The sequence below is a fragment of the Flavitalea plasmicola genome, from assembly GCF_030546645.1.
Classification (GTDB): Bacteria; Bacteroidota; Bacteroidia; order Chitinophagales; family Chitinophagaceae; genus Puia.
Genome location: NZ_JAUOTO010000004.1, coordinates 1 through 230,686, shown reverse-complemented (window position 1 = coordinate 230,686; position 230,686 = coordinate 1). Strand labels below are relative to the sequence as shown.

Here is a 230,686-nt window from a genome sequence, read left to right as displayed (position 1 = left end):
TTTTCATCGCTTCCAGGTCCTTGACAACCCCCTCTTTGGAAACATTGCCGGACAACCAATACCAGTAAACACTGGTTTGAATGGAATCGGGAGCTGTCCTAAAACCAGTTTCCACCGCTTTGAGATCCTGCTCCTCTGGCTCATCGAAAAACAACCCGCTCACCGCGGCATTGGGACCACGTACCTGGTTGACCCGGATCCTGATGCTTCCGGAATAATTGAACACAAGGTATTTTCCCCCCTTATATGTCCTTATCAGTTGCACCGGGGCAATGAGCTTCAGGGTCCTGCCATCAAACACTTCTATCCCGGATCGCCTTGCCTTATTGTCCCAATCCAAAAAATACAATGCCACCTGGTGCTGCTGGTTTCCGGTCACCTGGAGATCGATCGTCATTGTCTCCAGCAATGGAATAGGGTCCTGGGTGATCACCGCCCCGAATGAGCTGGCATTGCCGGACGTATCGGTCAATACGCTATTGTCTCCCGGGATATCCAGGTGAACGTTTGCTTCATTCCTTAGGACTACTGAGGATAAGTACCCCGGTAATTTTTGCAAATGTTTTCCCTTTTCCGGTTGATTGAACAAAACGAAACCTTCCTTTCCATACCGGCCCTTCCAGTTCCCGGATGTCACACTGTCCTGCACCAACTTATCAATGGGATAATTCCACGGAGCGCTCACCGTCTGCTGCGGCCCACGATAATTACGATAAGTTGCCTTAAACTCATATTTCCCCGGCCCCAGGTCATTCACATACACATATCCGTCTTTCTGTAAAAACTTGACCAACTTTCCATTTAAAGCAAGGGATGTAACGCTGTTTCCCCTCAACGGCATACCAATCCTCTTTGCCCTCGTCCCTTCGGGTATCCCAATCGTGGCAACGCCCGACCTTATATCAAAATCTGCAGAGATCCTTCCTTGTAATGTAGGAGTGCTTCCACTGACAGCCGTTATCGTATCTGTCAAATGGGGTATGATTTCAAATGTCCTGAAGCCCGGCTCCATCGGCTTGATCCCCAGCATTTCTTCCGACAGCCATTTCACGACGCCGGCGCTCCACGGATGCGTCAGGCTCGTATACGTGCACTGACAATTGGGAGGAGCATCGTTCTTCCCGAGAATAGCATTCCAGCTGGGACGGTATACCTCAAAAAATGTCGTTCCGCCATATCTTAGCTGGCCTCCCCAACAATCCTTGATCGTGCTCACCGCATCTTCATACCGTTTCATTTTTGCCATTGCTCCAATGATAAAATATTCATTGAATGGAGAGTAGGATTGACGGTTTACCCTGTCGGTAAAATTGCGATCATAAAATACAGCGCCCTCCGCAGGGGTCGTAAGCCCGGTATTGATAGCATCCGCTGCGGCATGGATGCCAAAATTTTCCTGCCAGCCTCTATTCTTCCTTACCTCCCCAATTTTTTGATAAGCATACCCGGTGAACTTTTTTGCCAGGTCCAGCCTTCCAATCTGTTTCATCAATGCGCTGAATTCCATCCACGATCGTATACTGAGCATCGAATAGGCATACTGTGATTCCGCAATATTCGCATTTTCAAATCCCGCTCCCAGCCGTTCGTCCCAGCCATAAAAGCCGAGCTTGGGCGACTTGCCAAAATGCTGGTAAGCCCGGTCCAGCTTCTCGCTGGCGTTATTGATATATTTCTTCGCAAATGCTGTATCGCCGGTGTAATTCACGTAATCAATAAGGCTTAACACCCAATAAAGCGCATAGCTGGCAATCCCGTTATCAAGTTTGGAGGTATAGTCAATATTGGCCTTCACGAAGTCGTAATTTCCAAAAGCCACCATAGACGCAGCCTGGGCTACATACGCATCTCCCGTCCATGAAAACCGGTCCGTCCGCTCCATCAATATGGCGCCCAGATAATTCTTTAAAAGGTTTAATTTGACAGTATAGGCTCCTGCATACCATATCCGGGTCAACTCCGGGTCACTGCAGGAAAAGCTGCCCTGGTAGTTCACCGGTTTAGTCTGGCACACCAGACGAAAATGCTTCATGTGCCAGGTCGCACGGTGAGAGACCACCTGTATCCAGCCAAATCTCACCCCTTCGTATAGTTCCGGATTTAATTCCAATCGGTAAGTTTGGCCGTGCTTCACCGGGGCCAGCGTTTTGCTTGGATGCACAGCCCCGCTGTTTACAACAGCCGGCTCGTTGTACTCGCTGATGCTCATCGTTATGCTGTCCTTTAGATCATCAGAATCGAATTCCAGCCAGCCGGCATTTGTCCGTCCGAAATCAAACAGGATAGTTCCGGGTCCGCTCACGACGATCACATCATTCTCCTTATACCCTTTCATATCGAAACTGCCAGGAACGGAGACCACCCAGCTAACAGGTGCTAACACGTAACTTTCAAGATCATCGGACGCCTTCGGATGAGCCCAGGTGTAATTCATCACCGGATCAGGTGACAAGGGGTTTACAGCTCCGTTCTTCTTTGCGGAAACAGGGGGATATCCGTTGATCTGAGCCTGTAGTGACAGGCTGCCCCCTAAACAATGTATAATAAAAGGAATGGCAAATAAAACAATCTTGAAATGGGACATCGCTTTAAAGATAGCCACACCGAAAACGAATAAGAATAAACAAAATGGCATTTCTTTTATACTTTCTGACATATTTGCCACTTCCTCGGCAAATTCAACCGCCACTGATAGAACAAAATGTTCGAAACCGGACGTTTTGCAAACTTTACTTTTTATTAATCACCTGGTTTTCATTGATTTATATTTGGCATCTGGATTGAAATACCACCATGCAAATTTTGCATTATGGATATGGCGCTCTCAGCACAGGTAATAGCCAAAAGAAAAAGAAAGACCCTGCTCATAGCGGGAACGCTGATGCTACTCCTGCTCCTGGCCATCTGGTCCCTCCGGACCTCCTTGCAGTCTTCCATAAAACAATCCGCCTTCACCACAGCGGTCGTGGAAAAGGGCGATATTGAAAATACCATTACTGCATCCGGAGAAATATTACCTGAGTTTGAAGAGACCATCACAAGCCCCATCAATGCTTCCATTCAAAAAGTGATCCTGGACGCGGGTAGCCGCGTAAAGGCCGGTCAATCTGTTCTCACCCTCGATAAATCCACGTCCCAAACCGAATATACGAAGCTGAAATTCCAGCTGGAATCCAAACGCAACGATATTAAGAAACTGAGGCTCCAGCTGGACAAAAGCTTCTATGACATTCAATCCAATAATGACATCAAACAATTGCGGATCAACAGCCTCGATGCGGATGTCGAAAACGCCAAACGTTTATTCAAGGCCGGCGGCGGGACGAAAGAAGACGTGTCACAGGCCGAACTCAATTTAAAAGTGGCACAGCTGGAAAAGCGGCAACTCGAAAATGAAATAAAAAGCAAACAGCAGACCATGCAGACGGAAATGAAGGAAGCAGAGATCGCCGCGTCCATTCAGGAAAATGACCTGAACGAGTTGGGGCGTAAACTGCAATTGGCCAACATCGTATCAAGCCGCGGGGGAGTCGTCACCTGGGTCAATGAGAACATTGGGGCTTCCATAAGGGAGGGTGATGCGCTCGCCCGCATAGCAGACCTGGGCAGCTTTAAAGTGCATGGAAGCCTGTCCGATAATTATCTCGACCAGTTACATAATGATATGACCGCGATCATTCGCATCAATGATACGCAGATAAGAGGGACGGTGATCAATATTCAGCCCTCTGTACACAACGGTATTGTATCATTTGATATACAATTGAATGAACGGAATAACAAGCTGTTCCGTCCTAATATGAAAGTAGATGTATTCCTGGTTACTTCAACCCATAGCAACGTGCTGCGTGTGGCGAACGGGCCCGCTTTCAAAGGGTCGCCTACACAAGACATCTTCATAGTAGGCAATGGAAAGGCGCGACGGCGGACAGTACACATCGGCATGATGAGTTTTGATTATGTGGAGATCAAAGACAATGTCCGGCCAGGCGACCTGATTATCACATCCGACATGAGTGAATATAAGAATTCACAGGAGATTATTATTACTAATTAATAGATATGAGATCGTTCTATTTCATGCTCCTGCTGTCCTGTTATTTCAGGGGATATTGCCAGCCAGCCAGTGATACCATCAGGATCTCCCTGGGACAAGTCGTAACGATGGCCAAAGAGCGATCAATCGCTTCCAGGCAGGCCGCTACGGTAAAAGAAACAAAATACTGGCAATGGCGTACCTACCGCTCCAATTATCAGCCGCAATTATCATTGACGGGCACATTGCCAGGCTATAGCAAAACATTCACACAGGTATTGCAACCCAATGGAACAATACAATTTCAACCCATTCATAATGACAATTCATCCCTGAACCTTTCCTTCAGCCAAAGCATTGCGGCCACCGGAGGAAGCATCTATGGCACTACCCAACTGCAGCGCTTTGATGATTTTGACCGTAAGAATACTTTATATAACGGAGTACCTTATGGCATTGGGTACAGCCAGCCCTTATGGCAATTCAATGCGTTAAAATGGGATAAAAAGATCGAACCGCTGAAATTCACTGAAAGCAAACAGGCTTATATTGAATCGATGGAACAGGTCTCCATTATCGCGAGCGGCTATTTTTTCGACCTGCTGCTGGCGCAAGTCAATCTCCAGGTGGCAGAAACCAACCTGACCAATACGCAAAATATCCAGCGTATAGCCAATGAGAAGCTGGATCTTGGGAAAATATCAAAGAACGAGATCCTTCAACTTCAGTTGGAGCAACTTAAAGCAAGGAAAGCGGTAGGCATGGCAAAGCGCGATATGCAGATAGCAACATTAAACCTTCGTTCTTACACCGGGCTTACAGGCGCTGATAAGATTGCGCTTGAATTACCTGCCGCCATCATCGACATGAATGTGGCTACGGATAAAGTCCTGACGGAAGCTTATGCCAATCGGTCAGATGCGATTGCCTTTGTGCGGCGTATAGCAGAAGCAAAGAGGGATGTAGCCAAGGCGCGGGGGGACAATGGCCTGAATGCTGTCTTAACGGCTAATTTGGGGTACTCCAAAAGTGCGCAAACGATAGAAAAGGTATACCAGAACCCTCAGGATCAGCAATTGGTGCAGTTGAATTTTGTTATTCCAGTCCTGGATTGGGGCAGGTCAAGATCAAGGACGAGGACGGCGCAGGCCAATCAGCAGCTTACAGAGTACACCGTAGAACAGGATAAGCAGATCTTCGTGCAGCAGATCGTTACCCAGGTTACCTTGTTCAATATGATGAGAGACCAGGTAGTCCTCGCGGCGGAAGCCGACAGTATTGCGAGTGAGAAATACCAGATAGCCAAAGACCGGTATGTGCTCGGCAATTTAAGCGTCACCGACCTGAGCATCGCTTTTACGGAAAAGGACCAGGCGAAAAGAGATTATATTTCAGCCCTGCGGGATTTCTGGGGAGCTTATTACCAGTTGCGCTATTTGTCCCTGTATGACTTTGAAAAAAATGAAAAGATCATGTATAAATAAATAATATTATTAAAAAAAACAGCACTATGATTCGTTTACAGAACATTGAAAAAGTATATCGTACAAGCGCCATCGAAACATTGGCGCTCAACAGCATTAGTCTCGACATTGCAAAGGGTGAATTCCTGTCTGTCATGGGCCCTTCCGGCTGCGGCAAAAGCACCTTGTTAAACATTATGGGTTTACTGGATGCTCCAACAAAAGGAGATATAAAAATTGATGAGCAAAGAACAGATCATTTTTCGGATAAGCAACTGGCGCAGTTCAGGAACAGGAAGCTCGGTTTTGTTTTTCAGAGCTATCATCTCATCAACGATCTGAAAGTACTGGACAATGTAGAGTTACCCTTATTGTATCGGACCAGTTCCGGCAACGAAAGAAAAAAACTGGCCTCAGCTGCGCTGGAAAAAGTCGGTTTGAGCAATCGGGTAAAGCATTTTCCCTCCCAGCTTTCCGGCGGACAGAAACAACGCGTAGCCATCGCGAGGGCCATTGTCGGACGGCCGGAGATCATCCTGGCCGATGAGCCAACGGGAAACCTGGACAGTGCCATGGGTAGCGAGATCATGGATATCTTACTGCAATTGAATGCTACAGACAATACAACAATAATAATGGTCACCCATGATGAATATATGGCATCAAAAACCCATCGCCTGGTAAGGCTGTTCGATGGAGTATTGGTGCAATAAGTAACCGGTGGTTGCCAACATCTCAAAACAGAACTCTATGCTTAGAAATTATTTTAAAATAGCCATCGCGGTCCTGCGCAGGAAAAAGTTCTTTACTTTCATCAGCCTGTTCGGTATCAGCTTTACGTTAACCATCGTAATTATCGTTGCAGCCTTTGTAGATAATATGTTTAGCGCGGGCTATCCGGATATCAACAGGGACAGGGAATTGTTCGTCTCCAGGATGCAGATCCGGAGTTCAACGAATGCATCCAGTATAAACGCCGGCCCCAGTTACTACTTCATTGATCATTATGTGTCCAGGTTAAAAACGCCTGCCAAAATAGCCATTTTGAGTGGCAATTTCCCTGTAACTACTTATTTAAACAATAAAAAGCAGGTGACTAGTGTAAGATCCACCAACGACCAGTTCTGGGAAGTTTTGCAATTTCAGTTTGTTGAAGGGAAACCTTATACTAAACAGCAGATAGACAACGGGGAAAAAGTTGTCGTTATTTCAGAAGCGGTCCGCAGCAATTATTTTAACGAGGGCGTAGCCGCAGTCGGAAAATATATAGAACTGCTAAATATGCAATACCGGGTCACCGGAGTGGTTAAGAACCTGCCTTCTGCAAGCAATGTTTATGCAGATATATTTACTCCGCTGACCCTTACGCAAGAGGATATGCATGAACCTTCTCTCGTCGGAGGACACACGTGCATCCTCCTGTTGGATTCAAAGGCCAATATTCCGAAAATGAAGGAGGAGTTTAACCAGATGGCGGCAAAAGTACCCATGGACGATAAAAAGATCGACAATAAAATATTTGACAGGAAGCTTGTCTTTGCCGATACCTTTCTTGAATCTTTTGTCCGCGATTTTCACGCGGGGTTTACCGAGGGCGCCGGCGCCGGCGTGGACATATTTATCTTAATTGTCAGTATATTTTTCCTGCTTTTTCTGTTGCTGCCAACCTTGAATCTGGTGAATATCAATATCAGCCGTATCATGGACCGCTATTCTGAAATAGGCGTCCGCAAGGCATTCGGTGCGTCCTCCCGGACCTTGGTGTACCAGTTTATTGTAGAAAACCTGATCCTCACATTCATCGGAGGGGCCATCGGCGTAGGGTTGTCATTCATCATTGTACAAGTCATCAACAGCATGGATTTTATGTACAACAACCGTATCTCCGTCAATTTCCATGTACTTTCTTTTGCCCTGCTTGCCAGTCTTGTTTTTGGATTACTGTCGGGCGTTTATCCCGCATGGCGCATGTCCAGAATGAACGTGGTAATGGCATTGAAGGCCCAATAACCCTTTTGTAATTAATATTATAAATTAAGCATATGCTGACGCATTTATTTAAGCTGATCTGGAATAAAAAGAAACAGAACTTTCTGCTGATGACGGAGATGTTCGTTTCTTTCATCATATTATTTGCCGTGTTTACGGCGCTGGTGTATTATTATCAGAATTATCACCGACCGATGGGGTTTGAGTATGACAGGGTATGGAAATTTGGATACAACGCCCCCAGGGAAATATCGGATCCCGACAGTATGGCTGCTTTTAGAGGATCTGTAAGACAATTGATCAGATCCATGCCTCAGATTGAGGAGGTGAGTTTTTCAAGCGAGAACATTCCTTTCGGAAATGATAATAATGTTGGAGGAGTAAATTACTATAAAAAAAATGTGGGGGCAGATAAGTACACGGTTGATGACAGCTATAGCGCCGTATTGCATGTCAGCGTTAAAGAAGGCAGGTGGTTCTCAAAAGAAGACGATGCCGCCAAAGAAAAGCCTGTCGTGATCAATGAGACCCTAAAGAAAAGTTTATTCGGGAACGAAAATGCCATTGGGAAATTGATTGGTGAGGGGGGCGAAGGGATGGGAAATATGAAAATAGTGGGTGTTATCAATGATCTGAAAGACAAGGGAGATTTCGCGGGGCCGCACAATGGTTTATACAGGAGAGTAGACACGGGTAATTATGGGGGCGGCGCCATTCTTCTAAAAGTGAGTTCCGATGCAGATAGAGCTTTCGAAAGCCGGTTGTTCAAAGTACTTTCCAGTACCATGAGAAATCCGGACATTAATATTCAGCACCTGGCATATATGCGGACAAGAATAAATAATATCAGGCTCATACCTGTGATCATTACACTGATCGTTGCCGGCTTTCTGATCATCAATGTGGCGCTTGGCTTGTTTGGCGTACTTTGGTATAATATCAGCAAGCGTAAAAGCGAGATCGGCCTGCGCAGGGCGGTGGGGGCCAGCGGCCATTCCATCTCCGGGCAGTTGGTGGGGGAAGCGCTGGTGCTGTCGACCATTTCATTGATCGTGGGCTCCTTCTTTGCCCTTCAGTTCCCTTTGCTGAATATTTTCGACCTGCCAGCCCTTACCTATCTTATTGCGCAGGGACTTGCTATTGCCTTTATCTACCTGCTGGTGATGATCTGCGCATTCTACCCCGGGAGACAGGCGGCAGCCATTTATCCTGCCGTCGCCTTGCATGAAGACTAGTCAAAAAGCACTAAATTGCCACTTACTGTATGATACTGATCATAGAAGATGATAAGGCGGTGCGGATATCCCTGCTGTTGCTATTGCAGCAGGAGGGGCATTCGACCAAAGATTGCGGCTCACCGGACGAGGCCCTTGCGTGGCTGATCCATCATACCCCTTCCCTGATCATCCTGGACCTGAACTTCAGTATGGCGACATCAGGGGAAGAGGGCATGCGCCTGCTGAAGCAGATCAGAAAGATGTATCCGGTAATACCAGTGATCCTGATCACCGGGTGGGCCACCATCGAGCTGGCGGTTGCCGGCATGAAAGCAGGGGCATGCGATTTTGTCAATAAGCCCTGGAATAACGACTACCTGCTGCAATCCATACATACCATCCTGAATTTGCAGGAAAAAAAGGTCGAAAGACTGAGCCGCTCAAAACTGGATGACCATTTCCAGTTTCAGCATATCATCGGGGAAGATCCCAGGATGTTGGATATCCTGGCTACCATCGGGCGCATCGCGGCTACCGATGCTTCGGTGTTGATCATGGGAGAGAGCGGCACGGGCAAAGAGTTGATTGCCGAGGCGATCCATCAGAACAGCCTCCGGAATAATAAACCCTTTGTGAAAGTGAACCTGGGTGGGATCTCCAGCACCCTGTTCGAGAGCGAGATGTTTGGCCATGTGAGGGGCGCATTTACGGATGCGAAGACAGACCGGGTAGGCAGGTTCGAGATGGCCAACAAAGGGAGCATTTTCCTGGACGAGATCGGAGACCTGGACCACAGCAGCCAGGTAAAATTACTAAGGGTATTACAGGACAGGAGCTATGAACCACTAGGCAGCAGCCGTTCCAAAACAGTAAATATCAGGGTAATTTGTGCCACCAACAGGAACCTGCAGGAGATGATCGCAGGCGGCTCCTTCCGGGAAGACCTTTTCTATCGGATCAACCTGATCACGATCCGGATGCCTGCATTGCGGGAAAGACCAAAAGATATTCCTTTGCTGGTGAACCATTTTGTGAATAATCTCAGGGAGATATACGATCGTCCCGGGCTATCTGTGACCCCTGAGACCATGGCCTGGCTCCAACGATTGCCCTTGCCCGGCAATATCCGGCAGTTAAAGAACCTGGTGGAGAGGACGATACTGGTTACGAAAAAAGACCTGCTGGAGGTAAATGATTTCCAGGAGCAGGTGGAAATGGAATTTAAAAGGGAGGGCCCTGTTCGATTGCCCGAAGTCGGCACCCTTACGCTCGAGGAAATGGAGATCCAGATGATCCATAAAGCGATGGATTTCCATAAACACCGGATCACGAAGGTGGCCAAAGCGCTGGGGATCACCCGCAGTGCCCTGTATCGCAGGCTGGAGAAATATAATATCCCTTACGATGAAGCTTCGGACTAAATACATTCTGTTTGTCGTGATCGTTCACCTGGCGGCGCTGGTGCTGTCCTATTTTGTATTCAAGGACAATAAGGCCCTCTTCATCGTCGCCGAGGTTTTTATCCTTCTTTCCATCCTTCTATCCTGGCAATTATACAATCAACTGATACAGCCTCTGAAGTTGCTGATGCAGGGTACCGATGCGATCAGGGACCGGGATTTTTCTGTGAAATTCGTAACCACCGGCAAATATGAGATGGACCAACTGATCGATGTGTACAACCAAATGATCGATGCGTTGCGTGCAGAGCGGAGCAAGCAGGAGCAACAGCATTACTTTTTGGAAAAGCTCGTCCGCACTTCCCCCACCGGTATCCTGATCTTGGACTACGATGAGCACATCCAGCAGATAAATCCCAAGGCCTTACAATTATTGGACGTGGAGGAAAATCAGGTGCTGGGGAGACCGATCGCCGGGCTGGACCATCCTGTACTGCAACAGGTGCGGCTCTTGCAATCCGGCCAGTCGAAAATACTTACATTCAATGGAGCCGCCACCTATAAATTGCAGCGGTCGCATTTTCTGGATCGCGGTTTTCCCCGTCATTTTGTCCTGTTGGAGGAACTGACTGCCGAAATACTCGATGCGGAGAAAAAGACCTATGGCAAGGTGATCCGGATGATGGCGCACGAAGTGAATAATACCATCGGCCCCGTGAACTCGATCATCCAGTCCACTTTACAGGCGCAGCAGCACAACGACATGCTTACTAATGCTTTGAGGGTTGCCATGGAACGGAATAATAACCTGAACCTCTTCATGCGGAATTTTGCGGACCTCGTGCGGATACCATTGCCCGACAAGAAGCCCGTTGACCTGGTCCTGTTAATACAAAATATTATTGAGCTGATGCGGTTAAAGGCAGGAGGGAAAAAGGTGACTTTTTTCCAGGAGCATGAGCCCGACAAGACTTCAAAAGCGACTTTAGCCGGCCCTTCACCCCTGGTGATCTCAGCAGATGTTCAGCAGATGGAGCAAGCGTTGATCAATATCATCAAGAATTCCCTGGAAGCCATCGATGAAGCAGGGATAATAACCATTCTTACCCGGCGCTCTCCCATGTGTATGATCATCCGCGACTCCGGCAAAGGTATCCCGCCTGGATCCGAAGAATTCCTGTTTTCGCCGTTCTATAGCACCAGGAAAGATGGCCAGGGCGTAGGTCTTACCATAATCCGGGAGATCTTGCTTAACCACGGTTTCAATTTCTCTCTGAGAACCGTCGGCCCCGGCGTCACAGAATTCACCATTCATTTTTGAATAGGCCGTAAAAAGAGCAACGCATCATTATTCCTTGCAAGGACCAATATCCTCTTGCCCTGGGCGCAGGAAAGCCATTTTGCATCTCTAACCTCCCCGGATACGAATGGAAGGCTGGACAGGAGGGAAAAGCCGGCAGCGCCGCCTTTGTAGTCAAAAATGGATGGGAGCATGGCATCATACCGCCCTTCATAAGGTAATACGCCATAAAAATTGCCCGCAGACAGCCAGGCCTTTCTGTCCCCGAAAGGATAAGGAGTGAAAGCGAAAATGGGAGCCAGTTGAAGGTCATCCGGCAGATCCTTCCTGCTAAAATTACCCTTTCCGTCATTCATAAAACAGGAAGAGCCAAGCGTCTCCGCCTTTAGCTCCCGGCACCCATTGAACATATCTCCCAACAGGAATTGCACTGTTCTGCCTGCCACTGCACTATAGCTGAGGTTATTTTTCTTTAATGCCGGCAGCGCAAGCTCCAGCTGATCCTTACCGAGAAAAGGATATTCCTGCCCGTTTGTCGTGCAGGCCATGATCTGCTCGACAGTGCCATTGCCGTCAAAATCCTTTACATATAGTTTCAATGGCCCGTTCCTGCCTGCAAATAATTTTGAATTATGTCCCCAATTCCCCGCCAGCAGATCGACATCACCGTCTCCGTTGACATCCTCCGCACATAAAGTCTGCCACAACCCCGTTGAGGCTTCGATCTCTTTCCTTCGAAAGACGCCGTGATCGTTGAAAAATAGCTGTACGCCCATCCATTCCCCCGCTAAAGCAAGGTCCGCCCATCCGTCATGATCCAGGTCCGCAAATACGGCGGAAGTCACCCTGTTCATTCCCCGCAGGGATATCACCGGCTCGCCTGCCACCACGAATTTTCCATTCCCTCTATTCAGCAGGAGCCATGATGTCCCCCCTTCAGCACCATAGCTTTTTTGAGCAGCCAGGCTGCCGATGAACAAGTCGGTCTTTCCATCCCCATTAACATCCGCCGCCGCCACACAGGACTTGTTGGCAAGTATGGTCGGCAGTCCGCCCACAGCCTCTTTAAAATGTCCCCGCCCGTCATTGATATATAAATGGTCCGCAAGTCGGGGATCGCCATCTGCGTATTCATTGCCCCCGCTGACCACATATAGATCAGGATAACCATCGTTGTTGGCATCGAAGAAAACGGCGCCAACCCCTTCCGTCTCTTTGTTGACCGCAAATACAGCCGTATCCTGCGGCAGGAAGCGCCCTGCTCCGGTCTGGATCATAAGACAGCCTGGCTGACCTTTTCCGCCACAGACAAAAAGATCGTCGAGTCCGTCTTTATTCACATCACCCACCGCCAGGACGGGGCCCCTGGTGGATTCCAGATGTGGGACCAGGTATTGCCGGTTGAAATCGTTGAACGCATCCTCTTCATGCTTCCACCCTACGGCCATCTGCTTGCTGACATCTTCCAAAAAGCGTTTTTGTTTAGGGAAAAAAGCCTCTTTCCTGAAATCTTTATCCGCCTCCTGTTGCCGGCAGACCAGTTGTTGGTTGACTGCCGGTTTCCTGACCACCTGGCAACGCCCGTTCGGCCACACGACCAGTAGACTGTCAGGCGGCGCGTTACTATCCAGCCCGAAATGGAGCCGCGGTTCGCATGATGACATAAATCCCCTGGTAAGCATCATTTGCTCATATTGCATATGCCCCGCGCTGAAAAGATAGGCCTTCACCCCAATGCCGGATGTATTCATACCTTCCCCCCGGAATGTCACGGTGAGATGATCTTTTCGCGGCGTATGGTTCTCCAGTATGACGGCCGGTCCATTCAGCGCATTGATCACAATGTCCAGTCGGCCGTCATTGTCCAGGTCCGCATAGGCTGCACCGTTGAAATATCCCCTCAATGCCGAGGTTCCCCAGGCTTCGCTCATGTCTTTAAAATGCAAATGTCCGTCCCCTTTGAACAGGTAAGGATAGGATGCCCCATCCGGCATCTTATCCAGCAGAGCCTGCTCATAGGCTGCCGGGCTTCCAAACCGGCGAGGATCGCCGATATTAGAGAAATACATGATAAAATCCAGGTCGAGAGGACGCTTGACGATGCCGCTGGAGATGAACAGGTCCTTGTTCCCGTCATTGTCAAAGTCCGCGAATAAAGGGCTCCAGCTCCAGTCGGTAGCAGAAACACCGCCGATCAATCCGACCTCGCTGAAGCTGACCCCGTCGCCGTTGTTCCGCTGCAGGCAGTTCCTGGAATACTGGTGCTGAAATCCATTCTTTACGATCTTTTGATGGTAGACGTCCAGGTGCTCCCCATTCCCATAAGTCTTCAGTATTTTTTCATCCCCCGGCAGCATGTCGGCCGTGACTACATCCAATTGGCCGTCATTATCGAAATCCGCGATATCATTACCCATGGAATAACGGCTGTAATGCCTGAAATGTGCTGCGCCGCTTTCAGTAAAGGTGCCGTCGCCATTGTTGATATAATAGTAGTCGTTCTCATGAAAATCGTTCCCTACATAGATATCTTCCCAGCCATCGTCGTTGAGATCGCCCACAGCAATCCCCAGCCCATATCCCAGGCAGCTTTGATAGATGCCCGCCTGCACAGATACATCCGTGAACTTCGGCTGCGCTCCTGAACTTTGATCCCGGCCCGGCCCGTCATTCCGATATAACCTGTCCCCCGCATTGACATCGGGTATTCTCCGGTGGCTGGTATCGACGATGTGCTGGTTGGGATGTTCGGATTGATTCAGCAGGTAGCAATCAAGGTCTCCGTCATGATCATAGTCAAAGAAAACGGCCTGGGTGGAATAGCCGGAAAAATCCAGGCCATAGGCTTTGGACTGCTCAGTAAAAGTCCCGTTGCCATTATTAATGAATAATTCATTATGCCCTTTGAACCCATGCATATTGGCCAATGCACACACATAAATATCCAATAGCCCGTCTCCATTGACATCCGCCATCGTGACGCCCGTGCACCAATCCGCACTGCCTGCCACCCCCGCCTTTTGAGTAATATCCTCGAATTCAAAATTACCCTTGTTCAGGTACAGCTTGTTCTGGCCCCGGGTATTGGCCGTAAAATAAATGTCGGGCAATCCATCTTGATCGATATCGCCGACGGCCACCCCTCCGCCATTGTAATAATAGATATACTGAAGGATCCCAAGCCCCGGCCTCGCCACGGGCGTATTGACAAAATCAATACGCGTACGCGAAGATGGAAGGCTGAGGAACATGGGATCCGGCCGGTGACAGCCGGCAACCATCACCCAGGCAATAGCAAGCCGCAGCAGCATATTTTTATGGCAAGACATAGATTCATTTTCCCGCCGGCGGATCATTTCGTCCCGGCCCCCAGCGGCTTGACAAAACGGAACACCGACGCTGCATTGTCTTCATAATCTATCAACTGCCCCTTTGGCGAATACAGCAACATAGCAGGATATCGGCGGGGCTTGAACCTTACGATGAACTGGTTCAGGTTATCCTGCAACAGCAACACATTCTTCCATCCCTTCATCGTCCTGGCATATTTATCCATGAATAAGCCGAGCTTCTCCCGGGTTTCCAGGCTGATCACATATAAGGCTGCATTCCTGAAAGCTGCAAAATGCTCTCCGATAGCCTGCACCGCACGCTGGCAATGGTCGCAGCCGGGGTCCACAAAGAGAAAGAACAGCGGTTTACCCTGCGCCAGGTCTTTATTGGTAAATGGATATTTGCCAGGTCCGGAAAAACTAAAATCAGGAATGGTTTGCGCCGGCACCTGTGCCTGCACCTGCAGCATGCAGGCGATAAGAATGCAGGCGATCACCACGTATTTCAGCTTGCTCATTGTCTGATAGATTACTTTTGACTAATTGGTGAAAGGTCCCAGACCCTGACAGATCGTATGTATGCATCCCCTCCATTGGAAAAAAAGTAGATGGAGTCCGCATCCTTATCCGGGAAGATCTGTGTTGACAAGGCATATAGTCCATGATCGGCGAAAACTTCCAGGGAACTCCTGTCGACCAGTATTTCCAGGTGGAGGGTCTTGCCGGCAAACGCGGCAGTATCCAGGTCGATGGTTTGGATCTCTTTTCCTGTTTTGATCTTCCCGCCGCCGGCATGGCTGCGATCCACGAACAGCTGATGGCGGGATGGATCATACCCAATCCTGGTTCCCGCAATGCCATTGTCCCCATCTTTTTTAGCCGCCAGCAGGATGCCAGCAGCAGCCCCGGGCCCTACGGTCAGATCCGCCTCGATCCAGTAGGCATTGCCGGGCATTGCTTTCCATTTCTGCACCGGCACGGCATTAGGTCGGATGGCAATGTCTTTGGCTTCGGTCACCCGGTGATGTGAGAGGCCGTCAAGGTTCTTCCTGATGAGGGTAGCAGGTGCCTGCACAAGGCGTAGCCCCTGCGGCGTTTCCCGCAACGCCAGGTCCCTGGGAATGGACATCTGACCCGTCCAGGGATAAGTTGCCTGCGGGCCAGGGGTGAGCCATCCTATATAAGTTTTGCGCTTGTCCGGCAAGCCATTCCAGGGAATGGCTGCATAAAAACAGTCCCCATAATCCACAGTGAGGACAGCATCGGAAGGATTGTCGTTCGTAAAGGTCTTGCCGTCGAAGCCCCCTACGAAATATTGCATATAAGTGCCCTTTTCGGCGCCGCCGGCGGATACCACCAGGACCCACTTTTCACTGCCCTCCCCTTTCTTTCCCTCGACGGTCAAAGGCACCAGGAACGGGCATTCCCAGGGCGCATTCGCATAACCGCCGGGCCCGAACTCACTGAGCAGCTCCCAACTGCGCAGATCGGTGGAAGCATAGAACCGTACTTTGTATTCCCGGGGCAAAGCCACTACCATCAACCATTTATTCAACTGCGGGCTCCAGCTGACATTCGGATCCCGGAAATCTTTCTTCTGCAGGTCAAGGACGGGGTTGTTGGCATAATGGGTAAAGGTCCTGCCCCGGTCATTGCTATAGGCAATGAATTGCGACTCTTTCTTCAGGTTAGGCTGGTCGGCTGTATAGACAGCTACCATGCAGCCGCCCGGATTACAAAGACCGCTGCTGTTGTCCTTGTCCCATACCGCACTGCCTGAAAATCGCCAGGTAGTATCCTTATCGATGGTCTCGGGTATGGCAAGCGGCAGGTGCTCCCAATGCACCAGGTCCGTGCTGGTGGCATGCCCCCAGCTCATGTGCCCCCATCCGATGCCATAGGGGTTTTGCTGGTTATAGAGATGGTATTTGCCATCCAGGAAGATCAGCCCGTTCGGGTCGTTGGTCCAGTTGGTGAGTGGCGTGAAATGATAAGCCGGCCGCCATTGCGGCGTCGGCTTCAAGCCATCCTGCCCGGATAAAAATGTAGCGGGCAGGATGGTCAGCAGGGAGATCCATATTCTTTTCATGTCAATATCCTTTATTCTGTTTATAGAGTCCGTTGGTAAAGGTGATCTGTTCCTGTGGAATGGGAAAATATTCGTGCTGATTCTTTGTGAATTGGGCACTGCTGAGGAAGGGATGCCTCGTTTTTTCAATGGCGAAATACCCGTTGAGCGTCTCGGCGGCAATGCCCCAGCGCACCAGGTCGAAGAACCGCGGACTTTCCATGGCAAACTCCAGCCTGCGCTCCCATTGCAAGGCCTTGAATGCCGTCGCCTGGTCCCATACGGCTATATTCACGCCGGGCTTGTAGGTGTCGATCCGGTAATTGCTGGGGAAGGTGCCATCGGCCTTTTTCAGCAATCCGGTGCTATTAGCCGCACGGGTCCGGATCTGGTTGATAAGGGCAAGTGCAGCGGAAGGGTTGCCCGTTTGTATCTGCGCCTCCGCATTCATCAGCAGCACGTCGTCGTACCGTATGATGTCCATATTTACCGAAGTCCCATAAAATGGTCCGAGTTTCTTAAAACAGGCGCAGGTAGATAGCTGCAGCTCTTTCATCGTTCCAAACCCGCCATATACGCCGGCTAATCGTTCCCAGCTATGATCATAAGGCAGGGCGGCGTTGTACTTGAAAGGATGCCCCTGTATCCCCACCGTATGGTCGATTCGCGGATCGACCAGGGCCCCGTTGCTTTTCAGGCTGTCATCCGTCAATACGGCATTATTGAAAGTGGTAAACCGGGGAAGCCCATTGGCATCGGTGCCGAAAGAGTTCACCAACTCCTGGCTGGGTATATGGAAGGCGCAACAGCCATACTGCGGGGCGCCGGCAAAATAATTAAGGCTGGTGGACATACTCAGTCTTCCCCCGATCACCGTTCCGTCATTGATGGAATATTGGATGGCGAATACGGACTCCGGGCTGTTGTCATGGCCGTCGAGGAAATTGAATGCGAAGTCGGAATTGAGCGCGTAATTCCCTGAGTTGATCACATCATTGGTGAGTGAGATCACCTGCTGCATCTTCGCCTGGTCGATACCGGTGACATTATACTGGTCGTCCTGCGTATAGGCATGGTATAGCAAAGCTTTGGCCAGGTAGGCTTTTGCAGAAAGCTGGTTCGCCCTTCCGGGTTCCCCGGGTTGCGTCAGCGGCAGTGCGTCCACGGCTGCCTGGAAATCGCCTTCGATCTTCAGCCACAGCGAATCATTGGACATGGTATTGGACACTTTCAGGATCTGGTCGTTGGTCAGCGTTTCATCGAACCAGGGTATGTTCCTGAACAGCACTTTCAACAGAAAGTACATATGCCCCCGCAAAAAATGCATTTCTCCGATCCGTATGCTCCGCTTGGGGAATTGGGCGTCCGTTAGATTATTCAATGCCCGTAAAGCCGTGTTACAACGGGAGATAGCCGAGTAAGCCCTGATCCAGGTGCCGGGAAAGCCAAAGTCGCCGGCGCCATTGTTGGAAGCATTGACAAGGTAAAATTGTTCGTATTTATCCATCTGCTGCTGGTCGCCGATATCGCCGCCGCCTTTATATGCGTCGTCGGAACGTACGCTTCCATATTCCCACATGCTCGTGATAGGAGCATCCCACCAATCATTGGCAATGCCCGCATAGGCGGCGGTAGCCAGCCCATCGACGGCGGTCGGCGTAGAGAGATCACTGGCTGATAAATAACCCTGTGGCTTATAATCCAGGTACTTCTTACAGCCCATGGAAAGAACGAGAAGGGCCGCTATAAATATTTTTATACTGTTGTTTTGCATGATCTGATCTTTAATAGTTAGAAATTGGCATTCAACCCGAAAGTGACGGCCGTCGGCACCGGCCAAAGGTCGAATGTGTTGGCCCGCTCAGGGTCCTTGGATGTGAACGCTTTGGATTTCACGACCAATAGGTTCTGACCGGAAACGTAAACGCGCAACCCTTCCATTTTCAGGGCGCTCGCTATATTCTTGGGAAGGTTATATCCCACCGTGACATTACGCAGCTTGAAATAGGAAGCATTCACGTAATAAAAATCCGAAGTCCTGTCTTCGCCGTTGTGGTTCAGGAGACTGAGGGCCGGTGTGGCGGATCCTGTATGCTGCGGGGTCCAGGCGCTCAGTGTTCCCGGTCCGAAATTGCTTCTTGCATTGACGAAGGAGTTAAAGAACTTGGTGGGATCGAAGCCCGTCTTGCCGGCCACGCCCGACCCAAATATCGACAGATCGAAGTTCTTGTAGTTAAGCTCGATCCGGATGCCGTATTCCACCTTCGGCAAAGTAGTCCCCAGCCAGGTCTGGTCATTGGCATCGATCTTTCCGTCGCCGTTCACATCCACATATCGGATCCGGCCTGCGCCTTTCAAGGCGCCGTCAAGCACACCTGGCTGCGTGGGCGCCTTGGTGGCTTCCTCCGTAGTCTGAAAGAGCCCTGCGGTCTTATACCCGAAAATGGAGAACTGTGAATGTCCGACGATAGAATGGTTGGCATCGCCCGGATAGGCCGGACGAACATTCTCCGGCAGGCTCGTGATAACATTGCTCCAATGACTGGCATTGCCCGTGATGGTATATCCCAGTCCGCCCGCCGTACGGTTATGGTAGCTCAATATCAGTTCCCAACCTTTATTATTCATATTGGCGCCATTGAAATATTCCGTCTGCCCTTCTCCGACAGCCGCCGCCACGGGGGGAGAGATCAGGATCCCGCTGGTATTCCGGTCAAAATAGTCGAAGGAGCCGCTGATCTTGTCATCGAGCATTCCGAAATCCAATCCCACGTTGGTTTCTGTACTCTGCTCCCATTTGAGGTTGGGATTGCCTTTTTGCACCTGGGCAAAGCCCGAAGGGAGCGTTCCTGTATTGATCCCGCCCAGATCATAGGCTGTGCCGATATTCAGCCATTGAGGGAAAGCGCTGCTGGCCGTCCCATAGTTTGCCTGCAATAGGGTATAAGCTGATAGGTTGCCGATATTTTGGTTGCCCACGGTTCCCCTGCCCGCTCTTAATTTCAGGTTAGACACCGCCTTCACATCCTTGAAGAACGCTTCATTGTTGATGCGCCATCCAAGGGTAAAAGCCGGAAAAACGCCATAGGGGTTATTGGTGCCAAAGACCGAAGAGCCATCCCGGCGGATAGTAAAGGACGCAAGGTACCTGTCAGCATATGCATAGAAGACTTTTCCAAACTGGGACAACAGGCGGTATCCCGTGGCCGCGCCATTATTCGTTTGGGCGCCGACCCCCGAGCTAAGTTGCAGGTAATTCGCGTTCTGCAGGGCAAAATTGGTCGTTGCAGCGCCGAAGGTGGAGAAATCGTTCCTTACCGCCTCGGTTCCCGCCAGCAGGTTCAGCCTGTGCTTGCCCAGCTCCATATTATAGTTCAGCGTATTGGTCCAGGTAAAAGTAAAATCCTTTGAATCCTGCAGAGCAAGGCTATTGAAACTCCGGACAGGGCCTTCTGTCCCGATGAGCGCGGCATTCTTGGCAAGGGCGTCCGAATAATCAAAACCCAGGCTCGTATGGTAGGTCAGGTGCTTTATGATTTCCAGGTCCAGATAAATATTTCCGACGGCGATCAATTGGTTCCGCGTATTAAACCTGTTCAGGTATTGCATATCCACGGGGTTGTTCCTATCCGTATAGCCCGCGCCGATGGGTCCGCCATAGGTCCCGTCAGTTTTGTATAAAGGAATGGTCGGGGACAGGGTCAGCGCCAGCCCTGGAGTGGCAGCGCCACCCACATCGCTGGTGGAATTGATCTGGGAGGTCCTGCTCAGCTGGAAGTTCTCGCCGATACGCAACCTGTCGTTAAAAGCGGAAGTATGCGAATTGACACGGGCGGTGTACCGCTGGAATTTAGTGAAGACGATGAGCCCATTGTTATTATAATACCCCAGGTCGATCAGCAGCCCGTTCTTGGCGTTGCCTGCGGCAATGGAAAGATTATTGGAGGTAATGGTCGCCGTTTTGAATAAGGCGTCCTGCCAATTGGTATTGCCGACGGGCTCTGTACTGTCGCCGCCTACAAAAGGGGCAATATGCACCTGGTTGAGCACAGGATTGGCATAGTCGCCATTCCAGTCATAGGTATAGATCTTGTTCACCAGGTTATTGGGGTCCGTGCTGTCATTGACAGCGGCCCGCCACAATGCCTTTCCTCTATCCAGCGAATTCAATACCTTTTCCTGCCAGGGCCTTTCGGTTTGCATGGTCAGGCTGGTATTGAACTGGATGCGTACCTTATCGCCTGTACCACCATTTTTTGTGGTTACTATAATGACGCCATTGGAAGCCCGGGAACCATAGATGGAAGCCGCCGACGCGTCCTTCAACACCTGGATCGAAGCAATGGCGCTGGTATTCAGGTTGGCAAAATCCTCATACCGCGTGGTAGGTATGCCATCGATGATATACAATGGGTTCGTATTCCCCAGCGTATTGACACCGCGGATCAGGATCTGGGGTGATCCCCCGTTCGCTCCCGTAGGAGAACCGTCCGTTTGGATATACAACCCCGGCACCTGTCCCTGCAAGGCAAGCATGGGGCTCGCGGCAGGGACGTTTTTTACGGTAGCCAGGTTGACCACCGAAACGGCCCCCGTGAGGTCAACCTTTTTCTCCGATTTGTATCCCGTCACTACTACCATATTCAGATCATTGCTGCCCTCCTCCATTACAAGGGATAGATCGGCGGTGCTGCCTGTGACCTTGACGACAAGGGAATTCATCCCGACGAACGATAAAGTAAGGGCGTCCCCTGGACTGGCAGGGATGGAGAAAGCGCCGGCGGCATCGGTAACCACAGTACGGTCCTTGCCACGTACAGACACGCCCTGCAAAGGCTCATGGGTCAATTTGCTCACTACCTTCCCTGTAATGGTCTTCTGCTGGGCCCAACTGGATAAAGCCAGCAGCACCATGGGTAATAAGAGCCGTAATTTTTTCATAAAAGCAATTTTAAATTGTTAGACATTTGGTTTTATATGGGTTATTAGCGTGACGACTAACCTGCTTGACCAACGCCGGCGCTCATGAGTCCGGCTATCTCACTGATGTCATAAGGGGGACAGGGGCCCGGGCGGCTGGCGACAAAAGCGCCCATAGCACTGGCAAAGGCCAGGGCTTCATCGGGGGCCGCCCCCCGGTATAAGCGGGTGATCATACCCGCCAGGAATGCATCGCCGCTGCCGATGGTGTCTGCCAGTTCGATCTTGTACCCCGGATGCTCATAGATCTTCCCTTCTGTGCAGAACAAAGAACCTTCCGCCCCACGGGTCACAATAATATTGGGTGTATGAAATTTGTCCTGGAGAGCCCTTATCCGGTCCCGCTCGTTCCGGTATCCCGCAAACCATCCGGTGATCAGCTCCAGCTCATCCAGGTTGAGCTTCAGCAGCTGAATGTCCGTCAGCAAATGCTCGATGATAGCCCGCGTATAATGCGGGGAGCGTAAATTAATGTCCAGGACCTTGTATTTCGCTGCTTCCAGCAGACGGTATAATGTACTGCGGCTTTGCTCGCTGCGCGATGCCAGACTGCCAAAAACAAAATAATTCGTCCCGGACATCAGGCTTGCGAAAGCATCATCCCATTCTATGTTATCCCAGGCCACCGGCCGCAGGATATCGTAGGTCACCTCTCTGTTAGATCCTATGGTGGCTTTTACCAATCCTGTATTCAGGATAAAGTCCATTTGAAAATAATCAGTGGAGATCCCCTGCCCTTCCATCAATTCGATCAGCTGCTTGCCGTCCTCGTCATGACCGACCCTCGTGATCAGGGCAGGATTGACCCCCAGCTTCATACAATGATAGGCCACATTCATGGGCGCCCCCCCGGGCAACACTTCACCGGGAAGCATATCCCATAATATCTCTCCATAGCAGACCACGGGGTATTTAATTTCAGGCAGGCTCATCACAATCGTTTTGGTTGGTTATATAGTTTTAATGTAATACCAGCGTATGCTCTATCTGCTCCAATGATTTGCCTTTAGTCTCAGGCATTATTTTCCAGACAAACACCAGTTGCAGGCACATCATGATGCAGAAGAAAAGGAATGTATTGCCTCCCCCCGCCTGCTCTGCCAGGTAGGGGAAAGAAAAAGCTATAAGAGCGGCCATGATCCAATGAGTGGCGCTTCCCAGCGTTTGCCCTTTCGCTCTCACCTGGTTGGGGAATATCTCGGCAATAAAAACCCAGATGACGGCGCCCTGGGAAAAAGCAAAAAACGCGATAAAGATGAACAGGAAGATGGGCACGGCCCAGCCGGAAAAATGCGCCCCGTAAAAAGACCAGGCCACCATACCAAGAGCGAAAATGAGCCCGAATGACCCGATGAGCATCAGGGTCCGGCGACCGATCCTGTCGATGAAATTCATCGCCAGCAGCGTGAACATAAAATTGATGGCGCCCAGCCCTGCTGTTGACAGCAGGGAAGAACTTTCACCCAGGCCGGTCATTTCAAATATGCGGGGAGAATAGTAGATGATCGCATTGATGCCCGAAACCTGGTTGAATATCGCGAAGAGCATCGCCAGCATCACCGGTCTCCCATACCTTTTGGAGAAGAGCGGATCCGCATGGATCACAGCCTTTTCTGCTGACTCCGTATCGAGGATCTCCCTCACTATCTCATCGGACGTGGCCGGATCGATGACGGCGAATATGGCCCGGGCTTCGTCGATCCTTCCCTTCTTTGTGATCAGCCAACGGGGACTTTCAGGGACAAATCGTAGGAGCAGGAGGAAAAGGGCGGAGGGTATCGCCTGTATTCCCAACATAAGTCTCCAGGAATGCTCCCCCGCAGTACCAATAAGGTAGTTGGAAAAATAAGAAACGACGATTCCGAAAACCACATTGAATTGAAAAAGCCCCACCAGTTTCCCCCTCCGGGCCGCCGGCGAGATCTCGGAAATATAGATCGGCGCAGTCACCGAAGAAGCCCCCACACCAAACCCTCCCAGGAACCGGAAAACCAGGAAAAGCCCCCAATTGGGGGCAAGGGCCGTCCCCAGGGAAGAAAAAAGATACAACGCAGCGATCCCGTAAAGCGACTTTTTCCTGCCCAGCCTGTCGGCAGGGATCGATCCAAGCAAGGCGCCAATCACCGTACCTATCAGGGCGATCGATACGGTCAGTCCATGCTGCATCGCACTAAGGCTCCAGTATTTTTGTATGGATTGCTCTGCGCCGGATATAACGGCGGTGTCAAAACCGAAAAGAAATCCCCCTAAAGCAATAACGAGCGACCAAAGAAAAACCTTCTTCTTATCCATATGGCAATCAATTTCGAGAGTAAAGTAGGCAGGAAGTGATCAATGTCTTTTAGAAGGAATACCAGATACTATGAAAATTGTATCTTCTGGTAATTTTAATTTAATTAATTGATTACCAACAAATAAAAAAGCAGAGAAAAACCCTGGCGTCCGGCGTCCCTTCATTTTTGAAGCAAGTTTTTCTGAATTTGTAGCCGGTCGTCCTTTACAGAAAGAGACATCCGCACCTGATGGAATGGAATTAAAAATAATTTGTACGCGTTTGGAAAAGCATTCGGGAAAATTTGTTCAATTTTACCCATATGATCGCTTTGCTGTCTATGAAAAGAACCCGGCTCGTGTTGTGCGCCCTTGTATTTTTGTATTCCTGTTCAGGAGTCAGTCCGGAGAAAAAATACAGGATCGGCTTTGCCCAATGTACAGGTACGGAAAACTGGAAAAAGGCGATGAGGGATGGAATGCAAAGGGAATTATCCTTTCATCCCGGTACGGAGCTGATCTACAGGAGCGCAAATGACAACAGCGATTTGCAGGTTAAACAGATAAAGGAGCTCCTCGGGCTGCAGATCGACATCCTGTTGGTGTCCCCCAATGAAGCCGAACCGTTGACAGCCGTGGTGGAAGAAGCATATAATAAAGGTATCCCCGTAGTTATCATTGACAGGAAGACCTCATCCAACCTCTATACCAGTTTCATTGGGATCGACAATTTTGAACTAGGCAAGACGGCCGGGAGCTATGTAGCAAATCTTTTCAAGACCCGGGGAAATATCATTGAAGTCATCGGTTTACGGGGCTCCACCCCCTCCAGCGACCGCCAGCGAGGCTTCGAAGAGGGTATTAAGCTGAACCCCGGGCTCCATATCAAGGCCCGGTTGTACGGTAATTGGCTGGAAGATAAGTCTGAAGCGGAATTTTCAAAGATCAAAGACCAGCTGTCGCCGGGAGATATCGTCGTTGCGCAGAACGACCCGATGGCTCTGGGCGCTTATAAAGTTTATAAACAATTGGGGCTTCAAAGATCCGTCCGTTTCTTTGGCGTCGATGGGCTTCCGGGACCTGGTGGAGGTATTCAATTTGTCTCTGACAAGGTCCTGCAGGCCACCATCCTCACACCCACAGGCGGAGAAGAAGCCATTCGCACAGCTTTTAATATCCTCAACCAGCAGCCCTTTAATAAGGAAAATATTCTCCCCACCGTCGTCATCGATTCTTCCAATGTCCGTATCATGAAACTGCAGACGGATAAGATAGACCTTCAGCAGCAGGATATAGAAAAACAATATGCCCTGCTGATGGAGCAAAAAAGGATCTATCACAACCAGGGTATTCTCTTGTATTCGGCCATCATCGCGCTGGTCCTGGCCCTCGCGCTGGGTAGCATCGCCTTCATTTTCCTGCGACATAACAGGCGCATCAACCGTAAACTGGCATCGCAAAACGAGGAGATCCTTTTACAACGAAACCAATTGATTGCCATGACGGCCAAGGCTAAAGAGGCTACAGATGCCAAATTCAATTTCTTTACCAATATCTCCCACGAATTCCGCACTCCGCTTACCTTGATCCTGGCCCCTCTGGAAGACATGCTGTCCTCCCCCAAGCTTCATTTTACTTTGAAAAACAACCTGAGTCTCATCCATAAAAATGCCATACGCCTGCTGCGCCTGATCAACCAGCTCATGGATTTCCGGAAGATCGAGGAACAGAAGATGAACCTGGTGGCGACGGAAAACAACATCGCGGCTTTCGTGACGGAGATCGCGGAAAATTTCCGGGAGATCGCGCGAAAAAAATCAATCACCTTCAACATCATCAATAAGGTGGGAGACATGCCCGTCTGGTTTGACGTGAATATGCTGGACAAAGTACTTTTCAATCTCCTTTCCAACGCGTTTAAATTCACCGGAGAACATGGCGTCATCAATGTCACTATCGAGAAAGACAACGGAGCTGGGATGGCCCTCATCAAAGTACAGGATTCAGGCATCGGTATGTCCCCTGAGGAGATAGAGCATGCCTTCGAACTATTCTACCAGGGACATAAGGAAACGTTTAAAGGCACCGGCCTGGGCCTCTCACTCTCCAAGGAGCTGATCAACCTCCATCATGGCACCATCGGGATCCACAGCGAAAAATGGAAAGGGGCGACCTTTATCGTCAGCCTGCCCCTGGAGCACCGCTTGCAGGAAAATGAACAGCATGCCAAAAGGGCTTTTTTGTCCCATAGCTACGATGATATGAAAATATATACGACGGAGCTCGAATCCGTAGCTGCTGAAAAAGTGGTGGCTGATGGTGCCCAGAAAGAAAATACGATCCTGCTTATCGAAGACAGCGATGACCTGAGGATCTTCCTGAAAAGAAGACTTGGTCATCATTACGAGGTGGAGGAAGCTATGAATGCCGCGACCGGTCTTTCCCAGGCATATAATATCGTTCCGGACCTGATCATCTCAGACATCGTCCTACCCGGTCACGATGGTCTTTATCTCACAGAAACGTTGAAGCAGGATATCCGCACATCCCATATTCCCATCATCCTGCTGACTGCCAAAAGTACCATGGAAGATCAGATAAAGGGAATAAAACTAAAGGCGGATGCATTTATCGTCAAGCCCTTCAATCTTGAATATCTGGAAGAAACGATCAAAAACCTCCTCAACAACCGCAGTATCCTCCGCGAACATTACACCAGCGAACTGCCTATGGAGGCACGATCCAATTCATCGACGAAGATCGACCGGAAATTTATCAATGAATTCACCGCCATTGTGGAAAGCAACCTTTCCAATGAGAACTTCACTGTAGACCATATCTGCAAGGAAATAGGGATCTCCAGGGTCCAGTTGTATAGGAAAGTAAAGGCGCTGCTCGGCTACAACGTGAACGATTATATCCTGACAATCCGGTTGCAAAAAGCAAAATACCTATTGCTGAATGAAAGCCTTTCCATTTCTGAAATATCGTACAAGGTCGGATTCTCTTCACAGGCTTATTTTGCCACGGTTTTCAAATCCAAATTTGGGGTTACGCCCAAAGCCTTCAGAGAAAAGGATCCGCCGCATAAAAAAAGCCCCGGATGATGACCGGGGCTTCTTATAACAAATTGACAGATATTAGTATCTATTCTTGTTGTAGTTGTTGCCATTGCCGTAACCACCGCCATTATTGCTGCGGGCAGGCCTTTCTTCTTTGGGCCTTGCCTCATTTACTTTAATGGTCCTGCCCTCGACAGTTGCACCGTCAAGTTCGGCAATCGCCTTCCTGGAAGCAGCTTCATCGGACATTTCGATAAAACCAAATCCACGGGACTGGTTGGTGATCTTATCCATAATGACCTTCGCTGACGTTACTTCACCAAAAGGAGTAAAAAATTCTCTTAAGTCTTCATCCTGTACGTTGAAGCTCAGATTAGAAACATAAATGTTCATACTTAAATATTAAAAAATAAAAAGATATGAGAAAAGCAAGGAGTGAAGATTAACAAAAATCCAGATTGTGAAGCGGGATCAATTTAACAAATACTGATGCAGAACTCAAATTAACAGTACGAAGATACCGTATTAATTGATATACACCAATTATTAATTAAATTGATCCGCCGCTCAATTAATTGATAAGCCTGTCGATGGGGATCCTTTCAAGGTAAGGATGCAACAAACTGGTGTTGTCGAAAACCCTGTATTCCTCGATCGCTTTATCCTCAGGATTGCAAATAGCTTCGACATAATAGCTTCCCATCTGGAAAAGGAACACCATTGAATCGAAACTGCTCCTTTTGGCGATCAGCACCCCCATGTGAAGAACTGCCATTTTCTTTTCGTCCTCGTTCAATGAGATAAAATCAGATAGCTTCATAGTTAAAATTTTAAACTGTTAATGTTTTAAATTCTTGACTAATAACCTTACGCTGAACAAATAACGTCGCCCGATAATCGGGCATCCAATAATAAAATGAATTTGACTTGCGCTTCAACAGCTATCGTGAAGAGGCAGTAATTATGCTGTTGCTGCGATACGAGGCACGTTAAAGATAGCAATTATCTGAAAATTTCAAATTTTTTTGTCAATTAATGTAGCAATTAAAAAGTATACCCGATATTGAACATAAAGTTCCTGGGTGCGCCCGGCCCCACCATATTGGGATTTGCCTGCGACACCACATATAACTTATCAAAAATGTTATTGAGGTTAAAAGAAACCTTCATTTGTTTTGCCTGATAATATAACGCGGCATCAGCCACCGCATAGCCCGGCAGTACGAAATAGCTCAGCCTGGTATTTTGGTCGGAAGCGAAATTTGCACCTGCCCCCATCCCGAAGCCTCTTATGCCTCCGTTCAGGAAAGTATATTTTGCCCAAAAACCTCCCTGGTTATGAGGGGCCGCTTCCTTTAACTGGCCGACCTCCGAAGCTGTTTTACTTCGGGTGACACGCGCATCATTATAAGCATAATTGGCGTTGATGGACAAATTCGGCAGAATATTTCCCGTAACCTCCAACTCGAAGCCTTTGGAAGTTTCCTGACCTCTTTGTTCCAGCAGCTGCGGGTTGGTGGTGCTCTGCGCGTTGACCAGGATATTATTCTGCTCTATTTTGTACACGGCAACGCTCACGGCCAGCCTTTTATCAAGCCATTCGCTTTTCGCTCCGACCTCTGTCATCTTGCTTGTCAGCGGATCGAACGGACCGCCATAAATATCCGGCGCACCTATCGTACTGGCCGTTTGCGGCTGGAATCCCTCTACATAAGTGGCATAAATATTCACCTGGGGCGTTATGCTATACACCAGCCCGACCCGCGGGATCAATGCATTTTGTTCTACCTTCTTTTCCGTGCTTGTTTTGTATGCCAGGTAGTCCGTGTAAAACTCCTGCCTGAGCCCCAACAACAGCTGAAGCTTTTTGAATTTCAGCTGATCCTGCACATAAATACTCTGCGAGTAATATTTCGTAGGCGGATTTACAGTCCTGATCGTAAAATAGTTATTCGTATTGGCGTCGGAATAATCTGGCTTTGCCAGGTTATAAAATGGTACGTTGGGCACAGGATTTCCATTGGCATCCAGCAAATACAAGCTTTTCCTGGCAGGGTCGTAATTGGCGATCGACCCGGTATTTGCCTTGTTTCGATAACCCGAGGCCGTGCCATTAGTGGTGCCTGCAGGAACAACACTTTGAATGTAATCGGACCCGATTACCATTTTATGCTCAACCATTCCCGTTCTCACATTGATATTGAAATAGGTGGTCAGGTTGTCGTCCCACCGGACCCGCCTCCGCTCCGTAGTGCTTTGCAATAACAAAGAGGGGATCTCCTTGCCCGCGCTGTCGAGGGCATAGGCATTTCCTCCCCGATGCTCGACCATATCCTCGAAGAACCTGTACTTCAGGTAAGATACATTCCATGAAATATTATTGGTGAGCTTATGGTTCATGATGGCCGACAGGTAAAAGGTCCTTTCTCTCAGGTAATCGCTCGCCCTTGACATGCTTTGCGAAATGGGCGTCGTAAACAAACGGCTGGCGCCATCGGTAGAAGGCCCATACAGCGGCTGCCCTCTCTCCGTCCTTCCATTGATTACACTATACACGAAATCCACATCGATCCTCGTCCTGTCATCGGGCACAAACGCAATGGTAGGAGCAATGGATATGTCTTCCCTTCCCTGCAGGTCCCTGAACGTGGCCGTGTTTTGATAAGCGCCATTTACCCGGTACAACAATGTTTTTTCTCCGTTCAGCGGCCCCGTCAGGTCGATGTAACTTCTTAATGTTTGCCAGCTGCCGGCAGAAATATTCACGGAATTCCTGTTTACGGTCAAGGCTTTCTTAGTCACATAATTGATGGAGCCGCCCGGCTCGGTATTCCCATATAATGCCGATGCCGGTCCTTTCATCACCTCTATCCTTTCCAGATTATTTACGATAAGAGAGTTGAACGACCTGCCGCTCACTCTGAGCCCGTTGATGAACTGGTAGCTGTTGCCCGCCACTCCGCGCAGCGTAAACCTGTTTTCGAAATTATTAAGGCTTACCCCGCTTATGTTCTTCAGGATATCGTTTACCCGGAAAGCCTGCCTGTCGATGATCAATTCCTTCGTAACATAGCTGACTGATTGTGGCAGGTCTTTCAGGGCAATGGGTGATTTGGCCGCCGCAATGGACATTTCATTCCTATAAGTCCGCTCCCTGTAGCCACGCACCACCATTTCATCCAGCTTGCCAATATTCTCTTCGATCGTAAAATCGACCCGGTAGACATCCTGCCCCTGCCTGATTACAATGGCTTCGCTCCTTTTCCGGATGCCGATGCCTGTTAACTCCAATGTATAAGTGCCGGGAGTGACATCCTCAATTTTGTATACTCCGGTCTCATCACTCATTCCGCCCTTATTCGTTCCTTTTAATGCGACATTCAGGAACTCGGCGGGTCTGCCGGCGCCATTCGTGATCTTTCCTTTTATGGTTGCATGCTGGGCAATACAGGGAATGCCAAATGACGTTAAAATTGATAGGCTGATCAGCAGTTTATGCATGGGAGTAAATTTCATTGAAGGTGATGGGGTATTGAGCCGCAAAAGTGTTGCAACCTTCAAAGAAATGGAGTAGCTATCAGGAAAATGTGTTTACGGAATGAGGAAATACATCACTTCTTCCATATCCAATACAACCCCTTCACATCCGATCTCCATTCCGGTAATAGGCAGATAAGGATGATCTCCTCGATCAGGTCGAGGCCCGTCAGCACGGCCGCTATATAAAAAATGATCCTCGGGGCGCCCGGCCAAAAAAATAAGGTGAGCAAAAAAACAGCCTGCAGAACTGCGGCTGTTTTAGCAAGCAAGGTATGAAAGGCCGTCATCTTGCCATAGCGCTTCAACGCCAGGATCATCTGCAGCAGATAAAGCCCGGCCAATACCGCAAGCGGAATAATTTCTGCCCGCACAAGCGCCATATGGAATACCAGCATACCCACAAAAGCCGCCAGGATGGTGAGGTCGTCTCCAATGGAATCAAGCTTCGCCCCCATCTTGCTGGAAATATGATACCGACGGGCCAACGTTCCATCCACCGCATCCGTAAGAAAACTAACGGCCAGGAACCACTTGAACAGCCCTTCGTCGCCATGGATTGCCAGGAAGATGACCAGCGGCGCCATCACCACCCGCCATACGGTAATGGCATTGACGATATAATAGCTCTTTTTTTGCATGGCTCATATCAAACAGCGCTCGCCTCCAGCTGAAAGTTAACGATATATTTCCGATGCGCTGGTCCTCATATATACAAAAAAGATGATCGCTCTACCCCAATACTGGGGAAAATTTACAACAGATGCCGCCCGCAGCACCGCTTCCTTGTTGTCCGCTTGTTAAAAATTTCTTTGGTATCTTTCTTGTAGCTACATTTTTCTACATTTATCCCGCAACATTTGAACCCACATTAAAAAAACCTATTACATGAAATACCTCCTGCTACTGCTTATCCTGCTATCCACCACCCCCGCCTGGTCCCAGAACAACTCATTGCACCTCTCCCTTGGCGGAGCCCTGCCCATCGGCAAATTCGCCAGTAAAGATGTCAATGATCCCGCATCAGGACTGGCCAATCCCGGAGGCCTGGCGGAACTGGGCTACTCCCACCTCCTGAAAGACAACCATTGGGGATTGACCATCGGGATCAGAGGCCGCCTGAACGGCATCGATAAGAACGCCAATTCATCCGCTCTCCGGAAGATCTACCCGCTCTACACCTGGTCTTCGTCCAACAGCAGCTGGAAAGCCCTGTCCGCAATGGCCGGCGTCTATTACATCCTGCCCGCCGCCTCTAAGCTCGATGTCCGCATGGAACTATCCCTGGGAACCGCCAATTGCTATCTCCCCGAGTATACGGTGCTGGGAATACTTGATACAGCCCATACGGGCGCGACCAGCTTCGTCCAGGCAAAGGTCAATAAAGAACATGCTGTCTCTTTTTCCGCTACGGCAAAGGCCGGTATCGTCTATCACCTCAACAAGCAGCTGAATTTGTTAGCCAATCTTGACTTCTGGTACCTGGACCCCAACTTCAAACACGTCACGCAGACCGTCATCGTCGCCAACGACCTGGTGATCCCCGGGGTCATCTCGCCTGCCAATGCAGGCTCACCGCCTTCCATCACCAGCGAGACACGGGATTACAAACAGAATATGAGTACCCTCAACCTGACCGTAGGCGTGGGCATCTCCTTATAAAACCACAAATCATAAAAACCATTTGTCAATTCGCCGCCACCAATGTCCCTTCATAAAATTGCCCGTCCCCGACGAATTGCCCCGACTTGTTATAGATCCCCGCCCGGATCAGCTTCCGCTCAGCGTCATATCCGGCAATGATTAAGGTGGCGCCGGTCGGCACCTCGATCGACTGCTCATCATATCCGGTCGAAAGCGGTCGCTTCCCCTCATCCGGTGATGGTACGTACGTAGCCTTTGCGCAGAAATGATTCCTTGCTTTCTGCTCCAGGTCGCATTGCCTGACTTCCTTCAACGTAAAATTATCGACATTGATAACAAATCGCTCCTCGGAACCGACGGGAGCCACCAGGAGATGGCCCCGCCATCCATGCAAGGACTTTTTGGCCTCCCCAATATAACTATGGACGATCCTGACCGGTAAATATAGGGGCAGCTTCTTCTTTTCATCTTTCACATACGACTCCGGCCCCGTCTGCTTATACGTAGCAATCTCCCATTTCCCCTTCGTCAGCCGCCGGTGTTCATGATCATCTAAATAAGGCTCATCATAGGGCGCATCCACCACATAGCCCGTGTCATGATCAAATTCTAAGGAATCATCGATGAATGCATAAGTAGTATCACAGCTCCTGCCCAGCGCACGGAGAACGTCCCTTCCCGAAGGGCCCGCTGTAGCTTTTTCTTTGATGTCAGGAGCGCTTGAACAGGCAAACACCAGCAGGACAATAATGCTATAAATAAAGAAAAGTGGTCTTTTAAGCATATTTGGCAAAGGAATTGGATGGTTAATACCGTCAAAATAATAAGAATTCTTCCTTCGTCCAAATGATTTCCCTCCTTCTATGGGCCGGGAAATTTAACGCTCGACTGCCTGCAGATGAGCTGCGGCTTTAGCACCAGCTTACGCGGATGCGCATGAAAGGTCTCTCCGCTGCGAAGCCCGTCGAACAACAGCCGGGCCGCCTCCTCCCCCATCGTCACCGTCTGCTGGTTGACCGTGGAAAGAGAAGGAGTGATGTACTCCCCGAATGCCTCATTGGCAAAACCAATGATGGCGATATCCCCTGGAATTTTCAAGCCCGCCGCCTTCATCGTCTGTATCGCCCCCAACGCAGTAAAGTCTTCCACGGCAAAGACGGCATCAGGCAATATTCCACCCGTCAACAATTGCCGCATACAGTCCCTCCCGGAATCGATGCTCACCTTTCCATACACGATCAGGTCATCATTGACAGGAATGTTATGGACGTTCAACGCTTCTATATATCCTTTCAATCGCAGATTAAAAATATTCACGTGCTGCTGCCCGGCAATATGCGCTATACGGCGGCATCCGTTTTCTATCAGGTGGCTGGTAGCCTGGTAGGCGCCCGCAAAATCGTCCACCACCACAGATGAAACCCCCAGCTTGTCGTCCGTCCTGTCGAACAGCACCAGCGGGATCCCCCGGTTGCGCACCTCGCTATAGTGATCCAAATTGATCGTCTCCTTCGAAATGGAAGCCAATACCCCATCCACCTGGGATTGCAAAAAGGTTTGCACACCCTTTTTCTCATATTCATACAGCTCATTCGACTGGTAGATCAGCACCGTATAATTATTCTCATTGGCAACCTTCTCGATCCCATGGACGACAGAGCCAAAGAAATTGATCTCCGCGCTGGGAATAATGACCCCGACAATATTTGATTTGCCCAGCCTGAGTGAGGATGCGATCCTGTTATGTTTATAATTGAGACGGACAGCCGTCTCCCGGACTGCTTTCTTGGTAGACTCCTTGATGCCCGGATGATCATTCAATGCACGGGATACAGTAGCCGCAGTAATGTTTAATTCCCGGGCAATATCCATAATGGTCACCTTGGAGATCTTATCGCTCATGGGTCAATCTGCCCCATTTAACTTCTTTATCAGATCTACCTCATCCTGCCTGTAAGGCGTTCCATCCTTACGGAAAATGTCATGGAACCATTCGATAGGCTGGCTGCCATCCGGTATAGGCGTGTCCCACGCATAAATGGTATTCGTTTTCCCTTCCACAAAACCCCAGTTGATGGCACCTACCTTTTCTCTCTTCAGCATGGGAAGGATAGTGGAGAACCGGCTGTTCCTCGTCCTGGCCATATACTCCGTACAGATCAGGGGTCTGCCGTTCGCCTTCAGCAGCTCCACCACCCGCTGATGCCAGGGCAGCTCTTCATAATCATGATAAGTGATCACGTCTGAATTGGCAAGCTGATAAGCATTCAGCTTCTCCAGCTCCCAGCTCCAAAGGCCCGCGCTGACAGGCTGGTCCGGACGCACCGCCCAGGCCCATTCGAACACCTTGGACAGCAACGCCAGCGAAGCATCCTTCTTCCCGCTGTTGCCCGGCTCATTATACAGGTCCCACAAAAGGATCCTTCTATCATGGGCAAATGTGGTCAGCACATCCTTTACATATTTTTCCAGCTGGGGAAAATTACCTGGGTCGGTAGATGCAGGCTGCCCCGGATCCTGCACCCAGCCGGAATTGTGGACGCCCGGCTTGGGAGCCGGCTGCACACCGGGTGCCGGCGTCTTCGCCCAACAATCGTCAAAGAATACAAACATCGGCTGAATATGATGCTTCTCCGCAATGGTCAGGAACTGGTCCACCCTCTTCTTAAATCCCGTCGGATCGACCTTCCAGGCCACGGAATGGAGGAATACCCGCATCGTGTTGAAACCGATGCGCTGCGCCCAGCCCAGCTCCTTGTCAATGGTCGCAGGATCAAATGTCTCCGACTGCCACATCTCCAGCTGATTGATGGCATTCGCAGGAATATAATTGGCGCCCGTCAGCCACTTGTGCTCCTGGTACCAGGTATTGGCTTTATCCGCCGGCCAGATCTTGCTTTGTGCCACCGCCGGCCGCATCGTCAGCCCCAGTGCAATCACGCCCAGTATGATCAATTTATGTTTCATGCCGCTATTTTGAAAATTTTTCTTCCAATACTTTCATAAAATATCCGCCCACCACACTCCTGGCCTGAAAACCCACCTGCTTCCCGTCCTCCGTCTCGTGCCAGTCGCTAAGAGGGACCCTGGTCGGCGTTTCGTCAGCATACGTATACATCGGATCAGCAAGTGCCTCAAAATCCTTCCGGCTCCCCGCCAATGCCGACGTCCACAACACCCAGTCGGACTTGGTATACTTCCGGCGGCTGTCCAAAGGCAACCCGTACTTATTCTGCTTTGTAAGGTAATAAGCCACTTCCTTTTCATACACCTCCTTCGGAAAAATACCCAGCCCTAATATTTTGTCCCATACGAGATTGTATTTCTGGCTCCAGGTACCCTTGCCACTAAAGGTCAATGCATAATGGTCTCCATCATCCGCCATCTGCATCCATTTCACCGCCATGTCCTTTGCCATCTGCCCATATTTACCCGCCGTTTCTTCCTCTCCGCACTGCTTGGCCAGCCAGGCATATCCACCCAATGCGACAATGGCTTTCGCCGATAAATTCACATTCCGGGCAAGATGCCCCGCAAAATCATCCGTGCACAGCTGGTTCGCCGGATCAAATCCCTCCTTTGACAAATATTCCGCCCACGTGCTGAGCGTCTTCCAATGCTTTTTAGCATATGCCGCGCTGCCTTCCACTTTGCAGATGGCAGTCGTGAGAATGATCATATTCCCACACTCTTCCACCGGCATATCCTCCCCATAAGTCTGCCCATTGGCCAACGGATAGGTTCCGAGATCATGCGCCGCAATGGGCTTCGTCCATTTGCCGCTTTCACTGAAATAGAAAATGCCGTTCAGCATGCCTTTCAGCAGGTCTGGATTGTACACCAGGTATAATGGTGCGGAAGGATAAGTAACATCCACTGTATTGATAGACCCATTGCTGAAATTCTCCTTCGAAAGAAAAAGGATCTCCCCTTCCGGGCTTTTCAGCAGCTTATGCGCCGCTATACTTTGCCGGTAGGCCAGCTCGCAAAGCCTGGCATATTTTTCGCCGCCCGCATTGAAAGCATCCTTATACAGCCGCTGATTGAAGGCGTCGCATTTCTTCATAATATCCGCATATCCCGCGCTGGCAGCGGATAGCTCCTTTTCGATGGTAGCGCCCGGCTTATCCCTCCACCATGCCCGCAGGTTCTGGTGAAAATATTGAATAGCATAAATGTCGTCATATCCCACTAAGAACACCCGCTCCATTGGCTTCGAACCGACAGTTCCCAAAGGCGCCAGGGTATTCAACCAGAGATGCTTCCCTTCCAGACCCGCCCCCGCGACACCCGCCGGACCAAACACCTGCGCCGGAGCGGCAGATGCAGTCACCGTTTGCCGTACATCCTTTCCTGCGGCAGCCACATACATATACCCCCAGTCGATCCGCAGATCGTCGCCTTTCTTTTTCAGTACTGGCTGCTCTACGGTGCCAGCCTTCAATATTGAAAGCCCCTCCGCCGCGTACTTTTCAGCCTTCACAGCCTGCGTGGCAGTGTTGATGGAAATATCCGTGGAAGCGCCAAAATAAAGCTGCACATCATGCTTTGCTCCATCATTGGACCGCACGCTCATCCCGACATACGACACAGGCCGGGACAACAAATTCAGATCATCCGGCAGCAATGGAGAAGTAAAGGTCAACACCAGGTCGACCTTGCCGCAGCCGAAGTCATAGCTCGTCTGCGTAGCCTGCAATCGCACGCTCTTTTGTACCGCCAGCTTTACCGGAGTTACCTCCGGCAGCAATGGCTTCTCGACAATGCCCGCATCCAGCGAAGCGCCGCCCGCCGTATTGGCAACATGGATGGCAAGTACGTTGCTCCCCGTTTTCAGCAGCCCCTTTTCCAGCGGGATATAAATAAATTTACCGGTCCACCCCGTCTTCTGATACACCGGCGTTCCATTAAGATAGACCTCCACGTTGTCGTCATGCAGCAATTTCAAAAAAAGAGGTCCGGAACGCTTCCCCGCGATCGTAAACGTCCTCCGGTACCACAGGTCTTTAGACCGCCACACCGTGCCGGCCTCGCTGCTGTTGTCGCTGAAAGGCGCTTTCCCCACATTCCATCCCGTCTCGCCGAACTCCACCTTCATCCAATCCGCCCCAGGTGCCGTCTCGGAATATTTGACATCATAACTTTTTTCATCGCTGGCAGGCAGCACCGTCTTGTACCCCTGCTCTTCTGCGCCAAGAAAACGATACACCGTACCATCCACCTTCACCATGCCCAGCAATCCCTGATCAGCGCCCGTCCAATGTTTGGTGGGTGCGGCATTAAGCATATCCGTCATGGACCAGATACTAAAATAAGGGTCATGGGTAATCAGAGGGTAAGCCGGCGCCCTTAATGTCTGTGCTGATACGCACAGGCCCAACATCAATAAACAACATACGATTAAAATGTTCCTTTTCATCTATGGTTATTTTTCTGTTTGATTTGCAAAATTTCCTTGCTCCCCTCAACGCGAAGGCGCCGGCAACACCTGCCCCTCTTTGACTGGCTCTCCGAACGAAGGCGTACCATCCGCATTCCACGTAAATGGCTGCGCCCGCGGAGAACGCTCGCGCCCGCATCCCTGGCCCGGCTTTGAGTTGGCATGATACAGCAGCCAGCTCTCCCTGCCATCCGGCGACAGGAAAAAAGAATTATGCCCAGTGGCATAAACATGATTTTCGGGAGATTGCTGAAATACAGGAGAAGATGATTTCTTCCATGCTTCAGGCTTCAACACATCACCCCCTCCGATAAATCGTAGCATCCCCAGCGCATAGGTGTCCGTCCAGCAAGCGCTGCCCGAATAGATGACAAAAAGATCATCTCCATGTATCAAAGCCTGCGGCCCTTCATTGACATCGATATGGGAAGGCTCTTCGGCCCCCTTCAGATCCCCATTCTTCTCCCATCCAAAGGTGGGACTGCTGATCCGCACCCGTTGGCCTTCCACCGTCCAGGGATTCTTCATCTTCGCTATATAAATGTCCTGCCGCCCATTGACATTCCCCTCCCAGCCCGACCATAGCAGGTAGAGCTGTCCCTTATACCGGAACACGTCCCCATCGATTGCCCACTTGTCAGAGGCGTCCGACAGCTTACCCTTGAATATCCATTCCCCCTCCAGGGGATCAGCACTCGCGTTCTCCAGCACATACAGCCGGTGCCCATTATTATGCCCGCCGTCTGCTGCAAAATAGGCATACCATTTCCCCTCCAGGAACATCACTTCCGGCGCCCATAGATCTTTCGACCAGGCCGTCCCCGCCGGTGGCACATAAATGGTCTTATGCTCCGCATGCCGCAGATCACCGATATTCTTCGTCTTCCACAATTCCAGCTTGCTCCCCATCGTATGCGTGTAATAATAATACCCGTCTTTGTAAAAACTATAGGGATCAGGCCCCGACGGCAACAATGGGTTCGTAAACGTTACCCCCTGTCCGCCATCACTGGCGCCACCTGAACCGACACCATCCTGTCCGCTATCACCGGAACCAGCCACCCCCGTACCCACCACCGGAAAGGCAGAGATCCGCAGCCGCGCCCCACCCATCGGCACCAGCGTCAGCTCCGTCACAGGCGCATCCGTTTGCACAGGGCTCTGGGGCAATACGCCGCACAACCCATACTGGTCCACCTTCCAGGACGATATCTGCCTCCCCTGCGCCATCAATACGATAGGCGCAGCCGCATTCGTGAACGGATTATCATCCGCCGGCCAGTCCCTTCTCTTTATGGTAAATGACTGCAAGCCCTTGTTCAGCACCAACCCGTAATTCCATTCAGAAGCAGGAAAGATCTCATATGAAGGCCATTTGCTGGCATCCGCCTGCTCCTGCCAACGGGCATCCCCCTGTGCCGTTTCCTTACTATTTTTCTGTTCATACCGCTCCTCGATCTTTAACGAAAAATCAAGGGGTCCATAGCCGACGCTGACACTGTTCTTATTCCGGTCCCAGGTACGCATATGCAGCTCCATCGGCAGCCTGAGCATTACCACATCCCCATTCTTCCAGGTCCGCCGGATCCTTACATACTTTCCTGATCCCGTAGCTACCACGGGATGACCATTCACCTCCAGCGAAGCCCTCTTACACCAATCAGGCACCCGAAGGTACAGTGGAAAAAATACAGGCTTACTGCTCCCAATGGTAAATGCCACCTGCTCCTCAAAAGGATAATGCGTCTTCTCTTCTATCGACACTTCCTGCCCCGCGCCCGCTTTTGCCGTCAGCTTGCCTTCCACGTACAGCTGCGCCGCCAGACCGTCGTCAGGCGTGGCCATCCAGGCATTCTCCGCATAATATACCCATCCCGCCGCATGGTTGTGCTGACAGCACCGGCTGCTGAATGGGTTCATCATCAAAAAAGGTCCTTCATTGGCAATGCCCGGCGCATGGTTCCTGCTGTCGCTCACCACCATATTCGGAGCAGTAAGATAACGAAGGCTCCGGTAGTCAGGCATAAAAGCCGCGGGAAAAGTATTGAAAGCGACATCTTCGCAATTTTCCGCCCACTTCGTATCCCCGGTCATCTGCAGCAACAGCTGATCCGAGGTCATCTGCTCCACCATACCGCAGGTTTCCACCGCCTGACGGGGATCGTCATATCCTTTACGGGCATTCTCATCGGACCCAAACATACCCCCTGGCACCTGGCCGTATATATTCCTGACCAACGCAAAATCATGGTAGGTGGCATCCCTGTCCTCCACCCGGTGACTCTGCAAATAATAGGTCGCCGGCTCCCGGAAACACTGCGCAATATTTACATTATGCCAGTTGGGCAGATTGTCCTTCTGCCGCCAGTCAGCCGTATTACGGTCGATCTTCGTGGCAAGGTCCAGCAACCATGCCTCGCCCGTCCGGTTATACAGCCAATAAACACTAAGCATATTATCCCCACCCCTGCTCTTCTCCCAGTAATCCTCCAGGAAATGCTCGTCTGGTATCGACAGCTCCCACTTGAAGTAACGGCTCATGAACTTCAACACCCGCGCATCATGCGAATACTCATAATAAGATTGCAAACACCATAGCATCGGCATATTCGTCCAGAGGTCCCTGTTCCCGTTACGCTCCACGGCAGGACCGAAATCTCCGTTCTCCCGTTGGTTGGCCAGCACATGATTGATCCAGAACAACGCTTCCTTTTTCATCCCCTCATCCCGGAGCATGTAACCCAGGTTGGCATAACCCTTCAGCCAATAAGGCAATTCCTCCCAGCCATACTTGCCTTTGCCTTCTTTCGTCAACCAGGCATTGTCTTTCTTAGACAGCCAGACACTGATCTCGCCCAGGTGCCCCGTAAGGCCATCCTGCTGCAGCTCCAGTTGTTTCTTCAGCCAGCCGCCCGGCCGGAAAGCCGTCACCGGCAGTTTCTCATACGACTCCTTCAACAACGGCGCCTTATTGCCAACATAAGAATGATTCACCGCACCCACCGGAGGCCCCTGTACCAATTCCGCAGTAGCCCCCTGCGCCATCGCCCTCCCCTGTACCAACGACATACAACAAACAAGAAAAACCCATGCTTTCATACGCCTATGCTTAAAAATTATAAGGTCACCCGTCACTTTCATAACAGGGTGACCATTGATAAAGATACAGCTCTCATCAATACTGCACCTTTTGCACCGGTGTAAAGATCATATCTTCCACGTTGGCGATCTTCAATCCTACACGAGCATACACAAAACTTTGTGCCGGCGTGATCGAAGGTACAGCCACCTGCAGACTGATATTGTTGGGGTCCGTAATGTCGGCGCCCGCCAGGTTCACGACAGCGATATTATCCTGCCCTACGAATTGGCCGGCATTGATATAAAGGCTCACACGCTCGATATCCTTGGCATTGGCATCCGTAATGATCTTCTCCGCCTTGAACACAGCTGTTACCTTCCCGCTGCCCCCCGATATCGTTGCATTGCGGATCATATAATAAGGAGTAACCTCGATGTTCAGCGTCTGACTTCCGGTCATAGTGATGGCAATACTATCCGGCACCCCGGGCGCCAGCTCCTTCCAGATAAAAGGCCCCTGCCCGGAAGGAATAAGGAATTTATAGCTGCCGGAAAAGAGCAGCGAACCATACGTGCCGTCCTGCTCAAAAGTTCCGTTGATGGCGCCAACCTTGCCGAACCCATATTGATAGATCTGGAAAGGCACCTGGTTCCGCTCTACCCCGATGTTCTCACCCTTGTATTGCAACGCCCCCGAAAGCTGGGCCGCAGGCTCCTTGTAATTGTCTTTCTTGCAGGAGTAACTGGCAAAGGTCACTACCATGAATAATATATGAACTGACTTGATTTTCATAACAAGCGATTTATAATGAGCCTATTGATTGGGTTGTTTAACAAGCTTGGGATTGGCCGCCAGGATATTGTCATTGATGGCCGAATAGTAATTCCCCAGTCGGAACAGGTCGAAGCCTGTAACAGCCGCCGGCAACGTTTCCTTAAAGATCCACTTTCCGTCATTCGGATGTCCCGGATCATAGACCTTGTATGGCCAAAGTCCCCATGGCTGCGTATTGCGCTTCTTGGCGACGCCGATATTGCTGAGCAGATCAGCTTTGGTCATCACCTGGCCATCCCAGACATTCGTGGCGATCCTCCAACGTTTCATATCGAAAAGGATATGCCCCTCAAAAGCCAGCTCTACCCTCCTTTCATGTACGATTCGGTCAAAAGTGATCTGTGCCTGCGTCAATGGCACCGTCAGACCCGCACGGGCCCGTACCTGGTTCATATATCCCGCTGCAACATCAGGCTGGCCCAGTTCAAAGGCCGCCTCAGCCGCATTCAGCAGCACTTCCCCAAAACGGTACCGGATAAAAGGGACATCACTGCCACGCCCCCTTCTGCCGGAGCCTACGGTGGGGTCCAGCCATTTACGGACATAGAACCCGGACTGTGTCCTGTACTCCAGTCCATTCACAGGCCCATCCTTCCCCACCACCTGCACGGGCGCACTGCCACCGGGCAACGTTTTCAGATTGCCAGCCTCGTCGCTGGTAACGATACTCCCGTCCGCCAGTTGATAGCCTGCCCAGATATCCACCTGCTGCGCTTTAAATCGGCTGCCAGGCAACATCACCGTTCCTGCCAGACGGGCATCCCTGCCGGCAAAAATGTCCAGCGGATTATTATAGTATATTGGATTGCCGCCACCGTCTGTTGTCGGAATGGGCGCATAAGTATTATCCAGCATCTCGAAAGATTCCACCAGGTTCAGCGAGGGATTTAATCTGCCGGCATCACCGCCTTCATCCGAGAAGGAATAAGGTTGGTCATTCGTGGTAAACCCATGCACCTTGCCGGCTCCCGCCTTGAAATCCTCGATGTAGATCGACTCCGTATTGCCACCGCTCTTGTCCGTAAAAATAGCGGCAAAATTATCAGACAGGTCCGGAGAGAACCTATACAAGGCATAAGCGCCCGCTTCCCCGTTGATGATCTGTTGCGCCGCATTCAATGCAGTCGTATAATAACCCGTCGCACGCGCCGCAGGAATACCTACCTCGCCTCCGGGCAATGACACCTGGGGCGTGGTCGCTCCATACTTGGCGATAGAGCCTGCATATAAGGCGGCCCTGGCCTCTAACGCTAATGCTGCCCCCTTGGTTGCCCTGGATTTTATAGTGGCATCCTTCGGCAGCACATCCTTGACGGCCTCCGCCTCACTGATGATGAAATCATAGATCTCCGATTCCTTCGCCCGCGGGAACTGCAGCGAACTAACGTTCCCCTTGTAATCATATTCCAGGGGAGTGAGGATCAATGGCACACCTCCCATTCTCTTTACCATGGCAAAATAATAGCTCGCCCTTAAAAATCTCGCTTCCGCAAAAAACCTAGCCTTATCCCCTGCAGTCAGCTTCGTCGCAGCGCTGTCGCGTTGCATGAACAGGTTCAGATCCCGTATATAAGCATAATCCCAGGTCCACCAGGAATTGTAGGCCCAGTTCCTGTTCTGCACGATAAAATAGCTGCCCGACTCCGAAGGAAAACTTTCGCCGAAATCGGCAAATGTACGCCAGCCGGCAATGCCGCTGTTACCGTCATTCGGATCCTGCAGATAGCCGTCCAGTGAAGAGAAATCCAGCTCCCTGTTGTACAGATCTCCAAGAATGGATAATACCAGGGCCGGATCGGAAAAAGCCACATCCGAAGGCACCACCTGTATAGGAGGTATGTTCAGAAAATCGCTGTCCTTTTTGCATCCTGCAAAAGCCAGCAAAAAAGAAAGTATCGTTGGTAAGAAGATCTTTTTCATTGAAATAATTTATACTTCAGAAATGATTGGCTGTTGTTAAAAGGTCAGGTTTACGCCCACATTAAGCACCCTGTTCTGGGGGAACTGCAGACCATTGTCATCCACCGTCTCAGGATCCACTCCGTACTGCCTGAGATTGTCGATTGAGAAGAGGTTATAGGCATTCACATATACTCTGGCCCGCTGTACCTTCACCCTGCTCAGCAGCTCCGAAGGCAGCGTATACCCGAACTCGATCGTCCTCGCCCTGATATATCTTACATTGTGCAGCCAGAAAGTGGAATTATGATTGTAATCGCTGTGCCCGTTGCCGACGTTATACCTGTTGGCTGGATATTTACCGGCGATCCATTCACTGTTCAGATCGAATGGATCCTTACGGTGCCACCTGTCCCTGAAGATCGTATTCAGGTTGCCATTGTTCTGGAAAGCCCAGCGCTGCTCCCAGTTCTGATACCAGGTATAGCCCCCGGCGCCGGAGAAATCGGCATGGAAATCAAAGCCCTTATACGCCGCTCCGATAGTAAACCCGAAATTGACATTTGGCTGCCTGCCATAACCAAAGCCCAGCGGCCGGTCGTCATTGCCGTCGATCTTGCCATCCCCGTTAAAATCCTTATAGATCAGGTCGCCCGGCAATAAGCTCGTGTTGCCCTTACCATCTATATCGACTTTGTAATCCCTGATCTCTTCCATGGATTTGAACTGCCCGATGACGGTATAACCCCAGTCCAGGTTCTGATACCTGTTTTCAGCGCTGTTCCTGTACTGGTCCAGAGAATTATTGAATACAGGTTTATAAGAGCGGAGGAACTTGCTGCGGGTGAAACCCACATTGCCGCCCACATTGAAGGTCAGCTCACCCACCCGCCCATTATAATTCAACGATAGCTCCTCGCCGTACTGTGCGTCGGAGTTCGTATTTTCCTGCGGCAGCGAATATCCCAGTTCGATAGGAACGACGACATCGTTCTTGGTGCCCAGCAATCCGCTCCGTTTCCGGTAGAAATAATCGATGGTACCCGTCAGTTTTCCATTCAGCCAGCTGAAATCGACACCGATGTCCGTGATCTTGCTCTTGGACCAGGAAACACGGGTGATCGGCACCCCCTTATCACGCGAGACGGTAACTGGATTCCCATCGATGATGGCCGTCCCTTGATTATAGTTATATCCCGAGAGATAAGCATAAGGCGGAACGATCGGCTGCTTCGCCCCGAATAAAGTCAACGCATCCGTAATGGTGCGGTCATCTCCCAACTGTCCATAAGACGCCCGTAATTTCAGGTCCGTCAGGACATCGCGTTTGTCATTCAGCAGCTCCCGGAACCAGGGCTCTTCCGTGATCCTCCAGCCTGCGGAAACACCGGGGAAATAACCCACCCGCTTGTCGGGGGCGAAAAGATAAGAAGCGTCGCGCCTCGCGCTGGCTTCAAAGAAATAACGGTTCGCATAGCTGTAAGTGATCCGGCCGATGTAGCCAATGCGGGCTTCTTTTTCCTCTGCATCCTGGTACTGGTCCGTAATGGGGAAATACACCAGGGGAAGATTATTCGAAATGGGAGAAGCATGCAGCCAGTTCCGCAGATTATCGATCTGGATCCTTTCTGCAACGAATGTAGCCCCGATATTGTGCTTCCCGAAAGTATTGGCGTAATTCACCTGGAACTGCTGCGTGATATTGATATTTTTGATCTGCTCACGATCTCGCCAGGGATTTGTGCTGCCCCCCGTAGCCACGTACTCCTTGGTATCCGGGTGATAAGTATACGCCTTATAGGTATACTCCTGGTTGTTTTCCAGATAATCGGCAAAGTAGTAAGAATAGACCCCTTTCAGGCTAAGTCCGGTAATACCAGGGACCTGGTACTCGACATTCATATTCGCCTGTACCACCCGCTTGTCACTCCTGTACCTTCCTGACAACCCTTCATTCAGAAAGGCATAGTTGGACTCCAGATGCGGGCCCAGGTCATTCAGATAGGCAGGGTTGTCATTTGCGTAAGGCCGTTCCGTAGGCGTATTCCGCAAGATCGCCAGCCTGGCCAGGAAATAATCATCACCGCCGGGAACACCGGGATTCTCATGGAACTCGGAACGACCATTCATATCCACCCCCACTTTCAGTCGGCTGGTGATCTTGGCGGTGATATTCGCCTGCACATTCGTTCTCCCGAATTTATACTCTTTACCCAACACCGAATTTTGAAAGAAATTGGTGGCGGATACATAGTAATTGACCTTGTCGGACCCGCCATTGATATTGACGTTCAGCGAACGCTGGGGGGCCTGGTTGTTCATCACATAGCTGCGCCAGTCGAAGCTCCTGTACTCAGGGCCCGCCGCTGCGCCCTGCTTGTATTTCGCCAGGATTTCCGGCGTTATAGCCGTACTGCCAAAACTGTTCATCTCGGCATCAGCCCTGTAGCTCATATACTCATAGGAATTGGTCAGTACCTTGGGAAATCGTGACCAGTTCTGTATCCCCGTGTACGCATCCACATTTACGTTATTGCGCCCCACAAGTCCCTTCTTTGTGGTCACTACCACCACCCCGTTGGCGGCACGCACACCATAAATGGCGGCAGAACCATCCTTCAACACCGATATGCTCTCGATATCGTTCGGAGCAAGATTATTGAACTGTGTCTCATCCTGCTGGATCCCGTCAATAACATACAGGGGAGTACCCATGTTCCGTATCTGGATATTGGCGGACGCCCCTGGACGTCCGTCCGGCATGCGAAAAGTCACGCCGGGTAGCTTTCCGGCAAGTCCTGAACTTACCGTCGATCCCCCATGCACCCGGCCAAGATCCTTGGCCGTCACCGTAGCAATGGCGCCCGTCAACGACTCTTTCTTCCGGGTACCGAAACCAACAACCACGATCTCATTCAATTCCTTGTTAGCGCGCTCCAAAGAGACCTTGATTTCCTTTTTACCGCCTACCCTGATCTCAACTGTAGTGTATCCTATGGAAGTGATTACCAATACCGATTTTTCTCCGGCCACTCGTAGCGTGAACCGGCCGTCACTGCCCGTACTGGTGGCATTGGCCGTACCCTTCTCCGTCACAGTCACCTGTGCCATCGCCACACCGGAACTGTCCGTAATAATGCCCGAAGCCGTAATGGTTGCATTGCTTTGAGAAACACCCGTCAGATAGAAAGAAAAAACCAGAAACACAGAAAGAAAGAATCTCCTTTTCAACAGCGATTGGATCATGAAAAACCCAATTCTATGCAGAAAATGCCCTTGGTAGGATTTCATACAGCAATTAATTGTTGGTTAAAGAATGTCCGTCCATCCAAGAACAAACCTCCGGTTCGTTCTTGGATGAATGCAAACGTTTACATGGTTTTTGTCAGGTAGATTCCCTAATTTTAACCGTTTGCCGAAAGTAGAAGTTATATACGTGGCAGCTGATTCACCCCGTATCATAATTTTTGCAAAATGTTACATTTGAGAAACGCCACCATATTATCGACTTTACTGCTGGTCATCGTCTGCCACTGCCCGACAAACGCTCAACCCTATTATTTCAGGCACTACCAGGTGGAGAATGGCCTTTCCAACAGCACCGTCTTCTGCAGCGTCCAGGATAAGAATGGCTTCCTTTGGTTCGGCACAAAGGAAGGCCTCAATCGCTTCGATGGCTACCATTTCAAATTATTCACCTATACTCCCGGCAACAGGACCACACTGGGCAGTGACATGATCTACTGCCTCTTCAATGATGCCGGCGGGACCCTGTGGGCAGGCGGACAGAACGGGCTTTTCATATTCTCTCAGCAACAGGAAAAGCTTGTACGCGTCATAGATTCACTCGATGAGATCAATTGGATCCAGACAGACGATAAGGGCAGCCTCTGGTTCCTCTCCCGTAATAATGTCTACAGGTACAACCTCCTGACCAGGCAGCTCAAACATTTTCCGGAGGCGCAATACTTCTACGCCACCTCTATTTGCAAAACGGAAGATGGCACCATGTGGTTTACGTCCAACAATGGTCTCGTGGAAAAATTCAACGAAGGCGCCGAAAATTTCACGTCCTATGACCTTTTCTCCCATTCTCCTCAACCCAGTTCCCGCTGGCTGGGACGCATCCGCTATGCAGGGAAAGGCCGCTTTCTCATCGGCACCACTGATCAGGGCCTGAAAAGCTTCGATGCCGCCACAGGCGACTATAAGGACCTCCTCAGCTATAATCCCGATAAAACAACCATCTACGTCAGGGACATCATGCAATATTCCGGTGACGAATACTGGCTGGGCACCGAGTCAGGTGTCTTCATCCTCAACATTTCCACCGGCCAGGCAACCAACCTCCGGAAAAAATTCCTCGATCCTTATTCACTTTCCGACAATGCCGTATACAGCCTTTGTAAAGACTCGGAAGGCGGTGTATGGGTAGGCACCTACTTCGGGGGAATAAACTATTATTCCAAACAATATTCCTCCTTTCAAAAATATTATCCCGATAATTCAAAAACTTCCATCAGCGGCAGCGCTCCACGGGAGATTTGCCAGGACCCCAATGGTAATATCTGGGTCGGCACGGAAGACGCCGGTCTCAATAAAATAGATGGTAAAACAGGCGCCATCACCCATTTCATGCCTACCGGCGCTGCTACGGACATCGCCTACACCAACATCCATGGACTATTGTCCCTGGGAAATGAACTCTGGATCGGTACCTTCGAGCACGGCCTCGACGTCATGGACATAAGGACCGGTAAGGTAATACGGCACTACATGGCAGGTCCCCGGCCCAATGACCTCAAAAGCAATTTCGTTCTCTCCATCATCAGGACCCGCTCAGGCAAATTGGTGTTGGCCACCTCCAACGGCGTTTACTGGTACAACGAAAGAACCAACGACTTCACGCCCCTGCCAGGTATCCCACCCCATACCTTCGTAGCCATCGTAGTGGAAGATCACGATGGTGTCATATGGTCAGGTTCCCACGGCGCCGGCGTATTTTATTTCAATCCCTTCTCCGGCGCCACCGGCCACATCCAGGGCAACGCGACAGACGGGAAGGGACTCTCTTCCAGCATGCTCAACGCCATCGCCGAAGACAGCGACCACAACATGTGGTTCTCCACGGAAGGCGGTGGACTTTGCAGACTGGGCGCGGACAGAAAGACATTCTTCACCTACACCACGGCGAGCGGCCTGCCCAGCAATTTTATCTTCCGCTTTATTCAGGACGACAATAAAGATTACTGGGTGACAACCTCTAAAGGCCTGGCCAATATCAGCAGGAAAGACAATACCGTCAAGGTCTACACCAGGGCAAATGGTTTGCTCAACGATCAGTTCAATTATAATTCAGGCTTTAAAGACAAGGATGGAAAGCTCTATTTTGGTGGCGTACGGGGACTGATCACCTTCTTTCCAAACGATTTTGCGCTCGGCGGCTTTACCCCCTCCGTATTTATCACAGGCTTCCAGGTCGACAATGTAGAGCTGAAGATAAGCCAGGACAGCTCCTATCTGAAAAAATCCATTATCTATACCGATAGGATCGCCCTTCCCTATGACCAGTCTTCCTTTAGCATCGATTTCGCTGCCCTTAGCTACGCCGCCCCCGAAAGGACCGAATACAGCTACTTCATGCAGGGGCTTGACAAAGCCTGGACACATCTCAGCACCAACCGTAAAGTGTACTTCACCAACCTCGCGCCCGGCGCCTACACCTTCAGGCTGAAGGCTGCCGTAGGCGGCCATTGGGGCGATAAGGAAAAAGAGCTTTCCATAGAAGTGTTACCCCCCTTCTGGGCCACCGGATGGGCCTGGTCATTCTACGGCCTGCTGGTCATCCTCCTGGTGTGGTACATCGTCCGCAGCTACCACAGGCGAACACAAATAAAAAAAGAAAAAGAGATCTATGAAGCCAAATTCGATTTCTTCACCAACATCGCCCATGAGATCCGCACACCCCTCACCCTGATAAAAGGCCCCGCCGAAAACCTCCGTGAAATGATAGATCAGCTGCCGGAGATCAAAGAGGATGTCATCACCATGGAAAGGAATACCAATCGGCTCATCGCCCTCGTGACACAGATCCTGGATTTCCGGCAAACAGAGACGAGGGGCTTCAGGCTTGACTTCACCAGGGTCAATATCACGGAGGTCCTGCAGGAGAACTACCTCAGCTTCAACGCTATGGCCAAAAAGAAAAATCTTGCCTACCATTTCGAACACCCCGCCGCAGACGTCTTCGCCATGGCCGACGAAGAAGCCCTTAATAAGATTTTCAGCAATCTTTTTAGCAATGCCGTGAAATATGGACAGGCGCAGGTATTTGTCAGGCTGCTGCCGCCAACGAATGAGGAGGGCAATATAATCATCGAGATAGCCAATGATGGGCCCGTCATCCCGCAGGAGCAAAAGGAAAGGATCTTCGAGCCATTCTACAGGCTCAAGGAAACCATCCGGCAAAAAGGCACAGGCATCGGCCTGGCCCTGGCCCGCTCGCTGGTGGAATTACACAAAGGCCAGCTCTTCCTGGATGACTCCTGGCCCGGAATGAATAAATTTAAATTGATATTACCCATAAACAAATGAATATGCTGCCATTGATCTTATTGGTCGACGACGAAGAAGAGATCCTCGATTTCCTGGAAAGGATCCTCAACAGCCGCTATACGATCCTGAAAGCCACCAACGGAATGGAAGCCCTCAAAGTACTGGATGCAGAGGCCGTACAGTTGGTGATCAGCGACGTCATGATGCCGGATATGGACGGATTCGAATTGTGCAGGACCATCAAGTCCACCATCGATCACTCTCATATACCCGTCATCCTGCTCACAGCGAAAAATACCATCCAGGCCAAAGTCGAAGGGCTCGAGCTGGGCGCAGACGCCTACATCGAAAAACCCTTCTCCAAAGAACACCTCCTGGCCCAGATCTCCAGCCTCCTGAAAAACAGGAATATGGTAAGGGAATTCTTTGCCTCCTCGCCGCTGGTGCATATCAAAAGCATCGCCCATACCCGCTCCGACGAGAAATTCCTGGAAAGCCTTCATGACACCATCAGCAGGAATATGGATGACGTGGACCTCGACGTCGAAAAGCTGGCAAAGATCATGATGATGAGCCGCATCACTTTATACCGCAAGATAAAAGCCCTTTCCGACCTTTCCCCTATCGAGCTGATCAATATCTCCCGTCTCAAACGCGCCGCGGAACTACTGGCCGCCGGGGAACACCGGATCTACGAGATCTCCGACATGGTCGGCTTCAGCTCCCAGAGCAACTTTGCGCGGAACTTTCAAAAACAATTTAATATGACGCCCACGGAATATATGCATTCCAAACAACATACCTAGCCCCAACACACCTGTCCACTCCCATCCACTCACCGCTCATAGCCCACCACTTGCAGCTTGTAGCTCACAGCTTGCAGCTTGCAGCTCACCGCTCACCGCTCACAGCTCACAGCTCACCGCTCGTAGCTCACCGCTTGCAGCTTGCAGCTTGCAGCTTGCAGCTTGCAGCTCGCAGCTTGCAGCTAACAAACTTCCCAATCCTATCCCCCTCTTCCAGCCCATAATTGATCGCCGGTTTGAAATGGATCCCCCCATAAAATCGACTGATGGCCGCCTCCTCCGCCGCCTGCCGGAAAGAAACAAAACGCCTCGGCGGTATCCCAAACTCCACTTCCGTCGAGTCTGTAAAAGCAAACCCTTCCCCAAACAGCTTCGTCAATACCACCGCGGCGCACGCCGACACCACACTATGCCCGCTCGTATACTCCGGGAAAGGAGGCGTCTGTAACAAGGGCATCCAATCCGCGCTGATATATTGATTGATATATGTCTCCGGCCGGATGGCCTTACTCCTGTATTTCTCATCCCAGCAGCTGATAAACGCATCCGCAATGACAATGGAAACCCAGGCATAGGCCTCGGCCGAACGGATAAAGTCGGCACCGGCCTTTTGACAGGCCACCGAAGTAATGTTGATCCAATGCCCGCCCGGGGAGATCTTCTTCGTTGCAAACATCAGATGCCCGTTCACATTCATTTTAAAAGGATTGCAATCCCAGAAATTGGCCACCGCCTTTTGTTCTTCGGTCAGCTTGAGGCCGGCGTCATACACTTCCAGCGCATCCTGGTAAAAAGCGCTTCCCTTCTCCGCAGAAAAAGGAGTCGGGGGATGCGGTACAAATTGCCGGGCGGAATCCAACAGAAAGGTGCGCATTTCACTCCAATGTGGTTCCACCGCCTTCATATAAGCGGGGGGAGTAGGCTTCCATGCCGACGCATCATTGCTCAGGTCATATTTAGGCTCCGACCTCGTCTCCTTGTAATGGTCCTTTGCAGCCCAGGCCAGGATATAAGCCGCTACTTTCCTGCCATACTCCACGGAATTAGCATATACCTCACCCGGTATTCCGGAGGACCGGACCCCGGCCATCAGCTGTGTTTCGAATGCTTCCACCTTTCCCTCGGATATCACCAGCGCCTTTCCCACCGACAGGATCGCCTGTACAGCCGCAAGTGAATAATTGCAGGGACGCCCTGCCTCCGGAGCAGGGACATTCCCCAATCCATGGAGGTTTCCCGCCAACGACGCATAAGACGTATTACCCGGACGGGCAGCCTCATACCCCGCCACCGTCATATAAGCATAAATACGACTGGCGACAGGCGGGGAGAAAATATCGTAAACGATAACATCGGTGACTTTCTTTACACATTCGTGGATCAGCGTAGGGTCTTCCACCCTTGTTTTCCAATCACCGCATTGACCCGGCAGGGCCAACACCAGCAGAAGTACAGCAATAGCAACTATTCTCATACAGCAATCAATTGAGATCAAACGATTACATTGTTCCGGCCGGCAACTTACCGCAATAGAACAAACCCGTCTATCAATTTCCGATCATTTTATATTCCATTTGTTTCATTTCCTATGCAGGATGTTACGCCCCACACACCTTTACCTATCTTGCATGACCCAAACGAATCGCAAACCATATGATGTCCCGTCAAATGCTATGGCAACGTTTACATTCCATTTCGGCCCTGCTCCTGCCAGCACTCCTGGTGAACATCATAACTTACGCACAGCCCAAATCCCCCACCCTCTTTCAATTGCTCCCCGCCGCCCGCACAGGCATCGACTTTTCCAATAAGATCTTCGAAAGCGATTCCCTGAACATCCTGAACCAGGCCAATATTTACAATGGCGGCGGAGTCGGCATCGGCGACTTCAATCACGACGGATTGCAGGACGTCTTTCTCTCCGGTAATATGGTTTCCTGCAAATTATTCCTCAACTCGGGCGGCCTGAAGTTCCGGGACGTCACGGAGAAAGCAGGCGTCACTGGCGAAGGAAGATGGTGCACAGGTGTCTCCGTCGTAGATATCAATGGGGATGGGTGGCTGGACATCTATGTCTCCGCCTCTTTTCGGAAAGACGCCCGGCTGAGGACCAATCTGCTATATATCAACCAGGGCGCCGGTAAGGACGGCATACCCGTCTTTAAAGAGTCGGCCCTCGCCTATGGCATTGCCGACACGGGGTTCAGCACGCAAGGTGTCTTCTTCGACTACGATCATGACGGAGACCTCGACCTTTACCTGGTAACCAATCAGATCAATGACCCCAAAACCCCCATCCGCTTCAGACCAAAAGTCGTGGACGGGAGTGCACTCGACAACGATCGCCTGTACAGGAACAACGGCAACGGCACTTTCACTAATGTCTCGAAGGAAGCAGGGATCCTGATAGAAGGATGGGGACACGCAGCCTGCATCTCCGATTTCAACGGAGACGGATGGCCCGATGTTTATGTCAGCAATGACTTCGTCTCCAACGACCTCCTTTATATCAACAATCACGATGGCACTTTCACCGATAGGCTAAAGGACTATTTCCGCCACACCGGCTGGAATGCCATGGGCACCGATGTCGTGGACGTCGACAATGATGGTCTGCCTGATATCATTTCCCTTGAAATGCTGCCCGAGAACAATCTTCGGAAGAAGAGGATGCTCTCAGGCAACGAGTATTATAATTACTTCAACAGCCAGCGCTTCGGATACACGCATCAATACGTGCGCAATGTCCTCCAGCTCAACAGGGGCATGGCTCCGGAAGGTCATTCCGTCTATAGCGAAGTGGGTTTCATGGCCGGCGTGTACGAGACAGATTGGAGCTGGTGCCCCCTCGTGGCTGATTTTGACAACGATGGGTTTCGCGATCTCCTGGTCACCAATGGCCTGCCCCGTGATGTCACCGACCTCGACTATGTCACCTACAACAACGGACAGGGCGGCGGCACAGGCAACTACTCATTAAAGCTGGTGGACTCTCTCCCGGTCGTCCGCCTGCCCGGCTATTGCTTTAAAAATACAGGTGGCTATCGGTTCCGCAACACCAGCACCGAATGGGGATTTACCCATCCTTCTTTCTCCAATGGAGCCGCCTATGCCGACCTGGATAATGACGGCGACCTGGATCTCGTGATCAACAATATCAATGAAACAGCATTTGTCTACGAGAACACCTTGCAAAGCCCCGGCCATTCCTCAAAAGACCATTGGCTGACCGTAGCGCTTACAGGACAAGGCCAGAACACCTACGGCATCGGGTCCGTCATTCGCATTTATTACAATGGCGGACAGCAGCAATTATACGAACACCAGCCTTGCCGCGGCTATATGTCCACCGATGACTACCGGGCCCATTTCGGCCTGGGCAACGTAACACGGATCGACTCGCTGCGCATACGCTGGCCCGATGGAAAAACACAGCTGTTAAAAGACCTTCCCGTCGACCGTGCCCTGGCCCTGTCCTATGCCGACGCTAATGGATATGCAGATCCTTCCGGACATTCCAATCCCATCCCACTCTTCAAAGATGTCTCCTCCAATTATAACATCCATTTCAAGCCAGAGGAGAAAGACGTCATCGATTACAATATTCAGCCGGCCCTGCCGCACAAGCTCAGCCAGTATGGGCCGGGCATCGCAGTAGGTGATATAGATAAGAATGGGTACGAAGATTTTTATATAGGCGGCGCAACCGGTCACAAAGGGGTCTTTTTCCTGCAGGATGCCAAAGGTGTTTTCACTTTGGATTCCACCCGTATGCTGGTGAACGACGGTCATCCCGGCGAAGACATGGCGGCGCTGTTCTTTGACGCAGACAATGACGGAGACCTCGACCTCTATGTCGTCAGCGGCAGCTATGAATTTCCTCCCGACCATGTTGCCAGCCAGGACGTGCTGTATATCAACGACGGACAAGGCAGATTTACACCCAACTATCCCGCGCTGCCGAAAATGTTCTCCAACGGCAGCTGCGTCCGGGCCGCCGATTTCGACGGGGATGGTGACCTGGACCTCTTCGTGGCCGGCAGAGTTACATCGGGCGCCTATCCTACAGCTCCCCAAAGCTATCTCCTGGAAAATCATTCCGGCAGCTTCTTCGACGTCACGAAAAGATGGTGCCCCGGATTACAGTACATCGGCATGGTCACCGACGCCCTCTGGTCCGATTTCGACAATGACGGCAGGCCCGACCTCGTGCTGACGGGAGAATGGATGCCTATCACCTTCCTGAAGAATACGGGCGCCGGCCTCATCAACATCAACGAAAACACCGGCATTGCCGGCCATACAGGCTGGTGGAACAGCCTGGTTGCGGGAGACTTCGACAACGATGGCGACATCGATTACATAGCTGGCAACCTGGGGCTCAACTCCAACTACCAGGCCAGCCCCGCAGAGCCCATGACACTCTACGCCAAAGACCTGGACGAGAATGGCCTGCTGGACGCCATGGTCTTCTGCTATATGAAAGCCGAAGACGGTTCCCGCAAACCCTTTCCCATGGCCTCCCGCGATGACATGGTCAGCCAGATGATCTCTATCCGGCGACGGTATCCCACCTATAAAGCCTATGGCATGGCTTCCATGGACGACCTCTGGAAACCAAAGGATAAAGAGAATGCCCTCTTCTTTCAGGCTACGGATATGGCCAGCAGTTATATCGAGAACCTGGGCAATGGAAAATTTTCCATTCGCGCGCTGCCCTCCGCCGCACAGATAGCCCCCGTCTATGGCATGGACGCCGAAGACATCGACGGAGACGGTAACCTGGACGTGCTGATGGTTGGTAATGATTATGGTATGGATCCGTACAGTGGCCGGCATGACGCTTTCATGGGACTCTACATGCACGGAGACGGCAAAGGCGGCTTCACCCCCCTCTCTCTTGGCGCCAGCGGTTTCTATGTAAAAGGGGACGCAAAAGGCCTCGCCAGGCTCCACACCGCCCGTAACGAAGACATATGGATCGCTACCCAAAACCAGGACAGCCTCGTCGTTACCGCACTCTCCACCATCCCCACCCGCCATTGGGTAGATCTGCAACCCCAGGACTTTTCCATCGACATTTTATATAACAACGGGCAAAAAAGGCATATGGAATGCTATTACGGCTCTACTTACCTGTCACAAAGCTCCCGTAAACTTCCCCTGAATAACAATGTAAAAAAGGCCATCATCACCTCTTTCTCCGGCAATAAAAGAGAGCTGCCTTTCCAACCTTAGCACATTTCGATCCTCACTTTAGGACATTTCAATCCGTCTCAAAAACGAACACTCTTCATCCCACTACCGTACACTCCTTAACACACCTAAAAACACAATCACCTGATTCTCAAAAAGGAAAGAAAACTGGCACTCCGCTGGAATCCTTTCTGGCATACCCGGGGACGCCTGGATAGCAAACAAAAACCAAAAACATTTTAAAAAATAATTTTATGAACCGCATTATCACCTTCGCAACCGCCCTCCTCCTGACGCTCAGCAGCTTCGCCAGATCCGCAGACTCCATCAGCGGAGACATTAAGACTTCGTTCAAAAGGAACTTTCGGACCGCCCAGCTCATGAGCACAGAAACGCGTGAAACATTCACCAGGCTCACCTTCAAAATGAACGGCGTGATCATGTTCGCCTACTACTCCAGGTCCGGAGACCTCCTGGCCGTCACCCGTAATATCTTATCCTCCCAGTTGCCCATAAACCTCCTGCTGAGTCTGAAAAAAGACTACAGTGCGTACTGGATCACCGAACTCTTCGAATTCAACGGCAATGACGACAGCTGCTACTATGTTTCCCTGGAAAGTGCCGACGCAAAAGTTACCCTGCGTTCCATTGGCGACTCCTGGGAAGTATACACGAGCACTAAAAAGCAATGACAACCCGACATATACAAAAGGGCCTCCCGGATGAAAGGGCCCTTTTCATTTTTTTATTTTACGACTTACGGCGGCAGCCACAATTAAAAATATTTACTTTTCATCAGTGAACCTGCCTCGCTTGCCCGGATGATGATCAGAACCGTTTTGTTGAAATAGATATAATAGGCTCTCCTAATTGGGCCTCTAATTTGGCCAATGTCTTTAGTGTCAGATTATGATTACCTTTTAGCCATTTATTGATCTCCGAAGGCTTCTTATTCATTTTTTCTGCCAGGTCCTTTTGAGTATAACCCTTTGCCTGCAGGATTTGATTAATTCTCAGTACAATGTCAGTATATTGACGTACAAATATTCTTACCTCTTCTGGTGTTTCCTCTTGTATCCTTTTTGCAACTTTACTTCTCATAATTAGACATTTTACAGAATTATTTCATCGCTTCCGTCGGGAGATATTATTTTTCGTTTTCTATTATCAATAATTATTTCTTTATCTCGTATTGCCTCTTCAATCCGCTTGGCAAATTGACAGGCCTCGATCCATTTCAAATTCAAATCCCTGCTACCCTGGTTTGTCTGGGCCGATTTGACACCACCATTGAACAGAACTACCAGGTCTGAGCGGCCATTTATTCTTAAAGCGTATAGCCTCAGAGGAAAATTTGGGTATAAGAAAACGATCCCGCCAACATTTACTTTACCTTTATTAGGTAACCCTACTACTTCATTTTCAAATCTGTTAAATAACACATCAATAGCCCCATGATCCTCTCCAACGCTGTCCAAAACAAAACTTAGCAGTTCCTGAACAGGCCTCTTGAATTCGGCGATTGCATCATATTTATTAAAGAACCTGTCCGTCTCGTTCTGTCTGGCGTTTTCTTTTCGGACAGTATAAAACGTAACTTTATTAGCCTCATCATCCCATATTTCCAATACAAATGTATTCACTTATAAGTTAATTTGCAAATGCAAAGTTACCTAATACCATTTCCCGGTAAAATCTTCTTTTCCTTTTTGTGATCCGTCTCAGAATCGTACACCATGCATCACAAGAACGTATACTCCTTGCTACACCAAGAACACAACAAATTGATTCTCAAAAAAGAAAGAAACTTGACGACCGCCGGAAATGCCAGAAAGGATTCCTGTGGAGGCATCCCCTTTCCAATGATGTCGGTTTTGTTCTATTTCCCCGGCGCCCCGGCTACTATTTTTACAGCATGAAAAGATCGATAGCCCTTACCATCGCTGTAATAACGACCTCCATCCTGGGCTCGACAGGTCTCATGTCCCGGAGCCTGAAAAACATACACGCCGCTCCAACAGCCTTCCTGCCACTGCTATCCGGTTACCATATCTTTAAAACCCCTCAAAAAGATCTGCAACCCGAAACAGCCTATCACCCATACGCTCTGGCCACGCCGCTTTTCACTGACTATGCCGAAAAACAACGCCTGATCTGCCTGCCCCAGGGAACCAGGATGATCAAAACAAATGAAGAGCTCCCCGAATTTCCAGACAGCACCATCATCGTCAAAACCTTTTATTATTACAATGACAAAAGAGACACCGCGAATGGAAAGCAAATCATCGAGACCAGGTTGCTGGTCCGGTCGGCAGGCGAATGGAAAGCGGCCACCTACCGCTGGAACGACGCCCAAACAGATGCCTTCTTACTGAAAAGCAGCCAGGACATCCCCGTCAGATGGATCACACCCGGCGGCGAACAGCAATACATCTCCTATCATGTACCCAACACAAAAGAATGCACTACCTGCCATAATGCAAATGATCAGCTGATGCCTATTGGCCTCAGACTGAGAAACCTGAACTTCGATATCCTGAACAATAACCAACCCGTCAATCAGCTGAAACACCTGCAAGACATAGGCATCCTCAATGAATTTGATCCGCACCGGATCGCCGCGACAGCAAAAGCTTTCAACGTCTCCCATTCCCTGGCAGACCGGGCAAGGGCCTATCTCGACATTAATTGTGCCCATTGCCATAATCCCGGCGGCAGTGCCAAAAGGACCGGATTGTTCCTGTCCTATGGCCTCCCCATCGACCAAACAGGTATTATCAAAAAGAAAGAAAAGATCATAAGGAAATTCCAGAAAGGAAAAATGCCCAGACTGGGCACCACCATCATCCACGCTGAGGCATTACAGCTGCTGAAAGATTATATCAATGACCTGCATTAAAAACATGCTTATAATAAGCACACACCTTGCGCATAAGACACTTCGGACAATCCGGCTTCGGATGACAGATCTCCCTGCCCAGGAATGACATCGCCATTCCTGCCTCCCATTGCCGCTTAGGCAGGATCTCCATAAGATGCTTTTCAATCTTTTTAGGGTCATCTTCATCCACAATACCCAAACGCTGGGCTACCCTCACCACATGAAGGTCCACAATGATCCCCTCCGCCGGCCGGCCCGCTTCCCGTAAAATGACATTCGCCGACTTCCTGCCAATGCCAGGTAAGGCCGTCAGCCCTTCCAGCGTCAGCGGGATATCACTGTTCTTTTTCACTTGCCGGGCAATGGCGGTCAACCATTCCGCCTTATGCCCGAAATTCCGCACCTTACTTATATAAGGGAAAAGATCTTCCCGCGAGGCCTTTGCAAGGGATGACATATCCGGAAAAGCCTTGAATAAGCCCGGACCAAACGCATTAATATGATCGTCAGCACTTTGCGCGGATAACACCACCAGCACCACCAGCTGATAGATATTATGATACTCCAGGGGATGTCTCCTCCCATGATACTTTCGCAACAAAGGCCGCAGGGCAAGCGACCAGTTCACCGATACCAACATAGATAAAATTATTACTATCTATTCCAGCAAAAATGCAGCCCGACTGCACCGAATAACCCGGAAAACCCTTAAATCAGTCAAAATTATCCCCGCATCAGGAATAAAAAAGCGAGGCATCCACAGTTCATCCTGCGTTTCTTACCGTTCATAATAGTATTATGCCATTCAATGTACTATGTATTGTATAGTACCTGCTTTTAAGACTATCTTTGTTATGTCAACAAGCCAAAAACAAAAACACTTAAATAAAAAGTTATGAAACGCTCAACCAACTTCATCAGCCAGACAATCCTTAAAGGAAGTAAAAAAGCCGCCATCATGATGGCCCTGTTTCTGACAGTCTGCGTCAGCTACAGCTTTGCAAAACCTGCCGATTCCGTCAACGGAGAAATAAAGACCTCCTTCCGGAAAAATTTCCAGAACGCTCAGATCATGAGCACCGAATCCCATAAAGGCTTCACCAAGCTCACCTTTAAGATGGATGACATCATCATGTTCGCCTTCTACTCCGACAACGGCCAGTTGTTAGCCGTCACCCGCAACATCGTATCCTCTCAGCTGCCTTATAGCTTGCGGACAAGCCTGAAGAACGACTACGAAGGCTACTGGATCACTGAGCTCTTCGAATTCACCGGGGACAGCGACAACGCCTACTACGTCTCCCTGGAGAACACGGACAAAAAGATCGTCCTCCGCTCCAACGGCGATGGCTGGGAAGAATATAGCTCAACAAAAAAATAATCCCTCTGCATACATAAGGGCTCCCTCAAAAGGGGAGCTTTTTTTTGCCCTTTTACCATCCCAGGAACACCATCCCTGCCCCGCACAGGAACAACGTCAACCCTCCCAGTGCATGCACATAACGCTCCAGCCTATCCGTCCGTAAGAAAGAAAGTCCGTAATATCCCGCAACCACCATCCCCGCCATCGTCGCCAGCGTAAAGAAAGTATACACCCCGATCAGCAGAGCCATGCCCCCCCAGGATGCTTTCGCCGCGGGAAAATATAATAAAGGGATCATTGGCTCACAAGGCCCCAGCACAAAGACAATGAACAAGACCCACGGCGTCACCGCATGCCGGTCCTTGGGACGCACCAGCTCGCCATGCCGATGCTCATAAACATATACGCTCCCGTCTTCGTAAACATCGAAATGTTTATGCCGCCTGTTCTGCCGGGCTCTCACCAAACCCCAGGCCCCATACACGAGTCCAAACCCCAACATCGCCCATCCGGCAACACCGCCCCGTACATTTTCCATCCACCTCACCTTGCTCAACGACCACCCGATGGCCGCCCCGCCCAGCCCCAGTAACACCGAGCTCCACACATGCCCGCATCCGCATACCAGCGTCCAGAAGATCGTCCGCCCAAAACTCCAGCCCCTGGACTTGGACAACGCAATAAATGGTAAATAGTGATCCGGACCGGTCACCGTATGAAGACAGGCCACCGTCACGGCCGCCATTAACAACACTTCCATCTCAGCCTGCATAACCAACAGATTTAGAGCCCGACAACAATGCCCCCATCGCTTTCAGCACATCATACAGTGGCTCGGCCTTATTCCCTAATATCCTTATCACCAGGCTGCCGGCCGGTCCCTCACTTCTGCCATAAATCACCCCTTCCAGCGCTTGCAAACACTTTTCCGCCTGCAAAACCTCCACACCCCGGCTTCCTACATACAACAAACTGGCCTGGTGCGTATATCCTTCCATCTGCCCCACCCCTTCCACAGAAAATACCGGAGGCCGCAGACATACATTCTCCAATATAGCCAGCTGCCCCTGGATAAAAACTTCCGTCTTTACGTGATATTTTGAATACCTGAAGACCTCGCCATTTAACTTCCTGCCGCAGGTGATCACCTCACCCCATATCAGCTGACTGCCTTCTGACAGGAATATTTTATTTCTCCCCGTAAAAATAGCCCGCTCATGCGGCACACATGGGTGAGGAAGCCAGGAAAAACAAGCCCCTTTCCCCAAAGTAACTTCCACTGCCTGCACAGCCCCCTCCTTCATCTGGAACAATCGTTGATAAGACTGCGTATGTAATTGCAGCCTGCCAAAAGCTTCCACTTCCACGCGTATGGATAGGTCATCCCCATCCAGTACGCCGGGAGAAGCGCTCATCAACATGAGATGCAGCTCACCCGCAGCCCTGTCTTCCGTTATATCGGCGACTTTTAATGGAGGCGTAAAAAAGCTGGACGCCAGGTAGCTGATACCATTGCGCACAGCCACCTTGATAGCCACTTCGGACCGCATACCCTTCATCGGCATAGTACAGGCTCCTCCGACTCTTCCAGCAATGCATATCTCTTTATCCATCCAATGACATTTTCCAGGCCTTCCAGGCTCATCAGGTTGGTGAATACAAAAGGCTGACCCTTCCGCATCTTTCGCGCATCCCGCTCCATTACTTCCAGGCTGGCGCCCACATAAGGCGCCAGATCGATCTTATTGATCACCAGCAGATCACTGCGGGTAATACCCGGACCTCCCTTGCGGGGGATCTTGTCCCCTTCCGCCACATCGATGACAAAGATGCTCACATCCGCCAGATCCGGACTAAAAGTGGCCGACAAGTTGTCCCCGCCGCTTTCTATAAAAATGATCCGCAGATCAGCGAATCGAAAGGCCATCTCCTCCACAGCCTCCAGGTTCATGCTCGCATCTTCCCTGATAGCCGTATGAGGACACCCCCCCGTTTCCACACCCATGATCCGTTCCGCCGGCAACAAACTATGGTGCGTGAGGAATTCGGCATCCTCCTTCGTATAAATATCATTGGTAATGACAGCCAGGCTATACGTATGCGCCAACTGCCTTGTCAGCCGCTCGATAAGCGCCGTTTTACCGGACCCCACCGGTCCGGCAATTCCGATCTTTATATAATTTCTTTCTTTCATTCAGGACATGTATAGCCGGGAATACAATTGCTCATGCTGCATACAGCGGATATCCAGGCCCACGCAGCACATACCGATCAACTCCCTGTCCGGCTCCAGGTTCTGCTCCACCAGCTCCGTTATCAAAGGCTGTAAGGAGAACAACAGCACCTGCCCATCCTGCTGCCCCATCGGTATCAGCTTCACACAGTTGGTCACTATCCCCGCTGCCGCATTGTAATAATATCCCGTCAACGCTTCACGCAACCCAATACCCAGCCTGGCCGCGCAATACCCAAAAGCCACCGGATAGTGCCTGGGAAACCTGAAACACCCATCACTTGCCGGGCCCACCAATCCCTCAAATATTTTCCCCAACCTCCCTCCTAACTTCCTGCTCGCCTCCCGCATCTCCCTGGGCAATTTCACGGCTTCACATAACTGATCCAAACCCGACAACTCCCCGGGAGCACGCACCGCCTTAAAAGCCAAAGCCACCAATGCCGCATCCGTATAATGCACACTCGTCCGCAACAGCGCCTGCACAAAATTCCCCGCACTGACCGGATCGCATACAATCCCCGCCTGCACATAGGTTTCCAGCCCGCCCGAATGCGCATACCCCCCGATCGGCAAAGCCGGATCACTCAGTTGCAATAAACCCAATAAATTCATTCCCGAACCTTTAATATCCTCGATAACAACCCTCCCTCCGCATGCACATGCCCCGCCACCGTAGACCGCAGCGGACGTAATAATTTCCTTTCGTCCCGGGAAACCCCGTGCCCTCCCGCCACCAGCCATCGGTATAATGGCTCCTCATACGGCGCCAACAATTCATCCCCTTCATAGTACAACGGCAAATGCCGGTTGCCTATCTCATAACACACGGCAGCCACCCCATATAAACTCCCCATCCGGATGACCATTACGGCACAGGGAACGATCGAGACAACCACCACAAGATCCATATCCGCATACAGCACATCCCCTTCCGTCAGTTCCGGACGCTCGTTCATAAACCGCATAGCCACCTCCCTTCCCGACCGGGTCCGCTTCCGCATGATCCGCTTCCCCGTCTCATACCACTCCAGGTCAAGCACATCGACTACCCGTCCCCGTAACTCGAAAGACGCCAAAACGCCTATTCTTTCCTTTATTAACATAGTTAAAATAAAAAGTACCGCTGCGCCAACGCCACCTCACGCGACGGCTCACAAGTGACTACCTGTCCGTCTACCCGCACCTCATAGTTCTCCGGGTTCACCTCGATGGAAGGCATTTGATCATTATGCACCATACTTCGCTTGGAAAGACCTCTACACCCCCCTACAGCTAACACCCTCTTCTGCAAACCATACCCCTGTACCGTACCCGCCCTCAAAGACACACCCGATACGAAAGTCACGCAGGTATTGAACAATGCTTTCCCATAAGCGCCGAACATAGGCCGGTAGATCACAGGCTGCGGCGTGGGAATGCTGGCATTGGGATCACCCATCCTGGCGGCAATGATCATCCCGCCCTTAATGATCATCTCCGGCTTGGCGCCGAATAACGCGGGCTTCCATAAAACGAGGTCCGCAATCTTCCCCACTTCCAAGCTCCCTACATACGCCGAGATCCCATGCGTGATAGCGGGGTTGATGGTATACTTGGCGACATAACGCTTTACACGGAAATTATCATGTCCCTTGTCCGTATCCTCCGGCAGGCTGCCCCGTTGCTTCTTCATCTTGTCCGCCGTCTGCCAGGTACGCAGGATCACCTCGCTCACACGTCCCATCGCCTGGGAATCCGAGCTCATCATGCTGATTACCCCCATATCATGTAAGATATCCTCCGCGGCAATAGTTTCCGGACGGATACGGGAGTCGGCAAATGCCACATCCTCTGGCACCGACTTATTCAAATGATGACAAACCATCAGCATATCTAAATGCTCATCGATGGTATTGACCGTATACGGCCGGGTTGGATTGGTCGACGAAGGCAGCACATTCGGATACATTGCTGCACGGATGATATCAGGAGCATGCCCCCCTCCCGCACCCTCCGTATGATACGTATGGATCACCCGGCCACCGATAGCCGCCATCGTACTTTCCAGGAACCCCGCCTCATTCAGCGTGTCCGTATGAATAGCCACCTGTACATCATGCTTATCCGCCACCCTCAGCGATGCATCGATCACCGCAGGCGTCGATCCCCAGTCCTCGTGGATCTTCAATCCCAGGGCGCCGGCTTCGATCTGCTCCTCCAAAGGGGCCTCCGTCGCACAATTCCCCTTTCCCAGAAATCCTATATTCATGGGGAAAGCTTCCGCCGCCTCCAGCATCCGCCGGATATTCCATGCCCCTGGCGTCACCGTCGTGGCATTCGTCCCGTCCGCCGGCCCGGTCCCCCCACCGATCATCGTGGTGATACCGCTATATAACGCATGATCAATCTGCTGTGGGCAGATAAAATGAATATGCGCGTCGATCCCGCCCGGTGTCACGATCAACCCGGCGCCTCCATGCACTTCTGTCGAAGCGCCAATGACCATGTGCTCATCCACGCCCTCCATCGTGTCCGGGTTACCCGCCTTTCCGATCCCCACGATCTTCCCATCCTTTATGCCAATATCCGCCTTCACGATCCCCCAATGATCGATGATGATCACCCCCGTTATCACCAGGTCCAGCACCCCTTCGCTCCGGGTGGCCGTGGCGGATTGCCCCATGCCGTCCCGGATCGTTTTCCCTCCGCCAAACTTGACCTCATCGCCATAGACGGTGTGATCCTTCTCTATTTGTATGAATAGCTCCGTGTCCGCCAGTCGGACCCTGTCCCCCGTCGTGGGACCATAAAGATTTGCATACTTTGTACGGTTGATGGATAAACTCATGTCGTAGGCCCGTTTACAAGATTATTGAACCCCACCGCCCGCCGCAATCCTCCCAGCGGCACAAGCGCTACTTCCTTCTCCTCGCCAGGCTCAAATCGGACAGCCGTACCCGAAGGAATATTCAGCCGCATGCCGAATGCCTTCGCACGGTCGAGATCCATCTCCTTATTTACTTCGAAAAAATGAAAATGGCTGCCGATCTGAACAGGACGATCGCCCTTATTCACCACCGTTAGCCTGCGGACTTCCCGGCCAACATTGCATGGAATATCCTCTTTGGCCAATATATATTCTCCTGGGATCATCGGATGGGATCATGCACGGTCACCAGCTTCGTTCCGTCCGGAAATGTAGCTTCGATCTGTATCTCCCCTATCATCTCCGGTATCCCCTCCATCACATCCGCCCGGGAAAGGATCGTAGTCCCATACTGCATCAGCTCGGCCACAGGCCTGCCGTCCCGCGCCGCTTCCTGCAGCCTGCTGCTGATCAACGCTATCGACTCGGGATAATTCAGCTTCAGCCCACGCGCCAAACGCTTCTCCGCCAACTCCCCAGCCAGGAACAACAACAACTTTTCCGTTTCTTTGGGTGACAAATGCATATACAGTAAGATACTGAAAAAAACCTACGCCTTACTTCTTCTTCCTTGCAAAATTTTATAGAAGCTGCGGCTGCGGATCTCCTCCAGGCTCAACCCCGTAGCCAACGCCGCCGTCTCATCAATCGCTCCGCAGTTCATCGCTTTTAAAAAGAAATTCAGCAGCCCCTGTCCGGTAGCCGCATCATCGAAAATATCGCCGGTCAAAGTAGAGATGGCAGCCCGCTCGACAAATACCTTCAGCCGCGCAGTGGCATCTTCCAGGCTGCTCAAAAAGAAAGTATACGTAGCGGCATAACGCATAGGTAATTGTGCGGGGTTCAAATCCCACCCCTGGTAAAATCCATTGATCAGGGAATGCATGGTATGACTATATCCCGTCCTCCAGGCCCTGTGCACGGAGTCCCGGTTCTCCTGCAGCTGCTCTGAGCTCAGCTGCTCACCCCTGTGCGGACCAATAGGCATCACATTGGTAGCCCCGTCTGAAAGAAATATCCCCGTGCCGCCCAACGCAACCTTGGTCATATGATGCGCAAAATCACATACGGGATGCGACATGGTCTGGTACCTGGCCGTTATACCACAGGAGGCCGTATAATCGTAAGTCCCAAAATGCGCAGCGATACACCGCCCCTCGGAAGCAGCGATGATCCTGTACAATGGATTACGCCCCTCGTCATCCATAATGATCTGCGTGGCCTCCACCATCGTCTCCATCTTCAACACCCCCTCCGCCAGCCCACGCTCCTTTTCCAATATCCTGAATAACCTCACCAGCGTGCTCACCTGCTCGGGAATGGTCACCTTCGGCAGCATCACCACAAAATTAGCCGGCAATATCCCACCCGTCCTGTTCAGCAATTCCGTAATGAACAGGTCCAGCGTCCGTACCCCCCGGTATTTCAGATCTTCCGTAAAAGGCTTGATCCGGATACCGATAAAAGGAGAAATGGTCCCCGCTTTCATCCCGGCCGCCAGCTCCGCAGCAGCCTTCAACGCAACAGCATCTTCCTCTTCATCCGGCCGGTTACCGAACCCATCTTCGAAATCTATCCTAAAATCCTCCACTGGCTCCGTTTCCAGCTTGCGTATGATCTTCTGGTACACCGACCACGCCAGCCAGGCCTTTTCCCTGCGCCGCACCGGCTCATCCATGCCTTCCAGCCTGTCTGTCAGCTTCGTCACCTCCCTCTCCGTCTGAGGCAGGTACCCATGTCCCTCCAGCGACAACGCCCGGGCCAGCTCCACAAAATTTGGCGCATACATACGCAGACTCTTCAAAGCAGTTTCCCCCATCCTTACACAGCTGTCAGCCTTGAACAGGTTGGCGCCCCCATACACCGTATGCACAGGCTGCCTGTCCGGCCGGTCACCAGGATATTTTTCCTGGAAAGCAAGGTTGGCTATCTTCAATGAGCCTAATAAGCTCTCTTTGTCCGATTCTTTTATAGAAAGTTGCATAATGATAATTTGTCAGGAACCCTTGTAAGTAGTATAACCATAAGGGCTCAGTAATAATGGAATATGATAATGGCCGTCTTCCGCCACCTCGAAATATACTTCCACAAAAGGATAAAAGGAAGAAACACCCAATTTATCGAAGTAATCCTTCGTCTCGAATCGTATGATATAAATGCCGTTCCCCGGTACCGCTTCCGCGGCAGACCAGTCCCCGATCCTGCCATCTGCATTCGTCTGCCCCTTCGCTACGATCTCCCACCCGTCTACCTGCATCCGGCATAGCGTCGCCTTCACCCCTTCCGCAGGACGGCCCCTCGAAGTATCCAATACATGCGTCGTTATCCTGGTCATGACAGTAATTTTTTAAGTCGTAGTTCCGTGATCTTTTCCTGCTCGCTCATAGCAATGACCAACTCTTTCGCCGGATCATTCCCCAACCTCGTACGAAGCAACCCCAGCATCTCGCTGGCAGACTTACCCGTAGCGCACACGATAAAAATATACCCAAACTTCTCCTCATACGCCCTGTTCCCCTCCGCCAGGGCCTCCAGCACTTTAACAGATGCGTCCAACGCACCCGCCTGCTCCGCCGACGCACCCGTTCCCGCATATTTCTTCCTCAATGCCTCCCTGTCCCCAATCCTGGGATGATGGTCAAAAGCCTCCAGCCAATCCTTCGGCGCGCACGCACGCCATATCCGGCTGGCAGCCGCTAACAAACCTGGAACATCCCTTACGGGAAATACATCCTCCATCCCCCGCACCCAAGCCTGGCTTCCGCAACAGCCGCTCAATACGGCACGCAATGCCCCCTTATCAAGACCATTCAACGCCTCCAGTGTCATACATAAACGGTTAAAGTGTAGTAGGATGCCTGTTCACGTTCTTGTAATAGATGTATACCGCCGGCTCCTTGCCCATGGCAGTGAACCATTGCTGGCAATACGGCGCCATCCAGATGCTATCGCCCTTTTTAACAGGATACCAGTCCTGGTCGAGCCGGTAAATGCCCTGTCCCTGTAAGTACAATAGCCCATGCTCCATGATATGCGTCTCCACCATCGGCAAATGTCCGCCGGGATCATACGTAAAGATGTTCACCGCCATATCGAATGACAAGTTCTCCGGCAATAGCACCTGCAGATGCAAAGCACGATCCCCCAGGTATTCCTTGCCTGCCACATCTCCGGCATTGCCGAATAATGTCAACGGAACAGCAGCCCCCTCCAATGGCTCATACACTTTATGAAAGGTCAGCAGCTGAGTCCCCTCCTCGCCGCCATCGAAATGATACTCCTTTCCGACAGGGATGTAGACAAAATGACCGGCAAAAAGGTATCTCGACTCCCCGCTGACCACGGCCCTGCCCTTCCCGCTTATTACATAAATAAATAACTGCGACTGCCGGGTACGGCCCGATAGCACCCCGCCCACCTGCAGCGTAACCATCGTCTGACAAAAACGCGCGCCCATCTGCTCATTGATGATCACATTCACCGTGCAGTGGGTCCAGCCCGGCACCACACTGTTGATATATCCATCCTGGCTGATCAGGGCATGACTTCTTTTTACTACGGATCTGGTTAAAGCGGATATTTCCATATTTCAGACAATTGATGTATAAATTCATCTGCGACAACGATCGCAGCCGCCAGGTCCTCCGTCTCCACATGCTCCTGCGGATGGTGGCTGATGCCCTTGTAGCACCGCACAAATAGCATACAGACAGGCGACACGGCAGAGATGGGCACGGCATCATGGCCGGCCCCGCTCACCAGCTCCAGCACTTCATACCCGGCGCGCCTGATGGACTTTCCCAGCAGCTCATTCATCCTGCCATCACAGACAACAGGCGATGAAGACTGTACAACCGTCCAAATAACCTCCAGCGCCCGTTGAGCGCCTATGGCTTCACACAGCTCCTTCAGCTGAAGATGCCCCTGCGACAGCACAACCTCATCCGCACTCCGGATATCTACGCTGCAAACAACCTCACCAGGTATAACATTGCTGGCTGCATTCGCGATCTGCAGCTTACCTACCGTGGCCACCAACCCACTTCCCGCACGAGCCGCCAATTCCTCCACCGCCAATATGAATGCGGCAGCCCCGCACAACGCATCTTTACGCATATCCATCGGTACCGTTCCCGCATGCCCCGCCATCCCCTTAAAAACTACCTCCGCTCTCACTTGTCCCGCAATGCCTTTCACCAGCGCCACGGGCGCCTTTTTCTCATATAGTACAGGCCCCTGCTCGATATGTATTTCAAAGTAACCCAGCCATTGATCCGGAGGTATCGCATCCCCCTCCAACGCTTCCACATTCCCTCCGATCATCCCGATCACCTCCCTCAGGCTCACCCCTTCTCCGTCTTTCCTATCCAACATGTCCCGCTCAAAACTCCCCGCCACTACTTTGCTGCCCAGATAGGTCGTATGAAATCGAACGCCCTCTTCATCACAAAAAGCGATCAGCTCTACATCGAAAGGCAACTTCCTGCCTGAGCTGATAATATTCTCCAATAGGTCCAGCCCCATCACAACCCCCAACGGTCCATCCCAACGCCCCGCGTCGATCACCGTATCAATATGCGAAGCTATGACCAGCCTGTCCGCACCGGCATTTTCCGACTTCCATATCCCCCTGATATTCCCGATCGCATCCACCCTTACCCGCAGCCCCGCTGCCCGCATCCACCCCCGCACTTTCTCTCCGGCCTCCACAGCCGCAGCCGTCCCATAACGCCGGGTAATGCCTTTCGCCGCTTCGCTGACGGAAGCCAATTCGTTTATCCTGGATAATATCTTTTCCGCTCTTGGCATCGTTCCTGTCATATCACCACCCTCCCTCTATTGAGTCGTACGCCCCCTTCCTTATCAAATATTTTTTCCCCTCTCAGCCAGGTCTGTTCCACCACTCCGTTTAATTCCTCCCCCAGGTAAGGTGTCCCCTTATGTCGATGCAGCAGGCCCTCCCGCTCCACCCGGAATGATCCCACAGGGTCCCATATTACGAAGTCCGCGCTATATCCACGTGCGATCTTACCACGCCGCCCCGCTTCACCCACCAGCAACGCCGGCGACGCACACATCCACCGCGCCAGTTCCCCTGCCTCAAACCCTCTCCGCCTGGCTGCCGTCCATACAACCGGGAGCGACAGCTGCAAGGAAGCAATACCACCCCACGCCCTGGTAAGATCACCCCCCTCCGGCTCTTTCATCGCCGGAGGCGCCGGAGAATGATCCGTAGCCACAAAGTCGATCACCCCCTCCCGCAACGCTTCCCATAATGCCGCGTTATTCTCCCGCTCACGGATAGGAGGCGCGCATTTGAAATACGTCTCCCCGTCTCCGATATCCTCCGCTGAAAAATATAAATAATGCGGCGCCGTCTCCACCGTCAATGGCAGCCCCCGCTCCTTCGCCTGCCGGATAGCCCCTATTGCCGCCGCAGATGACAGGTGAACGATATGCGTACGGCACCCATATTGCGCACACAACCTTATCATCAGGTCGATCGCATCGACTTCCCACCTGGCAGGTCGTGACAAAAGATAATTCCTATATGATCTGGGATCCCTATCCATTCCCCCTCTACCCCCACTTGTAGCTTGTAGCTTGTAGCTTGCAGCTTGTATCTCCCCGCTTGCAGCTGTTCCCGCCCCTTCCAACTCGCAATGTACCAATAAAGGCAATCCATGCGCAGCAATGATAGGTATCACCTTGTGCAGATCAGCCTCCGTCACATTAGGGAACTCATCGATCCCGGAATGAGTGAGAAATGCTTTAAAACCCAATACGCCACGCCCGATCAGCGCTTCAATCTCATGCTCATTTCCCGGAACTACGCCACCCCAAAAACCACAGTCGCAATGCAATCGCCCTTCAGCAGCTTCCCGCTTCCGGTCAAACGCCGCCCCGGTGGTAGTCACAGGTGACGAGTTCAGCGGCATATCCACCAACATAGTGAGCCCCCCTGCCGCCGCCGCACGCGTTGCCGTGTCAAACCCCTCCCAGTCCGTCCTCCCCGGCTCATTGATATGCACGTGCGGATCGATCACCCCCGGCATGACCACCGAATCCCCCACCTCCACCAGATCCATGCCTTCCGCCATCGCCAACCCCCCGACAACCCCCGTTATCATCCCACCCTCTATGAATAAAGTAGCTTCCCTGACCCCGTCGGGCAGGATCACACGCTTGCTATGTACAGCAGTCTTCATTTATACTGAGAAGTTAAGAATAATATTTATATTGGAGTATGGATATCCGGTTAGATAAAAATGCTTACGGGAAAAACGCGATCAATCTCTCCAGGATCATTCGCCACCCGGACAGGCACGAGATCCGGCACATCTCCGTCGATATCTCCCTCTCCGGGGACTTCGAAGACGTACACACCGCCGGCGATAACACAAAAGTCCTGCCCACCGATACCATGAAAAATACAGTGTACGCACTGGCCAAAGATCACTTCACCGCCTCCATCGAAGCATTCGGCCTTTTCCTGGCGGATTACCTGCTCTCCAATAACCCCCAGGTTACTGAAGTGAGAACAAGACTCACCGAATATTCCTGGACCAGGATGACCTTCAACGGAACCCCACACCCCCATTCCTTTGTCAACGGCGGCTCCGAAAAACATGTCGCCCTCATCACCAGGAACCGGCAGGCCACCATCCTGTCCGCAGGCATCAACGACCTCCTGATCTTAAAAACCACCGACTCCGGCTTTGAGAACTATATCAAGGATAAATACACCACCCTGAAAGAGACAAGCGACCGTATCTTTTCCACCGAGTGCGACATCACCTGGATCTATGAGAACCTTCCCGCGAACCCCGATCACCTATACGCTGCAATAAGAGAAGATCTCCTGCAAACCTTCTCCAACCACAAAAGCCTCTCCGTACAGCACACCCTCTATGCCATGGGTGCCAACGTCCTGAAAGACTTTCCCGAAGTAAAAGAGATCACGCTGAAAATGCCCAACAAACATCACATCCTTTTCAACCTCCAGCAATTCGGCATGGACAATAACAACGAGGTCTTCATCGCCACTGACGAACCTTACGGATACATTACAGGCACCCTGACAAGGAACTAAACATGTAGCCTGTCTCCCATTACATTTTTCTCCTATTTATTTTGTTATTACAAATAAATTTAATAAATTCATCCCGACCTATCCTGAAAACCCTAGTGCATGCCAACTGATAGTAGCTTAGTAAATGATAGGTCCGATATCTCCCTTCATTCTGTTCCCGGCTTCCGGGAAAAGATATTCCCAGCGATACTCAACACCTTGGAAGAACCCTTGTTTCTGCTGGACGATAGCTACAAGCTCGTCTGGCACAACACTGCATGCGATGAGATTTACTACACGGTATCAGGCAGACACCTGGGCGTAAATTTTGATTTTAACGAGCTGCTTACAAAAGAGCAGCAGCCGCTGTTCATGGAACACCTCGCCACAGTGACAGGAGGCCAACGGGTCCATTTTGAATGGAAATACCAGATGGCCGTTACCAAATGGCTGAGCGTTTCTCTATACCCCTTCCTGTCCGGCGATGGAAAATATGCAGGTATTTGCGGCAGCCTTCGCGATATCACCGAAAAAAAGCTCAATGAGCTGGCGCTGCAGCAGGCTCTGCGGCACCAGGATTATATAAATGCAGTCATCAATAATATCCCCGAAGGCGTTTTACTCATCGACAACAGCTTCAGGATACTCACATTCAACCGGCGGGCAATCCACCTGTTCGGCCGGATCAATACAATAGTACAAATAGGCGACAGTTTTATCGACCTGCTGCCAGAACATCGGAAAGCGCCGGCACGACAATACCTGACCTCCGCCCTGTCAGGTGTCCCCGTCGAATATGAGGTAGCGTACGATGACAGCTTATGGCTGTTTATAAATTATATGCCGGTAAAAGGAGAGGATGGGACCATTCAGCAGGTAAGCATCACCTTTCGCGACATTACAGAAAGGAAAAAAGCCGAAGAGCAGATAAGGGCCGACGAAATTAAATACCGGGCCCTCGTCAATTCATTGAGCGAAGGCGTCATCCTGCAGACCCTGGATAAGCAAATACTCACGATCAACCACAACGCTGCAGCCATACTGGGCATGCCGGTGGACGAGCTGAAAGAAAAAGGTTTCCCCTATCCCGGCTGCGTCCTGGTCGATGAGCATGAAAAGGAAATAACCCACGAAGGCCTTTTCTATAAAACCAACGGAAAATTGCATGCTGTTAAAAATAAGATCATCGGTATACAGAAAAAGAATGGCATACAGTGGCTCAAGCTGAATTCAGGCATCGTTACCCACACCCCTCAGAAAGAGCCTCATGCTATTGTTATTTCCTTCCAGGATATTACAGAGCGAAAAAGGATCCTGGGCGAAATGGAAGTGCTTGCACTACTGGCGCGGGAGACGGTGAATGCAGTATGTATTTTGCATCCCAATGGAGAAATGTTGTGGATGAATGAAGGCTTCACACGGCTAACAGGCTACTCGGCCGAAGAGCTGATGGGAAAAAGTTCAAGGGCTTTCCTCAACGGCCCCGAAACTGATATGGCCGTTATGAAAAAGGCCGCCTATTGCAGGGAGAACGGCCTGCCCATGCTGGAGGAATTCCTGATCTATACCAAAAAAGGCAAAAAGGTATGGACAAGAGCGCAGGGACAGGCCATCAGGCAGGCCAATAGCGCTGTCGCCAACTATTTCCTCATCGTGACAGATATCACCGAGGAAAAAAAGATCCTGGAAGAACTGGAAGTACTGTCGCTGGTAGCCAGGGAGACCAACAACGGCGTAGTCATCTTCGACAAGCAGTCGGGGAATACCATATGGGTAAATGAAGGGTTTACCCGGCTCACCGGGTTTACAGCGGAAGATATAATAGGTAAAAACCCCGTCGCGACGATCCAGGGCCCCGAAACTGACCTCCGTCAGCTGCAGAGCTGGGCCGATAGAATAAGCAACGACCAATCCTACAGCGGCGACCTCGTCACCTATACAAAAGACGGCCAGAAAAGGATCCATCATATCACAGGACAGCCGCTTAAAAACAAAAAAGGCGAGATCACCCGGTATTTCGCCATTGGCTACGACATTACAGAAAGACGCCGTATGGAAGAGGAAAGGCTGCAAAATGAGATCGAACAGCAGAAGAAGATCACAGGCGTCATTCTCCAGACGCAGGAAGTGGAAAGGAATCAATTAGGAAGGGAGCTGCACGATAATATCAACCAGATCCTGGCCGCCATACGCATGCAGTTGTCTTTCAGCCTGGATAATTTTTCCATCTGTAAACCCATACTTATACAATGCCGGGAAAATATCATGGAAGCGCTGGAGGAAACCCGCAGGTTGTCGCATAGGATGGTAATGCCTCGTTTTTCAGAACGCGCTTTGCCGCAGGCGCTGAAAGCGCTCGCCGACAACTATCAGTATACGCAGGCCATTGTGCTGGAAACAGGGGACTGGAGCGACGACCGGGTAGCTGTCAGCATTAAAGAAACTTTTTTTAGGATATCCCAGGAACAGCTGAGCAATATATACAAACACGCAAAGGCCACGCAGGTCACTATACGGATAAGAACAGACCTGGCAAATGCCATGCTTTCCGTTGAAGACAATGGGGTAGGCTTCGATCCCACGGAAAAGAAAGGCGGCATTGGCATCAGTAATATCCGCAGCCGGACAGAATTCCAGGGAGGAACAGCTCAATTTATCTCCGCTCCGGGTAAGGGCTGCGCGCTCTTCGTAAATATCCCGTTGGCCGGTGTCCATTGATCACACCCCATGCTTCACCTGCACGATCTCCGCCGCAATGCTCACCGCAATCTCCTCCGGCGTCTGACTGTGTATAGACAATCCCGCCGGCCCCCGCACTCTGCGCAGCCATTCCTCCGGGATCCCCTCCGCCCTGTACCCTTCCATCATCCTTGAAACCTTGGCCTTGCTGCCCAGTAGCCCGAAATACCGGAACTCCATCGGCAACAGCACCCGCATGGCCATGTCATCCGTCCGGTAGCCCTGCGTCATCACCGTCACATAGTGATGCGAAGGCCCGGCGCCTATTAACCCGCCAAGCTCCCCATAATCACTTATCAACACCTTCTCATGCACATACTCGTTCCGCAAAAGCGTATCCAGGCCCTCCCTGTGATCATAAATAGAAATATAAAAATCCATCGTCCGCATCAGCCGCGAGAACGCCAACGCACAATGGCCCGCCCCGACGATGAACAAACGATCCTTATAACCGGTCTTCTCCTCATACACCCAATCCTCGCCTGGCAAAAAATAAAAATCCCTGCCCGGAACCTCCGGCAGGAATTCCATCCCGGATGACGACAACCGAAGACATCCGCTGCTATAGCTTTCTATCGACCCCACCAACCTCCGGACGGTCGTCATATCCCTGTCACCCAAACTCAGCAAGACGATCGTCTGTTCCCCCGAACAGATCATCCCGCTCTGATCCCTTGCCACCTCCTTGTCATGCACCTGCCGGCGCACCGAAAGCAGATGCTCCCCACGGCGTAGACACTCCTTCGCCATCTCTGTAAACTTATGTTCCATGATCCCTCCCCCGATTGAGCCCTCCATCTCGCCCTCCGCATTCACCACCATAAAGAAGCCCTGCCTTCCCGGACTGCTGCCCTTGCTTTCCAGCACATACAACAGCAAGGCCGGAACACCACGCTGCATACTGGAAAATGCCAGTCGCCAGGCCAACAGCTTCCTATCCTGGTACATGCTCCAATTTCTTGTCATAGAGTCCCATCAATACTTTTTCCGGTGTCAGCGGAGTGGAAAATGGAAGATCCGTCGAAGGGTTGAATGCCCTGATCGCCTGACGCAAGGCAAAATAAACGCCGATGCCATACATCAACGGAGGCTCACCCACCGCCTTGCTGCGAAAGATCGCCAGGTTATCCCGCTGGGTATGAAGAAAATCAATGCTGATCTCCTCCGGCACGGAATAAATATCCGGCACTTTGTAAGTAGATAATGTATTGGACCGCAACCGTCCCTTCTCATCATAGATCACCTCCTCCATGGTCATCCAGCCAAGGCCCTGCACGATCCCGCCCTCCATTTGCCCCCGGTCGATCAACGGGTTCATGCTGGTCCCAAAGTCATGGACGACTTTGACGGCGTCTATAACATACCTCCCCCGCAGGCAATCCAATGTAACGGTGACAATGGCCGTACCATATACGTGATAGGCGAACGGATGCCCCTTCTCCTTCGAAGGATCGAAATGAATGCCCGGAGTGGCATAATGCGCATGTTCCGACAGGCTCACGCGCCTGACAAAAGCAGCCAGCACTAATTTTTTCCAGTCCAGCTCCGTCGCCGCACCAGACACCCATACCATCCCCTCTCTCCATTCAACATCCTCCACCGCAACCCCCAACTCCGCCGCCGCCACTTCCTTCAATCTGCGAAGGATCTCCACACAAGCCATTTGCACGGCCTTGCCATTCAGATCAGCCGTCGCGCTGGCCGCCGAAGGAGAAGTGTTGGCGATCTTAAAAGTACTGGTAGCCTGTATCCTCACTGATCCGGGATCTATGGAAAATACCGCCGCCGCCACCTGTAACATTTTGGTGTTAACGCCCTGCCCCATCTCCACCGCACCGGTCGTCAGGGAAACGCTGCCGTCCGTATATACATGCACCAGCGCTCTGGCCTGGTTCATCAATGTCTTGGTAAATGAAATGCCAAAACAGACCGGCATAAATGCAATTCCTTTCTTAAAAAGCCTATTGCTTCCATTGAATGCTTCGACCTCCCTTCTCATCGACTGGATGTCATACAGATCCTCCGCCTTCTGCCAACAGGCATGCGCTTCGCTTTCCGCCAGCTGTCCGTAAGGAAATATATCCCCCGTCCGGTGCAGGTTCTTCTTTTGGATCACCGCGGCATCCACTCCCAAACCCTCCGCCACCTTTGCTATCGCCGCCTCGATGACATACATGCCCTGCGGACCGCCAAATCCCCGGAAAGCCGTATTGGGAGGTAAGTTCGTCCGGCAGCTGTAGGCGGTAGCCCTGACATTCGGAATGAAATACGAATTTGTACAGTGGAAAAGCGTTCTTTCCAGCACAGCCGGCGACAAGTCAGCCGCCGCACCGGCATTCTGGTAAAAGGTCACTTCGTAAGCAAGTATCTTCAGATCTTTGTCCACCCCGATCCTGAAGTCCGAAGAATAAGGATGCCGCTTCCCCGTCATCACCATGTCATCCGTCCGGGGCATCGCATATTTCACAGGCTTTTTAAGATGAAGACAAGCCAGCGCACACAAGGCAGCCCAGACATTGGCCTGGTCCTCCTTGCCTCCAAAACCACCGCCCAGCCTCGTCACTTCGATATCCAATGCATGCATCGGCAAAGCCGTCACCTTGGAGATGGCCCGCTGTACAGCTGTCGGCGCCTGCGTGGAAGAATACACACGTATGACATCATTTTCCAGCGGCATCGCATATGCGCCCTGCGTTTCTATATATAGATGTTCCTGCCCATTGGTATCTGCCCGCCCCTCGATGACATGCTCGCATAATGACCAGGCCTGGTCTACATCCCCGAGCCGGAAAGTCCTCGGCGGAACGATCAGCTCGCCATTTGCCTGCGCCACCCGCGGGTCCGTGACCACGGGCCATGGCTCGATTTCCACCTTTATCTTTTCCACTGCGTGCCTGGCCGCATCCTCCGAAACAGCTACCACAAATGCCACCGGCATCCCGCAAAAATGTACATGATGCTCTGCAAATAATGGTTCGTCCGGTATGATCCCCCCTATTTGGTTCTCTCCCTTGATGTCCTGGAAAGTAAATACGCGGACCACGCCCGGGGTCTCCTCCGCTCCGCTGACATCCAGCCGTCGGATAAATCCATGCGCCACCGGCGAGCCATAGACGGCGCCGAACAAGGTCCCCCGCAGCAAAGGGATATCATCCAGGTAAATGGACTCCCCCCTCGTATGTCCCGTAGAATCGATGTTCTTCATGATCCTTCCATTTATATTTCCAGCAGCGCCTCAACGGACAGGCCGGGAAACAATGTCAAAAAATGTCCTTTGATCAGCTGGCCCAGCAACAGCCGCTTATACGCCTCCGTCCCCCGGGCATCACTGATAGGTCTGATCTCGCCATCAGCGCTCTCCAAAACTTCCGCCACCAGCCCCTCGTCCACCCGACGCCCCTTCATCAGCAAAGAGGTGCCTTCCAAATACGCTGGCACCGGTCCGACACCGCCTGCCGAAAGATGCCCTTCTGTTATCACCCCTCCCTCCATCTTCACCAACATCGCCGTATTCACACTGGCAATATCCAGACAGGTCCGCTTGCTCACCTTTTCAAAATGGAAAAGCCCCCGCCCTCCCGGAAGATCAAAAGACACCTTTTCAACGAATTCTTCGGGCCGCTTATCCAATGTCTTATATTTCTTAAAGAATTTCCGCAGCGGCAGCTCCCGCCTTGCAACGCCATCGCTCAACGTTAACGACGCATCCAACGCCAGGAAAAAAATGGTGAGGTCACCTATCGGCGAGGCATTGACAAAGTTACCGGCCACCGTGGCGATATTACGTATAGGTGTAGACGAGATCAGCCGGGCATAGTGCTCAAATCGCGGAAAAGCCTGTCGTATTACGGGAGATTCCATTAGGTCCGTCACCGTAGCAGCCCCGCCGATGACACATCGCCCCCCTTCCTGCACGATACCTTTCAATTGGTCTCCCACAGTCAAAAAACCAATATCAGCTCCCACCATGGCCGCATGCTGCTGCACATAAAGATCCGTCCCTCCACCCAAAAACCTTCGCCCTCTCGTATCCAATCCATTCCTTCCACTTGCAGCTTGCGGCTTGTAGCTTGCAGCTTCCTCTCCCTCACTCGCAGCTGCTCTCACCGCTCCATTCGGCTCCAATGCCAACTCCGCCATCCGCTTAGGGATGTCCAAAAAATATTCCGGCAAGATCCCTTGCTCCACCAAAAACCTCATCTTATCCAATCCCCCACTTGTAGCTTGCAGTTTGTAGCTTGCAGCTTCCCCCCCACTTGTAGCTCGCAGCTCACCGCTCACAGCTTCCTTCAGCAGATCATTCATCCTATCCAACGCCCGCTCGATCGACTTATATCCCGTGCAGCGACAGATATTCCCATCCACAGCAGCCCGCGCCGCCGCCTGCGTCGGGGCATGGCCGCTCAGACAAAATCCCGCCATCGAAACGATAAACCCGGGCGTGCAAAAACCGCATTGCGTTCCCCCTTCCTCGCAAACAGCCTGTTGCAGGGGATTCAACCCCTCCATGTTCATACCTTCGATCGTCACTACATGCTTCTGATGAACATTCCCCAGGGCGGTCAGGCAGGAAGTGACCGAACGGTAAACCATCCCCCCTCCCGTCAATTCCCCGATCAGAACCGTACACGCCCCACAATCCCCCTCCCGGCATCCGATCTTGGTGCCCGTCAGGTGCTCCCGGTAACGCACAAGGTCTAACAGCAACATGCCCGGCGGTTCATCCGCCGCGATGAGCTTACTATTGAGAATAAATCGTATCATTGAATAGATCAGTACAACTTCTTGTCACCCATGGTCTTCCACGACCTGAATACAGCCGCCGCTTCATCCAGCGACTCATGACTGAAAGGGATTTTCCTGTCCCCCGGAGGAACATTGATCTCTATGTATATGAAAGCATCGTCAAACCCTGCATCCGCAGCCTCGTGCCGCGTACTGGCATACACCACCCTGCGTGGCCGGGCCCAATACAGCGCCCCCAGACACATAGGACATGGCTCACAGGAAGTGTAGACATCACAGTCCGTCAGCTGGTAATTACCCAGGCGCCGGCAGGCATCCCGTATCGCTACCACCTCCGCATGCGCCGTAGGATCGTTCGTCGAAGTCACCTGGTTGCACCCCCTCCCCACTATCTCTCCATCCTTGACGATAATACACCCAAAAGGTCCTCCCACACCGTCCTTTATTCCTTGATTTGCCAGTTCTATCGCTTGTTGTAAGTATTTCCTGTCATTTTCCGAAGCCATATCTACAATTTACATAAAATTCTCGCTAAAACCATTCGTATTACAGTAATCCCTTTTGGATCCGGAACAAAAGATCCAGCCCAAATCCCCCTATCAGCATCCGCTCCTTGCGATCCTCCGGCAGCTGCTGCGTCCAGTCGACAAAGCCGCCATCTGCCTTTCCCATTCCTGCCCCGCCACGTCGATGTTACTCATAAATTGAAGAAATCCATCCACTTCTGGGGAAAATCTTCCCCAGTCATTCCCCGGTTTTATGTGGATATTAATTTTCTAAAGGGAGCAATCTATTGGACCATCTTTTGCGTATAATATATCGGCTTTTAATAGGATATTGGATTTTAGCAACGGCCTGGATATCTATCTGGGCTTTTTTTTGCCCTTGCATCCCCAAGGTCCAACTGCGCATATTACATTTGTGCATGCGCCATCGACTGCTTCCTGTACTATTATTAGCCTTATGCCTGACAACCTATTGTCAAAATCATCCTCCCCTTGATCTGAGTGACCTCAACCAGGCCATCGAGGCCGCCTCCCGGTATGACGCCGAAAAATTCCGAAAGATCGAATTATTAAAAAAGGACCTTCTGTCATCAGGTCCCGACGACAAAGAGCTCCTTTTCCGGCGCTACCAGCCCCTGTACGAGGAATACAAGGTATTTAACTACGATTCTGCCTCCTTTTATGCCCGGAAATTACAGGAAATAGCTTTGCTCCTGGACGACCCCGCCCGCATCGTATACGCCCGCCTCAAAACAGGCTTCTGCCTCCTGTCCTCCGGTATGTTCAGGGAAACCCTGGATTCCCTCAACGAAATATCCATAAAAGGCGCCCCTGATAGCCTGAAAGCAGAATATTATGCCCTGATGGGACGCTACTACTATGACCTGGGAGACTTCGACAACGACGCGAACTATACACCCGTATACACCGCTAAAGGCAATCTGTACATGGACTCCGCCTTGCAGTTGTACGCCCCCGGCTCCTTTTTCTCCACTTATTACAAAGGGCTGAAAGAGATAAAATCCAACCATCGCCAGATAGCCATGGTCGAACTCTGGCAGCTCCTCAGCCGCCCGGACCTCTCCGATCATGAGCTCGCCGTCACCGCCTCCACCCTCAGCGATATCTATATTTACAACGGTCGGCCCGATACTGCCATCCAGCTCCTCATCCGGGCAGCCATCGCGGATATCCGGTCCTGCACCAAAGAGACTGCCGCAATTTTCAACCTGGCCCAGCTCCTCTATAAGAAAGGGGATGTAAAAAATGCTTCCTCCTATATCGAAGCCGCAATCCGGGACGCCAGCTTCTATGGGGCCCGCCAGCGAAAGGTGCAGGTCAGCGCTATCCTCCCGCTCATAGAAGGCGAAAAGATCAGCCGCGTAGAAGGGCAAAAAAGAACCCTTATCACCTATTCAGTCATCACCACCCTCCTGCTGCTGATCGTCGTCACCCTCGCCATCATCATATTCCGGCAGGTCAGCAAGCTCAAAACAGCGCAAAGAAAGATTACCGAAGCGCACGAGAAAGTCCAGGCCGTCAACCAACGGCTGATGGAAACCAACAACAAACTCTCGGAAGCCAATAAGATCAAGGAAGAATATATCGGCTACTTCTTCAACGCCGACTCCGAATTTTTTGCGAAAATTGAAAAATTCAAAAAATCGCTGGAACAGAAAATAGCCTATCGCAAATGGGACGACCTCATCACCCTGGTGAACAATACCAATCTGAAAAAAGAAAAAGAAGAGCTGCTGCAGAATTTTGACAAGATCTTCCTCAAGCTCTTTCCCGACTTCATTCAAGGCTTCAATGCCCTCTTCCGGGAAGAAGACAGGGTACAGTTGAAAGACCACGAGTTCCTCAACACGGACCTGCGCATCTTCGCCCTCATAAGAATGGGCATCCATGATAATGAAAAGATCGCCCGCATCCTCGAATACTCCGTCAATACCATCAATACCTATAAGACCAGGATCAAGAACAAATCCATCGTCCCCAACGAAGCCTTCGAACAAAGGATCATGGAGATCAAAACACTTTAGCTTTAATTTAACGTCCGCATTGGCCGGTTAGCTTTATCTTAAGAGCTCAACCACCGCCTATGCTGAGCAACTATTTCAAGATCGCCTGGCGCAATATCACCAGCAATAAGATCTACGCTTTCATCAACATATGGGGTCTTGCACTTGGCATCTGCGCCTGCCTGACCATTTATATTATCACCCATTATGAGCTCAGTTTTGACACTTTCCATCCCGGCAGACAATCCATTTACAGGATCATACACGAAAAAGAGCACAATGGCGGCGATAAACATTCGGAAGCCTCCGTCCCCCCGACCCTTCCCCTGGCAGCTCGCAAGGCTATACCCGGATTGGAGGTCATAGCAGCATATCACAAACTATCAGCATCCACCGTCATTACAGAACCCGGCTATTTCTCCATCTTCGCTTATGATTGGCTGGCAGGCAATCCCGCCACAGCGTTGAATACGCCTTTTAAAGTGGTCATCTCGGAGACGAGCGCCCGCAAACACTTTGGCAGCACACCTCCCGGTGAGATCATCGGTAAGGAAGTTGTATACAATGACTCATTGCGGGTCCTCGTATCCGGAGTGATAAAAGATTGGAAAGGCAACACCGACTTCCCTTTTACAGACTTTATTTCATTCGGGACGATCCAAAGCAGCTTCTTAAAGAAAGACATCCGCCTCGATGAATGGGGAAATGGAGAAATACCCTGGACGTCAAGGGCTTTCGTAAAATTAAGCCAAGGCACGACACCCGCACAGGTCAATGCCCGCCTGGCCGCATTGATCAAAGATCGGATCCGCCTTGAACCGGAAGAAAAACTGTCCCTTTCATTGCAGCCGCTGTCGGACATCCATTTCAACGCCAAAGTGGATGACGGCAATGCAAAAGCCCATATGACGACGCAGTATATCCTGATGGGGATCGCGATTTTCATCCTTTTATTGGCAGTGGTCAATTTCGTTAATTTATCCACGGCCATGTCCATACGGAGAGCCAAGGAAGTAGGCATACGGAAGGTCCTGGGCAGCAGCCGGGCCAGCCTCACCCGCCTGTTCCTGATCGAGACAGGACTGCTGACCCTTTTTGCAATGGTTATAGCCGTTCTCCTTGTCAACCCATTGCTCAGGTTGTTCCATTCAATGGTCCCCGACGGCCTGAGCTTCCGCCTTTTCAGCCCGGACATGATGCTGTTCCTGGTGCTGATCACACTCGTCACCACTCTTTTATCCGGACTGTACCCCGCCAGGGTCTTGTCCAGGCATACTCCGGTCCTCTGCCTCAAGGGAACCGCAGCTCAAAAAGGCGGCGAAAAATGGTGGCTTCGAAAAGGTCTGATCGTTTTTCAGTTCACCATTTCGCTGATCTTTATCATCAGCACCATCATCATCAGTCGCCAGATAAGTTACATGCGCACCGAAGACCTCGGCTTTTCATCCGATGCCATACTCACCCTCGATACCGGCATGGGGGACACTACCCAAAGGCCAAAAATTCTCGCCGAAAAGCTGCGGCAGTTGCCCGGGGTAAGCATGGTTGCACGGCAATCCTTCAATCCCATCACTGATTTTCATACGACGATGCCCTTACAATACAAGAGCAAGACCATAGTGGAGATACCCGCTGCCCTGCAGATCGCCGACGAGCATTTTATCCCATTATATCAGATGAAAATATTGGCAGGTAGTAACCTGAGGCACGCCGACGGCCTGAAAGAATTTGTCATCAATCAATCCATGTCCCGGGCATTGGGCTTCACTGACCCCCACGACGCCATAGGTCAATCGCTCTACATGGGCGATCACGCCTTTCCCATCATCGGCGTTGTCGCCGACTTCCATGAATATTCCTATCATGAACCCATCCGGCCGGTCGTCATGGCAGACATGTCCGCACCGGAGACCAGTATAGCGGTGAAGCTGACCCTGGCCGGACAACACATGGTTAACCTGAAGGACATCCTGAAAGAAATAGAACAACAGTGGAAAGATATCTACCCTCGCACTCCCTTTAATTACACCTTCCTCGATGACGCGATTGCCAGGATGTATGACAAGGAAACAAAGACCGCCTTCCTGATAAACACCGCCATGATCATCACCATCTTTATTTCCTGCATGGGCTTATTCGGACTCTCGATGTTCTCCGCCAGGCAAAGGACAAAGGAAATGGGTATCAGGAAAGTCCTGGGCGCCAGCGTAGCCAATATTGCTTATATGCTGAGTAAGAGCTTCGTTTCTCTGGTCGCGATAGCCATCCTCATAGCTTCTCCCATCGCATGGTATTGCATGCACCACTGGCTGCAGCATTTCGCCTACCGCGCCGGCATCAGCCCTTGGACCTTCGTCGCGGCGGGCTTCGCCACACTATTCATTGCATTACTCACCGTCAGCTTCCAAACGATCAAAATGGCGCTGGTAAATCCTGCTAAAACCCTCCGGACAGAATAAAAAGCCCCTAAACGATCGAATATCAGTCGGCCGCCACAATGCTCACCGCTGCCCCACCCCCCGCCGCCAGCTTCACAGCCAGCTTCGTCTTGCTGGTCACCGTCACCTGCTCGATGACATACGCTTCCGGCTTGTCCTTCCAATCCGCATCCGGCGCATCCTTATACACCGTCGCCACGTATTTTTTTCCCGCATCCAAAAAGTCCAGTGATAAATTAGCCACACGCCCATGCTCGTCCGTAATGGCCCCGACAAACCAGCTGCCTTTCCCCTTCTCCTTGCGTGCAATAGTAAGATAATCCCCTGGCTCAGCCTCCAGTATCCTCGTGTCATCCCAGTCTACCGGCACATCCCTGATGAACTGAAATGCATCCATATGCGCGGCATAATTCTCCGGCAGGTCCGCCGCCATTTGCAACGGACTATACAGTGTCACATACAACGCCAGCTGCTTGGCCAGCGTCGTATGCATCTGCCTCCCCGGAACAGTCGTATACCCCCGTAGCTTAAAGATCCCCGGCGTATAATCCATCGGGCCGCCCATCAGCCGTGTAAAAGGAAGGATCGTCTCATGCTCGGGCGCGCTTCCGTTGCTGAAAGCATTGTACTCATTGCCCCTGCCAGCTTCGCAAGCCAGCCAGTTGGGATAGGTACGCTGCAATCCCGTTGGACGTACAGGCTCGTGTGCATCCAGCATCACATGATAGGAAGCAGCTTTCTCCGCCACCCGGTTATAGTGATTCACCATCCACTGTCCGTCATGATGTTCCCCCCGGGGGATGATCCGGCCCACATACCCCGTCTTCACGGAAGTATATCCATGCTGGTTCATATACCTGAAAGCCGTATCCATCCACCTTTCATAATTGGTCGCAGAACCAGAGGTCTCATTATGCATGATAAGATGAACCCTCTTGGAATCCGCATAAGCAGCAAGCTCCCCCACATTGAAATCCGGGTAAGGCGTGACAAAATCGAACACATTCTCCTTCCAGTTCCCGAACCAATCCTCCCAACCCACATTCCAGCCCTCCACCAGCACCCCCTGGATATCATGCGCCGCGGCAAAATCAATATATCTTTTTACATTCTCCGTATTGGCGCTATGCCTTCCGCTGGGAACAAGCGCTCCCGTTGCCGTCACACTGTCGGGGTAATCCGAATAGCTCCAGGTACCTTTCCCCGTTTGCATCTCCCACCACACACCCACGAATTTCATCGGGTGTATCCAGCTTGGATCCCCGATCTTCGACGGCTCGTTAAGATTCAAAATGATCTTGCTGGAAAGGATCCCCGCCGCCTTGTCGCTGACGATCACTGTTCGCCAGGGAGTGGAAAAAGGGGCATGCAGATAGGCCTTGTTACCCACCGCATCCGGCACCAGCGCGGAAGTCAGTGTCAGCGATGCCCTGTCCACATGCAGCTGCATCGCCGGATAGTCGATCAATCCCGCCTCATGGATATTGATATAAAGCCCGTCCCCGCTCTTCATCATGAGCGGCGTCTGCACCGCATACCTGTCAGGAGCCACCCGCACGGCAATATCCGTTGACTTTTCCACCATCTCCTTATTGTCGATCTCACTGACAAGCGAGGTCGTATACGGATACTCATTGGTGTCATAATCGCCCGGTATCCAGAAGGTCTTGTGATCACCCGCCAATGCAAACTCCGTTACCTCATCCGTCACGACAAAATAACCCGTCCCCGATGCATGGGGAAACACATACCTGAATCCTACTCCGTCCTCAAAAACACGGAAAATAATATCCAGCCGCCGGCGGGAAGCATCCTTCCGCTGCAAATGGACCACCAGCTGCTCGTAATGATCACGTATCTGGCTCACCTCCCCCCAAACAGGCCGCCAGCTGTCATCAACATTACGCTTCTCCGTGCCCAACAGCTGGAAACCCTTGTAAAAACTACTGTCCTTGTCCAGCTTAAAGCCCATCCGCGAAGGCCTGATCACAGGCCTTCCTGAAAATTCAACGGCATATACGGGAGATCCCTCTCCATCCAGCGAAAACGACATCTTTACTTTGTTCATCCCGGCAGTCACCAGCTGCTGGGCACTTACATGCTGCAAAAACAACACAAAAAAAGCCAACACGAAAGCTTTACAACGGATCATAAGCATAGTAAAAAATATAAACTTTTAAAAAACGGCCATTCACATAGCTACAAGCCTCAAGCTACAAGCTACAAGTGTCTTATTAAGTCCTGGCTTGCAGCTTGCAGCTTGAAGCTTGAAGCTTGAGGCTTAGTTATACCCAGGGTTTTGCTGCCCCACGATCTTACTATTTGAATTGAGCTCATTCTGCGGAATTGGCCAGGCATACGTCTTGGCCGGAAAAGCCAGCGCCCCCGTATGCACATTCAACGCCGCGCCATAAAAGCTCGCCTCCGACGCCCCCAGCTTCCAGCGGCAAAGATCAAACCACCACTGCCCCTCATTGAACAGCTCCGCCCAACGTTCATAATATAAAGGATTGTTCCCCAACACAGGGTCCGCAGCGGCAGCAGCGCTCGTCTGGGCCGTAAGGCTGCTATAATCCACCGGCGAAGCCGCATCCACGGGATAACTATACGCCCTCCGCTTCACCTTGTTGATATACTCCAGCGCATTCGCATCATCATTGCTGCCCTTGCAGGCCTCGGCATACAACAGGTAGACATCAGCCAGGCGAAGAAGATAGATATTGGCGCCATCCGCCTGCCCCCCCTTCACATTATTGACGCTATTGAAGACGGGCGAATACTTCCGGATGCTAAATCCATACTTGTCGGATTGCTCCGCATAGAAATTTGGCCTGGACACCCGCTGCCATACAGGGTCCTGGAAGATCACAGAATCGATCCAGGGCTGCAGCGCATTCACATACAGTCGTGGGTCCGCCGTCTTATCGGTCCTCACCTGTAATGCCTGCGTCTTATAAGCAGGGTCCATGATTTTTTTAGGCCATTTATCCGAGATATAGCCGCTCTTGTCCGGTTTGTAGCTGGCGTCGAAATTCGGATTGTCCACCAGTCCATAGCTGCCGATGGAATAGCCAAACCGCAATACATTCTTATCATGAAGGATCTCGTTACCATACCCCAATGGAATGCTGCTGCCTTCCGTACCATCATATCCCAACGCCCAGGGACACCAGATCAGTCCATTGATGGAAGTGGCATTGGGCGCATCACCATATACCCCATAGTTACCTTTTGCATCCAGATCGATGTTCAGCTCGAATAATGACTCTTCGTTGAACTCATTGTCCGTTATTCCGATGAAAGCATCCCGGTACTTGGCATAAGGCATCAGTTTCCGTCCGCTATTGTTGATCACATCCAGCAAGGTCGCTTTTGCTTTGACCCAATCCTGGGTGAACACATAAGCCTTCCCCAGCAGGCTCTTGGCGGCCCATTCACTGGCCCTGCCCCTGTCATTACCCGTCCACACGGTCCCCTTCAGCAGCGTTGCCGCCTGCTGCAGGTCGCTCTCTATAAATGCCCACACATCCTTTACGGCGCTCCGCGGCTTCTGCGTGCTGTCCAGCCCCGATGGCACCTTATCGAAAATGGGCACGCCCATCTTGTCCCCTCCGGCGCTCTGGGTCATATAGCTTTCCCCGAAATAACATTCCAGCTGGAAATAATAGAAGGCCCTGAGAAAATAAGCCTGACCCCGCACCAGGTCAATGGCCGGCTGTTCCCCCGCCTTGGCAAAATGCGCGGAATAAAAATCAGCTGCGCTCATCAGGCTGTTACAGTTTTTCACGCCCGCATAGAAAGAGGTCCATGCCCCCAGCACATACGAATTCGGCGCCGACAAATTGGTGGACGCCATCTCATTCCAGAATCCATCCCCATCCCAAATGGAATTAGCCACATGCGTACAGTTAGCCAATGCCTTGGGCAACAGGTTGAACCCATAAAGGTTGGGGTCGCGGAGATTCGAATAGCAGGTGGCCAGCACACTGTTCAGGTCATCCATGCTCGCCGGGTAATTGCCCGTGGAATATTGATTGGTGGGCGCTACAAGAGAAGGGTCCTTCGTACAGCCTGTGATCAGCAAAATCGACAGCAACGTGGGGAAATATATTTTCTTGATCATATAAATAAGTTTATTAAAAATTAAAGTCAATGCCGGCCGAATAGATCCGCGTTTGCGGATATTGGGACACCGCATCCAATCCTCGCGTCGTGACTCCCACGGTTGTGCCGACGAATCCCGACATCGCAGCCTGCGAAAAAGCGCTGCCGATCTCAGGGTCCAGCCCCGAATAATGCGTGATGGTGAAGAGGTTATTGGCCATTACGAACAGCCTTGCATTTCTTACAGCGATCTTATTCAGTAATCCGCCCGAGAACGTATAGCCCACCTGCACGTTCTTTAGTTTCAGGTAGCTGCCGCTCTCTACAAAATAACTGTTCACGGAAGTATAGTTCTTGTTCGGGTCCAGGTTGAAGCTGCCGTCCGGGTTCACAATCCCCAGGCGGGGCTGGGAGGTCAATTGATTGCCGCCAAAATAGGAGTCGCCAAAAACCTTGCTGGTCGTATTGCCGTCGGCAAATGGATATTGCTCGTAGGCCTTTACTCCGTTGAAAAGCTGTACGCCCGCTACCCCGTTGAATAAAAAGGCGGCGTCGAAATTTTTATAGTCCAGCCGGACAGTAAAGCCATACACCAGCTTCGGGTTAGGATTGCCGATCACCCGCCGGTCATCGGGAGACAACGTCGTACCATTCTTCGCATCATGCGCAAATTTCAGGTCGCCCGCTTTGGCGTTGGGCTGCGCGCTGGCAGCCGCTTCCGCATCCGTCTTGAAAAGCCCCTGTGCCTCATACCCATAAAAACTGCCAAAAGGCAGGCCGGCCTTGGTGATCGTCAACGTCTGATTAGCCATGATGCCATAGCCCGAATTCCCATTGTTGTAATAATTGTAGCCGTCATACAAGGCATCCGTTGTAATACCATCCAGGTCCTGGACCTTGTTCTTGTTAAAGCCCGCCGTTGCGCTCACATCATAACCCAGCGCTCCCGCCTTGCTGCGATAGCCCAGCAGGATGTCGAAGCCTTTGCTGCTCACCTTCCCTATATTCGTAAAATAAGGCGCCGTAAAACCTGAGCTCAGCGACAGCGGCAAGGCATACAGCACATCCTTCGTCGTTTTATTATACCAGTCCAGCGTGAAATACAGCTTGCCTTTCAACGCCTCGCCATCAAGCCCTATGTTCGTCTCATACACGGTCTCCCAATGGATATTAGGATTGGGGATAGAGTTGATCGCATTGCCGATCAGCAGCGGAGCGCCCGGGGCGAAGTTCGCACCCGACAAAGAGCCCAGCCCCGAAGACCCAAGGAACTTGCTGTACGTAGCCGAATAAGTATAGGGAGGGATGGCGCTATTGCCAAGCGCCCCGTAGCTGCCCCTGAATTTCAGCAGGTTCACCCCACGGGTCAGCGGTTTGAAGAATCCCTCGTCGCTGATCGTCCAGCCCACGCTGGCCGCGCCAAAAACACCCTTCTGCCTGTTAGGTCCAAACACCGTAAAATTGGCATCCTGGCGTATCGTTCCGGAGACATAGTACCGGTTGTCGAAATTGTAATACAATTTGCCAAAAAAAGACTTTATCAACCCATTGTTGTCACTATACCCGGAAGCAGTGATCGAAGTCTGTGAGGTCTGGACAAAGGAATAATTCTCCTTACCCACAGAGGTCTCCAGGGCATTCACCGTATTAAACGTGTTCCTGATCTGCTCGTACCCCGCCACGGCATTGAGGCTATGCTTCCCAAAGCGCTGGTCATAGGTCAGCACATAGTTGCTCAGCAGTTGCGAGCTTTCGATATAATACTTGTTGAGCGAGTTATTCGTATTGGTGACAGATCCGAAATTGAAGGAATTTTGGAAATAGTCCTGCGTCTCCAGGTAATAGGAATATCCGAAATTGGTCCGGAAGCTCAGGTGCAGTGGCAGCTTTACTTCGGCATAGACATTCGCCTGCAGGTTATTCCGGAAGTTCTGCGCATTGGCGGACTGTGCGGAGCCTACAGGATTCGGACCGCCAAAAGCAAGACCATTATATCCCGGGGGAACCACCCCCCAGCTGCCATCTGCACGTTTGATAGGGATGATCGGCTGCGTACGGAAAGGCGCATTGTGCAGCTGCGCTTCCGTGCCCACCAGCGGGGCCGTCCTCCTTTGCGAGATAGCCAGCTGCTCCCCGATCTTGAGGAATTCCGCCAGCTTATAGTCCGTATTGATCCGCGCGCCGGCTATATTGGAGTAGTTCTTGATATAAATGCCTTTCTGCGCATTGTAAAAGCCCGAGAAAAGATAGTTCACCACAGGCGTCGAGCCCGATACGGAAAGGTTGTAGTTCTGCTCATAGGCATCCCCGTATAACGCTTTTACCCAATCCGTATTAGCCAGCGTATCCGTATGCGTCGCTCCCGCAAAGAAAGTAGGATGCGTGATATTGTACAGCTTGATAAATCCCGGCTTGTCCAGCAGCTTTACCAATTTCGGTTTCGTGATACCATAGCGCGCATTGAAATTGATCGCCGGCTTGGCGCCCCCTCCCTTCTTCGTGGTGATGATGATGACCCCTCCCGCCGCCGCAGACCCGTAAATGGCGGCGGCACTCGCATCCTTCAAAATATCGATGGTCGCAATATCCTGGATATTGATATTGTCCCCCGGTACACGCACCCCGTCCACGATATACAATGGACCCGGCTGGTGCAGGGAGGACAAACCCCGGATAATGATCGTCGGCGTCGCGCCCGGCTCACCCGAATTTTTTATCACCTCCACGCCGGCAGCCCGGCCTTGCAACGCCTCCGTCACGTTCGTCACCGGCTGATTTTTGATGGCAGCCCCTTTTACGCTGGCGACAGAACCCGTTACATCCTTACGTTTTTGTGTTCCATAACCCACTACGACCACTTCGTCCAGACTACCCTTAGCTGGCTGCAAAATGATCTGCAAAGGTCCGCTACCCGTGATCCCAACCTGCAGCGTCTCAAAACCCACATAGGACACTTCCAGGGCAGACACCTTAGCCGGGGCCGTTAGGGAAAAACGCCCCGTGGCATCCGTGCTGACCCCCTGGCTGGAACCCTTTACCTTGACCGTGGCGCCATTCAACGGTCCCCCTTTTTCATCGCTCACCGTCCCGGTGATCGTCCGGTCCTGCGCCCGGGCAACACGTAGCCCAAAAAGAAAAAAAGTGCACAAGGTACACCATAGCAGCAATCGCTTTTTTGTCATAAACAGCTGTTTGTTTGTTTAAGAATGGAAGATGGTAATCGACATTCCGGCATCGGAGGGACATAGCCGAAGAAGATGGACTTTCATACAACAGGCAATGTTTCCGATTCACCTGTCAAAGAAAAAATTTCAGACAGCCAAACGCAATTTATATTCGGATAGTATAATAAATATCGGCCCTAAAACCTGGAACCTTTCATCCAAAAAACTGAAGATCAATCAATTGAGATCATATTAGCTTTGTTCATATATAATGCCGGCCAACATCAAAACTTGAAGATTTTTTCGATAAGAATATTCACCACCTCCGCAGAGACAAGAATAATAATGATCCATTCCAGGACCGTGCTGTTACGGTACTGCAGGAGGTCCTTGAAAAGCTCCAGGTTTTCTCTTATGATCTCCAAACCCTCCTTGACATCCCTGAATCGCTCCTGCAGGTCGAAAGTCCGCTTAAGCCCCAGATCGATCTTATTCAGGTTCTCATCCTCCCATGTTTCAGGAGGCGAATCGAATATGTATAGATTCTCCGAGATCCGGTTCTTGAGATTAAGCGTTCTCCCGATATATTTTTTAAGGCTTTTCCCTGACAATGAAAGCCTGCCCTTCCTTTCCAGCAGTAAGGTCTGGGAATTGGTCTCCTCCAGCAGCGCATTGGTCTGGTCCGAGAAATAATCCAATGCCACCGACTGGCTGACATTCAGCATGATCAGCCGCAGTGTTTCCGTGTCCGCATTGATGATCTCGATCGTATTGTAACCAAACTTGTTCTCTTTTGCATTGGTCTCGATCTGGAATTCCTCGGTTAAAGGATGCTCAAATGGATATTTGCAATAGGGGGTGATCCGGTCAAGGAACCCCTTGCAGGTCCCCTCGTCCGCATTCAGAAAACAGACAACCCCATATTTAAAAACATATACATAAGATTCCGGCCCCATTTTGTAGAACAGCTCGTCCGCATCATAGTGAGTGATCCCTTCGCTGAAGATATTTTTGAATGATTTGACGTCGATACTGTCAGCTATCTGGTATGAAACGACTGGAAGCATAATACAAGTTAATCGATTCCCCACATTCCCCAAAACCCTGGCTGGCAGCTGGAGGCTTGCAGCTTGCAGCCCCGAAAACGTTACTCTTAAAAATGAATATGCGTGTCCATCAGGTATTGCTCACTTGGGAAATTTCAGTTCCAGGACCTTTTGCTCTTCAGGCTTGAGCGTCTCTTTTTCCATCAGGTCGATGTCGCGGTTGATCATCACCATCTCGCCCGCCTGGAGCACCTCCGTGCTATTATCTGTAGAGGAATGATAAGACTTGATCACCTTGAGCTTGCCCTCCAGCAGGTCAACCTCTTCACCAGGACTGGAAGCAAACGCATCCACATGGATGCGGGCGTTCTTCCCTTCCACGGTCACCACCAGGTTTCGCGTATGAATGACAAAAGGTTTTGCCCCATCGTGGACGATCAACACCCCTTCCCCGTCAAACGTCACATCCCGGTTCGCCTTCCCAAATCCCTCCATAGGACGGATCTCCGTCCGGGGATCCATCACCACCTGCGTGCCATCCGGCAGCGTAAGGATCTTCGGGGGAGCCGCTTTCTCTTTTATCGTATCCACCACACCCGGATCCTGCCCATTCGCCTGCTTTTCCCGCCCTTTGCAATGCCAGGCCCCTGCCAGCATAAGTACCAGCATTAACTTATAATATGCCTTCGAATCAGTCGGATAGCCCATAGGGCCGTGAAACTACGGAACTTTCCTTACTTTGCACCCATGATCCACGTAGGGGAATACAATACGCTGACTGTAAAAAAAGAGCTGGCCTTCGGCCTCATCCTGGAAGATGGAAAAGAGGGCATTCTGTTACCCAAACGCTTTGTCCCCAAAGGAGCCAAACCAGGCGATAAGCTGAAGGTCTTCCTCTATCATGATGGCGAGGACAGGCTGATCGCTACCACCCAGGAACCCAAAGGTATCCTGGGCGACATCGTGCTGTTAAGGGCCGTCAACGTCACCCCACTGGGAGCCTTCCTCGACTGGGGCCTGATGAAAGACCTTTTTGTCCCCAAATCCAGGCAGCTCAGCGGCATGCGCAAAGGCGGCGACTACCTGGTAAAGATCTACCTGGACGAACAGACCGGCCGCCTGGCAGCCTCCGAAAAAGTAGACTCCTACCTCAGCAACGAAAACCTCACCGTACAGGAAAAAGACATCGTCGACCTCACCGTCCTCCGCCGCACCGACATCGGGTACGTCGTCGTGATAAACAACCGGCATACGGGAGTCCTTCACTTCAATGAAATATTCCGCGACATTCGCGTAGGCGACAAATTCAAAGGTTTCATAAAAAATATCCTCCTCGCCGAAAGCTCCCCCTCGGGCGAAACCCAGATCGACGTGGTCGCCGGCAAGCCCGGCTACGACAGGGTGGAAGACGCCGCGGAAAAGGTCCTCCGCCTCCTGAAAGAACACAAAGGTCACCTGCCCTATCACGACAAATCCGATCCGGAAGCCATCTACTCCTTCTTCGGCATGAGCAAAAAAACCTTCAAAATGACGACAGGCCGCCTGTATAAGGAAAAGAAAATAAAATTGACGGAGGAGGGGATTGACTTGATAAAGTAATTCCAAACTTTTATATCTTCATTCAAACCCAGGCCAAAACCTATACATGAAACCCCTATCCCTCCTCCTCGCACTGACCATCACCACCCGCTTATCCGCCCAGGAAAAATTCATCGAGGTCTCCGTCTCGGACACCGTTCTGGCGGAAGCACAAACCTTCGTCCTCAAGCTGTCAGTGGCAAAGGACGACAATACGCTATACTACAGCGCGCGCAATGCCAACCCTACGCAATTAATGGAACAGCAGAACAAACATGCCAAACGTTCCCTCGACTCACTTATCCTTACCCTGAAACAAAAAAGATTTAGTATACTTCCCCTCTCCGCCCAGGACACTTTTGAGATGGCGTCCCTCTCGGATAGGACATTCTCCAGGCGCATCCTTATACATACCCTCGATTCCCTGGCGCAGCTCTATCAATTGATAAAGAACGACGGCCGTATCACCAGTTCCGTCGAGGTAGCCGTGGCCGGCGATGAATCGGCCTGTCAGAAAGCGCTGTGGGAAAAATTGATTGCCAAAGCCACGGAAAAAGCAACGCATATAGCGGCATTCACCAATCACCGCATCACCGGCGTCCTTTCCGTTACAGATACGCCGGAAGAAAAAAGCTCCGGCGGTTGGACATCCTATCCGCCGCTGAGCAGGTATTATGCCCTCCCCGGCTGGCATACTTCCATTGGCCCCGCAGAGACGGATGTGCTGGTGTCAAACGTCCCCATTAGTTCCTTCTACCCCATCAAAGCCGCCTGCAGGGTACGCTTCTCCGTGGAATAACCTCAACTAAACAAATAAGCCACATCCTCCTGCGTCAGCTTCTTCACAAATCCCCCTTCATCACCTACCAGGTCCGCTGTCAGCTGCCGCTTCTTCTCCTGCAGCTGCAATATCTTTTCTTCCACCGTATCCTTACAGATCATCCGGTAAGCAAACACTTTCTTCACCTGTCCGATCCGATGGCTCCGGTCAATAGCCTGTTGCTCGGCCGCAGGATTCCACCAGGGATCGACTAAATAAACATAATCGGCCGCCGTCAGCGTCAGTCCTACTCCCCCCGCCTTCAGGCTGATAAGAAATACCCGCGTATCCTCCTCTTCCTGGAACTGCTGCACCGACAGCCGGCGATCTTCCGCCGAAACACTTCCGTCGAGATACAAATAGGGAATACCCCGCTCGGCCAATGCCGTACGGATCAGCTCCAGCATGGAAGTGAACTGCGAAAACACCAACGCCTTGTGGTGACCCGTATTCTCCTCGATCTCCCGGATCAATTCATCCAGCTTGGCGCTGCTGTTGGGATAAGGCGTCTCTTCCCGGAGAATAGCCGGACTGTCACAGATCTGGCGCAGCTTGGTGAGCCCTTCCAAAATATAGATGCTGCTGCGCCCTACCCCATCCTCAGCGATATGTTCCAATATGCTTTCCCTGTAATGGTCCTTAAAGCTGTCATAGATCTTCCGCTGCTCCGCCCCCATCTCACACCAAAGGATCATTTCCGTCTTGTCGGGGAGATCGCGGGCCACCTGCTCCTTGGTCCTTCGAAGGATGAATGGATACACGAGCTTGCGAAGCCGGGCGGCAGCCTCCTTATCCCCATTCTTATCGATAGGCGTGGCAAACTCCATCCTGAAAAAGTCCTGGCTGCCCAGCATCCCAGGGTTCAGGAAATCCATTTGCGCATATAGATCGAAGGTGTTATTCTGTACGGGCGTTCCGCTTAAGGCAAGCCTGTTGCGCGCGGTCAGCTGCTGCACCGCCTTGCGCACCTGCGAACCAGGGTTCTTGATAGCCTGGCTCTCGTCCAGGATAATATAGCCAAACTTAAAAGCAGCAAAATGCTGGATATCATTACGCACCATACCATAGCTCGTAATGATCAGACGCCCCGACCTGAATACATCCTCGTCCAGCACCCGGTCCGACCCATAATGAATATGCCATCCCAACCCCGGCGCAAACTTCTTCAGCTCCGCTTCCCAGTTATATAAAAGAGAGGTGGGACAGATGACCAGGTGCGTTTCATCCCGGTATTGATTTACCAGGTATTGCAGGAAAGTGATCGTCTGTAAGGTCTTGCCCAATCCCATATCGTCCGCAAGACATCCGCCCCAGCCCATATCGTCCAACAGGCACATCCAGGAAAATCCGGCCAGCTGGTAATCCCGCAGCCGGGCCTGTATACCCGCCGGAACCTCCCGTGTTTTCTCCTCACCGATGCCCTGTAGCCGCTGCTTCTTTAATTCCAGCTCCTGCTGCAAACGCACCGAACCATCATCCGAAAAGGCGGAGCCCGCTTCCTCCAGCAATCCCCAGTGCACCTCCGGCAGCTTCAACATCCCCTCTTTCACCTGTCCCATCTTCATCAGCAACCCATATTGCTGGACCCATTCCTTTGGCAGCACGCCAAGAGACCCATCTCCCAGTAAGATAAAATCCTGCCGGCCCAATATCGCCTTCCTCAGCTCATGCAAAGGCACCACCTGGTCACCATAGCTCACCCGGATAGTAAGATCGAACCAATCGATCCCTTTGCCCGCGATCATCTCCAGCTTGGGCACATGCGTGTTATACTTGAATTTCCGGAGCTTGTTCATGCCAAGCACGGGAATATCCAGCTGCAGCATCCGCTGGTAAAATTGAAGGAACCAGCTCTTCTCCAGCGCCTCCTTGAAATTTAAATAAAAATATCCATTGCTTTGCCCAGCGAATTTAGCATGCAGCCCGCGAAGCGCCTCCGTCAATACACTTTCCTCCTGCCGGCGCCGGACAACCACAAATACCCTGTCCTCCCCCTCCACTCTTGTCTCTTCCTCGTCTTCCCCTTCTACCTCCACTCCCGAATAATCCCATTTCGGCTTGATAAGCAAAAAATTCTCATTGAGCTCACTGACAAATACCTTTCCCCGGGGAGCCACATCCACCAACTCCGTCCGGATCACGGCCTCCATATCCACCGGATATTTTCCCGCCAGCGGCTTTACGACCGTTTCCAGGAACCGCGGCTGCCCCAAAAGAGGCACCTTCTTCCATTCCGTCTTATACTTTTCAAGCGCTTCCCTATCCTCCTTTTTCAACAGGAAGAATTCATTGCCGCTTTTCAGAAAAAAAGGCGTCTGTAAAAAATCCTCCAACGGGAAGAGATTATTATTGATCATGACGGCGCATTGCAAACCGATGCTGTCATCATCCTTCTCCACCTTGAATTGCAACGAAGGAATGAAAGGACTGATAGCCGCCGGCCGCACGCTCCTGTTGGCAAAAACCTCGCCCGCCGGCAGATAGAACAACCGCTCGATGGCGGGAGCCAATGGCTTAAGCTCCTGCAGTACACTGCCTACATAGTCATTTAATAAAGGCATATGCCGCTCATCGAGGTGCTCGAAAGGCTTGTCCGCATCCCGCAGCCAGCCAAAACCATTGCGTACAAGATGCTCCACCAGGGCATCATCCCGTAGCCTTTTGATCACAGCAGCCACCGCCGGCGTAAGGCCATTCAGATAAGACAGGTAATTCGTCCCCGTCATCGGTATACGCTGAAAGGTCCTGCCCTCTTTCTTGTCCATCACCATCAGCAGCTCAATGGCCATCCCTCCTTTTTTATTATTGGCTAAATTCAACAGCACACCCGTTGAAAAAGTATTCTTTCCCGCCGCCGCCGGCCCCGCACTGACAATGATCGTTTTCTTGGGATTATTCGTCATATTTCTTCTATAAGAGGGCCGTAAAATTAATGTTAATTATTTGTTATTGGCCTCAATTTTCATTTTGAAAAAAATATTATAAAGACAGTGTTTTCTATTACACCCGGCAGCAACTTTACGATAATTCGATTAAATAAAACAGGTTGCCATATATCTCTCCCGCTGGTATCAACCTACTACATAAAAAAATAGTAAAAATAAAAGATTCAAATCGTATAAATTTGTGCATTCCTTATCCGGTCTATCTACCAATACTCGCGTTGCTGATTGTCTAACTTGGGTTTTTACAACCTTCATCTCTGCCATAGCTCATTATAAAAATTTCTCCCGGCCACGGGTGCGGGGTTTTTATTTGAAAAAATAAATAGTTATACACATGAAAACTTTCAATTTGGTTCTGACTTTCATTTTCATCGGAGTAATGACAGGTTTCGCTGGTACGGGCCGCCAGGGCCACCACCCCGGCATTCATGAAAAGAATGGCATAGCATACCGGACCTTCAACAAAGGCGACTATCGCGTACTGGACACCGTTGGATTTTATCTCTATAGCCACCAACAGCTCGTACAAGGCATGAAAATAGCCCGCCCCGGAACAGTTTATTATTTCAGCACGGACGGCGGCAGCACCATCCTGCCCCTGACTATTACCAATCTGGAAAAAACATACACCGCAAATCATACATTTTGCTATCGGCTGCACACCGATTTCAATTCCGACAATGACCTGGTAACCTGGCTCCCTTCCTTGAAAACATTTAAGATCAAGTACGCGTATGCACAGTCTTCCAAATAAGTCTGCTGTACGGCCAGGCAGTATCATCATCATCCATCAGCAGCCGAAAGTCCGAAGCCTTTTCAGAAGGATCATTTCCCACGAAGGCTACAAGGTCTTCGAAGCCTCGGACGCCGGAGACGCCTCCGCGATAGCCATACGGGAAGACATCGAAGTGGTCCTTTGTGACAAAGACGTCAGCTGCCCGGAATATTTATCCCCGGAAAGAAAAAAGACCTTCTTCCCTTATGCCGAAGTCGTACCTCTTTCACTTACAGAGGCGACACAGGAAGATTCACACCTGCTGTTGAGCGTGATCAGTCGCACGCTGGAAAAGGTGCAGTTGGAAAAAAGGATCCTCCAGTTGGAAGAATGCATCGATCAGGACCCCGAGATGGACTATGGCATCGGAGAGTCCTCCGCTATCCGCGATACCATCGCTATGGTAAAAAGAATAGCCCCTACGGACGACACCGTGCTGCTGCAAGGCAATACCGGCACGGGTAAACACCTGTTCGCAAGAGCCATACACGCAGGCAGCGCCCGCAAAAACAATCCTTTCATAACCTTGCATTGCAATATACTGACGGGGAAAGCCCTGGAAATAGAGTTATTCGGCTGCAAAGCCGGCGCCTACCCGGGCATCTCGAAAGACAAAATAGGAGCGCTGGAAAAAGCATGCAAGGGTAGTCTCCTCCTTGCTGACGTAGGCCACCTGGACAAAGCCATGCAAAAGCAGCTTCTCCAGGCGCTTCTCAACAATGAATTCATAAAACCCGGGGATACGCAGCCCACTCCTATCAACGTCAGGATCCTCTCCACCACAAAACAAGATCTCCTGTCCGCGGTAGAAGACGGTCAATTTGAAGAAGCCCTTTTCTACAGGCTCAGCATTTTCACCCTGCGCATCCCCTCGCTCCACGAGCGCAAAATGGATATCCCTTTGCTCGCACGTCGCTTCATAAAGCACTTTGCCCGCAAAGCCGATAAAAAAGTAAAGGATATGAACAAGGATTTCCTCTATCATTTGCAGAGATACTCCTGGAAAGGAAATATTCGGGAATTAAAAAACGTCATAGAACGGGCCGTCATTATGACGGAAAGCGACATGCTCTCGGAAGAAAACCTCCCTTTTGAGATCCTGTATTTTCAAAACGACTCCCTGGATATCCGGTCTGCCTTTGATCTGAAGAACATGGAAAAACGCCACCTTCAAAAAGTACTGACCTACACCAGGGGAAATAAGGTCGAGGCAGCCCGTCTGCTCAATATAGGACTGACAACGCTTTACCGGAAGATCAACGACTCCAATTACTCCAATTAATTTGCTAACTTTGCGGTATGGTCACCGTAAAAACAATCGGCGGTTTTCTTTTCAGGATGATAAAAGCGATCTTCATCCGGAAGAAGGATTGTTGCAAATAAAATATCGCGCCCAGCCATTCTACCCAACTACATGAGGCGGATGCTCCACCTGTACGCTAAAATGATCCGCTGATCAAGATTCCGGCGTCCGGCTTTATTCTTCATATAATATTTGCGGCATATACCATAAACCATTCAAAACAGATCATGCGAACGCTGAGCTTGCTTACCATCACCACCCTCTTATTTTCGACGTCCGGGCCCGTCCTGCAGGAAAAGCCTTCTCCCTTCAATACAATACAGCCCCATGACACAACAGCCCATCCATCCGATTTTCTCGCCCGGAACATCGACGCCAGGACAAGCCCCGCTACGGATTTTTTCATGTATGCCAATGGGGGATGGATCCGGCGGACGCCTGTCCCGGCCGCGGAAAGCTCCTGGGGCATCGGACAATTGGTACAGGAAGACATCTATTTCCGCCTTCGTAAGATCAGTGAAACAGCTGCCGCGACAAAAGCACCCGCAGGCGCCGTCTCGCAGCAAATAGGCGATCTTTGGTACAGCGGCATGGATTCAGCTTCCATCAACAGGTTGGGCCTCTCACCCCTGAAAGAGGACCTTCGCCGGATAGAGAACATCCACTCCATCCCCGACTTGCTTCGGGTCTCGGCCGTCCTGCATAAAAAAGGCGTTGAGGTGCTCTTCGCCGAAAATGTCAGCCAGGATGATATGAACAGCGAAAAAATGGCCTACCATCTGGAACAGGGAGGTCTCGGCATGCCCAACCGGGATTACTATTTCAATACGGCTCAAAAAACCACCCAGGTACGCAACGCCTACAGATATTATCTCTCCGCCATTTTCCGGCAGTTGGGCAGCGACAGTGCCATAGCCCACCGTCGGGCTAACGCCGTCTTCCAGCTGGAGACCAGGCTTGCCAAAGCATCCCGTAAGCTGGAAGACCTCCGCGACCCCATAAAAAACTATAATAAGATCACCCGCGCCTCCCTGCAACAGCTTTCCCCCTCCATCGATTGGGATGAATGGTTAAAGAATATAAATGTCAGCCCGCTGGACTCCTTCATCGTCCGCCAACCCGAATTTTATACGGCCCTGAATACGGAGCTGGCAATGACATCCCTTTCAGATTGGAAAAGCTATCTCCAGGCGCACCTCCTGCTGTCCTCAGCCCCCTTCCTCGATCAAAAGACCTACGCCAGTTATTTTCAATATCGCAAAACCCTTACAGGAGCCTCCATACCCAGGCCCCGCTGGAAAAGAGTGCTGGATGCGGAAGAAAGCGCCATGGGAGAGGCCCTGGGACAATTATTCGTAAAGGAATACTTTTCGGAAAAAGCAAAACAACGCTACAGCGACCTCGTCGAAGCCATCCGCAGCGCTTATAAACAAAGGATCGAAAACCTCGCGTGGATGAGTGACAGCACAAAACAAAAAGCCCTGGACAAACTAGCCCATATCACGAAAAAAGTAGGCTATCCCGATAAATGGAAAGATTTCAGCGCCCTGAAGATCGACAGAGGACCCTACGTCCTCAATATGCAAAGGGCCAGTGAATGGTGGTATAATAAAATGACAAGCAAGCTGGGGCGCCCGGTCGACAGGACAGAATGGGACATGTCCCCTCAAACATATAATGCCTATTATAACCCCAGTAACAACGAGATCGTCCTTCCCGCCGGCATATTCATCGTACCCGGGAAAAAAGATGAAGACCTCGACGACGCCTTCGTATATGGATATGCGGCAGCCTCCACCATCGGTCATGAAATAACCCATGGCTTCGACGACGAGGGGCGCCAGTTCGACGAGCAAGGCAATCTCCACAACTGGTGGCAGCCCGCCGATGAAGCCCAGTTCAAACAAAGAGCCGCCCGCATCATACGACAGTTCTCCGAATTCAGCCCCGTGGATACCCTCCATGTCAATGGCGACGCCACCCAGGGCGAGAACATCGCCGACCTGGGCGGCCTTCTGCTGGGATTGGATGCCTTCAGGCGCACCGCCGCCTACGCCAAAGGGGAGAAGATAGGCGGCCTCACCCCCCTGCAACGCTACTTCCTGGGATACGCCTACTCCTGGATGTACCAGGATAGAAAAGAAGTGCTGGCCACCCGCCTGCTCACCGACGTACACGCGCCCGCCAGGGAAAGGGTCAATGGACCCGTAGTCAATATCCCGGAGTTTTATGAAGCCTTCGGAGTAAAGGCAGGCGATAAAATGTACAGGGCCGACAGCCTGCGGGTAAGCATCTGGTAACAAAAAAAAGGCTTACACATTATGCGAAAGCCCCAGCCGCACCATCAGCTCATCCTTCCGCCGCACCGCCACTTCGATGACGGCGCCGTCTTCCATTTCCAGGTACCCACCCCTGCCACGCTGGTATCCATTGACATAGGACAGATTGACCAGGTGTGAATGATGCACCCGGTAAAACTTATTCCCGGGCAGCAGCTCTTCATATTCCAGAATGTTCTTGGAAGATATTATTTTACGCTTATCCTTTATGATGATATGGGTATAGCCGCGGTTGGCTTCAAGACGCATGATATCGGACACATTGACGAATACCACTCCATTTTTACCCGGCAACCCTATTTTAGGCATCTCCAAAGACAACTTTTTCATGCTTTGCAGAAAGCCATCCAGCCGCCGGTCAAAATTTTTCAGCTGGATATTCCGCTCGGCCCTGCTGACAGATTGCAGAAGCTCGTTGATATCAATCGGCTTTAACAGATAATCCAATGCGCTATACCGGAAAGCCTTCACCGTATATTCGTTAAAGGCGGTGACAAAAATTACCTCAAAGCGCGCCGGCCTTAGCCTGTCCAACACATCAAAGCCGCTGCCATAGGGCATCTCGATATCCATAAATACCAGGTCGGGATCCGTCTCGCGGATAAGCGCCTCTGCTTTATGAACATTACCAGCTTTGCCCGCAATGGATACATGGGGGCAGAATTCCTGTATCATCCCCTCCAGGATGATGACGTTGTTGGGTTCGTCCTCAACAATAACTGCTTTGATCATATTAAAGGTGTTTGAGTTTTTACGTACTGTATGGGAAAACAAAGTATTATCCTGGTTCCTGCGGCTTGGTGGTCGCCCGTCTCAATGTCCTCTACGTCTATTAACATAGGGACTGCCTTCGCCCGGTTCATCATTTCCACCCGCCGCGCCGTTAAGGTCATACCCCGCGACTGGTACTCTATGGGCGATAGGCTCTTATATTGTTGAGCCAGCTTCCTCCCTACGCCATTGTCTTCAATGATGCAGGTAAGGTGTAAAGCATCTTGCATGAACCGGATAGTGATCATCCCTTTATCATCCTCCCTGTATCTCAGTCCATGCCGGATACTGTTCTCGACATAAGGCTGCAGTAGCATGGGCGGTATCTGCCAGGTCATCCGGTTAATGTCAGGGCCAATGGTTATCTCATATCGAAAAGTATGGCCAAACCTTACTTTTTCCAGCTCCAGATAGCTGGAAAGATATCTCACTTCTTCGTCAATGCTGATCCTGGACCTGGAAGTAATTTCCAGCGTAAGTCGTATCAACCTGGAAAAATCCGTGATAAATTTATTAGCACCAACTACATCTTTCTCCATGACATATTTCTGGATGGAATTCAAACTATTGAAAATAAAATGTGGGTTCATCTGGGCCCTTAACGACATCTGCTCCAGCTCCGCCATCCGGTTATTGATGCTTATCTTCTCCGCGTTCTTGCGGTGCAGCTGCCGGATACGCAGCCATACCAATGCCCAAATCGTCCCGGCCACTATCAGCCCCATCAAAGTGACAAACCAGGTTTTCTCCCATAATAATTTTTCCACCGTGAAAGCGATATGAATAGGACGACTATCCACTCCAAACTTATTGGTGGCCGTGATCTCCAGCTCATACCCCCCCGATGGCAGGGTAGGATAGCTTAAAAAGGTCTCCCGGGTAGTTTGCCATCTGGCATTCAATCCTTTTAAGCGGTACCTGTAAGTAATACCGCCCGCGCTTCTGTAAGATATCCCTGCAAAATCCACCCTCAGGGAATTTTCCCGGTGAGGCAACAACAGGCCGGAAGTATCGTAGTTCCAGGTATGATGTCCGGCCTGGATGGATGTAATGCGCAGCTTGCAAAAAGAATTGTCGCCTGCCTGGTTAATGGAAAAATGGGTCAATCCATTGGCAGACCCTACATACACGTCATCTTTATTGACATAGATGACATTGATGATGTCCGAGCTTAAGCCATCTTCGCTGCCGAATTTGGTTATCCGGAAATGCCCGCCCTCCGGCTGCACCCGGTTCAGCCCCTTATCCGTTCCCACCCATATATCATTTCCGGAAATAAAAATAGTTCTGCTGAGATTGCTGGTAAGTCCATCCTTTTCTGTAATTGAATACAGCAGTCGTCCGTCCTTAATACCGGCTATTCCCTGTCCGCTGGTGCAGATCCATAAGGTACCATCAGGGGACCTTGTGACAGCGATGATCCTCGCCTTGAGAACAGGGTACATGTCTCCCCAAAAACGAGGTTTCTCACCCGGGATAATACTATACAATCCGTTGATGGTACCGATATAGAATACGCTGTCAACCTGTAGAGCGCAGGTGGATCTCTTTTCCCATATGACCGCCTGTTTGAAAAGGTCGGGATAATGAAGCAGCTCTATCCTTTCCATCGAACTGATCAATAATGTTTCGTTACAATGGGTAATCGTTTTGATCGCAGAACTCTCCACCAGGGAATCTTTATTATGGTGGTTCAACTTGACAAGACCGCCATCCGAGCCCAGCAATAAGTGGTTCTTATCAAGAGGCACAATGTTTAGTATTCTTTTCAGGTTATTACTGTGCCAAAAGCTTTTTTGCTTGCTGATCCGCTGCAGCCCCGGATCCGATCTCCATAAGCATGCGTGTTCCGTCCCGATGTACAGGGCGCCATCGATGTATTGGATACAGGTTACAGCTAAATTATTGTTCTCCCGGAAAGTAACATTCCTAAAAGCCAATGAACCTATTCTGAAAATGCCCCCACCGGCGCACATAAACCATAAGTTACCTTCCGTGTCGCGGAAAACAGCATTTACCGATTGTCCCTTCAGAAAATAGGCGGACAGTTTTCTCGTCTTCAGATCATACATAAATGCCCCGTCGGTGGTATTTAATGTAAAAAGGCTATCTCCTACTTTTGATAGTGTATTAAAATTGCGGGGGAACGGGAAGGCGAAAGCACCGCCGGATGCGGGAATGAAATACAAGGTATCTTCGTTCTGAAATATGTTTAAAGTAGATGTTAGCAGCGTGATATTGACGCTCCTCCCTACAAAATCCCTTCTCCCCGTATAGACAAGCCCTTTATCAATCGTGTATTGCCTGTAATCATCATCACGGGGTTCCTGTAAAAAAAAAGTAAACAATCTATCGCTGTTCAATCCACCGCCTATGGCAATTACGATGGGATTTCCGTTCATCTCCTTGATGGACCTGATCGTTTGATCAGGTCCTATCACATGCAGCCCATGCGCCTCCGTCAAAATAATATTCCCATATTTATCTTCCGTTACAGAGGTGACCTCGCCTGCCAGCGACATACGGTGTAGCACAGGATCATTATCCTGGTTATGCAATTCCCCTTTGTAATAATAACAGATCGAATTTCTGAACGGGACGATCCACACCCTGTTCCTGGAGTCGACAAATAACTTTATTATTTCATTGTCAGGCAGTCCGCTGGCCGTTGTGAAGTTCTTAAAGTGAGTGCCGTCAAACCGGCTCAGGCCACTCTCCGTCCCAAACCATAAGAAACCATCCTTATCCTCCGCGGCACAATACACCACCGAACCGGCAAGGCCGTCTTTTACATCATATTGCGTATAGCTGAATTCCTGTCCCCGGGAATGAAAAGCTGAAAAAAGGATAAGAATCAAAAACAAACAATAGCGCATAGTCTAACTAATTTACTGTTTTATGGGCACAGTTATCCGCAAATTCTACACGCTGGCGAACTTTTCCTCCACGCCTGCAAACCTACCCGCTTCCAGATGATGGTTTTCGCTAATTTATAGCACCAACCAATAAATCTATCATTATGAAAGGTACACTTTTACGCTACTCTTCCTGGCGAAGAGCACTACTCCCACTATGCTTCTTCCTCCTCGCCTCCCTCTTGTTATCCGCCCAATCCGAAACACATGACTTTATCACCTATGATACAGTGATCCAGTATCACTGTTTTCCTCCTAATCAGGGCATGGACGGTTGCACCGGTAACAAATTTATCCTTCGTATCAGCCGCCCCCGGAATTATTTCACGGCAGGCAATGCCGATACAGCATCGAGACCGTGGATACTCACCATGCCCGGAAGAGGCGAGGTCAAAACGCCGCCGGATACCAATCAACTGACAGTTTGGGGCCCTCACTACTGGTTGCAGCACGGCTGGGATGGCGGCGTACAGCTCAACAACGGCAAGCACTATCCTATCCTCGTCACCGTTATTGCCAGCAGCGCGGATGTGCGCCCCTGGTTCGTTCAGGCCCTGATGGATACCCTGATCAGGATCTATCATCCCAGGAACAACTCGTTGCACATGGCCGGTCTCAGCATGGGCGTTGAAGTCCTTGGATGGTACCTGGGCTATGAGATGACAGCCGGCGATGAGCATAATATGGCTAATGTGAGAAGCTTTGTAGACCTGGAAGGGCAATCGCCGGGTGACTATTTCGGCAGCAGCCCGATGACCTATCCCTCATTCTTCGGCCATTGGGCCAAAAAATATGGTGGCCGCTTCTTTGGACTGGCAGGCAGCCAGGATAGCAATCCCCCTTTCGAGATCTCGGAAAATATGAATGACAGCCTTTCCAATACGGCCTATTTTTCCTATGAATCATATGGAGGAGGCGGCCATTGCTGCTGGAACGCGATGTACGATCCCTCCGTCACCAATTGGAGATGTGTTGCGCCGGTCACGAATCCAAACCTGGGGCCGCCTTATTACCTCCATCCAGCTACGATGGGCACCTACTACGTCGACCCCACCACAGGCACCAACATCTTTCAATGGATGCTCCGCCAGGGCGACACTACCCTCGTCACTTCCAGTCCACCTGCCAACCAGCTCCCGGTAGCCAACGCAGGCCCTGACAAATCCATCAGGCTACCGCTCGATAGCGTCGTTGTCACCGGCTCCGGCACCGACTCCGACGGCACCATCGTCTCCTATGCCTGGACCAAGGCCTCCGGCACGGGTGGAACCATCACGGCGCCATCTTCAGCCACGACTACCTTCAAAGGATTGACCGCAGGCGTCTATAAATTTGCGCTCACCGTCACCGACAACAACGGGGGTACAGGGACAGATACCATGCAGGTCACCGTCGATACCGCTTATATACCACCCACTGTCACTGCAGGGCCGGATAAATTCGTCACCCTGCCCATCGACAGCGTCGTCCTTAACGGCAATGCCACGGGGCACGGCACCACCATCCATATTCTTACCTGGACCACTACCAGCGGCCCCAACAGCCCCACTATCGTCATGACCAACTCCAACATGACGGCAACCATCCACGGTCTGATCCAGGGCACCTATATTTTCACCCTCACCGCCACCGACAACCATGGACTGACCAGCACAGATTCAGTCACTGTCACCGTCAATCCAACCCCGGCTGCCAAAAGGGTATTCGTTGCACCAGGCGAATACCAGGTATTCTTCATCGATACCGCCAAACATCTCTATGCCATCGGGACCAACCTGGTGACACAAGGCGTCGGCGGAACAGGTACACCCGGAACGATCCTCCCCGTAGCGGTTCCATCCAACCTGACCTTCAAAACGGCAGCAGGCTGCCTCCACGGCGGCGCAGCAGTAGACAACAACGGAAATGTATGGGCATGGGGTGACAACGATCAGGGACAGGTGGGCAACGGCGCCACCTCTACGCAGGTACTAACGCCGGTGCAGATCACCACAGACTCCGCCGGCAACGCCTTCACAGGCGTCACCACTTTGTGCGCCTATTATTCAGGCAACGTCAGCCAGGGATGGTACGCCGTCAAATCCGACAGCACCCTTTGGGTCTGGGGACAAACATTAGGAGGAATGAGAGGCAACGGGACAACAGGCAGCACCGCACTTACAAGACCCGCACAAGTGCCCATACCCGGCAATAGGAAAGTCATGCAAATAGCCGCGGGCAATCAATTGATCGTTCTCTGCTCGGACAGTACGGTATGGACATGCGGAGGATCAAACACGCTCGCCCAAAACCTGGGATATGCGGCCACCGGCAACGATTACCTAACCTTGCATCAGCTTACCACACTATCCGGTATCAAGCTGATCGCCGGCGGAGCAAGCTTCAATTACGCCCTGAAATCCAATGGCACCTTGTACGGCTGGGGTTATTATGGCCACCATTTGGGCGGCACTGGCGGCGTCAACGCCTCGCCACTGGCCACGCCTACCGATCTCACCAGCAGACTGAACCTCCCGCACCCGGTAAAGGCCATCGCCGTCGACTTTGTATGCACACACGCTATATTGTCGGACAGCACCCTGTGGGGTTGGGGGGATAACGCACAAGGCGGCATCGGCATTGGCACGGAACTCAATTTTGCCACTACCACAGACCCCTACGCCTGGGACTACTACCCGACAGACCTGCTGCAGCAAGCTCCTGTACAGGTGACGACACGCAAAGATTTCGTGGCCATTTACACCGCCCAGCCCTTTGTAATGTTCGATTACGCCCAGACAGCAGATGGACAATTGTATTCCTGGGGAAGAAATAAAGGGGGCGTATTAGGCAATGGTATCGTAGGCTGCTCCTCCGACGTAGTGGCCAAATATCCCAATTCATGGGACGTCACCACCCCGACCCCGGTCAACCCGCTTTCAGTCACGAGCACCACCGTCGGCCCCTGCCCCTACTGCGTGGCGCATCCCACCACCTCTCCCTGTAATGGATGCTCGACAGGCTCGGCCATTGCCTCTGCTGCAAAAACCAATACGGCGGCAGGATTGACTACTGACGGAACGGGTCATACGCCCAGTCAGTTCCAGGTTTATCCAAGCGTCGCACAGGACAACCAGGAGCTTCATCTGATGATCAACAGCGATAAAAAGGGCCCGCTGCTCATCAGCCTCTATGACATGAATGGCAAGCTGGTAAAAATCCTGCGCCTGAATAAACCGGACGCTTATTTCAATCAAACATTCAATACAGGCCACTTGCCGGCCGGCACCTATGTGGTAAAAGCCCTCATAGGCGACAGCGGACAGCTTATAGCAAAATTCATCCGACTATAACCAAAAGAAAAGAGTCCTTTCCCATCCGGGAAGGACTCTTTTTTTATTCATATATCTATTTAAGTCTCTCTACCAAAACACCGTATACAACGCCGCCAGCAACCCGCAGATGATCAACGCCCCCACAGCAAAGCTGGGATTCACCTTGAACATCTTCTTATCCACCTCCAATCCATGTGGCTGCACTCCCTTCTTATTATCCCTCATACTGATAAAGTACATGGCAATAAGACAGATGATAAATACAAATCCCATTCTGTCCAGGAACGGTATCTCATACACCCCCTTGTCATTCGCCTTGGCAAACCCGAAAGGCGCCAGGAACGAAAGGTTGGCAAAAAGAGGAAGGAACTTAAAGAAAAATGCGAAAGCCACCCCGCCGATAGTTGCAAACATAGCAGCGTTGGACGTCGTCTTTTTCCAGAAAAAGCCCAGGATGAACATCGCGAATATCCCCGGTGAGAAAAACCCGGTATACTCTTGGATGAACTGAAATCCGCCTTTCTTATCGATACCCAAAAATGGAGAGATAATAATAGCAATGACCATCGCCGCAACCACAGTAGCTCGTCCTACCCACACCTGCTTCCGCTCATCAGCCTCAGGATGCAACCGCTTCTTGTAGATATCCAGCGTAAATATAGTCGAGATACTGTTGACCTTCCCCGCCAGCGATGCCACCACCGCCGCCGTCAGCGCCGCAAAAGACAGCCCCTTCAATCCGGGTGGCAGCAAATTCAGCAACACCGGATAAGCCCTGTCCGGGTTCACTTCCCCGCCCTGGATCATCTCCGTATTGAAAACATTCTGCTTGTACAGCAGGTAGGCCGCAATACCCGGTATCACCACGATCACGGGCATCAGCATCTTCAAAAAAGCGGCAAAAAGAATACCCCCGCGCGCCGTCTTCAGGTCCGCACCCAGGGCCCGCTGCGTAATATACTGGTTGCACCCCCAATAGTTCAGGTTCACGATCCACATCCCCCCGATCAGCACCGTAAGTCCGGGCAGGTCCATATAATTCGGATTGTCCTTCTTGAAGATCATATGGAAATGATCGTCCGCATGCTCCGTCAGCAGCTTCAATCCATTGAATACCCCCTTCGTTCCAAAATGCTCCGCCACCAGGTCCAGGGCGATATACGTAGTGACAAGCCCGCCCAGGATCAGGAAGAACACCTGTATTACGTCCGTATACCCGATGACCTTCATGCCCCCCAGCGAAATGACGATGGCAAAAGCCGCCAGGCCTAGCATACAGGCCGTGAAGTTCAATCCCGAAATGCTGCTGACCGCCAACGCACCCAGGTAAAGAATGGAAGTGAGATTCACTACCACATACAACAACAACCAGAATACCGCCATGATCATCGCTACCGTGCCATTATACCGCTGGTTCAGGAACTGCGGCATCGTATAGATCTTATTCTTCAGATATACAGGTATGAAAAAAATGGCAACGATCATCAACGTGGCTGCCGCCATCCATTCGTACGTCGAGATCGCCAACCCCATCTTGAACCCGCTGCCGCTCATCCCGATGAACTGCTCCGCGGAGATGTTCGACGCGATCAGCGAAGCCCCGATGGCCCACCAGGTCAATGAACCCTCCGCCAGAAAGTAATCCTTGGTATTGGTCTGGGCCGTCTTCTTCCGCTGATAGACCCACCAGCCATATAATGCGACAATAACGAAGTAGATGAGGAAGACAATGTAATCGCGGGTCTGTAACATTTGCATATAGCAGCGACGGTTTTGTTTTGTGTGCCGGGTATGGATTCCCCGAAAATAATATTCGTAAAAATAGGGTAACCGGCCAATTATTCATCGATCCGGCCACCCTTTTTATGAATTAAAACATATTAAAACACATTAAATATAGCGGTTGATCAGGTTCTCCAGGTATTCCTGCCGCCCGCTCACCACCTTAGGCTCGCCATTAGCGACGGCATATTCCCGCAGATCCTCCAGGGAAAGTCCGCCCTTCTCATAAGCAGCCCCCTTGCCACTGTCAAAGGAGGCATACCGGTCAGCACGGATCTTCTTATACTCGGACTGACGGAGGATCGTATCCGCCACCAGCAGGCTGCGGGCAAATGTGTCGATACCCCCGATATGCGCATGGAACAGGTCCTCGGGGTCCGTGGAGTTCCGCCGGATCTTGGCATCGAAATTAATGCCTCCGCCCTGGAATCCACCGCCCTCCAGGATGATCAGCATCGCCTCCACCAGCTCGTTGATATTGTTGGGGAACTGATCCGTATCCCAGCCATTCTGGTAATCCCCCCTGTTGGCATCCATACTGCCCAGCATACCCGCATCCACCGCCACCTGCAGCTCATGGGTGAACGTGTGACCGGCCAGCGTGGCGTGGTTAACCTCGATATTCAGCTTAAAGTCCTCCAGCAGATCATATTGCCGTAAAAAGCTGATCACCGTGGCGCTGTCGTAGTCGTACTGATGCTTGGTAGGCTCGCAAGGCTTGGGCTCGATAAAGAACACGCCCTTGAATCCCTGCTTGCGCGCATAGTCCTTGGCCGTATGGAGGAAGCGCGCAAGATGCTCCTGCTCCCGCTTCATATTCGTGTTCAGCAGGCTCATATATCCTTCCCTTCCGCCCCAGAACACATAGTTCTGTCCTCCCAGCGCAATGGTGGCATCCAGCGCCGCCTTCACCTGCGCCCCCGCATGGGCCAGCACGTGAAAATCAGGATTGGTGGCCGCTCCATTCATATAACGACGGTTGGAAAAAAGATTGGCAGTCCCCCACAACAGCTGCACCTTGCTGGCCGCTTGCTTTTGCCTGGCATATTCCGTCAGCGTCTGTAACCTTTTCTCGTTGTCCGCTACATCATTGGTGTAATCCACCACGTCCACATCGTGAAAACAATAAAAAGGCAGGTCCAGCTTGGTGATGAACTCAAAAGCAGCATCCATCTTGTCCTTCGCCCGAGCCACCGCATCCCCTTTCTCATTCCACCCATAAAGATGGGTAGGCTCGCCGAAAGGATCGGCGCCATTGCCGCAGAATGAATGCCAGTAAGCAACGGCAAATCGCAGATGCTCCTTCATCGTCTTGCCCGCAACAGTCTTTCCCGCATCATACCAACGATAGGCCAGCGGATTGTCCGTCTGAGGCCCTTCATATTTGATCTGTCCTATTCCTTTAAAGAATTCTTTGTCTCCTGTAATAACTGGCATAGCTGTTTATTTTCCGTTTACAAATATTTATTTAACACTTCTTTCCATCGCTGATACAATCCCTCATACTCGCCCGCACGCACCGGATCCACCCTCTCCAAAGGCAACCTGCCGGCAAATGCCTCTTTCCCGCTGCGGAAGATCCCCGCGCCGATGCCCGCCCCCAACGCAGCCCCTACGCTGCCATCGCTGTCATACAGCTCCACGGGCGTCTGGGTCGCATTGACAAAAGCTTCGGTAAATACGCTGCTGAGGAACATATTGGCCCTCCCCGCCCTGATGACGGACGGGTTCATTCCCCCTTCCCGCATAATGTCCAGGCCGTAACGAAAGGCAAAAGCAATCCCCTCCTGCCCCGCCCGGTACAAATGCGCCGCACCATGCTGGTTCAGGTCGATATGCTGGATCTGCGCGCCAATGATCCGGTTATTAAAGATCCGCTCCGCACCATTGCCAAATGGTAAGACCACCAACCCCTCGCTCCCCGGCCGGATAAGCGCCGCCTCCCTGTTCAAAGAAGCATAATCCGCTCCGCCGCCCGTATGGTCCCGGATCCAGCGGTTAAGGATCCCCGTCCCATTGATGCACAGCAACACCCCCACTCTTTTCTCTTTCTCCGTATAATTGACATGGGCAAAGCTATTCACCCGCGAAGCAGGATCATATACCAGACGATCGCTCACCCCATAGATCACGCCGGAAGTACCCGCCGTGGCAGCCACTTCTCCCGGCTCCAGCACATTGAGCGATAAGGCATTGTTGGGCTGGTCCCCCGCCTTATAGGTCACAGGGATACCTTTCTTCAACGACAATGCCTGCGCCACCTCGGCCTGCAGCTCCCCATGAGCGCTGAATACAGGCTGTATAGCAGGGATGAGACTTTTATCAAAACCAAAATAGTTGAATACATCTTCCGATAGCCCGTCCTCCTGGAAATCCCAGAATATGCCTTCCGACAAGGCCGGTATGCTCGTAGTGACCTCGCCCGTGAGCCGCAACGCTATATAATCCCCCGGAAGCATTATCCGGTCGATCTTCTCATAGATCCGGGGCTCCTGGTCCTTCACCCAGGCCAGCTTCGCCGCCGTAAAATTTCCCGGCGAATTCAGCAGGTGTGACAGCGACCGCTGCTCGCCAATGGCGGCAAATGCCCCATCCCCATAAGGCACCGCCCTGCTGTCGCACCAGATGATGCTATCCCGCAGTACCCTCCGGTCCTTGTCCACTGCCACCAGCCCATGCATCTGGTATGCAATACCGATGGCCGCAATGTCCCCGGGATCATACCCCCCCGAACCATGCGCCTTCCGGATCGCCTGCTGAACATATTCCCACCAGGTCTCCGGCGACTGCTCCGCCCAGCCCGGCTGGCGCGTGAGAATGGTCGCCTCCGTCTCAGGATATTGCGCCGTCACCAGCGTCCGCTGCGTCGTAGCATCCACTACAGCCACTTTTATTGAAGAAGTTCCAAGATCTATTCCTAATAGCAGCATGCCGTTCGTTTTTTAAAAGCCCGTAAATATATATTGATTTTCCGAAATTGCAACCGATTGCAGTCTATTTTTATCGCTATATTTGCTCCTACACCGCTTTTATGGAGTCAAATAAAGACGTCACCATTTACGATATTGCCAGAGTCCTGAGCCTTTCCCCCGCTACCGTCAGCCGTGGCCTGAAAGATCATCCCGCCATCAATATAAAGACACGCAAAAAGATCATGGACATGGCCAGGGAAATGGGCTACCGGTCCAACAACTTCGCCAGTAACCTGCGCCGCCAAAAAACGAATACCATCGGCATCATCGTCCATGAGCTGAAAAGCCAGTTCATCAGCTCCGTACTGGCAGGCATCGAAAAGGTCACCGCCGGGTCCGGCTACGACCTCATCATCGGCCACTCCTCGGAAGCATATAATAAAGAAGTGGCCAACGCCCACAATCTCTTCCACAAACGCGTGGACGGCCTCATCGCCTCCCTCGCCTTCGACACCAAAGACCTCGCGCATTTCACCCCTTTCGTCCAGAAGAATATCCCCATCGTCTTTTTCGACAGGGTGGAAGAAGTCCCCTATGGCACCCGTGTCATCATCGACAACGTGAAAGCTGGCTACGAAGCGACTGCCCACCTGGCCCGGCAAGGTTGCCGCCGCATCGCCCACCTGACAGCCAACCTGGGACGCAACGTCTACGCCGGCCGCCTGAAAGGCTACCAGCAGGCACTGGCAGACCACCACCTGCCCTTCGACCCCAGCCTCCTGCTGGTGAATGACCTCAGCGAAGCCGCCGCCATCCGCTCCGCACGGGAAATACTGGAAATGGACCAAAGGCCCGACGGCATCTTCATTACGAATGATTTTTGTGCGGCAGTATTTCAGCAGTCCCTGAAAGAGGCAGGTTGCCGCGTTCCCGAAGACATCGCCGTTGTAGGTTTTAACAATGACGTCATCGCCAGGATCATCGACCCCAAACTCACCACGATCAACTACCCCGGGGAAGAAATGGGAGAAAAAGCCGCTCGCAGCCTCCTGGACCAGATGGCCGGCCACATATCCGCCCGCTCTACGGATACTATTATAATTAAATCAGAACTGATCGTCAGAGGTTCATCTTTGAAAAGCTCATCCCTTACTCCGGCGCGATAACCACACCGCCACGCCCACACCTACCAAAACTAAAACCAGCATCGCACCCACCACATACCCTCCCCACCCTCTGCCGGTCCCACGCACTACCGCCCCCTTCTTCATTGCCGGCGTCTTCCCGATATAAATGCTCGCCGCCCAGAAATAAGGCAGCAAATGCTCCCTGTCATTATCCCGTATAAAATCAAGCTTCGCCTGCTGCAACGCCTCATCACCCGCCATCCCCTCATTCAGATGCTTATAGAACAGCTCCATTATCCGGTACGTTGCGGCTTCGTCTATCTGCCAGAGATTGGTCACTGTCGCCGGAATGCCCGCTGCGGCAAAGCCCCTCGCAAGGCTGAATACCCCCTCTCCCTGCCGGTGCTTCCCCGTCCCCGTATTGCATGCCGATAGCACCACCAGGCGCGTGCGCAACCTGCCCAGTGACTGCAGCTCGGTGAGATGAAGAACGGAATCGCATAGGTACAACACCGGTTCCTGCTCCGTACTGTCAGCATAGGCATGCGAATACAAATGCACCACCGCGTATTGAGGCAGCTCCGAAAGGAACTCCTGCTTCGTAGCATGTTCCTTCACCAGCAGACGGGAAGAAGAAAAATAAGCCCCTATATTTTCCAGCGAATGGTCCGCACCGGTGAGAGAAGGCAGCCGCAGGTAAGGTCGGTAAGCAACAGGAGCGATTCCCAGCAGATCGCTGGACAATGTCCCCTGATCATACTTTTCCTTCATCAGAAAATTGGCGGAATACGCATAGCTGAAAGCGTGGCGTTTTAGGAGAAAACTGGTGTCTGCAGCCGGGTCCGTCAGCAACAGGTCAAAGGGAATGAATTGATCGTCCGGCGACAGGATCACACTCCGGGTAGGAATGGAAAAAATATGGAAAAGGGTATCATACAGCAGGTAGGCCAGCTGTCGCCAGCGTGGATAATGCTGGTTAAGCATTCCCCGGTCTGATGTCAACGCCAGCAGTTCACGGGCCGCGGAGGCGTAGCCGGCAAAACGCACGCGCCGCATCTGCACACTGTCCGGGGTCAGCGCCAACGCATAGACCACGCTGTCCGTCGTAAAATATTCCACCAGTGAACGCTGTCCTTTCAGCAGATCCCGATAGACCTCTCCCGTGGTATGAACAGTCGTATCGTATTTATAGCTGTAATAGGCCGGATGCTTCAGCTCGAGCTCATGGATGAAATTACCCAACGTCTCCCGCGTGGCTGATATCTCCCGCAATACTTCGTCATAGCTCGAGCTCTTCTCCGAAATGGTCGACGCCTGCTGTTGCAAGGATTGTAGCTTCACCCGCAACCCGTCCTCCCTGTCAAGATCTGCCTTCGGCAAATATTTTTTTGCCCCCAGCTCATTGAGCTTGTCGTTTAATAAGGCTGCCCTGCTTTTTTCGAAGAAAAAGAAAGCGTCCTCGGAGCTGCCCAGCCGGTAACAGGTCTCTATCGCATTGGCATACATCTCCCTGGTCTTCACTCGCCAGAAGAGCTTCGACTGATCATTGTACTGCCGCCACCGCATCTGGTCCACCATCTTGTCCGCAATGCGGTAGGTTTCCAGGGCTGTCACCAGCAAGCCCCTGTCCTTCTTTTTTTTGCTCAGCTCCAGGAGAGATTCGCCTTTGTTGGCAAATAAGGAATAGACATAATAATCATCTCCCGTAGTCGCCAGGAGACCCGGGGAAGGATTATGGTCGATAGCACTGTCCGTGAATTGTATAGGCAGGGCCATCAGACCCTTCTGGTAATACGCCAATGCCTGCTGAAATCGTTGCCGCCTCCAGTAAGCCACTCCGATATTGTTGTATAGGCCCGCCACCATATACGGGTCCCCAACCCGGCTGGCCAGCATTATCCCCCTAAGGTAAACATCGACGGCTTTCTCCAGCTCATGCAGGTCCTTGTCATACAAAAAGCCAAGATCCATCAGGTCTCGCGCACACTGGGAAAGGTTCTGTTGCTGGAAGTTCAGCTCGAATGCTTTTTTATAATAGCCGGCCGCCTCCCGCGACTCTTTCCGCGTATTCAACAATCGGGCATAGATCGAATAGCTGGTGGCAAGCCGTTCTGCCGGCATATCTTTGCGACTGAGCGCCTGGATGGTCTTTTTGACATTTTTCTCCGCCTCCTCCGTCTGACCCAATGCCAGCTGGGATTGGGCCTTTTGTGTCAGCAGGATAATGTCGAACAGGGTATCTCTCATCTGTCCGGACAACCGCATCCCTTTATCAGCCATCTCAATGCTGCTGGCATAGTCCGCCATCTGGTAAAAAGTAAAAGCCTTTTGTTCATAGGCCATCAATACTATATAGGACTTTTCCGGGATTGGGCTCCCCACGGTGATACAGCTGTCAAAATACTTATTCGATTCTGTGAATAGGTACAGCAGAACATAGTAGATCCCCAGGTTGTAATAGGAATGCGTGAGAAAGGCCTTTTGCGCTCCGGGCCTGCCGCTGCCATTGATAGCAATAGCTTCCCGTGCATAACGGATGCCTTTTTCTACATCGCCCGCCTGCCTGTATAGATCCCCCAGCCTGTGCAGGATCCGCGCCAGGATACTGTCCCGCAAAGAAGTACAGCGGGTATAGGATATCTCCAAGGCAGACAGAGCCCTGATCTTTTCACCGACAGGATCCTCACTCCCTTCGATGGCCTTTATTTTATCCATCCAGGCTGCCGCCTGGGGCGGGCATTGCGCTGCCGCCCTGCTGCCACACAACAGGTAGACAAAGATGAACACACAGGCAGTTAAAGGCAGCCTTCTTATGGTCGGCATCCGGTGGATGGTAGTTTTATCTGGGTATAATATATTTTCCTCCTCGTATGAGCCCTCCGGTGATAAGAAGAGGACTGGTGAAAATGATCTGTGGAATACCTCCACGCCCACCTATCTGCGCTAATTTCGTAAAGACCTGCAGCTTGTTGATGCCGGGCAGGTACATCGCTTTAGGCAGGTAGGCCCCGATCTTCCCGCTGGCAACGGCCGTCGCAAAGGACGATCCGCTGATATACTGCGCAGGATACGTAAACGGTTCCAGGAACTTCATATGGTCGGGCGTGACAGAGTCGGCCTTCACGCCAAGGTCCGCATAGACCGACGAATGATTTTGAGTGGGGCTGACGATTAATCCGTTCGTTGTTGTCGCGGTGATCACATTGTTGTTCCCCGTACTGAGACAGCCTGGATAAAAATTGTGGATGGCCAGGTCACGGAGTTCGAAAGGTGACAGATCGATATGCAAACTGTCATGATAGATCTGCCACGCCAGCTTGTCTTCACTGTCGATCTTATTACCCGCCGCCGTTATGAAGAGGATACCGCGTTGAGGCAGTATCTTGGTGATAAGACTGTCCAGGTAAGGATGGGGATCCTGGTAATAATAGAAGCCCCAGCTTGCATTAATGATATTAGCCCCTTTCTTGATGGCATAATGGATGGCGCAGATGCTGCTGAACAGGTCCCCATAACCGCTGGCATCATGGGTCTTCAGGCTCATGATCTGCACGAAATTACGCGGTGAGTTCACAAACTCCTGGATGATATAATTGCTTACCAGCGTGCCATGCAGACTATGGTTGTCGTCGTGTATATTGTTGTTGTTTGCGATAAAATTCCATCCGGCGACATCATTCACATAACAATTCCTGTCCGCGTCGCTGCCGTTGTTTCTTTCATCTTTATTCCGCCACAGGTATTTGCCGTTGATGAAATTCGCCGTATCGACACCCGTGTCCAGCACTGCAACGATAATGGTATCCTTGCCGGCTCCGCTGACAGCGCCTTTGCCTGCCGAGCGGTTCGGCATGTTCATCGAGTCGCGAAGCGCAGCCGTGGAATCCACGGGTCCCTTGTTAAAATAATTCAGCGAATACGTCGCCAGCGAGTCATCCCCCACTCCCTTGGTCCCCCCCCGGCCCGAGCCGCCCGAGACGCCATCTCCGTGAATGACAGTATGGATGTCCTGACCGCTCCATAATTCTACATAGGAATCGCAGGCATTACATTTGCGCACCGAGGTGATCTGGATGCCCTGCGCCTGGATTGTCTGCCTGATCAGGTTCGTCTGTGCGTCAGTAGGAGGTTTCTTGTATAGGACCAGCAGCTCATTCTTACGGAATATGGGCTCGGATACATCCCGGCCCTGCCCATTCCATCGGATGGGTCTTGTATCCTTAAGCTTTCTGCCGGGTCCGCAGGAGATCATAGCCAGCAAAAAAATGAGCATCAGGCATGTGGAAGCCCTGCGTAGATTTTTTTTCATAGATGAGTTTAAATTTATCTTTCTAAAGATCCCTGATCCACTTCTCCGCCTGCTCATTACCCGGAAGCCTTTTATCCACAACTTCCTGTAGGAGCCGTTTTGCCTCCTGCCTGTCGCCGCCGGCAGATCGCTTCATAAGGGTGATAGCTTTATAGAAAGGCCCGGGGTTGGAATATAGGTCCTGCCGCATGGCCAGTGAGTCGAATTGAACAAGGGCCTTGTCATAATCGCCCTTCACCAGCCAAAGGATACCCAGGTATTTCCGGGCCTCGATATTCCGCCCGTCTTTCCGGATAAGCGCCGAGAACAAAGCCGCAGCCTGCTCATAGTCCTTTTTATTATAAGCGTCGAGCCCCAGTTGAAGGCTGTCACCGCCCCCGCTCATGGTCACCGGCAAAGCCGATAAATGACCGTCGATATAGCCTTCCGCCAATGCCCGGGTGCCGCTGACCCTGAAAAAGGCCCACCATCCCACGAACAGCAATAGGCAGGCCGCCGCCACAGATATATACGGCATCAGCTTGCGGACCAGCGATGGACGGCTGACTGAAGTCCTGGATAATGTATGGTACAACTCCTGGAATTCCGCTTTCTTCTTTTCCCGCAGCTCATCCCGCAAAAGTTGCCGGGTTGACACATAAAAAGCTACCACGCTGGCAAACTCCTTGTCTGTCTCACACCGCCCTTCAAAGGACGACCGCTCCTCCGCAGGCAGCTCGCCGCGAAAATAACGGTCTATATAGTCCAGCGTTTCTTCCATATTAACTTTCTATTCCAAGTACCTTTTCTCTTAACCTTCCCAGACAACGCAACCGGGTCGTCTTCACCACCTCGGGCGATTGATAATGCATTTGCAGGGCAATCTCCCTGTCATTGTATCCATCCTCGAACAACAACAACAATTCCCGGCACTTGTCTCCCAACTCTTTCAGCTTCTGCATCAGCAACCCCTTTTCACTCTTCTCCACCAGTTGCTGCACGATCGTCCGGGCCTTATCCGGCAAGGACATTACCAAAGGGTCCAGCTGCAAGGTATCATGCACCATCCTCTTATGAGTCGTATTTTTCCTTACAAGATCAACACATTTATTCATAAAAATCTGGTACGCGTAGGTTTTCAGGGAACTACGTCCTTCAAATCGCTGACTAATAACACCTTCAATAACATTTATGATCGTGTCGGAATAGGCGGAGGCGCATTCTTCCTCGGAGAGCCGGTATTTTCGGACGCCCTGCATGACAAAGTAAAAAAATTGTTCGTATAGCTCCTTCTCAGATACCCTCCGCAGAACTCCCCCGGCACGAAGGCCTTCGATCAGCCTCCCCTCTGTGCTATGTTGCTTTTCGGTCCTTAATATTGTCAATAGCGCGGCAATATGAATTAATTATTTAATGCGGAAAAGGTACAAAAAAATAAACGAAAAAAGTCCCCGCCCCATTTAAAAAAACTTTCCACCCTTGTTTCCCTGCTGATCCCCTGCTACGACTGATCATCTTACAAAGCATTTCCATGAACCAATTTATCTACAGGTGTATGAGAACACGTTTCTTCCATCTCCCCAAACTATCCTGCCTGGCCGTAGGTATCCTTCTTGTTACAGCAGCCTTCCCCCAGAACAATTACAGTGGCCTGCTGAACAAAGATCTTACTCCCGATATGAATGGAGGCCAGCTCATCGGCAGCGTCCTGGACCGCCTCCTTTACGGAGCGGGTTTTTCGGGCAGCATCACTACCGTGAAGGTACTGGACGATGCGGACGTCTCCCTGACCGTAAGCATCAATTATGTGGGATACACGGAAGGATATATGCTCGTTTCCCTGACAGACGGGTCCATGAATGCCCTGCCCGGCTTCCAGCCGCAGAAGATCCCCATAGACAGGAATAATAAGGCAGTGGAAGTCAAATTACAGCTCGACTGGAACGCCTTTCCCCGGGATAAACCTTTCACCGTGCCCAAACTGGTAGTGCTCGTCTCCAAAGACGATAAAGGCGCCCACGGCATACGTACCTCCTTCAGGCTGGATAAGAAATTCAATAACCCCCTGACAGCGGAAAATACGGTCATTCCCGCTGCACTTATCCCCATAGGTAGCGCCGCTTCCCTGCCTGCCACCCTGCCTGCTTCCGGCGGCGCCCCCCAGCTGACCCTGCCACAGCGCAACGTATACGAAGTCATTAAGAACAAACAGATGTACCTGCTCAAAGTGGACACCCAGGTCGCTAAGCCCAAGCCCATCGCCGCACAACCCGCCGTCATCAAAACCACAGGCACCAGCCAGCCCATGGTCCACATGGTTGCCTCAAGGAAATTAGTAAACCCCGACATGAAAGCTGTTTCCGTCCTCCATTTCCCCCTGCAACCCGCCAGCCCCGCACCGGTGCCTAACAAAGACCCACAGGGTCCGCAGGACCAGCCGCTGTCCTTCTGGGGAGACTTCATTTATTCCGACGTCGATTTCGAAAGCCAGGACAAGATCACCAGCGTAAGCCTGAACATATACCCCGACAAAAATCGCAGCTCAGGTATCTTCTATTACCTGCCGATCGCTTATGACATCAAATACGACGCAAGTAAGGGTTTCTACTTCAACATGGACTATGGCACGGCCAGGACCGATGGTTCCGACAGTAAGGTCCGTATGTCAGGTACCCTCGCCTCCGGCATCAGCCTGTATGAAGTACAGTTCATCAAGAACCTGATGGACGCCTACAATGTCCAGAACCCTGGCCTCAACCTGCAAAAACCCCTCCCCCTCCCCATCAGCGAACCTCCCGTCATCACCCTCGGCGACGAGCTGAAAAGCTTCGGCATCACCGATGTGCATATCAACAATGCCAGCTCCATCACCGATCCGGTGGAGTTTTCCTGGACGACGGACGGCACGACGGCGGCCGAGCTGGAAAACCTCCTGAAAGCCAACAGCGGCATCGTAGGGAAAATGCAGATCAAACCCCAGGGATCAGGTCTGGCAGTGCAGGAGATCCCCGTACGCATCCGCCTGATCGACGAGCACACCTTCGGCCGCTTCAATATGACCCCCTCCGATTTCAGGTCCGGCAACTGGCGGAACGAAACCCCCTTCCCCCTTCAGCTGAAATACCTCCATTGCATGATCATCGATAAGAACAGGGACGGTAAGGAAGGCCCCATCATTTACTCCTGGAACCTGGGAGACCTGACCATCCCCTCGAAAGGACAGGTAAAATTCAATACAGCAGCGATCCCCCAATGGCTGGACAACTACAAAGGCAAACAGGCCCGTCTCTGGCTCGACTACAATCTGATTGACTCCTGCTCCGCCTGTAATGAAGCTGTCTTTAAGACCATCCTCTCTTCCGTCACCCGGCCGCAATTGTCGGATATCGTATTCAGGATCATCCCTTTCTTCGAAGACCAGAAAATTTCCTACATGGACATCGAAATGAGGTCCATACAAGGCGATCCCGCCGGCAAGACCCTGACAACCTTTACACCCGTACACATCACCCGCGACAGCGCCGATTATTCAGCCGGCAAGATCTACCTCCCCCCGGGGACCGACCCGGCCTTCGACTACAGGGTGACGGTTGTGACGAAGGAAGGCGCGGAAATGAAGTCCGACTGGATCACACGCAATTCGCTCAGCGTCCCCTTCGGAAGCTTCCAGCTAAAAGAGTTGTTCCCTTCCTTTAAATGATCCTTCATCCTGTAAATACGCCATGATGATACGATATGCACTGTTCCTATGCCTTGCCCTGCTGGTCCTCGGCTGGCCGGAAAGCTCGGAAGCCCAGCCTGATTTCAACAACGCCCGGCAGGCAGCCAACATAACATTCTTTCAGGACATAAAACAAACAGCCGTGTACTACTATTTGCCAGGCAGCCTCGCCATCGGCCGGACTGCAGAAAAAAAACCAGACCTCTCCTTCATCCTGATGCGTTACGCCGGCTCAGCCTCCTACAACGACGAAGGGAAAAAACAATTCCGCAATATACTTACCATCAGATTGCTGATGAAGCCCGTCGACGCAGATTCGCTGAGAAAGGCCCGGCAGCTGTTACAGCAGTCCTACCCTTCCGTACAATTGAAGCCCCTGCCCATCAGCCAGGTCGAAGCCATGATCGTCTTCACGCCCGTAGGCGCCCCCGATTCAGCCCGGTTGGCCCGGAAAGGAGAAATGGCCGCCGAGAACGACGCCGGCTATACCACCTCGGCCACCTACTGGCAGGAACGCTATTTCACCCTGTGCCTGGATAATAACTCAGCAGACCTGCTGGTGCAGGCTTTTTCCAAAAATCTCACGGTGATCAGCTTTATGTATGCCTTTTATTCCAAAGGCCGCACGTCGAAAAACGCCCTCGACATCAGCGGCTATGGTTCGCTGGACAATACCCTGAAACAACAGCTGAAAGCCGCCGCACCCGATAGCTCGGAAGCCGACAGCCTCCATGAATGCATTGTAAAAAGTGATGCTTTCCCCATCAATATCGACACCGCCGAAAACCCTGACCTGATCCGTAAGATCGACATGAACGATGTCACCCCTCCCGGCTATGCCGTCGTGAACGTTCGCAATTACGATTTTGCCAATCATCTCCGTTCCGATCTCTATGAAAAGACCGTAGACCTGGAAGCCACAGGCGCAGGCGGCGATCCCGTCAGTCTCTCCGTAAGCTTTAACAGGAAGAACACGGACGTCACATCGGTGAACTTCCGCTTCAAATACGCAGTAAGGCTGGACAGGCCATACCGCTACCGCGTCCGCGAACTGCTCACGGACGGCCAGGAGACCATTTCCGGCTGGAATACCGTCAACGTCTGGTCTAACCTGCTGGATGTCACCACCCGCCCAAACACAGATAATCAATAAACACGCTCATATACAAACGAAAATTGTTCATTTTCATAAAGCCATCATCATGAAAAAGATCTTTCTTACCATTGTCGCGCTGGGATATTTCCTGGTCGCCTTCTGTATCCCCAAATACGGCGATGGAGGGTTGCTGCTCAAAGGCATTCAGCTCCTCCAGGACAATGAGGACAACAACGCCTATTATTACATCCCCCGCTATCCACGGATGGCCAGCCATGACGACGGCTCCTATGAATTCATGTTCATCAAATACATCGGCAAAGGCAGTTCCGGCCCCAACGGCGGTCTCTTTCACGCGCTCATCGAATTCACCATGCCCGCCGATGAGATAGAAAAACTGCAGGACACCCTGCGCACGGTTTTGAAGAACCAGAATGCAAAGATCGTCGGGCCCGTGCCCATCCAGCAGGCCGTGAACGATGGCGACAAAGGCGTAGCCAGCTTCCAGATCGTCTCCTCTATATTGAATAATACCACCGGCCCAAACCCCTTTACACAAAGCGTCGTCACCTCCGGCTTTGCTCCTTTTCTTCCCGGCTCCAAAGCAGCCATCGCAGCCCGCCTGAGCCAGGAAGGCGCCACCCTGCTCTGGGAGTCGCTGACGGGCAAGACCTCCGACGTATCCGTATCCCTCAGCGGTTACTACGAGGCCGTCGTGAAAGCCTACAATGCAAAAGTGACGGCAGACATGACCACCATCTATAAACATTACAGCCGGATCAGCAATTACCAGGAAGGCTTTACAAGAGACCAGATGCAGAAGATCTCGGACTCCTTGCTGCAAAAACAAGAGCTAAAGATCGAATCCTTCGACAGAGGCGCCGCCCTGGGCGTAAAGACGGACGACATGAAAGCCATCCTGAGCCTGGTCACCGACAAACTGATCGAGCTGATGTTCGACGCCAAAGCCGGCTGGGCACAAACACCTACACGCGAAGTAGCCGTGGAAGCCGACCAGATCAAGGGCCGGCAGGACAGGGGATGGTTCAGCTCGACTTTCGGCGGATCCGAAAATACCCCCTATTATTCCGACAACCAATTCGTGCTGAAAAGACGCGAAGACATCCGCACCAATACCTTTTACCTCGACCTCACCCAAACCACCACCATCAAAGTCCCCATATATACCTCCGGTAATCTGGCAGGCGTATACGATGCCATGGCCAAACAAGGCGACCAGGTGCTCAATGGCTGCTTCAAGATCGTCAACCTCGATGACCCCGACTTCCAGAAAAGAGACGTCACCTTCATGGTGGATGGCGGTTATGCAGAATCCTTCAACGACATCTTCAACCTCGTCTCCGTCAACTTCAGGAAAAAATATCCCGACAGCAAGAACGATATCACCAACAGCATTCTTTTTACCCGGAAGAACATGGATACCAACGGCGCCGGCATGCAACAGATACTATCCTATCCCCGCCTGGGCATCGCAAATTCGGACGACTATCTGCAATACGATTACCAGGTCAGCTGGAACCTTAAAGGCACCGATCTGGTGATCAAGGATCCCATCGACGCATCGCAATGGAATACTTCCACCGGCCCCGGCATCACCCTCATCCCACCTATCGCCAGGAAAAAAGTTACCCTGGAAGTCGATAAATCCGCTTTCGCAGATTCCGGCACCTCCACTGTCGTGGTCAAATTCGTGGTCATGCTGGGCGGCAAACCCTCCATTCAACGGACCATCGAGCTCCGGCCGAAAGACCCGTCCAATATCCAGAGCGTCGTGCTCTTCTACGACCCCAATCAGCCCGTAGGCTACCAGGTGACGCGCTATACGCCGCAGGGAGAAAAGAAAAGTCCCCTGAAAACCCTTGGCACTGACTTCCTCCTCATAGGCGCTTCGGAGATCACACAATAAAACTATTCGTCATGAACATTAAGATCGTTATAACTGGTTTGCTCCTGGTCGCAGGCCTCCGGGGAAGGCCCCAGATGCCGCTGCTCGACAGAGGCGTGCTGGCAGAAGGGCTATGGTGCTTCCCCCTGTATGGCGATACGCTGAAATATGTGTACCTCCCCAACCAGGCCGGCATCGTCCCCGGTCGCGATAGTCTGCCCCAGTTCTCCTATATGCGGTACGTGATGAGCAGCCCGGCAGGCAGTGGCAACACCACAGGGACCATCGACCAGGCCGACGGCGGAGCCATCCTCAATTTCCTCGTGTGGTACAGCACTCCCCCGGACGCCGTCGAAGCCGCCGAACAAAGCCTGCGCCGCAAGCTAAAGAACGACAGTCTGCGTATACGGGGTCCCCTGGTATTTGACGACGGCCGTTACTCCCTCGTATCATCTATTATTGCAGGCGATTCCAACGTGAAAAAAAACCAGATCCTTTCCTCCGGCAACGCCCCCGTCCTGGAGAACAGCCAGATCGCCCTTTCCTTCGGCCTTACACCCCTCACCTCGAAAATACTAACGGAGAATTTTAAAATGAATACGCCCGATATCTCCATGATGTTCGATATGGGGTTCACCGGCCTGACCGAAGACTATGACGCCGAGCTGGACATCAACTGGTCCGACGTTAAGAAAAGCCAGGGCTTCAATGCAGGAGGCTCCATCTACTTCGTCTCGGCGGATGTCAAGCTGGCTTTCGATGAAATGTTCAAGAACCAATCCATCGTCCTGAAGGTCAATGGCAGCAATGCACCGATGGAAGCCCTCCTCAATACCGTGTACGACAAGCTCCTCAACCTCATGTTCGCACCCGTGCAGCCAGAACAGCTCCCGGCCCAGCAGCAGAACGACCTGGCAGGAGCCATCTCCCAGCTCACCGGCCCCAACGGCATCCTCTCCAGCGGCAAGACCACAGGCTTCGGCCTCAACGTCGGCTATCAGCTGAAAGAAATGAAAAGCACCGGCGTCAGCAAATTATTCTTCAAAGGCAGAAGCACCGTCCAGCACCACCATTTCATCGCCTTTAACATAGGTCCCCTCTATAAGAAATACGGCTCCAACAAATCCTTGTTCAGAGATGCCCCGCTGATTGAAGCCCCCTTCGAACGCCGCTCCATCGTGGTCGGGATTGATGGCGACCTGCAAAAAGAATTCGATAAGATCCTCAACAGCGTCACCGTCATTCTGGATAAAGACCACGAAAATGGACAAAAGACCACCCAGACACTCCTGATCAATAAAGACTTCGCAAAAAACAGCATCCAGCCCACCCTGGTATACGGCAACTACTCCGACACCACCGACTGGCTGAAATACAAGCAACGTTCCATCTGGCAATTCAGGGGAGGCGCCTCCTATGAGTCGGATTGGAAAATGCAGGATGCCGCCATGATCAACCTCTACACCCCTTTCCGTCGCAGAAGCATCCGCCTGGATGGCGACATGCAGGCCCTCAGACAACAGGGCATCCGTGCCGTCTCCGTCCAGATCAGCTATCCCTTTTTCAACCAGCCCAAACAGGAAAGGATCACCGTCGGCATCGGGGAATCCCTCAATGACAAAGGCTTTGAGATCACCCAACCCAATGACCAGGAAGAAGTGGACTACGACATCACCTGGATAAAGACCAATGGAACATCCATACAAACCAAAGGAAAAGACAAGACAGGTATCATCTTCATCGATGAGCTTCCCGCCAACCCATAATGGTCATGAACAGATTAATATTCATATCGATTCTTTTGCACTGCTCCGTCCTGCTGCACGCACAGTCGCTGGACGAGTCCACCCGTAAGGAAATACAGCTTCCTGATGGGATAAGGATCACCGTGTTCGCCTCAGCTGACGATATAGGCAAATACTACTATATACCCGCCACCCTTCAGCTGGCCGGCGAAGACAGCCGGCCCGAGATCTCCCTCCTTACCTACAGGCACGGTGACAACGGCCCCTTCGAAGGCGGCCTCCTCCATTTCCTGATGCAATGGGGCCTCACACCCGAACAGGAACAGATGGCATCCGAAAGCCTGCGGCAACTGACGGATTCCACCACCGTATTGGCAGGAGCCGCAGAGATCTCCTTTGCAGAAAAGGACATCCTGGACATTCTGCCCGGCGACCCCATCGGCGATCTGCTACGCCGTTCAACCACTGCGCCCATCAGGGTGCCCACACTGGCCATACACAAGACGGCAGCCTCCTTCCGCCTGGCAAAAGAAGATGCAGCTACACTGCTGGAAGCCATCGGCCGCCCACAGCACCTGAAGGACACCCGCTTCGCCTGCCGGTACTATTACACCGTCACGCGGCAAAAGGACGGCATCCGCACCACGGAAAAAAGAGAAGGCAGGATGGAAGCCCTCTTCGCACAATGGATCGGCAAACTGGTAAAATACCACCTCCTTAAAACACAATCCATATGAACCGCCGGCTTTACCATACATCCTTCATGATAGGCCTTGGCCTTTGCCTGCTCAGCCTCCCCTCCCTGGCAAATGTATACGTCATCATTTATGCCACCTGCGGCGGAAGAACGGGTCATGCCGGCATCGCCGTGGACAACCACCAGATACAGGACGGCAATAGCACAACTGACACGGTGTCGGACGGGACGCTCACTTACTACGACCTGTGGCCCGCGGAGGATGATTTCGCCCTTTTTAATCTGTCAAAGGACAGGGAAGCCAGATACTACAAGCTGCCAAACGCCATCTGGCCCGCCCCCGTGACAATAGCATCCCTGTATGATGCGGGCATCCCCCATAGAGAGCACTACGCACCCGACGCGCTCCTGATGTTCCGCACCACGCTGAGAAATGATTATCTATTGAAAGATTTCCTGGATTCGACCATCCGTACCCCGCACCCCTTTAATCCCCGGCGCTTCAACTGCAGTGACTTTGTGATCCTTGCCCTCCGGCAAGCGACGGGAAAACATATACGCGCAAAAGAATTTATGCCCTTCGCCTTTACCACCACGCCGAACAAACTATGCAGGCGCCTGATGCATCTCGGGGATACCGTCGTCATTAAGTCCCCGGGAAATAAAGTGAAGGGCGCCTTCCTCTGGGAAAGGGTCTTTGCAAAAAAACCCCCTCCCTTGTTCCTCGTCTCCAATTAACACCATAATCAAACAACGTTTAATCATTTAATCTTAACGATCATGAACAAGTTCCTAAACATCTCAAAAAGCATAGTGGCCATGCTGGTGCTTCTGCTGCTGGCAGCCGCCGCAAAGGCGCAGCTGTGCGACTATCAGAACAAAGTGTCCGTAGTGCTGAATGACGGCACCAACGTGACCCTCTATGGCCGTGCCTCAAATGACAAAATACCCGGCACGGACACCTATGCGTTCACCAACGAATACTATTACCTGCCCGCCAACCTGCGCCTGGCCGCCAAGGACGACGGCACCCCGGAATTCCTGCTGCTGAAGTATACGACAGACGAAAGGACCGACGCCGGCGGCGTACAGGGCGCCCTGACCCACTTCCTCATGGAATGGGGCCTGACACCTCAACAGGAATCCGAACTGGGCACAAAGCTGGCCGCCAAGCTCCAGCAGATGGCAGCCAGTGACCGCGCCTTCGCGCAGGTGAAAAATCCGAAAGTGATGGGCGCCATGGACCTCACCGCAGAGAAAGATAATTCCTTCAGGGTCATCTCAGCCGTCCTCACCGATAAGACAATGACCCCATCGCTGATATGCTCCGGCAAAGCCCCCGTCATGCCGGGTGCGAAAGTAGCCGTCGCCGCCAAGCTGGATAAGAATGCAGCCCAGCTGCTGGCCGCCACCCTGGAAAAAGCCCGCTCCATCTCCGACGTATCGCTGGAGCTGTCCTTCAAATACAATTTGCTGTTCCCGGCCGTCCGGGGTAAGATCACCATCGACTGGTCGAAGTTCAAAACAGCCTATGAAAAGTTCTCTGCCACCTACAGACATGATGACAAAGACACCAAAAGCGGCGACGACGACACCTACTCCTACGACGAAATGAAAAATATCTACACCGCATGCGTCGAGAGCAAGGCCGTCATCGTCGACATCGATAAGAATGTCACAGACGACGCAACAGCCGATAAAGTGGTGGAAGCTTTCATGAATGTCATGACCTCCGCCCTCACTGATAAGGAAGATCAGCAGGAAAAGCCCGCACCCGCCAGCGACGAAGATAAAAAAGCCGACCCCAACATACAATACGGCGCCAGGTACAGGTTCAACCGTACCAAATTCGAATCCCATTACGCCCGGAAAACAGAGGTCTATAACCTCAACTACCGCCTCGCTGTTCCCAAAGAAGCGATCCTGACAGAGAACCTGGCTTCCTGGTATGATGGCGTGCGGGACAACGCTAAATGCGTGGCCTCCGTACGGCTGGACGATAATTTCTTCCAGTTCAGGGATATCAACCTCGTATTGAGCGAGGGCGCTGAACAGCTCATCGGAAAAGACGTAAACTATGTCACCGTCAACGTCCGGAAGAAAAGGAATGACGGCAACGATTGGAACCGCAGCGTTACCATGGACGAAGCATACCTGAAAAAGAACGGCATGAAAGCCACTTTCACCTATGCCCGCGGCGACGACAAAAATTCCGACCTGTACGAATACCAGAGCCAGTGGAGCTTCAACGATGGCGAAGTATATCCTCAGAATGCCCCCTGGATCAAAGGGTCCTGGGAAGGCGTTCCGCTGGTGTTACCCATAAAACCCCGCACCATCGAGCTGGAATGCACGCCCGATGATCTGAAAGCCGTAGGCATCACCCGCGCTACCCTGCAGGTCAGGTATATGAAACTGGGTAAAGAAGTAGAGACCAATATTCCCATCAGCGTGACCCAGAACCAAACCCTTGTCAAACAGACCATCTTCACTGACCCCAATACACGCGGATACGCTTACCGCCTCGTCTTCAATCATAAGGAAGAAGGCAAGCTGGCCCTCGACTGGGATGCTAAAGTGAATGATGACTATGTATACGTCACTGTACCCGATGCCTTCAAGGACAAAACTTCGGACGCATTCAAAAAGGCCATAGAGATCGGTAAAGTAATTGCGGAATCCCCCGACGGCAAAGTCAACGAAACGTCCAAGGTACTTGACAAATTCAAAGATGTCCTGGGCATCGCCACCAACTAAACAACAGGTTAACGACACCCATAAAAAAATAGTTATGAAAAAAAGATCCATCATCAGATTCTTGGCGCTATGCTGCTTTTTCTGCGTAGCCGTCTTCGCCAGGGGACAACAGATCAATCTCGACAAGCCGGTGAGGGCGGGAGAGCTCACCCTGTTCCCGGATATCACCAACGAAATGGTATATTACTATGTCTCCGATAAGCCGCATCTCGCCAAAGACGCCAACGGCAAGCCGCAGTTCTCCTTCCTGCGCTATGTCTCCAACGCGACATCCGCCGCCGACCAGCCCGCCGCCACCGAAGGTGATGGCGGAGGTATCGTGCACGCCGTGGTAGAGCTCAGCGTCACCCAGGATCAGATCCGCGAAGCGCAAAGGGCTCTCCAGCGCATAAGATCCGGGGCCACGATCCAGGGGCCCGTAGTGTACAAATCCGGGAAGTTCGGCATCGTCTCCTCTTTCAAAGACCCCCAGGGAGGCTTGAGCAAGCAGGTCGTGGGACTGGGCAACGCCCCGATCCTCGATAATGAAAAAGCTGCCGTCTCCATCCAGCTCACTAAACAAGGAGCCAAGATCCTATGGGAATCATTCAAGACCACGGCGCCCGACATCAGCTTCACCTTCGAAATGGAGATCACCGGCTATCGCTCGCCTAAAAAGGCGGTCATCGAAGCCAACTTCGACCAGATCTATGATCATAAAGCTTTTGCCGTAGGCCTTGCATCCACCTACCTGGCAGCCGAGATCAAAGGCGCTTTCGACGACCTGGTAAAAAGCGGCGCCATCAAAGTGACCCAGGTAGGAGAAGATGAAAAAATGGAAGCCCTGATCACGACAGCATATAACAAGATCGCTGACATGATGTTCTCTCCCCTCAATGGCTCCGGCACCCCCGGCATCGGCGACCTCACAGCCGCCGCCGGCGGACAAAGCAGCCTCCTGGACAGGGCCACCACCATGCTGCGCAACAACCGCGAAGAGGCCGCACGCAACAACGCCGCCTCCGGCACAACCACACCCGGTGGGCCTAACCCCGGCACCACAACGCCGGCAACAACCGCTACCACCACCCGGGCCCCCAATGACTCTACACCCCCTACCACAGCCGCCAGGATAAGAGGAGATGCCGCACCTGCACCGCCCGCCGGCAGCACGGCCGGCAACAGTACCAACAACAGAGCCGCAGACAACAGCGGACCCGCCTTCGCCATCGTAGCCACCTTTGAGATGAAACATATTCATCAACAGGGCACCTTCAAAATTGACCTCAACAAATCCACGGCGGACAACCTCGACATGCGCTTCGACGAGAACATCGGCGACCTCACCAGCTTCATGAATGACCCTACCGTTTTTCGCCAGGCCAACCTGGACGACCCCCTGTACATACAAAGGGAGCTGACGGCCTTCGTGGACGGAATGAACGCCCAGGACTTTGGCCAGTTCGTCAACTTCGTGAACCTGCGGATGAAAAAGACGCATGAGAGCGGCGATGTCACCAACCAGGAAGTCCGCATCGACAGGAACAACTTCAATAAAGAAGGTAATAATTTCAAAATGGTCTATGGCTACAAAGGAGACAACGACAGGAAAAAATGGATGGACTATGAATACGAGGCGGAATGGAGCTTCTTCGGTGGCCAGAGCGTCAGCGTTCCCTTGCAGAAAAGCACCAGCGGCGCCATCGACCTGGCCCCTCCCTACCAGAAACGCTCAGTGGAATTCACGGCAGATCCCACCGCCGTAAGCACCAACGGCATCCGGCTCATTACGGTGAAATTATTCTATACCCTGAATGGCAACGAACTGTCCAAAGTAGTCACCCTAAATCCTTCAAAGAGCCAGCTCTCGGAAAAAGTGGATTTCCTTTTGCCGGCCGACAGCTTCGACTACAAATACCAGGTCGAATGGAAATTAAACAACAACCAGACGCGCTCGTCGGACAAGGTCTCCGCCCATGACGCCATCGTCTTCGTCGATGCCATACCAAACGCTTAAAAACTATTATCATGTCAAAACTAAAACAAATAGGATGCGCGGCAATACTGCTGCTATCCATCACCGCCAAAGGTCTTTCACAGACAGTCAGCATCTACTTCGCGGCGCCGACAGCCACCATCAGCGCCAGCTTTCCCGGCCTCGGTCAAACCACCGATATGCCCGGCGGCTATTCCGCCGTACAGCTGACTGCCGCCAACGAAGCCACCTTCCTGGCCATGCCCCTTCCCCGGCTGAAATACGTATATGGTCTCCTGCAGGCAGGCACCCCCGTGTTCATCCAAAGAGACAAGATCTTCAACAACTCCGACCGAACAGTGGACCTACAGTATTTCCTGGTGGACGACCGCACAGCCCTCACCGACGGCAATACTAAATTGGGCACCCGTATTGACGACAATGATCACAAGCTTTACATATGGCCCGCCGCCAAGAGCCTTCCCAGCACTCCCGGCCGCTACCTCGGTTATGTTGGCTTAGGAGAACATCAGCTGGAGGTTGACCAGTCCCGCCGGGCCGGCGGCAACCTTGCCATCGATGAAGTGGTGCTCCATGAAACATCCCATACGCAATGGGTGGGATATGAAAGCAAATGGCCCGCAACATCCAGCGGTTTCATCGCATACGGCGCAGACGGCGGCCATTCCGTCGTGGAATTGTTAGGCGACCAGGAGTTATCCATCAATGAAGGATTAGCTACCTTCTACGGATATACGCTCAACAGGCCCGGCATGGATAATATGTATGCCGTCATGGCAAATCCCAACCTTCGTTACTTCGTCGAAGGCCGCTCCGTCCTCGCAGGCGATGCCACCCTCAACGCCGTACCCACCAGGACCCGCGTCGATCTCAGGGATAGCCACGGCAATCCGGTCCTTGTCAATGGAGTACAGGTCGCCATCTTTCAGTTCCCCTGGAGGGATATACCCGGTTTCTACCTGCTTTTTTGTGAAAATACATCCACGGCCTTTTACAGCTTTTACTGGGACAACGCTTATCTCAACAAGGATACAGCCTTTTCCTTCATCGGCTTCTCTGCCAATGCCATGCACGATGGCCGCATGAACCGTTTTCTGACCTATTCATGCAACCGGCTTGCCCTGAAAATGGAAGAATACAATGCCAGTCCTGCAGGACAGGCCGACGCCTCCAGGACCTCCAGTATGCTTCCCTTTGCCATACTGGACCTGGTTACCCATTTTAGTATGTCCGACGCCGACTACAAAGCTGATTACGACAGACACCATCCCGACCGTCAGCCGAGAGCTTACACGGAATATTTCACCAACCACCGCGCCGCCCTCCGCACCCTGGTGCAGGCCGACCTCGCCGCCTCACCCATCCGCCTCCTCGCGGCCATGGATAAAATAAAGAACTATTGCAGACAGCCCGCTACGATTTTCTAAGCCCCCTTACTTCTTCACCCTGTGCTGCTCAACACCCGCCCCACCCCCCGTGGGGCGGCTTATTTCTACTCAGTCCTCAGACTCTTTACAGGATTGGCCAGCGCCGCTTTCACCGCCTTGTACCCCACAGTGACCCATGCGATGACGACAGACGATAAGATCGCCGCCGCAAATACCTCCCACCCCAATCGCATGTGATAATGGTAGCCCGACAACCAGTGCTGCATAAAATAATAACCTACCGGCGCAGCAATTAGAAAAGCAATGCCGATCACCAGCGCAAATTCCGTCGAGAACAGATAAACGATATCCAACACAGATGCACCCAATACTTTTCGAACTCCCACTTCCTTGGTCTTCTGCACTGCCATAAAGGACACCAGTCCATAAAGACCCAGGCAGGAAATAAAAATAGCCAGCGCCGCGAATAGCTTGAACAACGTCGACGCGATCCTCTCTGCATGATAATAATCGGCCACTTCTTCTTCAAGAAAGGTGGCATCAAAAAAGTTTCCCGGATAGGTCTCTGCAAAGGCGGCCTGCAGCTGTGTCAAAGCATGCCGCATCCTTGATGGGTCCAGCTTCACGGCCAGGGTGCCAAATCGACTGGCGGATGAGAAGATCGCCAGCGGTGCGATCTTCTCCCGTAAGGAGCTGTGGTTAAAGTCCCGTACCACTCCTACAACAGCGATCTGTTTTTGCTGCGACCCCACCTGGAGATGCTTACCCAGTACTGCCGAAGGGGTCAGTCCCAGCATCCGGACTACCGTCTCATTAAAAAGACACTCCTCCTCCCTGCTCGTATCAGAGCTATAAGGCAGACGGCCCGCCACTAACGCAATATGGAATAACGAAAGATATGCCGAATCACCCGCGCGATGCACCAGCTCGAATCCCTCGGGGTGGGAATGACGCTCGAAAGTGAAATGGCTTGACCCGTTCCCGTAAGTGGACGGTGCACTACTGCAAAGGCTGACCGATGTGATCCCTTGCACCTGCAGCGCCTTGTGCTGGAAATAAGCATTCTTCATAATGCCGTCCTTACTCCCGGGAAGGTTGACAAGAGCTACGGCCTTCCGTTCAAAACCCATCGGGCGGCTGCGGAAAAAATCCATCTGCCGCACGATCACCAGCGTCCCGATGATCAGAAGCTGCGCAATAGTAAATTGCATTACCAGTAATCCCCTTCGCAAAGAAAGCCCTCCGGCCACCCTCGCATTGAGCTTGCCCTTAAAAGCGCTGATCGGGTTAAAACGGCTAAGCACCACCCCCGGGTAAAACCCCGCCAGCATGGTGACTGATATCCCCGTGATCAACAGGAAAACCACAATTGGCCAGGAACCATCCAGCACAACAGGCTTCTCCAGCATGAGACTCAAAGCAGGCAAGGCCATCTTCGTCAATATACATCCCAACACCAACGCCAGCAGCACAAGGAGGGCCGTCTCACCAAGAAAGCCCGCCAGCAATTGACGCCGGTTACTTCCCAGCACTTTTCTTACGCCTACTTCTTTAGCACGGCCCAACGATTGGGCCGTAGCCAGGTTGATAAAATTGATACAAGCTACCACAAGCAGAAATCCACCTATCAATCCCATCGACCATAGCTCGGCATAAGACCAGCCGGGCTTACCAAATCGATTCAGGTCGGCAGCGAAATGCATCTCTTTCAAAGGCTGGAAAAAGCAGGAGTCCCGGCTGTCGGAATGAGCATATAGCGGTGTAAAATGCGTGGCTACAAATTGCGGCAGCCGGGCTTCCATCGACGCGATCGACTGCCCCTTGCGCAGAAGGAAAAAACATTGGGAAGAAGTGCTGAAATTATCCCAGCTCGTAGGATCGGCCAGTTCCTTTTCATTCCAGGCCCTGTAAGTGGCATAGGACAATACCACGTTTAAAGGGATGTCGGTATTCGGCGGTGCATCCTCCATAACTCCCGTCACCCGGAATGGCCTGCGATCCTCTCCCTGGAGAACGGTCTTGCCTATCGCATCCTGCCAATGTCCAAACCAGCTGTCCGCTACACTGCGGGAAATAGCCATAGTGTACGTTTCCTTTAATGCGGTGCCCGGATTGCCCGCCAGCCAGGGAATGTCGAAAATTTTGAATAAAGGCGTGTCCGCAAAATAAATATTATCTACCCTCATCTGCTTCTCATCACTGCCTGCGCTTCCCGGCAATATGAATGGCCATCTTCCCGCCCTCCACACATGCGCCACCTGCTCTGCCTGGGGAAATTCACGACGTAAGGCATCCGCAAGTGGCGTGGGAGCACAGCCGTCATAATCAGTGGTCCCATTTCGGTAATACTCCACAGAGACCACCCGGTAGATACGATCCCTTTTCGAATGCCAGGTGTCAACGCTCAGCTCATAACGGATCAGCAAAAAGATCAATAGGCTCACGGCAATCCCCACTGCCAGTCCCAGGATATTCAACAGGGAAAAAGACTTATTCCGCCAGAGGCTGCGGACAAGTAGTTTCAAATTGTTTTTCAGCATAAAGAAAGATTACGCTGGTCCTGCTGCAAAAAAGAGGCAAAAAACCTAATCCACTGACTATCAAAAATCTATAGCTTTTTTAGCAATACTGCTTTGTTCGCATATGATACAACACCGTCCGGTTGCATCACCTAATACTGCCACCCCAGCTTCACCAACACCACCCCTCCTTCAGTACCCTGTCCATAATTGGCCGACAATACAAATCGCTTCAAAGGACTTATCCAAAAACCTCCCCCATATCCATCATGCCACGAATCGTTCTTCTCCCCTTTCAACCAAACCCTTCCCACATCATTGAACAGCTGGAGCCCAAATGACCCCGGAAAAAGATAGGTACGAAACTCCGCCAGCTTTATCCGGAGATCGATATTGTGATAGAACGACTGATCCCCCGCAAAACGGAACTTTCGATAGCCTCTCAAATTCTCCGTCGCCCCCAGGAACTGCGCCTGGAAGAACTCAAAATTGCCGAACGTCTTCCCATACCCTACCCGCGTCGCGATCACCACATTAGCCCGGCTGTTAAAGCTCATATACAACGATACGTCGGAATTCAGCTGGGAGAAACGCCGGCTTGCATCCGTAAGCCCCCCGTAGCTGCCGAAATTCGTCTCCCAGTACATGCCCCGGCTGGGATTCACCTTGTTATTACGGTTATCTACCACCGCTGTCATCTTGCCGCCCACATAGGACTTCGAAGAATACAGGGTCGCCCGGTCCAGCCCGTTCAATTCAGTATGATTGATAAATCTGTCCGTATTCTCCACACTATCCAGCGTGACATATTCGAAAGCAGGCCCCGCCGCCAGCTGGAATACATTGCCAAACCGCTTGCGCACCTGCAGGTCCGCATCATATTGATTGAACCGCGCACGATAATAGCGGATCCCTTCCTTCTGGTTCTTATCATAGACAGTGCCATTGCCAAGCCCGAAGAAGTTGATCGTATTCTCCGGCGCCCTGGCAACAACATGCGCCAGAAGATCCGTCTTCCCAATCGCGTCGATGGCCTCGAAATTGTACTTAAAAACATACGCCTTCGTGGACAATGCATGGAGCAGGGAGAAATAATGCAGCTGCTTATAGGGATTCTTATGAAATCCCTGCATCGTATACCAGAACTGCGCACCCAGGAACAATCCGTCATCCGGATTATACCCCACATTGATAAACGGGGTGAGCACATTATACTTGAAACCCAGCTTATTCACCGCATTCACGGCAGGATCACTGGAAAGAAAGCGCTTGTAATGCCCATCCCCGCTGATCGTGTTCTTCTCCGTGCTGAGATCATAGATCTTCGTCTTCCCCGCCCCGGCGCCTGAGGCATTCTCGAAATGATCATCCCCGGGACCACCGATCTCACGTACGACGATACCACCTCCGCCATTGCCATGCACCCGGAACACATCGTCCCCTCCTAGACCATACAACCGCACCTCCTTTGTCTCACTCCCTGAGAACACCCGCTGAAACAATTTCTTGCTCGTATCTCCATCCTTGCTTATCTTGTATACAACCACCGACAACGTGCCGTCATCCCCGCGCGTAACATCGAACAGCTCCTTCTTATCGCTTCCATAAACACTCACCGTCTTTGCCAGGAACTTATAATAGCCCATCAACTCTCTCTCATAATATTTTCTCCGCGCCTTCAATTTGGCAATGATCGACTCCATTGAATAAGACTGCACCCCCAGAGGCTGCAGCTTCAACGCCCCCTCGATCATCGAATCCGTCATGACAGCCAGGCAAGCCTTCGCAGCATCCCGCCAATCCTTCTCCGTCAGCTCCGTCATATAGTTATGGTCGAAGTTGCGGGCATTGAAATTAAATGTATTGAAATTGCGGGCCTTCACCTTGAATCCCTGCAGCTGCGGCGCCACAAAGGCCGAGCCGGCTACCCAGGGCAATACGCCCTCATTCATAAAGAATGGTTGGTCGCGATCGCGGGGTACGGGCGAATAGGTCTTTCCTTTCCCATTATCCTCCGCCAGCCAGCGCCATTGATCCTCATGCCGGTCGAAATCCATGACAAACATATCCAGGCTCCGTGCCCGCAACACCGCCTTCTGATCGACCATATTGTCATTGTCCTCCCTGATCTTTTTCTCCAGGTCTTCCGTATTATAGGTCTTCTTCCCATTCCCCGGCTCCCGCTCCTCGATCAGACAAAATAAATTCGCAAAGTCGCTCCTGAATTTCCCCAGCCGTGGATCATCCGGCACATACACCAGTCGTGGACTGGCATGCGGTATCTGCAGGGCCTCCGCCATCGGCGGAATAGACAATGCCGCATAAGGATAAGATGCGGACACACCGTCCGTCACCAGGTCCTTTACAACGCCCGTTCCCTGAAGGGCCTGGGGCAACGCATCATCCTTGATATATTTCTGTACCCCCCGGAGCACATACTCCTTGCCGTCCGCATCCTTCAGCCGCAATGACCGCGTCTGCTTCCCACCGCCCCTTTGTAAAGGCTTCCATCCCGTCAGATCGAACACAGGCACCGTAACGGGCGCCGCCCATTCCTTCCGGTAATTGGCGCCCAGCCACAGCCGCTTCCCCGCTCCCGCCGCAAAACCTTTATACGCCGCCACCGTCATCGAATCAGGGAACTTCGCCACCGCTTCCGCCACCGTCTCATGCCCGGGCACAGAAGGTAATGCACCCGTATACAGCTCCACACATGTATCCAATCCAGAACCTTGGCTCCCAGCTCGTAAGTCATCGCTCGTAGCGCGCAGCTCACGGCTCACAGCTTGCAGCTTGTGGCTCGCAGCTTGCAGCCCAAAAAACCGCACAGCGCTTTTCCCGCTTTCCGTTACCTCGATGACGGCAAACCCAACTCCTTCATGCGCAAAAAGCGAATTTTTACCCTTCTTCACCCGCGTGTGCTCCGACCCCGCGCCACTCACGATATAAAAAGTGCTGTCATGTTCCAACAGCTGTAAAGTATGCTCATGCCCGGAGACATGAATGACATTCTTACGCCCCCTGATCACATCTTCCACGCTTTCAATGAGATCCTTATACCGGGGATTGCGGGTATCCTGCACATTGCCGAATACCCCCCTCGCCAGGGGATAGATAGACCCGATCACAGGCAAGGGAATGTATAGCCCCGGCTTACTGTCTGTCAGCGGAAAAATATGCTGCTTGATAGTATAATATCCCCCATGCACTCCATGCGTGTAGAATGCATGATGCATGGCTAGTACGATCAACTTATCCGGGTTAGAGCTGACGATATCCTTGAGGGCCGTTATGACACTCTTTGGATCCTTGAATGCACAGTCGGACAATCCTCCCGGTCGCTCGTTCTCCTCTTCCAGCCACCACTGGCTATCCATACACACCAACACCATCTTATCCCCTACCGTTACCTCCACAGGCCCCGGACAACCATTCTCCGGTAACATGGACACATTGGAAAGCCCCAAACCATTTATATAGTCAGACTCATGCCGCTCCTGCTCCAAACCTCCGGTCCTTCCCCTCATCCAGTCATGATTGCCCGGAACAAAATATGCCCTCGCCTGCTTACCAGCCACCACCGACACCTGGTAATCCAATACTTTTTTAGCTTCCTCATAACCCTTTTCGCCCGGGGCCGGCATCCCCAGCGGATAAGCATTGTCCCCCAGGTAGATCAATACATTGCTGCTGTCGTTCCAATCCACATGCGCCTTTAACCAATCGCATACAGGATGCCGTCCGCCTGTAAGCGCTCCTCCATCCCCCACCAGGTACATCCGCTGGATAACCTTGTCGCCTTGTGCGTGCACAGCAGTGCCCACAACCAGCGCCGTTACCAGCGGGCTAATGATCCGTACAATCTTTCTCATATTATCTAGGTTGGTTATATTTGAACAACAGCACGTTCGCATTGCCATCGACCCCCTCGTTGGAAATATACATATTCCCCTTGCTGTCAAAAGCCAGCCCCTCCGGCTGCTTGAATAAGGAGGGCTTCAGGGAATAGGCCGTTTTCATTTTCCATTGATCATCCAGCACCAGCAGTATCTTGTTGACAGAAGACAGGATATACCATTCATGGGTAATGGGATGACGCGCAAGCGCCGAAGGTCGGAACTTCCCCTTCCGTTGTTCCTTGGATAGATTGATAGTCGACACGTCCACCGTAAAATGCTCCGTAACACCAAAAGAGCCGTCCCGCTGTTGACGTAGCTTATAGCCCGACACCCCATCACGCTGGTCGTCCTGCTTGCAGTTCTTGCATAAAGCATACAGCGTACTGTCGGACGTTCCGTAGAGGCCCTCATATTCCCCTTCCGGCAACACATTGAGAAACTCATTTACTTCTTTCCCTTGCAGCTTCTCCCCTCCCCGCACATCCCCCGCCGCAAAAACATACAGCGAACCATCGCTCCGCAGCACGACAAAGGTGCGACCATTCACCACAGCCACATCTTCATAGTCGCCCCGCTTGCCAAACTTCACCTGCTCCGCCTTATCCCCTCCGGGCTTAAAATAAAAAAGACGCCCATCCTCATCCTCGATGGCATACAAAGAATCGTCCTTGCCCGGAAGAAAGACGATGCCCGAGATCTCATGCAGGTTCTCACCCATAACGAACTTCTCAGGGCTCTTCAGATCATAGCCGGGCGGCGATGCCACGGGGGCACCGCTATCACCACATGCCCACCCGGCCAGGACCATCAAAAATAAAAGGTTAATAATCTTCATCATAATATCTTGATCAATCCAAAGATACCCCGACCCTGAACGCCCTCAACCCACTGACACCCTGCAGCTCCTCCAGTTCCAGGTTCTCCAGGTCCCTATTCAACACGCCTTTCTCCTGCAAATATTTTACATACCCCAGGTACTCCTCAGCTTCTTTTTCGTTGAAATAGATCACGGCGATCTTGCCAGGCTGGGTCAGCCGCTCACTGCTGTCACGCAGATGCACCTTATCTACCCGCTTCTTCACTACCTGGTATCTTATATTATACCCCCCTTCCACATCAAACCTCCGTTCATCCTTGCGGAAACTGATATCGATGGGATTGGAATGCACAAAGATCAATTGCGTCGTCACCAGCTTCCCAGGCATCTGCGGTAACAATGCATGGGTCGCCGCGGCAATGGATGCCATCGAGCTCAACTGCCACAAACGTAAATTGCGCAAATAGATCTGGTCGAACACCTTGTCCGGCGCAATGGACTGCCCGATATAAATATCATATTCCACACCATCCGTCCTGAACTTCTCAAAATAAGATGGATACGTCTTCTGCAATTCCCCCATCGCCGACTCCAGCTGCCGGTTGATGGTCTTGTTGATCGTATGTATGGAAAGCTCCAGGTCACGCCGGGATTTGAAGGCAATGCCGGTCTCCTCATCGATGGCCTTCAGATACGGCTCGATTATAGCTGCCGTATCCGGCCTGCTTTCCGAGAAATGGGTAAAAAAGACATCCACTTTCTCTTTTAGAAAACTATTCAGCTCCATCTCCTCTGCCGTTGTCAGCATGCCCGATATAGCCTGTTGCCACTTCCTGCACTGAAAGATCAGCTCCTCCAGCAACCCCATGCCCGATTGCTTCTGCAGATTCGTCAACGTGAAGATCAATATTTCAAACTGCGCCTCCAGGTCTTTCCGCAAAGCATTGTTCCGCTCCACCGTGGAATTACGGATATCGATAGCACCGTACAAAGGGAATACATTCTCGAAATAGATGGTTTCGATCACCGGACGCTGCTCCCCCCACTGCTGCTCTCGCAGATAATGCCAGGCGGCCTCGTTGAACTTCCATTCCACAGCAGGCTGGATAGAAGTAAAGTTCTCTTTGACGACGGTCTTAATGCCCGCATCGAACTCGTCGATATTCTTTTGCAGCAGCTGCGCCAGCAAAGGCAGGACGATATCCAGCTTATAGAGCAAAGAATGGTCCAGCGTCCCTTCCTGACGGGAAGACACTTCCAATACCCCCGCAAGCTGGTCATTATACCAGACAGGCAGCATCGCATAGGCCTTTACCCCATTGCGCCGCAGCGTCTTTAAAAAAAAGGCGCTGTTTTCGTTGGAGTCCGTGATATTCTCGTAGAAGATAAGCTTCGGATCACGATAATACTTTTCCACCATCGACAGGTAAGTTTCTTCCGCTTCATTCTCCTGAAGAGCCGCCTCTGCCAATACGCTATGACAGCATATTTCTCCGGAAAACACCGGCTTGCCGTTGATTTTCAGGAATGGCACCAGGCCGAAATCCACGGAATCCTTCCCCGCCAGCGTCCGTAAGCTCCGGATCGCAAGGTCATAATGCGTATGCCCGTCACAGCAATCCGGCTTCAGGATAGTGTTCTTGATCGACTCCACCACATAATCTGTTGTAATGTCCGTCACCGTGATGGCGGCAAATCCCTCAAATCGGAACATGGTCAGCGGAATGGTCCTCAGGAGAAATTCGATGGCCGTTCCCTCATGTAAATGCCGTTCTACTGCTTCCAGGTCCAGCTTCGGCAGGGGCTCTTTGGGAATGACATCCACAAAACGCGTGTCTATATTCAGGCGGTAATAGTTCGATACACCCGTAGACTCGTCCGTAAATGAATGGATGATGGAGGCGGCAGGGAAATAAGCCTGGAAATTATACAGCCGTTTGATGAGGAACGAATACGTGAACTCCAGGTTGATGCCCTTCCTCTTCTCATTATTCTTATTGATCAGCGAAGCCCTCGGCTCCCCTGTCAGCGGGTCCCGCAATAAATTATAGAAGGGATCGGTTCCGTAAAATATAACAGGACGCATCGGTACGCTCAATGCCCAAAGATTATCCCGCTCATCCTCGATGGCAGGGAAAAGGGCGGAATAGATCAGCTCCATCAGATCCTCATACCCTCCCATCTCTTCCGCCGTGACAGTATCCTTGCCAGCCAGCCGGTGCTCGAAATGACTGATGACAAACTCCAGATACTTCAGCTTCATCGTCTTTTCATGCATCTTCCTGTCCTTCAGAAAAGCGATGAATCTCCGGAAAGAGAGATGGGAATCTAAAAGGTCTCCCCCCTCCAGCCTCTCAGCTATGTTAAGTACAAAGTTCTGCATTTTAAAAAATTCTACTATTTGGACGGGTAGGCTAGGGCGGCAATCATGAACGCGAGCACGGAAATGATCAGTCCGTACATGAAAACATTGTAGGACAGTCTCAACCAGCGGTACTTGTTGCCCAGAGCGATCCCCTGGAAATAGACATCCCGGATCAGACTCCCATAAAGAAAGTCGCGGTCATCCATCATCTGCAACATACCCCCGGCATACTCCTGCAGGCTCATCTTGTAAAAATTGCCGAAAAAAAGCAAATTTACTTTCTTTTCGTCAAGGTCCTGCTTGCTAAAAGTGCCGGGCGGTATATGGGGCCGGGTCGCCAGTATGGAAAATATGATAGTAACGAGATTAACGGTCAATAGGATAGTGGCCGGGATCGCCAGGTTAGTATGATCCTCGATCTTGCGTAGTAATAAACTTAATAACACGGAAATAATAATAGAGTTCACCTGGATCATGATATGCGCCTTGCTATCAGCCTGACTGCTTAGACGCTGGTTATTATTGGAAGTGATCCGGAAGACGGTATCAATCCCCCTCCCGGGATCCTTTTTACCCTTTTTCTTTTCCGGCTTCAGCCCCTCCTGCTCATCCTCACCCCCCTCCACATGCTGGCGCAGCAACGCAGTAATAGCATTCGTCGACGCCGGCACCCCCTCTTTTTCCCGTAGCTTATCCAGGTTCTCCTGCTTCTGCTCATTCAGCAGGAGACGACAGTAATCCGTATTGTACTTGTGTACCTCCAGCAGCCGGATAGTGCTCCGCCGCCATTCGTCCTTGCTGATCTTCTTGCCCTTAAAAGCCTCCATCTCTTTACGCATCAGCTTATTCCGCTCCGCAAAACGGTCCGTTCCCAGGTGAAAAAGATCCGCATCGCAGACAATGTCTTCCAGCAGGTTGGTGGGCTTCTGCGGTATCTGTGTCGCCAGGATACAGCCCCTTACTGACTGCATAGCCCCGGCATCCACACCCGTGCCCGTGAGAAAAGCCACCGCCATCTCCGCCCCCCTCTCCTCATGACCCGGCGCTCCACCCTTGAAATACCCCGTATCATGAAACCACGCAGCCACATTTACAATAAAAAAATCCCTTTCCGACAACTGATAATGCTGACCGATCATCCGGGCAGCTTCCACCACTTGTTCCGTATGGATACGGTCATGATAAACGATCCTTTCGTCGACGTGCGAGTCAAAAAAATTAAGTACATACTGTTGTGCCTGCGCCAGAATAATATTGTAATCCATACCCGCGTAATTTACGGCTTTCTATGGATTTTTTTCAGCGGGCCGGCGCCTTTGGGACATTTATGACAATAGAATTGCGCCTTTCGTCAACAGATTTATCACTCGATGTCTTTGCGACGCCCGTGACACCGTGCGAGGCCCGGTATTTGGCCAGGTTGATCAGTAATACACTGATAAGTATGATGGCCAGCCCCAGCAGCTGGATAGGAGACATTTTTTCACCTGCAAAAAAGACACCCAGCAAAACTGCCACCACCGGGTTAACATATGCATGGGTGCTCACCTGCGTGGCAGACCGCACCTGCAGCAGCCAGGTAAAAGCAGTGTACCCCGCCAGTGACCCCATGATCACCAGGTAAACGACAGCCAGCCATGAAGACATCGTCACTTCCTGCCAGTGGAAATGGGACAATTCCCCACTGCCCCAGCTGGCCGGAATGAACGCCACCCCGGCCGCAAACATCTGCCAGCCCGCAGTCACGGAATTGGGATTGCCGGCAGCACGGTATTTAGAGTATAAAGAACCGGCCGCCCAACATATTGAACTAACTACTAATACCCCCAGCGCGATCACCTGCCAATGCCCCGCCGCATTCCTGACGGCCCCTCCATCCCCACTCGCAGCTTGTAGCTTGTAGCTTGTAGCTGCAAACAGCCGCTCCCCGAACAATAAGATCACCCCCGCAAATCCCACCAGCAGCCCGATGATCGTTGCCCTGCTCCGGAAATTTTCCCTCCATTTGCTCCGGTCCAGCAACACGAACCAGATAGGACCTCCCGCCAGTAAGATCGCCGCCAGCGAGCTCGCCAGATATTGCTCACTCCAGATCAATCCGCCATTCCCCAGGAACAACAACAACAGCCCGCTGACAATGGCAGGACGCATATACTTCCAGGAGAAGATCTGCTGCTTCGTAACCACACACCACAACAACATCAGGGCCCCTGATATCAGAAAACGCATACACCCCATTAACATCGGCGGTATATGCTCGACAGCCATGCGGATAAAGAAATAGGTTGAACCCCATACGATATAAAGGATCGCAAAGGCGACAACTACCTGGACGGTAGAGACAGGTCTGTTGGATGAGGAAGGCATAACACTATTTTTTAGACATCGGGATCAGTAATTTCTGTTCTTCTTTCACAGTCTCAAGTACGATAGTAGTTTTCGTGGACTGGATCGTTGGTATGCGGGCAAACTCATTACGCATCAGCGCGATCAGGCAGGCCGCATCGGCCACGCGCACCTTCACAAGAAAACAATCGTCGCCGGCAATATTGTGCACCTCCTGCACTTCCGGTATCCTGGCCAGCGCAGCACCCGTAGTGCTGCAACCCATGCCATCATTCGTCTTGATGTAAATAAAGGCCAGCAACTTCTGCTCCAATGCCGCAGGATCGATAGAAGTCGTGTAATGACGGATCACTTTCCGCTGCTCCAGCTTTTTTACCCGTTCTAATACAGCCGAAGGCGCCATGTCCAGCTTCTTCGCCATATCCACATTGGAAATACGTGCATTCTCCTGCATGAGCTGGAGGATATGCATGTCGGTATTATCCAAAACGAATTCCATAATTATTTTTGGCAAATATACCGATTTTCAGAATAAAATACAGAGATCCTACCGGAATCAAGAATTTTATTCGACAGCAGTGGAGGGAACTTCTTTTTTTAGTTTAAATAAGGCCTTCCCAGGTACGAACTTCCGGCGGGTATTCAGATAGTGTATCACTTTATGTTCCAGCCAATGATGCAAAGGCAGCAGACCGGCAGCCAGGAAGATCTTGATCAACAGGATTTTCCAGGGCTCCCCATGCGTCCACTCATGTATCTGCTTGTCAGCCAATAGAATAATGAATTCAAACAAAAAGATAAAAGAGAAAAACCCCAGCGCCCTGATCGTCCGCGGCGACACCATGAAAAATCCCAGCATCACCAGTACTATGAATAATGTGACGATCCCCGCCGTAAAACCCATATACTGGATATTGTGCCTCCGATGAACCCGCTCCTCTTCCTCCCTGGCCAGCCGCTCATGACGCTTATTGTCATTATCCACTTCCAGCTTGAGCAGATCGGCTTCCTTCGCCAGGTTCCGCAGACTATCTTTATATTGATTGTAAGCCACGTTATAGGAATAGGCAGTCCTGAAATCCCCCGCCTTCCCATATAAAGTATCCAGGTTCTTTGCGGTGGTCTCCAGCAGATATATATCTTTTACATCTTCCCCAATCGCCTTTGACTTCAGGTAATACGTTATTGCCGTCTTGTAGTCCCCCTTGCTCTTATAGAAATCCCCAAATTGCCTGTAGAAATCATATTTACCGAATGGATTGGCCTTCTGCTCGATCTCCGGCTCCGCCCGCTTGAAGTAATAATAGGCGGAGTCGTATTTACCCAGCAGCGAATAAATGCTGCCATACCCCTCATCCAGGAAAAACCCAATGCCCGTACGGATAAACCAATCTTTTATTTCCGGGTGATCGTTGAGATACGCCATCCCTTTCAGCGTCTCATCATTATTGAAATACATATTGGCAATATCCAGGTAAGGATTGAGCTTATAGGAAATATAATGCAGTGAATCCGCCAGCGCAATGGATTTTTCATACAGGGACAATGCCAGGTCAGATTGCTTCTTCCGTACGAAGATCTTGCCCGTATTATTATAATCGTCCAGCAGCGCATATTTATTTCCCGCCTTCCGGTCGATGGCCATGACCTTCATCTCATAATCGATCGCCTTGTCATATTCCTCGATCGCGACATAAAAATCGGCCAGCGCATGATAGGCCAGCGCCAACAAAGGATCCCTGCCCGACAACTCTGCCACATTCAATGCATCCAGGTGATGACGGAATGCCAGCAGCTTTTCATTCCTGTAACGGTAAGTATACCCCATCGAGTTATAAGCGGTAACTTTCAGCGAGTCATTGCCGGAGGTGCTCGCCACCGAAAGCGCCAGGTTGTTGTAGTTCAGGGCCTGCCCGTAATCACCCGATCCCCGGGCCACCCGCGCCATCCCCACATAGGCAAAGCCAAGCTCATCCTCCAGGTCGCTATCACGGGCAACCTTTTCGGCTTGCTGGAAACAATCCATCGCAATTGCCATGTTGTTCGCAACACCCGGCTTGTTCAGCAGCCGGAAACCCGCTTTTAGCCAGGTCGTCGCTATCAGCTTCCGGTCCCGGCTCAGCTCGGCCACCTCCATGGCCTGATCTCCATAGCTTTTCGACAGCTTTTCATCCACCCCGCCATAATAGGCAGCCAGCGCCGCCAGCGCATTTGCTTTGCTGGCATCCGTATGGGAGATAGATAGATCTTTCCTCAGGCTGTCCGCCAGAAAATCTTTCTGAGCGGTTGTAACATAGACAATTAGCAACAGCAGCCCGCAGGCCAGGCATTTTCTCATAGCGACATGCTCTTTTGCCTAAAAATACTCCAAAACGATGAGATAAAGACGCAGCAAAACATGTGAAAAAACCACATGCCATCGTCAGTGGAAAATCATTGACAATTAGAAAAAATCATCCTTATAAGACAATTCACTTAGATTCCTTAGTAGGGATCAGTAGCTCCCGGATATCCACATCCAGGGCCAATGCCATTTCCCTCAGAAGCTTTAAAGTAGGCTGGAATTCATTGTTACAGATCCTTGTAACACTATTGGGGGCTATACCCACCCTGGTCGCAAGCTCTTTATGCGACATGTCTTTTTCAGCGAGGACTGCTTTAATTCTGTTTATTTTGATCTTTTGTTCCATTTGTTCCATTTCTCCAGCGGTTTGAGGGGTAAAGCCAATTTAGGTTATTTCTGGCATAACTAACAAGCTCCATCGAAGATAAACTTCTAGGAATCAATATCTTCTAAATTAATCAAATACGTTACGCATATTTTTTAATCAGTATAATGTATCATAAAATGATTTTTACGTATCTTCTCATATCCTAAAAATTTGGTCGCGGCCTTGGTATTTTAATTTACATAATATGATGAGGGTCACGGCCGATGGCCCCCGACAAAATAGTCACCGGCGATTTACCCCCGCGGCTTACTAACAACCACAGAAGTGAACCGGACAATCTTAACCGACCAGAAATAAATAACAAGGAAAAAGGTTCGCAGGCGCAATGCCGCCGGCGCTCAATGGCAAGGTCATCATTAAATTAAAGATAAGGAACGCTCGATCAGCGAAGAACCCTCACACCGTCGGAGAATAGATAGTGCGAGGTCATGCCGAAGTTAAGGAAATTATGCCGTCTTGGCAATCACTTTCTGAAAAATCACGTCTACCCCTTTCCGGCAAAAAACAACATGGTTCATCACCCTGAATAAATACTTCGGCTACCCAATAAGGTTATACTTCCCCCGCTCGCAGATCAGCTGCTCCCAAATTCATTGAACAACAGCTCCCAAATTCATTGAACAACAGCTCCCAAATTCATTCAACGACAGCCGCCAAATTCCATGGAACAACCACTCCCAAAAGCCCTCCGCCACACCGCCCTCCCTGGTTTTTAACCCCGTTGATCCCTGGCAAAAAATATATTTTTAAAAACAAAAAAATAAATGTTATTTTGACAGGAATTATCCATCCGGTCAGCAAGTCATTAGACGCAAAACCCCGGAGAACCCTGGATGATCGCCATATGGAAAAAGACCAGTTTGTCATAGGAGTGGACTACGGTACGGATTCCGTCAGGTCCATCATCGTCAACACCAACAACGGCCAGGAAATAGCGTCCTCCGTATTCTATTATCCCCGCTGGAAAGAAGGCCTTTATTGTAATCCCGGTGAGAATCAGTTCAGACAGCATCCCAAAGATTACATCGAAGGGCTGGAGTCTACCATCCTCGACTGCCTCAGACAGGCAGGTCCCGCGGCAGCCGCCGGCATAAAAGCCATCTCCGTGGATACCACCGGCTCCACTCCCGTAGCCGTGGATGAAACAGGCACCCCCCTGGGATTGCTCCCCGGCTTCGAAGACAACCCCAACGCCCTGTTCGTCCTGTGGAAAGACCACACTTCCGTAAAAGAAGCCGCGGCCATTAATGCCCACGCAAAAAACTTTCCGGTCAATTACTTGCAGTTCGTCGGAGGAATATACTCTTCCGAATGGTTCTGGGCCAAATTGCTACATATATTAAAAGAAGACACTGCTGTAAGGAAAGCCTGCTACTCCTGGGTAGAGCATTGCGACTGGATACCCTTCCTGCTCACAGGTGGCAGGAAAGTATCCGACATGCGCCGGGGTGTTTGTTCTGCCGGGCATAAAGCACTATGGGCGGAAGCGTTTGGCGGCCTGCCGCCCGACGAGTTCTTCAGCTCCCTCGATCCCCTGCTGAAAGGCTTCACCGCCCGCCTCTTCACCCGTACCTATACCTCCGATCAGGCCGCCGGCCGCCTTTCCGCCGAATGGGCACAACGCCTGGGACTGCCGGAAAGTGTTATCATCGGCGTCGGTGCCTTCGATGCCCATATGGGCGCAGTAGGCGGTCAGATCGAACCTTACCACCTGAGCAAGGTCATGGGTACGTCCACCTGCGATATGCTGGTTGCCCCCGCCCACGAAGTAGAAGGTCGGCTGGTAAAAGGCATCTGCGGCCAGGTGCCCGGCTCGGTGATCCCCGGCATGATGGGCCTGGAAGCAGGCCAGTCGGCTTTCGGCGACGCCTATGCCTGGTTCAGGAACATTCTATCATGGCCCCTGCAGCAGTTACTGTCACAGTCCAGCCTCATATCCGTGGAAACAGCCCGCGCGCTGGCTGCAGAGACGACCGACAGGATCATACCCGAACTGAGCCGCCAGGCGGCCGCCATTCCCCTCTCCTCCCAGACGGAACTGGCCCTCGACTGGTTCAACGGCCGTAGGACGCCCGATGCCAGTCAGCTGCTAAAAGGCGCCATCACAGGTCTGAGCCTGGGCAGCGACGCCCCCCGGATCTTCCGCGCTATCGTCGAATCCACCTGCTTCGGAGCCAAAGCCATCGTTGACCGGTTCAACGAGGAAGGCGTCCCCGTAAAAGGTTTGATTGGTATGGGTGGCGTAGCCAGGAAATCTCCCTTCATCATGCAGATGATGGCCGACATCATGGACATGCCCATCCGCATCCACCGCAGCGAACAGACCTGCGCGCTCGGAGCCGCCATGTTCGCCGCTACCGCCGCCGGTGTCTATGACAAAGTAGAGGACGCCATGAACGCCATGGGACAGGGCTTCGACGCGGAATACCACCCCGACCCGGCCAAAGCGCCCGTCTATGCCGAACGTTTCCGGAGGTATCGGCAGCTGGGACAATTCATAGAAGAAAATACTACCACGTCACATTAATACACCATGAGCAAGTATAAAGACATACAGGAGGCCGCCTACGAAGCCAATATGCAATTGCCTAAGCTGGGCCTGGTGCTCTTCACTTTCGGCAACGTCAGCGCAGCCGACAGGGACCTGGGCGTTTTTGCCATCAAGCCCAGCGGTGTCCCTTATGAAGACCTGTCCCCGGAAAAAATGGTCATCGTTGACTTCGAGGGCAAGACCGTGAAAGGCAAGCTCCGCCCCTCTTCCGATACCCTCACCCACGCCGTGCTCTACAAACACTGGGAAAAGATCGGGGGCATCGTCCACACGCATTCCACCTACGCCACCGCCTGGGCCCACTCGCAGAGAGATATTCCCATCTTCGGCACGACCCACGCGGACCACTGCACGGTGGACATCCCCTGCGCGCCCCCCATGGACGATGCGATGATAGAAGGCGACTACGAATACCAGACTGGCTTCCAGATCATGAACGCCCTGCAGGCGAAAGGGCTCAGCTACGAAGAGATTGAAATGATCCTGGTTGGCAACCACGCCCCCTTCTCCTGGGGAAAGACGCCGGCAAAGGCCGTGTACAACAGCGCCGTGCTGGAAACCATCGCACAGATGGCCTACCTGACTGAGCAGATCAGGTCCGACACACCCCGGCTGAAAGACTCCCTGATAAAAAAACATTTCCTGCGCAAGCACGGCCCCAACTCCTATTACGGACAATAAATACATCATAAACTATAACATACCCCCAATATGGATCTGAAAAAATTTGAAGTCTGGTTCGTCACAGGCAGCCAGCATTTGTATGGTGAAGAAACGTTGAAACAGGTGGCAGAACACTCAAAGACCATTGCCAAAGCCCTGGACAGCGCTCCTCAGATACCCGTGAAGATCGTGTTCAAGCCCACGGTAAAGACACCCGATGAGATCTACAACATCTGCATGGAAGCCAATTCATCGAAAGATTGCATCGGCATCATCGCATGGATGCATACCTTCTCTCCCGCCAAAATGTGGATAGGCGGCCTCAAAGCCCTGCAAAAACCCCTCGTCCACCTGCACACCCAGTTCAACAGGGACATCCCCTGGAGCGATATCGATATGGATTTTATGAACCTCAACCAGAGCGCCCATGGCGATCGCGAGTTCGGCTTCATCATGACCAGGATGCGCCTCAACAGGAAAGTGATCACCGGCCACTGGCAGGATAACGAGGTCATCGAAAGCCTCAACGCCTGGGCCCGCTCGGCCGCCGGATGGCATGACTGGCAAGGCGCCCGCTTCGTACGCTTCGGCGACAACATGCGCCAGGTAGCCGTCACGGAAGGCGATAAGGTCGAGGCCGAACTGAAGTTCGGCTACTCGGTCAATACCTACGGAATAGGCGACCTCGTAAAGGTCATCGGAGAGGTCTCCGACGCCTCCATCGATCGGCTGGTAAAAGAATATGACGAAAGCTATACCCTGGCCGATTCCCTCCGGAAAGGAAAAGCACAACACGCCTCCCTGCGTGAAGCAGCCCGCATCGAGCTGGGCCTCCGCGCCTTCCTGGAGAACGGCGGCTTCAAAGGCTTTACCGACACCTTCGAAGACCTCCACGGCATGACCCAGCTTCCCGGCATCGCCGCCCAACGCCTGATGGGCAGCGGCTACGGATTCGCGGGAGAAGGCGACTGGAAGACTTCCGCCCTCGTGCGGGCCATGAAAGTAATGGGCCATGGATTGCCCGGTGGCAACTCCTTCATGGAAGATTACACCTATCACTTCAATCCGGACAACAACCTCGTTTTAGGCGCCCATATGCTGGAGATCTGCGAATCCATCGCAGAAGGCAAACCCTCCTGTGAGATCCACCCCCTGGGCATCGGCGGTAAAGCCGATCCCGTCCGCCTGGTATTCAACTCCCCCGGCGGACCCGCCATCAACGCTTCCATCATCGATATGGGCAACCGCTTCCGAATGCTCGTGAATGAAGTAATAGCCGTACCCCCTATCCAGGGCCTCCCAAAGCTCCCCGTAGCACGCGTCCTCTGGAAACCCTACCCCGATATGAAAACGGGATGCACGGCATGGATCCTCGCAGGCGGCGCACACCACACCTGCTACAGCCAAAACCTGACGGCCGAACACCTCCAGGATTTCGCAGACATGGCAGGCATCGAATTCGCGCTCATCGGAAAGAAGACAGACCTCTACCAATTCCGCAACGAGCTCCGCTGGAACGAAGCTTACTATCAGATCAACAGATAATTAAACATCACCTAACAATTGCTCCCATATGAATAAGAACCTCGTATTTGCGGATTATGTCGTCTTTGCGATCTATTTCGTCATCGTCGCCTCCTATGGCTACTGGATCTATCAGCGGAAGAAGAAGGCAGTCACCGATACAAAGGACTTCTTCCTGGCGGAAGGCTCCCTGACCTGGTGGGCCATCGGCGCCTCCCTGATCGCATCGAACATCTCCGCAGAGCAGTTCATTGGCATGAGTGGCGAAGGCTTCTTCGCCGGCATCGCCGTGGCGGCCTACGAATGGATCGCAGCCCTCGCCCTCATCATCATCGCCGTATGGTTCATACCCGTATATCTGAAGAATAAGATATACACCATGCCCCAGTTCCTGAAGACCCGCTACAACGAGACGGTAGCCATCATCATGGCCATCTTCTGGTTACTGCTCTATGTCTTCGTGAACCTCACTTCCATCCTTTACCTGGGCGCCATCGCCATCAACGGTCTGGTCGGCGGCGAAAATATCCACGCCATCATGATCGGCCTGGCCATCTTCTCGCTCCTCATCACCCTGGGCGGCATGAAGGTCATCGGCTTCACCGATGTCATACAGGTGGGCGTGCTCATCATCGGAGGCCTGGCCACCACCTACCTCGCCCTCACCGTGGTATCCGAAAGCTTCGGCCTGGGCAGCAGCGCACTGGAAGGCTTTAAAGCGCTCATGAGAGACGCGCCGGAACACTTCAAAATGATCTTTCATAAGCCCGGCCCCAATACCTCCCAGCTGGAAATAGATAAATACCTCGTGCTGCCCGGCATTGCCATGTACGCAGCCGGTCAGTGGATCGTTAACCTCAACTATTGGGGATGCAACCAATACATCACCCAACGGGCCCTTGGAGCCAACCTCAAGACAGCCCGCACTGGCATCCTCTTCGCCGGCTTCCTCAAACTGTTGATGCCGGTGATCGTCATGCTTCCGGGCATCGCCGCCTTCGTACTCTATAAAAATGGCCACCTTCACCTGGAGGACGGCCGGAAAGACTACGCCTACTCAGCCGTCCTGGGCTTCCTTCCCAACGGCCTGAAAGGCCTGTCCATCGCAGCCCTGACAGCCGCCATCGTCTCCTCCCTCGCCGGAAAGGTCAACAGCATCTCCACCATCTTTACCCTGGATATCTATAAGAAATACTTCAACAAAGAGGCGGGCGAGCAGAAAATGGTATGGACAGGGCGGATCACCGTCGTCACCGCCATGATCATCGCCATCCTTTTCACCTGGAAAGACCTCCTGGGCATCGGCGGAAAAGGCGGATTCACCTTCATCCAGCAATACACCGGCTTCATCAGCCCCGGGGTATTCGCCATGTTCATCCTCGGCATGTTCTGGAAAAGGACCACCGGCGCCGCCGCCATCGCGGGACTGATCACCGGCTTCGTACTATGCGTCTTCTTCAATCAGTTCGCCCCACAGGTCATCGGACATGAAACTTTGCTGTACACCGCATTCCCCACGCAGGAAGAGGTCAACGGCGCTCTGACCACCGTCTGGAAGATCCCCTTCCTCATCTGTATGGGCCTGGCCTTCCTCTTCACCATGCTGGTCATGATCGTCATCAGCCTCGGCGGACCTAAGGTCAACCCCAAAGCCTTCGAGCTGGATAAAACCATGTTCAAAGTCCAGCCCTCGACCCTGGTATTGATCATTATTACCCTTGTCATCCTGATGGCCCTGTACGTAAAGTTCTGGTAAGGGAAATGAATATCCCGCACCCGCTCAAACCAAAATGTATTAAATTGGCGATTAATTAATCATTAACCCAAGGCCACTATGACTCAAATGAATCGTTATCCCGGAGAAAGTCGCGTGCTGGTCGCGGTGGACTGCATCATTTTCGGATTTGATGGGAATGACATAAAATTAATGCTGGTCCAGAGAGGGCTGAAACCCGAAAAAGGTAAATGGAGCCTTATGGGCGGATTTCTCCAACCCCAGGAAAGCCTTGACCAGGCAGCCAACCGCATCCTGAAAAAGCTCACGGGCCTGGAAGGCGTGTATATGGAACAGCTCCACACCTTTGGAGACCCCCTCCGCGACCCCGTCGAACGCACCCTCAGCGTAGCTTATTTCGCATTGATCGATATTCATCAATATGAGAAACAGCTCAGCGCCGACTACCACGCTGAATGGTTCCTCCTGAAAAAAACCCCCGAGCTGATCTTCGATCACAAGAAAATGATGGAAATGGCCAAAAAAGAGCTCCGCTATAAGGCAGCCCTCCACCCCATCCTCTTCGAACTCCTGCCGGCAAAATTCACTATACCCCAGCTCCAGATCCTCTACGAAGGCATCTATGATACCACTTTCGACAACCGCAATTTCAGCCGGAAAGTATTGTCTACTGAATTGCTGATCAAGCAAAAAGAGAAGGACAAGGCCAATTCCAAAAAAGGCGCCTTCTACTACAAGCTGGACAAACGGAAGTACAAAGCCAACTTCCAGGCTTTCCTGAACTTCATTCCCAACCCCGATAAACTGCTGCTCTGACCTTTTTACGCCATGGTTTGTGTAAATTTTACGCGCCCCGGCACAGCACAGGATGGCTGCAAATCGTGATTTTGCTCAGTTAAACATGAAATAATGTCTTGAATGACTTGGTAAATTCAGCAAGAATGGTAATTTTGACGTTTAACGAACCTCTCCTACAATTTACTCCTATATATTTAGTTTTGAATGGTCACAAAAGTCGTGACGCGAGGGCAATTTCTATTGCCCTCTCCTTTTTTCAAAAGCACTAATTAAGTAAGGATTAAACCGCTCCACCCTACCCCCTTATATGATACGCCTTCGGCTGCACAAACGCCCGTATCCCCTGGTACGACAACGTACTCCCCAACCCGGAATGTTTACGCCCTGACCACGGCAACCCGGCACTGACCCGGTCGCAGCAATTCCAATACACCGTGCCGGTATTCAACTGCTTCATCACCTGCTCTGCCCGCTCAAAACTACGCGAATACACAGCCGCCGTCAACCCATACTCCGTGTCCGCCATCAACCCCACCGCTTCTGCGTCATCCTTCACTTTCTGTATCCCCACCACAGGTCCAAACGACTCATCCATCATTAGTTTCATCCCATGATGCACATCCACCACCACGGCGGGCGCTATAAAATATCCCTTCCTGTCGATCCGCTGTCCCCCATACAACAGCTTGCCCCCCTTTCCCACCGCATCTTCCACCTGCCCAAGCAGGAACTCCAGCTGCGCCGGCCTGCTCAATGGCCCTATCTCAGTTGCAGGATCCAACGGATCGCCTATCACCATCTTCTTCAACTGCTGCACATACGAAGAAACAAACGCATCATACACCCCCTCCTGCACATAGATCCTCTCCACCGCGCAACAGCTCTGCCCATTATTGTACACAACCCCCTCTAATGCCGCCGCCGCCACTTTATCTACATCTTCCACATCATCCATCACATACAGCGGATCCTTCCCTCCCAGCTCCAACTGGCAAGGCACCAGCCTGGAAGCGACCTTTTCAGCGATGTGACGCCCCGTGCGATAGCTGCCGGTAAAAAAATATCCATCCAAAGGCTGTTGCAATAGCCACTCCCCTGCCATCCCCTTTCCGATCACCGCCTGGAATACATTTTCGGGTACTCCGCTCCGGTATAAAAGCCGCTGGATATGAAGCCCCGTCAACGTGGAATATTCAGAGGGCTTATATAATACGCCGTTCCCGCCAATGAGAGCAGGAATAAACACATTCACCCCCACCAGGTATGGATAGTTCCAGGCCGAAATATTGGCTATCACGCCCAACGGCTCGTAGACGATCTTCTCCCGCGTGGCTCCGGCTGCCGTCACCCACTCCTCCGCAAGCCACCGGGCCGAATGGTCCAGGAACCACTGGATACGGCTCCGCGCTCCATTCAGCTCATTATAGGATTGCTGCAGTGGCTTGCCCGTCTCTGCCGTCAACGTAGCCGCCAGGACGTCCTTCTCAACGTCCAGCGCTTCATAAAAACGCGCTATCACATCTATTCTTGCAGACACGGACAGCGCCGCCCAGGCCGCTTGCCCGGCACGAACCTTCCGGTACTTCTCCTGCACCGATGCCTCCGTATCTTCCCCTATTTCCTGTATGATCTCCTCCGTTGCCGGATTAATAATGGTCATGATCTTGTAATTGATTTTTTAATTTCTTCGATGAACCTATCCCGGATAGCGGCATACAAGCTGCGATCCCTGAACCCTCGTACATACATACGTTCTGGATGCCATTGCACAGCCAGCATAAAAGGTCGCCCTTCCCGCGACGACCACTCCACCCCTTCGATAACACCATCGGCTGCATGACAATTAGCCCGCAACCCTTTTCCCAGTCTGTCGATCGCCTGGTGATGCGCACTGTTGATCCACCCGCCCACTCCTGAGATCTCATACAGCAGGCTCCCCCTCTCGATCAGGACACCATGCTCCTTGTCCACCGGTCTGTTCTGGTGGATCTCGTCCCCCTGCACGCCCAGGTCCTGCACCAGCGTACCGCCACAGCAAACATTGATCAGTTGAAGCCCCCGGCAAACCCCCAATACAGGCTTGCCTTCCGCCCAGGCCCGCTCCAATGCCGCTTTTTCAAACGCGTCCCGTTCCTGCTTCCATCCCGCAACAGGCGCCTCATCGTACGAAAGCCCCCCGCCATAAAGTGAAGGATGAATATCCACGCCTCCTGACAGCACCAGCGCATCATATTCGGCAATATCTCCTCCTTCCGCGGACAACCTCACCACAGTAATATCCTCCTCGCCCTGATGAAGCCACCGCGCGTAATTCTCATGCTTCTCCGGGGTGCCCGTATATGTCAACCCTATCCTCATAATGCCTCCATATATAATTTTTTGAAATCCTCCCGGCTCACCGGCTTCGGATTGTTAGGATGACAAAAATCCGCAAAAGCCAGGTCGGCCAATGTCTCGATATGCTCCTGCTTCAATCCCACGTCCCTTAGCCTGACGGGCAGTCCCAGCTCCTTGTTCAGCGCGAAAAGCTGCTCCACCACCCCCTCCCCGGACTCATCCCGAAGCTCCATGGTGCGGGCGATCTGCCGGAACTTATCCTCGGATCCCGCCACATTGAACCGCATGCCGTAAGGTAAATTCACTGCATTGGCCAATCCGTGGTGCGTATCCAGCAAAGAGGATAATGGATGCGCCAGCGAATGCACTACGCCCAACCCCTTTTGAAAAGCAACAGCGCCCATCAATGAAGCGATCATCATATTGCTCCTGGATTCCAGGTCCGGCTTATGAGTGGCAGCCACAATAGAACGCGTGATCAGAGAAACGCCCTGCAGCGCAATCCCTTCGCACATGGGATGCCACATCTTCGCGATATAGGCCTCCAGGTTATGCGTCAACGCATCCATGCCGGTAGCAGCCGTAACGAAAGCCGGCAGGTCCATCGTCAGCAGTGGGTCTGCATATACGATCTTCGCCAATAGCTTGGGCGAGAAAAGTATCCGCTTACGATGCGTATCATCCTCCGAAATGATGGCGCTGCGCCCCACTTCGCTGCCGGTGCCGCTGGTAGTAGGCACCGTGATAAAATAGGGTACTTCCTCTGTTACATACTGATCCCCACCGATGAGATCGTCATAATCGAAGAGGTCACGGTGATGATGGATCCGCAAGGCGATAGCCCTGGCAACATCCATGGCCGCTCCGCCGCCGATGCCGATGATGCAATCCCGGTCTGTCCCCTTATAAGCCGCTCCGCCCTTCTCGACATCCGACTTCACCGGGTTCTTATGAATATCTGAAAAGACCTCCGCAGGGAGCCCTTTGGCGCCTAACCCGGCAACGATCGCCTTGAAAAATTCCAAACCCGCTACCAATGGGTCTGTCACCAGCAAAGGCCGCTTCAGCCCCTGCGAAACCAAATGCTCAGGCAGCTCTTTGATCACCCCCGCTCCAAATCGGATGGTGGTTGGAAAATTGTATTGCCTGACAATATTAAAATCTGTCATAAGAAAATATCTTTTGATGTAGATGAATGCAAAATAAACTAGATGATCTCGAAGTAACGCTTCATTTCCCAGTCCGTCACCTCCCGGGAGAATTGCCTCCACTCCCACTCCCGCGTGCGGACAAAATGATCCGCGAAAGCTTCCCCAAAAAGTTCCGCCGCCAGGGGTGACTGTTTCATCGCCTGCGCCGCCTCCCAAAGGTTCCGCGGCAGCACGCCCAGCCCCTTATCCGCATACCCGCTGCCACGCGTGGCAGGAACTTCCAGCTTCAATCCCTGCCGGATCCCGTACAGGCCGGAAGCAAGACAGGCCGCCATGGCCAGGTAAGGATTGGAATCGCTGCCCACCACCCTCGTCTCCAGGCGCGTGGAAGTAGCGCTGCCCGGCAACGCACGCAGGGCGGTAGTCCGGTTGTCGATTCCCCAGGTCACCGTGGTAGGGGCCCAGGCGCCTTCCACCAGTCGCTTGTAGCTGTTTACCGTAGGCGCATACATTGGCAGGATATAAGGCAAACAATATAATTGCCCGGCAATATAACTTTCCATCAGGCTGCTGATACCTGTGGCACTTCCCGCCTCATAAAATAAATTCTGTCCGCCATCCGCAGTCCAAAGGCTTTGATGCACATGGCCGCTGCACCCCGGCAGCTCAGCGCTGACCTTGGCCATAAAAGTAGGCAGGATGTCATGCCGGTGAGCGATCTCTTTGACCCCTGCCTTGAAAAGGACAGCCCGGTCCGCAGCCTCCAGTACCTCGGCGTACAGGATCGCCGCTTCATACACCCCCGGCCCGGTCTCCGTATGCAACCCTTCTATGGGGACATCGAACTTTTCCAACAGATCGAATAGATCCTGGAAATAAGCGCTGCCCTGTGAAGCCCGGAGTATAGAATAGCCAAACATCCCCTCGCTGAGAGGAGGAAGATTTCCGTAATCCTTTGCCGCCACCGCACCTCCCTTGCCCAAAAAGTTGAACCATTCGAATTCCTGTGAGAAAAAAGCCTGGTAACCCATTTCCTTCGCCTGCCCGATCACCCGTTTCAATACCCCCCTGGGACAAGGCGCATCCTGGAATCCCGCCAGGAAAAAAGGCAGGTCATTCTCCCAGGGCACCCGCCGGAATGTCCCTATATCGATCTTGGCCAACGCATCCGGGTAGCCCGTATGCCAGCCTGTAAACTTACCATTGTCATATGCCTGGTCCGCTGCATCCCACCCGAAAACCACATCACAAAAACCAAAGCCCTTTTCAACCACCGATCTGAACTTGTCCAGGCTGATCAGCTTCCCCCTCAGCACGCCATCGATATCCGTGACAGCCAGCTTGACCTTGGTAGTGCTCTCTTCCGTAAGCTCCTGTAGCAGCTCAGGCAGCGATTGTTGATTCCGCATCATCTGTTCGATTTGTAAAGTATTTAAACGCAAAATAGCCCAGGACCAGCAACGAAAAATATATCAAAGATAATTTAATATTCAGGGTGATCATCGCCACCAGCGCAATGACGGCGATCACCAGTGCAATAAGAGGAAAATAAGGATAAAAAGGAACTTTGAATGGCCGTTCCAACCCCGGCTCCTTCCTTCTCAGCATCAACAGGGACAACATGGCGAGGATATACAGCGTCAGGGCGCCAAAACAGGAAATGGTAATGATCTCTCCCGTCCGCCCGGTGAGCAAAGCCACGATCCCGATACACATATTCACCAGCAATGCATTCACGGGTGTTCTGAACCGGGAATGCACCCTCCCGAAAGCCTCCGGTATATATTTCACCCGCCCGAACTCGAAGGTCGCCCGGCTGGCAGCCAGGATAATACCGTGGAAAGAGGCGATCAGCCCCATCAGCCCGATCGTGATCAGCAAATGGTACATCAATCCGCTGTCACCGGTGATCCTGGATAAAGCCAGCGGCAGGGGACTGTCCGAGGCAGCAGCGCCCGGAGTACGATATACGATGGCTTCCCACCCCGCCACACCGATGGAGGAAAGAAATACGAGCACACACAAAGCTATCAGCGTCGCCAGCGCCGAACCAAAGCCCAACAGCACATTCCGCTGCGGACGAATGGTTTCCTCCGCCACATTCGCTACCCCCTCCAAACCCAGGAAGAACCAGATGGCAAAAGGCACCGCCGCCCATACGCCCTTCCACCCGTTGGGAAAGTCATTGTGCCGCAGGTTGGCAGCCGAAAAATGAGGAAAGCAGATCCCCGCAAACAACAACAGTTCAAACACCGCCAGCACCGTCACCACCAGCTCAAAACCCGCCGCCGCCTTCACACCCAGAATATTGAGGCCGGTGAAAATGACATAAGCGATTATCGCGATCGCCGTAACGGGCATCTGCGGAAAGAAGATATTGAAATAGGCGCCGATGGCCGCCGCAATCGCAGGAGGAGCAAAAACAAATTCTATCAGCTGGGCCATGCCCGCGATAAAACCCCATTCCTGGTTCAACGCCCTCGTGGCATAGTCGAATACGCCGCCCGCCCGGGGAATGGCGCAGGACAACTCAGTGTAAGAAAATGTGAACGTGATATAAAGGAGGATGATAAAGGAAGTGGCGATAGCCATTCCCCGGGTCCCCCCTTCGGCCAAACCCAGGTTCCAGCCGAAATACATGCCCGAGATGACATAGCCTACGCCCAATCCCCACAACATCAGGGGGCCAAGGGTACGCGATAAGGTAGGACTGGGGGAAGACGCCTGCTCGTGTTTGATTGCCATCTCTTAAAGATAATCCATAAACCGAAACCTCCAAAAAACCAAAACCCTGGCTCACAGCTCACAGCTTGTAGCTTGCAGCTTGTAGCTTGCAGCTAAGTAATCGCCCTGTTTAAATTGATCTTCAGATTGACAATGAATTGTTCCGCAGTGATCGTAACCCTTAACTCGTGACTCTCCGGATATAGCAGGTTCAACCTTCTCCCGATGTGGTGCAGTGATAGCGAATGCCCGTTCATCAGCGTGCTGCTGTCGATAGGCTTGCTCCACCCCAGCTTCATCTCGAAATGACCATTATCCACCCATACTTCCAGGTCCATATTTTTTTGAGGCATCTCCAGTAAACCCAGCTGGCGAAACCCGTTCTCCACCATGGGAAGAATGATAAAAGGAGCGATGCGTTCCCCGGATGGATTACCCACTATCTTGACCATCACCTGCAGACTATCGGCATTGCCCGTTTTTTCCAACCCGACATATTCTTCCAGCAGGGATAACTCCTTTTCCAGGCTCACACTGGCCTGGTTATTATCATAAATGACATATAACAATAGATTCTTTATTTTTTTCACCATACCGGGGATCAGCGAGGGCCGGATGACAGACAGCTGCTCCACCCTGTCCAGCGCATTGATCAGGAACACAGGCTGCAGCGCCCCCGCCTGCAGCGTTGGCTCCAGATGCTGCTTCTCCTTCTTCATCAGGTCCAGTTCCTGCTGCTTGATGGCCCACATCTTCCCCAGTTTGATGGCCGCAGCCAGCCCGCCCTCCATATTGATCTGGTAAAAAAGATTCAGGAATACCCAGGGTACATTCTTCGAGAACACAGGTGGCGGCAACCCGAATGCCTCCCGTATGTAAGGGACCGCCAGGTGATTATAACCCCGAAAAATCAATATGAATAAAACGGAAAAAAGCATCCACAGTAAGATCATCTGGATATAATGCCCTTTGTAAAGGAACCTCGGCAATAGAAAATAGATAATGGAATAACAGAAGATCATATCCAGTGGTGTCGATAAGCTCACCTCCACCAAGGATGCCCCCAGCGTACTGCTTAAAGGGTAACGCCCCTGCCAATAGACAATATTGAACACCGTGTAATAAATGATCCATAACAGCCAGAACAAAGCATGCCGGGTAACGCGGTACCGCCGGTTATTCGAAAATACGAGAGAATTGACGGCCATAGTATTCCAATAGGGCGGCCCCGGCTGCGCGCCAGGGCCGCTATAATTTTACAATGTGGGCAGCTCTTCTAATTATCCCAGAAAAGCTTGGGAGAATATAAGGTCACGGCCGGTGTATTGGCAGTATTATACGACAATTCGCTTTGAGGATACAACAATCTGCGCGGGATTGGCCCCCCTGTGACCGAAGGCAGCACAGGAACGCCGGTACGGCGCCAGACGGTAAACACCTCCGGATTAAGATATAGTGCATAATACTCTTCCCGCGCTACCTGCGCGATGGCCGCATCCACGCTGGCATTCGTCAGCGTAGCGTGTGCGGCAATATAAGTGGTGATATCGCCTGCCGCTACCCCGAGCTTTGTCATATTCGTCGTAACGGCATCCTTCAACAAAATTGCGGCAGCGGCAAAATCGCCGGTTGCCCGCAAAGTAGCCTCCGCGGAGATGAACTGGAGCTCTTCAAAAGTGATGAATTCCACGGGCGAGTTCGCGCTGCCAAAATAAGCGCCCAGGGCAGCGTCGTCTGGATTCGGATCGACATAAATGTTTAGCCGTGGATCATTCCGGGCCGTCATGGAATCCGCCAACGGAGCATCCACGAATGTTTCATCACCAGGCCGCTGTGTAGTGAACTGGTACCAGGGGTTCGCCCCGTTCTCGGAGGTAGAGGATATGTAAATGGCGGCATGTTTTTCATCCGGGAATGACTTGCCTACTTCCTGAAGCGCCAGGTTCGCCATGGCAGCATTCCCCTTGCTCTGATGAATATAGAGCCGCGCCAGGATCGCGTGCCCAAAATATTTCCACGATGCAGCATCCCCGCCATATAAATGATCATCAACCCCCGGCGTGATCAGCCCCGGGTCGGGATTGTCGATATACTCGATACCTTTGTTCACGAGGCTGACGATCGTGTCGTACAACCCCTGCGCCTTATCATAGGCCGGCTTCAGGTTCTTGTCTCCCTTCATCGCCTGCGAATACGGAAGGTCGCCCCAAAGGTCTACTCCGAGCTGCAGGCTGTAGGCCATGATGATCCTGCTGATCCCGCTATACATATTATAGCCTTTCCGGTCAGACAGGTGCATCAACGTGTCATTATTGTTCAGGACGGAAGTATAATAGTCCGGCCATAAGTTGTCAAAAGTGCCCGGATTAAGAATATAATTATAATACTGCTGCGACTGGGCATTATGACCGAACACCTGCTGCGTGAACAGAGAGGTGAACCTGGATATATCCCCTCCCTGCGTATAGGCCAGCGAAGCTTCCACATTGGAAAGGAGAAGGTTGGGCGGCACGGAATCCGGGGCGTTCGGGTTTTTATTATAATCTGTAAAAAAAGATTTTTTGCACGAGACCGTCGACAGCAGCGCTCCTGCTAAGAGAACACAGAAAAATATCTTGATTTTCATACGCTTATATTTTTTTGATTAGAGACCGATATTTAGACGAACACCATAGCTCTTGGTGCCGGGGTTATTGAAATAATCCAAACCCTGCGCATTCGAAGGCCCCGTGAGGCTGGTCTCCGGATCGACGCCGTCATACTTGGTCCATATCTTGAGATTATTGGCAAAGACGGTCAGAGACAATAGGTTGAGCTTGCTCTTGCCCAACACCCCTTTCGGCAATTCATAGGTCAGGCTGACCTGGCGTATCCTTGTCCAACCTCCGCTTTCAACGTCTATTTCCTGCGGACCGCCAAAACTGTTGCCGATGTTCTGCCAATAGAATTGATCATAGCTGGAGGCAGTTGTATTCTGCCCGCCTACTCCGGCCTTTTCTGAGCCGCCTTCATCATGCACCAGGTTGCCGGCCAGGTCAAGGTGCCCCAGCGGGCCCGTCCAGGTATGTGCCGTATAACGATTGCTGGTTTCTGCGGCAGTACCCTTATTCGCCAAAGCGCCCCTGGTACCATTCCACATATCGCTGCCATGCCTTACGTCGATCTGGAATCCGAAAGTCAGCCCCTTGTAGGATACGCTGCTGATGGCTGATCCGATCCAGTCGGGGTTCGTATTACCGATCACCTCGTTGGGACCTCCGGTCAATGGCTGATATTGTCCGCCTCCAACGCCCCCGTTATCCTGGATGACGATGGGACTCTTCAGGTTCTTGGGATCCGTGTGAACATAGGTGTTTCCATAGATCATGCCGAAAGGCTTGCCCGCCACGGCATCTATCTCGGCCTCGCCGCCGCCAAAGCCGGCTACGAAGAAGCGGTCGATGCCCGGTGCAAGTGAGATCACCTTATTCAGGTTTCGGCTCCAGTTGAAAGTCACGTCCCAGCGAAGGCCATAAGTGGTCTTGATCGGCGTTGTCTGCAACGTCAGCTCCAATCCCTTGTTGTCGATGGTAGCAGCATTCAGCAATTTGCCCGCATAGCCGGAAGAATAGGCCACCGAAACAGGGAAAATAACGTCCTTCGAACGGCTGTAGTAAGCCGTTGCATTCAACGTTATCCTGTTCTTCAGGAAGGACAGGTCCGTACCGAGTTCGTAAGAGTAGGTGTTCTCAGGCTTCAGGTCCTTGTTGCCGATGGTCGTATTGACATTGCTGATCTGGTAACCGGCTATGCCGTCGACGGGGAACGTAATACCTGTGGTAAAACCGTCCTTGGTGCTTGCCGGGATCAGGTATGTCCGCAGTCCGTAAATGGGCGCATCCTTGCCCACCTGTGCGAATGAAGCCCGCACCTTGCCAAAAGAGATCAGGTTGCTGCTCTTCACACCTTCCAGTTCGGAGAATACCCAGGAGAAGTTTACCGAAGGATAAAAGAAGGTATTGTTCGCAGCCGGGAGGGTGGAAGAAGTTTCCCGGCGACCGGTAACAGTCAGATAATACATTTCCCTGTATTTCAAAGTAGCCTCCGCATAGAACGCCATCGTCCGCTTGTGGGCCTGCGTTTCACTGGCCAGGTACGAGGAAGCATTGGAAATATCAAGGAATCCGGGAATATTGAAAGAAGTACCCGAAGCGAACTGGATATTATTGGTCGTCGTAAAATAATTGTGCCCTACCAGCAAAGTACCCGACAGGTCATCCGAGAAACGATGACGCATATTCACCGTAAAGTCAGAATTGAACTGTTGGTTGGTATAATGGTTCGAATAGACGGCGCCGTTTACAAAATTCGCGGAGTTGAGGTCATACGCATCCTTATCTGACTGGGTATAGACGTCACCGCCTACCCTCCAGGAGAGGTCCATCCAATCCAGCGCCTTGAGCACCGCCTGGCCGTACCCGAAAACACGGTTCAGCTTTGAAGTAAATGGCTCTTTATTCACTACCCAATACGGGTTGTCATATCTGCCAAACCCACGATAGCTCCGCTGGCGGCCTGTACCGTCCTGGAACTGATAGGCATCCAGATAATCCGCCGCATTTTTTGTATGGCCATTTGCATTGTCAAAAGTAGCCGGCGTACGGAACAGCCCCAGCGTTACGCCGGAAAGACTGGAACCCTGGTGTACTTTATGATTGTCCGAGTTAGTGTAAGTCGCTCCGCCCATAACACTCAGCCGGTCGCTTAGCCTGCTCTGTCCGTTCAGGCTGAAAGTGGTCTTTACATATTTACTCTTAGGAATAATGCCGGTCTGCTCGATATTACCTAACGACATACGATAGGCGCTTCTATCATTCCCGCCGGATACGGCAATATTATTGTTGTAGGTAAAGCCATGCTGGAAGAACTTATACCGGTCGTAGGGCACCACCTTGGTCTTTGCCGTCGGATCGGACTTCCCGACGATATCTCCATGTTTGTCCCATTTGTAATTCGTATTCCCGTCCCAGTAAAGCGTGTCTATGCTAGGTCCCCAGGAAATGGAAGCCCCCGTGGCCGGACCTGCATATTCTCCATCGGACCCCTGCGCCCACCGGCTCTGCAATGGTGGTAGATTACTCACCTTGTCCAACGTAACCGAACTGTTGAACGTTATGCCCACACCCTTGCGGTTGGAACCCTTCTTCGTCGTGATAATGATGGCGCCACTGGCAGCCTGGATGCCATATAAGGCAGTAGCCGCAGGACCTTTCAATATATTGATCGATTCGATATCATCCGGGTTCAGGTCGGAACCACGGTTGGTCGGCTGCGCCCCACCCGTAAGGTCCGCTCCAGGTCCGCCTGCGAGAGCCCCTGCATTGGTAGGGTCAAAATTGTTGACCGAGTTGTCGATGGGCACGCCATCCACCACCATCAGGGGTTGGTTGCTACCCGTAATGGAAGTAACGCCGCGCAAACGGAAATAAACGCCGCCGCCAGGATCACCCGTGCTTGTAATCACCTGCAGGCCGGAAGCCTTACCTTCCAGTTCCCCCAGCGCATTGCCGGTTCCTGATCTGTTCAGCGCATCAGCGCTCACCGTCTGGGTGGCCGTCCCCAACTCCCTTTTTTCCCTTCTGATACCCAATGCCGTAACGACCACTTCGTTCATAATACCCCTGTTGGCAAATAGCTGCACAGCTATATCGCCTTGCCCTTTCACAGCAACCTCCCTGGATGTAAAACCAATGGCGCTTATTACCAGTATAGCATTGTCAGGGGCCATAAGACGAAAAGATCCGTCCGCATTTGCACTCACCCCCGTCCTTTTACCTTTGACATTGATAGAGGCCCCGGAAATCGGGGTACCAGTCGAATCAGTGACCTTGCCGGTCACCTCTCTGTTCTGAGCAGGACTCAGATAGGCAATAGCCAATAATAGAATGGTTAGAACCAAACATTTTCTCATTTTGCTGTCGTTTTTCGTTAATGTGTGTGTTGACTCAAGTAACTGCCCGTTTATCACCATCACAGGCCGGTTATAAAATCAGACAAAAAAATTAACTTTTCTGACGCATCCGGAAGAAGGCTAATGACCCAACTGGGAAAAAGAACAGCTGAAGCGGGAAAAAGACCACTTGAAAATGTCCATCTAATACCAATTGTTAAAATGGGTTTCCTAATGGTCATCCGGACAACATCAACGGCTTGAAAGTCAAGAACCGCTTGAACCAATTAATAGCCGATCATAAATAGCAGAATATACATGATTGTTTTTTCAGATGCGTTATTTCCTGCTTCAGCAGTCATTTTTCCCCCTTCAGTTATTTTGACCTTATCTATGGCCGCATTTCGCCCAATTTTTTGTCTTATAATAGGCAGTCATATACAATTTTGATGCAATATCAACAATTTTGGTGCAACACCAGGGTTGTTTGGTACTGGTTGAACTATCGAATGCGTCATTTAGGTAGTGACTGAGTTATGGATAGTACAGTCCCCAACTCGCTATTTATATCTAATGTTCACAAAACCAAAAACTGATGTATGAGAAAAACACTAAGATTAACTGTTATTCTCCTGCTTTCCTCCATTTGGGCATTTCCTCAAACGAAGGATATCACAGGAAAGATTACTGACTCCACCGGGGCGCCAATTGCCGGAGCATCAATTAAAATAAAAGGCATTCAAAGAGGCACCAGCGCTTCTGCCGACGGGACTTTCAAAATTACGGCTCCGTCCAACGCTACCCTGATCATCAGCGCCGTAGGATTTGAACCCCGGGAGATCAGCGCCGGCAGCGCCGATTTCTTCATCCAGCTGCATTCCAGCACAAGCACCTTAAACGAAGTAGTCGTCACCTCCCTGGGTATTCGCAGAGAAAAAAGAAATCTGACCTACAGTGCCCAGGAGATCAAAGGCGAATCACTCGTCGCGGCCAAGCAGGACAACATCGTCAATGGCCTGGCCGGTAAGGTCTCAGGCGTCCAGATCACCAACACTACCGGCATGCCAGGCAGTTCCTCCCGCATCGTCATCCGGGGAGCTACCTCGCTCACCCAGGAAAATCAGCCGCTGTTTGTTGTGGACGGCGTACCCATCGACAATAATGAAGCAGGTTCCATCGACGCCACCGGCGTAGGAGCCAATAATGCAGCGCTCAACCAGGGCAGCTCCTCCAACAGGGGAATCGACCTCGACCCCAATATCATCGAGTCCGTGACGGTACTGAAAGGTGCCGCTGCCACGGCCCTATACGGAGCCGCTGCCGCCAGAGGAGCCATCATCATCACCACGAAGCAAGGCGCCCGCTCGGGCAAACCACAGGTCTCGGTAAGCAGCAGCTATAGTATCAGCAAGCCTCTCTATTATGACGTGCAGAACAAATGGGCCCAGGGAAGCCAGGGCGTCTTTATCGATGGTAATGGCCCCAGTAAATCTTCTTTCAGCTGGGGCCCCGCAGTAGACACTCTCCACGGCGCCAACGGTCAGCTGGTAAAGACCTACGATCAGCAGAAGATGTTCTTCAGGACAGGCCATACCACCGATAACAACATCAGCGTTTCCGGCGCCAACGACAAATCCAGGTACCTGTTCTCCTATTCTTATCTGAAAAATGATGGGATCACTCCCCACACCGATTTCACCAGGCATTCCGTCTTCGCGAAATTCACAAACCAGTTGGGAAGCAAGGTCACAGCCAATTTCCAGATGAACTATATCAACACCGTCAACAACAGGGTCAATGAAGGCAATGGACTCGCCAACCCTTTGTGGACGGTCTTTGCGGCTCCCATCACCTGGAATCCCCATCCGGATACCCTGCCCGATGGCACCCAGAATCTCTACCGCTCCCAGTCGAGGAATAACTCCTATTTCACGCTGGACAACACCGGCTTCGTATCGACTGTCAACCGCTTCCTGCCGACGGCTACCTTCTCCTACAATGCCCTGCCCTGGCTGACCATTACGGAAAGGATCGGTGCGGATATCTATACAGACCAGTCCACCTATCATGAGTCCAGCAGGATCATCAATGGCACCTTCTTCAACAACGGAGGCGTCTCCAACAGGACTCAGAATTACCGGCAGTTCAACAACGACTTCATCGTTGAAATGCATAAGGACCTCACCAGCGACCTGAACGGGTCCTTCCTGGTAGGTACCAACTTGCTGTCCCGGTATTCCCGGTTCAATACAGAAACCGGGCTAGGCCAGAACGTAGACAATTTTTACAACATCGCCACTTTCGGCACCGTCACCAGCACCGACAACATTAGCCGGTATAGAAAAGTAGGTTTTTATGCCCAGGCCAACCTGGAGTATAAAAAAATGCTGAACCTGGCCCTCACCGGCCGCTATGACGGGACATCCGTACTCAACACCGACAAGAGCTACTATCCTTATGGTTCCGTTGCTGGTGGCTTCATCTTCTCCGAGCTGCTCAAGGGTAATCCTGCTTCCCTCAGCTTCGGAAAGATCAGGGTTTCCTATTCCGCGGTGGGAAATGACAACCTGGCTCCCTATGCCCTGACCACCAATTTCGCACCGGCCACCGGAACAGCCAACAACATCAGCTATCCCTATAATGGACAAAGCGCATTCCTCATTTCTAATGTTTTAGGAAATCCCAATCTGAAAAATGAAAGCCTGACGGAATTCGAGACAGGGCTGGAATTGAAATTCATGCACAATCGCCTTTCCTTCGAGGGTTCCTATTTCATCCGCAAGACAAAGGACCTGCTTACGCCTGTGCCCATCGGTCCATCTTCCGGATACTTCACCTATAATCTCAATGCGGGTAGCATGCAGGACAAAGGTATTGAGCTGCTCGTCAGCGGCACCCCCGTCATGACCAGGGACTTCTCCTGGGAGGTGCTGGCTACCTTCACCAGGATCCGGAATAAGGTGTTGAAACTGGCGCCAAATGTCTCCAATATCCAGTTCGGCGGATTTGGCGGCGGCGGCGGCACCTATGCATTCGCCGGCCAACCCTACGGCATGCTCTACGGTTCCACCTACCTCCGGGATGGAAAAGGCAATATCATCATCGATGATGATCCCAGCAGTGCCTCCTATGGCACTCCGCTGATAGGCGACCTTGCCATCATCGGCAACACCAACCCGGACTTCCTGGCAGGTCTGACGAACACCTTCACCTATAAAGCAATTACCGTTAGCTTCCTGTTCGACTGGAGACAAGGCGGAGATATCTTTAACCTGGACGATCATTACAACTGGTTCTACGGTACTCCCAAAGCCACGGAAAACCGCGCCCCAAGGGTCCTGAAAGGAGTCCTGGCCAGCGACAATTCAAAGCCGAATGACATTAGCATCTCGGCCCAACAGTATTTCACCAATGTCAGTAACATCGACGAAGCCTGTGTTGAAAAAGGAACTTATGTAAAACTGAGGACTGCCAGCCTCTCTTATTCTATCACTCCGGAAACGCTGAGAAAGTCGCCTTTCAAGTCCGTTATCGTCACGCTCAGCGGCACCAACTTATTCATTTATAAACCCCATTTCACCAGCCCCGATCCCGAAGCAAGCATTTCAGGCAACGGCAACGGCCAGGGCGTCACCAACTATATGACCCCGACCACCCGCAACTTCATTCTCGGGGTTAAACTGGGTCTTTAATCTTAACCAATAAATCAGAAAAATGAAAAAGTATATATATAGCATCCCATTGTTGTTGTTTATCCTGGCGGGCAGTGCTGGCTGCAAGAAATACCTGGACGTGAATCATGATCCGAATAACCCGGCCAATGTACAGGAATCCCTGATCCTGTTCCCGGTGGAAATGGCCCTTTCCACTGCCATCGCAGGTGGATCCCTGACCAGTGGGAATTTTACCACCATCGCTGTGACGGACGCCTACTGGACCCAGCAGCTGGCGCTGAACCAGCCCCCTCCGCAGGTGGATGTATACCAGATACGGCCCGCCGACGTGGACCAGGTATTCCTCACGGCGTACAGCACCGGCCTGCAAAACCTGCTTATTCTTGACCGTAACTCGCGGGCCAATAAGAATTATGCCTATACCGTAACCGCCAAGACTTTGACTGCCTATTGCCTGGGTATCATGACGGACCATTGGGGAGACATACCTTATTCCAAGGGCCTTGATGGCAAGGTGGTGGTACCTTACGACAAACAGGAAGACGTTTACAAAGCTATGCAGTCGATGCTGGACAGTGCGATCTTGATGGCCGATGCTATAGTGAACCAAACCCTGGAACCGGGTATACACACTCCCGGCAGCGATGATGCCCTTTATGGAGGAGATATGAGCCTTTGGAAGAAATTCGCCTACGCCTTGAAGGCAAGATATTATATTCACCTGACCAAGGCGCCCGGCTATGATGCAGCAACTCAGGCCGGTCTTGCCCTGGACGCCGCCTCAAAAAGCTTCGCCTCCAATGATGAAGAAGCCAAAAACAGTTTGTATACAAGTCAAGGTGGCCAGGAAGGCCCCTGGTACGAGAACATCGACCCAGGGCAGGGCGGCGTTGTAATGGCCTCCACGCTCATCAATAATCTTAAAAGCACGAATGACCCCAGGCTCCCCATTCTGGTCACAAAAGGCTCAGGAGGCACCGATACTGGACGGGTCATCGGTACGGAAATAGCGACCAACTACAGGGTCTATTCTTTGATCAATGACTTTTACGCTGCCGCAGATGCTCCCAGCTATATTTTCAATTATTCGGAGATCCTGTTCATAGAGGCAGAAGCTCTTTTCCGCACTGCCGGCGCCGCCGCCGCCCAGCCAGTGTTCATCAACGGGATCAATAGCCATATGGCCAAACTTGGACTGGACACCACTTCAGCTGCCGTCACAGCCTATGTAGCTTCAAGATTACCCCTCACCGCCGGCAATGCCCTGCAAAGGATCATGGAGGAAAAATCCATCGCCAACTTCCTGAATATGGAAAATTACAACGACTGGAGAAGGACCGGGTTTCCCGCCCTCAACATCGTAAACAGCCCTTACGTGCCCACCATCCCCAGGAGATTTCCTTATCCTTTAGCGGAAATATCGGCCAATCCCCAGCCGGAACAAAGCGCCGCAATTACCGATCGTGTATGGTGGGATGCTCCTTAGTTTATAAGTAATTAATTGACTGCCACTTAGAGGCTGCCTTATCCAGGTAGCCTTTTTTATACACCACCCCTGTCCCTACCCACCCTGACACACAAAAAGCAGGTGGTAGAAACCACCTGCGAGTCACATGAGAAAACTTCTATCGGCAACTTTTGAAAATCCGGGGAAGTTGCCTTTTAGAAAAATTTATTTCCCCGGAAAAAACTATTAAGTCTGCGGCCAAGATACCTAATAATTAACCCCTACCAACGACTATCTGACTGAAGACCGCTAATAACCTACCGAACGGTCCTTTTCAACGGCCGAAAGGCGACTACCACCATCCTCAATCCCGGGACCTTTGTCCTTATAATCCCCCTTTTGCAATTAATTAACTTTTCTATCACAGGGTAAATGGGCATCTTTCGTTATCCTTTTACTACACATAGCAATGCACAGGCCATACCCTGCGTAAAAACACATTTCCCTTAAAACAATCTTGACTGAATTAGGCGCTATTGCCCTAACCCCAACTGCTATGGACAAAAAAAATGCTTTCGACGACAGGATGATCAGGCTGATCGGCATACCTGCATTGGGGCTCTTAATTCCTAATCTTTCCGGCATCATCACCAACGGGCTCTACACTTACCCCGAACTGATTGCCAGCTACGCCTTTTTCACCCTTGTCTCCTTCCTCGTCTGGCAAGGCAACGTCTGGCTCATGCACTACATAAGGAAAAGGTACACCTGGTCCTTCCGGCAATACCATAAGATCATCATCTCTCTCTTCTTCGTCAATATCGTTTATTCCGGGGCCCTCGCAGGCCTCCTGCTCAATTGCTGGAAAACCCTCTCACGCGAAGCGCATGTTCACAACGGCCCCCTCATCAGCGCCACGCTCATCATCATCATCGCAGCCTGCTTTATTACCAATATATACGAGATCATCTTTCTCAACCGGGAAAGAGAGGACAGCCGCTCCCGGGTCGAACAGCTCAACATCGCCAAAGCCCAGGCCGAGCTGGAAGCCCTGAAAAACCAGATAGACCCGCACTTCATCTTCAACTCCCTCAATACCCTCTCCTTCCTCATTACCCGCGACCCCCAAAATGCCCGCCTCTACAACGACACCCTGGCCAAAGTCTATCGATATATCCTCAGCAACAAGGAAAAAGACCTCGTGCTGCTGAAAGAAGAAGTGGAATTCATCAGCAATTATTTCTATCTGCTGAAGATCCGCTTCGGCGATGCCATCAGCATGATCATCGAGATCACCGACCTCTCCTCCGAAGATTTTCTCATCCCTCCCATCTCTATGCAGGCGCTCGTGGAAAATGCCATCAAACACAATGAATTCAACGAGAAAACTCCCCTGACCATCAATGTATCCGTATCCTCCAACTATGCCATCGTGAAGAATATCATCAACCTCAGGACCTATGCCGCCCCCACCTCGCGCATCGGCCTGGGCAACCTGGATAATAGGTATAAGCTCATCACCAAACGAAATATCATCATCGAGAATAATTTCAAGACTTTCACGGTGAAATTACCGATCATAAAATTTTAAAGCCTTATGCAACATTTCAATCAAAACCACCGACATATGTATGGACGGTAAGGAAAAAAACCCAAAACACCCTACCTTTGTAAGGTCTAAACCGAGTCACATGAAAGTGTTAATTGTAGAAGATGAACGACCCGCTTTCGAGAACATGGTTGAAGAATTGCAAGCCATAGACGAGAACATCAATGTGATGGCAGGCTGTACCAGCGTCGACGAATGTGTCCGCTGGCTCAACAAGAACCCGCAGCCGGATCTGATCTTGATGGACATTCAACTATCGGACGGCCTCTCATTTAATATCTTCAAAGCCGTCCAGGTCACCTGCCCCGTCATCTTTACCACCGCCTATGACAAATACCTCGGTCAGGCATTCGAATATTGCAGCATCGACTATCTCCTCAAACCCATCAGCCAGGATAAGCTGAAAAATGCCATCCGGAAATACAAGAACCTCCAGAGCCACTTCACCAGCAACCTCCACGGAATGCAGGATTACCTGAACAACCATGACAAAAAAAGGTCCAGGATCCTCGTCAAAAAAGGCATGGAGTTCCAGACAGTCCGCGTGGAAGATACAGGCTACTTCTTCACGGAACATAAATTGGTTTTCCTCGTCGACAAGGAAAACAGGAAGTACATGGCAGAAAAGAACAACCTCAGTGAGCTGGAAGAAGAGCTGGACAGGAATATTTTCTATAGAGCCAACAGGAAATATATCATCAACGCCAATTATGTCAAACGCTTCAAACCGCTGGAAAGAAGCAAGATCAGCGTCGAACTGACCCTCCCCGTTAGCGAAGAGATCATCATCAGCCAGGAAAATTCAGCCTCCTTCAAAAAATGGATCGGCGAGATCTAAACAAGCCTCAAGCTACAAGCTTCAAGCCGCAAGCTAAGGACTTATAAAAACCAACTTGTAGCTTGCAGCTCACAGCTTGCAGCTTTCTAAAAGTGGAGCAAAAACGAGCTCCCCTCCCCCTCTATCGACTGTACCTGTATATTCCCCTTATGCAACAGCATGATCTGCTTACAAAGACTTAACCCAATCCCGCTTCCCGTTTTCTTCGTGCTGAAGAACGGGATGAATATATTCTCCATTACCTCCGGCGACATCCCCGTCCCATTGTCACCCACCTTGATCAGCGCCCTCCCGTTATAGGTCGTCCCCAGCAACGTGATCCTCGGCTCGGGACTCTCCTTCACCGCCTCCACCGCATTCACCACCAGGTTGATCAACACCTGCTCGATCAGGCTCGTATCGGCATCCAGCGACAGATCAGGGTCCTTCAAAATGATCTCCATCTCGATATTCTTCTGTTCGAATGTGGGCTCCATCAGCACATGCAGGTTCTCAAAAAGGTCCCTCGCATACACTTTCTTCAGGCTCAGCGTGGTTATCTTATTCAGACTGCGGTAAGTTTCGGCAAACTTCAATAAACCTTCGCTCCTTCGCCTGATCGTCCCGATACCCACCTGCAGGTCATCCAACGCCTGGGGCTGCCCCTCCAGCAACGCAGCCGAAGCCTGCAGCCGGTGCGACAACGTTTCGGCCAAAGATGAAATAGGAGCCACCGAATTCATGATCTCATGCGTCATTACGCTCAACAGCTTCTGCCAGGCCTTCGCCTCCGTCTCATCCAGGGCTTCATTGACATTCTGAAAAGCGATCAGCTTATATATTTTACCATCCGTCTGAAAGGCCGTAACAGCCATCAGGGCCTTGAATGTATTACTTTCCTTCACGATGGACACCACCTTGCTCTCCCCCGGACGCAAATTCAACACCTCCTGGTAAAGCCCCGCATCCCTCCGCTCCAGAGAATGGATCGTTTTCAGATAAGGTACCCCCAGCATGCTCTTTAAAGACTCATTCATCCAGCTGATATCCCCGCTCTTATGCTCATAAGAGAGAATGCCCGTATTCACCAGCTCCAATATCTTTTGCAGATACTGGTACTGCGTCTCCCGCTCCCGGCTGATATTCTTGAAAGTCGAGTTGATATCGTTGAACCCCTGGCGCAGCGATTGAACCTCCACAGGCGCATCCTTCACATCGAAATGACGTGAGAAATCCCTGTAATGGATGGACTCTACGAATTGCTCCACCTCCGTCTGCGCCTTCTTGTGAAAATTGTAAAAGTCCACCAGCTGATAAATGATCAGGGGTATCAGGGCAGCAAGGAACTCATACCGCCCTTTCACCAGCAGGTAGCTGGCCGCCGACAAGGTGACGAACATAAACAATACCCTTATCAAGATTCTTTCCTGGTACCTCTTAAATATCATAATAAAACAGCTGCAAGCTACAAGCTATTAGCTACTAGCCAGCTTTTTTAAAACATTAATCACCTAATCAAACCCCTTGAAGCTTGAAGCTTGAAGCTTGCAGCTCACAGCTCGAAGCTCGCCGCTCGCCGCTAAATATCATACTTCGACAGCCTCCTGTACAGTGCAGTCCTCGTCAGCCCCAACTCCTTGGCAGCCTTGGAAATATTGCCGTTGTGCTTTTCTATCACTTTCAGAATGGCGTTTTTCTCTATGGTGCTGAGCTTCAGCTCCTGCGGCTCATCCCCCGCAGGCGGCCGCCCCGACTCGATAGGCGAAAAAATAAGGTCCTTCGCCTGCAGCACATCCCCGTCCGCCATGATCACCGCACGCTCGATGGTGTACTGCAGCTCCCGGACATTGCCCGGATAATGATAGCTCTTCAATTTTTCAACGGCCTTGCTGTCGAAATCCAGCGAAGGCTTCATGTACTTACTCGTATAGGTCCGGGCAAAATGGCGGGCCAGCAGAACGATATCCTCCTCCCGCTTCCGCAAGGGAGGTACCGTGATCTCCACCGTATTGATACGGTAGATAAGATCCTTCCGGAACCGGCTCTCATTCGCCAGCTCACTCAAAGGGACATTCGTCGCACAGATCAGCCGTATGTCAATCGGCGAAGGTTGATTGGACCCCAGCCGGGTCACCATCCTGTTCTGCAGCACCGACAATAGCTTCGCCTGCTGATGCAAAGAAATATTACCGATCTCATCCAGGAACAATGTCCCCCCGTTGCCCGCCTCAAACCGCCCCATCCGGTCCTCACGGGCATCCGTAAAAGCCCCCTTCTTGTGACCGAACAGCTCGCTCTCGAACAGACTCTCCGTCAATGCTCCCACGTCAACTTTGATATAGGGCTTCTCAGCCCTTAGGGAATGCTGGTGGATGGCCTTCGCTATAAGGTCCTTCCCCGTACCATTCTCTCCCAATATGAGAATATTCGCATCCGTAGGCGCGATCTTCACCAGCTTGAAAAAAATATCCTGCATCACTTCCGACTCACCCAGCAGCTCTGAACCGATCACCGAATCCCCCGCCGCCGCATAGCTTCCGCCCGCCTTCTTTGAGTCATTCTTCTTCAGCGCCTCCTTGATCGTAACGATCAACCGCTCATTATGCCAGGGCTTCACGACAAAATCCGCGGCCCCCTCCTTCAAACAGCGAACAGCCAGATCGATGTCCCCATAGGCCGTGATCATGATCACCGCTGCCTCAGACCCCAGTTCCTTTATCTTCCGCAGCCAGAAAAGTCCCTCATTCCCCGTATTGATACTGCTGTTGAAATTCATGTCCAGCAGGATCAGGTCAAAAGGCTTCTTGGAAAGCAGGGATCGCATGTTCTCCGGGTTCTTCTCCGTCACCACTTCAGCTGCTTCCGTTTTAAGTAATAATCTTACCGCCGTAAGTACGTCCGGGTCATCATCAATTGCCAGAATAGAGGCATTTTTTAAGTTCATATCAATTCAAAAAATATAATTGGTTAGATGCAACAGAAATACGCTGTAGCCGTCTTTTCCCTAAGACAAGACAATGTTAAGCCATTGTCGCCGAAATAGTCCTATCCGGGGACGCCATTCCGGCAGCAAAATTCTAACTACAAGTATACCCTAAATATAATCGCATGGCAATTAATTTTTTACGTCAAAGCCGCCCGAAATGGGGGTGTATCAAAAGCGGACAGTTCCTGTATCGAAAGTGAACTATAAACCGGTCGAATCCAGGCTAATAGCCTGTAAATCATAGGCATTTCATTTCTGGCATGTGTTTGTTATGGATACGATAAGAATTTTCTCATGTGTAGTAGACCGCCTGGCATTTCTATGCTGGGTGGCTTTTTAAAAAAACGAGCAACTAAAAGGGAAAACTTAAAAAATTAAATTCTTTATCGTGGACAGAGTAATTCCAAAGAAAACATGGACGACAAAACGCCTGATGACCATTGGCGGGATCTCAGCTTTAGTTCTATTGATCGCGGGAAGTTTTTATTTCACCTCCGGAAAATCTAAATTAAACGTTGATACAGAGCGCATTACGATTAGCGATATCACGAAAGGCAACTTCCAGGAATCCATACCCCAGAACGGCACCGTACTCCCCCTGACAACGATCTACCTGGTAACCCCCGATGGGGGCCGGGTGGAACAAAAATTCGTCGAGGACGGCGCCATCCTGAAAAAGGGCGACCCCATCCTGAAATTGTCCAACACCGACCTGGAGCTGAACCTTTCCAACCAGATGACCAATGTCTCTTCCATGTTGGCCCAGACACAGCTGAGCCGGGTCAATGCCGACCAGAATACAGTTAACAAGTTGACCCAAATGGCCGACGTGGAAAGCCTGTTCAAAGAAGCCGAACGCGTTTATACATTGGATAAAAAACTATATGCGCAGAAGGTCATCGGCTCCCAGGAATTCAAACAGGCAGAGAATAACTATAACTATTACCTGCAAAAAAGAACCCTGGCCCAAAGCATCCTGCATAATGACACCGTTTCCCGAAGCGCACAGGAACAACAGGACAAGGAATCTTTCCAACGCGCTCAAAATACCATGGAGATCCTTAAGAGAAAGGTCGACGGACTCATCATCCGCGCCCCCCAGGACGGCCAGCTTACCTCCCTGGACGCGGAGATCGGCCAATCCAAGACCCCCGGTGCCTCCCTCGGCCAGCTGGACGTGCTGGACGGATTCAAGGTGAGACTGTCCGACGTGGACGAACATTATATCTCCCGGGTTTTCACCGGACTGACAGGAACTTTCAGCTTTGCCGAAAAGGCCTATAAGCTCAAGATCATCAAAGTCTATACCCAGGTCACTAATGGCCGCTTCCAGGTGGATATGGCCTTCGTGGGAGAGGTTCCCAAAGGCATCCGCAAAGGGCAGACGCTGCAGATCACGCTGGCGCTGAGCGACGAGACCACCGCCATTCTGGTCCCCAAAGGCGGCTTCTATCAGCAGACAGGTGGTAACTGGATCTTCAAGGTCAGCGAAGACGGCAAGACTGCCTATAGAGTGGATATTCAGCTGGGACGCCAGAACACCGACTACTATGAAGTTCTTTCCGGCCTCAAGCCTGGAGACAAAGTCGTCACCTCCAGCTACGAGAACTATGGAAACATGCAGGAACTGGTATTGAAAAAATAATGTAACATTCGGACGGCCCGCCGCGTCCATAATAGCTAACAAAGCAAAAAACAACATCATGCGACTCAAACTCCTTTACACGCTGGTCCTCATACTCTGCATGAGCGCTTTCGCCTCATCCAGGAATGAATGTGCCCACCCCATCCGTGACTCCGGTCAATGTGATAAAGGTCACCGTGCAAAAGAGCTGTCAAAAGAGATATCTGAAGAAAAGCAGGAATTTTCTACCTTTCAGTTCGTTAAATTCCTATACATATAATTTATAATACAACAAACGACTCAACTACAACTACACTATTCACTTAAACGCTAAAAACATGATCAAGATCAGTGACCTCCAAAAAGTATACCGTACTGAAGAAGTGGAAACCGTCGCGTTGAATCACCTCAGCTTTGAAGTCAAGGAAGGCGAGTTCGTATCTGTTATGGGCCCCTCCGGCTGCGGGAAATCCACACTCCTTAATATCCTGGGCCTGCTCGATGATCCTGATGGCGGCAGCTTTATCTTCAATGGCACTGAAGTGGCGCATTTCAACGAACGCAAGAGGGCCGATCTTCGCAAACGTAACATCGGCTTCGTATTCCAGAGCTTCAACCTCATCGACGAGCTCACCGTGTTCGAAAATGTCGAGCTGCCCCTGATCTATCTTGGCGTGAAAGGTCCCGAACGCAAACAACGCGTAGAAGCCGTCCTGGATAAAATGCAGATCATGCACCGTCGTAATCACTACCCTCAGCAGCTGTCCGGCGGTCAGCAACAACGTGTAGCCGTAGCCCGCGCAGTCGTCAATAACCCCAAGCTGATCCTGGCCGATGAACCTACTGGTAACCTGGACTCGTCCAACGGTAATGAAGTGATGCAGCTCCTCACCGATCTGAATGAACAGGGCACCACGATCATCATGGTAACACACTCCGAACACGACTCCCGCTACAGCCATCGCATCATTCGCATGCTGGACGGACAAACGGTTACGGAGAACATACTCGTCTAAAATCGTTCTTATGCTGAGGAACTATCTCAAGATCGCCCTGCGTAACATGGCGAAACATAAGGTTATTTCCTTTATTAACCTGTTCGGACTTACGGTCGGCATCTCCTGCTGCCTGCTCATCGTGACCTACATTATCCATGAGGTCAGCTATGACAAATACAACAGCAAGGCCGATCGCATCTACCGCGTCACCCGCAGCTTTAATAATAAAGAAGGCATCACCTCCCTTCACCTGGGCTCAGTGGCGCCTCCTTTCGGACCTCTGCTGCAGAACGAATTCCCCGATATCGAGAAGGTCACCCGCATATTTCCCGTCGGCACCGTCCCCACACGTTATGAAGAAAAGATATTCAATGAAAAGGACCTGTACTATGCCGACGAGAACCTCTTCGGCATCTTCGACGTGACCCTCCTGAAAGGCAACCCGCGCACCGCCCTGACCGACCCCTACTCCGTCATCCTTACCGAGGACATCGCCAAAAGATACTTCGGCAATGACGACCCGATAAACAAGGTGATCCGGCTCAATAACCAGTATAACTTTAAAGTAACAGGGATCTTTAAACCCTTCCCCGATGCCGCCCATCTGCATCCACGGATGATGCTGTCCTTCGCCACCCTGAAGGACACCGCCATCTATGGAGAAAGAGCCCTGCAGACCAATTGGGGAAACAATTCCTTCTTCACCTACTTGCTGCTGCCTCCGAACTATCCCGTGAAGAACATCGAAGCGCGCTTCCCCGCCTTCCTGGATAAGTATATGGGTCAGCCGGGCGATTCCAAACCCTCCAGCTGGACCAAACTATACATACAACGGCTGACAGATATCCACCTCACCTCCCATCTTGATGCAGAATTGGAAGATAATGGAGATATCAAACGCGTCTACATTTTCAGCGCCATCGCACTTTTTATCTTACTCATTGCCTGCATCAATTATATGAACCTCTCTACGGCCCGCTCAGCGCTGCGCGCCAAAGAGATCGGCATTCGCAAAACTTCCGGCGCCCAGCGCAACGAGATCATTATCCAGTTCCTCAGCGAATCCGTGGTGATCACCGCCCTGGCTACCGTTCTGGCCATCGGCGTCACCTGGCTAACCCTGCCGGCGCTGAACGGCGTCATTGATCAAAGCCTCTCCATCCGTAGCCTCTTCACCCTCAAGGTGATCATACCGCTCCTGCTTACCCCCTTCGTGGTTGGCATCCTTTCTGGTATCTACCCTGCGCTGTTCATGTCTTCCTTCAAGCCCGTTCAAGTGCTGAAAGGCCTCTTCAAGGCAGGCAATGGCAGCATCTCTTTCCGGAAAGTGCTCGTGGTAACGCAGTTCTCCATCTCCATCATCCTCATCATCTGCACAGCCATCGTATTCCAGCAATTGCATTTTATGCAGGATAAATCCCTGGGCTTCGATAAGGAAAGGATCGTCACCATTGGATATGACAGAAGCCTCGGCAACACCTACAACGCCTTCCGCAACGAATTACGCAGCAGCACTTATATCAGGGACGCAGGCCGGTCATCCCGTATTCCCAGTGGCCGGCTGCTGGACGAACAAGGCGCCTCTACGGAGAGCGGCGACTCGCTCCGGCCTGTCAGTGCAGATATCAAATACGTTACGGCCGATTTTGACTTCGTCCCCACGTATGGTATGTCCGTCATCGCAGGAAGGAATTTTTCCCGCGACTACGCCACCGACTCAAGCTCCTTCATACTGAATGCGGCAGCTACCCGCGCACTGGGCGTACAACGCCCCGAACAGGCCGTAGGACATAACTTTGAATACGGCGGTATAAAAGGTAAGATCGTAGGCGTACTGGGCGACTTCCACTTCGAATCCATGCACCAGCAGATCGTACCCCTGGTCCTCGTCATGGCCCCCGACAATAATAACGCAGGGTTCCACCTGAACTGGCTCTCCGTCAAGATCGCCGGCAACAATATCAACGGCGGACTCGCCCACCTGGAAAAGACCTGGAAAAAATACCTTCCCCAGACTCCCTTCGAATACACCTTCCTGGACGAGAAATTCCAACAGCTCTATCGTTCGGAACAAAGACAAGGGACGCTGTTCACCTCCTTCTCCGGTATCGCCATTTTCATAGCCTGCCTGGGGCTGCTGGGACTCTCCGCCTTCGCCATATCCCAACGCATCAAAGAGATCGGCGTCCGGAAAGTGCTGGGCGCAAGCACCACCAGCATCGTCTCCCTGCTGTCGAAAGATTTCCTGAAGCTGGTCGCCATCGGCGCCCTCATCGCCTTCCCCGTTGCATGGTACGCTATGCATAACTGGCTCAGCGATTTTGCCTACAGGATCTCCATCCAATGGTGGATCTTTCTGGTGGCAGGCATCCTGGCTTCGGCCGTTGCCCTGATCACCATCGGCTTCCAGGCCATCCGGGCCGCTATGTCGCCGCCAGTGAAAAGCCTGCGAACAGAATAAAAACCTGTCTACACATGATAAAGAACTATTTCAAAATAGCGTGGCGGCACCTTCAACGCAACAAGTCCTACGCCTTTATCAATGTGGCAGGCCTAACCCTGGGCATCACCTGCAGCATCCTCATCTTTACCCTCGTCCGCTATCACCTCAGCTTCGAAGACTTTCATCCGGACACGAACAACACCTACCGCGTAGTCACCGAGATACACCACGACAACCTTAGCTATACCTCCGGCACCCCGGCCCCATTGGGCAAAGCCCTCCGCAATGATTATTCCTTCGCCGACAAAATAGCCTGTGTAAGAGTATTCGGGAGCCCTCTCATCACCGTTAACACCGGGAAAGACATCCATAAATTTGTAGAGCAAGAGGGACTCGCCCTCGCAGAGCCCGAATTCTTCCAAATTTTCAGCTTCCCCCTGGTAAAAGGCGACAGGTCCGCGCTGGCCAACCCCAATACAGCCTTTATTACAGAGAAGCTGGCCCATAAATACTTCCCCGGACAAGATCCCATGGGACAGTCCCTCCGCATCGGGAACAGCATGAACTTCACCGTCACAGGTATCCTCAGGGACATCCCCGTCAACACAGACCGTAGCCAGGAGATCTATTTATCCTATGTCAACCTGAAAGACTTTGACTCATCTCTCGCCGGCCCCAACAGGTGGTCCGGCATCAATAACAACATGCAGACCTTTCTCCTGCTGAAAAAAGGGACCAGCCCCGCCGCCGTTGAAAAGCTCTTCCCTGCGCTGATGGACAAATACTACGCAGACACCAGGGGACACAATGTCTTCCGCTTCAGGCTTCAACCCCTGTCTGACATCCACTTCAATCCAAACTATTCTGGAGCAGTAGAAAAAAAATACATCTGGGCGCTTGCGCTCATCGGCCTCTTCCTCATCGCCACCGCCTGCATGAATTTTGTCAACCTCGCCACGGCACAAGCCCTCACCCGCTCCAAAGAAGTGGGCATAAGAAAGGTCCTGGGAGGCATGCGGATGCAGCTCTTCTGGCAATTCATCGCCGAAACAGCCCTCATCGCGCTGTTCGCAACCATATTGGCATTCTGCCTGGCACAGCAATCCCTTCCCTTTGTCAACCGGTTGCTTGACATGCGCCTCTCCATCCCATTCATCGGAGACACCTGGCTGGTCATCTTCCTCGTCCTCCTGCTGACGAGCGTCACCTTCCTCGCCGGCTCCTACCCCGGTCTCATCCTCGCCGGCTTCCAACCCGTGCTTGCGCTGAAAGGAAAATTAAATCAGCAGCACATCGGCGGTTTCTCCGTCCGCAGGATCCTGGTCACCGGTCAATTCGCCATTTCACAGCTGCTTATCATCACCACCATCGTCATAGCCGGCCAGATCCACTATTCGCGTAAGACCGACCTCGGTTTCAACAAGGAAGGCATCGTACTATTGCCCGTCCCTGCACCCGACAGGACCAAAATGGACCACCTGCGCAATAGCCTGTCAGCAATGACAGGTGTGGAAAAAACTTCCCTATGCTTCACCCCCCCGGCCACCAGCGACAATGAGCTCGATGGCTTCTCCTTCGACAACAGACCAAAAGCCGAGCCCTTTAATATCAATGTTAAAAATGGTGATGACCAATACGTCTCCGCATTCGGCCTTACCCTCATCGCCGGCAGGAACTTCTTTCGATCCGACTCAGCCCATGAATTTCTCGTCAATGAGACGCTGGTCCATAAGCTGAACCTTAAAGCCCCTCAGGACATCATCGGTAAGTCCATTGCCATTGAGCAAGGAGCCCGCGGCACGGTCGTCGGCGTTCTAAAAGATTTTCATAACAACTCCTTCAAGGGAGAAATTTCCCCGGTCTGCATCTCCCAGGACTACAGATCATATGCCGTCTGCGCCGTCAAGCTCAACCTGGCAAGAGCGGGAGGCCTCCTGCCCGCCTTCGAAAAATTATGGAACAACACCTACCCGGAATACAACTATACTTACCAGTTCATGGATGATAGCATCGCCGACTTCTACCAGTCAGAGACGGTCCTGCTGACGTTGATAGAAATATTTGCAGCCATCGCCATCCTGATAGGCTGTCTCGGACTGTACGGCATGGTTTCCTTCATGGCGATGCAAAAAACAAAAGAGATCGGCGTGCGTAAGGTGCTGGGCGCAGGCATACCCGATATCCTCTGGATCTTCGGCAAAGAATTCCTCCGGCTGCTGGTCCTGGCATTTTTGGTGGCCGCGCCCGTCGGCGGATGGTTCATGCACCGGTGGCTGCAGGATTTCGTTTACAGGATACCCTTGAACGCACAGGTCTTTTTAATGGCCCTTTTCTCAACTGTCGTCATTGCAACCTTGACAATTGGATACAGGACCCTCCGCTCCGCACTGGCCAATCCGGTGAGAAGCTTGAGGTCCGAATAAACCCAAAACTGTCGGCTATAGGTCCGTACAGTCAGCACTTACTGATCCGGCAAAAACCTCAAATCAGAATAATCACATGATAAAAAGCTATGTAAAGATCGCCTGGCGCAACCTGAAAAAGAACAAGCTTTATACCTTTGTAAATATCATAGGCCTCACCGTCGGCATCGTCAGCTGCATCCTCATCGGCCTGTACATCTCCCAGGAGCTCAGCTACGATAAGTTCAATGTCAAGGCAGACAGGATCGCCCGCGTCACCATGCAATATACCAACGGTAGCGGCGACGCACGTTCCGCTGCCGTCACCGGCACCAAAGTAGGCCCCCAGCTGCATCGTACCTTCCCTGCCATCACCGCCTATACCAGGACCATGCAGTACACTAATCTGGTATCCACAGAAAATAAAGTTTTCAATGAACCCAATTTTCTCTACGCCGACTCCGCCTTCTTTACCATTTTCACCTTCCCCCTGGTAAAAGGCGATCCGGCAACAGCACTCGCTGCTCCCGGCCAGTTGGTCATCACCGAAAAAATGGCAAGGAAGTACTTCGGCACGATCGACCCCATCGGCAAGACGCTAAAGGTCAATAACGCCAGAGATTTTACGATCACAGGCATCGCAAAAGACCCCCCTGAAAACTCGCAGATCCATTTCAACTGCGTTGCCTCCTTCTCCTCTACACGCGTTTCACGCGAAGAGATATGGTGGACGGCCAACTATGTCACTTATGTCCTGCTGGCCCGCCCACAGGACCTCCCCGCCGTCCAACGGCAGATCACCGCTTACATGGCCACCGATAAGATCCGGCGTGAGACCAGCCAGGATGGCCAGGACAGGCACCTTACTTTCAACCTGGAACCGCTGACGCAAGTGCACCTCCACTCCTCCCTGGATGGCCTGGAGCCCAATGGGAACATCACCTATATCTATATCCTGGGAGGCATTGCCATCCTGATACTTATCATCGCCTGCGTGAATTACATCAACCTGGCCACCGCACAGTCCCAGGGAAGAACAGGCGAGATCAGCATCCGGAAGGTCCTGGGCGCTCAAAAAGGACAGCTTTTCCGGCAATACCTCGGAGAATCGACGATGCTTACCTTCATCGCGCTCATACTGGCCACGGCCATCAGCATCCAGCTGCTGCCCTTGCTCAATGAACTCACCGGCAAATCACTTTCAGCCGCATCCCTGTTCAAACCCTTGCCCATCGCAGCCCTGCTCCTGCTGGGTCTGCTGGTAAGCCTCCTGGCAGGCGCTTATCCGGCCTCCATCTTGTCCAACATCAGGCTCATGAGCATACTCCGGTCCGGATTCAGGTTGTCTTCCTCCGGAGGCAATCTCCGCAAGTCCCTCATCGTCTTTCAGTTCGTCATCTCCGTCTTTTTAATGATCTCCACCATGGTGATCCTGCAACAGCTATCTTATATACAAAACAAAAAACTGGGCTACGATAAGGAGCATGTATTGGTATTACCCGCCAATGAGGAGATCCATAATAGCTACAATGCCGTCAAGGCAGCCGTCAAACAAATCCCCCAGGTGGTCGATGCAGGCGGCGCTTCCGGAACACCCGCCTACGTGGAATGGACAGACGGTCTCACCGCCAACACCGAAACAGGAAAAAAGAACTTCACGATCAAGGCCATCCCCTGTGACGCAGACTTTGTAAGAACCCTGGGGATGCAGATCATCGCCGGCGCTAACTTCAATCCCGCTGACATGCACATGCTGGACACCTCGGACAATGAAAAGAATTTCCGGTATACTTTCATGCTCAACGAATCAGCCGTTAAGGCCCTGGGATGGACACCGGAACAGGCCATCGGCAGGACCGTGACAAAAGGTAATCCAGGCATCGTAAGGGCCGTGGTAAAAGACTTTCATTTTTCCTCCATGCACGAGGCCATTGGTCCGCTGGTCCTGTTCCAGGACACACAATGGATCAGCAGGATATATGTAAAAGTCTCCGGCCAACAGCTTCCAGCGACCATCAGCCGCCTGCAAACCGTCTGGAAAACATACGCGCCCCAATATCCCTTCGAATACCATTTCCTGGATGATGATTACAACGCCCTGTACAAAACAGAGGTCCGCACAAGCCAATTGTTCGGAACTTTCGCCGTCACAGCGATCCTGCTGGCCTGCCTGGGCCTCTTCGCACTGGCCGCTTTCACCACCGCACAAAGAACAAAGGAAATTGGCATCCGAAAAATATTGGGCGCTTCCCTCACCAGCCTCGCAGGCATGCTTTCCAAAGACTTCCTGAAGTTGGTGGCCATCGCCTCCCTCATCGCCTTCCCCATTTCCTGGTGGGCCATGAGCAAATGGCTGGATGGATTCGTTTATCACATAACGCTATCCTGGTGGATGTTCGGTGCGGTGATATTCCTCGCCCTGTTGATCGCGCTGGCCACCGTCAGCTTCCAGACCATTCGCGCCGGCCTGGCCAATCCGGTAAAAAGTCTTAGGTCCGAATAAATTTAAAATACAACCATGTTAAAAAATCACCTGCAACTCGCCATACGCAACCTGTTCAAACGAAAAGGCTATTCGTCCCTGAACATCCTCGGCCTGGCCATCGGCATCGCCTGCTGCCTGCTGATCTTTCAACATGTAGCCGACGAAAGAAGCTATGAAAGCTTCAACCCCGTTGCCGGACAAGTCGTCCGCCTGCGCCTGGACTACTGGCAGCAAGGCAAGCTGTCCTGGCAATCCGCCACCGTCTATCCAGCCATCGCCCCCACCCTGAAAAAAGAGCTCCCTGAAGTGGAAGACTTCTGTCGCCTCATCGATGGCAATTTCCTCATGGCCAATGACGCCAACCACGTCAAAATTAAAGAGACCCAGGGCTACTTTGCAGATCCTTCCGCCTTGAACATACTGGGCATACGCCTGGTGAAAGGCAATCCAGCCTCAGCGCTGGACGGGCCGAATAAGATCCTCCTCTCCCAGACCATGGCCAGGAAATATTTCGGGAATGAGGACCCTGTGGGAAAAAGGCTCACCGTGAAGGATGGTAAGCCCATCTACCTGGAAGTATCCGGCGTCTACAAGGACTATCCCGCCAACTCCCACCTCGTCCTTAACCACCTTATCTCCTATGCCACCCTCAACGAGCAGATCAGGCAGGGCGGCGACTCGTCCATGCCCGCGGAAACTTCCTGGGGATGGTACGATTTCTATGCCTATATAAAACTAAAACCCGGCGCCGACTGGAAAACCCTGCAGTCCAAGCTACCTGCTTTTGCTGACCGGCATATGAATAAAGACCCGAAAAACCCCAATAAGAATTACCTCTTTGTTATCCCGCTTACCGACATCCACCTTTATTCCAATTTCAACCAGGAGGCAGAAGTGAATGGCAATGGAAAGGCCGTAGGCTTCCTCTTCCTCATAGCCTTCTTTATTATTATCATCGCCTGGGTTAACTACACCAACCTGGCTACTTCCCGGTCATTGGAAAGAGCCAAAGAAGTGGGCGTCCGTAAAGTCTTGGGCGCCATAAAGCGTGACCTTGTCTTACAGTTCCTGACAGAAAGCCTCTTGCTCAACATCGTGTCCCTGGCCATCGCTCTGCTGGCCGCCGTCCTGCTGGCCCGTCCATTCAATGACCTGATCGGATCCGGGCAGGCTGCTGGCTTCCACCTGCCATTGACCTATGCCCTTGGTTTCGCAGCCCTCTTCCTGACAGGCACATTCATCTCAGGCGCCTACCCGGCCTTCGTCCTCTCCGGCTACCAACCTATAAAAGTGTTGAAAGGCATGTTTCGCAACAGTACCCAGGGCCAGGTACTCCGCAAGTCGCTCATCATCGGTCAGTTCGCCGTATCGGTGATCCTCATCGCAGGGACCATCCTTGTCTACCAGCAGGTGCAATTCATGCGCAGCCGGAACCTGGGCGCCAATATCAACCAAACCCTGGTCATCGAAGGCGCCCGCTCTCAGCAAGACTCCATCTACCAGGAAGCTTTCCTGCCTTTCAAAACCGAATTGCTCCAACAGCCGGGCATCCGCAACGTCACCGCTTCTTCCAATGTGATGGGACAGGAGATCTACTGGACCAACGGCGCTCAACGACTGGATGGAAATAATAGGGCATCTACACTCTATCACCTGGGCATCGATTATGATTTCCTTCCCGCCTACGAACTGAAGCTGGCCGCCGGAAGGAACTTCTCAAAAGATTTCTCAACAGACAAAAAGGCCGTCCTTCTCAACCATCGGGCGGTCCAGGTGCTGGGATTTGAAAACGACGCCGATGCCCTCAATAAAAAGATCCGGCACGGAGGCGACACCGCTTCTGTCATAGGCGTCATCGCCGATTACCATCATCAGGGCCTGCAGAAAGCCATCGAGCCCATGATCGTCCTGCTGCGCCCCAACCAACGTAGCTACTATTCCATAAAGATTTCTTCAAGCCCGCAGCAGATCATCGCCGCCGTAGAAAAACGCTGGAATAAATACTTCCCTGACGACCCCTTCAATTATTTCTTCCTGGACGAATCCTTTGCTCAGCAGTATAAGGCTGACATCCGCTTTGGAAAAGTATTCGGCCTCTTCGCCTCGCTGGCCATCCTCATCGCCTGCTTCGGCCTGCTGGGCCTTTCAGCATACAACGTATTGCAGCGCACGAAAGAGATCGGCATCCGCAAAGTACTGGGGGCCTCCGTACAGCACCTCGTCTTTACGCTGTCGAAGGAGTTCCTTTATCTCGTGCTCTTCTCCCTGATCATAGCCGTCCCCCTCACCTGGTGGGTGATGAACAGCTGGCTGCAGGATTTCGCCTACAGGATATCCATCCAATGGTGGGTATTCGCATTTGCCGGTGTGCTCGCCGTTCTCATCGCATTAGCCACGGTAGGCTTTCAGGCACTGAAGGCAGCCCTGACCAATCCAGTGAAAAGCCTGAGAACGGAGTAATCAGACGGCAACAACGAATCGGTATAAACTTAGACCATGATCGCCAACTTCTTTACCATCGCACGGAGAAATCTCCTTTCACATAAGGCCTTCTCTTTCATCAATATCTTCGGGCTCGCCATCGGCATCGCCGCCAGCCTGCTGATCTTCCAGTACGCCCGGTATGAACTGAGCTACGATCGCTTCCAGCCGGATTCCGGCCGCATCTATCGCCTTCAGCTGGACAGGTACAACAATGGCAAGCTAAGTACCCAGTGGGCCGCCGGAGCCGCAGGCATCGGCCCGGTCGTTAAAGAGGCCCTTCCCGAAGTGGAATCCTTCGCCCGCCTCCGGGAGGCCGGCACCACCGTCGCATCCTACAAAGACCGCGAATTCAGGGAAACCAGGATGTACTTCGCCAATGACGCCTTCCTCTCCATGTTCGCCTATAAAGCGCTGGCAGGCTCCTCCGCCGGCGCCCTGAAGGATGTTAATGCGGTCGTCATTACTACTTCCACAGCCCGCAAATTTTTCGGGACCGAAGATCCGATAGGGAAGACCATCAGCATGAACAAAAGCGTGGATTACAAGATCACTGCCGTCGTACCCGACCCCCCGCCCAACACGCACCTGAAATTCGATTTCCTCCTGTCCTGGCCTACCCTCGTAAAAAGAGCAGGCCCCGACCTGGAAACACAAATGAACTGGGATGCATTTCTGACTTATATCCTGGTCCGGCCCGGAACAGATCCCGCTCTCCTGGAAAAGAAGATCAACAGCACCGTACAGGCTAAGTTCGGAGCGGAAATGCGGGCAGAGCATTCAAACATGATCTTCCATCTCCAGGCACTGCCGGATATCCACCTCTATTCACATTATATGTTCGAGGCAGAAGTCAATGGGGATGGGAAAGCCGTATATTTCCTGCTTGCCATCGCCGTCTTTATCATCGTCATCGCCTGGATCAATTACATCAACCTGGCCACCGCCCGTTCCATCAACAGGGCCAAAGAAGTGGGCATCCGTAAAGTGCTGGGCTCCATTCGACGGCAGCTGATCGGTCAGTTCCTCTTTGAATCACTGCTCATCAACGGGCTCGCCGTCATCCTGGCCTTCCTGCTGATACTATCGTGCCTGCCGCTGTTTAATTATATCACTGGCAAAGAACTCCACTTCTCCCTGCTGAAAGATCCGGTCTCCTGGCTCATCTTAGCCATGCTGTTCATCACAGGCACCTTCCTCTCCGGCCTCTACCCGGCCTTCGTGCTCTCTTCCTTCAAACCCATCGCCGTATTGAAAGGCAAACTATCGAAAACAGGCCACGGCGCCTTCCTGCGCCAATCCCTCGTCATTATCCAGTTTGCCGCTTCCCTCATCCTGATGGTGGGCACCTTCTCCGTATACCAGCAGTTGCATTTTATGCAACGCCAGGACCTGGGCGTTCAGATCAACCAGACCCTGGTCCTCAAAGGACCCGGTGTCCTCGATTCCACCTACACGAATAAATTGAACGCATTCAAAACAGAAATGCTGCGTCTTCCCGGGGTCAGGCAGCTGTCCGCATCCACCGAGGTCCCCGGCGGTAAAGTGGGCTGGAATGCCGGCGGCATCCACCTGGTAGGCAGCGATCCCACTCAAAGCAATCAATACAGGATCATCGGGATCGATAATAATTTCCTGGACGCCTTTGGTTTGAGACTGCTGAAAGGCAGAAATTTTTACACAGGCCTGGTGGACTCCCAGGCCGTCCTCTTCAACGAAGCAGCTATTAAGAAAATCGGCTTCAACCATCCCGAAGACGCACTCAACAAAAAGATCGAATTCTGGGGTAAACAATATACCATTGTGGGAGTGGTCTCCAATCACCACCAGGAATCCCTCAAACAGGATTACGATGCCCATATCTTCCGTTATTTTTCCGATGCGAACGCCTACTATTCCCTGAAACTGACGGCCGACAACAATAACTGGCCGGATCTGATAACCTCCGTAAGACAGCAATGGAAAACCTTCTTCCCGGGCAACCCCTTTGAATATTTCTTCCTCGACGAACATTTCGCCGAACAATATAAGGCTGACAGGCAATTCGGACAGACCTTCGGCCTCTTCGCCGGTCTCGCCATCTTCGTCTCCTGCCTGGGCCTCCTGGGACTGGCGGCCTTCGTCACCAGCCAACGCACGAAAGAGATCGGCATCCGCAAGATCGTAGGCGCCAACCTCCCGAATATCCTTTTGCTTCTTACCAAAGACTTCATCCGGCCAGTGCTGATCTCCTTCCTGATCGCAACGCCCGTTACTTATTACCTTCTGCAGAAATGGCTGGAGAACTATACCTTCCGGATCTCGCCCACACCCTGGATGTTCGTTCTGCCCGCCCTGCTCATTTTAATGATCGCCTTGCTAACCATCAGTACACAAACCCTGAAAGCTGCCTCGGCTAATCCCGCGAAAAGCCTTCGTTCAGAATAATCTAATCTTAAATAAACTATTCTTGTGATAAAGAACCACCTGAAAATAGCCTGGCGAACCCTGATGAAGAACAGGCCTGTCGGCATCCTCAATATCATCGGCCTCTCCGCTGGCATGACGGCCGCCGTACTCATCTTTCTCTGGGTGCAGAATGAAATGTCTTACGATGGCTATCATCCGGACGCAGCCCGCATCTATCGCCTCACCGCCCACCTCACCAAAGCCAAATGGACATGGGAGACCACCCCGCTGCCACTGGCATCTGCCATGTCCCGGGAAGTCCCCGAACTGGAAGCCGTCGCATGCCTCCAGCCATCCTACAGCACCACTTTCCGCCTCGGCAACGAGCTGTTCATCGAAAAACATACGGCGTATGTCGACAGCGGCTGGTTCGGGATGTTCCATTACGATTTTATCGAAGGTAACCCCGCCAACTTCTTCAGCCATCCCTTCAGCGTCCTCCTCACCCAGACCAGGGCAAAGAAATATTTCGGCGACAAAGACCCCATCGGCCGCACCATACGCATCGACACCATCGACTACCGCATCGCGGCCGTTGTCAGGGATGTCCCGGCGAACTCCAGTTTCCGCTTCGATATGCTCATGCCCCTGGATGCCCTGCTCGCCGATCCCAAAACCAGGAAGAACGAAGAAACCTATAATAATTTTAACTACCAGACCTTCCTTAAACTCCGGCCCACAGCCAGTCCGGCAAAAGTCGCCGCCGGTGCCAACCGGATCATGGCTGCCGGTAAAAAAGAAGTCGGGAATGCCATATCCCTGACCCCGCTCAGGGACATCCACTTCGAAACCGATCTCACCTCCGGCGGAACAATTGAGCACGTCAATAAAAAAACGGTTTATATCTTCAGCGTCCTCGGCATTTTCCTGCTGGTCATCGCCTGCATCAACTATGTCAATATCACCACGGCCATGGCCAGCGTCCGGGCTAAGGAAGTAGGCATCCGCAAGATCGTCGGCGCCGGTAAGAAAAGCCTCTTCCTCCAGTTCATGCTCGAATCCGTATTGGTGAGCGCTATCTCACTGTGCATCACCGTCCTTCTCGTTTGGCAGCTGATGCCCCTCTTCCGGGAGCTGACAGATAAGAATTTTCCCATGCCGCTGGCTTCCTCCGCTACCTGGCAGATACTGGGCATCACCTTACTCGCGGCCACCGTCCTCAATGGTATCTACCCCGCGCTGATCCTCTCCTCCTTCCGCCCGCTCAATGTCCTGAAAGGATCCACCATACTGAATTTCAAAGACGTCTACCTCCGGAAGGGACTGTTCGTTCTCCAGTTTACCTTTTCCATCATCCTCATCGCCGGCACCCTGATCATTCAACGGCAGCTGAGCTATATCCAGCATATCGATGCCGGCTACGACCGCAGCCAGGTCTTCTATTTCCGCCTGCCCTTTACCCTCTACGCTAGAAAAGAAGACAAGGAGTTCCACTCCCTCATCGCCGGCGTGAAACAACAGCTGACCAATCAGACAGGCATCTCCGGGGTCACCGTTGCCAGCCAGTCCCTCGTGGATCTGCACAGCAGCAACTCCGGCTCCGCCGACTGGGATGGTCGCGATAAGAACTTCGTACCCACCGTCTTCCAGCTTTCCGCCGACGAGGACTATCTGAAGGTCCTTCACCTTCAGATGCAGCAGGGCCGCTGGTACGATCCCCTGAATGCCACGGATCAGAAGAATTTTATCCTCAATGAGACGGCCGTGGGCGAGTTCAATATCCGCAAGCCCGTACTGGGTCAGCGCTTCGCCTTCCAGGGCGATACGGGGAAGATCATCGGTGTCGTGAAAGATTTTCATTTCGCCAGCCTTCATCAAAAGATAAAACCGCTCGTGATCCTCAATAACGAACGCTGGCGGGCAGCTTTCTTCATACGAACGGATCCCGGCAAGACCACCGCGGCATTGGCCGCCGCACGCAGGATCTGGCAAAACTATGCGCCGGACAAACCCTTCGATTACTCCTTCCTTGACGAACAGTTCGATAGCCTCTATAAGGCGGATAGCAAGATATCCAGCCTGATCCTGCTGTTTTCCGTCATCGCTATCCTCATATCCTGTTTCGGCCTTTTCGGCCTGGCCGCTTTCACCGCACGCCAGCGGGTAAAGGAAATAGGCATCCGCAAAGTGTTGGGCGCCACTGTCACGGATATCATGTCCCTGCTGTCCCGCGATTTCATCCGGCTTGTGCTGCTATCAGTCCTCATCGCCACTCCCATCGCCTGGTGGGCAATGAGCAAATGGTTGCAGGATTTCGCTTATCATATTCCCCTGAATGCCTGGGTATTCGCGGTTGCGGGTGGACTGGATATCCTCATCGCGCTGCTGACGGTCAGCAGCCAGTCCCTGGGCGCCGCCAGGGCCAATCCGGTGAAGAATTTACGAATTGAATAATTAGTTTTACCGCAGTGGCCTTCGGGCCCTGTACAACCATTCAAAGGAAAGATTATGATCACGCTATTCAAACCCGCACTACGCAATCTCCGGAAATATCCCGTATTCTCCCTGATCAACCTGGGTGGCCTGTCCGTAGGTATCGCCGCCTCCTTCATTCTATTGGTATACTCCGGGAGAGAGATCAGCACAGACAGCGGGTTCCGGGATGCAGACAAGATCGCCCGCATCGGCACCGACTTTTTCAATATGGGCGGTTTCGCAAAAAGCCAGGCCCCATTGCGCGACTTGCTGCAGGGCGCATGTAAGGACGTACAATATGCCACTTCTTTCGATAAATCATATGAAGAGGTCCCGGTAAGGCTCTCCTCCAATGAAAGGGCCTACACAGACATCCACCCCTATTACATCGACACTGCCTTTTTCAAGGTCTTCGACTACGGCACCGTCGCAGGCGCCATCCCCGGAAAAGGGCTGGCCCCCGGAGAAATGATCATCTCCGAGACCAACGCCCGCCGCTTCTTCAGCCATGAAGACCCCATCGGAAAGACCCTGCTGGTGGGCAAGGAAAATACGCCTTACAAAGTGGTCGCCGTTTTGAAAGAGAACTTTGAAAGATCGCACCTCGACCCCCATGTCCTGCTGCCCATGACCGTTGCCCAGCGCGACGCCTACCCCCAGGTCTGGGCCTCTTCCTCCGTCTATAATTATGTCAAGCTAAATAAAGGCGGTTCATTGACAGGCGTAAAAGCCACGCTGGACCGGATAAGAAAAAAGCTGATCAGCCCCTCCGACGCGTACATGAACGTGCAATTCATCATCCAGCCGCTCCGGGATATCTATTTTCACTCCGACCTCAAACAGGAACTTACCCCGGGCGGCAACCTCACCCAGGTCAAGCTGCTCAGCGCCATCGGCCTGTTCCTGGTATTGCTGGCCATCATCAATTATGTCAACTTGGTTACCGCCCGCTCCTCCACCCGCAACAAGGAATTCGGGGTGAAAAAGACCTTCGGCGCTTCCCGCCGCCAGCTGGCGGGACAGATCATCATAGAATCGCTTTTGTTCAGCCTGCTGGCCATGCTCCTGTCCTGCGGACTCATCCGGGTCATCGCCTTGCTCTATCACTATGCCACCGGCGCCTCTCTGACAGGCGCCCTCCCCCTGATGCTCGCCCATTATGGATGGCTGCTCCTGTTCTCCCTGGCAGTAGGCCTGGTCGCAGGCCTCTATCCCGCATTTTACCTCACCGCCCTTAAGCCCATCCTCTCCCTGAGACCACTGGCGGGTAGCCTCGGAAAGAGCAATCCCAAGGTCCGCAACGTCCTCGTGCTGGTACAATTCACCATCGCCGCCGCCCTGGTCTTCGCGTCCTTCGTCGTATATAGCCAGCTGCAATACATCAACCATAAGGATAAAGGCTTCCGGGGTGAAGGTGTATTGCTGGTAGACAACCTGAAAGACCTTCCCAACCAGGAAGCTTTCCGGCGCCTGATCGACCAGCAGTCACAGGTGGTCAGCACCAGCTTCTGCAACAGGACACCGGCAGGCAAAAGCATCTGGATGAACATGTACCGCACCGCTACCATGAAAGAAGCCATGACAGTCCAGACCTTCCCCGTAGACGACGCATATCTCACGACAATGGGCATTCGCCTCACAGGCGGAAGGAACTTTTCTAAAAACCTGGTCACTGACACCAATTCACTCATCCTGAACGAATCCGCCGTGGCAGCGCTGGGCCTCTTCAACCCTATTGGCGCTTCCCTTAATGGCAGCGAACGCATCATCGGAGTGATCAAAGACTTTAACTTCAATTCCCTCCACGAAAAGATCGCGCCCGCGATACTGCGCTACTCACCTCAGGGCAATATCCTTGCTATCAGGATCCGGGGCGGTCATACCGCCGCATTTCTCGAATGGCTGCAGGCTACAGGCAAACAATTCATGCCCGACGCGCCACTGGCCATCAGCTTCCTGGATGACAACTTCCGGCAGCTGGCGGCAAAGGACAAGCTGCTGGGCAATGCCATCGGCTTTTTCACCATCCTGGCCATCATCCTGGCAACGCTGGGCCTGACAGGGCTTACGCTGTTCAACATCGAAAGACGCGCCCGGGAGATCGGTATCCGTAAAGTCCTCGGCGCTACCGTTCCCGATATCCTCTCCCTGGTATCGAAAGACTTTATCCGGCTCACATTCCTTGCCTCGGCCATCGCCCTGCCGCTGAGCTGGTGGCTGGTGCACCGCTGGCTGGATAATTTCGCCTACCGCGTCTCCATCAGCGTCTGGATCTTTTTTATCACCGAATCCGTGCTCCTGCTGATCGCCTTGTCCGTCATCAGCTTGCTGGCCCTGAAGGCGGCGCTGGTGAATCCCGTCAAAACCTTGCGCACCTGATAAAAACCCAAGCCGTCACATGATAATAAACTATTTGATCACCGCCTTCCGGACCCTGCGCCGCAACAAGGTCTCCTCCCTGATCAATGTTCTTGGCCTGTCCATTGGCATCAGTGCCGCATTGATCATCTATCTCATCGTCCAATACGATTTTAGCTTCGAACAATTCCGTAAGGACAAAGACAATACCTATCGCGTCGTTACGATGATGAGCTTCTCCAATTCCACTTTCCCGAATTCCGGTGTGCCCTATCCCATTATAGACGCCGCCCGTAAGGAAGTGCACGGGATCGAAGCCTCCGCCAACATTTTTGCCATCGGCGCAAAAGCAGCTGTTCCCAAATTGGGCGCCGCCCCCGTCATTGTTAAGCACGTCTACGATCTCGCCTATGCCGACAGTCATTACTTCGACGTCTTCCCTGACTACCAATGGCTGGCAGGCTCACCCTCTTCCCTTGATCAACTGTACCATGTAGTGCTCAGCCAGGACCGCGCCAATATATATTTTCCCGGCCTCAGTCCCTCACAGGCCATCGGCAAGACCATCATCTACGATGACTCCCTGGTCTGTACCGTTACAGGTATAGTGAAAGACGTAAAAGAAAATACGGACCTCGTCTTTAAAGTCTTCATCTCGCTCCCCACTTTAAAACGCAGTGCCAACAGTGGAATGACCGACCCCGACTGGGGCTCCGTCACCTCCAGCAACCAATTCTACGTCCGGTTGGAAAAAGGGACCTCTCCCCTCCAGGTTGAACAGCAGCTCGCCACGCTCCGTAAGATACACAGTGACGATGCCAAAGACACTGCTAACAAGGCGGCCCACAAGCTGCAGCCATTCACAGATATACATTTCACAGGGCCCTATGACAACTACGGACAGCGGCAGGCCAGCAAACCCGTCTTATACGGTCTCCTGGTAGTGGCCGCCTTCCTGCTCACCCTGGGCAGCATCAACTTCATCAATCTCGCCACCGCCCAGGCCGGTAAAAGAGCCAAGGAGATCGGCATCCGCAAGACCATGGGCAGCTCCCGCCGGCAGCTCGTCCTGCAGTTCCTCGGCGAAGCCTTCCTTCTCACCCTGATCAGCACCCTCCTCTCCCTGGCCGTTACACCCTGGCTGATGAAGCTCTTCTCAGACTTCATTCCGAAAAACCTCCATTTCAACCTTAAGAGCCTGCCCCATATCTACTTGTTCCTCGGAGCCCTGATCCTCACCGTCAGCCTGCTATCCGGCTTTTATCCCGCCCGGGTATTGTCCCGCTTCAGCCCCGTCATAGCACTGAAAAACCAGGCCTGGTCCGGTAAGAGTTCTACCCGCAATGCTATCCTCCGTCAATCTCTCACCGCCTTCCAGTTCGTCATCGCACAAGTCTTTATCATCGGCACCCTCATCGTAGGCAGTCAGATCCATTACTTCCTGGATAAGGATATGGGATTCAAAAAAGAGGCGATCATTTTCTTCAATACGCCCTATGCGGCGCCCCATTTGCAGGAGAATTGCGCATTGCTGATGAACAAGCTCCACAAAATTCCCGGCATCGCCGAGCTCTCCCTGGGCGCAAGCCCGCCCGCTTCAAATTCGGTCAACTCCGAGATCATCACCTACATGGATGGGAAAAAAGAGATCCGCACGGACGTGCAGATTATGATTGTCGACACAGCCTATATGCACCTGTATGGCCTTAAACTATTGGCTGGCCACAACGTCGTCCTCTGTCCCGATAGTGCCCGCCAGCTGGTGATCAATCGCACCTACGCAGGAATATTGGGCCTTACAGATCCGCGGCAGGCCCTGGGCAAGACCTTGAATAAGAACAAAGACCGCATCATTGGCATCATGGAGGATTTTCACCAGGCATCTTTTCATAAAGCCATCAGGCCCATGGCCTTCGTCTTCAACAAAGCAGCGTTGAACCAAAGCATCCACATCGCCCTACCCAATAGCCCGGCAGGACGCGCCAGCTGGAAAGCCACCATTGCCGCCGCAGAAAAGGCATATAAAGAAGTTTTTCCCGGAGAGGACTTCGAATACACTTTCCTGGATGAGAGCATTGCAAAATTCTATACCGCCGAACAACATATGTCCAGCCTCCTGCGCTGGGCCACCGGTCTCACCATCTTCATCAGCTGCCTGGGACTGCTGGGCCTCGTCATCTATTCCACCAGCCTGCGCACCAAAGAAATAGGTGTCCGCAAGGTCCTGGGCGCCTCCGTGACACAAATTGTTTCCTTATTATCAAAAGACTTTGTAAAATTGGTCTGCATTGCGTTCGCCATCGCAGTCCCCATCGCCTGGTACGGCGCCCATCGATGGATGGAAAGCTTCGTTTACAGGGCGACGATAAGCTGGTGGACCTACGCGCTCAGCGGACTGACCATGCTGCTGATCGCCCTGCTAACCCTCAGCATACAGACCATCAGGGCCGCTAATGCCAATCCGGTGGAAAGCCTGAGAACGGAGTGACCCGGCAATCACCTGTATCGAAATCGTACAGTCCATGTATCGAAAGAGGACTGTTAGCCCGGCCATTTAGGCATAAATACCTATATTACAGTCAGTTAGCATTCTGGCATATGATTGAAAGAACATTAATCGGTTTAACTCACTAATTAAACAAAATGATCGAACTAAAGCGCATTTCAAAATGGGTCAACGTAGGCGGTAAGCCTAATTTTATTCTGAAGGACATCAACCTGGAGATCAGGGAAGGGGAGTTCGTCTCCATCATGGGGCCCTCCGGCTCAGGTAAATCCAGCCTGCTCAACGTCATCGGCATGCTGGACGACGCCTCCGAAGGTGAGTATTATTTCCTGAGCCAGGCCGTACATACACTGAAAGAAAAACAACGCTCCCAGCTATACAAGCAGTACATCGGGTTCGTATTCCAGGCCTACCATCTCATTGATGAGCTCACGGTTTATGAGAACATCGAAACGCCCCTCATCTATCAGAACATCAAAAGCTCCGAAAGACAGGCCATGGTAGCCGATATCCTCGACAGGTTCCAGATCGTAGGAAAAAAAGGCCTTTTCCCCACCCAGCTGTCCGGGGGACAGCAGCAATTGGTGGGCATCGCCCGGGCCCTCATCGGCAAACCCAAGCTCCTGCTCGCGGATGAACCCACCGGCAACCTCAACTCCAAACAAGGCGAAGAGATCATGGAGCTATTCAAACAATTGAACAATGAAGGAGTAACGATCATACAAGTGACCCACTCGGAGAAAAATGCAGCCTACGGTTCCAGGATCATCAACCTCCTGGACGGCAGGATCGACAACAATATCTAATAAGAACAAGACATGAATTGCAAACATCTATTTCTAAGCATAGCCGTACTCTTTTCGCTTACCAGGACCCAGGCCCAGACCACCCTCGGCTCCGACACCGCCGATCGGGTGGGTAGTTCTCTCAGCCTCCAGCAGGCCGTTGCTATTGCCATCAAACACAATCTCCTGGTCAATCAGGCAGATGTCCAGCTGCAGTCAGGCAAGGTCAGCTACAACCAGGCATGGGACTATATGCTGCCTACCCTCAATGGCTCCGCCAGCCAGGCCATCAGCAACGGTCGAAGCCTGAACCCCTATACCTATCAATACACCAATACCCAGGTAAACTCAGGCAACTATGGGGTCAATACCAATCTAACCCTTTTCAATGGCTTCGTCATCCAGAATGGTATCAGGCAATATCGCTTTGCCTACGAAGCCAATAAAATGGATTTGCAGCAGCAAAAGAATAACATCACGCTCAACGTCCTGCTGGCCTATTTGCAGATCCTCAGCAGCCGCGACCTGCTGGCCATAGCAAAGGAACAGGCCAACGTCGATGCCGTACAGCTGGCCAGACTGGACACCCTCAACCAATCCGGCGCCCTGCTGCTCCTGTCGAACCTCACGGACCTGAAAGGCCAGTATGCTGGCGACCTGGCGAATATCGCCACCGCTACCAACAACCTCGAGGCAGCCAAGATCAATCTCTTCAATCTGCTGAATGTCCCTTACAAGCGCGATGTCGAATACGATCCCAATGCTTTTACACTCAATGTATCCGAATACAACGACAACCCTGACAGCGTGTATGGCAGGTCCTTGCAGACCATGCCCTCCATCCGCGCAGCCGAGCTGAGGGTCAACGCGTACCAGAAAGCAGTGCTGGCAGCGAAAGGCGCTTATTACCCCAACTTGTCTTTCTTCGGCAGCATCAATACTTCCTATTCCAATCAGGCAACGACGAAGATCCCCACCAGCATATCCAATGACGTCACCAACCAATTTGTCACCGTAGGTGGCACCAATTACGATGTCATAGCAAAGAACCAGAACTTCGCAGACCATATGATCCCCTTCGGCGACCAGTTCAGGAACAATAAATACACACAGTTCGGCCTGCAGCTGAATATCCCCATCCTCAATTACCTCCAGGTACGCAACAGGGTAAAACAGGCAAGGATCAACCTGAGAAATCAACAGCTGCTTTCCGAGAACACCCGTCTCGTCCTTCAGCAGAATGTGGAGACAGCTTATCAGAATATGATCGCAGCCTACAAACAGTATAAGTCCTATATGGATCAGGCGGCAGCCTACGCAGAATCTTTCCGCACCACGGAGATCCGCTTTACCGAAGGCGTCATCAATTCAGATGTATATATACTGGCGAAGAACCGAACAGATGCAGCCAATGTCAACCTGTCGGCTGCAAAATACACGTACATATTCCGCACCAAAGTGCTGGATTACTACCAGGGGAAGCTTACCTGGTAAAAGAGGTTTCCCCTCTTACCAGGTTTTTTGTCCCTTTTCATCGGAGGATACAAGACTAGCTGCCTGATGCCAGCAGCTTCTCCAGCTTCTCTTCCAGCTCCCTTCCCCGAAGGTTCCTGGCAATGATCTTCCCCGCAGGGTCGATCAGGAAATTCTGAGGGATAGCCTTAATGCCATACTGGCTGGCGGCAGCATTCTCCCAGGCCCGTAGATCCGACACCTGCGTCCAGGTCAGACTGTCCGCTTTGATAGCAGCCAGCCAGGCGGCTTTCTTACCATCCAGCGAAACGCCCAGGACAGTGAAATTCCGCTCCCTGTATTTATTATAAGCCTTGACCACATTGGGATTTTCCCCGCGACAGGGGCCGCACCAGGATGCCCAGAAATCCACAAGCACATACTTTCCCCTGAAGTCGGACAATTTCACCGGCCTTCCATCCGTATCGTTCTGCACAAAATCCGGCGCCATCGCTCCGATGGAAGTAACGCTTTGCTCATGGATCCTTCTTTCAAAAGCCACCCCGGCTTTGGTGCTACGGAGCCTTTCGGACAATCCGTTGAACAACGGCTCTATATTACCCGGATCGATATCCTCACCCGCCACTTCCTCCAATGCCTCCAGGCTGAAATAGGAATCCGGATGTCCATGGATATAGACATACTTTAAGGAATCCAGCTGTTCTAATACACGTCTTGCCTTGTTCATGATGGCAACCACAATGGCAGTATCTTTTTTCGGGCTCCCCGCAGCCACTACATAGGCAGCATCGAGCTCGTCCATCATCTTTTGAGGCCCCTCAAGCACAGCCGCTCGATACCGTGCATATGCTATATTGAGCCGGGAGCCCATAACAGTTGCATACTTCACCGAATCTCTCCCGCTCACCGACAACCGTCCCTTCTCAAGGTATACCACCAGCACATCCGCTTTTCTACCCAGGTTCGCCAGCCCCTGTCCGGTATGATCCACCACGATCTCCGCCTTCTGGGGCATATCTGTCACCTTTCCTGTTAAAAAGAGCTTCCCTTCCTTCATGCGGGCCGAGTCCAGCGTCTGCTGAACGTTCATTCCAAACTCTTTCACCAGGTAGGCCCGTGCAGGTGCCTTCAAACCGGTTAAATTCACCGTGATCCTGCATGCAGGATCCTGGGCCCGGCTCAACAGGGGAGCCAGCGCCAACGCTATCCAAATTCCTTTCTTCATCTGTTATAATTTAATGTTGATAACCAGGGTTAGGGGTTAAATTGGGGTCCTGTATAAGATCGTTCAATGGGATAGGGAACAGCTGCATATAATGGCTCCAGGTCGCGACCCTGATCTTTGTAGGCGCAAACGCGGTCATCACAGGGTCGATATTGCCTGTCCTTTTCAGATCGAAGAACCTGCTGGCCCCTTCCGTGAACAACTCTACTCTCCGCTCGCGCAGAATGGCATCCAACAACGCTGTTGCATCCGTCGCCGTGGTGTTCGCAAGTCCTGCTCTGGTCCTCACCCTATTCAGATCCGACTGCGCCCCTGCAATATCCGTCAGGTGAGCACGCGCTTCCGCCCGGATGAGATAGATCTCTGCCAGACGCAGCATGATCTCATTCTCATCACTGGCCGCCGGAGCCGTATACTTGCCAGGGAAATAATAGGTGACGGCAGGAGTGACGCCCGTCACAGGCACCTCACGCACCCAATTGCTCAGCCGGAGGTCCCCGGCTTCAAAAGTATTCACCAGGTCCGTGTTCAGGGACGCATAGACGTTATAGGTCCCGGGCGTATTGGGCGATACGATCGGGTTCGGCATCCCGTTATTATAATAGCCGTACTGGTACCCTTTGCTTTCATTGGAGGGCAGCGCCAGGCTCCAGATCGTCTCCATGCTGCTTGTCCCGAATACCTTATCGACCGGCTCCAGCGAATAGACTCCGGCGTTAGCTATCACAGAATCCGCCATGGCCGAGGCACTATCCCATTTTTGCAGGTACAAATATACTTTCCCCAGCATGGCCATGGCCGCATACCTGTTGGGCCTTACCCGGTGAGAAGTAGCAGCGCCATATCCATCCGTATAACCGCTGTTCAACAGGTCCTTTGCCTGCGTAAGATCCGACACGATTTGATTATACACCTGGCTCTGCGGGGCCCTGCTCAGCTTGTTATTGATCGCATAGTCCGGGGTCAGGGCCAAAGGCACATCCCCGTAGAGATTGGTCAGGTGGAAATACAGCACCCCCCGGAGAAAATAGGTCTCGCCCAGCCATTGGTTCTTAAAATACAGCTGCGCAGCGGTGCCGCGAATGCCCTCCAGCGCGGAATTGACATAATACAGGTTGGCATACGCATCCGTCCATTGCCCTGCATTGGCGGCCTGTATGGCATTCGAATAGTAGGGATTGGGAAAGCCCGTGTTGAGGTCCAGCAGCTCATCCACATACAGTCCTGTCGAATTGGACAGACTGCCGGTGGACAGGCTCGATTTCACCAGTGATAAAAAATTTCCCGTCACAACGGCCGACACGGAATTATCCGAGATGTATACATTTTCCTCTGAAATAGTGCCGGCAGGCAGGGGGGTATCCAAATACTTGTTGCAACCCGCCAGGACGGCTGACAGAACCATCGATATAAGAAGTTGAATTGTTTTTCTCATTTGATAAAAGCATTAAAGTGAAAGATTGACCCCTCCCGTAAATACGCGCAAAGGGGGTATGACAGCAGCATTCAGGTTCTCCGGGTCCAGTCCGCCGAATTTGGAAATGGTCAGCAGGTTCTGCCCCTGGAGGTAGACGGTGAGGTCGCCCAGATGCAGCTTTTTGAGCAGGCGCTGATCGAAATGATAGCGGACGCTTACGTTTTGCAGCCGTGCATACGTGGCGTTCGTGTAAGCCCCCGTGCTGCTCCTGAAAGACTGTAGCCGGAAATACCCATCCAAAATGTTCGTGCTCACCTTCGGCATGTCTGTCTTGTCTCCCGGTTTTTGCCAGCGGCGTAGCCAGTCCGTTGTGCCGTTGACACCCCAATACCCGAACAAGTAACCGGCTTGTGCCAGCGAATTAAACCCTTTCCTGCTCGTGAAGGAGAAAAATACATCCAGCGACCACTGCTTATAGGTAAAGGAGTTGGAAAAACCTCCGTAGTATTTGGGCGCCAGGTCCACGAATTCCGTTTTGTCATCCTCCGTCAGTTCGTAGTAATAATCCCCTGTAACCCCTTTCGCATTGGTAAAACTGAAAAGACCGGTGGCAGGATTGACCCCCGCATATTTATACAGCCGGATCCCCGTCAACGGTTTGCCCACAATATAATTGGTATTCTGCTTGGGCAGCGTGGGGGCCGTGATCAGCTTGCTGGTGGGTAGGGAGATATTCCAGCGGGTGGTCCAGTTGAAATCCTTCGTCTTTATATTGGTGGTGCTCAGCGATACTTCCCAACCGCTGTTCCGGATCACCGCATCGGAATTCAGGGCATACCCGCCAAAGCCGGTAACAGTCGAAATAGGCCTCTCCAGCAGTTGATTGGAAACAACATTCCGATAGTAGTTCCCTTCCACAAAGATCCTCTCCTTAAAGAAGGAAAGCTCCAGGCCAACCTCTTTGTTCCTGTTCTTTTCCCATTCCAGGTTGGGGTTGGCCAGTCCGCCCGACGCCAGTCCCAGCTTGTTGTCATAGGTTCCGTTGATCGCGGTATAGGTGCTCAGGTACATATAATCTCTGATAGCATCTCCTCCCACCACGCCGGTGCTGGCCCTCAGCTTCCCAAAGCTGAGAAAAGGGAGATGGTCCTTGATAAATTGCTCTTCACTGAATATCCATGCCGCTGCAATGGAACCGAAATTGCCAAACCGGTGGTTGCGGCCAAACTTTGTCGACCCGTCCTTTCTGCCATTGAGGTCAACAATATATTTCTTGTCCCAGACATATTTCACAATGCCATAAAAGCCCAGGCTCCGGAAAGGCGTCTGGCCATAGGCGGAAGTAGTACTATTGGCCGCCATCGGATTACTCAAAAGCGCATCCGATGCGAAACCCGTGCCTGTTATATTGTCCTTATAAGTCAGGCGGTCGGTGATCTCCCCCCCTGCCTTGATGCTCAGGTCCCCTTTCCATAAGGTCCTGTCGTATGCCGCATACGGGGAGACGGTCACCGTCCGGATATCATAGTGATTGAAGACGCTCACCGTGCCCTGGGCAGCCCCCTGATTGGTGGGCGCCATCGTGGTCGTGGGATAACCGATGAGCTCTTTGGACATGATCTCATTGTACCCGAAAACAGATCGCAACGTCACCCCTTTAACAGGCTTATATTCCAGGGTGGCATTGGCCAGCAGGTTGCTGGTCAGATTATTATAGGTCCTGTTGATATTGGCGGCGCTACTGGGCCCCTGGGGATCACTGCCGGCTCCTACCCAGTCGATATTACCATTCGGTAAAAATGCAGGCGGAGCATTGGGCGCATCGAGTGCCAGTGACTGTGAAAAATCATAAGGCACCATATCGCTCTTCGAGGAAACCCAGCTGCCGCTGAGGGACAGGTTGAATTTATTGTCCACTGTTGCCGTATTCAATGAGAACCGTAGCGAGCCGTTCCTGAATGAGCCTTTATGCCGCTGGATATTGCCGTAGTCCTGCAGACTTCCTCCGATCACATAGGTGGTGTTCCTGGCTCCCCCGTTGTAGGAAAGACTGGCGTTGGTAGACTGGGCAGAAGCTCCCATATATACCTTCCGCCAGTCATGGCTCCGGTCTGCAGGCCAGGTACCATTGATATCCAGGTCAGAAGACCCGATGGTAAGACCATCATTCTTTACAGCCTCCTTTCGCAGCATAATATATTGCTGCGTATTCATCAGCTTGGGCATTTCCCCTTTGATCGACACGCCGGTATAAATATTGGCGCTCAGCGTCGGGGCCGTCGGCTTTGCCTTCTTCGTAGTGATAATAATAACCCCGTAAGCGCCCGACGATCCGTATATCGCCGTTGCATCCGCATCCTTCAGCACATCGATGCTGGCAATATCATTGGGGTTGAGATAATTTAGCCCGTTGCCGCCCTGCAGAAAGTTACCGGTGCCATAATTGTTGTTGTCGTACAAAGGCAACGTACCAGTGGGATATCTCACACCGTCTACGATGATCAGTGGCGTTATCGCACCCGAACTAAAGTTCTGGGAGCTTCTCATCCGCAGTGTAAATGCGCCCCCGGGCTGCCCCGTCCCCTGTTCGATGAACAATCCCGGCACCTTCCCCTGGATGGCTTCCAGTACATTGTTCACCGGGTTCTTTTCAATCTCTTTTGCAGTGATGGTCGTCACATCCCCGGGATTGAAACGCTTGGTGGTCGTACCATAAGCGGTGATCTGCACCTGGTCAAGGTTGTTGTTGCCCGGTTGCAGACGAATGACCAGGGCATCCCGTAACTCACGGGCTCTCAGTCTCACTTCCTGCGATACAAACCCCACATAGCTCACCGTCAGCACATCCCCCGCACTCACATTCAGCGCAAAGCTGCCGTCAACGCCTGAAGTGCCCGAACTCTTCGACTTCCGGACGGCAATGGTGGCCCCTGCCAGCGGCTTGCCGTCGGCGTCCAGTATCCTTCCTGCCAGTAACACCTTCCCTGTCCCATCGCCGGCTGTATCGACGCGGGTAACCAAAGGGACGGCAATGACCGGAGGGGTTTTACGGGACAGGGAAATGGTCTTATCCAGGAGCAGATAAGTAAAAGGCTGGTCCTTCAGCGCCATATCCAGGAATTCAGCCAGCGGCATGTCATGCACCGATACGGATACAGGCCGGGCGTCATCCAGCAGCCCCTTTTTAAAGAATGCCACATAGCCCGTTTGCTTTTTGATGGCAGCAAACACCTGCCTCATATCCATATTCCTGCCCGAAAGCGTAATGGACTGGGACAGGCCCCTGGCCTGCACCTGCAGCAGCGCGGCCGTCAAAAGAATAAAAGTCAGCTTCATCACTAACACAGTTTGGTTGATACACCAGTGCCCCCGCCAGGCAGGCCGGAAACAATAAGCAGCATTTTGCATAACTTCGTTACGTTTTGGGTTGATAATGAGAAAATAGTCTGTCCTGGACTTTTTCAGAATTGGGTCGACCCTCAACAAATCGCCGCTATGGGCCCTAATCCATGGCGGTTTTTTTATTGAGCAGACATACGATAAGGTAAAATAGCTAACTAGGCAAGACGATCAGTTTACGGCCATCGATACGGAATTTAACTTCAGCCCTGGCAAGCACTTTCAAAAGATTGGATAGATTTATATTCCTGCTGATTTCTCCCTGGAATTGAATAGGAGGGACTCCCCGTTCATAAACGACCTCAATGTCGTACCATCGCGCCAGCTGACGCATGACCTCTTCCAGACTGGCATTCTCAAAATTGAATAACCCATTCTTCCAGGCCATGACCTTATCCACATCGACATTACTGGCAACCTTCAGCCGGTTCAGCTGCACGCTCGCCTGCTGACCAGGCCGGAGCACGACACTGGAAGATGCTCCGGCAACCACCCTGACGCTGCCCTCCAGCAACGTCGTCCGCTCCTGCCCTTCATCTGCATAGCTGCTCACATCGAAATTAGTTCCCACCACCTCCACCGACGACCCTCCTTCCACATCTACCACAAATGGCTGCTCTTTATTTTTTGCTACCTCGAAATAGACCTCGCCGCTGATCCTCACCCTCCGCACTTTCTCCACGAATGCGGCCGGGTAAGAGATGGAGCTGGCCGCATTAAGCCAGACCTGGGTTCCATCGGGAAGGGCCAGCCGGTATTGCCCGCCACGGGGTGTACGCATGACATTCATCATCACCTCACCCGTCGCAGCGCCTTGTGAAGAATAGGACAGCTGCCCACCAGCCAGCTTGACGATCGCAACATTGCCCTGCCTGGCAACTGCGCCATTGGCGGCACTGTCCAGCACGATCGACGTTCCATCCGATAAGGTCAGCACGGCCTTATCGCTCCCCGGGGCAATATCATGCTGCTCATGCGGATGTTCCGCGGCAACAGAGCGATCAGCCTTGCTGCCGGCCTTCCACCAGTAAATACCTCCGGCAAATACCAGCAGCACGGCCGCGGCCCACCCCCATTTTCGGACGAAAGGAACACGGCGGATGGGCGCCCTCCTTGCAGTCCCGGCCTTTTCCATCACACCTTCTACGATCCTTTCCTCAGTCCCCGGCAGATCTCCTTCAAGGGAAAATATACCGCTGGCCAGCTGTTGACCGATAACACCGGCAAACAACGCCTCCCCCTCCTCGTTCTCAAGCAAAGAGACAAGCTCCCGGCGCTGATCTTCCGTCAGCTGGCCCGATTGGTAGACACTTAGCAAATGATGCAAACGATCACTCATCATACTTAAAGACGCCGGTAAAAGGATTTACTGAGTAGTGAAAGAATAATATTTTTTTAATAGTTGCCGCCAAGCAGGATTATGACGATCAGGCTATCTCCGATGTGCTCCCGTAAATAACTTTTTAAAAAGGCGACAGCCTTGACAATATATTGGGCCACCGTATCCTTATGGATCCCCACCCGTTCCGCTATCTGCTCATGGGTAAGCCCCTCCAGCCTGCTCATCCGGAATATCTGCTGTCTTTTCTCCGGTAATAGATCGATGCCGTTCAGCAGGACCTGGTAATGCTGCCTGTTCTCCAGCCATTGGTCAGGACGCAGGGCCTGTCCCTCCATCTCCTGCTCCTGGAGAAAAGTTGGCCGGCTGAGCTTCTTCCTGACAGCCGATAATATAGTATTACGGGAAATGATAAATATCCAATTCTCAAAATTGTCCAACTGGGTGACCTGGTCCCTTGAATGCCAGATCTTGAGAAAGACATCCTGGGTAATTTCCTCCGCCTCCTCCGCCGACTTCAGCCAGGACAACGCATGCCCATAAATATTCTTCCAGTAAAGACGGACGAGGGTCGCCAATGCTTTCTCATCTCCGTCTGCGATTTGCCGCAGCAGGACCGGGACCGTATATCTTTCCTCTATATGCAATTAGTTTCTAACTTACACTTACTTTCCCATCCATTCCTCCAAATACTTACCGATAGTCGCCCCCTCAACCATGAATCCATCATGCCCATACGCAGAATCGATCTCCACCAGCGTGGCATCCGGAAGATGCTTCACAATGAAACGCTGCTCCTCCAGGGGACAAAGGATATCGCTTCCGATCCCGATGACCAATGCCGGTTGCGTTATACCTCCCAGCACCTGCTCCAACGTCTTCTCCCGCCCCCTGGCCAGTTGATGGCTGTCCATTGCCTTCGTTAATAGCCAGTAACAATAGGCGTTGAACCGGTTGACCAGTTTATCCCCCTGATAGGTGATATAGGAGGAAGCCTTGAAGTTATCCAGCTTTTCCGTGTCTGGGTCCGTTTGCTTCTGCACCATGATGCCGTAGTTCCGGTAAGTCAGTATCCCAATGGCCCTGGCCGCCTTCAGTCCGGCGCTCCCCGCCATCGGGGAAGCATTCCTCCAGCTGCCATCCGCCTCTATAGCCAGCCTTTGCGCCGTATGTATGGCGATCCCCCAGGCACTTTCCGTAGGCGAAGTGGCAATGAGGAACAGCCGGTCGATCCGCTCCCTCTCCATTACTGCCCACTCCAATGCCTGGTACCCCCCCATGCTCCCGCCCATCAGCAGATGGATCCGCTCGATCCCCAGGTGCTTGCGCAGCAGGATATGCGCCTTTACCATGTCTCGGATAGTGATCATGGGGAATTCATGATAATAGGGCTTGCCGGTCCGGGGATCAGTGCTCAAAGGCCCGGTACTCCCATAACAGGACCCCAGTATATTGGCGCAGACAATAAAATATTTATCCGGCGTGATCGCCCCCCCCGGTCCCACGACCCCTGGCCACCACTCCCCCGCATTAGAATTGGCCGTCAACGCATGACAAACCCATACAACGTTAGTCTTATCCTCATTCAGATGGCCGTATACATGATAAGTAATTTCTATACCAGGTAAGGATTCCCCGCTTTCGAGTTCAAAAGACTGTTCATATTTAAGGTGGTTCATGTACAGAAATAAGGTGCAAATTAACAACATGAGTTACCTTTGCCGAAATTTAAATTATGATCCATATAGAGGTCAACAGGGTCAATGGCGATTATGGCTTTGAAGCAAAAGACGCTGCAGGGCACATTGCCCGCATGGACACCAGCCCGGAAACAGGAGGGGAGAACTTTGGTATACGCCCAATGCAAATGCTCCTGATGGGCCTCGGCGGCTGCAGTGGCATCGACATTGTATCCATCCTGAAAAAGCAAAGACAGCCCGTTGAAGGCTTCCGCATGCTCATAGACGGCGAACGCGAAGCCGGTAAAGAGCCCTCCCTCTGGACCAATATCCATATCATTTTCGAGCTGAAAGGGGATGTCGACCCGGATAAGGCCTACAAAGCCTGTGCTTTGTCCATAGATAAATATTGCTCCGTCGCCGCCACCCTGAAGGCAGCCAACGCCAGCATCACCTGGGAAGTGAAAGTAGCCCCAAGCGACAAGCAACAAGCCTCAAGCTAATATATTCATTCCACTTGTAGCTTGCAGCTATCAGCTTGCAGCTCAACAATCAATCACTACCATGCCACAACACCGCATCACCCAGGCCATCCGCATCCGCACAGAGAGGACAGAAGAAAAAGAACACTCCTCCCCTCTCTTCCTCACCAGCAGCTTTTGCTTCGACGATGCAGAAGAAATGCGCGCCGCCTTTGCCGATGAGACAGATGCCAATATATACAGCCGCTTCAGCAACCCTTCCGTACAGGAATTTGTAGATCGCATGTGCGCCCTCGAAGGCGCCGAAGCAGGCTTTGCCACCGCCTCCGGGATGAGCGCCATCGTGGCATCCTTCCTCAGCTTCCTGAAAAAAGGCGACCACCTGCTGTCCTGCAGCTCCATCTTCGGCAGCACCCACACCATCATCACCAAATACCTGCCGAAATTCGGCATCGAATATACCTATGTCCCCGCCGGTGATCAGCAGCAATGGGAAGCAGCCATCCGCCCCAACACCAAAATGCTCTACCTGGAGACCCCCACCAACCCGGGGCTGGACATCATCGACCTGGAAGCCGCCGGCAAGCTGGCACGCAAACACAACCTGATCTTCAACGTAGACAACTGCTTCGCTACCCCCATCGGCCAGTTACCCATCCAATACGGCGCCGACCTTGTCGTCCATTCCGCCACCAAATGGCTGGACGGCCAGGGCCGCGTGCTGGGCGGCGTGGTCGTAGGCAAAAAAGAGCTGGTGCACGAGGTATACCTGTTCTGCCGCAGTACAGGACCCTCCCTCTCCCCCTTCAACGCCTGGATTCTCAGCCGCAGCCTGGAAACCCTGGACGTAAGGATGGAAAGGCATTCTTCCAACGCCGCCTACATCGCGGAAAAGCTGGAAAAACATCCCGCCATTTCATTCCTCAGATACCCCTTCCTCCCCAGCCACCCCCAACATGCCATCGCCAAAAAACAAATGCTCAATGGCGGAGGGATCCTCTGTTTCGAACTGAAAGGAGGACTCGCGGCCGGCCGCAAATTCCTGGATAGCCTGAAGATGCTGTCGAAAACTGCCAACCTGGGTGACACCCGCAGCATCGCCTCCCACCCGGCCAGCACCACCCATGCCAAGCTTAGCCCGGAAGAAAGGGCCGCCGTCAATATCACGCCTGGCCTCATCCGCATTTCCGTGGGACTGGAACATAAGGACGATATCCTGAACGACATCTTACAAGCCCTCCAATAAAAACCCTCAAATAATAAAAAAGGGCCGGCGGATGCCGGCCCTTTCAATTTCTTATCTCGTCGCTTGTCGCTTTCTTATCTCATCGCTTGTCGCTTGCAGCTTGTAGCTTCCTAATCCCCCCAAATCTCCCCTTCCCCCTTCAACCACTCCTTCACCAGCTCCGTCGTCACCGACTTCGGCCGCTCCAACGGGAATCCCAGCGCCCGGTCCCAGCAGAGGCTGGCCAATACCCCCAACGCCCGGCTCACACCGAACAGCACCGTATAGAACTCATATTCCACCATCCCGTAATGCACCAGCAAAGCCCCGCTATGCGCATCCACATTCGGCCAGGGGTTCTTTATCTTTCCCAGTGATTGCAGAATAGGCGGTACCGTATCATATATATTCCACACCGTCTGTACCAATGGATCATCAGCCATGTGCTTCTTTCCAAACTCCATCTGCGCCGTAAACCTTGGGTCCGTCTTGCGCAACACGGCATGACCATACCCCGGCACCACCTTCCCTTCACTTAAGGTCTTACGTACATACGCATCGATCTGTTCCTTGCTGGGCAGGTCTACCCCCAACTCTTTACGCATATCCAGTATCCACTTGATCACTTCCTGGTTGGCCAGCCCATGCAACGGCCCCGCCAGCCCATTCATCCCGGCAGCAAAGCTCAGGTAAGGATCGCTAAGCGCCGAACCCACCAGGTGAACGGTGTGGGCGCTTACATTCCCTCCCTCATGATCCGCATGGATGGTCATATACAGCCGCATCAGCTCCCGGAAAGCTTCGTCCTCATAACCCAGCATGTGCGCAAAATTACCAGCCCAATCCAACAGCCCGTTGGGATGGATATGATCCTCATTCTTGTATTTCCTACGGTAAATATAGGCCGCCACCCGGGGAAGACGGGCGATCAGGTCCATCGAATCGTCAAATATCGCCTCCCAGTAATCTTTTTTATTCAGGCCCTCCGCATACTTCTTCGCAAACTTGCTCTCCGTCTGTAAAGCCATGATGGCAATAACAAACTGCGTCATGGGATGCGAGTCTTTCGGCAAGGCCTCGATCGCAGCAAAAACATGGTTGGGAACATGGCTCCTGCGCTGCCAGTTTGAAGTGATCTCCTGCACATCCTGGTCCGTCGGCAGCTCGCCCAGCAGCATCAAATGGAAAAGCCCCTCGGGCAGCGGTTCAGTTCCCCCATTCGCTTTCGGTAGTTTTTTCTGCAGCTCCGGGATCGAATAGCCCCTGAACCTGATCCCCTCCTGGGCATCCAGTAAAGAGGTCTCGCTCACCAACCCCGTAATGCCACGCATACCCTGGTATATCTGGGAAAGGGTCACCTCTCCTATTTTCTTATTGCCATGCTCCTTTATCAACTCCTTGATCTCGGCTGACACCGTATCCGCCTTGCTCTTGAACCTTTCCTTTATTACTGCCATGTCGTGGTATTTTAACCCGCTAAAGTTACTATACGAATCGTTGTGATACAAACGATTCTCCGGGTTTTAGATTATTTTAATGTCATATAAAATTGTCCTCACGGCCTAATAAATTCCCTATTTCGGCGTTCTCACATACAGCCAGAAGGCCAGCCCGGTGAAAATAGCATTCGGCAGCCAGGCAGCGATCAATGGAGGAAAATTCCCTTTCGTTGAAAAAGTGACGGAGAACTTATCCATCACCACGAATATAGCAGCCATAACAATTCCCATCGCAAGATGCAGACCACTGCCCCCCCTGATCTTACGGGTGCCAATAATAGCCCCCATCAGGGTCATGATGATCACAGAAAAAGGCGTGGCATCCCGGTGATAGAGCTCCACCTTGAAAGTATTCAACCCCTCCGCACCCCGCACCTCCTCCATATGGATGAACTGATGCAGCTCCGGCGTAGTCAGCTTATCTTTTAAATAATCATCCCGGCGAAGCTCCCTGGGCTGCACATTCAGGTTCACATGCAGGCTGTCCTTCTTATCCACCGACTCCTTCAACCCGTCGATCCTGCGCTCGATCACACCCGTAAGCTTCCAGTCTTTTTTAAGCGCATCCCATTTAATGGTCTCGGACCGCAGGTTGTAATAGACCTTGTTGTCCTTCAGCTTCTGCATGAAGAAATTGCTGGCTGTCTTATTGGAAGTGTCGTAATAACGGAATCCCACATAAGTGTTGGGATCCACACGGAGATAAAAATTATTGGTCCGGTAATAGTCGGAGTTATAGGAGCTGTTGCGATCCACATACACCGCCTGAAAATCCGTGCGGATCTCATTGGCCTTGGGCACCCAATATTGGCTGGCCAGCCAGAAAATAAGCGCCAGGAATATAGAGCCGATAAAATAAGGCCGCAGCATCCGGTTGTATCTCACCCCTCCCGCCAGAATGGCAATGAACTCACTCCGCCCCGCCATTTTACTGCTGAAGTAGATGACAGCGATAAAGATCATCAGGGGAAAGATCATCGCCATGATAAACGGGACAAACCCGATATAGTAATGGATCACCAGTTGCCAGGCGCTCATTCCGGATTTGACAAAATCATCCGCTTTCTCACTGGTATCGATCACGACAGCGATCACCGTGATCACCAGCAGGGTGAATACAAAGGTGCCGATGAACTTCTTGAGAATGTACCTGTCGAGCAGTTTAAGCATGCGCGCCAAAGTTAAGCTGCAAGCTGCAAGCTACAAGCTACAAGTGAAAAAATTATCAGCACATTAAGACTTACCCACTCCCGGCTTGCAGCCTGAAGCTTGCAGCTTGCAGCTCACAGCTCACAGCCTCGTCTGCAGCACCGGCACCTGCTCATTCTTCCAGCTGAGAAAATCCCCCTTCAAAATATGCTTACGGGCCTCCCGCACCAGGTAAAGGTAAAAAGCCAGGTTATGCACGCTGGCAATGGTCAGCCCCAGGATCTCCTTGCCCTTCACCAGGTGACGTAAGTACGCCTTGCTGTAATACTGGCTCCATTCGCTGTCAATCCCGTCATCGATGGGAGAAAAGTCCTTTTCCCACTTCTTATTATCTATATTGATAACCCCCTTCGAGGTAAAAAGCATGGCATTCCGCCCATTCCGGGTGGGCATCACACAATCGAACATGTCCACGCCCCGGGCAATGCATTCCAGGATATTCCAGGGCGTCCCCACCCCCATGAGATATCGGGGCTTGTCCACAGGAAGGTCGGAACAGCAGGCTTCGCAGATGTCATACAGCTGCGCCTCCGGCTCTCCCACGCTCAGCCCGCCAATGGCGTTACCCACCGCCCCTTTCGAAGACACATAAGCACAGGACGCCTTCCGCAGATCGCTGAAAGTACTTCCCTGGACAATGGGAAAAAGGTTCTGGGTATAGCCATATTTGTCCGGCGTACTGCCAAACCGCTCGATACACCGGTCCAGCCACCGGTGCGTAAGGTGCATGGACCTTTCCGCATACGCATATTCGCTGGGATAAGGCGGACATTCATCAAAAGCCATGATGATATCCCCCCCGATCACCCGCTGGATATCCATCACCTTCTCCGGGCTGAACAGATGCCGGGAACCATCGATATGAGACTGGAAAACCACCCCGTCCTCCTGGATCTTCCGGGTGCCCGCCAGGGAAAATACCTGGTAGCCCCCACTGTCGGTCAGCACAGGCCGGTCCCAGCCGATAAACTGGTGAATGCCCCCCGCCGCCTCCAGCACCTCAAGTCCTGGACGGAGATACAAATGATAGGTATTGCCCAAAATGATCCGGGCCTGGACATCCTCCTTCAGCTGCTGCTGACTGACAGCCTTCACGCTCCCCACCGTACCCACAGGCATGAAAATAGGCGTAGGTATCTCCCCATGATCCGTCGTCATCTTCCCCGCCCTCGCCCCCGTCTGCGGACAGGTCCCCTCCATTGCAAATGTTAATGCTGCCATATGCTAAAAAGTGTGCAAGATACCGCCTTACACCGGATTTTCTACCCCGGATTTCCACTTAATCACTTCTCTAAATCGAATTTTCCTTAAAAAAAATGGCGGTAATCCGTACTTTCGCAAATGGACATAGCCCTCACCGGTGCAGCGGTCCCTGGCCCGAACCAATCGTAGAACGCTTATGACTAGACTTGGCATCTCCTGGAGTGAGATCGTTTTTATAGTGTTTTTCCTGATCACCCTGATCCAGCTGTTCTATTACGGGTGGTTCTTCAGGCGCCTTGCTTTTTTCATCCCAGCCGAAAAAGGGCAATCGCAGCAACACCCCGTCAGCGTCATCATCTGCGCACGTGACGAAGCACCCAGGCTCGTCACCAACCTCCTCGGCCCCCTGGGCCAGATCTATCCCAGCACCCATGAGGTCATCGTCGTTAATCACAACAGCCAGGACGAAACCCGCTTCCTCCTCGATGAGTTTAAAAAGACCTTCAAAGGTCTGCACATCGTGAACCTCGAACAGGAAGCCATCGGCATCCCCGGTAAAAAATATCCCCTCAGCATGGGCATCAAGGAAGCCAGGCACGAGATCGTCCTGCTCACCGATGCAGACTGCATACCCGCCAGCGAATTCTGGATGCAGAAAATGCAGGACGGCTATAACAACGGCATCGAAGTGGTGCTGGGCTACAGCCCCTACAAAAAGAGCCCCGGTTTCCTCAATAAGATCATTCGCTTCGACACCTTCCACACAGCCCTTCAATACTTCTCCTACGCCCTGGCTGGCCTCCCCTACATGGGAGTCGGTCGCAATCTGTCCTATAAAAAGGACGTCTTCCTGAGGAACAAAGGCTTCTCCGCCATCAATCACCTCCCCGGCGGCGACGACGACCTGTTCATCAACAAAGTCGCGACCAAAGAAAATACAGCCATCGTAGTCGACCCCGATACCTTCACCATGTCCGAACCCAAAAAGACATTCGGCGAATGGTTCCGCCAAAAGACACGCCACTACAGCACCGCTAAATATTACAAACCCCTGCACAAATTCCTGCTGGGATTGTACTCCTTCTCCCACGTCCTGTTCTACCCCTTATTCATCGCCAGCCTCTTTTTTGATTGGCGTTTCGCCCTCATGCTCTTCGGCATCCGGCTCCTGATCCAGGGCTATATCTACTACAAGGCCATGGACAAACTCCAGGAAAAAGATCTTTTTGCCTGGTGGTGGCTCCTGGACCTCTGGATGTTCGCTTATTATCTGATCTTTGCACCCACAATATGGAAAAAACCACGGGCCACCTGGAATTGATCCTTCGTTATTTCGACGACTTCACCCCGCGGCAGCTGCAACAGCTTGCCGCCCTGGAGGAACTGTACAAGGAATGGAACAACAAGATCAATGTCATTTCCCGCAAGGACATCGACAGCCTTTATGAGAAGCACGTCCTTCATTCCCTGGCGATTGCAGCCGCCTTCCGGTTCGAAAAAGACATGCAGGTCATCGACATAGGCACAGGCGGCGGCTTTCCCGGCATCCCCCTGGCCATTTTCTTCCCCGACACAGCCTTCCACCTGGTAGACAGCATAGGAAAAAAAATAAAGGTGGTGGAGGCCGTCCGTGAAGCAACAGGACTGACCAACGTCACCACCCAGCACGCCCGTGCTGAAGAAATAAAGAACCGGAAGTTCGATGTCGCCGTATCCCGCGCCGTAGCCCCCCTGAAAGACCTTCACTTGTGGTCAAAACCCTTATTGAAAAAACCTTCCCGGCAACCCGCCCCTCCCATCGCCTCCGCCGCCTCTCCCGATACCCCCGATAGCCTGCCCGTCCCTCACGGCCTCATCTGCCTGAAAGGAGGTGATCTTGCCGCCGAGATCGCCGACAGCGGCACGCGCCCCCGCATCATGGAGATCCATGACATCTTCTCCCTGGACTACTTCCGGGAGAAATACCTCCTGTATGTTCCATCATAATTCCGTCTTCATCCGTTGATGAGCAGGGAAATAATTTTTCCCCCGTCTTCTGGCAAATTGTATAATTGTTATATCACCTGGTAACAGGTACACTCCTTTGAACTTTTTTCTTTGCTATCCTTCCGCCGATCTTTACGGGTAAGATCTATTTCGTTTATCTCAAACTAACATTTATGAAATCTCCTTCAACAGAAAGAGAGAGACGCCCGTTAGACCAATAGCCGTCGGCTTTGTCCACACGCTGCATTTTGATCTGGACTTCAATTACCTCGAGGGAAGAGTAGAGCAGACAAGTATTTTCCCGGATGGGCCGGACGATGGGGAGTCGGAAACCTGCAAGCTGATACCCTATGTCCGGCTTGAGTACATCCGGATAACCAAAGAGAACCCCGAAACCAACCGTCGCTCTTTGCAGGCCGTGATAAATCAGGTCAAAAAAATGTGAAGTTCTATGCTAAGGAGCCAAAAATGGGCACCGTATTGAGAGTCATTCGCGATCCCATCGTTATATCATTGCCAAACAATCTGGAGGCCATCGGTAATGTAAGGCTGGTCTATCTGGAAGAATCTTATAGCAGTCTTAGTTCCGACAGCATTGCTTCGAAAAGGAAAACAAGGGAAATACCCCCCGACGTAAAAGAAAAGGCAAAAGCAGCCACCAAAAAGAACGACTCCACATCTCACCGGCGTCATACAAAGAGGCGCCAATGATTATTTATCACCGGTAAAATACCAACGTGCGTGATAGTAAAATCGTGTTGCCCTATATGGATGATGAAGGCAATATTTAAGGGATAGAGATGGGGATACCGGGAAGCTTGTTTATCACATAAATAACCGAGGCATTACTCCCCCAGGACCATCCTATCCCCCTCGCCGCCAACCCCACTACCCAACTACCCCAAAAACTACCACAAAATGGTATTTTTTTCTCACCAAAGCAGCCCACCTTTGTTGTATGAATATTTCTGTTTGTATTGTAGATGATAATAAGGACATCCGCTCTGCTCTCGAGCAGATTGTCCTGATGGCCGAAGGCTACACCCTTGCCGGCAGCTATCAGGACGCGGAAGAGGCGCTGCAGAAAATACCTCTCGCAAATCCCAACGTCGTTCTCATGGATATCAACCTGGGCAACGGAGAAAGTGGAATTGATTGTGTGCGGCAACTGAAACCCCTCCACCCAGAGATCCTCTTCATGATGTGTACGATCTATGAGGAAGATGAAAAGATCTTCGAAGCCCTGACAGCAGGTGCCAACGGCTATATCCTGAAAAAAACAGCTCCCGGTAAGCTGCTGGATGCCCTCCGGGAACTATACGAAGGGGGTGCCCCCATGAGCAGCCAGATCGCCCGCAAAGTGGTCAATGCCTTCCAGGTCCGTACAGCCGCAGCCGACCCCATAGCCCAGGGCAAATCCATCAGCATACTTTCCAATAGGGAAAATGAGATCCTGGAGCTGTTGGCTAAAGGCATGCTTTACAAGGAAATAGCCGCCCGCCTCTTTATCAGCCAGGAAACCGTACGCAAACACGTATACCATATATACGAAAAACTCCATGTGAACAATAGAGTGGAGGCCATAAATAAATTCTACGGCCGTTAAGGCCCAACGAACTTAAAACTACCATAAAGTGGTATTGTTTTGCCCTCTGGGGGTTATTACCTTTACCCCTCGGGGGCTGCTCAGAGAATCAAATGCGTTAGTCATTTTACCTTATCTAACCTATATCAGGCACAAAGGGTGAGAAATCAGATCTCACCCTTTTATTATGGTTTTAATAGAACTTTCACCTGCCCTTCTCAAACACCGGGTCCATTCGCACATATTTATTCCCCCCTTCAAATCTCACCACATACTCAGACTTGAAATGCGTGCTCTTCTGGTAATAATCTGTCGTTATGATCTGCGCCCCCGAAGCGCAAGCCGCCATAAAATCCGTTTTATCGTTCATCCGCGCCTCCTTCGTGTCCGAATCAGCCCTCGTCCGGACAATATACCCCTTCTCCACCAGGTCCTTTATCTCCGGCTGAGTGGGATTATTCCGGATCATCGTGGCAGCCTCGGGCATCCCCGGCTCCCCATTGACAAATAATATGCGCCCCTTCAAAGAAGGATGTCCCGCTATATACATGTCCCGCTTCCTGTCATGGTCGTCCAGGATAAACAGGAACTTTCCCCTCGCAGCCCTCAGGCTGGGCCAGTTGCCGCTTAAGACAGCGTTCTCCAGGGTCGCATAATGCCCGCGTACCATATCCGGCGTGATCAAATGCTCCTTACCCAACCCCTCTTCCAGCGCCTTATCCAGCTCATCGAACAATGCAGGCGTAAAAGGCTCCGGCTCCGTCAGCTCCTTCCGGCTGGCGCCGTCCTTGGCCTCCAGCGTAATAAAAACAGGATAATGATCCCTGTGCCTGTCGGACCATTCCCTCAGCTCCGACAAACACTTCTTCAACGTCAATACATCGCTGCGAAAATCCAGGTCAGGTATATGCAGGATCTTAAAGCCCGGCTCCTTCATCACCCCATCCGGATCATAAGGCGCCTGCCCCTTCACCCATTCCAACCCCTTCGGGTGAGCGTATCTGCCCCCCCGCTCGTCCGCATAGCAATCGATCTCCAGGTTCAGCAAACCCATGTCCAGCTGCTCCGTCAGGGGAATATGTTCATAATCGATCTTGCTGGCTGAGACAGAATCCCGCTGCTGGAACATTCTGAACAGGACAGGATCGATTGCCTTCTTGTAACTGTTGTGACTGCCAATGACCTGGATCCTGTTGATCCGCAGATCCTCCGGAAGATCCTTGTCGAAAAGGGGCAACATCCCCAGTAAAGCGATACCTAAAAATGTTTTCATCATGTATATCTTTTAAAACATCCTTAATTTTTGGGATACCCCTCATTCTGTACCAGGTTCGTATTCAATCGTATCTCCATGATCGGAATAGGGAACAACCTCCTGGTAACATCCTTGCTCATAGTAAGAACGTCATTTGGCAACGGATAGTCTATTTCGAATTTGCCAAATCTTATCAGATCGTTACGGCGCCAGCCCGCCCACGAAAGCTCCCGGAGACGCTCGTCCAGCAGCCCGTCCGGATCAATGCCCGCAGCCGCCGGCGCACCGGCACGGGTCCGTAGCTGGGTGACGAGCCAGTCCGGTGTATGCGCACAACAATACAGAGAAAACTTAATTTTTTTTCCATCCGGCGATCGCAGATCGTCATACTTAACAATAAGATAAAGGGGCACACTAAGTGTACCCCTTTATCAATATCTACTAGGTAGCCGCAGCTACCACTTCAACTCCAGCTTATTATTCTTTCGCTCAATGTCCGCCATTCGCTGAGAAGGATCGATCTCGATGACCCTGAGATCCAGCAGACGACGGCTCACCTCAAACGTGTAAGTAGGACTGGTCCATTTCCAGGGCTCGTTTCGCGTAGTGGGAATGGTATGGTCCTCCAGCGGCTTACCCCCAAACATGGAATACTGCGGGATATAGGCCATTTCCTTACTGCCATCCTTATACGTCATCACCACGTCGATAGGCATAGGTATCCCGCCGATCATACGCAGCCTTATCTTTGACTTCCCATTTTCCTCCCATAAGCTGTCAATGCCATAGTCGATGGTTTTGACAGAGCTGATCCAGTACTCCTTATACCAGTCCAGCTGGAGTCCGCTGACCTTTTCCGCCACCCGCATGAAGTCACTGGCGTTCGGATGCTTAAAACGCCACTCGCGGTAGTATTCCAGCAAGATCCTGTCCCGCACCGAATCACTCACGATATATCCCAGCTGTTCCAGGAACATAGCCCCCATGGAGTAGCTGGCAATGCCATAGGCAAGATTGGTGTTGTAATGGTCCGCATGGGTGGTCAGCGGTTCCTGGTAACCGCTCCGCTCCAGGTCGAAATACGAATCATAGGATGGACCCTGGTCGACAGGCAACGCTGCATGCCGCTTGGCCACCATGTCCTTCAGCCCCTGATTATCGGGATGAAGCGCCAGCTGCTGCTCATAGTACCAGCCGGAGACCCTTCCTTCGGCATACGTGGTAAAACCTTCGTCCATCCAGGGATACAAAGATTCATTGGTGCCCAGCATTCCCTGGTACCAGCTATGCATCCACTCGTGAAAGGCAGTACCCAGGCTGGGACTTTTGATCAGCGTGCTCATGGGATATTCCATGCCCCCATCCCCGCCATGCACAAAGGAATACTGTTTGTATGGATAGGCTCCAAATGTCTTTTCTATATAAGGTAATACCATCACCGCCCCATCCGCCAACGTATTCCACAACGTATCCTGTTTTGGGTCGTTGTTCTTATTCTTGTACAGTACATGGATGAAAAGTCCGCTGGCCGTTTTACGCACCAGGTGATGGTACTGGGGGTCGGCAGCCCACATAAAATCATGGACATTGGGCGCTATAAAATGCCAGACCAGCTTATCCCCATTAGGACGCATAACCTTTACGCCGGCACCCTCATATCCATAACCCACCTGGGCGGCATTTTGAAGATACCCCGTACCGCCAATGATATAGCTTTTATCAAGGCTGATCTTTACGTCATAATCACCCCATACCCCATAAAATTCCCGGGCCACATAAGGAGTAGGATGCCATCCCTCATAATCGTATTCGCACATCTTCGGATACCACTGGCTCATGGAATATCTCACGCCCGTCTCCGGGTTATCCCTCCCGCTCCGGCGCACCTGCAACGGCACCTGCGCCTCGAATTGCATGTCAAAGACTACTGTCGTCTTAGGCAACAAGGGACGGGTCAGCGTCACCTCCAGGATGGTCTCATCTACTTTAAAAGGCTGGACAACGCCATTCATCGTCAGCGACAGCACTTTCTGATACCCGATCTCATCCGGCTTAAGATGTGCGATACGGTCCTTTACACGCGAATCCCAATCCTGCTGCTCATGCCCCCTCCTGCCGTAAGTGATCTTGCCCAGTTCCTGGCTGCGCGTATCCATCATACTGCCCGGCTGAAAAGCATTCCAATAGAGGTGATAGAACACCTTGCGCAGCGTATCCGGAGAGTTATTGGTGTAAGCCAGTGACTGTTTCCCCGTCATCCGGTTGGTAGAGACATCCAGATTGACGTCCATGGTATACTTCACACGCTGCTGCCACCGGTCCGGTTGTGCCTGAACGTAAAGGTGCGGGAGGGACAATGCTGCCCATGTCAGAAGAATTGTTCTCATGTTCATGTTGAATTGTTCCGGGACCGTGATCCCGTTTTGATATAGGGTCCTCCGATCATCAGCACACTATAAAGTGATGCCGTCCTTCTGCAGTTGCCCGTCACTGTTGAAGGTTAGTACCCGCTTGGAAAGCGTGCCGTTGGACACACCAATGATGTATTCCACTTTGTCACCCGGCAGATAACGCTCTGTTACGTTTCCAATCTTCCAGTCCGCATACTTGCTTTTTGAAAGGCCGTCCTTGACAGATGCCGGAATAGCTTCCTGCTTGATCTTTTTTTCCGTCTGCTGCCATTCCCCCTTGCTGTTATATTTGGCCTGGTATTGATCGCCGTCCATGGTAAAGCTGGCAGTGAATGCAGTTACATTATCTTTCCAGGAAACAGTTTTGGCATTGGGATACTTCTCCTTGAATGAATCCGTTACCACGCCCGGGATCTTTCTAAACTGCGCATTGGATGTGGAAGCTATAAAAAAGAGACCGCAGATAAAACAAAGGGATAATACTAGCTTTTGCATAAAAACATTTATTTTAAGGTAATTAACTGAGTTCCTTTCTACAAAATCCATTCCTTCCTTGAGCTTTTCACCTGTCCGCCGCACAACCATCCGCCATCTTATCTCTTCTTCCCGCAGCATTTCACTCCCTGTCGGCTACGATCCTCCTAACCTCTCACCTTCCCTTTCCCGGATTCTTCCTATCCTATTTCATCTTCCCCATCCTCCGGATCTTCCACCTCCTCCCTTTCCCCAATTGCAGCTTGCAGCTTGTCGCTTGCAGCAGGCTCCCCGTCGCTTGCAGCATGCCGCCTGCCGCTTGCAGCCTTCCTGGATCCCGCCACCGTAATGACGATCTCTCCCTTTACACCCTTCCCACGGAAATGTTCACACACCTCCCTGAGACTGCCCCGCATATTCTCCTCGTATATTTTGGTCAGCTCGCGGCTGACACAACACTCCCTATCCTCCCCAAAATAAACAATAAAATCTTCCAATGTCTTCACCAATCTCATAGGACTTTCATAAAATACCAGCGTACGCTCCTCCTGGGCCAGCTGCTTCAGCATGGTCTGCCGCCCCTTTTTGATAGGAAGAAACCCCTCGAAGCTAAACCGCTGCATCGGCAAACCGCTGTTTACCAGCGCCGGCACAAAAGCAGTCGCCCCGGGAAGACATTCCACCTTCACCCCGGTCTTGATGCATTCCCGCACCAGCAAAAAAGCCGGATCGGACACGCCTGGCGTGCCGGCATCCGTTATCAGGGCCATGGTCTTACCCTGCAGCAGCTGGTCCACTAGGTGATGCAGTATCTTATGCTCATTGTGCTGGTGATAAGGAGATAATGGCTTGATGATCTGGTAATGATTCAGCAGCCGGGAAGAATTCCGGGTATCTTCCGCCAGGATAAGGTCCGCTTTCTTCAACACCTCAAGCGCCCTCAACGTGATATCCTGCAGATTACCGATGGGAGAAGGAACAATATAAAGCAATGCCGGTATTAGTTTACAGCTATCTCGAAGTATTCCATGACGGGATTGGCCAGCAGTTTTTTACCCGCCTCTTCGGCAATCTGCCGGGCCTCATCGGCTGAACCGGCCTCCACCTGCAGCGCAATGCTCTTGCCGATACGTACGTCGCTGACACTCCTGATCCCCAGGCTTTGCAGACCACTCATCACCGCCTTTCCTTGCGGATCCAATAACTCCTTAAGCGGCATAACCTTCACCTGAACAGAAAATGTCATATATATTATTTTTTTTCAGACAGCAAAGATACGATAATGTAGAAAATGAACACCACTGGCACAGCAAGCCATTTCAAAAAGATGGCAGAAAGGACCGCCACCACCAGCAGGATCAGCTTGGGAAGATTGCCCTTTATCGTATAATCCGAAAACTTCAGGGCCATGATGGGCAAATTGCTGGTCATTAGCCAGGCCATCACCAGGATCACGCCGTAAAGGAGCCATTTATTCAGTAAAAGCGCAGTTATCGTGTCATTGGTCGAATACCAGTAAATGAGAGGAATGCTCGCCACCAATATACCCGCCGCGGGAGTAGGCACCCCCTTGAATCCATACCGTTGGGTCTCGTCAATATTGAACTTGGCCAATCTGAACGCAGCCGCACAGGGAAACAACAACGCCGGAAGGAACCAAATGGGAGAAATATCCAATCCATTCTCCTGCCTGGCAAAGCTCATTCGGAGAAATTGATAAAGGATCATGCCCGGCGCAACCCCAAAGCTCACCACGTCAGCAAGGGAATCCAGCTGCTTGCCCATCGGAGAAGTGGCCTTGAAGATCCTGGCCACCAGTCCGTCCAGGAAATCCACCAGACCAGCCAGGCCGATAAATAAAGAAGCCACCCCCATCCGTTCCGGTATACCTATGTACTGCGCACCATCCGCATAATACATGATAGCTATGCCATTCTGCAACGTAAAGATCACCGCTATGCATCCGAAGAACAAATTCAATAAGGTGAACAGGTTAGGTATATTTTTCATCTGAATATCAAAGTCTTTTTTTATTGCCAGATGGAATCTGCGATTTCATTCGAAAATTGATGTCTTTTTTATTGGACGAATGGGATCTTCGATCTCATTCATTTCATCTTTGCCGGCTGAAAATTAATACTTTATTTCATTACTGCCATCTTCTATACACCCCCCGTTATCTTTTCCTCCCCTCCTTCGCCTTCCCTTTCATAGCCGCCTCGATCTCCTCCACCGTGATCGGGACCTTGGCCATAAGGTCCTTGCACCCACCCCTGGTGATCCAAACATCATTCTCGATCCTGACCCCCACCTGCTCCTCCTCTATGTAGATACCTGGCTCGACTGTTAGCACCATCCCCTCCTCGATAGCGCCTGCACGCGGTCCCAGATCGTGTACATCGATCCCCAGGTGATGCGAGATACCATGATACATATATTTGAAATAAGCCGGATGCTCAGGAGACTGATTCCTGATATCCGCCTTGGTTAACAATCCGATCTTCTCAAAGGTCTTGCCCGCTTCCTCCCCTATTTTCTTATTGTAATGGGAAAAAGTCAATCCCGGCTTTAACAAGCTTTTAGCAAATTGATGCAGATGCAAACAGGCATTATAGACCTCTTTCTGCCTTTTGGTGAACCTGCCGCTCACCGGCACCGTACGGGTAAGATCTGCGCTATAACCGGAATAATCAGCGCCAAAATCCATTAAAACCAGCTCCCCATCTTTACACTCCTGGTCATTGGTAATATAATGCAAGGTCCTTGCCCGGTCCCCGGAGGCGACTATACTACTGTATGCCGGACCGGAACTTTTTTGCGAAATAAAGGAATGGTAGATTTCCGCCTCCACCTCGTACTCCATCACTCCCGGCCGGATAAAGGTCAGCAAACGGTCGAAAGCAGTATGCGTAATATCCACGGCTGTCTGCATCAGCCCGATCTCCATGGATGTCTTCACTGCCCGCAGTTGCCTGATGATCACGGCGCTCCGGAGATATCTGTGCAGGGGGAACCGCTCCTGCATCTCCATGATAAATCGGTACTCCCTCGTCAAAGCAGGCCCCGATCTGCGATCATTCTCATTACTGCTGAGATAGATGTTCTCCGCCAGATGTACCCATTGCTGCAACAGCGTATCCAGCATATCCAGCCATACAATGGTCTTTATTCCCGATATCGCCCTGGCTTCATCCGCCCGCAGCCGCCTGCCATCCCATTTTTCCTTCACTTCATTGGGACGCACCAACACCAACACTTCCCGGTAGCGCACATCCGGATGGTCAGGGAAAAAGATCACCATGCTGTCCTCCTGGCTGATGCCCGACAACCAGAAAAGATTGCTGTTCTGACGAAAAGGATAATGAGCATCCCCATTCGAAGGCATCTCATCATTGCTGACAAAGACAGCTATCGAGCCGGGTAACATCTCCTTGATAAAACGGGCCCTGTTGGCAGTAAAAAGCTCCGGCCGCTGCGCGAAATACTTCATAAGATTTTATGTTGATCTATTTACTTGCCCATCCGTCCCGTCCCTCCGACCCTTCCTTTCCTTTCCACCGGCCCATCCTTTCCTCCCTCCGACCCATCCTTTTCTCCCTCCGGCCCTTCCTTTTCTTTCCACCGGCCTCTTCTTTCCTTCACTGACCGCTTCTTTCTTTTCCACCGCCCCTTCTTTCCGACCCATCCTTTTCTTTCCACCGGCCTCTTCTTTCCTTCACTGACCGCTTCTTTCTTTCCCTCCGACCCTTCCTTTCCTTTCCACCGGTC

The 230,686-nt window shown here is 51.8% G+C and carries 158 protein-coding genes (1 of these 158 cut by a window edge); 63 read left to right on the top strand and 95 right to left on the bottom strand.

Translation table 11 applies throughout. The features are described from left to right. Positions 1-2,584, bottom strand: the 5' end (the start) of a protein-coding gene (locus tag Q4E93_RS15205; protein WP_303586581.1) for a glycosyl hydrolase. 3,020 nt of this gene lie to the left of the window's left edge; 2,584 of the gene's 5,604 nt are visible here — the first part of the coding sequence; its start codon is at positions 2,582-2,584; the stop codon falls past the left edge of the window. Between the two features lie 225 nt (positions 2,585-2,809). Here Q4E93_RS15205 and Q4E93_RS15200 point away from each other — a divergent pair, with 225 nt between their 5' ends. Genes Q4E93_RS15200 through Q4E93_RS15170 form a run of 7 tightly spaced genes read left to right on the top strand, consistent with a single transcriptional unit; the run spans position 2,810 to position 11,426 of the window. After that, the gene (locus tag Q4E93_RS15200; RefSeq protein WP_303586579.1) at positions 2,810-4,057 is read left to right on the top strand and encodes an efflux RND transporter periplasmic adaptor subunit; all 1,248 of its coding nucleotides are present in this window, start codon (positions 2,810-2,812) and stop codon (positions 4,055-4,057) included. A 5-nt stretch (positions 4,058-4,062) separates the two neighbouring features. After that, positions 4,063-5,520, top strand: a complete 1,458-nt coding sequence (locus tag Q4E93_RS15195) for a TolC family protein (RefSeq protein WP_303586578.1) — start codon at positions 4,063-4,065, stop codon at positions 5,518-5,520. A 26-nt stretch (positions 5,521-5,546) separates the two neighbouring features. Next, complete coding sequence (locus Q4E93_RS15190; RefSeq protein ID WP_303586575.1) at positions 5,547-6,212, top strand: ABC transporter ATP-binding protein; 666 nt, start codon at positions 5,547-5,549, stop codon at positions 6,210-6,212. Between the two features lie 37 nt (positions 6,213-6,249). Continuing rightward, the gene (locus Q4E93_RS15185) at positions 6,250-7,509 is read left to right on the top strand and encodes an ABC transporter permease (RefSeq protein WP_303586573.1); all 1,260 of its coding nucleotides are present in this window, start codon (positions 6,250-6,252) and stop codon (positions 7,507-7,509) included. Between the two features lie 32 nt (positions 7,510-7,541). Then, on the top strand, positions 7,542-8,723 hold the full coding sequence (locus Q4E93_RS15180) for an ABC transporter permease (RefSeq protein ID WP_303586571.1): 1,182 nt from the start codon (positions 7,542-7,544) through the stop codon (positions 8,721-8,723). A 29-nt stretch (positions 8,724-8,752) separates the two neighbouring features. Further along, positions 8,753-10,126, top strand: a complete 1,374-nt coding sequence (locus Q4E93_RS15175; protein ID WP_303586569.1) for a sigma-54-dependent transcriptional regulator — start codon at positions 8,753-8,755, stop codon at positions 10,124-10,126. After that, on the top strand, positions 10,110-11,426 hold the full coding sequence (locus tag Q4E93_RS15170; protein WP_303586567.1) for a sensor histidine kinase: 1,317 nt from the start codon (positions 10,110-10,112) through the stop codon (positions 11,424-11,426). Before Q4E93_RS15175 ends, Q4E93_RS15170 begins: the two co-directional genes overlap by 17 nt. On the opposite strand, the gene Q4E93_RS15165 is transcribed toward Q4E93_RS15170, so the two are convergent. Genes Q4E93_RS15165 through Q4E93_RS15135 form a run of 7 tightly spaced genes read right to left on the bottom strand, consistent with a single transcriptional unit; the run spans position 11,417 to position 24,077 of the window. Further along, positions 11,417-14,734 (bottom strand): VCBS repeat-containing protein, encoded by a 3,318-nt coding sequence (locus tag Q4E93_RS15165; protein ID WP_303586565.1) that lies wholly within the window; start codon positions 14,732-14,734, stop codon positions 11,417-11,419. The two genes, Q4E93_RS15170 and Q4E93_RS15165, sit on opposite strands and share 10 nt — an antisense overlap. 23 nt (positions 14,735-14,757) lie before the next feature. Beyond that, entirely contained in the window at positions 14,758-15,255 is a 498-nt protein-coding gene (locus tag Q4E93_RS15160; RefSeq protein ID WP_303586564.1) for a peroxiredoxin family protein, read from the bottom strand. 11 nt (positions 15,256-15,266) lie between these two features. Continuing rightward, complete coding sequence (locus tag Q4E93_RS15155) at positions 15,267-16,826, bottom strand: glycoside hydrolase family 32 protein (protein ID WP_303586563.1); 1,560 nt, start codon at positions 16,824-16,826, stop codon at positions 15,267-15,269. Position 16,827: 1 nt separating this feature from the next. Beyond that, the gene (locus tag Q4E93_RS15150) at positions 16,828-18,579 is read right to left on the bottom strand and encodes a RagB/SusD family nutrient uptake outer membrane protein (RefSeq protein ID WP_303586561.1); all 1,752 of its coding nucleotides are present in this window, start codon (positions 18,577-18,579) and stop codon (positions 16,828-16,830) included. A gap of 17 nt (positions 18,580-18,596) precedes the next feature. After that, complete coding sequence (locus Q4E93_RS15145) at positions 18,597-21,746, bottom strand: SusC/RagA family TonB-linked outer membrane protein (RefSeq protein ID WP_303586559.1); 3,150 nt, start codon at positions 21,744-21,746, stop codon at positions 18,597-18,599. 56 nt (positions 21,747-21,802) lie between these two features. Then, entirely contained in the window at positions 21,803-22,717 is a 915-nt protein-coding gene (locus Q4E93_RS15140; protein WP_303586558.1) for a carbohydrate kinase family protein, read from the bottom strand. A 28-nt stretch (positions 22,718-22,745) separates the two neighbouring features. Next, on the bottom strand, positions 22,746-24,077 hold the full coding sequence (locus Q4E93_RS15135) for a sugar porter family MFS transporter (protein ID WP_303586557.1): 1,332 nt from the start codon (positions 24,075-24,077) through the stop codon (positions 22,746-22,748). A gap of 302 nt (positions 24,078-24,379) precedes the next feature. On the opposite strand from Q4E93_RS15135, the gene Q4E93_RS15130 reads away from it, so the two are divergent. Continuing rightward, entirely contained in the window at positions 24,380-27,163 is a 2,784-nt protein-coding gene (locus tag Q4E93_RS15130) for a hybrid sensor histidine kinase/response regulator transcription factor (protein WP_303586556.1), read from the top strand. A gap of 33 nt (positions 27,164-27,196) precedes the next feature. Here the strand turns inward: Q4E93_RS15130 and rbp are convergent, their stop codons facing one another. From rbp to Q4E93_RS15110, 4 genes are all read right to left on the bottom strand, one after another. Continuing rightward, complete coding sequence (rbp, locus tag Q4E93_RS15125; protein ID WP_303586554.1) at positions 27,197-27,511, bottom strand: RNA-binding regulator; 315 nt, start codon at positions 27,509-27,511, stop codon at positions 27,197-27,199. A gap of 178 nt (positions 27,512-27,689) precedes the next feature. After that, positions 27,690-27,938 (bottom strand): hypothetical protein, encoded by a 249-nt coding sequence (locus Q4E93_RS15120; RefSeq protein WP_303586552.1) that lies wholly within the window; start codon positions 27,936-27,938, stop codon positions 27,690-27,692. Between the two features lie 224 nt (positions 27,939-28,162). After that, positions 28,163-30,619 (bottom strand): TonB-dependent siderophore receptor, encoded by a 2,457-nt coding sequence (locus Q4E93_RS15115; RefSeq protein WP_303586550.1) that lies wholly within the window; start codon positions 30,617-30,619, stop codon positions 28,163-28,165. Between the two features lie 110 nt (positions 30,620-30,729). After that, on the bottom strand, positions 30,730-31,296 hold the full coding sequence (locus tag Q4E93_RS15110) for a CDP-alcohol phosphatidyltransferase family protein (RefSeq protein WP_303586549.1): 567 nt from the start codon (positions 31,294-31,296) through the stop codon (positions 30,730-30,732). Positions 31,297-31,543: 247 nt separating this feature from the next. Between Q4E93_RS15110 and Q4E93_RS15105 the strand changes: the two genes are divergently transcribed. Then, complete coding sequence (locus tag Q4E93_RS15105; RefSeq protein WP_303586547.1) at positions 31,544-32,317, top strand: hypothetical protein; 774 nt, start codon at positions 31,544-31,546, stop codon at positions 32,315-32,317. Between the two features lie 25 nt (positions 32,318-32,342). Here Q4E93_RS15105 and Q4E93_RS15100 read toward each other — a convergent pair whose 3' ends face one another. From Q4E93_RS15100 to Q4E93_RS15065, 8 genes are all read right to left on the bottom strand, one after another. Next, complete coding sequence (locus tag Q4E93_RS15100) at positions 32,343-33,083, bottom strand: hypothetical protein (RefSeq protein WP_303586545.1); 741 nt, start codon at positions 33,081-33,083, stop codon at positions 32,343-32,345. A gap of 77 nt (positions 33,084-33,160) precedes the next feature. After that, complete coding sequence (locus Q4E93_RS15095) at positions 33,161-34,201, bottom strand: LacI family DNA-binding transcriptional regulator (RefSeq protein WP_303586543.1); 1,041 nt, start codon at positions 34,199-34,201, stop codon at positions 33,161-33,163. 3 nt (positions 34,202-34,204) lie between these two features. Continuing rightward, complete coding sequence (locus Q4E93_RS15090; RefSeq protein ID WP_303586541.1) at positions 34,205-35,266, bottom strand: glycoside hydrolase 5 family protein; 1,062 nt, start codon at positions 35,264-35,266, stop codon at positions 34,205-34,207. 4 nt (positions 35,267-35,270) lie between these two features. Next, complete coding sequence (locus Q4E93_RS15085; RefSeq protein WP_411162127.1) at positions 35,271-37,718, bottom strand: glutaminase family protein; 2,448 nt, start codon at positions 37,716-37,718, stop codon at positions 35,271-35,273. A 45-nt stretch (positions 37,719-37,763) separates the two neighbouring features. Further along, positions 37,764-40,838, bottom strand: a complete 3,075-nt coding sequence (locus Q4E93_RS15080; RefSeq protein WP_303586538.1) for a family 43 glycosylhydrolase — start codon at positions 40,836-40,838, stop codon at positions 37,764-37,766. Between the two features lie 76 nt (positions 40,839-40,914). Next, positions 40,915-41,613: a DUF3823 domain-containing protein gene (locus tag Q4E93_RS15075; protein ID WP_303586537.1), complete on the bottom strand. Its 699-nt coding sequence runs from the start codon at positions 41,611-41,613 to the stop codon at positions 40,915-40,917. A 21-nt stretch (positions 41,614-41,634) separates the two neighbouring features. After that, complete coding sequence (locus Q4E93_RS15070) at positions 41,635-43,575, bottom strand: RagB/SusD family nutrient uptake outer membrane protein (RefSeq protein ID WP_303586536.1); 1,941 nt, start codon at positions 43,573-43,575, stop codon at positions 41,635-41,637. A gap of 36 nt (positions 43,576-43,611) precedes the next feature. Continuing rightward, on the bottom strand, positions 43,612-46,845 hold the full coding sequence (locus tag Q4E93_RS15065; protein WP_303586534.1) for a SusC/RagA family TonB-linked outer membrane protein: 3,234 nt from the start codon (positions 46,843-46,845) through the stop codon (positions 43,612-43,614). A 192-nt stretch (positions 46,846-47,037) separates the two neighbouring features. Here Q4E93_RS15065 and Q4E93_RS15060 point away from each other — a divergent pair, with 192 nt between their 5' ends. Both Q4E93_RS15060 and Q4E93_RS15055 read left to right on the top strand, forming a co-directional pair. Further along, positions 47,038-50,148, top strand: coding sequence for a ligand-binding sensor domain-containing protein (locus Q4E93_RS15060; RefSeq protein WP_303586532.1), 3,111 nt, complete (start codon positions 47,038-47,040; stop codon positions 50,146-50,148). A 2-nt stretch (positions 50,149-50,150) separates the two neighbouring features. After that, positions 50,151-50,915 carry a response regulator transcription factor gene (locus tag Q4E93_RS15055; protein WP_303586530.1) on the top strand — a complete coding sequence of 255 codons (765 nt, stop codon included), beginning with the start codon at positions 50,151-50,153 and terminating at the stop codon, positions 50,913-50,915. 127 nt (positions 50,916-51,042) lie between these two features. On the opposite strand, the gene Q4E93_RS15050 is transcribed toward Q4E93_RS15055, so the two are convergent. Continuing rightward, on the bottom strand, positions 51,043-52,389 hold the full coding sequence (locus tag Q4E93_RS15050; RefSeq protein ID WP_303586528.1) for a vanadium-dependent haloperoxidase: 1,347 nt from the start codon (positions 52,387-52,389) through the stop codon (positions 51,043-51,045). A 179-nt stretch (positions 52,390-52,568) separates the two neighbouring features. Between Q4E93_RS15050 and Q4E93_RS15045 the strand changes: the two genes are divergently transcribed. Both Q4E93_RS15045 and Q4E93_RS15040 read left to right on the top strand, forming a co-directional pair. Next, entirely contained in the window at positions 52,569-56,153 is a 3,585-nt protein-coding gene (locus tag Q4E93_RS15045; protein ID WP_303586525.1) for a VCBS repeat-containing protein, read from the top strand. Between the two features lie 212 nt (positions 56,154-56,365). Beyond that, positions 56,366-56,803 carry a hypothetical protein gene (locus Q4E93_RS15040; RefSeq protein WP_303586524.1) on the top strand — a complete coding sequence of 146 codons (438 nt, stop codon included), beginning with the start codon at positions 56,366-56,368 and terminating at the stop codon, positions 56,801-56,803. A gap of 136 nt (positions 56,804-56,939) precedes the next feature. Here Q4E93_RS15040 and Q4E93_RS15035 read toward each other — a convergent pair whose 3' ends face one another. Together Q4E93_RS15035 and Q4E93_RS15030 are read right to left on the bottom strand one after the other, a co-directional pair. Further along, positions 56,940-57,212 carry a helix-turn-helix domain-containing protein gene (locus Q4E93_RS15035; protein ID WP_303586522.1) on the bottom strand — a complete coding sequence of 91 codons (273 nt, stop codon included), beginning with the start codon at positions 57,210-57,212 and terminating at the stop codon, positions 56,940-56,942. Between the two features lie 11 nt (positions 57,213-57,223). Continuing rightward, entirely contained in the window at positions 57,224-57,754 is a 531-nt protein-coding gene (locus Q4E93_RS15030) for a hypothetical protein (RefSeq protein WP_303586520.1), read from the bottom strand. A gap of 272 nt (positions 57,755-58,026) precedes the next feature. Here Q4E93_RS15030 and Q4E93_RS15025 point away from each other — a divergent pair, with 272 nt between their 5' ends. Then, positions 58,027-59,010, top strand: coding sequence for a hypothetical protein (locus tag Q4E93_RS15025; protein WP_303586518.1), 984 nt, complete (start codon positions 58,027-58,029; stop codon positions 59,008-59,010). On the opposite strand, the gene Q4E93_RS15020 is transcribed toward Q4E93_RS15025, so the two are convergent. Next, entirely contained in the window at positions 58,994-59,632 is a 639-nt protein-coding gene (locus Q4E93_RS15020) for an endonuclease III domain-containing protein (protein WP_303586516.1), read from the bottom strand. The two genes, Q4E93_RS15025 and Q4E93_RS15020, sit on opposite strands and share 17 nt — an antisense overlap. Positions 59,633-59,887: 255 nt before the next feature. On the opposite strand from Q4E93_RS15020, the gene Q4E93_RS15015 reads away from it, so the two are divergent. Beyond that, on the top strand, positions 59,888-60,373 hold the full coding sequence (locus Q4E93_RS15015) for a hypothetical protein (RefSeq protein ID WP_303586514.1): 486 nt from the start codon (positions 59,888-59,890) through the stop codon (positions 60,371-60,373). Positions 60,374-60,425: 52 nt separating this feature from the next. Here the strand turns inward: Q4E93_RS15015 and Q4E93_RS15010 are convergent, their stop codons facing one another. The 14 genes from Q4E93_RS15010 to allB are packed head-to-tail and all read right to left on the bottom strand — an operon-like array spanning position 60,426 to position 71,705. Beyond that, complete coding sequence (locus Q4E93_RS15010) at positions 60,426-61,127, bottom strand: hypothetical protein (RefSeq protein ID WP_303586512.1); 702 nt, start codon at positions 61,125-61,127, stop codon at positions 60,426-60,428. Beyond that, positions 61,117-61,968 (bottom strand): urease accessory protein UreD, encoded by an 852-nt coding sequence (locus Q4E93_RS15005; RefSeq protein ID WP_303586510.1) that lies wholly within the window; start codon positions 61,966-61,968, stop codon positions 61,117-61,119. Before Q4E93_RS15005 ends, Q4E93_RS15010 begins: the two co-directional genes overlap by 11 nt. Next, the gene (gene ureG / locus Q4E93_RS15000; RefSeq protein ID WP_303586508.1) at positions 61,911-62,549 is read right to left on the bottom strand and encodes an urease accessory protein UreG; all 639 of its coding nucleotides are present in this window, start codon (positions 62,547-62,549) and stop codon (positions 61,911-61,913) included. Before ureG ends, Q4E93_RS15005 begins: the two co-directional genes overlap by 58 nt. Then, entirely contained in the window at positions 62,550-63,203 is a 654-nt protein-coding gene (locus Q4E93_RS14995) for an urease accessory protein UreF (RefSeq protein ID WP_303586506.1), read from the bottom strand. Then, entirely contained in the window at positions 63,200-63,694 is a 495-nt protein-coding gene (locus Q4E93_RS14990; RefSeq protein ID WP_303586504.1) for an urease accessory protein UreE, read from the bottom strand. The genes Q4E93_RS14995 and Q4E93_RS14990 overlap by 4 nt, the downstream gene beginning before the upstream one ends. 2 nt (positions 63,695-63,696) lie before the next feature. Further along, positions 63,697-65,418, bottom strand: coding sequence for an urease subunit alpha (gene ureC / locus Q4E93_RS14985; RefSeq protein ID WP_303586502.1), 1,722 nt, complete (start codon positions 65,416-65,418; stop codon positions 63,697-63,699). Then, positions 65,415-65,723 carry an urease subunit beta gene (gene ureB, locus Q4E93_RS14980; protein WP_303586500.1) on the bottom strand — a complete coding sequence of 103 codons (309 nt, stop codon included), beginning with the start codon at positions 65,721-65,723 and terminating at the stop codon, positions 65,415-65,417. The genes ureC and ureB overlap by 4 nt, the downstream gene beginning before the upstream one ends. After that, positions 65,720-66,022, bottom strand: coding sequence for an urease subunit gamma (gene ureA, locus Q4E93_RS14975; RefSeq protein ID WP_303586498.1), 303 nt, complete (start codon positions 66,020-66,022; stop codon positions 65,720-65,722). The genes ureB and ureA overlap by 4 nt, the downstream gene beginning before the upstream one ends. A 24-nt stretch (positions 66,023-66,046) precedes the next feature. Next, complete coding sequence (locus Q4E93_RS14970; RefSeq protein WP_303586496.1) at positions 66,047-67,480, bottom strand: DUF6986 family protein; 1,434 nt, start codon at positions 67,478-67,480, stop codon at positions 66,047-66,049. 12 nt (positions 67,481-67,492) lie between these two features. Next, complete coding sequence (gene uraH / locus Q4E93_RS14965; RefSeq protein WP_303586494.1) at positions 67,493-67,831, bottom strand: hydroxyisourate hydrolase; 339 nt, start codon at positions 67,829-67,831, stop codon at positions 67,493-67,495. Next, positions 67,828-68,325, bottom strand: a complete 498-nt coding sequence (gene uraD / locus Q4E93_RS14960) for a 2-oxo-4-hydroxy-4-carboxy-5-ureidoimidazoline decarboxylase (protein ID WP_303586492.1) — start codon at positions 68,323-68,325, stop codon at positions 67,828-67,830. The genes uraH and uraD overlap by 4 nt, the downstream gene beginning before the upstream one ends. 10 nt (positions 68,326-68,335) lie before the next feature. Continuing rightward, positions 68,336-69,082, bottom strand: coding sequence for a (S)-ureidoglycine aminohydrolase (allE, locus tag Q4E93_RS14955; RefSeq protein ID WP_303586490.1), 747 nt, complete (start codon positions 69,080-69,082; stop codon positions 68,336-68,338). After that, positions 69,064-70,305, bottom strand: coding sequence for a M20 family metallo-hydrolase (locus Q4E93_RS14950; protein WP_303586489.1), 1,242 nt, complete (start codon positions 70,303-70,305; stop codon positions 69,064-69,066). The genes allE and Q4E93_RS14950 overlap by 19 nt, the downstream gene beginning before the upstream one ends. Positions 70,306-70,313: 8 nt before the next feature. Beyond that, a complete protein-coding gene (gene allB / locus Q4E93_RS14945) occupies positions 70,314-71,705 on the bottom strand; it encodes an allantoinase AllB (protein ID WP_303586487.1) in 1,392 nt (463 codons plus the stop codon). 38 nt (positions 71,706-71,743) lie between these two features. Here allB and pucL point away from each other — a divergent pair, with 38 nt between their 5' ends. Both pucL and Q4E93_RS14935 read left to right on the top strand, forming a co-directional pair. Then, positions 71,744-72,589, top strand: coding sequence for a factor-independent urate hydroxylase (pucL, locus tag Q4E93_RS14940; RefSeq protein ID WP_303586485.1), 846 nt, complete (start codon positions 71,744-71,746; stop codon positions 72,587-72,589). 99 nt (positions 72,590-72,688) lie between these two features. Further along, the gene (locus tag Q4E93_RS14935) at positions 72,689-75,286 is read left to right on the top strand and encodes a PAS domain-containing sensor histidine kinase (RefSeq protein WP_303586483.1); all 2,598 of its coding nucleotides are present in this window, start codon (positions 72,689-72,691) and stop codon (positions 75,284-75,286) included. Here Q4E93_RS14935 and Q4E93_RS14930 read toward each other — a convergent pair whose 3' ends face one another. Genes Q4E93_RS14930 through Q4E93_RS14910 form a run of 5 tightly spaced genes read right to left on the bottom strand, consistent with a single transcriptional unit; the run spans position 75,287 to position 80,725 of the window. Continuing rightward, the gene (locus Q4E93_RS14930) at positions 75,287-76,273 is read right to left on the bottom strand and encodes an XdhC family protein (protein ID WP_303586481.1); all 987 of its coding nucleotides are present in this window, start codon (positions 76,271-76,273) and stop codon (positions 75,287-75,289) included. Further along, entirely contained in the window at positions 76,242-78,512 is a 2,271-nt protein-coding gene (locus Q4E93_RS14925; RefSeq protein ID WP_303586480.1) for a xanthine dehydrogenase molybdopterin binding subunit, read from the bottom strand. The genes Q4E93_RS14930 and Q4E93_RS14925 overlap by 32 nt, the downstream gene beginning before the upstream one ends. An 11-nt stretch (positions 78,513-78,523) precedes the next feature. Continuing rightward, positions 78,524-80,071 carry an FAD binding domain-containing protein gene (locus tag Q4E93_RS14920; RefSeq protein ID WP_303586479.1) on the bottom strand — a complete coding sequence of 516 codons (1,548 nt, stop codon included), beginning with the start codon at positions 80,069-80,071 and terminating at the stop codon, positions 78,524-78,526. An 8-nt stretch (positions 80,072-80,079) separates the two neighbouring features. Continuing rightward, positions 80,080-80,559, bottom strand: coding sequence for a nucleoside deaminase (locus Q4E93_RS14915; protein ID WP_303586477.1), 480 nt, complete (start codon positions 80,557-80,559; stop codon positions 80,080-80,082). Between the two features lie 40 nt (positions 80,560-80,599). After that, positions 80,600-80,725, bottom strand: a complete 126-nt coding sequence (locus tag Q4E93_RS14910; RefSeq protein ID WP_303586475.1) for a hypothetical protein — start codon at positions 80,723-80,725, stop codon at positions 80,600-80,602. 253 nt (positions 80,726-80,978) lie between these two features. Between Q4E93_RS14910 and susR the strand changes: the two genes are divergently transcribed. Then, complete coding sequence (gene susR, locus Q4E93_RS14905) at positions 80,979-82,604, top strand: SusR family glycan utilization regulator (protein ID WP_303586473.1); 1,626 nt, start codon at positions 80,979-80,981, stop codon at positions 82,602-82,604. A gap of 59 nt (positions 82,605-82,663) precedes the next feature. Continuing rightward, complete coding sequence (locus Q4E93_RS14900) at positions 82,664-85,042, top strand: ABC transporter permease (protein ID WP_303586471.1); 2,379 nt, start codon at positions 82,664-82,666, stop codon at positions 85,040-85,042. 22 nt (positions 85,043-85,064) lie between these two features. On the opposite strand, the gene Q4E93_RS14895 is transcribed toward Q4E93_RS14900, so the two are convergent. The 5 genes from Q4E93_RS14895 to Q4E93_RS14875 all read right to left on the bottom strand — a co-directional run bounded on the left by Q4E93_RS14895 (position 85,065) and on the right by Q4E93_RS14875 (position 94,004). Next, positions 85,065-87,173 (bottom strand): glycoside hydrolase family 97 protein, encoded by a 2,109-nt coding sequence (locus tag Q4E93_RS14895; RefSeq protein ID WP_303586469.1) that lies wholly within the window; start codon positions 87,171-87,173, stop codon positions 85,065-85,067. Between the two features lie 129 nt (positions 87,174-87,302). Then, the gene (locus Q4E93_RS14890) at positions 87,303-89,144 is read right to left on the bottom strand and encodes a RagB/SusD family nutrient uptake outer membrane protein (protein WP_303586467.1); all 1,842 of its coding nucleotides are present in this window, start codon (positions 89,142-89,144) and stop codon (positions 87,303-87,305) included. Positions 89,145-89,157: 13 nt separating this feature from the next. Then, positions 89,158-92,307: a SusC/RagA family TonB-linked outer membrane protein gene (locus Q4E93_RS14885; protein ID WP_303586466.1), complete on the bottom strand. Its 3,150-nt coding sequence runs from the start codon at positions 92,305-92,307 to the stop codon at positions 89,158-89,160. 266 nt (positions 92,308-92,573) lie between these two features. After that, the gene (locus Q4E93_RS14880; protein ID WP_303586465.1) at positions 92,574-93,356 is read right to left on the bottom strand and encodes an RMD1 family protein; all 783 of its coding nucleotides are present in this window, start codon (positions 93,354-93,356) and stop codon (positions 92,574-92,576) included. A gap of 120 nt (positions 93,357-93,476) precedes the next feature. Next, on the bottom strand, positions 93,477-94,004 hold the full coding sequence (locus Q4E93_RS14875) for a FecR domain-containing protein (RefSeq protein WP_303586464.1): 528 nt from the start codon (positions 94,002-94,004) through the stop codon (positions 93,477-93,479). Between the two features lie 78 nt (positions 94,005-94,082). On the opposite strand from Q4E93_RS14875, the gene Q4E93_RS14870 reads away from it, so the two are divergent. Together Q4E93_RS14870 and Q4E93_RS14865 are read left to right on the top strand one after the other, a co-directional pair. Next, positions 94,083-94,934 (top strand): CvfB family protein, encoded by an 852-nt coding sequence (locus Q4E93_RS14870; protein ID WP_303586463.1) that lies wholly within the window; start codon positions 94,083-94,085, stop codon positions 94,932-94,934. 46 nt (positions 94,935-94,980) lie between these two features. Further along, positions 94,981-95,712 (top strand): SIMPL domain-containing protein, encoded by a 732-nt coding sequence (locus tag Q4E93_RS14865; RefSeq protein WP_303586460.1) that lies wholly within the window; start codon positions 94,981-94,983, stop codon positions 95,710-95,712. A 2-nt stretch (positions 95,713-95,714) separates the two neighbouring features. Here Q4E93_RS14865 and Q4E93_RS14860 read toward each other — a convergent pair whose 3' ends face one another. Next, a complete protein-coding gene (locus Q4E93_RS14860; RefSeq protein ID WP_303586459.1) occupies positions 95,715-98,636 on the bottom strand; it encodes a DEAD/DEAH box helicase in 2,922 nt (973 codons plus the stop codon). Between the two features lie 376 nt (positions 98,637-99,012). Between Q4E93_RS14860 and Q4E93_RS14855 the strand changes: the two genes are divergently transcribed. The 3 genes from Q4E93_RS14855 to Q4E93_RS14845 all read left to right on the top strand — a co-directional run bounded on the left by Q4E93_RS14855 (position 99,013) and on the right by Q4E93_RS14845 (position 103,056). Then, the gene (locus Q4E93_RS14855; RefSeq protein WP_303586458.1) at positions 99,013-99,432 is read left to right on the top strand and encodes a hypothetical protein; all 420 of its coding nucleotides are present in this window, start codon (positions 99,013-99,015) and stop codon (positions 99,430-99,432) included. Continuing rightward, positions 99,413-100,735 carry a sigma-54-dependent transcriptional regulator gene (locus tag Q4E93_RS14850; RefSeq protein WP_303586457.1) on the top strand — a complete coding sequence of 441 codons (1,323 nt, stop codon included), beginning with the start codon at positions 99,413-99,415 and terminating at the stop codon, positions 100,733-100,735. Before Q4E93_RS14855 ends, Q4E93_RS14850 begins: the two co-directional genes overlap by 20 nt. Positions 100,736-100,983: 248 nt before the next feature. Next, entirely contained in the window at positions 100,984-103,056 is a 2,073-nt protein-coding gene (locus Q4E93_RS14845; protein WP_303586456.1) for a M13 family metallopeptidase, read from the top strand. Positions 103,057-103,068: 12 nt separating this feature from the next. Here Q4E93_RS14845 and Q4E93_RS14840 read toward each other — a convergent pair whose 3' ends face one another. Together Q4E93_RS14840 and Q4E93_RS14835 are read right to left on the bottom strand one after the other, a co-directional pair. Continuing rightward, on the bottom strand, positions 103,069-103,827 hold the full coding sequence (locus Q4E93_RS14840) for a LytR/AlgR family response regulator transcription factor (RefSeq protein WP_303586455.1): 759 nt from the start codon (positions 103,825-103,827) through the stop codon (positions 103,069-103,071). After that, positions 103,824-106,742 carry a sensor histidine kinase gene (locus Q4E93_RS14835; protein WP_303586454.1) on the bottom strand — a complete coding sequence of 973 codons (2,919 nt, stop codon included), beginning with the start codon at positions 106,740-106,742 and terminating at the stop codon, positions 103,824-103,826. The genes Q4E93_RS14840 and Q4E93_RS14835 overlap by 4 nt, the downstream gene beginning before the upstream one ends. 143 nt (positions 106,743-106,885) lie before the next feature. On the opposite strand from Q4E93_RS14835, the gene Q4E93_RS14830 reads away from it, so the two are divergent. Then, positions 106,886-110,113: a PKD domain-containing protein gene (locus Q4E93_RS14830; protein WP_303586453.1), complete on the top strand. Its 3,228-nt coding sequence runs from the start codon at positions 106,886-106,888 to the stop codon at positions 110,111-110,113. A gap of 69 nt (positions 110,114-110,182) precedes the next feature. Here Q4E93_RS14830 and Q4E93_RS14825 read toward each other — a convergent pair whose 3' ends face one another. The 3 genes from Q4E93_RS14825 to Q4E93_RS14815 form a co-directional block, all read right to left on the bottom strand. Next, positions 110,183-111,853, bottom strand: coding sequence for a sodium/sugar symporter (locus Q4E93_RS14825; protein ID WP_303586452.1), 1,671 nt, complete (start codon positions 111,851-111,853; stop codon positions 110,183-110,185). A gap of 132 nt (positions 111,854-111,985) precedes the next feature. Continuing rightward, the gene (gene xylA, locus Q4E93_RS14820) at positions 111,986-113,314 is read right to left on the bottom strand and encodes a xylose isomerase (RefSeq protein WP_303586451.1); all 1,329 of its coding nucleotides are present in this window, start codon (positions 113,312-113,314) and stop codon (positions 111,986-111,988) included. Between the two features lie 17 nt (positions 113,315-113,331). Beyond that, positions 113,332-114,807 (bottom strand): xylulokinase, encoded by a 1,476-nt coding sequence (locus Q4E93_RS14815; protein ID WP_303586450.1) that lies wholly within the window; start codon positions 114,805-114,807, stop codon positions 113,332-113,334. Positions 114,808-114,908: 101 nt separating this feature from the next. Between Q4E93_RS14815 and Q4E93_RS14810 the strand changes: the two genes are divergently transcribed. Continuing rightward, entirely contained in the window at positions 114,909-115,955 is a 1,047-nt protein-coding gene (locus Q4E93_RS14810) for a LacI family DNA-binding transcriptional regulator (protein ID WP_303586449.1), read from the top strand. On the opposite strand, the gene Q4E93_RS14805 is transcribed toward Q4E93_RS14810, so the two are convergent. The 4 genes from Q4E93_RS14805 to Q4E93_RS14790 are packed head-to-tail and all read right to left on the bottom strand — an operon-like array spanning position 115,932 to position 121,589. Further along, positions 115,932-118,739, bottom strand: coding sequence for a CHAT domain-containing protein (locus tag Q4E93_RS14805; protein WP_303586448.1), 2,808 nt, complete (start codon positions 118,737-118,739; stop codon positions 115,932-115,934). The genes Q4E93_RS14810 and Q4E93_RS14805 overlap by 24 nt on opposite strands. Positions 118,740-118,755: 16 nt before the next feature. Continuing rightward, entirely contained in the window at positions 118,756-120,225 is a 1,470-nt protein-coding gene (locus tag Q4E93_RS14800; protein WP_303586446.1) for a S8 family serine peptidase, read from the bottom strand. 22 nt (positions 120,226-120,247) lie between these two features. Next, positions 120,248-120,985: a tetratricopeptide repeat protein gene (locus Q4E93_RS14795; protein WP_303586445.1), complete on the bottom strand. Its 738-nt coding sequence runs from the start codon at positions 120,983-120,985 to the stop codon at positions 120,248-120,250. Position 120,986: 1 nt separating this feature from the next. Then, positions 120,987-121,589: an RNA polymerase sigma factor gene (locus tag Q4E93_RS14790; protein ID WP_303586444.1), complete on the bottom strand. Its 603-nt coding sequence runs from the start codon at positions 121,587-121,589 to the stop codon at positions 120,987-120,989. Between the two features lie 170 nt (positions 121,590-121,759). Here Q4E93_RS14790 and Q4E93_RS14785 point away from each other — a divergent pair, with 170 nt between their 5' ends. From Q4E93_RS14785 to Q4E93_RS14745, 9 genes are read left to right on the top strand one after another with little or no spacing between them, the layout of a single operon-like run. Then, entirely contained in the window at positions 121,760-123,904 is a 2,145-nt protein-coding gene (locus Q4E93_RS14785; protein WP_303586442.1) for a hypothetical protein, read from the top strand. Positions 123,905-123,929: 25 nt separating this feature from the next. Beyond that, positions 123,930-125,078, top strand: coding sequence for a hypothetical protein (locus Q4E93_RS14780; protein WP_303586440.1), 1,149 nt, complete (start codon positions 123,930-123,932; stop codon positions 125,076-125,078). Between the two features lie 49 nt (positions 125,079-125,127). Further along, positions 125,128-126,948 (top strand): hypothetical protein, encoded by a 1,821-nt coding sequence (locus Q4E93_RS14775; protein WP_303586439.1) that lies wholly within the window; start codon positions 125,128-125,130, stop codon positions 126,946-126,948. An 11-nt stretch (positions 126,949-126,959) separates the two neighbouring features. Next, the gene (locus Q4E93_RS14770) at positions 126,960-128,693 is read left to right on the top strand and encodes a hypothetical protein (protein ID WP_303586437.1); all 1,734 of its coding nucleotides are present in this window, start codon (positions 126,960-126,962) and stop codon (positions 128,691-128,693) included. A 5-nt stretch (positions 128,694-128,698) separates the two neighbouring features. Further along, on the top strand, positions 128,699-129,409 hold the full coding sequence (locus Q4E93_RS14765) for a hypothetical protein (RefSeq protein WP_303586436.1): 711 nt from the start codon (positions 128,699-128,701) through the stop codon (positions 129,407-129,409). Continuing rightward, positions 129,406-130,107, top strand: coding sequence for a hypothetical protein (locus Q4E93_RS14760; RefSeq protein WP_303586434.1), 702 nt, complete (start codon positions 129,406-129,408; stop codon positions 130,105-130,107). The genes Q4E93_RS14765 and Q4E93_RS14760 overlap by 4 nt, the downstream gene beginning before the upstream one ends. A 42-nt stretch (positions 130,108-130,149) precedes the next feature. After that, the gene (locus tag Q4E93_RS14755) at positions 130,150-132,126 is read left to right on the top strand and encodes a hypothetical protein (protein ID WP_303586433.1); all 1,977 of its coding nucleotides are present in this window, start codon (positions 130,150-130,152) and stop codon (positions 132,124-132,126) included. Positions 132,127-132,160: 34 nt separating this feature from the next. Then, a complete protein-coding gene (locus tag Q4E93_RS14750) occupies positions 132,161-134,122 on the top strand; it encodes a hypothetical protein (RefSeq protein ID WP_303586431.1) in 1,962 nt (653 codons plus the stop codon). An 11-nt stretch (positions 134,123-134,133) separates the two neighbouring features. After that, a complete protein-coding gene (locus Q4E93_RS14745; RefSeq protein ID WP_303586429.1) occupies positions 134,134-135,528 on the top strand; it encodes a hypothetical protein in 1,395 nt (464 codons plus the stop codon). Positions 135,529-135,593: 65 nt separating this feature from the next. Here Q4E93_RS14745 and Q4E93_RS14740 read toward each other — a convergent pair whose 3' ends face one another. The 9 genes from Q4E93_RS14740 to Q4E93_RS14700 form a co-directional block, all read right to left on the bottom strand. Continuing rightward, a complete protein-coding gene (locus Q4E93_RS14740; RefSeq protein WP_303586427.1) occupies positions 135,594-138,029 on the bottom strand; it encodes an ABC transporter permease in 2,436 nt (811 codons plus the stop codon). 131 nt (positions 138,030-138,160) lie between these two features. Next, on the bottom strand, positions 138,161-141,880 hold the full coding sequence (locus Q4E93_RS14735) for a BamA/TamA family outer membrane protein (protein WP_303586425.1): 3,720 nt from the start codon (positions 141,878-141,880) through the stop codon (positions 138,161-138,163). A 1-nt stretch (position 141,881) separates the two neighbouring features. Next, positions 141,882-142,745, bottom strand: coding sequence for an SdiA-regulated domain-containing protein (locus tag Q4E93_RS14730; RefSeq protein WP_303586423.1), 864 nt, complete (start codon positions 142,743-142,745; stop codon positions 141,882-141,884). Positions 142,746-142,755: 10 nt separating this feature from the next. After that, complete coding sequence (locus tag Q4E93_RS14725; protein WP_303586421.1) at positions 142,756-145,107, bottom strand: GAF domain-containing protein; 2,352 nt, start codon at positions 145,105-145,107, stop codon at positions 142,756-142,758. Between the two features lie 14 nt (positions 145,108-145,121). Continuing rightward, positions 145,122-146,354, bottom strand: coding sequence for a Pycsar system effector family protein (locus tag Q4E93_RS14720; protein WP_303586419.1), 1,233 nt, complete (start codon positions 146,352-146,354; stop codon positions 145,122-145,124). A 34-nt stretch (positions 146,355-146,388) separates the two neighbouring features. Next, positions 146,389-147,456, bottom strand: a complete 1,068-nt coding sequence (locus Q4E93_RS14715; RefSeq protein WP_303586418.1) for an EamA family transporter — start codon at positions 147,454-147,456, stop codon at positions 146,389-146,391. 4 nt (positions 147,457-147,460) lie between these two features. Beyond that, the gene (locus Q4E93_RS14710; RefSeq protein WP_303586416.1) at positions 147,461-147,934 is read right to left on the bottom strand and encodes an Lrp/AsnC family transcriptional regulator; all 474 of its coding nucleotides are present in this window, start codon (positions 147,932-147,934) and stop codon (positions 147,461-147,463) included. Positions 147,935-148,000: 66 nt separating this feature from the next. Further along, positions 148,001-149,773, bottom strand: coding sequence for a tetratricopeptide repeat protein (locus Q4E93_RS14705; RefSeq protein WP_303586414.1), 1,773 nt, complete (start codon positions 149,771-149,773; stop codon positions 148,001-148,003). Positions 149,774-149,906: 133 nt separating this feature from the next. Next, entirely contained in the window at positions 149,907-150,125 is a 219-nt protein-coding gene (locus Q4E93_RS14700; protein WP_303586412.1) for a helix-turn-helix transcriptional regulator, read from the bottom strand. An 814-nt stretch (positions 150,126-150,939) separates the two neighbouring features. On the opposite strand from Q4E93_RS14700, the gene Q4E93_RS14695 reads away from it, so the two are divergent. The 5 genes from Q4E93_RS14695 to Q4E93_RS14675 all read left to right on the top strand — a co-directional run bounded on the left by Q4E93_RS14695 (position 150,940) and on the right by Q4E93_RS14675 (position 157,456). Continuing rightward, the gene (locus Q4E93_RS14695) at positions 150,940-152,694 is read left to right on the top strand and encodes a ribulokinase (RefSeq protein ID WP_303586410.1); all 1,755 of its coding nucleotides are present in this window, start codon (positions 150,940-150,942) and stop codon (positions 152,692-152,694) included. Positions 152,695-152,700: 6 nt separating this feature from the next. After that, positions 152,701-153,399 (top strand): L-ribulose-5-phosphate 4-epimerase, encoded by a 699-nt coding sequence (locus Q4E93_RS14690; protein WP_303586408.1) that lies wholly within the window; start codon positions 152,701-152,703, stop codon positions 153,397-153,399. A 30-nt stretch (positions 153,400-153,429) separates the two neighbouring features. Beyond that, a complete protein-coding gene (gene araA, locus Q4E93_RS14685; protein ID WP_303586406.1) occupies positions 153,430-154,926 on the top strand; it encodes an L-arabinose isomerase in 1,497 nt (498 codons plus the stop codon). A gap of 28 nt (positions 154,927-154,954) precedes the next feature. Beyond that, entirely contained in the window at positions 154,955-156,661 is a 1,707-nt protein-coding gene (locus tag Q4E93_RS14680) for a sodium:solute symporter family transporter (RefSeq protein ID WP_303586405.1), read from the top strand. Between the two features lie 78 nt (positions 156,662-156,739). Further along, positions 156,740-157,456, top strand: coding sequence for an NUDIX hydrolase (locus Q4E93_RS14675; RefSeq protein WP_317505165.1), 717 nt, complete (start codon positions 156,740-156,742; stop codon positions 157,454-157,456). Between the two features lie 277 nt (positions 157,457-157,733). Here the strand turns inward: Q4E93_RS14675 and Q4E93_RS14670 are convergent, their stop codons facing one another. From Q4E93_RS14670 to Q4E93_RS14635, 8 genes are all read right to left on the bottom strand, one after another. Continuing rightward, positions 157,734-159,098 (bottom strand): aldehyde dehydrogenase family protein, encoded by a 1,365-nt coding sequence (locus tag Q4E93_RS14670; protein WP_303586403.1) that lies wholly within the window; start codon positions 159,096-159,098, stop codon positions 157,734-157,736. After that, a complete protein-coding gene (locus Q4E93_RS14665) occupies positions 159,095-159,796 on the bottom strand; it encodes a gamma-glutamyl-gamma-aminobutyrate hydrolase family protein (protein ID WP_303586401.1) in 702 nt (233 codons plus the stop codon). Before Q4E93_RS14665 ends, Q4E93_RS14670 begins: the two co-directional genes overlap by 4 nt. After that, positions 159,793-160,944, bottom strand: coding sequence for an iron-containing alcohol dehydrogenase (locus tag Q4E93_RS14660; protein ID WP_303586399.1), 1,152 nt, complete (start codon positions 160,942-160,944; stop codon positions 159,793-159,795). Before Q4E93_RS14660 ends, Q4E93_RS14665 begins: the two co-directional genes overlap by 4 nt. Before the next feature lie 38 nt (positions 160,945-160,982). Beyond that, a complete protein-coding gene (locus Q4E93_RS14655; RefSeq protein ID WP_303586397.1) occupies positions 160,983-162,338 on the bottom strand; it encodes a glutamine synthetase family protein in 1,356 nt (451 codons plus the stop codon). Continuing rightward, the gene (gene eat, locus Q4E93_RS14650; protein ID WP_303586395.1) at positions 162,310-163,671 is read right to left on the bottom strand and encodes an ethanolamine permease; all 1,362 of its coding nucleotides are present in this window, start codon (positions 163,669-163,671) and stop codon (positions 162,310-162,312) included. Before eat ends, Q4E93_RS14655 begins: the two co-directional genes overlap by 29 nt. A gap of 92 nt (positions 163,672-163,763) precedes the next feature. Beyond that, positions 163,764-164,858, bottom strand: a complete 1,095-nt coding sequence (locus tag Q4E93_RS14645; protein ID WP_303586393.1) for a histidine kinase — start codon at positions 164,856-164,858, stop codon at positions 163,764-163,766. 68 nt (positions 164,859-164,926) lie between these two features. Continuing rightward, the gene (locus tag Q4E93_RS14640; protein ID WP_303586392.1) at positions 164,927-166,276 is read right to left on the bottom strand and encodes a SusD/RagB family nutrient-binding outer membrane lipoprotein; all 1,350 of its coding nucleotides are present in this window, start codon (positions 166,274-166,276) and stop codon (positions 164,927-164,929) included. Between the two features lie 18 nt (positions 166,277-166,294). Beyond that, complete coding sequence (locus Q4E93_RS14635) at positions 166,295-169,600, bottom strand: SusC/RagA family TonB-linked outer membrane protein (RefSeq protein WP_303586391.1); 3,306 nt, start codon at positions 169,598-169,600, stop codon at positions 166,295-166,297. Between the two features lie 578 nt (positions 169,601-170,178). Here Q4E93_RS14635 and Q4E93_RS14630 point away from each other — a divergent pair. The 4 genes from Q4E93_RS14630 to Q4E93_RS14615 all read left to right on the top strand — a co-directional run bounded on the left by Q4E93_RS14630 (position 170,179) and on the right by Q4E93_RS14615 (position 177,147). Continuing rightward, positions 170,179-173,271, top strand: coding sequence for a SusC/RagA family TonB-linked outer membrane protein (locus Q4E93_RS14630; protein ID WP_303586389.1), 3,093 nt, complete (start codon positions 170,179-170,181; stop codon positions 173,269-173,271). Positions 173,272-173,293: 22 nt separating this feature from the next. Continuing rightward, positions 173,294-174,739 (top strand): SusD/RagB family nutrient-binding outer membrane lipoprotein, encoded by a 1,446-nt coding sequence (locus tag Q4E93_RS14625; protein ID WP_303586388.1) that lies wholly within the window; start codon positions 173,294-173,296, stop codon positions 174,737-174,739. 517 nt (positions 174,740-175,256) lie between these two features. After that, entirely contained in the window at positions 175,257-176,291 is a 1,035-nt protein-coding gene (locus tag Q4E93_RS14620) for a sensor histidine kinase (protein WP_303586386.1), read from the top strand. Positions 176,292-176,391: 100 nt separating this feature from the next. Continuing rightward, positions 176,392-177,147 (top strand): LytR/AlgR family response regulator transcription factor, encoded by a 756-nt coding sequence (locus tag Q4E93_RS14615; protein WP_303586384.1) that lies wholly within the window; start codon positions 176,392-176,394, stop codon positions 177,145-177,147. Between the two features lie 86 nt (positions 177,148-177,233). On the opposite strand, the gene Q4E93_RS14610 is transcribed toward Q4E93_RS14615, so the two are convergent. Both Q4E93_RS14610 and Q4E93_RS14605 read right to left on the bottom strand, forming a co-directional pair. Then, positions 177,234-178,526, bottom strand: coding sequence for a sensor histidine kinase (locus tag Q4E93_RS14610; RefSeq protein WP_303586382.1), 1,293 nt, complete (start codon positions 178,524-178,526; stop codon positions 177,234-177,236). A gap of 179 nt (positions 178,527-178,705) precedes the next feature. After that, positions 178,706-180,070, bottom strand: coding sequence for a sigma-54-dependent transcriptional regulator (locus tag Q4E93_RS14605; protein WP_303586380.1), 1,365 nt, complete (start codon positions 180,068-180,070; stop codon positions 178,706-178,708). A gap of 430 nt (positions 180,071-180,500) precedes the next feature. Between Q4E93_RS14605 and Q4E93_RS14600 the strand changes: the two genes are divergently transcribed. The 13 genes from Q4E93_RS14600 to Q4E93_RS14540 all read left to right on the top strand — a co-directional run bounded on the left by Q4E93_RS14600 (position 180,501) and on the right by Q4E93_RS14540 (position 204,551). Continuing rightward, positions 180,501-181,757: an efflux RND transporter periplasmic adaptor subunit gene (locus Q4E93_RS14600; RefSeq protein WP_303586379.1), complete on the top strand. Its 1,257-nt coding sequence runs from the start codon at positions 180,501-180,503 to the stop codon at positions 181,755-181,757. A gap of 58 nt (positions 181,758-181,815) precedes the next feature. After that, the gene (locus Q4E93_RS14595; RefSeq protein WP_303586377.1) at positions 181,816-182,016 is read left to right on the top strand and encodes a hypothetical protein; all 201 of its coding nucleotides are present in this window, start codon (positions 181,816-181,818) and stop codon (positions 182,014-182,016) included. 58 nt (positions 182,017-182,074) lie between these two features. Further along, positions 182,075-182,752, top strand: coding sequence for an ABC transporter ATP-binding protein (locus Q4E93_RS14590; RefSeq protein WP_303586375.1), 678 nt, complete (start codon positions 182,075-182,077; stop codon positions 182,750-182,752). Between the two features lie 10 nt (positions 182,753-182,762). Further along, positions 182,763-185,195: an ABC transporter permease gene (locus Q4E93_RS14585; RefSeq protein WP_303586374.1), complete on the top strand. Its 2,433-nt coding sequence runs from the start codon at positions 182,763-182,765 to the stop codon at positions 185,193-185,195. Between the two features lie 14 nt (positions 185,196-185,209). Then, the gene (locus Q4E93_RS14580; RefSeq protein WP_303586373.1) at positions 185,210-187,600 is read left to right on the top strand and encodes an ABC transporter permease; all 2,391 of its coding nucleotides are present in this window, start codon (positions 185,210-185,212) and stop codon (positions 187,598-187,600) included. A 76-nt stretch (positions 187,601-187,676) separates the two neighbouring features. Beyond that, positions 187,677-190,082 carry an ABC transporter permease gene (locus Q4E93_RS14575; RefSeq protein WP_303586371.1) on the top strand — a complete coding sequence of 802 codons (2,406 nt, stop codon included), beginning with the start codon at positions 187,677-187,679 and terminating at the stop codon, positions 190,080-190,082. A gap of 15 nt (positions 190,083-190,097) precedes the next feature. Next, positions 190,098-192,524 carry an ABC transporter permease gene (locus Q4E93_RS14570; protein WP_303586369.1) on the top strand — a complete coding sequence of 809 codons (2,427 nt, stop codon included), beginning with the start codon at positions 190,098-190,100 and terminating at the stop codon, positions 192,522-192,524. 36 nt (positions 192,525-192,560) lie between these two features. Beyond that, on the top strand, positions 192,561-194,972 hold the full coding sequence (locus Q4E93_RS14565) for an ABC transporter permease (protein WP_303586367.1): 2,412 nt from the start codon (positions 192,561-192,563) through the stop codon (positions 194,970-194,972). 24 nt (positions 194,973-194,996) lie between these two features. Then, positions 194,997-197,387, top strand: coding sequence for an ABC transporter permease (locus Q4E93_RS14560; protein WP_303586365.1), 2,391 nt, complete (start codon positions 194,997-194,999; stop codon positions 197,385-197,387). A gap of 54 nt (positions 197,388-197,441) precedes the next feature. After that, positions 197,442-199,787, top strand: coding sequence for an FtsX-like permease family protein (locus Q4E93_RS14555; RefSeq protein WP_303586363.1), 2,346 nt, complete (start codon positions 197,442-197,444; stop codon positions 199,785-199,787). Between the two features lie 19 nt (positions 199,788-199,806). After that, positions 199,807-202,254 (top strand): FtsX-like permease family protein, encoded by a 2,448-nt coding sequence (locus tag Q4E93_RS14550; protein ID WP_303586362.1) that lies wholly within the window; start codon positions 199,807-199,809, stop codon positions 202,252-202,254. A 155-nt stretch (positions 202,255-202,409) separates the two neighbouring features. Continuing rightward, positions 202,410-203,078 carry an ABC transporter ATP-binding protein gene (locus Q4E93_RS14545; RefSeq protein WP_303586360.1) on the top strand — a complete coding sequence of 223 codons (669 nt, stop codon included), beginning with the start codon at positions 202,410-202,412 and terminating at the stop codon, positions 203,076-203,078. A 12-nt stretch (positions 203,079-203,090) separates the two neighbouring features. Continuing rightward, on the top strand, positions 203,091-204,551 hold the full coding sequence (locus Q4E93_RS14540) for a TolC family protein (protein ID WP_303586359.1): 1,461 nt from the start codon (positions 203,091-203,093) through the stop codon (positions 204,549-204,551). 55 nt (positions 204,552-204,606) lie between these two features. On the opposite strand, the gene Q4E93_RS14535 is transcribed toward Q4E93_RS14540, so the two are convergent. From Q4E93_RS14535 to metX, 6 genes are all read right to left on the bottom strand, one after another. Further along, positions 204,607-205,755, bottom strand: a complete 1,149-nt coding sequence (locus Q4E93_RS14535) for a redoxin domain-containing protein (protein ID WP_303586357.1) — start codon at positions 205,753-205,755, stop codon at positions 204,607-204,609. 10 nt (positions 205,756-205,765) lie between these two features. Further along, the gene (locus tag Q4E93_RS14530; RefSeq protein WP_303586355.1) at positions 205,766-207,190 is read right to left on the bottom strand and encodes a RagB/SusD family nutrient uptake outer membrane protein; all 1,425 of its coding nucleotides are present in this window, start codon (positions 207,188-207,190) and stop codon (positions 205,766-205,768) included. A 12-nt stretch (positions 207,191-207,202) separates the two neighbouring features. Continuing rightward, complete coding sequence (locus Q4E93_RS14525; protein WP_303586354.1) at positions 207,203-210,580, bottom strand: SusC/RagA family TonB-linked outer membrane protein; 3,378 nt, start codon at positions 210,578-210,580, stop codon at positions 207,203-207,205. 145 nt (positions 210,581-210,725) lie between these two features. After that, on the bottom strand, positions 210,726-211,913 hold the full coding sequence (locus Q4E93_RS14520; RefSeq protein ID WP_303586352.1) for a FecR family protein: 1,188 nt from the start codon (positions 211,911-211,913) through the stop codon (positions 210,726-210,728). 53 nt (positions 211,914-211,966) lie between these two features. Then, a complete protein-coding gene (locus Q4E93_RS14515) occupies positions 211,967-212,557 on the bottom strand; it encodes an RNA polymerase sigma factor (protein WP_303586350.1) in 591 nt (196 codons plus the stop codon). An 18-nt stretch (positions 212,558-212,575) separates the two neighbouring features. Beyond that, on the bottom strand, positions 212,576-213,589 hold the full coding sequence (gene metX, locus Q4E93_RS14510) for a homoserine O-acetyltransferase MetX (RefSeq protein WP_303586348.1): 1,014 nt from the start codon (positions 213,587-213,589) through the stop codon (positions 212,576-212,578). Positions 213,590-213,645: 56 nt separating this feature from the next. On the opposite strand from metX, the gene Q4E93_RS14505 reads away from it, so the two are divergent. Together Q4E93_RS14505 and Q4E93_RS14500 are read left to right on the top strand one after the other, a co-directional pair. Then, positions 213,646-214,092, top strand: a complete 447-nt coding sequence (locus tag Q4E93_RS14505; protein ID WP_303586346.1) for an OsmC family protein — start codon at positions 213,646-213,648, stop codon at positions 214,090-214,092. A 61-nt stretch (positions 214,093-214,153) separates the two neighbouring features. Continuing rightward, the gene (locus tag Q4E93_RS14500) at positions 214,154-215,317 is read left to right on the top strand and encodes a trans-sulfuration enzyme family protein (protein ID WP_303586345.1); all 1,164 of its coding nucleotides are present in this window, start codon (positions 214,154-214,156) and stop codon (positions 215,315-215,317) included. A 110-nt stretch (positions 215,318-215,427) separates the two neighbouring features. Here the strand turns inward: Q4E93_RS14500 and Q4E93_RS14495 are convergent, their stop codons facing one another. The 3 genes from Q4E93_RS14495 to tgt form a co-directional block, all read right to left on the bottom strand. Then, positions 215,428-216,753, bottom strand: coding sequence for a citrate (Si)-synthase, eukaryotic (locus Q4E93_RS14495; protein WP_303586343.1), 1,326 nt, complete (start codon positions 216,751-216,753; stop codon positions 215,428-215,430). A 117-nt stretch (positions 216,754-216,870) separates the two neighbouring features. Further along, positions 216,871-217,965: an LptF/LptG family permease gene (locus Q4E93_RS14490; RefSeq protein WP_303586341.1), complete on the bottom strand. Its 1,095-nt coding sequence runs from the start codon at positions 217,963-217,965 to the stop codon at positions 216,871-216,873. Positions 217,966-218,085: 120 nt separating this feature from the next. Beyond that, positions 218,086-219,225, bottom strand: a complete 1,140-nt coding sequence (tgt, locus tag Q4E93_RS14485) for a tRNA guanosine(34) transglycosylase Tgt (RefSeq protein WP_303586340.1) — start codon at positions 219,223-219,225, stop codon at positions 218,086-218,088. Positions 219,226-219,403: 178 nt separating this feature from the next. On the opposite strand from tgt, the gene Q4E93_RS14480 reads away from it, so the two are divergent. The 4 genes from Q4E93_RS14480 to Q4E93_RS14465 all read left to right on the top strand — a co-directional run bounded on the left by Q4E93_RS14480 (position 219,404) and on the right by Q4E93_RS14465 (position 222,799). Then, entirely contained in the window at positions 219,404-220,528 is a 1,125-nt protein-coding gene (locus Q4E93_RS14480; RefSeq protein ID WP_303586339.1) for a glycosyltransferase, read from the top strand. Continuing rightward, positions 220,498-221,193: a 16S rRNA (guanine(527)-N(7))-methyltransferase RsmG gene (rsmG, locus tag Q4E93_RS14475; protein ID WP_303586338.1), complete on the top strand. Its 696-nt coding sequence runs from the start codon at positions 220,498-220,500 to the stop codon at positions 221,191-221,193. The genes Q4E93_RS14480 and rsmG overlap by 31 nt, the downstream gene beginning before the upstream one ends. A gap of 441 nt (positions 221,194-221,634) precedes the next feature. Next, positions 221,635-221,904, top strand: a complete 270-nt coding sequence (locus Q4E93_RS14470; protein ID WP_303586337.1) for a hypothetical protein — start codon at positions 221,635-221,637, stop codon at positions 221,902-221,904. Positions 221,905-222,151: 247 nt separating this feature from the next. Beyond that, positions 222,152-222,799 carry a response regulator gene (locus tag Q4E93_RS14465; RefSeq protein WP_303586336.1) on the top strand — a complete coding sequence of 216 codons (648 nt, stop codon included), beginning with the start codon at positions 222,152-222,154 and terminating at the stop codon, positions 222,797-222,799. A 184-nt stretch (positions 222,800-222,983) separates the two neighbouring features. Here the strand turns inward: Q4E93_RS14465 and Q4E93_RS14460 are convergent, their stop codons facing one another. The 9 genes from Q4E93_RS14460 to Q4E93_RS14420 all read right to left on the bottom strand — a co-directional run. After that, positions 222,984-224,054 carry a phosphatidylinositol-specific phospholipase C1-like protein gene (locus Q4E93_RS14460; protein WP_303586334.1) on the bottom strand — a complete coding sequence of 357 codons (1,071 nt, stop codon included), beginning with the start codon at positions 224,052-224,054 and terminating at the stop codon, positions 222,984-222,986. A 20-nt stretch (positions 224,055-224,074) separates the two neighbouring features. Further along, on the bottom strand, positions 224,075-224,446 hold the full coding sequence (locus Q4E93_RS14455) for a RagB/SusD family nutrient uptake outer membrane protein (RefSeq protein WP_303586332.1): 372 nt from the start codon (positions 224,444-224,446) through the stop codon (positions 224,075-224,077). A 42-nt stretch (positions 224,447-224,488) separates the two neighbouring features. Further along, positions 224,489-226,420 carry a M1 family metallopeptidase gene (locus Q4E93_RS14450; protein WP_303586330.1) on the bottom strand — a complete coding sequence of 644 codons (1,932 nt, stop codon included), beginning with the start codon at positions 226,418-226,420 and terminating at the stop codon, positions 224,489-224,491. A gap of 66 nt (positions 226,421-226,486) precedes the next feature. Continuing rightward, positions 226,487-226,939: a PepSY-like domain-containing protein gene (locus tag Q4E93_RS14445; RefSeq protein ID WP_303586328.1), complete on the bottom strand. Its 453-nt coding sequence runs from the start codon at positions 226,937-226,939 to the stop codon at positions 226,487-226,489. Positions 226,940-227,118: 179 nt separating this feature from the next. Beyond that, positions 227,119-227,910, bottom strand: a complete 792-nt coding sequence (gene rsmI / locus Q4E93_RS14440; RefSeq protein WP_303586327.1) for a 16S rRNA (cytidine(1402)-2'-O)-methyltransferase — start codon at positions 227,908-227,910, stop codon at positions 227,119-227,121. A gap of 8 nt (positions 227,911-227,918) precedes the next feature. Next, positions 227,919-228,164, bottom strand: a complete 246-nt coding sequence (gene purS / locus Q4E93_RS14435; protein ID WP_303586325.1) for a phosphoribosylformylglycinamidine synthase subunit PurS — start codon at positions 228,162-228,164, stop codon at positions 227,919-227,921. Between the two features lie 5 nt (positions 228,165-228,169). Next, complete coding sequence (locus Q4E93_RS14430) at positions 228,170-228,928, bottom strand: CDP-alcohol phosphatidyltransferase family protein (protein WP_303586324.1); 759 nt, start codon at positions 228,926-228,928, stop codon at positions 228,170-228,172. A gap of 166 nt (positions 228,929-229,094) precedes the next feature. After that, positions 229,095-230,408: an aminopeptidase P family protein gene (locus Q4E93_RS14425; RefSeq protein ID WP_303586322.1), complete on the bottom strand. Its 1,314-nt coding sequence runs from the start codon at positions 230,406-230,408 to the stop codon at positions 229,095-229,097. A 20-nt stretch (positions 230,409-230,428) separates the two neighbouring features. Then, positions 230,429-230,686: hypothetical protein (locus tag Q4E93_RS14420; RefSeq protein WP_303586321.1), on the bottom strand; the 258-nt coding region annotated here is incomplete at its 5' end.

What these genes read in the sequence shown, in the direction of transcription:
- Q4E93_RS15200 (WP_303586579.1), top strand. Translation starts at nt 2,810, where the DNA reads ATGGATATGGCGCTCTCAGCACAGGTAATAGCCAAAAGAAAAAGAAAG.
- Q4E93_RS15195 (WP_303586578.1), top strand. Translation starts at nt 4,063, where the DNA reads ATGAGATCGTTCTATTTCATGCTCCTGCTGTCCTGTTATTTCAGGGGA.
- Q4E93_RS15190 (WP_303586575.1), top strand. Translation starts at nt 5,547, where the DNA reads ATGATTCGTTTACAGAACATTGAAAAAGTATATCGTACAAGCGCCATC.
- Q4E93_RS15185 (WP_303586573.1), top strand. Translation starts at nt 6,250, where the DNA reads ATGCTTAGAAATTATTTTAAAATAGCCATCGCGGTCCTGCGCAGGAAA.
- Q4E93_RS15180 (WP_303586571.1), top strand. Translation starts at nt 7,542, where the DNA reads ATGCTGACGCATTTATTTAAGCTGATCTGGAATAAAAAGAAACAGAAC.
- Q4E93_RS15175 (WP_303586569.1), top strand. Translation starts at nt 8,753, where the DNA reads ATGATACTGATCATAGAAGATGATAAGGCGGTGCGGATATCCCTGCTG.
- Q4E93_RS15170 (WP_303586567.1), top strand. Translation starts at nt 10,110, where the DNA reads ATGAAGCTTCGGACTAAATACATTCTGTTTGTCGTGATCGTTCACCTG.
- Q4E93_RS15165 (WP_303586565.1), bottom strand. Translation starts at nt 14,734, where the DNA reads ATGTCTTGCCATAAAAATATGCTGCTGCGGCTTGCTATTGCCTGGGTG.
- Q4E93_RS15160 (WP_303586564.1), bottom strand. Translation starts at nt 15,255, where the DNA reads ATGAGCAAGCTGAAATACGTGGTGATCGCCTGCATTCTTATCGCCTGC.
- Q4E93_RS15155 (WP_303586563.1), bottom strand. Translation starts at nt 16,826, where the DNA reads ATGAAAAGAATATGGATCTCCCTGCTGACCATCCTGCCCGCTACATTT.
- Q4E93_RS15150 (WP_303586561.1), bottom strand. Translation starts at nt 18,579, where the DNA reads ATGCAAAACAACAGTATAAAAATATTTATAGCGGCCCTTCTCGTTCTT.
- Q4E93_RS15145 (WP_303586559.1), bottom strand. Translation starts at nt 21,746, where the DNA reads ATGAAAAAATTACGGCTCTTATTACCCATGGTGCTGCTGGCTTTATCC.
- Q4E93_RS15140 (WP_303586558.1), bottom strand. Translation starts at nt 22,717, where the DNA reads ATGAGCCTGCCTGAAATTAAATACCCCGTGGTCTGCTATGGAGAGATA.
- Q4E93_RS15135 (WP_303586557.1), bottom strand. Translation starts at nt 24,077, where the DNA reads ATGGATAAGAAGAAGGTTTTTCTTTGGTCGCTCGTTATTGCTTTAGGG.
- Q4E93_RS15130 (WP_303586556.1), top strand. Translation starts at nt 24,380, where the DNA reads ATGATCGCTTTGCTGTCTATGAAAAGAACCCGGCTCGTGTTGTGCGCC.
- rbp (WP_303586554.1), bottom strand. Translation starts at nt 27,511, where the DNA reads ATGAACATTTATGTTTCTAATCTGAGCTTCAACGTACAGGATGAAGAC.
- Q4E93_RS15120 (WP_303586552.1), bottom strand. Translation starts at nt 27,938, where the DNA reads ATGAAGCTATCTGATTTTATCTCATTGAACGAGGACGAAAAGAAAATG.
- Q4E93_RS15115 (WP_303586550.1), bottom strand. Translation starts at nt 30,619, where the DNA reads ATGCATAAACTGCTGATCAGCCTATCAATTTTAACGTCATTTGGCATT.
- Q4E93_RS15110 (WP_303586549.1), bottom strand. Translation starts at nt 31,296, where the DNA reads ATGCAAAAAAAGAGCTATTATATCGTCAATGCCATTACCGTATGGCGG.
- Q4E93_RS15105 (WP_303586547.1), top strand. Translation starts at nt 31,544, where the DNA reads ATGAAATACCTCCTGCTACTGCTTATCCTGCTATCCACCACCCCCGCC.
- Q4E93_RS15100 (WP_303586545.1), bottom strand. Translation starts at nt 33,083, where the DNA reads ATGCTTAAAAGACCACTTTTCTTTATTTATAGCATTATTGTCCTGCTG.
- Q4E93_RS15095 (WP_303586543.1), bottom strand. Translation starts at nt 34,201, where the DNA reads ATGAGCGATAAGATCTCCAAGGTGACCATTATGGATATTGCCCGGGAA.
- Q4E93_RS15090 (WP_303586541.1), bottom strand. Translation starts at nt 35,266, where the DNA reads ATGAAACATAAATTGATCATACTGGGCGTGATTGCACTGGGGCTGACG.
- Q4E93_RS15085 (WP_411162127.1), bottom strand. Translation starts at nt 37,718, where the DNA reads ATGAAAAGGAACATTTTAATCGTATGTTGTTTATTGATGTTGGGCCTG.
- Q4E93_RS15080 (WP_303586538.1), bottom strand. Translation starts at nt 40,838, where the DNA reads ATGAAAGCATGGGTTTTTCTTGTTTGTTGTATGTCGTTGGTACAGGGG.
- Q4E93_RS15075 (WP_303586537.1), bottom strand. Translation starts at nt 41,613, where the DNA reads ATGAAAATCAAGTCAGTTCATATATTATTCATGGTAGTGACCTTTGCC.
- Q4E93_RS15070 (WP_303586536.1), bottom strand. Translation starts at nt 43,575, where the DNA reads ATGAAAAAGATCTTCTTACCAACGATACTTTCTTTTTTGCTGGCTTTT.
- Q4E93_RS15065 (WP_303586534.1), bottom strand. Translation starts at nt 46,845, where the DNA reads ATGAAATCCTACCAAGGGCATTTTCTGCATAGAATTGGGTTTTTCATG.
- Q4E93_RS15055 (WP_303586530.1), top strand. Translation starts at nt 50,151, where the DNA reads ATGCTGCCATTGATCTTATTGGTCGACGACGAAGAAGAGATCCTCGAT.
- Q4E93_RS15050 (WP_303586528.1), bottom strand. Translation starts at nt 52,389, where the DNA reads ATGAGAATAGTTGCTATTGCTGTACTTCTGCTGGTGTTGGCCCTGCCG.
- Q4E93_RS15045 (WP_303586525.1), top strand. Translation starts at nt 52,569, where the DNA reads ATGATGTCCCGTCAAATGCTATGGCAACGTTTACATTCCATTTCGGCC.
- Q4E93_RS15040 (WP_303586524.1), top strand. Translation starts at nt 56,366, where the DNA reads ATGAACCGCATTATCACCTTCGCAACCGCCCTCCTCCTGACGCTCAGC.
- Q4E93_RS15035 (WP_303586522.1), bottom strand. Translation starts at nt 57,212, where the DNA reads ATGAGAAGTAAAGTTGCAAAAAGGATACAAGAGGAAACACCAGAAGAG.
- Q4E93_RS15025 (WP_303586518.1), top strand. Translation starts at nt 58,027, where the DNA reads ATGAAAAGATCGATAGCCCTTACCATCGCTGTAATAACGACCTCCATC.
- Q4E93_RS15020 (WP_303586516.1), bottom strand. Translation starts at nt 59,632, where the DNA reads ATGTTGGTATCGGTGAACTGGTCGCTTGCCCTGCGGCCTTTGTTGCGA.
- Q4E93_RS15015 (WP_303586514.1), top strand. Translation starts at nt 59,888, where the DNA reads ATGAAACGCTCAACCAACTTCATCAGCCAGACAATCCTTAAAGGAAGT.
- Q4E93_RS15010 (WP_303586512.1), bottom strand. Translation starts at nt 61,127, where the DNA reads ATGCAGGCTGAGATGGAAGTGTTGTTAATGGCGGCCGTGACGGTGGCC.
- Q4E93_RS15005 (WP_303586510.1), bottom strand. Translation starts at nt 61,968, where the DNA reads ATGGATAAAGAGATATGCATTGCTGGAAGAGTCGGAGGAGCCTGTACT.
- ureG (WP_303586508.1), bottom strand. Translation starts at nt 62,549, where the DNA reads ATGAAAGAAAGAAATTATATAAAGATCGGAATTGCCGGACCGGTGGGG.
- Q4E93_RS14995 (WP_303586506.1), bottom strand. Translation starts at nt 63,203, where the DNA reads ATGAATTTATTGGGTTTATTGCAACTGAGTGATCCGGCTTTGCCGATC.
- Q4E93_RS14990 (WP_303586504.1), bottom strand. Translation starts at nt 63,694, where the DNA reads ATGTTAATAAAGGAAAGAATAGGCGTTTTGGCGTCTTTCGAGTTACGG.
- ureC (WP_303586502.1), bottom strand. Translation starts at nt 65,418, where the DNA reads ATGAGTTTATCCATCAACCGTACAAAGTATGCAAATCTTTATGGTCCC.
- ureB (WP_303586500.1), bottom strand. Translation starts at nt 65,723, where the DNA reads ATGATCCCAGGAGAATATATATTGGCCAAAGAGGATATTCCATGCAAT.
- ureA (WP_303586498.1), bottom strand. Translation starts at nt 66,022, where the DNA reads ATGCATTTGTCACCCAAAGAAACGGAAAAGTTGTTGTTGTTCCTGGCT.
- Q4E93_RS14970 (WP_303586496.1), bottom strand. Translation starts at nt 67,480, where the DNA reads ATGCAACTTTCTATAAAAGAATCGGACAAAGAGAGCTTATTAGGCTCA.
- uraH (WP_303586494.1), bottom strand. Translation starts at nt 67,831, where the DNA reads ATGACCAGGATAACGACGCATGTATTGGATACTTCGAGGGGCCGTCCT.
- uraD (WP_303586492.1), bottom strand. Translation starts at nt 68,325, where the DNA reads ATGACACTGGAGGCGTTGAATGGTCTTGATAAGGGGGCATTGCGTGCC.
- allE (WP_303586490.1), bottom strand. Translation starts at nt 69,082, where the DNA reads ATGGAAATATCCGCTTTAACCAGATCCGTAGTAAAAAGAAGTCATGCC.
- Q4E93_RS14950 (WP_303586489.1), bottom strand. Translation starts at nt 70,305, where the DNA reads ATGCCAAGAGCGGAAAAGATATTATCCAGGATAAACGAATTGGCTTCC.
- allB (WP_303586487.1), bottom strand. Translation starts at nt 71,705, where the DNA reads ATGAAGACTGCTGTACATAGCAAGCGTGTGATCCTGCCCGACGGGGTC.
- pucL (WP_303586485.1), top strand. Translation starts at nt 71,744, where the DNA reads ATGGATATCCGGTTAGATAAAAATGCTTACGGGAAAAACGCGATCAAT.
- Q4E93_RS14935 (WP_303586483.1), top strand. Translation starts at nt 72,689, where the DNA reads ATGCCAACTGATAGTAGCTTAGTAAATGATAGGTCCGATATCTCCCTT.
- Q4E93_RS14930 (WP_303586481.1), bottom strand. Translation starts at nt 76,273, where the DNA reads ATGACAAGAAATTGGAGCATGTACCAGGATAGGAAGCTGTTGGCCTGG.
- Q4E93_RS14925 (WP_303586480.1), bottom strand. Translation starts at nt 78,512, where the DNA reads ATGAAGAACATCGATTCTACGGGACATACGAGGGGGGAGTCCATTTAC.
- Q4E93_RS14920 (WP_303586479.1), bottom strand. Translation starts at nt 80,071, where the DNA reads ATGATACGATTTATTCTCAATAGTAAGCTCATCGCGGCGGATGAACCG.
- Q4E93_RS14915 (WP_303586477.1), bottom strand. Translation starts at nt 80,559, where the DNA reads ATGGCTTCGGAAAATGACAGGAAATACTTACAACAAGCGATAGAACTG.
- Q4E93_RS14910 (WP_303586475.1), bottom strand. Translation starts at nt 80,725, where the DNA reads ATGGGAAAGGCAGATGGCGGCTTTGTCGACTGGACGCAGCAGCTGCCG.
- susR (WP_303586473.1), top strand. Translation starts at nt 80,979, where the DNA reads ATGCGCCATCGACTGCTTCCTGTACTATTATTAGCCTTATGCCTGACA.
- Q4E93_RS14900 (WP_303586471.1), top strand. Translation starts at nt 82,664, where the DNA reads ATGCTGAGCAACTATTTCAAGATCGCCTGGCGCAATATCACCAGCAAT.
- Q4E93_RS14895 (WP_303586469.1), bottom strand. Translation starts at nt 87,173, where the DNA reads ATGATCCGTTGTAAAGCTTTCGTGTTGGCTTTTTTTGTGTTGTTTTTG.
- Q4E93_RS14890 (WP_303586467.1), bottom strand. Translation starts at nt 89,144, where the DNA reads ATGATCAAGAAAATATATTTCCCCACGTTGCTGTCGATTTTGCTGATC.
- Q4E93_RS14885 (WP_303586466.1), bottom strand. Translation starts at nt 92,307, where the DNA reads ATGACAAAAAAGCGATTGCTGCTATGGTGTACCTTGTGCACTTTTTTT.
- Q4E93_RS14880 (WP_303586465.1), bottom strand. Translation starts at nt 93,356, where the DNA reads ATGCTTCCAGTCGTTTCATACCAGATAGCTGACAGTATCGACGTCAAA.
- Q4E93_RS14875 (WP_303586464.1), bottom strand. Translation starts at nt 94,004, where the DNA reads ATGCTGGTACTTATGCTGGCAGGGGCCTGGCATTGCAAAGGGCGGGAA.
- Q4E93_RS14870 (WP_303586463.1), top strand. Translation starts at nt 94,083, where the DNA reads ATGATCCACGTAGGGGAATACAATACGCTGACTGTAAAAAAAGAGCTG.
- Q4E93_RS14865 (WP_303586460.1), top strand. Translation starts at nt 94,981, where the DNA reads ATGAAACCCCTATCCCTCCTCCTCGCACTGACCATCACCACCCGCTTA.
- Q4E93_RS14860 (WP_303586459.1), bottom strand. Translation starts at nt 98,636, where the DNA reads ATGACGAATAATCCCAAGAAAACGATCATTGTCAGTGCGGGGCCGGCG.
- Q4E93_RS14855 (WP_303586458.1), top strand. Translation starts at nt 99,013, where the DNA reads ATGAAAACTTTCAATTTGGTTCTGACTTTCATTTTCATCGGAGTAATG.
- Q4E93_RS14850 (WP_303586457.1), top strand. Translation starts at nt 99,413, where the DNA reads ATGCACAGTCTTCCAAATAAGTCTGCTGTACGGCCAGGCAGTATCATC.
- Q4E93_RS14845 (WP_303586456.1), top strand. Translation starts at nt 100,984, where the DNA reads ATGCGAACGCTGAGCTTGCTTACCATCACCACCCTCTTATTTTCGACG.
- Q4E93_RS14840 (WP_303586455.1), bottom strand. Translation starts at nt 103,827, where the DNA reads ATGATCAAAGCAGTTATTGTTGAGGACGAACCCAACAACGTCATCATC.
- Q4E93_RS14835 (WP_303586454.1), bottom strand. Translation starts at nt 106,742, where the DNA reads ATGCGCTATTGTTTGTTTTTGATTCTTATCCTTTTTTCAGCTTTTCAT.
- Q4E93_RS14830 (WP_303586453.1), top strand. Translation starts at nt 106,886, where the DNA reads ATGAAAGGTACACTTTTACGCTACTCTTCCTGGCGAAGAGCACTACTC.
- Q4E93_RS14825 (WP_303586452.1), bottom strand. Translation starts at nt 111,853, where the DNA reads ATGCAAATGTTACAGACCCGCGATTACATTGTCTTCCTCATCTACTTC.
- xylA (WP_303586451.1), bottom strand. Translation starts at nt 113,314, where the DNA reads ATGCCAGTTATTACAGGAGACAAAGAATTCTTTAAAGGAATAGGACAG.
- Q4E93_RS14815 (WP_303586450.1), bottom strand. Translation starts at nt 114,807, where the DNA reads ATGCTGCTATTAGGAATAGATCTTGGAACTTCTTCAATAAAAGTGGCT.
- Q4E93_RS14810 (WP_303586449.1), top strand. Translation starts at nt 114,909, where the DNA reads ATGGAGTCAAATAAAGACGTCACCATTTACGATATTGCCAGAGTCCTG.
- Q4E93_RS14805 (WP_303586448.1), bottom strand. Translation starts at nt 118,739, where the DNA reads ATGCCGACCATAAGAAGGCTGCCTTTAACTGCCTGTGTGTTCATCTTT.
- Q4E93_RS14800 (WP_303586446.1), bottom strand. Translation starts at nt 120,225, where the DNA reads ATGAAAAAAAATCTACGCAGGGCTTCCACATGCCTGATGCTCATTTTT.
- Q4E93_RS14795 (WP_303586445.1), bottom strand. Translation starts at nt 120,985, where the DNA reads ATGGAAGAAACGCTGGACTATATAGACCGTTATTTTCGCGGCGAGCTG.
- Q4E93_RS14785 (WP_303586442.1), top strand. Translation starts at nt 121,760, where the DNA reads ATGAGAACACGTTTCTTCCATCTCCCCAAACTATCCTGCCTGGCCGTA.
- Q4E93_RS14780 (WP_303586440.1), top strand. Translation starts at nt 123,930, where the DNA reads ATGATACGATATGCACTGTTCCTATGCCTTGCCCTGCTGGTCCTCGGC.
- Q4E93_RS14775 (WP_303586439.1), top strand. Translation starts at nt 125,128, where the DNA reads ATGAAAAAGATCTTTCTTACCATTGTCGCGCTGGGATATTTCCTGGTC.
- Q4E93_RS14770 (WP_303586437.1), top strand. Translation starts at nt 126,960, where the DNA reads ATGAACATTAAGATCGTTATAACTGGTTTGCTCCTGGTCGCAGGCCTC.
- Q4E93_RS14765 (WP_303586436.1), top strand. Translation starts at nt 128,699, where the DNA reads ATGAACAGATTAATATTCATATCGATTCTTTTGCACTGCTCCGTCCTG.
- Q4E93_RS14760 (WP_303586434.1), top strand. Translation starts at nt 129,406, where the DNA reads ATGAACCGCCGGCTTTACCATACATCCTTCATGATAGGCCTTGGCCTT.
- Q4E93_RS14755 (WP_303586433.1), top strand. Translation starts at nt 130,150, where the DNA reads ATGAACAAGTTCCTAAACATCTCAAAAAGCATAGTGGCCATGCTGGTG.
- Q4E93_RS14750 (WP_303586431.1), top strand. Translation starts at nt 132,161, where the DNA reads ATGAAAAAAAGATCCATCATCAGATTCTTGGCGCTATGCTGCTTTTTC.
- Q4E93_RS14745 (WP_303586429.1), top strand. Translation starts at nt 134,134, where the DNA reads ATGTCAAAACTAAAACAAATAGGATGCGCGGCAATACTGCTGCTATCC.
- Q4E93_RS14740 (WP_303586427.1), bottom strand. Translation starts at nt 138,029, where the DNA reads ATGCTGAAAAACAATTTGAAACTACTTGTCCGCAGCCTCTGGCGGAAT.
- Q4E93_RS14735 (WP_303586425.1), bottom strand. Translation starts at nt 141,880, where the DNA reads ATGAGAAAGATTGTACGGATCATTAGCCCGCTGGTAACGGCGCTGGTT.
- Q4E93_RS14730 (WP_303586423.1), bottom strand. Translation starts at nt 142,745, where the DNA reads ATGATGAAGATTATTAACCTTTTATTTTTGATGGTCCTGGCCGGGTGG.
- Q4E93_RS14725 (WP_303586421.1), bottom strand. Translation starts at nt 145,107, where the DNA reads ATGCAGAACTTTGTACTTAACATAGCTGAGAGGCTGGAGGGGGGAGAC.
- Q4E93_RS14720 (WP_303586419.1), bottom strand. Translation starts at nt 146,354, where the DNA reads ATGGATTACAATATTATTCTGGCGCAGGCACAACAGTATGTACTTAAT.
- Q4E93_RS14715 (WP_303586418.1), bottom strand. Translation starts at nt 147,456, where the DNA reads ATGCCTTCCTCATCCAACAGACCTGTCTCTACCGTCCAGGTAGTTGTC.
- Q4E93_RS14710 (WP_303586416.1), bottom strand. Translation starts at nt 147,934, where the DNA reads ATGGAATTCGTTTTGGATAATACCGACATGCATATCCTCCAGCTCATG.
- Q4E93_RS14705 (WP_303586414.1), bottom strand. Translation starts at nt 149,773, where the DNA reads ATGAGAAAATGCCTGGCCTGCGGGCTGCTGTTGCTAATTGTCTATGTT.
- Q4E93_RS14700 (WP_303586412.1), bottom strand. Translation starts at nt 150,125, where the DNA reads ATGGAACAAAAGATCAAAATAAACAGAATTAAAGCAGTCCTCGCTGAA.
- Q4E93_RS14690 (WP_303586408.1), top strand. Translation starts at nt 152,701, where the DNA reads ATGAGCAAGTATAAAGACATACAGGAGGCCGCCTACGAAGCCAATATG.
- araA (WP_303586406.1), top strand. Translation starts at nt 153,430, where the DNA reads ATGGATCTGAAAAAATTTGAAGTCTGGTTCGTCACAGGCAGCCAGCAT.
- Q4E93_RS14680 (WP_303586405.1), top strand. Translation starts at nt 154,955, where the DNA reads ATGAATAAGAACCTCGTATTTGCGGATTATGTCGTCTTTGCGATCTAT.
- Q4E93_RS14675 (WP_317505165.1), top strand. Translation starts at nt 156,740, where the DNA reads ATGACTCAAATGAATCGTTATCCCGGAGAAAGTCGCGTGCTGGTCGCG.
- Q4E93_RS14670 (WP_303586403.1), bottom strand. Translation starts at nt 159,098, where the DNA reads ATGACCATTATTAATCCGGCAACGGAGGAGATCATACAGGAAATAGGG.
- Q4E93_RS14665 (WP_303586401.1), bottom strand. Translation starts at nt 159,796, where the DNA reads ATGAGGATAGGGTTGACATATACGGGCACCCCGGAGAAGCATGAGAAT.
- Q4E93_RS14660 (WP_303586399.1), bottom strand. Translation starts at nt 160,944, where the DNA reads ATGACAGATTTTAATATTGTCAGGCAATACAATTTTCCAACCACCATC.
- Q4E93_RS14655 (WP_303586397.1), bottom strand. Translation starts at nt 162,338, where the DNA reads ATGATGCGGAATCAACAATCGCTGCCTGAGCTGCTACAGGAGCTTACG.
- eat (WP_303586395.1), bottom strand. Translation starts at nt 163,671, where the DNA reads ATGGCAATCAAACACGAGCAGGCGTCTTCCCCCAGTCCTACCTTATCG.
- Q4E93_RS14645 (WP_303586393.1), bottom strand. Translation starts at nt 164,858, where the DNA reads ATGGCCGTCAATTCTCTCGTATTTTCGAATAACCGGCGGTACCGCGTT.
- Q4E93_RS14640 (WP_303586392.1), bottom strand. Translation starts at nt 166,276, where the DNA reads ATGAAAATCAAGATATTTTTCTGTGTTCTCTTAGCAGGAGCGCTGCTG.
- Q4E93_RS14635 (WP_303586391.1), bottom strand. Translation starts at nt 169,600, where the DNA reads ATGAGAAAATGTTTGGTTCTAACCATTCTATTATTGGCTATTGCCTAT.
- Q4E93_RS14630 (WP_303586389.1), top strand. Translation starts at nt 170,179, where the DNA reads ATGAGAAAAACACTAAGATTAACTGTTATTCTCCTGCTTTCCTCCATT.
- Q4E93_RS14625 (WP_303586388.1), top strand. Translation starts at nt 173,294, where the DNA reads ATGAAAAAGTATATATATAGCATCCCATTGTTGTTGTTTATCCTGGCG.
- Q4E93_RS14620 (WP_303586386.1), top strand. Translation starts at nt 175,257, where the DNA reads ATGGACAAAAAAAATGCTTTCGACGACAGGATGATCAGGCTGATCGGC.
- Q4E93_RS14615 (WP_303586384.1), top strand. Translation starts at nt 176,392, where the DNA reads ATGAAAGTGTTAATTGTAGAAGATGAACGACCCGCTTTCGAGAACATG.
- Q4E93_RS14610 (WP_303586382.1), bottom strand. Translation starts at nt 178,526, where the DNA reads ATGTTCGTCACCTTGTCGGCGGCCAGCTACCTGCTGGTGAAAGGGCGG.
- Q4E93_RS14605 (WP_303586380.1), bottom strand. Translation starts at nt 180,070, where the DNA reads ATGAACTTAAAAAATGCCTCTATTCTGGCAATTGATGATGACCCGGAC.
- Q4E93_RS14595 (WP_303586377.1), top strand. Translation starts at nt 181,816, where the DNA reads ATGCGACTCAAACTCCTTTACACGCTGGTCCTCATACTCTGCATGAGC.
- Q4E93_RS14590 (WP_303586375.1), top strand. Translation starts at nt 182,075, where the DNA reads ATGATCAAGATCAGTGACCTCCAAAAAGTATACCGTACTGAAGAAGTG.
- Q4E93_RS14585 (WP_303586374.1), top strand. Translation starts at nt 182,763, where the DNA reads ATGCTGAGGAACTATCTCAAGATCGCCCTGCGTAACATGGCGAAACAT.
- Q4E93_RS14580 (WP_303586373.1), top strand. Translation starts at nt 185,210, where the DNA reads ATGATAAAGAACTATTTCAAAATAGCGTGGCGGCACCTTCAACGCAAC.
- Q4E93_RS14575 (WP_303586371.1), top strand. Translation starts at nt 187,677, where the DNA reads ATGATAAAAAGCTATGTAAAGATCGCCTGGCGCAACCTGAAAAAGAAC.
- Q4E93_RS14570 (WP_303586369.1), top strand. Translation starts at nt 190,098, where the DNA reads ATGTTAAAAAATCACCTGCAACTCGCCATACGCAACCTGTTCAAACGA.
- Q4E93_RS14565 (WP_303586367.1), top strand. Translation starts at nt 192,561, where the DNA reads ATGATCGCCAACTTCTTTACCATCGCACGGAGAAATCTCCTTTCACAT.
- Q4E93_RS14555 (WP_303586363.1), top strand. Translation starts at nt 197,442, where the DNA reads ATGATCACGCTATTCAAACCCGCACTACGCAATCTCCGGAAATATCCC.
- Q4E93_RS14550 (WP_303586362.1), top strand. Translation starts at nt 199,807, where the DNA reads ATGATAATAAACTATTTGATCACCGCCTTCCGGACCCTGCGCCGCAAC.
- Q4E93_RS14545 (WP_303586360.1), top strand. Translation starts at nt 202,410, where the DNA reads ATGATCGAACTAAAGCGCATTTCAAAATGGGTCAACGTAGGCGGTAAG.
- Q4E93_RS14540 (WP_303586359.1), top strand. Translation starts at nt 203,091, where the DNA reads ATGAATTGCAAACATCTATTTCTAAGCATAGCCGTACTCTTTTCGCTT.
- Q4E93_RS14535 (WP_303586357.1), bottom strand. Translation starts at nt 205,755, where the DNA reads ATGAAGAAAGGAATTTGGATAGCGTTGGCGCTGGCTCCCCTGTTGAGC.
- Q4E93_RS14530 (WP_303586355.1), bottom strand. Translation starts at nt 207,190, where the DNA reads ATGAGAAAAACAATTCAACTTCTTATATCGATGGTTCTGTCAGCCGTC.
- Q4E93_RS14525 (WP_303586354.1), bottom strand. Translation starts at nt 210,580, where the DNA reads ATGCAAAATGCTGCTTATTGTTTCCGGCCTGCCTGGCGGGGGCACTGG.
- Q4E93_RS14520 (WP_303586352.1), bottom strand. Translation starts at nt 211,913, where the DNA reads ATGATGAGTGATCGTTTGCATCATTTGCTAAGTGTCTACCAATCGGGC.
- metX (WP_303586348.1), bottom strand. Translation starts at nt 213,589, where the DNA reads ATGAACCACCTTAAATATGAACAGTCTTTTGAACTCGAAAGCGGGGAA.
- Q4E93_RS14505 (WP_303586346.1), top strand. Translation starts at nt 213,646, where the DNA reads ATGATCCATATAGAGGTCAACAGGGTCAATGGCGATTATGGCTTTGAA.
- Q4E93_RS14500 (WP_303586345.1), top strand. Translation starts at nt 214,154, where the DNA reads ATGCCACAACACCGCATCACCCAGGCCATCCGCATCCGCACAGAGAGG.
- Q4E93_RS14495 (WP_303586343.1), bottom strand. Translation starts at nt 216,753, where the DNA reads ATGGCAGTAATAAAGGAAAGGTTCAAGAGCAAGGCGGATACGGTGTCA.
- Q4E93_RS14490 (WP_303586341.1), bottom strand. Translation starts at nt 217,965, where the DNA reads ATGCTTAAACTGCTCGACAGGTACATTCTCAAGAAGTTCATCGGCACC.
- tgt (WP_303586340.1), bottom strand. Translation starts at nt 219,225, where the DNA reads ATGGCAGCATTAACATTTGCAATGGAGGGGACCTGTCCGCAGACGGGG.
- Q4E93_RS14480 (WP_303586339.1), top strand. Translation starts at nt 219,404, where the DNA reads ATGACTAGACTTGGCATCTCCTGGAGTGAGATCGTTTTTATAGTGTTT.
- rsmG (WP_303586338.1), top strand. Translation starts at nt 220,498, where the DNA reads ATGGAAAAAACCACGGGCCACCTGGAATTGATCCTTCGTTATTTCGAC.
- Q4E93_RS14465 (WP_303586336.1), top strand. Translation starts at nt 222,152, where the DNA reads ATGAATATTTCTGTTTGTATTGTAGATGATAATAAGGACATCCGCTCT.
- Q4E93_RS14460 (WP_303586334.1), bottom strand. Translation starts at nt 224,054, where the DNA reads ATGATGAAAACATTTTTAGGTATCGCTTTACTGGGGATGTTGCCCCTT.
- Q4E93_RS14450 (WP_303586330.1), bottom strand. Translation starts at nt 226,420, where the DNA reads ATGAGAACAATTCTTCTGACATGGGCAGCATTGTCCCTCCCGCACCTT.
- Q4E93_RS14445 (WP_303586328.1), bottom strand. Translation starts at nt 226,939, where the DNA reads ATGCAAAAGCTAGTATTATCCCTTTGTTTTATCTGCGGTCTCTTTTTT.
- purS (WP_303586325.1), bottom strand. Translation starts at nt 228,164, where the DNA reads ATGACATTTTCTGTTCAGGTGAAGGTTATGCCGCTTAAGGAGTTATTG.
- Q4E93_RS14430 (WP_303586324.1), bottom strand. Translation starts at nt 228,928, where the DNA reads ATGAAAAATATACCTAACCTGTTCACCTTATTGAATTTGTTCTTCGGA.
- Q4E93_RS14425 (WP_303586322.1), bottom strand. Translation starts at nt 230,408, where the DNA reads ATGAAGTATTTCGCGCAGCGGCCGGAGCTTTTTACTGCCAACAGGGCC.